The organism is Flavobacterium circumlabens (genome assembly GCF_004345565.1).
Lineage (GTDB): Bacteria > Bacteroidota > Bacteroidia > Flavobacteriales > Flavobacteriaceae > Flavobacterium > Flavobacterium circumlabens.
On sequence record NZ_SLWA01000009.1, the window covers coordinates 57,672 to 252,230 of the forward strand.

138 protein-coding genes are annotated in these 194,559 nt (G+C 35.8%); 89 read left to right on the forward strand and 49 right to left on the reverse strand.

Translation table 11 applies throughout. The annotated features are described in order from the left end of the window. Positions 1–130 precede the first annotated feature (130 nt). Entirely contained in the window at positions 131–664 is a 534-nt protein-coding gene (locus EV142_RS19285; protein ID WP_134092228.1) for a hypothetical protein, read from the forward strand. A 224-nt stretch (positions 665–888) separates the two neighbouring features. Here the strand turns inward: EV142_RS19285 and EV142_RS19290 are convergent, their stop codons facing one another. From EV142_RS19290 to EV142_RS19300, 3 genes are read right to left on the reverse strand one after another with little or no spacing between them, the layout of a single operon-like run. Then, the gene (locus tag EV142_RS19290) at positions 889–1,530 is read right to left on the reverse strand and encodes a hypothetical protein (protein ID WP_132037483.1); all 642 of its coding nucleotides are present in this window, start codon (positions 1,528–1,530) and stop codon (positions 889–891) included. A 38-nt stretch (positions 1,531–1,568) separates the two neighbouring features. After that, entirely contained in the window at positions 1,569–8,222 is a 6,654-nt protein-coding gene (locus EV142_RS19295) for an RHS repeat-associated core domain-containing protein (RefSeq protein WP_132037484.1), read from the reverse strand. A gap of 4 nt (positions 8,223–8,226) precedes the next feature. Beyond that, a complete protein-coding gene (locus EV142_RS19300; protein WP_132037485.1) occupies positions 8,227–8,682 on the reverse strand; it encodes a T9SS type A sorting domain-containing protein in 456 nt (151 codons plus the stop codon). Positions 8,683–8,964: 282 nt separating this feature from the next. Here EV142_RS19300 and EV142_RS19305 point away from each other — a divergent pair, with 282 nt between their 5' ends. The 5 genes from EV142_RS19305 (at position 8,965) to EV142_RS19325 (ending at position 15,198) form a co-directional block, all read left to right on the forward strand. After that, the gene (locus EV142_RS19305; RefSeq protein WP_132037486.1) at positions 8,965–9,375 is read left to right on the forward strand and encodes a hypothetical protein; all 411 of its coding nucleotides are present in this window, start codon (positions 8,965–8,967) and stop codon (positions 9,373–9,375) included. A 417-nt stretch (positions 9,376–9,792) separates the two neighbouring features. Beyond that, positions 9,793–11,013, forward strand: a complete 1,221-nt coding sequence (locus EV142_RS19310) for a hypothetical protein (protein WP_132037487.1) — start codon at positions 9,793–9,795, stop codon at positions 11,011–11,013. Further along, positions 11,013–12,125 carry a trypsin-like serine protease gene (locus EV142_RS19315; RefSeq protein ID WP_132037488.1) on the forward strand — a complete coding sequence of 371 codons (1,113 nt, stop codon included), beginning with the start codon at positions 11,013–11,015 and terminating at the stop codon, positions 12,123–12,125. Before EV142_RS19310 ends, EV142_RS19315 begins: the two co-directional genes overlap by 1 nt. An 88-nt stretch (positions 12,126–12,213) precedes the next feature. Next, entirely contained in the window at positions 12,214–14,361 is a 2,148-nt protein-coding gene (locus EV142_RS19320; protein ID WP_132037489.1) for a hypothetical protein, read from the forward strand. A 6-nt stretch (positions 14,362–14,367) separates the two neighbouring features. Next, entirely contained in the window at positions 14,368–15,198 is an 831-nt protein-coding gene (locus EV142_RS19325; protein ID WP_132037490.1) for a C1 family peptidase, read from the forward strand. Positions 15,199–15,488: 290 nt separating this feature from the next. Here EV142_RS19325 and EV142_RS24730 read toward each other — a convergent pair whose 3' ends face one another. After that, positions 15,489–15,671, reverse strand: coding sequence for an AraC family transcriptional regulator (locus EV142_RS24730; RefSeq protein ID WP_132037608.1), 183 nt, complete (start codon positions 15,669–15,671; stop codon positions 15,489–15,491). A gap of 3 nt (positions 15,672–15,674) precedes the next feature. On the opposite strand from EV142_RS24730, the gene EV142_RS19335 reads away from it, so the two are divergent. The 6 genes from EV142_RS19335 to EV142_RS19360 all read left to right on the forward strand — a co-directional run bounded on the left by EV142_RS19335 (position 15,675) and on the right by EV142_RS19360 (position 19,646). Next, a complete protein-coding gene (locus tag EV142_RS19335) occupies positions 15,675–15,884 on the forward strand; it encodes a hypothetical protein (RefSeq protein WP_132037491.1) in 210 nt (69 codons plus the stop codon). Positions 15,885–16,144: 260 nt separating this feature from the next. After that, the gene (locus EV142_RS19340; protein ID WP_132037492.1) at positions 16,145–16,549 is read left to right on the forward strand and encodes a response regulator; all 405 of its coding nucleotides are present in this window, start codon (positions 16,145–16,147) and stop codon (positions 16,547–16,549) included. A 242-nt stretch (positions 16,550–16,791) separates the two neighbouring features. After that, the gene (locus tag EV142_RS19345; RefSeq protein ID WP_202978515.1) at positions 16,792–17,271 is read left to right on the forward strand and encodes a Crp/Fnr family transcriptional regulator; all 480 of its coding nucleotides are present in this window, start codon (positions 16,792–16,794) and stop codon (positions 17,269–17,271) included. A 72-nt stretch (positions 17,272–17,343) separates the two neighbouring features. Then, the gene (locus tag EV142_RS19350; RefSeq protein WP_132037494.1) at positions 17,344–18,225 is read left to right on the forward strand and encodes an NmrA family NAD(P)-binding protein; all 882 of its coding nucleotides are present in this window, start codon (positions 17,344–17,346) and stop codon (positions 18,223–18,225) included. An 11-nt stretch (positions 18,226–18,236) separates the two neighbouring features. Then, complete coding sequence (locus tag EV142_RS19355) at positions 18,237–19,166, forward strand: alpha/beta hydrolase (RefSeq protein WP_132037495.1); 930 nt, start codon at positions 18,237–18,239, stop codon at positions 19,164–19,166. 78 nt (positions 19,167–19,244) lie between these two features. Beyond that, positions 19,245–19,646: a hypothetical protein gene (locus EV142_RS19360; protein WP_132037496.1), complete on the forward strand. Its 402-nt coding sequence runs from the start codon at positions 19,245–19,247 to the stop codon at positions 19,644–19,646. On the opposite strand, the gene EV142_RS24735 is transcribed toward EV142_RS19360, so the two are convergent. The 5 genes from EV142_RS24735 to EV142_RS19385 all read right to left on the reverse strand — a co-directional run bounded on the left by EV142_RS24735 (position 19,601) and on the right by EV142_RS19385 (position 25,045). Continuing rightward, the gene (locus tag EV142_RS24735) at positions 19,601–19,936 is read right to left on the reverse strand and encodes an SdpI family protein (protein WP_132037497.1); all 336 of its coding nucleotides are present in this window, start codon (positions 19,934–19,936) and stop codon (positions 19,601–19,603) included. The genes EV142_RS19360 and EV142_RS24735 overlap by 46 nt on opposite strands. Then, a complete protein-coding gene (locus EV142_RS19370) occupies positions 19,845–20,780 on the reverse strand; it encodes a sporulation-delaying protein SdpB family protein (protein ID WP_132037498.1) in 936 nt (311 codons plus the stop codon). The genes EV142_RS24735 and EV142_RS19370 overlap by 92 nt, the downstream gene beginning before the upstream one ends. A 356-nt stretch (positions 20,781–21,136) precedes the next feature. Next, a complete protein-coding gene (locus EV142_RS19375; RefSeq protein WP_132037499.1) occupies positions 21,137–22,558 on the reverse strand; it encodes a hypothetical protein in 1,422 nt (473 codons plus the stop codon). Next, positions 22,545–23,594 carry a caspase family protein gene (locus EV142_RS19380; RefSeq protein ID WP_132037500.1) on the reverse strand — a complete coding sequence of 350 codons (1,050 nt, stop codon included), beginning with the start codon at positions 23,592–23,594 and terminating at the stop codon, positions 22,545–22,547. Before EV142_RS19380 ends, EV142_RS19375 begins: the two co-directional genes overlap by 14 nt. 2 nt (positions 23,595–23,596) lie before the next feature. After that, positions 23,597–25,045: a hypothetical protein gene (locus EV142_RS19385; RefSeq protein WP_132037501.1), complete on the reverse strand. Its 1,449-nt coding sequence runs from the start codon at positions 25,043–25,045 to the stop codon at positions 23,597–23,599. A 940-nt stretch (positions 25,046–25,985) separates the two neighbouring features. On the opposite strand from EV142_RS19385, the gene EV142_RS19390 reads away from it, so the two are divergent. Next, positions 25,986–26,495, forward strand: a complete 510-nt coding sequence (locus tag EV142_RS19390) for a response regulator (RefSeq protein ID WP_132037502.1) — start codon at positions 25,986–25,988, stop codon at positions 26,493–26,495. 101 nt (positions 26,496–26,596) lie between these two features. On the opposite strand, the gene EV142_RS19395 is transcribed toward EV142_RS19390, so the two are convergent. Then, positions 26,597–27,673 carry a M23 family metallopeptidase gene (locus EV142_RS19395; protein ID WP_132037503.1) on the reverse strand — a complete coding sequence of 359 codons (1,077 nt, stop codon included), beginning with the start codon at positions 27,671–27,673 and terminating at the stop codon, positions 26,597–26,599. Between the two features lie 426 nt (positions 27,674–28,099). Between EV142_RS19395 and EV142_RS19400 the strand changes: the two genes are divergently transcribed. Then, positions 28,100–28,666, forward strand: coding sequence for a Crp/Fnr family transcriptional regulator (locus EV142_RS19400; protein WP_132037504.1), 567 nt, complete (start codon positions 28,100–28,102; stop codon positions 28,664–28,666). A gap of 170 nt (positions 28,667–28,836) precedes the next feature. After that, positions 28,837–29,229: a RidA family protein gene (locus EV142_RS19405; RefSeq protein WP_132037609.1), complete on the forward strand. Its 393-nt coding sequence runs from the start codon at positions 28,837–28,839 to the stop codon at positions 29,227–29,229. Positions 29,230–29,421: 192 nt separating this feature from the next. Here EV142_RS19405 and EV142_RS19410 read toward each other — a convergent pair whose 3' ends face one another. Both EV142_RS19410 and EV142_RS19415 read right to left on the reverse strand, forming a co-directional pair. Beyond that, on the reverse strand, positions 29,422–30,390 hold the full coding sequence (locus EV142_RS19410; protein WP_132037505.1) for a zinc-dependent alcohol dehydrogenase family protein: 969 nt from the start codon (positions 30,388–30,390) through the stop codon (positions 29,422–29,424). Positions 30,391–30,484: 94 nt separating this feature from the next. Then, positions 30,485–31,462 carry an alpha/beta fold hydrolase gene (locus tag EV142_RS19415; protein ID WP_132037506.1) on the reverse strand — a complete coding sequence of 326 codons (978 nt, stop codon included), beginning with the start codon at positions 31,460–31,462 and terminating at the stop codon, positions 30,485–30,487. Positions 31,463–31,554: 92 nt separating this feature from the next. On the opposite strand from EV142_RS19415, the gene EV142_RS19420 reads away from it, so the two are divergent. Beyond that, positions 31,555–32,424, forward strand: a complete 870-nt coding sequence (locus EV142_RS19420; protein WP_132037507.1) for a LysR family transcriptional regulator — start codon at positions 31,555–31,557, stop codon at positions 32,422–32,424. Between the two features lie 155 nt (positions 32,425–32,579). Here the strand turns inward: EV142_RS19420 and EV142_RS19425 are convergent, their stop codons facing one another. The 7 genes from EV142_RS19425 to EV142_RS19455 form a co-directional block, all read right to left on the reverse strand. Continuing rightward, a complete protein-coding gene (locus EV142_RS19425) occupies positions 32,580–34,076 on the reverse strand; it encodes a hypothetical protein (protein WP_132037508.1) in 1,497 nt (498 codons plus the stop codon). A gap of 65 nt (positions 34,077–34,141) precedes the next feature. Further along, entirely contained in the window at positions 34,142–35,941 is a 1,800-nt protein-coding gene (locus tag EV142_RS19430; RefSeq protein ID WP_132037509.1) for a T9SS type A sorting domain-containing protein, read from the reverse strand. 721 nt (positions 35,942–36,662) lie between these two features. After that, complete coding sequence (locus EV142_RS19435) at positions 36,663–37,067, reverse strand: response regulator (RefSeq protein ID WP_132037510.1); 405 nt, start codon at positions 37,065–37,067, stop codon at positions 36,663–36,665. Beyond that, positions 37,064–39,772 (reverse strand): PAS domain S-box protein, encoded by a 2,709-nt coding sequence (locus EV142_RS19440; RefSeq protein ID WP_158286349.1) that lies wholly within the window; start codon positions 39,770–39,772, stop codon positions 37,064–37,066. Before EV142_RS19440 ends, EV142_RS19435 begins: the two co-directional genes overlap by 4 nt. Before the next feature lie 54 nt (positions 39,773–39,826). Next, on the reverse strand, positions 39,827–40,588 hold the full coding sequence (locus tag EV142_RS19445; RefSeq protein WP_132037512.1) for a LytR/AlgR family response regulator transcription factor: 762 nt from the start codon (positions 40,586–40,588) through the stop codon (positions 39,827–39,829). A 778-nt stretch (positions 40,589–41,366) separates the two neighbouring features. Further along, positions 41,367–42,941: a Na+/H+ antiporter gene (locus EV142_RS19450; protein WP_132037513.1), complete on the reverse strand. Its 1,575-nt coding sequence runs from the start codon at positions 42,939–42,941 to the stop codon at positions 41,367–41,369. Positions 42,942–43,548: 607 nt separating this feature from the next. Beyond that, complete coding sequence (locus EV142_RS19455) at positions 43,549–43,887, reverse strand: hypothetical protein (RefSeq protein WP_132037514.1); 339 nt, start codon at positions 43,885–43,887, stop codon at positions 43,549–43,551. A gap of 341 nt (positions 43,888–44,228) precedes the next feature. Between EV142_RS19455 and EV142_RS19460 the strand changes: the two genes are divergently transcribed. The 5 genes from EV142_RS19460 to EV142_RS19480 all read left to right on the forward strand — a co-directional run bounded on the left by EV142_RS19460 (position 44,229) and on the right by EV142_RS19480 (position 50,854). Beyond that, positions 44,229–44,633, forward strand: coding sequence for a hypothetical protein (locus EV142_RS19460; RefSeq protein WP_132037515.1), 405 nt, complete (start codon positions 44,229–44,231; stop codon positions 44,631–44,633). A gap of 143 nt (positions 44,634–44,776) precedes the next feature. After that, the gene (locus EV142_RS19465) at positions 44,777–45,733 is read left to right on the forward strand and encodes a GlxA family transcriptional regulator (RefSeq protein ID WP_132037516.1); all 957 of its coding nucleotides are present in this window, start codon (positions 44,777–44,779) and stop codon (positions 45,731–45,733) included. Positions 45,734–45,808: 75 nt separating this feature from the next. Continuing rightward, a complete protein-coding gene (locus tag EV142_RS19470) occupies positions 45,809–46,375 on the forward strand; it encodes a cysteine hydrolase family protein (protein ID WP_132037517.1) in 567 nt (188 codons plus the stop codon). A gap of 22 nt (positions 46,376–46,397) precedes the next feature. Next, positions 46,398–47,300: a cyclase family protein gene (locus tag EV142_RS19475; protein ID WP_132037518.1), complete on the forward strand. Its 903-nt coding sequence runs from the start codon at positions 46,398–46,400 to the stop codon at positions 47,298–47,300. A gap of 380 nt (positions 47,301–47,680) precedes the next feature. Then, positions 47,681–50,854: a PAS domain-containing sensor histidine kinase gene (locus EV142_RS19480; RefSeq protein ID WP_132037519.1), complete on the forward strand. Its 3,174-nt coding sequence runs from the start codon at positions 47,681–47,683 to the stop codon at positions 50,852–50,854. A 33-nt stretch (positions 50,855–50,887) separates the two neighbouring features. Here EV142_RS19480 and EV142_RS19485 read toward each other — a convergent pair whose 3' ends face one another. Further along, positions 50,888–51,379: a DUF6790 family protein gene (locus EV142_RS19485; protein WP_132037520.1), complete on the reverse strand. Its 492-nt coding sequence runs from the start codon at positions 51,377–51,379 to the stop codon at positions 50,888–50,890. A 154-nt stretch (positions 51,380–51,533) separates the two neighbouring features. Continuing rightward, a complete protein-coding gene (msrA, locus tag EV142_RS19490) occupies positions 51,534–52,025 on the reverse strand; it encodes a peptide-methionine (S)-S-oxide reductase MsrA (protein ID WP_132037521.1) in 492 nt (163 codons plus the stop codon). A 511-nt stretch (positions 52,026–52,536) separates the two neighbouring features. Here msrA and EV142_RS19495 point away from each other — a divergent pair. From EV142_RS19495 to EV142_RS24545, 4 genes are all read left to right on the forward strand, one after another. Continuing rightward, positions 52,537–53,307, forward strand: coding sequence for an alpha/beta hydrolase (locus EV142_RS19495; protein ID WP_132037522.1), 771 nt, complete (start codon positions 52,537–52,539; stop codon positions 53,305–53,307). Between the two features lie 122 nt (positions 53,308–53,429). Beyond that, positions 53,430–54,251, forward strand: a complete 822-nt coding sequence (locus EV142_RS19500; RefSeq protein ID WP_132037523.1) for an alpha/beta fold hydrolase — start codon at positions 53,430–53,432, stop codon at positions 54,249–54,251. 68 nt (positions 54,252–54,319) lie between these two features. Continuing rightward, on the forward strand, positions 54,320–54,610 hold the full coding sequence (locus EV142_RS24540; protein WP_202978514.1) for an isochorismatase family protein: 291 nt from the start codon (positions 54,320–54,322) through the stop codon (positions 54,608–54,610). Beyond that, positions 54,588–54,935 carry a cysteine hydrolase family protein gene (locus EV142_RS24545; RefSeq protein ID WP_202978513.1) on the forward strand — a complete coding sequence of 116 codons (348 nt, stop codon included), beginning with the start codon at positions 54,588–54,590 and terminating at the stop codon, positions 54,933–54,935. Before EV142_RS24540 ends, EV142_RS24545 begins: the two co-directional genes overlap by 23 nt. Before the next feature lie 161 nt (positions 54,936–55,096). Here EV142_RS24545 and EV142_RS19510 read toward each other — a convergent pair whose 3' ends face one another. Then, positions 55,097–55,330, reverse strand: a complete 234-nt coding sequence (locus tag EV142_RS19510; protein WP_132037524.1) for a hypothetical protein — start codon at positions 55,328–55,330, stop codon at positions 55,097–55,099. Between the two features lie 21 nt (positions 55,331–55,351). On the opposite strand from EV142_RS19510, the gene EV142_RS19515 reads away from it, so the two are divergent. Next, a complete protein-coding gene (locus tag EV142_RS19515; RefSeq protein ID WP_132037525.1) occupies positions 55,352–56,140 on the forward strand; it encodes an alpha/beta fold hydrolase in 789 nt (262 codons plus the stop codon). Here EV142_RS19515 and EV142_RS19520 read toward each other — a convergent pair. Then, the gene (locus tag EV142_RS19520) at positions 56,133–58,109 is read right to left on the reverse strand and encodes a sigma 54-interacting response regulator (RefSeq protein ID WP_158286350.1); all 1,977 of its coding nucleotides are present in this window, start codon (positions 58,107–58,109) and stop codon (positions 56,133–56,135) included. The two genes, EV142_RS19515 and EV142_RS19520, sit on opposite strands and share 8 nt — an antisense overlap. 209 nt (positions 58,110–58,318) lie before the next feature. On the opposite strand from EV142_RS19520, the gene EV142_RS19525 reads away from it, so the two are divergent. The 4 genes from EV142_RS19525 to EV142_RS19540 all read left to right on the forward strand — a co-directional run bounded on the left by EV142_RS19525 (position 58,319) and on the right by EV142_RS19540 (position 63,780). Next, positions 58,319–60,778 carry a sensor histidine kinase gene (locus EV142_RS19525; protein ID WP_132037527.1) on the forward strand — a complete coding sequence of 820 codons (2,460 nt, stop codon included), beginning with the start codon at positions 58,319–58,321 and terminating at the stop codon, positions 60,776–60,778. 111 nt (positions 60,779–60,889) lie between these two features. Then, on the forward strand, positions 60,890–61,090 hold the full coding sequence (locus EV142_RS19530) for a hypothetical protein (protein WP_132037528.1): 201 nt from the start codon (positions 60,890–60,892) through the stop codon (positions 61,088–61,090). Positions 61,091–61,324: 234 nt separating this feature from the next. Then, a complete protein-coding gene (locus EV142_RS19535) occupies positions 61,325–62,791 on the forward strand; it encodes a catalase (protein WP_132037529.1) in 1,467 nt (488 codons plus the stop codon). Between the two features lie 98 nt (positions 62,792–62,889). Then, entirely contained in the window at positions 62,890–63,780 is an 891-nt protein-coding gene (locus EV142_RS19540) for an alpha/beta fold hydrolase (protein ID WP_132037530.1), read from the forward strand. Positions 63,781–64,315: 535 nt separating this feature from the next. Here EV142_RS19540 and EV142_RS19545 read toward each other — a convergent pair. From EV142_RS19545 to EV142_RS19560, 4 genes are all read right to left on the reverse strand, one after another. Next, entirely contained in the window at positions 64,316–64,996 is a 681-nt protein-coding gene (locus EV142_RS19545; protein ID WP_132037531.1) for a metal-dependent hydrolase, read from the reverse strand. Between the two features lie 218 nt (positions 64,997–65,214). Next, entirely contained in the window at positions 65,215–68,430 is a 3,216-nt protein-coding gene (locus EV142_RS19550) for a TonB-dependent receptor (RefSeq protein WP_132037532.1), read from the reverse strand. A gap of 546 nt (positions 68,431–68,976) precedes the next feature. Next, positions 68,977–70,344: a HAMP domain-containing sensor histidine kinase gene (locus EV142_RS19555; RefSeq protein WP_132037533.1), complete on the reverse strand. Its 1,368-nt coding sequence runs from the start codon at positions 70,342–70,344 to the stop codon at positions 68,977–68,979. Continuing rightward, positions 70,334–71,026 carry a response regulator transcription factor gene (locus tag EV142_RS19560; RefSeq protein WP_132037534.1) on the reverse strand — a complete coding sequence of 231 codons (693 nt, stop codon included), beginning with the start codon at positions 71,024–71,026 and terminating at the stop codon, positions 70,334–70,336. Before EV142_RS19560 ends, EV142_RS19555 begins: the two co-directional genes overlap by 11 nt. Before the next feature lie 218 nt (positions 71,027–71,244). On the opposite strand from EV142_RS19560, the gene EV142_RS19565 reads away from it, so the two are divergent. Together EV142_RS19565 and EV142_RS19570 are read left to right on the forward strand one after the other, a co-directional pair. After that, positions 71,245–72,162: a chromate resistance protein ChrB domain-containing protein gene (locus tag EV142_RS19565; RefSeq protein ID WP_238698771.1), complete on the forward strand. Its 918-nt coding sequence runs from the start codon at positions 71,245–71,247 to the stop codon at positions 72,160–72,162. A 59-nt stretch (positions 72,163–72,221) separates the two neighbouring features. Beyond that, the gene (locus EV142_RS19570) at positions 72,222–72,719 is read left to right on the forward strand and encodes a hypothetical protein (RefSeq protein WP_132037535.1); all 498 of its coding nucleotides are present in this window, start codon (positions 72,222–72,224) and stop codon (positions 72,717–72,719) included. Between the two features lie 151 nt (positions 72,720–72,870). Here the strand turns inward: EV142_RS19570 and EV142_RS19575 are convergent, their stop codons facing one another. Continuing rightward, complete coding sequence (locus tag EV142_RS19575; protein ID WP_132037536.1) at positions 72,871–73,341, reverse strand: hypothetical protein; 471 nt, start codon at positions 73,339–73,341, stop codon at positions 72,871–72,873. A gap of 2 nt (positions 73,342–73,343) precedes the next feature. Then, a complete protein-coding gene (locus EV142_RS19580; protein WP_132037537.1) occupies positions 73,344–74,324 on the reverse strand; it encodes a heme-binding domain-containing protein in 981 nt (326 codons plus the stop codon). Between the two features lie 215 nt (positions 74,325–74,539). On the opposite strand from EV142_RS19580, the gene EV142_RS19585 reads away from it, so the two are divergent. Both EV142_RS19585 and EV142_RS19590 read left to right on the forward strand, forming a co-directional pair. Then, positions 74,540–75,640, forward strand: a complete 1,101-nt coding sequence (locus EV142_RS19585) for a LytR/AlgR family response regulator transcription factor (RefSeq protein ID WP_238698770.1) — start codon at positions 74,540–74,542, stop codon at positions 75,638–75,640. Positions 75,641–75,783: 143 nt separating this feature from the next. Continuing rightward, the gene (locus EV142_RS19590) at positions 75,784–76,263 is read left to right on the forward strand and encodes a hypothetical protein (RefSeq protein ID WP_132037539.1); all 480 of its coding nucleotides are present in this window, start codon (positions 75,784–75,786) and stop codon (positions 76,261–76,263) included. Positions 76,264–76,629: 366 nt separating this feature from the next. On the opposite strand, the gene EV142_RS19595 is transcribed toward EV142_RS19590, so the two are convergent. The 3 genes from EV142_RS19595 to EV142_RS19605 form a co-directional block, all read right to left on the reverse strand. Next, a complete protein-coding gene (locus tag EV142_RS19595) occupies positions 76,630–78,243 on the reverse strand; it encodes a class I SAM-dependent methyltransferase (protein ID WP_132037540.1) in 1,614 nt (537 codons plus the stop codon). 148 nt (positions 78,244–78,391) lie between these two features. Beyond that, complete coding sequence (locus EV142_RS19600) at positions 78,392–79,237, reverse strand: alpha/beta fold hydrolase (RefSeq protein ID WP_158286351.1); 846 nt, start codon at positions 79,235–79,237, stop codon at positions 78,392–78,394. 200 nt (positions 79,238–79,437) lie between these two features. Then, complete coding sequence (locus EV142_RS19605; protein ID WP_132037542.1) at positions 79,438–80,580, reverse strand: helix-turn-helix domain-containing protein; 1,143 nt, start codon at positions 80,578–80,580, stop codon at positions 79,438–79,440. A 195-nt stretch (positions 80,581–80,775) separates the two neighbouring features. On the opposite strand from EV142_RS19605, the gene EV142_RS19610 reads away from it, so the two are divergent. Both EV142_RS19610 and EV142_RS19615 read left to right on the forward strand, forming a co-directional pair. Then, a complete protein-coding gene (locus EV142_RS19610; RefSeq protein WP_132037543.1) occupies positions 80,776–81,738 on the forward strand; it encodes a CorA family divalent cation transporter in 963 nt (320 codons plus the stop codon). 135 nt (positions 81,739–81,873) lie between these two features. Continuing rightward, a complete protein-coding gene (locus tag EV142_RS19615; protein ID WP_132037544.1) occupies positions 81,874–82,122 on the forward strand; it encodes a hypothetical protein in 249 nt (82 codons plus the stop codon). Positions 82,123–82,223: 101 nt separating this feature from the next. Here EV142_RS19615 and EV142_RS19620 read toward each other — a convergent pair whose 3' ends face one another. Then, positions 82,224–82,817 (reverse strand): hypothetical protein, encoded by a 594-nt coding sequence (locus EV142_RS19620; protein ID WP_132037545.1) that lies wholly within the window; start codon positions 82,815–82,817, stop codon positions 82,224–82,226. 26 nt (positions 82,818–82,843) lie between these two features. Beyond that, the gene (locus tag EV142_RS19625) at positions 82,844–83,377 is read right to left on the reverse strand and encodes a hypothetical protein (protein WP_132037546.1); all 534 of its coding nucleotides are present in this window, start codon (positions 83,375–83,377) and stop codon (positions 82,844–82,846) included. Between the two features lie 358 nt (positions 83,378–83,735). On the opposite strand from EV142_RS19625, the gene EV142_RS19630 reads away from it, so the two are divergent. Beyond that, entirely contained in the window at positions 83,736–84,746 is a 1,011-nt protein-coding gene (locus EV142_RS19630) for a hypothetical protein (RefSeq protein ID WP_132037547.1), read from the forward strand. 69 nt (positions 84,747–84,815) lie between these two features. Here the strand turns inward: EV142_RS19630 and EV142_RS19635 are convergent, their stop codons facing one another. After that, entirely contained in the window at positions 84,816–86,027 is a 1,212-nt protein-coding gene (locus tag EV142_RS19635) for a DUF6625 family protein (protein WP_132037548.1), read from the reverse strand. A gap of 476 nt (positions 86,028–86,503) precedes the next feature. On the opposite strand from EV142_RS19635, the gene EV142_RS24110 reads away from it, so the two are divergent. The 41 genes from EV142_RS24110 (at position 86,504) to EV142_RS24115 (ending at position 164,265) form a co-directional block, all read left to right on the forward strand. Then, positions 86,504–86,665 (forward strand): hypothetical protein, encoded by a 162-nt coding sequence (locus EV142_RS24110; protein WP_158286352.1) that lies wholly within the window; start codon positions 86,504–86,506, stop codon positions 86,663–86,665. A 60-nt stretch (positions 86,666–86,725) separates the two neighbouring features. Continuing rightward, on the forward strand, positions 86,726–88,198 hold the full coding sequence (locus tag EV142_RS19640) for a TlpA family protein disulfide reductase (RefSeq protein WP_132037549.1): 1,473 nt from the start codon (positions 86,726–86,728) through the stop codon (positions 88,196–88,198). 115 nt (positions 88,199–88,313) lie between these two features. Next, a complete protein-coding gene (locus EV142_RS19645) occupies positions 88,314–89,930 on the forward strand; it encodes a thioredoxin domain-containing protein (RefSeq protein ID WP_132037550.1) in 1,617 nt (538 codons plus the stop codon). Positions 89,931–90,265: 335 nt separating this feature from the next. Then, positions 90,266–90,724: an RNA methyltransferase gene (locus EV142_RS19650; protein WP_132037611.1), complete on the forward strand. Its 459-nt coding sequence runs from the start codon at positions 90,266–90,268 to the stop codon at positions 90,722–90,724. A gap of 623 nt (positions 90,725–91,347) precedes the next feature. After that, positions 91,348–93,522 carry an alpha-N-acetylglucosaminidase gene (locus tag EV142_RS19655; RefSeq protein ID WP_132037551.1) on the forward strand — a complete coding sequence of 725 codons (2,175 nt, stop codon included), beginning with the start codon at positions 91,348–91,350 and terminating at the stop codon, positions 93,520–93,522. A 280-nt stretch (positions 93,523–93,802) separates the two neighbouring features. Next, positions 93,803–96,814 carry a SusC/RagA family TonB-linked outer membrane protein gene (locus EV142_RS19660; RefSeq protein WP_132037552.1) on the forward strand — a complete coding sequence of 1,004 codons (3,012 nt, stop codon included), beginning with the start codon at positions 93,803–93,805 and terminating at the stop codon, positions 96,812–96,814. 19 nt (positions 96,815–96,833) lie between these two features. Beyond that, the gene (locus tag EV142_RS19665; RefSeq protein ID WP_132037553.1) at positions 96,834–98,447 is read left to right on the forward strand and encodes a RagB/SusD family nutrient uptake outer membrane protein; all 1,614 of its coding nucleotides are present in this window, start codon (positions 96,834–96,836) and stop codon (positions 98,445–98,447) included. A 313-nt stretch (positions 98,448–98,760) separates the two neighbouring features. Beyond that, positions 98,761–101,073, forward strand: coding sequence for a GH92 family glycosyl hydrolase (locus tag EV142_RS19670; RefSeq protein ID WP_132037554.1), 2,313 nt, complete (start codon positions 98,761–98,763; stop codon positions 101,071–101,073). 57 nt (positions 101,074–101,130) lie between these two features. After that, positions 101,131–103,407 carry a GH92 family glycosyl hydrolase gene (locus tag EV142_RS19675; protein WP_132037555.1) on the forward strand — a complete coding sequence of 759 codons (2,277 nt, stop codon included), beginning with the start codon at positions 101,131–101,133 and terminating at the stop codon, positions 103,405–103,407. Between the two features lie 13 nt (positions 103,408–103,420). After that, entirely contained in the window at positions 103,421–103,993 is a 573-nt protein-coding gene (locus EV142_RS19680) for a hypothetical protein (RefSeq protein WP_132037556.1), read from the forward strand. 79 nt (positions 103,994–104,072) lie between these two features. Continuing rightward, complete coding sequence (locus tag EV142_RS19685; RefSeq protein WP_132037557.1) at positions 104,073–105,908, forward strand: metallophosphoesterase family protein; 1,836 nt, start codon at positions 104,073–104,075, stop codon at positions 105,906–105,908. Between the two features lie 52 nt (positions 105,909–105,960). After that, on the forward strand, positions 105,961–107,340 hold the full coding sequence (locus EV142_RS24465) for a ligand-binding sensor domain-containing protein (protein ID WP_238698769.1): 1,380 nt from the start codon (positions 105,961–105,963) through the stop codon (positions 107,338–107,340). Further along, complete coding sequence (locus EV142_RS19690; RefSeq protein WP_238698768.1) at positions 107,337–109,994, forward strand: ATP-binding protein; 2,658 nt, start codon at positions 107,337–107,339, stop codon at positions 109,992–109,994. The genes EV142_RS24465 and EV142_RS19690 overlap by 4 nt, the downstream gene beginning before the upstream one ends. A gap of 565 nt (positions 109,995–110,559) precedes the next feature. Next, positions 110,560–111,438, forward strand: a complete 879-nt coding sequence (locus EV142_RS19695) for an inositol oxygenase family protein (RefSeq protein WP_132037558.1) — start codon at positions 110,560–110,562, stop codon at positions 111,436–111,438. Positions 111,439–111,480: 42 nt separating this feature from the next. Continuing rightward, on the forward strand, positions 111,481–114,621 hold the full coding sequence (locus EV142_RS19700) for a glycoside hydrolase family 2 TIM barrel-domain containing protein (protein WP_132037559.1): 3,141 nt from the start codon (positions 111,481–111,483) through the stop codon (positions 114,619–114,621). Positions 114,622–114,748: 127 nt separating this feature from the next. Then, on the forward strand, positions 114,749–115,891 hold the full coding sequence (locus EV142_RS19705; protein ID WP_132037560.1) for an acyltransferase family protein: 1,143 nt from the start codon (positions 114,749–114,751) through the stop codon (positions 115,889–115,891). A gap of 55 nt (positions 115,892–115,946) precedes the next feature. Beyond that, positions 115,947–117,584: a sodium:solute symporter family transporter gene (locus EV142_RS19710; protein WP_132037561.1), complete on the forward strand. Its 1,638-nt coding sequence runs from the start codon at positions 115,947–115,949 to the stop codon at positions 117,582–117,584. A gap of 18 nt (positions 117,585–117,602) precedes the next feature. Further along, positions 117,603–119,165, forward strand: a complete 1,563-nt coding sequence (locus EV142_RS19715; RefSeq protein WP_132037562.1) for a glycoside hydrolase family 28 protein — start codon at positions 117,603–117,605, stop codon at positions 119,163–119,165. 100 nt (positions 119,166–119,265) lie between these two features. Next, a complete protein-coding gene (locus tag EV142_RS19720; RefSeq protein WP_132037563.1) occupies positions 119,266–120,705 on the forward strand; it encodes a glycoside hydrolase family 28 protein in 1,440 nt (479 codons plus the stop codon). Between the two features lie 20 nt (positions 120,706–120,725). Further along, the gene (locus EV142_RS19725) at positions 120,726–122,705 is read left to right on the forward strand and encodes an alpha-L-arabinofuranosidase C-terminal domain-containing protein (RefSeq protein WP_132037564.1); all 1,980 of its coding nucleotides are present in this window, start codon (positions 120,726–120,728) and stop codon (positions 122,703–122,705) included. 47 nt (positions 122,706–122,752) lie between these two features. Continuing rightward, positions 122,753–125,224: a glycoside hydrolase family 95 protein gene (locus EV142_RS19730; protein WP_132037565.1), complete on the forward strand. Its 2,472-nt coding sequence runs from the start codon at positions 122,753–122,755 to the stop codon at positions 125,222–125,224. A 163-nt stretch (positions 125,225–125,387) separates the two neighbouring features. Beyond that, entirely contained in the window at positions 125,388–125,591 is a 204-nt protein-coding gene (locus EV142_RS24470) for a hypothetical protein (RefSeq protein ID WP_238698767.1), read from the forward strand. A gap of 251 nt (positions 125,592–125,842) precedes the next feature. After that, on the forward strand, positions 125,843–128,581 hold the full coding sequence (locus EV142_RS19740) for a substrate-binding domain-containing protein (RefSeq protein WP_132037566.1): 2,739 nt from the start codon (positions 125,843–125,845) through the stop codon (positions 128,579–128,581). Between the two features lie 230 nt (positions 128,582–128,811). Continuing rightward, positions 128,812–130,170: a sugar porter family MFS transporter gene (locus EV142_RS19745; RefSeq protein ID WP_132037567.1), complete on the forward strand. Its 1,359-nt coding sequence runs from the start codon at positions 128,812–128,814 to the stop codon at positions 130,168–130,170. After that, positions 130,133–131,740 (forward strand): glycoside hydrolase family 32 protein, encoded by a 1,608-nt coding sequence (locus EV142_RS19750; protein ID WP_238698766.1) that lies wholly within the window; start codon positions 130,133–130,135, stop codon positions 131,738–131,740. The genes EV142_RS19745 and EV142_RS19750 overlap by 38 nt, the downstream gene beginning before the upstream one ends. Before the next feature lie 17 nt (positions 131,741–131,757). Then, positions 131,758–134,868: a SusC/RagA family TonB-linked outer membrane protein gene (locus EV142_RS19755; protein ID WP_132037568.1), complete on the forward strand. Its 3,111-nt coding sequence runs from the start codon at positions 131,758–131,760 to the stop codon at positions 134,866–134,868. 21 nt (positions 134,869–134,889) lie between these two features. Continuing rightward, positions 134,890–136,581, forward strand: coding sequence for a RagB/SusD family nutrient uptake outer membrane protein (locus EV142_RS19760; protein ID WP_132037569.1), 1,692 nt, complete (start codon positions 134,890–134,892; stop codon positions 136,579–136,581). 19 nt (positions 136,582–136,600) lie between these two features. After that, on the forward strand, positions 136,601–137,998 hold the full coding sequence (locus EV142_RS19765) for a DUF4960 domain-containing protein (RefSeq protein WP_132037570.1): 1,398 nt from the start codon (positions 136,601–136,603) through the stop codon (positions 137,996–137,998). Between the two features lie 19 nt (positions 137,999–138,017). Further along, a complete protein-coding gene (locus EV142_RS19770; protein WP_132037571.1) occupies positions 138,018–139,574 on the forward strand; it encodes a glycoside hydrolase family 32 protein in 1,557 nt (518 codons plus the stop codon). Positions 139,575–139,597: 23 nt separating this feature from the next. Next, complete coding sequence (locus EV142_RS19775; RefSeq protein WP_132037572.1) at positions 139,598–140,503, forward strand: carbohydrate kinase family protein; 906 nt, start codon at positions 139,598–139,600, stop codon at positions 140,501–140,503. 296 nt (positions 140,504–140,799) lie between these two features. Next, the gene (gene bglX / locus EV142_RS19780; protein WP_132037573.1) at positions 140,800–143,103 is read left to right on the forward strand and encodes a beta-glucosidase BglX; all 2,304 of its coding nucleotides are present in this window, start codon (positions 140,800–140,802) and stop codon (positions 143,101–143,103) included. A 245-nt stretch (positions 143,104–143,348) separates the two neighbouring features. Next, positions 143,349–147,509, forward strand: coding sequence for a hybrid sensor histidine kinase/response regulator transcription factor (locus tag EV142_RS19785; RefSeq protein ID WP_132037574.1), 4,161 nt, complete (start codon positions 143,349–143,351; stop codon positions 147,507–147,509). Positions 147,510–147,995: 486 nt separating this feature from the next. Then, complete coding sequence (locus EV142_RS19790) at positions 147,996–151,094, forward strand: SusC/RagA family TonB-linked outer membrane protein (RefSeq protein WP_132037575.1); 3,099 nt, start codon at positions 147,996–147,998, stop codon at positions 151,092–151,094. A gap of 61 nt (positions 151,095–151,155) precedes the next feature. After that, the gene (locus tag EV142_RS19795; RefSeq protein ID WP_132037576.1) at positions 151,156–152,679 is read left to right on the forward strand and encodes a RagB/SusD family nutrient uptake outer membrane protein; all 1,524 of its coding nucleotides are present in this window, start codon (positions 151,156–151,158) and stop codon (positions 152,677–152,679) included. A gap of 10 nt (positions 152,680–152,689) precedes the next feature. Then, a complete protein-coding gene (locus EV142_RS19800) occupies positions 152,690–153,799 on the forward strand; it encodes a hypothetical protein (RefSeq protein WP_132037577.1) in 1,110 nt (369 codons plus the stop codon). A 135-nt stretch (positions 153,800–153,934) separates the two neighbouring features. Next, on the forward strand, positions 153,935–155,326 hold the full coding sequence (locus tag EV142_RS19805; RefSeq protein WP_132037578.1) for an endo-1,4-beta-xylanase: 1,392 nt from the start codon (positions 153,935–153,937) through the stop codon (positions 155,324–155,326). Between the two features lie 49 nt (positions 155,327–155,375). After that, entirely contained in the window at positions 155,376–156,299 is a 924-nt protein-coding gene (locus tag EV142_RS19810; RefSeq protein ID WP_132037579.1) for a glycoside hydrolase family 16 protein, read from the forward strand. Between the two features lie 360 nt (positions 156,300–156,659). Beyond that, positions 156,660–160,658: a hybrid sensor histidine kinase/response regulator transcription factor gene (locus EV142_RS19815; protein ID WP_132037580.1), complete on the forward strand. Its 3,999-nt coding sequence runs from the start codon at positions 156,660–156,662 to the stop codon at positions 160,656–160,658. A 172-nt stretch (positions 160,659–160,830) separates the two neighbouring features. Next, positions 160,831–163,269: a glycoside hydrolase family 31 protein gene (locus EV142_RS19820; protein WP_132037581.1), complete on the forward strand. Its 2,439-nt coding sequence runs from the start codon at positions 160,831–160,833 to the stop codon at positions 163,267–163,269. 256 nt (positions 163,270–163,525) lie between these two features. Next, the gene (locus EV142_RS19825; protein WP_132037582.1) at positions 163,526–163,900 is read left to right on the forward strand and encodes a helix-turn-helix transcriptional regulator; all 375 of its coding nucleotides are present in this window, start codon (positions 163,526–163,528) and stop codon (positions 163,898–163,900) included. Between the two features lie 203 nt (positions 163,901–164,103). Then, positions 164,104–164,265, forward strand: coding sequence for a hypothetical protein (locus tag EV142_RS24115; RefSeq protein ID WP_158286353.1), 162 nt, complete (start codon positions 164,104–164,106; stop codon positions 164,263–164,265). A gap of 192 nt (positions 164,266–164,457) precedes the next feature. Here EV142_RS24115 and mnmE read toward each other — a convergent pair whose 3' ends face one another. After that, complete coding sequence (mnmE, locus tag EV142_RS19830; protein ID WP_132037583.1) at positions 164,458–165,858, reverse strand: tRNA uridine-5-carboxymethylaminomethyl(34) synthesis GTPase MnmE; 1,401 nt, start codon at positions 165,856–165,858, stop codon at positions 164,458–164,460. A 195-nt stretch (positions 165,859–166,053) separates the two neighbouring features. Here mnmE and EV142_RS19835 point away from each other — a divergent pair, with 195 nt between their 5' ends. Both EV142_RS19835 and EV142_RS19840 read left to right on the forward strand, forming a co-directional pair. Continuing rightward, on the forward strand, positions 166,054–166,887 hold the full coding sequence (locus EV142_RS19835; RefSeq protein WP_132037584.1) for a universal stress protein: 834 nt from the start codon (positions 166,054–166,056) through the stop codon (positions 166,885–166,887). 68 nt (positions 166,888–166,955) lie between these two features. Continuing rightward, entirely contained in the window at positions 166,956–168,728 is a 1,773-nt protein-coding gene (locus tag EV142_RS19840) for a MutS-related protein (protein ID WP_132037585.1), read from the forward strand. 214 nt (positions 168,729–168,942) lie between these two features. Here the strand turns inward: EV142_RS19840 and EV142_RS19845 are convergent, their stop codons facing one another. The 6 genes from EV142_RS19845 to EV142_RS19870 form a co-directional block, all read right to left on the reverse strand. Further along, positions 168,943–169,572: a DsbA family oxidoreductase gene (locus EV142_RS19845; protein ID WP_132037586.1), complete on the reverse strand. Its 630-nt coding sequence runs from the start codon at positions 169,570–169,572 to the stop codon at positions 168,943–168,945. A gap of 449 nt (positions 169,573–170,021) precedes the next feature. Beyond that, a complete protein-coding gene (gene dnaN, locus EV142_RS19850) occupies positions 170,022–171,140 on the reverse strand; it encodes a DNA polymerase III subunit beta (protein ID WP_132037587.1) in 1,119 nt (372 codons plus the stop codon). Positions 171,141–171,247: 107 nt separating this feature from the next. Then, entirely contained in the window at positions 171,248–172,933 is a 1,686-nt protein-coding gene (gene gldG, locus EV142_RS19855; RefSeq protein WP_132037588.1) for a gliding motility-associated ABC transporter substrate-binding protein GldG, read from the reverse strand. Continuing rightward, the gene (gene gldF, locus EV142_RS19860; RefSeq protein WP_132037589.1) at positions 172,933–173,658 is read right to left on the reverse strand and encodes a gliding motility-associated ABC transporter permease subunit GldF; all 726 of its coding nucleotides are present in this window, start codon (positions 173,656–173,658) and stop codon (positions 172,933–172,935) included. The genes gldG and gldF overlap by 1 nt, the downstream gene beginning before the upstream one ends. Before the next feature lie 105 nt (positions 173,659–173,763). Beyond that, positions 173,764–174,060, reverse strand: coding sequence for a putative quinol monooxygenase (locus EV142_RS19865; RefSeq protein ID WP_132037590.1), 297 nt, complete (start codon positions 174,058–174,060; stop codon positions 173,764–173,766). A 165-nt stretch (positions 174,061–174,225) separates the two neighbouring features. Continuing rightward, the gene (locus EV142_RS19870) at positions 174,226–175,053 is read right to left on the reverse strand and encodes an SAM hydrolase/SAM-dependent halogenase family protein (protein WP_132037613.1); all 828 of its coding nucleotides are present in this window, start codon (positions 175,051–175,053) and stop codon (positions 174,226–174,228) included. Positions 175,054–175,236: 183 nt separating this feature from the next. Between EV142_RS19870 and EV142_RS19875 the strand changes: the two genes are divergently transcribed. The 7 genes from EV142_RS19875 to EV142_RS19905 all read left to right on the forward strand — a co-directional run bounded on the left by EV142_RS19875 (position 175,237) and on the right by EV142_RS19905 (position 183,112). Continuing rightward, positions 175,237–176,187 carry a PhoH family protein gene (locus EV142_RS19875; protein ID WP_132037591.1) on the forward strand — a complete coding sequence of 317 codons (951 nt, stop codon included), beginning with the start codon at positions 175,237–175,239 and terminating at the stop codon, positions 176,185–176,187. Positions 176,188–176,379: 192 nt separating this feature from the next. Beyond that, positions 176,380–176,751: a DUF1801 domain-containing protein gene (locus tag EV142_RS19880; protein ID WP_132037592.1), complete on the forward strand. Its 372-nt coding sequence runs from the start codon at positions 176,380–176,382 to the stop codon at positions 176,749–176,751. Positions 176,752–176,881: 130 nt separating this feature from the next. After that, positions 176,882–177,712, forward strand: a complete 831-nt coding sequence (locus EV142_RS19885; RefSeq protein WP_132037593.1) for a Cof-type HAD-IIB family hydrolase — start codon at positions 176,882–176,884, stop codon at positions 177,710–177,712. A gap of 189 nt (positions 177,713–177,901) precedes the next feature. Continuing rightward, on the forward strand, positions 177,902–180,247 hold the full coding sequence (locus EV142_RS19890) for a S9 family peptidase (RefSeq protein ID WP_132037594.1): 2,346 nt from the start codon (positions 177,902–177,904) through the stop codon (positions 180,245–180,247). A 169-nt stretch (positions 180,248–180,416) separates the two neighbouring features. After that, entirely contained in the window at positions 180,417–181,373 is a 957-nt protein-coding gene (locus tag EV142_RS19895) for a phosphoribosylaminoimidazolesuccinocarboxamide synthase (protein ID WP_132037595.1), read from the forward strand. 29 nt (positions 181,374–181,402) lie between these two features. Continuing rightward, positions 181,403–182,542 (forward strand): glycoside hydrolase family 26 protein, encoded by a 1,140-nt coding sequence (locus tag EV142_RS19900; protein ID WP_132037596.1) that lies wholly within the window; start codon positions 181,403–181,405, stop codon positions 182,540–182,542. Between the two features lie 189 nt (positions 182,543–182,731). Next, the gene (locus EV142_RS19905; RefSeq protein ID WP_132037597.1) at positions 182,732–183,112 is read left to right on the forward strand and encodes an ankyrin repeat domain-containing protein; all 381 of its coding nucleotides are present in this window, start codon (positions 182,732–182,734) and stop codon (positions 183,110–183,112) included. 73 nt (positions 183,113–183,185) lie between these two features. Here the strand turns inward: EV142_RS19905 and EV142_RS19910 are convergent, their stop codons facing one another. Beyond that, entirely contained in the window at positions 183,186–183,725 is a 540-nt protein-coding gene (locus EV142_RS19910; RefSeq protein ID WP_132037598.1) for an SRPBCC family protein, read from the reverse strand. Positions 183,726–184,236: 511 nt separating this feature from the next. Between EV142_RS19910 and EV142_RS19915 the strand changes: the two genes are divergently transcribed. Next, positions 184,237–184,617 (forward strand): ankyrin repeat domain-containing protein, encoded by a 381-nt coding sequence (locus EV142_RS19915; RefSeq protein ID WP_132037599.1) that lies wholly within the window; start codon positions 184,237–184,239, stop codon positions 184,615–184,617. Positions 184,618–184,824: 207 nt separating this feature from the next. Here EV142_RS19915 and EV142_RS19920 read toward each other — a convergent pair whose 3' ends face one another. The 6 genes from EV142_RS19920 to EV142_RS19945 form a co-directional block, all read right to left on the reverse strand. After that, the gene (locus EV142_RS19920; protein WP_132037600.1) at positions 184,825–187,923 is read right to left on the reverse strand and encodes an efflux RND transporter permease subunit; all 3,099 of its coding nucleotides are present in this window, start codon (positions 187,921–187,923) and stop codon (positions 184,825–184,827) included. A 3-nt stretch (positions 187,924–187,926) separates the two neighbouring features. After that, positions 187,927–189,012, reverse strand: coding sequence for an efflux RND transporter periplasmic adaptor subunit (locus tag EV142_RS19925; RefSeq protein WP_132037601.1), 1,086 nt, complete (start codon positions 189,010–189,012; stop codon positions 187,927–187,929). A 12-nt stretch (positions 189,013–189,024) separates the two neighbouring features. Further along, positions 189,025–190,272, reverse strand: coding sequence for a TolC family protein (locus tag EV142_RS19930; protein WP_132037602.1), 1,248 nt, complete (start codon positions 190,270–190,272; stop codon positions 189,025–189,027). A gap of 84 nt (positions 190,273–190,356) precedes the next feature. Then, a complete protein-coding gene (locus EV142_RS19935; RefSeq protein WP_132037603.1) occupies positions 190,357–191,718 on the reverse strand; it encodes a sensor histidine kinase in 1,362 nt (453 codons plus the stop codon). Further along, complete coding sequence (locus EV142_RS19940) at positions 191,715–192,395, reverse strand: response regulator transcription factor (RefSeq protein WP_132037604.1); 681 nt, start codon at positions 192,393–192,395, stop codon at positions 191,715–191,717. Before EV142_RS19940 ends, EV142_RS19935 begins: the two co-directional genes overlap by 4 nt. Before the next feature lie 69 nt (positions 192,396–192,464). Next, positions 192,465–193,553 (reverse strand): M42 family metallopeptidase, encoded by a 1,089-nt coding sequence (locus EV142_RS19945; protein ID WP_132037605.1) that lies wholly within the window; start codon positions 193,551–193,553, stop codon positions 192,465–192,467. Positions 193,554–193,634: 81 nt separating this feature from the next. Here EV142_RS19945 and EV142_RS19950 point away from each other — a divergent pair, with 81 nt between their 5' ends. After that, on the forward strand, positions 193,635–194,315 hold the full coding sequence (locus tag EV142_RS19950; RefSeq protein ID WP_132037606.1) for a DUF4294 domain-containing protein: 681 nt from the start codon (positions 193,635–193,637) through the stop codon (positions 194,313–194,315). Positions 194,316–194,559: the final 244 nt, after the last annotated feature.

A 194,559-nucleotide genomic window follows, 5' to 3' on the forward strand; every position in this document is an offset into this window, starting at 1 on the left:
AATCAAGTTTCACACACTTTTTGTGTGAAAGTGAAAATAAAAATTAAGTTTCACACACTTTCTGTGTGAAAATGAAAATAAAAATCAAGTTTCACACAACATTAAAAGCGAAGTAATCTATAAAACGAGTATGATGAAAAAAGGTAATACTATTGGGGATTTATTAGGAATACAGCAGGAAGAGATGGCGATGCTATTGGTCATAACGGCCAGTCAATGGTCAATGTATGCATCAGGAAAACGCAATTTGCCGGAAGCAGCGCAACTAAAGCTGGCTAAAATGCTGGCCTTTGTTGATAAATTAGATAAAGAAGAGCTCTTTCGTATGCCCCCTGTCCGGCAGACGGAATCAGAAATAAATAATTTTTGGGAAGAGCGGAGCATTACTAATCAACGTAAATTAAAACTTGCAATAGCCAGACTCGAAACGTGCAGGGCAAAATATAAAAAAGGTTTTATCGCCTGGCACCTTATTGACTTTCTGGAAACCCAGGAGGAGGAGGAAAGACCAAAATGGCAGGAGAAACATTTGCAAAATATCAGGGACAGGGCAGAAGCTGCAATGCAGAAAAATAACCCGGAGCTACAGGAACAGTATGAATTTAAAATCCGGTTATTACAATACGAGGAACAGTTGCTGAAAGACAAAATAAGCACTAATTAAAAAACATAAAATACCAAAATCGATGCAGTATTCCGGATAATTTGGTGTAGTAGCGGATATATTAATTATGATACTAATGACAGCATAAAACTTAATCTAAAAGGAATGAGCCCGATAAAATATCGGGCTCATTATTATCAAACTTAATTATACATTTGTCTCAACTTTTGGGTGCAGTCTAAAATGCTGTCTTTTTATTTCTTATATCCAATTGTATAATTATCTTAATTAAAAAGATAGTTATGTAAAAAGTCTTTTTCTAAAATTATATTTTCTTTTACAGGAGTCAAAATAAAGAGATAAATCTGATTTTCAGACTTGTATGAAACAATTTCAGCGTCTAAATTTTTTAATCCGTAATATTCAATAGTGCTATATAGTATTTTATTGTCGTCATTGTTAATCTTAAGTACGAATTTTTTAAAGTTGACAGTAAAGTTTTTTATGCTGTCATTATTTATCTGATAGTTTATTTTTGTATCGGAGAAAAAATCAATTGAATTTATTTTTTCTTTTACATCAAAAATTTTCGGACGCATCTTAACCTCAAACAGCCCTTCATCTACTATTGAAAAATAACCGGGGGTAGGGCAGTCAGCTTTTTCATGATTTTTAAAAGTAAAGGCAGATGATACATTCCCCAGCTTAATAGTAATTAAAGAGTATTTTGACTGAATCTTAAATTGTGAGACAACAGTGTCGCTCCCTAGTGTATAGCTTCCGATACAAACAGCATCTTTTTTTAATAAAGTAATGTTTTTTATACTCATGCTTTTTTCCGGTACAAAAGTAAGATCATCATTGATGACATATTTTTTACAGCTTATAGCCAAAACTATTAGCAATATCACACAGATTATTTTCATAATAGAATTTATTAGTAATGGGTGTATCATTTCGTCAATTAATAGGCAAGTTGATAGGAGTGCGCTATTATTTCTTCCGTAGCTCTTGTAACGGCGGGAGCTGCTTCGGGCTGCAATATAGATAAAATAATTCCGCCTACAAGCATCATTGTGTATCCTCCCGGTTTAAAAGCAACATCATAACCACCGTTTCGGCCATTACCGTTTCGTACATTATAGTGCCATCCTACACCATCATTTCCAAGGCTAAAGCCTTGTGAAACATTCTTGCTATCCGGATACATGTACCTCACACGATAATCTTTTGGTCTGAAATTCAAACTGTATCGTCCGAGATTAAATTGGTAATTTCTTCCTTCATCAATGCGGTTAAAGAAAGTATCATTTACTTCAAACATGCTCTGCTGTCCAATCCTAAGCCCGATGTAGGTTTTAATTTTAAGCTGATCTCCGACACCTGAATTAAATTGACCCTTTTGCCCGGTTTGATGAGTAGAAGTATATGAAAAGTCTTCTTTTCTTATATTGATGCCTTTTGTGAGCTCCACCATTTTGCTCATATTTGGTGGCGGTCCCGTACTTTTACTTTTATGACCGAATACAGATTTAAATGCATTACTTATAGAATTTCCTACCGATTTAAAATTATTGCTTAAAAAATTGCCGGCGTCTTTAAAAGCATCACTCCATTGATCTCCATTAATATTTTTTTTGAACCATTCGCTTATTCTGTAATCTTTATCAAATTGCTTCCAATCAAAACTAGAACCTGTCTCTGTTCCGGGACCAACACCGATGCTGCCCCCGCCCCCGCCGCCACCTGGACAATCGCAGGTATCTCCGCTTAAATCGGTATTTGTTAGGGGATTATTATATACATAACCATATTGATTGTAATTTTGCGAATTAGTAACATCTTGTATATAGTTGTCGGCCTGAAGGAATCTGTGAAGTTTAGGATCATACAATCTTGCATTCATATTTATAAGTCCTACACTCTGCAAATGTTCATGTCCGGTATAGCCTCTGTCTAAAACCGTTAATCCATATAACGCATTTCCAGCTCCGTCAGTTACTTTTAATATACTTCCCCAGGCATCAAATAAACGTTTTTCTACTACTGAACCTGTGTCATCACTGATAGCAACTATGCTTCCCTGATAATCTCTGTGAAGATATAAAAATTGGTTGGCGCTGGTACCATTGCTTTTAACAGCGATAGGAGCATCATAACCATCACCCCCAACATAAGTTACAAATTCTACTGAACCTGTAGCAATGTTTTCTTTGATTTCCATTGTGCCATCTGCCGAATAGTGTTTTCGTAGTGGTCTTAGTATTTTATTTTGCTGAAAGCCCCCATAGTACATGGTGCTTCTTTGATTATCATTATTATAAGTAAAGCTGATTTTATCAAGACCAATTTCTTCAATTTGGTTTGGTGTCTTAAGACCATTATAGGTAACGGTGAGTTTTTTAACACTCACTTCTGAAGGCTCGCCCGTTTTCTTTATTTTGACATTTGAAAACCGCAGTGTTCCTGAGCCTATTCCATCTAATCGCAGTCTCAGAGATTTAACGCTGGCAGGAACTAAAACAGTCATTTGAATTTTACTCGAACCGTTTTGGACTGCAGAACTTGCGCTGCTGACGTATGAATAATATCCGGTTTCATTTGCATTGTATTGAAAAAGTGTCAGCTGCCCGGTAGTATTCTCTGCCGTAACATAGCCTTCAAAGGTATATTCTGTATCAACGGCATTGTCTATTTGTACTGCTGCGTCAGATTGTACATAGCAAACACCATCACCTGCGAGATTCATGCTAAATTTAACACCGATTCCATCAGTTGAAATACACTGAGGATTATGCGGGTTTAAGTTCCAGCCCGTTGTAAATCTCAGATCATCATAAAATATACCATCTCTGCTGATAAAATAAGCTCGTGTTTCTGAACTAGGATCAATACTGGTATTCTGGTATTTTAAGACAGGATCATATTTGAAACTTCCCAGATTATTTTGTAAAATATTTCCTGACGCCGCGTATGTTTGTACCTGCTGCAGACCTTGTTTATTTGTATATTCTGTAAGTCTTTTTATCTCATCGTATTTAAAAGATTCTATAAAATTATTAAAACCGCTGTTAGTCCTGCTGTCTAAATTATCAGTATTCTTGTCAAAAGCAGTAGTTAAGGTCAATAAATTTGCTAATGAGCCAGTTGTTTTATCAAACTGTTTACTAGTTAAGTATCCATCTGTATTGTAAGCATTGGTTGTTTTTACTCCGTTGCCGGTAATACTTTCCAGGAGCTGTCCTTTAGCATTAACTGTATTAGCCTGCCATATCACTCTGTTATTTGAATCTAAAATTTGGTATAAACTACCAAATTTATATGCATTTTTTGTTGTTACAGAGCTACTTTTACCTGCTATTTCCGCGAGTTTTGTTTCTGTTGCAACTCGGCCTATAGCATCATAAGTAAATGATTTAGTAAATTTCGAAACCCCAATTTTATTTTCTTCAACACTCATGACTCTTTTAGTATTGTCATAGGCAATTGTAGTTATGATTTTATTGGTTCCGACAGGTTCATTTTTATCTTCAAAGGAAATAGTAGAGGGCAGTTTGTCACTATTGTAGGTATAGAAAGTCTCGTTATTCGTTCCGCCGCCTACTACAGTTTTTTGAATGGGTCTGCCGCTGTTGTCACGCACAATAGTTGTTTTTACATTGCCATTTTGAGAAGTATCTTCAATTAGCTCACCAAAGTCATTGTATTTATAAGTAAATGTGCCTGCTGAAGGATCTATTTGTTTTGTTTTTTTCCCCCAACCGTTCTGCTCTACATTAATACTGATACCATTATAAGATGTTTTTTTTAAGTTTCCTCCTGGGAAATATTCCATATTTATAGTTCCTCCAGTTGTTTCATTAGTTGAAACAACGTCTCCGACAGCATTTTTGGTTATGCTTTTAACTATTTGACCATCTGTAATAGTACTTGTCAGTCCATTGTAGGATGCCAAAACAGATCTGTTGTTAAATAATATATTTTGTGTAGGTCTGCTGTAAATATCAAATTTAGTTTCATTCCATTTTGATGGTGAAGAACCGAAGTAAGGTTCGCTGGTTTTGTAAATTCGATCATATATGTCATACAAATAAGAGACATAAGAGTATGTACCATTAACATCTTTTACCCCGAATTTTGTTCTTCTGCCTAAATCGTCAAATTTTTCCTCCGTAGCACTACCATCAACAGCATCAGTGGTAGCTGTAACGGTGGTTTCTGAACCTGCAGCTCCTGAATATGTATTGGTGTAGGCGTAGGATATAGTTTTATTTAACTGATCATCTTTTACTGTAAGGGGTTTAAACCAAACGTCATAAGTATAAGATTTAGATAAGCCGTACTTATTTGTTTCTTTTTTTAACATTCCGTTATTTATGTCATATTCATATGTCGCGGATAGATTATCATTATCTGTCACTTTTGTCATGAAGCGACCTGATAGATCATATTCATAACTCGTTTCTCTGGGGCTGCTGTAAGGCCCGGTAATTGTTTTTTTTGTTAGATTTCCAAAAGAATCATAATTAAAAATTTCTGAAAATGTGTCATTATCAGATGCCTGAGTTCCATAAGCATAATTTTCGCTAAACTCAAGGAGATTGGAAGCGTTATATTGATACATCTCAGCATAGCCGGATATAGTACTGCCTCTTTGTTTTGATACACCTTTGGAGTATGGCCTGTCAATTATATATGGAGTTGTCGGATTCGGATTTTCATACTCAATACCTTCCATTTCGGTCTCGATTACAGTAGAACCTTCCTTAGTGATTTTTTGAGTAAGCAGTGGGTTATTATTTTCATTATATGAAGTTGTTGTCTCAGTACTAGTATTTTCTAAATCATTATACTGAACAATACCTGTATTCTGCAGTTTAAATACCTTATTGGACTGTAAGGCATCCTGCTCGTTAACAGGAGTATAAGAAAAAACAGATTTTGTAGTGTAACTGGACGGACTAACACTATAGGGATAAGTTAAATAGGGCAGAAAATAGCTTTCGGTTACAGCGCCTCTTTTCTTAAAGTCCCGATTGGTTACCGTACATAAAGCCGGATTGTTACTGTCATGCCAGTTTGATTCCATTATGGATCTGAAGCCCATAAATCCTAAACCTTCATAATTGGTCACAGCACCATAGTAGCCATACAGTTTCATTTTAGAAACAGTAGCACTCTTTTTCTCGAGTTTAGTTACAATTTGAAAATCAGGAAATGCTACTATGTCAAAATAAGGATAGAGTTCTGTACCCTGACTTGGTGTGTAAATAGAATTATTATACATCTCATAAATTTGATCCAGAGGCTGATAGGATATAAATTGCTGGACACCGTTACCTGTTGTAATAGAGGTAAGTAAACGGTCTTTGTTTGCATCTTTTTTCGAATTAAAAAAATGTAATTTATTATTATTTATAAATGCTATCTCAAAGCGGGGACGCTGTTTGTCGCCAGTAGGCAATGCAATTGGCAGTGCATATATATTGATGTCAGCTCTTGCAGCTGTAGTAGCTGTGGGTACATTAAAAGAAGTTGGACCCATTTCTGTGATTGCCGTAACCTGAATAGTTCCTAAGCCGGTAGAGCTGTTTACACTGTTTTTTATAATTGTTAAATCATTCTTACCGTCATTATCGTAGTCAGTAGCAATATAATTATAGCTATTGTTGGAATCGTTACCCATTACGGAAGTTATATTTCGCGCTTCCTTAACGAAAGAAACGCCTGTTGACATATAACGGTACCAGCCAACATTGGAATCCTGCGGTATCATAAAATCATATTTTCCGTCACCATTGTAATCTCCCATAACAATGGGTTTATTTACTACAATGGTCGAATCTGAAGCCGGGGACTGATACAACAGCACAAACAACTTATTGTCATTAACAGAATAAACCCTTACTTTTCCGGCATCAAAAATGTAGATGTCGGATTTTCCGTCTCCGTTAAAATCTGCGACATATACTTTGCTGGTAGGAAAAACATTTAAATTTCCGGCAATGTTTGCAAAGTTTGAAGTTATTCTTCTGTCTAAATTAATAAAATAAGAATTTCCAAAGTAAGTATCAGTGACACTAAGGGGCTGATTGTTGGCGTCACAGGGAGCTAAATACGAATAGGTGAAATTGACTTCTATAGCGATAACGTCACTTAAACCATCACCATTAAAATCACCGGTGATATAGCGTTTTGGAACGGACACCGTATGCACAGTAGGAGGCCTGTTTTGCGTGCAGCTAAGCGGATGCTCAGAATAATACGTAAATTTAGGAAAAGTGTATAATTTTTCGTCTTGCGGATATATAAAAGTGGAGGGGTCCGTAGAGTATGTTTTCAAGGATGTAACATTGGTTGTGGTATTAGTTTTTACAACGGTCCATCCTTGATTATACATTAATTTGTTATTCCAGCTTAACCACGTAACAGGCAATATTTCTTCGAAAAGTCCCTCCTGAATAGCAAGACCCATATTTGGAATGGTCTGAGCTCCGGTATTGGCACTAATACCTGAAAAGAGCCAGTATTTCGCTTTTGCACTTGATCCTGTAGTAGGATAAAGAATAAAATCCATATTTCCATCGCCATCAAAATCTCCGGATACAGCGGAAGCATTTGTTGAAGATGCATTTTCAACATTTAACACATTTGGATTAGTGACATAAGAAATGGCCGTATCTGTATTGTTATATGAAAACACCGTAGGATTATAACTTTTGGTGTTGTCACCGCTTTTTTCTGTAATTGAAAATACTCGGTCGTATTTCTCTGAAGTTTGTGCCATTGCATATTCGAGCACATAACTTCTGAAACCTACACTATTACTTTTTGATTTGATTTCTTTTAGCCGATTTACCCTTTTAACAAGCAGACCTCCTACATAGTAGTCTTCAAATCTGTTTTTTGCTTCATAGGTAAATTGAATTTCATTAATGGGAGTAGTAGTTGTTTTGGTTCCATATTTTATGGAAGCAATTTCTAAAAGATTATTTGACAGGCTATAATTGTAGCTGATGCGGATACCCTGGGCATTTTCCCAATAGGTAACGGACCATTCCGTAATAGATCGGGAATCTGTTGAATTGCCATAATACGCCTTAGAACCATCAGGGTATTCTACAAGAAAATAGGCAGGTCCAAAATTAGCTCCATTGGGATGAACACCGTATGATGTCACTTTTAAATTCGAAAAGTTCTCCGTTTCATATACAGTTCCATTTAGTCCGTACGTTTCGGGAGGCCCATTTTTTATGATCAGTCGCTGACCGTCTATGGCAAAACGATCCAGTATATTAAAATCGACAGCATCGATTTTCCCGTCGTGAAATTTAGTGGCCGGAATTCTTGAGATTGTGGATATCCCGGAGATATTCCAGCCATATCCTGCAGGACCGTTTCCTCCCTGGCTATTGTAGGACAAACTGATTTCAGGCACAACTCCATTGATGCCGGGAGGTGCTGCAATAGGAATAGAGTAAGAAGCTCCTCCTGATAAACTTACAGACAAATCACCATCAGTGATGCCAGGATCACGTTGTACTCCCGTAGGATTTACTTGTGCAAAAGTAAAAAGACTTAAACTAAAAAATAAAACTGAAAAGTAGAATTGTTTCATATTATTATTGTTTAATAATTTTTATTGTTTTTTGTTGGCCATTTCTATAGGACAGCGTAACAAGATATACTCCGGTAGGAAAGGTTCTAAATGATATAGTCTGAGTGTTTATAGCATTCAGGTTCCTATAGGAAGCGACTGCTTGTCCACTCATTTCAACCACCTGTATTGAAACCACCTGATTTTCATCAATAAGTTCCCATTTAAGAAAAAGTTCCTCTTTAACAGGATTTGGATAATAGGAGATGGTATTATCTGATGAAATTTTAGTCAGATCTTCATCTGTTAAGGTCTCCGTTTCTTTGCTTTCTCTTGCCGGTTTGGCAATCCCGCAGCTTTGACAAAATTCCCTGACCGTCTGATTTCCTGTCAATGGATCGTATGTAAATGTTAGTGTTGGTTCCTGAGCCTTAGCCAGAAAGCAAGTGCAGAATAAAATAATTGATAGAAATTTTTTCATAGATTAAAATATTAAGTAAAAAAAAGACATAAAAATTTTTGTAAATATTGTATTTTTTTTAACAGGATTTTTACCAGACATGAAATTTTATTCACATTTAACAAAATGATAATGTTAGCCCTTATCTACGATATATCAATTGTATATTTATTCTTTCTAAAATTTACTATAAATATCTTTTTTCTTACAATTTGTTAAAATTATTGTAAATTATTTCTGATATTTAATAAGCAATATTAATTTTTAATAGTATTGCACCATTAATTTAAATACCGAAACATTATGAGTTATTCCATTAAGAGAATTACACAAGCAGCAGACTGTGATGTCTTATTGACATGGGCAGCAAAAGAGAAAGCAGATTTAGATTTTCAAATGCTTTCTGAAGGTCGTTTAACCAATAAGTTTGAGACTTCATCCATCGAAGTACAACCGATCTTACAGGGTGTATTAGCCGAACTATCGGCGTTGGATGTCGTATTGGGTGTACTGCCGGAAGGGCCGTCTAAAGTAGACGCGGCTAAAAAGAAAGTAAAGTTAGAATACAAAAAATTCTTACTCGAAAACCGCAAAGAGAGCTACGGTCTTGTAGCTTTACTGCAAAAAGAGCTGGACGTTCAGCGTATCGAAAACGAGATCGAAGAAGTAGACGGTTTTATAGCCGCACTAACGGCTCATAAAGCGACTTTGTAAGCTATTCGTTTGTAAAAGAAAGAGGGTTGTCCTGATTGGACAGCCCTTTTTTTTTGTGGGTGTTTTATATCGAATGTAGTTCTATGAAAATAAATAATTAGTGCTGACTTCATTTACCGTAATTAATATATCGGAGCTATTTTCTTACGTATTTAACTGGTAGACAATTATATCAAATTGATTTGTGTGCATTTAAGGTAAACTCATAATGGATCATAAAGTTAAAATCAGGTAATTCTACCTAGAATTTTGCAGGATATAATAATTAGATTTGGTAAGATTTTATTGTAATAAAATAGCCATTAAGTTCATTACAACAATTTGATAGAGGCAATTTTTTAACCCTAACAAGGTCTCTGCGTATTTATATTAGACGATTTTATTTAATTAAACAATTTCAACTTTAATACCGTTATTATGTTTGACAGCGTAGCACTTAATGTTTTTATCGGTTTGGTGTTTGTTTTCCTCCTTTATAGTTTATTAGCCACTATTATACAAGAAATAGTAGCCCGATGGTTGAACTTGCGTGCAAGAATGCTTCAGAAAGGTATAAGACGAATGCTTCAGGATGAAAATGTTACCTATAAATTGACTATCATAAAAATTCCACTGGAAATCTGGAACAACATTGTTCGTTTTTTTGTGCCCTTTTCAGGAAAAGAACACTCTTTTTTCAAAATATTTTATAACTATCCAACTATCAAATATCTTGCAGAGAGCAGTTGGAACAGCAAACCCTCTTATATTGATGCGTCCAATTTTTCCGAAACGATAGTATACCTGCTTCAGGGGAGTCAGGGAAGCGGTAATGCTAACGCTGCAGAACAAATAAAACATGTTCTTTTTACCTGTAAAAATGTTCGCGGAGTGGATGGCAAACAAGTTGATATCGATAAAGAAACCTGTGAGCATCTTGGCAGGCTCTGGAATGATGCCCAAGGAGATATTAATCAGTTCCGTGTTAATCTGGAAACCTGGTTCAACCGGACTATGGACCGCGTTTCGGGTTGGTACTTAAAACAGACCAAAATTATGCTGTTTGTTATAGGATTGATAATTGCATTTAATTGCCAAGTAGACTGTATTGCTATTTATCGTCTTTTGGCCAAAGATGATAACGCCCGAAACAACATGGTAAAGCTTGCCGTTAGTCGTGGCTCCCAACAGATCACACCAAATGCCCAGGCAGATGATAAAATGCTCAGAGAAGCCAGTAAAGCCGTTCAGGCCGATATCGATCAGGCTGGACAAATACTCTCGGTAAAAGCAGCCGATAACGACAGTTGCCAGGTTTGTCATATTTTCCAGAAACAAAGAGCACTTCTTGTTGAGACAGAAAATAAACTGATTAAAAAGAAAGATAGTACTTCATCCATTTTTAAAAAGAATAAAAACCAACAGGCCGAGCTTTCGTTACTCATTAAAAAGTATGAGCCAGCCTGTAGTAATTTGCCACAAGCCAGCCTGTTTTCCTGGGGTTACTTGCTTACAGCACTTGCTATTTCCTTTGGATCTTCATTTTGGTTTGACTTGTTAAACAAGTTGATGCAGATACGCGGAACAGGCGGTAAACCCGATGATAAAACTGCAACTGGTACAGATAAGACTTCACCACCCGTTAAACCTGTTGGCTAATGAAAACTCTTGTAAGTAAATATCTAAATGCACGAATTGGTACTGCCTCAGTAAACGCAAAAATCCGGACTTATAAAAGTCCGGGCGAACTTATTGATATTGATTCAGTAGTTATCGGAGACGACATTGAAGGTAATGCAATATGGTATCATAACAGCGAAGATCTTTGTTATTATTGGAGCGGAGGTATTGATGAAACTGAGTTTGCCATAAAAGATACCTCACTTGGTTCAGACCGTAAAAAATCGATGCTAATAATGGCTGAGGCAAAGGACTATTTTTGGAGAAAGTATAGGAATGGAATATCTGAACTTACAGGTGTAACAATAGAATATAATGATGTTTTTTCACTCGTTTTTCAATATTTGAACCTGCAAAATTTAGCTATACCCACTATACTTTATTTTAAAGGATTTGCAATCCCTACAAATATGGTGATAGCCCCGAAAAGTGAGTTTCATTTTTCACTTGGGAGCAGTATTTCGCGCGAAGGCCAACAAGAATGGGGGAGTAGCGGGATTAGGGTTCGTGGTGCTTTGGTAAACAATGCAGGTGATTATTTATTGACCAACTACCATGTTGCAGCGGCTGATTTTTTGAATGCTAATATTCTTACTTATTCTCTTAAAGATGAAAAACAAATAAGATTTTGCAGTATGCCATCATGGAACAACCAATTTGGTTCCCCAAATAGAATAGGTAGACTTCATAGTGGTATTTTTAATGAATGGCACGATGTGGCGTTAATACTTCTAAGACCTAATCTAATTTTAACCAATACTACTTTTGACGGAACAATAATTACGGGACATCTTAATGTTTTCAATGATCCGGATCATCAGGGCAAATCAGTTATACTTTTCGGTGCAACAAGTGGAAGGCAGGAAGGTAATATCCAGTCTGTAAATGCTTCACAAAGATTTCAGCTGGGTTCCATGGAATATTATAAAGAAAATCTTATACAGATTACTAATTATAGTGAACATGGCGACTCAGGCTGCCCTGTAGTATTCAATCAGCAAATTATAGGATTGCTTATTGGTTCAGATGGTCTTTTTAGCTATGTTATTCCGATACAGCGAATTTTTAATACTTTCTCACTTAAGCTATAAAATTATGAAACAATTATTTACTCTTATCTTGCTTTATTTCTCTACTGTTCTTTGTTACGGGCAATCCAAAAAGGCAGACTACAATGATGTGATATATAAAATTCTGCCTTCACTTTCTGGTGGTGACGTTCTTATAGTGGAAAAAATCCCTTCAAGCAATATTGCAGACGAACTGCAGATTAACTATAACGGTGGCAACCCAATAAATGGTACTAAGAGTCCTAATGGTGTAATAAATTTCAACAAAACTTTTATTATACCATTAGGAGCAACACAATTGACGTTCAAAATTGATAATAACTCTTCCAATGATTATGATGTTACAATATCTGGTGGTGGTGGTGGAAGTCAGATCGTGGTGCCTCCTGTGACAGATTATTCCAAAATACATGATAGTGATGATTTGAATAGGGCTTTATGGGCTGCTTTTGAAATGGATGCTTATCTTTATTATCATCATACTGCGACGGCAAACATAAAAAAGGAAGAGCTACAGAAGATTCTGTCCAGATATATTGATGCTAAACGCCTAAGCAATGTTTATGGAGGTGATTACAATAAATGGAAAAATACAAACCCTTTTGTTAAAGATATGGAGTATGCCAAGCTTTATCCTGCACCAAAAGGAGAACTTTATTCAGGTATGGGCAGTGCAATAGGCGGAATGGATGTTACTAAATACGTTCAGGCTTTTGCAGATTTTTTAAGAGACCGCATTAAACAAGAACTTACCATCGCCTATCTCGAGAAATTTAAGCAGACTCTTGAAAAAAATAAGGAAATAAGAGAGTTACTCCCTAAAACCTGGGCGACGTTTAAAGATAATGATATCTTTAATTTACCGAGTATGGGTGCTACCTATAAAGATGCTTTTGCTGCTGACTTAGCAAGCCTTCCGGATAATTTTATCATCTATGTGAAACGCCATCATTTTAACAGTATGATAAATGGAAACAAAAATGCCTTTATTGTGGGGAGCGCCATGTATTCTTTTATAAATCAAATGGCTAAAGGAGACCATCCTTCAACAGCCCTGCATACCATAGCCTTGCAAAACCCTTACGACTTAACAACACCGCTAACCAGTACTTACATTATAGCTATTACGGATATGCTTTCGCAGAACTTACTAGCCAAAACAGGTGATCACTGGATTGAACTTAAAACCGTAGAAAAACTAAATCCTGATATTATCCGTATTTTTTTCGCCTTACTCTATGATAAATACCCTGATTTGTTTGAGGCTAGTCATTTGTCTCGTAAACTGAGTGAGCTAGCTGATAATTCAGATATTAACCAACGCTTCAATGCTATTTATAATTTTGTCATATTAGCCCAAAATATCGACCAGCGTATCAATGAATTTAAGAAAATGAAAGAAACGCCGGGCAATAGCACAGCTGCTGAAAGAAAGGAAGTAGCTCTTGATTTCTTTTTAAGTAATTCGGATGCGCTGACAGACCTGGTTAAGACAACTTTTTCTGTTGTTAATCGTGACGATTTATATGATGAAAAGTATAGTATGATCATTTCAGGATTAACCGATGCCATAGATATAGCAAAAGCTGTACGATCAAATAATTTTCCACGGGCAACCAATGCAACCATTTCACTTATTACAACTGTTGTTGGTTCAGAAAAAGATAATAAATGGATTAAGCCGCTTAAAAATATACTGGCTTTTACTAATGATGTAGTTGCTGCGAAAACTTCAGATGAGATAAAAGCAGTGATTGCAAATTATGCTGAACCTGTACAATCCTATAAAGTAATACGGAAATCGTATTTCTCGGCAGCACTAAGCGCTTATCCGGGACTTTACTGTGGTACAGAGTCAAATAACCAAACGAAAACGAAATTGTTTTCAAATTTCACGTATGGGGTGACCGCCCCAATAGGTTTAGCTTTTGGATCAGGGAACAGCGATAGAGACAGTTCATCAATAACAGCCTTCCTTAGTATTTTGGATATTGGTGCTGCCTTAAGCTATCGCTCTGAAAATACTACTACCGATATACCGGATAAGATTACTTTAGCGCAAATTTTTGCTCCCGGAGTTCATTTTGTTTATGGGATAAAGAATAGTCCTCTGGCACTAAAAGTGGGTTACCAATATGCCCCTCAATTACGTGATATTAGTACAGAATCTATAACCGTTGAGGACGCAAGTGTATGGAGGTTAACTGCAGGGATCTCAGTTGATATTCCAATTTATATATTTACGAGTAAACATTAATACAAGATGAGAAACTATTTAATACTCTTGGCAATATTTATGACAGTAACAAATGTTTACTGTCAGGATAAAATAAACTTTTCGGCATTTACTCCTACCAGTTTAGACCAGAATAAAGGTACTTGTTTTGCTTATGCGGCTACCTATACGGCACTTACTATTAAATTTGCGATAAAGATGGAAATAAACTCTGCACAGGATATTAATCTTAATGCTTTTTCATCTGCATTTACGGCCTCCCGTATACAATCTGAGAAAAACTTTTTTAAACGGTTGTTTACTTCTTGCAGCATAGGAGGCAATATTGAAAAAGCAGCAGCTGTTCTTGTGAAGTACGGTGCGGTTCCGGTTAGCAATCAACTATGCTGTTATACGATTCCAAAAGCGGAACTGACCTTAGCAGCTAATTATGCAATTAAAGGTTATACAACAATAATAAAAATTGATACTTCACGAGAAGATTTCGCTAAGCTGATGGATGTGATTAAACCATATCTGCTTAAAAAAGAACCTGTAATCTGTGCCATCGCTCAAACAGAATCCCTTCGAAACAATAAAGATTTGATCTATCAGATCAAGCCGGAAATAGATGCTAAAAACGATTATAAAGAATCGAACCACGCTATTTGTGTCGTTGGATTTGATGATACCTTAAACGGCGGATCGTTACTAATTAAAAACAATTATAAATCCTTTGGAAGCAATGGTTTGTCGTGGATCACTTATAAAGATTTTAATAAATATTTGAGCTATGCCATAATTTTAGAAGATTTTGTTTCGACAATTTCTGACTTCCCCCCCATAAAAAAATACGATCCTTCTGAGATCTATAAATGAAAAGATAAATGATTTTTATTATAATTAAATGAGATTAAAAAAAATACTGGTGATAAGAAGGCGCATTATAAAATAATAGAAAAAGATAAGAGCATATTGGCTTATAAAGTTGTCTGTAGCCAATTGACAGAAGATCTTATTCCCAATAAAATTAGTATTTTTCAATACTCACAGAAATATTTCTAATAAAACCTCCGTAAAAGTCTTCTGACTCTTTGCGGATTTTTTGCCTTTTTAGAACTTATAAATTTGGCAAAAGTCTCCTCATTTTTCTTTTATAGATTACTTCTTTATTTACTATTTACTTTTAGTTCTTTAATAAAATCGGAGGGTTTCATTTTGGTATAAGCGGTAAAAGCTCTTGTAAAGGTCTGTACACTATTATAGCCACAGATTTCGGATAAAGCCTGTATGGTATAATTTAAAGTTTTTTTGTCATTATCAGAGACCGTCTCGATTATACAACACCTGATGTTGTGCTTCCGGGTAACAACGGAATAGGTTTGAGAGAAAAAGAAATTAAAGAGAAAGTGCTCCCAAGAATTCGGGAAAGCTTACCGGAACATTTAAAACCTGATGCTGAATCTGTTTTGGCCTTATATGTAGCGCAGTGTGATCAAAATCCGGATATTCACCCTGAATTGATAATGAATGATTTATTAGATAGTCAGAAAGCCACGAAGTAAAAAAAAATATAATATCTGCTGCTCCGGCTTCATTTGATTCAGGGCATTTATAGGAATATCAGGATAATCAGCATTCGCAGTATCCTGAATTATGCTGATACCTCTGCACCTCAGTAAGTTATTACAAAGTTTTTCAGAGTTATTACAAATTAGCATTATTGCTCTTTGAAATAGTTTTATTTTGTTATAAAATTGCACTGAATTTAAAGGCAATATTTGCCCTAAACAGCAACTTTTTCCGCTCAAAAATTTAGTTGGGAATGAAATACAAAAATATATTACTAGTCAACGATATAAATGATGATGCAGAGACTTTTGTATTAGTCCTGAATGCAATTAATCATAAAATTAGATCATCAGTAGAAGGTAGCGCACTTGAAGCTCTAAAAAAGCTCAAGGCTTCAAAGTTATCCCCCGACATTATTTTCCTGGATTATAATATGCTGCATCTTGACGGAGATGGATTTCTTAAATTACTTCGGGATATTAAAGGTTTAAAAAGAATTCCGGTTGTACTTTATTCCCGAAATTCCGGACGTATGCTACAGGAAGCGATGACCAAATTCAAGAGAGTGCATTTTTTAAAGAAACATACGAACTTTATAAAGGTTTTTAAGTCGCTACAAAAGATAATTATGCCTGAAATGTCTGAAAAAAAAATATAATGACTTAAAATTATTGCTTCTAACTTTCCCTGCTGCCGGGCGTTCCGCTCGTGAACGCAAATTTTTCTCTTCCAGGAACAAAAAAAAGTCACTATTTCTCAATAATTAAAAGATGTAACGGGACAATTGTATCTTAGCCTAATTTTTAATTATATCCAATGCAGCAATTAATTGATTTTATTAAGACTAAAGTAGAAATTAGAGCGGATAATTTGGAGATTATTTTGTCTAATTTTCAAGAAATGATACTTGAAAAAGGTCAATTTATTTTAAAAACTGGCCAAATTGCTAACCACTATTATTTTATCAAATCAGGGGCTTTACGTTTTTATTACGGAGACTATGAAGAGCAGTTAACAGCATGGGTAATTGTTAAAAATGAATTTTTCACCGAAATATCTAGCCTAAATCCCCAGCTCCCCACACGTTTTAATATTGAAGCTATTGAAAAAACGGAATTGTTTTGCATTAATAAAGATGCTATGGAAATGTTGTATAAGCAAATTCCGGCCTGGCAGGAATTTGGCAGGATTACCTGGGAAAACATGTCTATCAGGATGATAAACCAAATCATTAGTTTCCAAACCTTATCGGCTCAGGATCGCTATTTGGAATTTATACAGGATAAGGAACTGATGAAGAGAGTACCCGTAAAACAGATTGCCTCTTACCTTGGTATAACTCCAAATGCATTAAGCAGGATACGAAAAAACATCAAATAACAATTACCTACCAAATGGTAGCTTTTTAAAAGCCAATAGCGTTTTAACTTTGCATTATAAAAAATAATGACAATGAAAAATACTATTGTAGTAGCTGGCGCTACCGGTAATTTAGGCTATCGTATTTGCAGGGAATTAATTAAAAAGGAGGCTCACGTTAAAGCAATTGTGCGCAGGAGCAGCGACCCTGAGAAAGTCGCTTCGCTTAGAAAAATGGGGGTTGAGATTATTGAAGTTAAACTATTTAATAAGGATGAACTTACTGTTGCATGTAAAGGTGCTACAGGTGTTGTTTCTGCGGTTACAGGATTACGTGATGTAATTATAAATACCCAGTCAGAATTATTAAATGCAGCCATTGCAGCGGGTGTACCACGTTTTATGCCTTCGGATTTCTCTTCTGACTTTACAGGTATCCCTAAAGGTGAAAACAGGAATTTTGATTTAAGGAAAGAGTTCCAGGCACTCCTGGATAACAGCCCTATCCAGGCAACATCCATTTTTAATGGCTGCTTCGCTGATATTTTAAGGTATAATACCCCACTATTTGATGTAAAAACAAAAACGGTTGCCTATTATGACAATAAAACGGATTGGCAAATTGATTTTACGACGATGGACGATACAGCTGCCTTTACAGCCGAAGCTATACTTGATATTATTACACCCAGGTTTTTACGAATTGCCAGTTTCAGGGTTAGCCCTGATGATTTGGTTGCTTTAAGCGAGCAGTATAAGGACAAAAAATTTGAACTTGTGGATAGGGGTTCTATGGAAGGATTCTCGGCTTACAATAAAATACAACGCCTAAAAGATCCTGAAGGAGAAGAGCAGCTATACCCAAAATGGCAGCAGGCACAATACCTGTACAGTATGTTTTTAGTGCATCATGAAGAACTTGATAACAGCAGGTATCCCGATTTAGTATGGTCTAAAGTTGAAAATAATATTTAACAGTTATAGTTATGAATATTGAACATAAAGTAAATGGCCCAAAACAATACTCTGATGAAGAGCTTATTAAAAGCTGGCCCGGATTTGAAAATAAGTATACAGTGGTTAATGGTGTACAATTGCATTATGTAGAAGGCGGTAGCGGCATTCCACTATTGTGCCTGCCCGGATGGCCGCAAACCTGGTATTCGTTTCATAAAATCGCACCGCAGCTTGCAGAAAGCTATAGGGTTATTGTTGTTGATATTAGAGGTATGGGGACTTCCGGAAAACCGGAAGATGGTTATGACAAAAAAACAATGTCTAAAGATATTTATGATCTTGTAAAGCACCTCGGGTTTGAAAAGGTGAATCTTTTGGGGCATGATATTGGAGGTATGGTGGCAATGAGTTTTGCTTTTAATTATCCGGAAGCAGTAGATAAGTTAGTACTTATGGATGGTGCACATCCTACTGAAGGTATGCTGCAAATGCCACTGATACCGACAAAAGGATCGTTTACTGACAAAATGGATGTTAACATGCCGTATGTGTGGTGGATGGCTTTTAATCAGGTTAAGGATCTTCCTGAAAAAATATTACAAGATAGGTTCAGATACCTGCTTGATTACCTGTTTTCCTACGTCATGCTGGATGATACCAAAATGACGGATTTTGAAAGGGAAGTGTATGCATCAGTATATAACAAGCCCGAAAATATAAAGGCATCAAATGCCTGGTACCAAAGTTTTACACAGGACATAGAGGATTCAAAAAGCTATAAGCCTCTAACTATGCCCGTATTAGGTATAGGCAGTAACTCCAGTTATAACTATATAAAGATGGGGCTGCCTTATTTGGCAATTAACTGTAAAGTAGAGGGAATTATGGATAGTGGACATTATATGATTGAGGAAAAACCTCTAAAAGTACTTGAGCTTGTTATGAATTTTTTGAAATAATAAAAATTCCATTCCAAAGTATAGTATTAAATCGACCAAAGAAATAATACAGGTTGCTGTATACCGTCTTTAAAATTTTTGATATCACTTTGGATAACGCGTATCGTTAAGTTTAGTAGGCGACATTCCAAACCTTTCCTGAAGGAATGCGAAAAGTACGACAGGCTCTCAAAATTTGTAACTATTCGTTTTGTAGAAGAAAGAGGGTTGTCCTGGTGGGACAATCCTTTTTTTGTAGTGTATTTTTACAGGCTGTGTTGCCATTATTCAGCTATAAAGTTTATGCACCCGTTAGGAACGGATACCCTTGCGCTCTCTATGGGAGTTAAAGTAAAAGTTTGTACCATTATTATTCGTAAAAAAACCTCCAAATCATCTGATGTTGGAGGTTTGGGCACCGCTCTTAGCGATGATGTATTTTTTGCTGCTTTTATTTATAACTGCTTTTTTTCATTTTCAGCGGTCTTTTTCTCTACGTAAATAAACATGGCTATAAACTGGATAAATAAAAATATACCAAAAATATTTTTATTTAAATCCCCATAAACCAGAGAGATTATAAGGAAAACAACGGAATTAAATACCGAAATCCTGAACAGCATTACAGCAGCCAGTTTATTGGAATATTGCCAATTGGTAAGATTCTTCATCGATTTGCTGCTTCTGTAACCGTAAAACCTATTTATTTTTTTTGGCTGTAAGTAATAATAAACTACTGAAATTAAAAGAAGCAACAGGGAAATTAAAAATTCTGAACTCATAATTAACATTGTTAGAAATTAGGATCAATAGGGCAGAGCACATCACAAAGGAAAAACTGACAATACCCATAAACAATCCAATGAAAAAATGAAATAAAATACCAAGGGAAATTATTACTTTCTTCTTCCTGGCATCAAGGATAAAGATACTCAAAGCAATTAATAATTCAATAACCAAAACCGACCAGTTCAGCAAAGTAGCCGCAACAGGACTGCTTAACAGCAGATCAATAAAAGGCTTGAAAAAAATGGTTCCCCCGAATAGTGGCTGGGTAAACCAGTAATAAAGAGCAGTTCCGTTTTTCCATTCTTCTACTTTAAATTTGCCTACAGAGGCAAAAAAGTAAATCGTAAACACCTGCAGGGAAATCATATAAAAAGCAAAGGTAACCGTTACTTTTGAGAAATAGGAATGCGTAAAGGTATCTTCCGACCAGTGCCATCTTCTTTTATCAAAAATACAGATAGGAATTAACAGCATTGTCAGTATCGAAGCCACTTGATACCCGCCGTCCGTACAGGAGGAAGTAATGCTGAAACTATAGGAGATGAACCAGTGCAGCACACAGGTATATCTGGGAAAAATTCCACTGGCAACAAGCAGAAGTCCCGCTAGTGCAAAGTATATACCGGTTTGAAAATCATTGAAAAAAGAAAAAAAATTAAACTCATACTGTCCGAACTTATGACAATTTTCATTCTGGTAACCGGTAAAAAAAAAGGCATATTTACTGTTGCAGAGCAGCGTGAGTATCAGCGCTGATGCGATAATGGTCCGGCTTAGTCCAAGCCAGTTGAACCAGTAATTTTTATTGATTAAGGATTCAACAACGTTGAGTTGTTTAGAAATCATCTGATTTATTTTTTTATCTCCAGTAATATATAATTAATCGTCTGATGAATCTTGAGCTTTGAAATATACCATTCGTAAAGCAGAGGTTTTCACTTCTCCAGCAGATATACGCCATATATCATCGGAGGACTGAATAAAGAATATTAAAAATTCTGTTTCGGGATTGCTAGCTTTAGTGAAGTTTGAAGCTGCTGGAAAATTGTAAATAAGTTGACAGCAAATAAAAAGGCTCCTGATTTTATCCGGAGCCTTTTTTAATTATCGGTTTTAAATTGACACCTAAAAAACAAGCAGGCTTTATTCGTTTTCAAATGAAAAACGACTACCTGCTACGCTATATGATTTCTCTTTTTATATTATTTGAGATTCATTTTTTTGTACATTTCATTATACTTTTCATAGTTGCGCAGGACAGTGGTAGGCGGGAGATTAAATTTACTGGCAATTTCGGACACGTTGCCGACACTGTTTATGGCATCTGTAAATCTGGTCGTATCTTCCGGAGTGTCTGTGAGGTTATTTCCTAAAAATATATTGAGGCGTTCTTCCTTGAACGTTTCGGGTGTGGTACGGACTGAATTGACAATCAGTTTTCTAACTTTAGCGATGGCATTGTCTTTTAGGTTTGTACCATAATACTTTGATTTTTGCAACAGGTCTTTATACAAGTCTGCCATACGCGAGAGGTTTTCTACTTCAGAGAAATTGTTCCAGAAGATATCAAAACTCAGACTGTCTACGACGCGATCCATGATGGAACCGGGTTTGAACTCCATCTTTTTACCCACCGTTATCATACACTTGGCCATTATAGCCGAGACGATGGGCAGTTCTTCTGAATTGATCTGCTGCTCACTGTCTTTTAAGGCTTTGAGCATTGCAATGTCGGGCAGTTCCAGTATTGGGGTATTGCTAAATTCGACGTTATCCTGTTCATTTTCCGTAACCAAATGAAGGATGTGTACCAATGCGGCCAGATAGGGGTGCTCTTTTATGGCAGTGCGGTCTGAAGCGGTGAGCAGTTTATAGTTATTGTAATCTTTGTAAGCATATTGGATTTTGTCGAGCAGCAGGTATTGGCTGTCCTGCCTGTTAAATCCAAATTTGTTGTCATAGTAGAAAAAACTGTTATAAAAATCGGGTGCTTGCTTGTAACGCAATAAAAACTGGGTTTGATACCCGTTATAAATGTAAAAGGGAAAAATCCTGCGTTTTCCTTTTTTTCTGTACTTAAGAAAGTACAGGCCATTTCTGAGCCGGGCAGAAAAAATAACAACTGCAGCTTCAGGATCTACAAACGAATTGTCGTAGTCGAAACGGATATTTAGTTTTCCTTTTGGATCGAACAGGGAAAAATTTTCAACAAGATCGGTAATTATTTCCTCTTTATACGGGGCATCTTTGTCAAAGGCGGCTGCAAAAAAAAAGAAATTTGGAATCTTATTCTGATCGCCTGATGTACATTTTCTGCTCCCTATTTCGGCAGGAACTGAAAAATATTCGTGTGTGGTCGCAAATTCCATACTGGGTGAAGTCATCGGATAATGGTAATCCAGGATGAAAGACTCATTTTGACTGACAGTGAGGAAGTATTCTTCGAAGTAGTCTATAAAAGAAGCTTTTAGCTGGTAAATTCCTTTGGACAATGAAAGTTCAAGGCTCTGTGTTTCTTCCTCCACAATTTTGTTCAGACTGCCGTCGACGAGTACGAGCTGCAATCCCTCTAAGGACTGTCTGAAAGAAATATGAATGGTATATTTAGTATCAGAATCGTTCATAACTGATTGTTTTTGGGGAATAATTGATAAATGTTTTAGGCGGTACTGTTGTATCCAGGTTGTCCTTTAACTGATGAAAACCTTTGGCCAGTTCCGGTAGTTTCAAAATCTGTCCGGCTACCACGTCGCCTTGCCAGACACTTTCGAAATTCGGGCCGTAAAGCGTGATATTTGAATTGCGCTCAAAGGTGATTATACAATTATATTCAGGCAATATCACAGGGACGGTACAGATCAGAATCTGATCTCCGCCGTTTAGTGTATCTGCAGAAGCATCCTGTGTTTTTTTGAATTTTTCGGCATGGCTTTTAAAATTGTTACGGATATGATCTTTAAGTGCCAGTGCGGTAATTTGCCCGGTGCCGTCACTGTCTGCATCGCCATTCAGGCTGTCAATAAGAAAAGTGGTAAAGGCGCCCCTTTTTTTGTCAGACTCTGATTCTTTAGGCAGTGCATCGGTTTCTGCCCCACGATCTGGATTGCTTTCACTTACGGGATCCATTAGCACCTCATAACTCAATTTGCCATAGGCAGTAGAGTTACAAATAAGTACTCTGGGATTTCTGTTCCCAATTGGAAGGTTCCAGGAACCGGCAGGCGAATTGCCTTTAATCAGGGTATCATGTTCACGGCAGCAATCGAAGAAAATCAGTACCTCGTCAAACGCTCCTGCATTGGTAAACCAGGTGCGGTAATCCAGACCGGAAATACAATGGTTGATCAGGGCCGGCCAAAGGCGGAGGCAAAGGGCTGTATTGTCGAAAGTGACGCCTATGCCATGTCCGGAGAAATAAAAATACAGCCTGTTTGTTTCGTTGTTGTTTCTGGCAGCACGGTTGATCTTATCGATGGCTATGTCAATTTCGGGACCGCTCACGAGCATGTCTTCGCTGTTTGATACAAACAGTTTGAGGTTTTCCTTTTGTACACCGCCTTTTGTTTCCAGCCAATTGGCAAAAGCTTTGGCATCTGCTACGGCACCCGACAGCGGTTTCTTCTCGTAATGGTCGATTCCTATAACAATAGCATAATTCATAATTAAATGATATTTATAGTGGAAAGGATTGATTTTAACGTGGCACTGTTGTTGTCAAAATCGCCGTGTCGCAAAGAATCGGTCCACATGCTGTTATCTGCATTTGCAATATCCTTTGACAGTGCCAGTTTGTTGTTTGTAATAAAGCTGTTTATTACTTTCAGTTCGTCAAATTTAGCGTAACGTCCTTCAGCCTTGAACTGCTCATGAAGCCCCATTATTTTTGCATCTGTTTCGTCTTCAAACAAGCCCGATACAAGATAGAGCAGGGAGTAGGTGTAGAGGTATTTGACACAGTAATCTTTTTTCTCATACTGTTCCTCCATGGTAAACATTTTGAATTTTTTAAAGACCCCGTTTTCTTTTGCAGGGATCCCTTTTGCGATAAACAGGTCGGTTCTGCAGGCAGGTGCGAGAAAAACGACATTGTTGTATTTTAGCTGCCTGAAGTTTTCGGATGTTGCGGCCAGCATATTGCAGATCGCGATAGAGCCTGCACTATGGCCTACAAGTTCAATCGTGAATTTTTTACCGGCGGTTTGTCTTTTTTCGTAATGTCTTTCCAGAAGCTTAAGGAAATAGGTTCCGGCATGTAAATCGGCACCAGATAGTCCTTCGTTATCCGCAAACATTTGTTGGGCTTTTTCTTTCATTTCAGACCAGCCCCATTTGCCAATGCGGTCTATATATATTTTCCTGAAGGTTTCTTCTACAATAGTGGGGTAGAAATCATGATGGGTTTCTTTTGCGTAACGTTTAAGAACAGCAAACGCAATTTTGGCTACAAGCGTGCCTATTGTCAGCAATAACCCCTTTGAATCGCCCCCATCAGGATCAGCTGCTGCTACTTCAATTTCTTCTTCCTCTATTTCACTTTCTGCGCGGATCATCCTGTCGCTATCCTTTTTAAGATCGGCAAAAAAGCCTGTTTCATCTTCTTCATCAAATAGAATACTTCCGCCTCTGCTGCCCCTGTCTTCACTATTTTTGAGTTGATCGTTCAGTTCGGCAAACGGATATTCTTTTAGTTTTTCTGTTTCGATAGTAGCAGTGTCCAGCGTTTCACCACCACCCCTGGAGTCAACACCCAGCCTTTTGCCAACAAGTTTGATGACAAAATTCAGTACTTTCCGGAATTGGCTTTCTGTACTCTTTAAGCTGAGGTTTTCTACTATGGTTTCCCAGAGTCCTGTTTCCCAGACGAACGTAACAGCATGTGTTTTGGAAGGAGCATCTGCGAAGTTGGCACGCATCACTTCTGCCGATCCCATTCCGCTGGTTTCATTCACAAGTCCGCCGTGAAAGTATACGAGCAATCTTTCGATGTCGTTATCGTCCAGGTGTTTGAACAGGTTGTCGATATCGGAGGGATCACTGTCGTAGTCTCCGGATTTTTTAAATGTTCCGCCCTGTCCGACGTTGATGTAATAGATTTTTTCAGGATTTGTCATTGGATTATGGTTGTTTTTGGTTGTTAATCTAATGGAGATGTTTAGTGTATGGCGATAAAAGTATGCACTTCCAATCTGAACATCATGAAAAAAGCGGCACCTGTTTTACTGTAATTTTTACGCCTGTTTTCTTAGAGAATAAAAATTTTCCGTCTTACCCCTGTTTTGGATAGTAGTTGATCAGATTTTATTATCAGATAGCTGTCTTAAAAGTTTTTTTTGGTCAACAGTTTAATAATCAGTGCTTTATTTTGGATAATAAAATAAAAAGTAAATTTAAAAATAAAAAGGAGAGTAGTAACGGGTAAAAACACCCGATTATTTTAGGGGTTTTTACCCATTGGAAAAGTATTAATATGTGTTTGTTATACTATTTAAAATTAGATAAATGTTTTTAGAGTTGTAACATTCCTAATTTAGAGCAGATTTTATTACGGTCCCGAATCCTTTATAAGTCCTCTACTTACGGTAAATTGTAAATCGCTCAAAAAAGGGTCCTCTATAGGTTCCATCAGAAAAGTGAAAATTTTAAATAATTAAAAATATACTTCAGTCGCACTAGTAAAACAATTCTATTGTAGGAGTGAGTTATTTAATCTTATATATGTAATTAGCAATTAATATGTTATAAGAAATAAAAGTTTTTCCTGCACCTGCAGATCATGCTGTACCATTTCGATTAGTTCCTTAGCGATACTTTCATTCATGAGAATTCTTCCATATTACGGTTTAATTTACAAATGAATTTTGAAGAAAAAGGGAATAAAAGCACGCTTAATTAAAGTGTAATAGTTTTAAATAACAGCTTATAAAATTTTTACCGCTACAGGCCGGCGTGCGTTAAATGCTAAATTTTGTTATAGACTTTAATATTATTGATTTGTAAAAACCTTATTAAGTATTTATATAGTACTTTTGAAAAAAATTAAATCACTTCAACATGATAAGTTCTGAAAATTCATTCGAAACTTCTAAAGACATAAAAGAGAAAGAGCCGGTAAAAATAATTTTGGCTGAGGATGATAAAGATGATCAGGAATTATTTATGGAAGCTCTTAATGCAACAAAAGTTCCTTCTGAAGTAATTACGGTAGAAAACGGGAAGGAATTGGTTGACACCCTGAAAGGTGGGGGCGAACCGAAACCTGATATGATTTTTATCGATATTAATATGCCAATCAAAGGAGGTAAGGAGGCACTGGCAGAAATAAAAAGCGATGAAGAACTGAAAGAAATCCCTGCAGTTATGCTCTCCACTTCCAATCACCCTAAAGATATTGAAGATACTTTTAATAATGGGGCAAACCTCTTTATACAAAAACTAAATTCCTTTACGGGCTTTATTCTGATTCTTAAAAAAGTATTCATGCTCCACTGGTCGAAAGCTTTAATCAATCCTATAAAAAATATATTTTTTGTTTCTGAAAAGAATATAACTCAGGACAATTAACAATACTGAATATTGTAAAAAACCATGTGCCGCGATTTTACCCACAAAACTCAAAATTTTAATTTTTTGTCATATTTCTTTGCCTAATCTACTGTCGGATATTATTTGGTTTCAATAATATTTCCAGTTTCAGCCAAGCCGGATTTTACTTTTTGAACTGTTTTTCCAATTACCAGATTAATATTCGAAAAATAGGAGGGAAGACCTTCAGCAGCATTAGTTATATCAGTTCTAATCTCAAAATGAAGGTGTGGAAAAAAGGAGCTGCCTGAAACACCAATTTGTGCAATTTCCTGTCCGGATTTTACCCAATCTCCCTTTTTATACTTTAAACTGTTTTCTTTTAAATGGCCATAAATACTTACTGAACCATCTTTATGCTCCATTGCAATACAATTCCCATACAATTCCAAAGGGTTTTCTTTAAGCTTAGGGATGTCAAAATTTTTATCGTCTTTGTGATCGCCTGTCGCATAGAGTATTTTTCCATCAGCAGCTGCATAAACTGAATTTCCAAAACCAAAATAATCAGAATTGTTTTTTCCTTTGTTTTTAAATTGATTGTTGTTAGAATCAAGTATTACAAAATCATAGGCATAACGCATGAAATTTGATTTTAAATCCAGCAATCTGACAGGCTCGAAAGTATAGTCGAATCTTCGGTGATGCGAGTTACAATCATGCGCATCATATACAAGGACACGACCTTTTAAGGGTAATTTATACGTTATTTTTTGTTGATATTTTTTAGGTATAACACTAGTTTTTACAACGGTTTCATTCTCTTTCGGATCACTAAAAATCCATTCGAATTCTAATTTTGCCAAAGTAAATGAATTATCAAATTCGGAAAAAGGATTAAATACCAAATGACTTTCCTTCCCATTCCAGTTGCGGGTTGGTACCAATAAAATACTGGGAGCAGTACCATTATTATCAAGAAATCTTGTGTGAATCAAATGATTTTGATTGTCAAAAACCAAAACTTTAATACGTTGTAAAGTCAGTGTGTCTGTAGATTGATTTGAAATTAAAAAATCAAAATTGAGAATTTGTTTAGTGTCACTTTGCTCTATAAAAATGGAAGATGGTTTTGAATCAATCAAAATTTTATTTTGAGCGTCAGTCGGAATTCCGGAAAAAAATAATAGCAATGCGATGTAATAAACTGTTCTCATCTTTAATAGTTTTGGTGGTTATCTTATTTAAGACGATGATTTTTTTTTTAGGTTACATTAGCTCGTACATTTTACAATTAAAATAGTAGATCATTTAAAAAGAGGTAAGAAAGTTTTAAGGGCTTTGTCAAATTCAACAAAATTATTTCAAAGATGGAGAATTTAAATCAGCAGTAAATAAAATTTTTCTTTTTAAATAAAACTATTAGATTTATCTCCACCCAGCTAAGAATGTAATGACATAGATCAGTTGTACAGATTAAAATTTATTTCATCACAAACAATTAGTTCTTTTGTATTGCTTACCTAACAAGTTAACTGTGGTTTTACATGGGTAATGCGTTAAAATTCTGAAAATCAAATGTCAAAAAAATAGTTTAAAATGAGTTGTGAAAATAGCTTACACCCAAAAAAAACCTGCAAACTATGGAGAAATTATTTAGAGCTCATCTGGAAAAAATAATTACACTAACCGATGAAGAGTTTGAGTATATAAAGTCTCATTTTTCAGTAATGAATTTTAAGAGACGTGATTTTCTTGTTAGAAAAGGCGAAAAGGTTACCTATGTTTTCTGGGTAATTTCAGGGCTTTTAAAGCTGAATTATGTAGATGACGCAGATAAGAATCATGTCGTAGCTTTTGCTATGGAAGACTGGTGGGAAGGGGATTATTATGCATTCTTTAACCAAAGTTCAGCAACAATGTCCCTACAGGCACTTGAAGATACCCAGGTGCTTTGTATGACTCTTGATAGTTATAATACTTTATGCAGGGAGTTTCACAAAATGGCCTACTTCTTTCTTGAGAAAGCCAACAAGGGGCACATTAGCTCTCAGCAGCGAATACTGGAATTAATAAGCACGAATGCCAAAGAGCGCTATGATAAGCTCCTGAATCGATATCCGGTACTTTTCCAGCGCGTCTCCCATACCCTTATCGCCTCTTATCTTGGTGTAACCCGGGAGACACTCAGCAGGCTTACAGCACAATAATGTTTGTTACATGATAATTGTGAGATTTGTCACGATTAATAAATTAGGCTTTTTATGAACTTTGTCTTATTAATTTAAAACATCTGATTATGGAAAGATTTGCTAAAGTTTTAGTACTTACATTATTAACTGTTGCACCTGTTGCGGCGCAAAATAAAAAAGAAAAACAAATGGAAAAAAGAGAATTCAGTCCGTGGAAATGGCAGGACGAGCTCAGCTATGTACAGGCTGTTGAGGTAAAAAATGTACAGAGTACCTTATATGTTTCTGGTCAGGCAGCAGTGCATAGCGATGGCACCTCCAGTAATGCCGATATGCGTACCCAACTTGGACTGGCACTACAGAACCTTGAAAAAGTAATCAGCGAGGCGGGTTATGACCCTAAAAATATCGTTAGGTTAACTATTTACTCGACTTCCTCAAAAGAGTTTATTGAAAATTGCTTTGACATATTCCGGGATTTCGTAGCAAAACACGGAATGAAACAGGCACTTACTCTGCTACAGGTAGTTGCTTTGAATGAAACACTGAATGTAGAGTTGGAAGCTACTGTAGTAAAATAATAATTTTAAACGTTTTAGCTATTTAGCTCTCTGTTGAAATGCCCTCAAAAAATTAGACACTTTTTGAGGGCATTTTTTATTAGAAATGAGAAAATGATAGTAATGATTTTTTTGAGTTGATCTGTGTAAAATTACATCTGACACGAATAGGATATCGCATTGCCCTAATGACTATCATTAGAAATAAAGCATTTAATGTTCAACTTCTATTGCAATTTTACCGTAGAAATTTTCATCACCGGCTTTTGTTTCCAAAAGTTTATGAGCTTTACCAATATCTGATAAAGGAAAAATTTTGGTTAAAACAGGTTTTAGTTTTTTACTTTCTACGAGTTTAGTCAGTTCATCTAGTTTATTTCTGCTTTGCCTTGTAAAAACAAAATGATAGGTTGCATTTTTCCCCCAGGCCGCAACAAGGTTTTGTGGCTTCTCAATATCAACCAAAGTAACTACTTGTCCTAACTGACTAAGTATTTTTCCACTATCAGAAAGAGTGTTACCACCGATAGTATCAATGATTACATCTATTCCTTTATTGTTCGTTAATCGATTAATCGCCTGAAGGTAGTCTTCATTTTCGTAATCAATGACATAATCTGCCCCCAACTCAAGAAGAAACGGGTGGTGAACTTTTCTCGCTGTTGTAAATACAGTTGCTCCCATAGCTTTAGCAATTTGAATAGTGGGTATTCCCACTCCACCTGCACCTCCGTGAATCAATATCGTCTGGTTAATTTTAAGTTGTGCTCTTGTAACAAGCATTTCCCACGCAGTACCAGCAGCTAATGGAAGCGTTGCAGCTTCTAAATGACTTATGTTTTTAGGTTTTAGACCGATGATAGATTCGGGAGCACAGTGATATTGTGCATAGCTTCCTTGTCCATTAAAAATTTCGGGGGAATAATAAACTTCATCGCCTATTTTAAAATTTTCAACCCCGGGGCCAATTTCCACAATCACACCTGAGATATCGTGTCCTGTAATAACAGGCAGGGTTAATTCATTTTTATAATCTCCACGACGGACTTGAAAATCCAAAGGATTGACGGAAGAGGCCAGAACCTTTACTAAAACTTCTTTAGATGTTGGTTGGGGTGTTGGTGTTTCTGTAATTTTAAAATTTTCAAAAGACCCGAATTCATTTAATATTGCTGCTTTCATATACTATATTTAAGTTAGAGGTTTCATTAGAAGGCTGAAAAAATACTGTTTTGAGAAATTTTGATTTCTACTTAATACTGTTTCAGGCTGCTAATTATTTAGATAAGGTTGCCATAAATTCAAGAATCTCTGCTGCAATCTCTGTTACATGGGTTTCTAATGCAAAATGACCTGTATTGTAGAATATAAGTTTAGCCTTAGGTAAATCTTTTTTGTAAGCCTCTGCCCCCTGAGGTAAGAAATAAGGATCCTTATTTCCCCAGACTAATAAAGTCTTTGGCTGGTATTTTTTAAAGTATTCATGAAATTTCGGATATAATGCTACATTTGTTCTGTAGTCTTTAACCAGGTCCAATTGGACTTCAATATTTCCTTCTCTGTCTAAAAATTTCTGATCAAGTGTATAAGTCTCAGGTGCTATTAAGGATGGATCGGATACCCCATGATGGTATTGAAACCATGTTGCTTCCTTGGAAACAAAATCCTTTAAGGCTATTCTGTTTTCCGGAGTAGATTCATTCCAATATCTTTGAATAGGATCCCACTCATTACTAAGCCCTTCCTTGTAAGCATTTCCATTCTGAGAAATAATTCCTGTGATCTTTTCAGGATTGTTCATCGCTAATCTAAATCCAACAGGAGCTCCATAATCAAATACATAAATGGCAAAACGTTTCATTTTTAGCTGATCAATGAAGGCTTGCATTGTTGTAGCTAAGTTTTCAAATGTGTAATTAAACTCCTTATGATCCGGAGAATCTGAAAAGCCAAATCCCGGTAAATCAGGTGCTATGATGTGATAGTCTTTGCTTAGAATTGGAATTAAGTTTCTAAACATATGAGACGATGTTGGATATCCATGTAATAGCAGTAGGGTTGGTTTAGTTGCATCTCCTGATTCTCTATAGAATATATTTAATCCATTTACTTTAATGTTTTGATAGTGAATTGAATGATTGTCCATGTTTTGATTTTTTAAAATTAAATTTTGCTGCGATTGTGCCATTGCACTGTTACTAATAAATAGCGTTAGCGATAAGCTTGCTATGGTTTGTGTAATTGTTTTTTTCATCTTAATTATTTTGATTGTCAAAGATAAATCATACATTTGATTACTAAAAACGATTAATTGTGATTGTATAAATCATAAAAAGTGATATTAATATGAATACAAATGATTTAAAAATATTTGAAGCAGTTGCAGAGAGCGGTAGCTTTACTAAAGCTGCAGATAGAATGTTTACGGTACAATCTAATGTTACAGCAAGGATCAAGAGTCTTGAAGAAGAATTCGATACAAAACTTTTTTCCCGTACCTCCCGTAAGGTAGAGCTGACGGATGAGGGGCAATTATTGATGAAATATGCTAAACAAATTCAGTATTTAGTGGAAGAAGCTAAAAATGAAATTAAAAGTAGTGATACAGTTAACGGACATTTGGTCATAGGGTGTATGGAAACTACGATGGCATTAAAAGCGCCCGAAATTTTATTGGCTTTTGGAGAGAAATATCCTGCTGTGGAATTAGAATTTAAATCTGATGACAGGGATATGCTTATTTCAGATGTTTTAAATTATAAACTTGACGCTGCTTTTGTTTCGGCTCCTCTAAATGTAAACGGACTGGAAAAAATAAAGATAAAAGAAGAACAACTTGTAATTTTAGCCTCTTCAAAGGAATCATCTTTAAATAATTTAGTAACAAAAGAAGCATTAAAATCTATAGTATTTGATAATGGCTGTATTTTTAGAGAGCGCTTAGAATCTTGGTTTAGCCATAAAGGGATTCATAATTACAAAAGCATTGAGCTCAACTCTATTGAAGGAATTATAAACTTTGTTGAAGCAGGTTTAGGGATTAGTCTATTACCGGAAGAGGTGATATCTAAATATTATGAGGGAAGAAAAATTTGCACTTATCCTTTGAACAAACAATTAGGAACAATGACTACTTTGTTAGTATACAGAAAAGACAAAACGACATCCAGGGCTTTGCAAGGCTTTATTGATATGCATTTGCAGGATATCATTTAAGGAATTAATCTCTAATAGTTTATTTTAGTGCGTAAAGCATATTGTATTAATAAAAAGCTCCGGATTTTTCCTCCGGAGCCTTTTTTTGTAGTATCTTTTGTATTGAAGGTCTTACTGCTTAACTGCCAGTAACATTCGTTTTTTCAGTAACTGCATTATTTTATAATTATAGTCATATTCGAAACCAGAACATCGGCCCCGTCGTTGCCGCTGTAACGCTGCAGGTAAAAATCAATATAATCACTGGTATTTAATTCAATAGAGGCATTAATGGGGAGAGTTACAATATCACTGGCCGCATTTCCGCGGCCGTAAAATTTAAATTGCGGCATTGCCACGCCATTTTTGTACAGGTGTACAATATAGGTACCTGCTGACGGAACCTGAAAATTGACAGCTCCGGATACCTGAAAGATCCTTTTCTTTTTACCCACATATTTTAACCTGTTGTAAGTGGCATCTGTTGAAAATCGGAATAAATTGCCCGATACCGTAGGAATTGACGCTGAATAGATTCGTAAATTGGTGCTGGGAGTAGTGGCGCTTAAGTTAAGGGGTATAGCACCTCCGGTTTCGGCATCCATAGAAAAATCTCCGGTTGCATTGGTATCGGCTTCATTCGGAATCCCGGCAGCCCTGACGGTCCAGGCATTACTAAAATTGTAGCCGATATACGTAGCTGCAGCTGCATAAGGCTTAACATAATTAGCCGGTGTAGCGCCTGTAAAAACTACAGATTCTAAAACAGCATCACCACTAATGGCCAGACCGGCCGTAGCAACATCAAGACCATATGCTCCCGGACCCACATTAGAGAAACCTCCTTGTTTTTCGATCAGCGTAAAGTTGCCTGTAAATTTTTCGTAGGTTCCGCCATTATTAACAAACCAAGCCTGATTGCTTAATAGTAACTGACCTATATTATTGTAGGTAATGCCAGTTGTATTTCCTGAAAAATTGACAATACTCAGGAAAACCAATCCATAACCGGATACCGTTCCGATACTGGCAGCATTGGCAATTATAGTATCCCGAAGTAAAAAGGTTGCCGTTGCTAAAGCCGCATTTAAATTAAAAACAGTTGCACCCGGGGCTAAAATGCTAACGCTCCTAATGCTGCCGCCAGTGGTCCCGTCGAACAGCACTCCGGATGTTTTATACATAATATCTTCGTTGGCGTCCAGACCTTGTATATAAGCATTATTGAGGTCTATCGGAAAATTAAAAGTCACCATACCATTTATTTCATATAAGGTGTTGGAAGTCAGTACATATTTCGCACCGCCACCGGCAGCCAGTTCTGTTGCGAGTACGACGGCTAAATTATCTGTTGATTTGATACGTTTAAAATTTAATCTTGACGTTTGACTGCTATTAAGAGCGGCCCAGACGGTAGTACTGTAATAATAAAATGATTTTAAATCGGTATCGTAAACCAGTAATCCGTCAGCGGGTGCAGGGATAGCGATCCTCTGAGCGGTTGTCATACGGGGAGCAAGCATACCCTGCGTGGTAGAAGATATATCTAAAACCGAACTTGCATTGGGCGTAACAGTACCAATACCAACTTGTGCATTGCCCGAAAGGGTCAGGAAAAAGAAAAACAGTAATAGGAGAATTTTAGTATTCTGACGAGTAAAGGTTATTACCATAATTTAGTTATGAATTGAAAATGGATTAAATAAAAGGGGGCTTTTTGATCCTGATGAAATGGGTATTATCTGCCGGAATTCGAGATGATTACTTTTTGGGTAATTTTTACATTCTCCGCGGTCAGGAAGGTGGCGATATAAACACCGGAACTTATTCCCGAAGTCGAGAAACTATAGTTTGGTTCGGCTTCTAAAGGCTCTTTAGAAAGCACAGCCCTTCCAAGGATATCATAAAGCACAAATGATTTCATGATTTGATTATCGGGATTCATCGCTTTTAAAACTTTACTGGCATTGTCCTGAGTAATAAAGAAATTAGTTTTACTATCTTCCTTTTTGCCCAGTGTCTGATTGGTAAAGCTTATTTTAAAACGGTCGGTATAGGTTCCGGGAGCAACGGTAACTTCGTAGGTACTCTTTGTAATTTCATGATAAGAATTATCCAGTGAATCGTAAAGATAAACGGCCTGTGAAAAATCAAAATCTACCATTTCAGGAATATAAAACTGAAAGGTGGTACTGGTGGCGGCTTTTACCGACAGCGGAATTTTTTTAGATAAATCGAAAGCAACACCCTCAATCACATAATTTCCGTTTTCAATCCAGAAAGCTACGTCATTAGGAAGATCTTCATCCATATTTTTGGCATCAATGCCCCTGTCAACGCCGTCAGTTGCTCCGGAAACTAAGGCTAAGGCAAGCTGTCTGGTAAACTCTTTATTGATGATGGTATTCAGCTTAAAATAAGGAATGGGAGAAGGGGGAACGGGTGGACCGTTTTTAATAGCACTTGTATTTTTGGCCGGTTTTTCGAATTGTGACACGCTATTGTCTTCCTTATAAAAAATCCGGTGTGCATTTCTAAAGGTAACGGTTCCGTTTGTAATACCATTGATTAGAAATCCCTGACCGATTGGAAGGTATTTTCGGGATACAACGGGACTTGTTCCGGTTGGAGGATCATTATTTACCGTTCCGTTACTGTTGTACGATCTGAATGTTGCAGCCGTGTAGATACCGTTGGATTCTATGCTGACAGGTGAGTACGCAGCATAACCGCCTTTGTAAGCAGACAGATAATGAGAGTTTACATTTTTGTCCTGCTGCCAGAAATAGGCCACACCCGTTGCGGCAGTATTGGCGGGATCTAAAAGAAAAGCATTGAGATGTAAGGCAGACGGGTAGGGATTTCCCGTTAGTGTTGCCGCATTGTTAGCTCCTACAGCCACTATAATATCTCCGTCGTTTGGTTTTCCTCTGAAATCATATCTCTGACGGCCCGTGCCCGGGTTGTTTACGATTCCGGTTCCCTCAGGATCTGTTTGGTCAGACCCGCTCGTTCCCTTCATCGTAAAACCTTCGCCCGGTGCAAGTGCAGTGGTACTTCCCACAGGTATCCACTGCGAATAGTTATTGGCAATTGTCAGTTTGTAAATCCAATGTGTGGCTATGCTAAGGGGACTGGCCAGGCCATTGTAACTTCCAACAGGCAACAAGGCAGCACTGGATGATGCGGTTGAAGTTACAGGCTGATACAGCTGCGTAATTCCGAAATTATTATTGATGGCGGAGGCGGCCGTATTTCCTACGGGTGAACACCAATAGTTATAATCAAAATGATCAGAAGTTCCCTCCTGATAGACAGACATATTTCCTGTTCCGGTATTGGCCGAAAGGCCTGTTGTACCCTGTACCAATTGGGAATTGTTTCTTAAGTAAAGATTTGAATTGGCAGCTAAATTTATATTCTGACCCACATACAATACCTGAGCTTTTACGTACACGGGTGTATTGGCCCCTATTGCTATTTGGGAAAAGCTCTGACAAGAAATGAAAACAGTTAATAAGAGTAAAGTTTTTTTCATATTGCTTTTGGTTTAATTATTAGACAGGTGAGACCGTTTCTATTTAAAGGGTAACTCTATTTCCTTTTGATACTACTATAACCTCCCAATACAACACCTGCGGTTGCTAATAGAAAGAGCATGGAATCAATAGGCACTACTACAGGTTCATCCGGCAAACCAGGTGGAGGGGGATTTGCTGAAAAAGCCAGCAGGGGCATAAGAAAAAGGAAACAGTAGGCGAGTTTTTTCATTATTTTGGATTACAGTTACGTAAAGTGATAATAGAATTGGTAAAAATTACAGGAGGATTTCCGGTTGAATACTAAGGCAAATTAAGCGGAATGGCCTTTAAGTTAAAAGGGAGAAGTAATAACTGACTTTAATAGGGAATAACTGTTTGCCAAAAATGGACAGATTTTTAAAGAAGTGGCCCGGTATGCCTGTAACTGTATTGCAAATAGGCAAGTGGTTGATTCTGAAATGCTTTTACAGCACAGCTTTACGCCATAGTAGGGAGTCGTTTAGCATGATGTTGCCATAGGAAGGGAATGCGATAGGAATAGAGTGTCTTTTTGTGTGCTTTTTGTGCAAAAGGCAGAAAAACAAAAACAGATTTAAATAATTTTTAAAGGTCTGGTGGAAATTTCGCCTGATTTGCTGAGGTGATGGCACAAAAAATCTAAACTTTAAATTGAATTTTAAAGTGATCGGGGAGTAAATTTTAAAAGAATAAGCGTTGCTAGACAATACGGTCCAGAAATTCCTTGGTTATGGGTTTAACGTGAAAAGAAATTACATTCTTATTACTGTTAGATCGGGCTATGTCTTCATTGTCTATTGTTGATGATATAATATAGGCCTTACAATGCTTTTTTACAGCAGCGGATAGTTTCTCATACGCCTCCAGAAATTCAAATCCGGACATTAAAGGCATGTAGATATCCACAAACAGTACCTGAGGTAATTCAGAGATATTGTCCTGATTGTCCTGAAGATATTTCATGGCCTCTTCCGCTTCTGAATAAAGCAACACTTTTTTGCCAAAATTATTCTGAGTGATCATACGGGATGCGATGTAAAGATCTATGACGTTATCATCAATAATCATTACGGTATCAAATTTTGGGGTTAATGCTTCTATCATGGTTTCAAATTTTTTAGTGTGATAATAAATGTGGTTCCAATGCCTTCTTCCGATTGTATGGCTATAGAACCCTGCAATATTTCTATGGCATCCTTTACGATATACAAGCCGATACCCGAGCCCTCTTTTTTGCCTGAAAGCCGAAAAAACATGTCATATATTTTTTGATGATAGGCCGGAGCAATTCCGATCCCGTTATCGGTTATGGTTAAATGAAGGTTTTCCGGGTCTGAATGTCCGGCTATTTTTACTGATCTCCCGGATTCTTCTTTCTTCTGGTATTTGATGGCATTGGAGATAAGGTTTTCCAGGATGGTATTAAAACGCAGCCGGTCTGTATAAAACGGCTGCTGTTCCTGAACTGCAATTTCATAATGAATTCCCTTTGCATCTCTAGTACTCTGAAGCGAATTGACTACCTCAGACAAGGTCTCCTTAATCGAAATTTTTTCGACTTCAAGTCCGGTTCGCTTGTTTCGCGAGTAGCTTAAAATGTTTTTAATAAAGTCATCCAGACGATTGATGCTGGAATGTATCATTTCAGCATGCGTCACGGTATCAGGCTCCCGGCTTTCTGTTTCAATAAAAGAGAGCAGACCAAGGATAGAGGTTAGGGGAGAACGTAAATCATGGGAAACGCTGTACACAAATTTATCCAGTTCTGAATTGGTTTTGAGGAGTTCCTTATTTCTTTTTTCCAGATTTATTTCCGCTTTGGTCCGATCGGAGATATCATTCGAAAGAATTAGCCGCGCCCGGGATCCTTCATACATAATATCATGCGCTATAATCTCCACCGGAAAAACAGATCCGTCCTTTCTGAGGTGATTCCATTTTCCCCTGTTGTAATTGGATCTGTTAATTTCTGAAGGATCGCTGCATTTGATAAAATGGTTCTTATCATTACTGGGTCTTATGTCTAAAGCAGTCATGGAAAGGAATTCGTCTCGGCTGTATCCATATTGCAGGATGGCCATTTTGTTGACATCCAGAAATTTAAAAGTGACCAAATCGATCACCCACATGGGCATCGGATTGTTATCAAAGAGATACCTGTATTTTTTTTCGCTTTTCTTCAGCTCTTTTTGTGCCAGTTTCATTTCTGTGATATCAGCAAGCACAATAACCGCTCCTGTGATCTGGCCTTCAGCATCACGGAAAGGAACCGGGTAAGGCAGTACATAGCGTTTATCTCCGTTGGGACGTTCGATAATGATCTGCTTGCTGGGGTTTGAATCCTCTTCTGTCAGTGCTGTGGAAAGCGAACAGAAACTCAGCGGTTCAGGGTTATTTTTAGCAGCGTTACTCTTCCAGGAATCGTACCATAAATCTTTGCCTATTTCCGGTTTTCTTCCCCATAAAGCCACTGCAGCCTTATTATAAATTACGATTCGTCCTTTGTGATCGCAGGAATAGGTTGCAACGGGTAATTTGTAGATGAGCTCCTTATACATTTTTTCCCGTTCTTCGATTTTTTTACGGGATAGTACCTGCTCTGTTACATCATTGGCAAAGACAAGAATACCATCAATATTGTTATCGGTGTCCCTATGGGCCTGGCAAATGAAATTTAAATAGGAATCTTCCGGTTTTTCGTTACCGGACCGATTAAATTCTATGAGCATCTCATTAGCTGAAAAGGTTTCCCCTGTTTTATAGACCGTATCTAATATTTCAAAAATTCCCTGGGTTTCAAGTTCGGGCAATACTTCTTTTACGGGTTTGCCTATAATATCTTTTGTATCGATTAATTGTAAATAAAGTTCATTTGCCAATTCAAACACATGGTTGGGACCTTTTAAAATGGCCATTGAGGAAGGTGCGTGAGAAAACAGATTAGAGAACCGCCGCCTTTCGATTTCAAAAGCTTTTTCGACGTTTTTTTTCGCGGTAATATCTCTGCCTGTATAATAGCTCATTTTTTTTACATCATCCCATACTGCAGACCATTGCAAATAAACCGTACTGCCGTTGCTGTGTCTGAACCTGTTTTCAAATATAGGCAACTGGCCCCCGTTGCTGCTATCGAAATCGGTATGTACGCTAGTTTCAGCATCTTCAGGAAACAGGAGATCGATATATAGTCTGCCGATTAATTCTTCGGGCCGGTAGCCTAAAATACGCTCCGAGGCTTTATTCACCCAAATAAATTTTCCGTTTTCATCACAAGAACAGATCAGGTCCATTGAAAAATCCAGAATTTTGCCCAGATCCTGTAAGGATTCCTGCGAAGCCGTGATAGGATCAGATTTTTCTTTTGTTGTTTTGCTTTCTGTTATACTATAGCGCGGCATTATGGTTCTTTCTGCTTCCGTTTGGTAAGTTTCGCGGGTCTTCCTGCTTTTTTTTAGCGCACTGTTTACTTTTGACGTTAAACTATTCAGGTCTGTTTTGAATACGATGTCGTTTACTCCGATTTGTATAAGCGCTATGGCTTTTTCTACCGTAATGGCTGGTACCACAAAAATAAAAGGGGTTTGCGGTGTCAGTTTTTGCTTCATTCTAAAAAGTGCCATTCCGTCGAAGGACGGGAACGTATCATTCGAAAGAATAAGGTCTGGTTTGAAATGATGAAGTGCCGCTTCATACGCCTTTTTTGAGGAAACAATTTCGACGATACAATTGATAATGCCGGTCTTCAACTCGTGTTGAATCCACTCAATAGCAGCGGGGTTTTGCTCAGCAATTAATATTTTTGTTTTCATAGCTGTCATTCAGTCTGTATTAGTTCGAATTACCTTAAAACAGGAAGCCGTTTTTTATTCTTTCAGTTTTATAAATTTATTAAAATCATCTTGTCGTCTTTTCGCAACCGGTAAAATTACGCCATTCGAAAGTTCACAGAAATAGCCGTCTTTTTTTGAAATTTTAACGATATGACGAAGATTGATGATATAGGAATGATGTATTCTGAAAAAATGGCTGTTGTCCAGAATAGTGGTGTATTCTCCCAGATTTCTGCTTGACATGATATTGCTTCCGTTGGAAAGAACAAAAACAGTATATTTTCCGTCTGCTTTGCAAAAAATAATTTCGGCCATGGGTATGAGTTCTATTTTTTCTAAAAACGCGACGGCTACATAATCATTGGATTGACTGGCAGAGTTGAGGATATTAATACTATTGATTTTATGATTCTGATAGGAGCGCTCCATTTCCCTTCTTTTGATTACTTTATAAACGGCTAGAATGATGGCATTAAAATCAGTTGGTTTCAATAAAAAATCAATTGCATTGTGTTTAAATGCCTTAATTGCGTACTCTTTTTCTGCTGATATAAAGACCAGTTTTGGAATGCTAAAGTCTAATTGTTCCAGCATTTCAAAAAAAAGATCATCCTTAAATACAATATCCAGAAAAATAAGATCCGGTTTTTTTGCTTTTATAAGCGTGGTTCCGTCACTGATGCAATGGGCATCACCGATTATTTCCATAATCATGGCGTTGTCTTCTCCAAATTTTTTTAAAATCAGCAGTGTCTCTTTTTCCTGGGATATGACTATGGCATTTATAGGACTCATACGCTTTTTTGGTGTTTGTAAATTCAAACGATACATTAATAGATCAACACTATTTTTAACGTACTGATTTGTAGGTTTTTATTGTAATAATAAAACGTAAATCACAAAATAGAAATTACAGCAATACTTTGATATGGGATGCGGAAATTAATGAAAAGTAATAACTGTGCTTCAACAGGTATAAGTGGGAATAAAATGGCTCTAACTGTATATTCAAATATAGTACTTGGGGTAGGAATCCATTTACACAATTAACTTTAATTATTATACATTTAGTGGTATAAATAATTAATAATCAATTTTTTAGATGATTTGTTTTAGCACCTTACATCAGGATTTTTAAAGGCATGCTGTAGAAAAAAAAGCAAAAACAACTTTTTTTTCTGATAGATCAAGTTGTTTCTGACGCAAAATCAGGAACAATTAAAAAATTTAAATGGAAAACCCGTCTGTACTCTTAAGTACGAGACGGGCGTCCATAAACATAATCTTCCATTTTATGTTTACTCAAAAATCTTTAACAGCAGAGCCTGCCGTATGCAGTGGAATTCTATTTTAAAGCGTTCATTTTACTATACTGCAAAAAAATGCACTATTCAAAGTCAGCGATTAGATTCAATTGTACTCCGGTAAACCAGATGTAGTCAGCTTATCAAAGGTGCTCTTTAGCAATTGCCTTTTATTACAGGCTGGATGAGATTAATTGTATAATTACCATCTCGCTCTATTACCGGATTTTAAATACAGTACTGATCTCTGATTTAATTTGGGCTGTACCCTATAGAAACCGTAATTTTTCTTCTTCGATATCTAAAGAATGCATTTGCCTTCTGATAATGGACTCGTCTATATTCAGATCGCTCCTGTTTTTTTCAAGTAGCCATTGCCGTTGTTGGTTTAATAAATCGAGATAAATAACTTTTAGTTCGTTTCCTATGGATTCATCCTCTATTCCGTTACTGTATTGTTCCCATTTTAGAATGAGATGCTGTAAGGCCGCATTGTTTTCTACCTGGTCACTATAATTTATTTTTAAATAATTTACGGCATACTCCGCCAGTTCTTGTCGTATGTTTTTATAAACTTCATCCCGTGACAAAGAATCGTCAAGAGTAGTAAAATTAATTTTTCTGATAAAGTAGGGAAGTGTTAAGCCCTGAATGAGCAGGGTAAGAAGAATAACAATAAAAGTGATGAACAAAATAAGGTTCCGCTGCGGAAAGCCATTACCATTGTTCAGGTAAACCGGTATCGATAAAGCGGCGGCTAAGGAAACAACGCCTCTCATTCCGGTCCAGCCGAGTATAAAGGGTGCTTTTAAGCCCGGATTTTTGCTGTCGGCTACGGTTATGAAATTACGTGCAATCATGGTGATGACCACAGCACCGTAGGAAGATAATATTCTGCTGATGATTAAAACCAGGGTAATCATAATACCATACCCGATGGCTGATAAAAGACTGACCCCTTCGAGTCCGCGGGTAATTTGCGGAAGATCAAGTCCGATTAGCATAAAAACAAAACCGTTCAATATAAAACAAAAACTTTCCCACACATTTATGCCCTGCAAACGGGATTTGCTGGTCAGGAAACGGTGCCTGTTATTAGACAACAGCAATCCGCCGCTCACAACGGCCAATACACCCGAGCAGTGTACCTGCTCAGCAGACAGGTATATAATATAAGGGGTGAGTAGGGACAGTACGATATCTGCATTGTTATCGGTAGGAAGGTATTTATGGGCTTTCATGAAAACCCATCCAATCAATAAACCAATGGAGACACCGCCAATAATCATCCAGCCAAAACTTGTTGCCGCTTTGTAGAATAAAAATTGCTCAGTGGCAACGGCGATCATCGCAAATCTGAAAATGATCAGTGAGGAAGCATCGTTCAATAAACTTTCGCCTTCTAATATAGACGAAATCGCTTTGGGTACTTTAACAAACTTTAAAATGGCACCGGCACTAACAGCATCCGGCGGAGATACAATACCACCCAATACAAAACCTAATGCCAAGGAAAATCCCGGAATAAAATAATTGGCGACCAGCGCCACGGAAAGTGCAGAGAGAAAAACAACTACAAAGGCAAAACTGGTAATAATTCTCCGCCAGCGCCATAATTCTTTCCACGAGACTTTCCATGCGGCTTCGTAAAGCAACGGGGGCAAAAAAATAAAAAAGATAAGATCCGGTTCTATATTGATAACAGGGATTCCGGGAATAAAACTTATAATCAGTCCGGCCAGTACCAACAGTATAGGGTACGCTACTTTTATTTTATTGGCCAGCATAATCAGCAATAAAATGACAATTAATATACCGAGATAAAAAGGGAAATCTTTAAGCATTGGTTTGGTTATAAAAATGGTTTATAATGAATAGGTGCCATCAGCTAAATAATTAATCTTGCCTGCAAATATACTGTTCCCCTTATTACTATGTTAAAGTATTTGTCGCAATCCGTTAAAATTTTAGGAATAGCAGCGATATATTTAGGTTTCGGAACCGGAAAGGCAGTTGGGCTGCCGGAATCTTTTGATTTTATCCTCTTACTGTAGTCTTCTATTTCCGAATCGTTCCTATAGATCTGCTTACTGGCAGGTTTTTTTAGCACTTACTATAACGATTGAATTACTTTATTGCATTGTTCGTCTTTTTTAATCCTTGGTGTCCGGACAAAGTATTTTTTATAAGGAAGGAGTAGAAAGAGTAATGAAAAAAACAGCTCTGAATTTTTTTTTCTTCTGTTTTTTTATATTGAGAAAAGACCGCTGAAAATGAAAATAAACAGCTATAACTTTTGATTCCCGCAAGAAAAAGTATTGCAAGGGATTTATTTTCATAATTACGGATTGTGATTGTAGAGCTACCTTGTTATTCTCCAATTCTCAAAAAGTTGTATATATAAAGATGATATAAAAAAAACCGTCTGGAAACAGACGGTTTTTAAATAGTTTACAACGGACGATCCGTATTAATTTCATCATCGTCATCGATACCATCAAGGCCTTCGTTATCAAAATTTTCACCTCCCAGTTCATTACTGTCCTCTTCGTTACTGAGTTCTTCGTCCAGTTGTTCGATATCGAGTTCAGGTGTATTGAATTCGTTGTTACCGAGATTCTCATTATCAAGTTTTTCGATATTGAGATCATTTCCGTAATCCGGTTCTGCATTGCTGGTAATGGAATGATCTGCGGAAAGATTTTCTACTTCCTGACCTTCATATCTTCTTTCGTTACTTTGAAAACCCTGATCTTCCTGACCGTAATTTTCTCTTTCGTCTCTATTCATGATACTATATTTTAAAATTATTTTTAGTTGTTATTTAGTGCTTTCCATTTGATAAACTTCTCCCTTTTTAATTGTGGTACAGTTGAATCGTATTTTCCTGCAGTTCAATTCACTATCATTAAAACAAATTTCGACTATGGAATTATCTTCTGCTTACAGAATTAGAATTGCAATCTTATAACTTTTGCATTACCCGGTGAATCAACTGCTTTGATTTCAATCAGTTGTTTTGATTCCGTCTATACTATTGGAAGTAAGATTATAACATAAAAGGATAATTGTGTAAGAAAAAAAGTAGTCCCTATTTTATATTTGAATCCTACAAACTAAATTTCCATAGTATGAAAAAGTTCATTAAATCAATAATCATGTTAGGCCTTATTCTAACAGGACTTCTATTTTCCTGTAAAAAACAGGACGGATACAGCGATGAAGTTCAAACGACCCAAACTCCTGTTGATACTACAAACGGAACAGTAAGCGATAGTGCGGGTATACATAATACGGATGCGAATGCCCCAATGACAGGTGCCCAGGCGGCGGGCGCTCAATCTACAGGTTCTCAATCCGGAGTTTCCAGTTCCGGTAATACCGGATCCGGAAATAATAATACGAAAGGTACCGGAACAGGAAGTGGTCCCGGACCGAGTGCAAAAGACGGCTCTGCTTATGCCCCTTCTTCCGATCCTAAAAATAACGTAAATAGGGATACCATTAAAAAAAAGGCAAGTAAAACGCAAAACTAAATGCTGTATTTTGATGTTTTGTGTTTTAAGTGGAAAGCCTGTAATGAAATCATTACAGGCTTTTTGTTGGAAGCCGCTGCCGAATGATTATTTTTATTTTAAATTTGAAATGAATTTGAAAATTTAATAAGAGACAATCCAAAATGGCAGCAGCAACAATTTATTTTTATATTCCGAAACAAGTTACCATACTGGACTTAGCCGGCGTTTTAGAAGTTTTTCAGGAAGCTAAAAATTTAGGACTTCCCTATACGTTAAAATTTATCAGCAGTAACCCTGTAATTACTTCTTCATCCGGATTAGAACTTTCATCCTTTACACACTTTTCAAAAGCACATCCGAAAGAAAATGATATTATAGTTATCTCCGGATTCAGTTCCGGTCAAATCAATAAAATAGCAGAAGATATCTCCTTTTTCGAATGGCTTGAGAAAGCAAATTCACTTCAGACTACAATAGCAAGCATTTGTAACGGGGCATTTATTCTTGCTAAATCCGGGTTATTGGATTTTAAAGAATGTACTACGCACTGGAAATTAATCGAAAAATTTAAAAAAGATTTCCCTCTTTTAAAAGTACAAAGCAATATGCTATATACCAAAGCAGACAATTTATATACCAGTGCAGGTATCGTAACGGGGATTGATCTGGCCCTGTTTCTTATAGAAGAACGACATGGTAAAGAGGTGGCTGTAACCATTGCCAGAGAATTAGTGGTATACAAGAGAAGACAAGGCAGCGATCAGCAGGAAAGTGTCTATCTGCAAAATAGAAATCATTGCGACGAAAAAATCCACATAGTTCAGGATTGGATTATTTACAATCTGGAAAAAACGTCTACTATTGATTTTCTGGCCGATCTGGTTCATATTGGTCCCAGAAACCTGACCCGGATTTTTAAGAAAAAAACCGGAATCACGATCGCGGAGTACCGGACAAAACTGAGAATCGAAAAAGCAAAAAGCCTGTTGATCCATTCGGATTATAAAATAGAAAATATTGCCCATTTATGCGGATACAAAACCTCAAAGCAATTACGGGTTGTTCTGGAGACACACCTTCATGAATTACCTACGGAAATTAAAAACAGGCTGTCTTAAAACGACTATCTTTTGTCCTTGTTTGCATACTCAATTAGCGGATACATTTGTATAACGAATTAAATCACTAAAAACATGAAACTTAGAGAACACAATACAGCTTTGATGATCATAGATGTGCAAAAAGGTTTTAATGACGAAAATTATTGGGGCGGCAATAGAAATAACAAGGATGCGGAAGTAAAAATAGCACAGATTCTTGAAAAATGGAGGTCTCTTAAACTCCCGGTATTTCATATTGTTCACAGTTCGGTACACCCGGACTCTAAATTACACGAATCAAATCCCGGATTTGAAATTAAGGAGGAAGTAAAGCCAATTGAAGGTGAAACTATCCTTGTAAAAAATGTAAACAGTGCTTTTATAGGAACTGATTTAAAAGAGCGACTGGATCACCGGAAAATTAACAAACTGGTCCTTGTAGGATTAACAACCAACCACTGCGTTTCAACGACAGCACGAATGGCCGGCAATTTAGGATTTGACAATTGGGTAATTTCAGATGCTACGGCTACTTTTGACAGGATCGGAATAAAGGGAGAAAAGTTCGATTCGGAATTAATTCATCAGATCTCTTTAGCAAGTTTGCACAATGAATTTTCGCAGGTAATTGATACCGAAAAATTATTTGATTTAGTTTAAGCCAACATTTAAAACTGAAAATATGGATAAAAGAGTAAAATTTGACTTTGAAATATATTTCACCAATGGCGGGAGTATAAAAGGTGAGGACTTTCGTCTGGATATTGAGGGCAACACCATTTCCGATCAGGAACTTGCGGATTATATTGTAAACGATTTGCGACTGCTTATGGTAGGGGAAGTCAAAATTCTGAATAAAGAAATTTTTGATGAAACCCACAAAAGAAAACCGATTTCTACCAAAACGGAACCTGATTTATTAATCGATTTAAGCCATACGATCGAACACGGGCTTGTAACGTATAAAGGTTTGCCGGCACCCATTGTATGCGACTATTTAAGCAGGGAAGATTCTAAACAGTTTTATGAGGAAGGTACTCAGTTTCAAATAGGCAAAATTGAGATGGTCACCAATACAGGAACTTATATTGACTGCCCGTTTCATAGATTTGAAGATGGAAAAGACCTGTCGGAAATAGGTTTGGAATGTTTTACAGACCTTGATGCTGTGGTAATCCGTATTCCTTTTTCAGAAACACGGGCAATTACCGAAGCACATTTGAAAAATCGTGAAATTAGAAATAAAGCCGTTTTGATTCATACAGGATGGGATAGTTACTGGAATACGGAAAAATATTATGAGAACCATCCTTATCTCACAGAAGGAGCTGCCCTCTATTTAAGAGACTGCAATGTAAAGCTGGTTGGCATTGATTCTCATAATATCGATAATACAGCAGGCAAAAGCAGACCGGTACATACCACACTTTTGCAGGCAGAAATACTTATAGTAGAACATCTTTGTAATCTCTCTCTTTTACCTCAGGAAGATTTTACTTTTAGTGCGATTCCTCCCAAATTTAAAGGAGTCGGAACATTTCCGGTTCGGGCAATGGCTAAAATATCTAAAAGCTCATTTCGTTAGAAATGGGCTTTTTTAGCTTGAAATCGAAAATTGACAGCACTCCATTAGCTGTACACTCCATTATAATTTCAAATTTTGCAACAAGTCTTTTCTTATAGTAGTATGTAACAGTTTGCTGAATGTATTACTAAATCCCATACCGGCGACTTTTATTTTTATTTCGTTGCATATCTGCATTTATTTTATTTATTTAGATATGTATTTTGGTTCAGCAACTGCTTTAGTTTTTCTGTACCAGTCTTAACCTGGGAAGCACCGGAAGTTTGTATGTGGAATAAAAGCATCACAAACCGGTGTCAATGATGTGCAGTATTTCAATACTATTAATAATCACATAAACAGCAGAGCAGTCTGCTGTCGGATAATATTATACCCCGCCTATGGATTTAATAAATAATGATCTCTTTCAGACCGTATTTGACTCTGCCTCAAACGGTATTGCCGTTATGCAGGCTGTTTACGATGATAATAACAAGGTAAAGGATTTCTCTGTACTGCTGTTTAATGCTTATACCTTGAATTGGATCGGTGATAAACCTTATAAAGGCAGGCTGTACAGCGAGTTATTTCCAACGGTAAAACAAACGGGAATTCTGCAGAAATTTATTGAAACTGCCGAAACAGGTATTACGGCCCGTTTTGAACAGTGGTATGAGGGGGAAGGGATGAATCATTGGTTTCGGTTTACTGCAGTTAGGCAGGAAGATTTGCTGGTGGTAACTACAGATGATATTACTCAGAGCAAACAGACAGAAATTGCCCTGAACAGGGCACTCGAGGCCGCAGAGAAACAAAGACGGCTGTACGATTCCATTACAAACAACACGCCCGATCTGGTCTATGTATTTGATCTCAGTTACAATTTTATTTATGCCAATAAAGCATTATTGAATATGTGGGGCAAATCGGCGGAAGAGGCTATCGGAAGAGGCTTAAGAGAAAACGGTTATGAAGAGTGGCATGCCCAGATGCACGAAAGGGAAATTGATGAAGTGGCTGCTGTGAAAAAAACAGTCAGAGGTACCGTTTCCTTTCCTCATGCTGAGCTGGGCAGCCGTATTTACGACTATATCCTTGTCCCGGTCTTAAATGAGCGCGGAGAGGTTGAAGCTGTTGCAGGAACAACCCGTGATATTACCGATATAAAACAGGCCGAGGAAAAACTGCAACAAAGTGAAACGCGCTTTCGAAATATGATTGAGCAGGCACCTGTGGCTATATTGTTGTCCCGTGGTGAAGATGTTGTCATCGAGAGCATTAATAAGCCAATGCTCCAGTTTATGAACAAAAGTTCTGCCGATGAGGTGATTGGGAAAAAAATGATTGAGACACTGCCGGAACTTTCAGGCCAGCAGGCACTGCAAACCGTTATTGAGGTTCAAAAAACGGGAATTTCTTTTAGAGGAGATGATCAGCCCGTTGATTTAGTAATTAACGGCAGACTCGAGCGACGTTATTTTAATTTTTCTTATGACTGTATTCAGGAACCTTCAGGGAATTCTGCTGTACTTCATATGGCAGTTGATGTAACCGAAATGCTCTTATCCAGAAAGAAGATTGAAGAGAGCGAAAAACGTTTTCGTTCCTTGATTGAAGAGGCGCCTGTAGGTACCTGTTTATATGTCGGGCCGGACATGCGCATTGAAATTGCCAACAAAATTATTATGGATCAGTGGGGCAGAGGTCCTGAAGTAATTGGCAAAAACATGATAGACGTTTTTCCTGAGGTGAAAAACCAGCCTTTTCCTGAAATATTAAAAAAGGTTTACAAAACCGGAAAGCAGTACGAGCAAAAAGGAGCCAGGGCCGATATTATGATCGACGGTAAGCTCAAAACGTCGTACTTAGATTTCACCTACAAACCCTTATTTGATTCCAATGGCAGTATATATGCTATTTTAGATGTGGTTGTAGATGTAACCTCTCAGGTTAAAGCAAAACTGCTTCTGGAGGAAAATCAGGAATTTATACGTAAAATATTCTATAACTCTCCCGTAGCTAATTTGGTCTATGTTGGAAAAAATATGATATTGAGGGAAGCTAATGAAAAGATGCTCGAAATTTTCGGACGTGATGCTTCCATAATAGGAAAACCGATACTGGAAACTATTCCTGAATTGAGAAAGACTGATTTGTTTGAAAAATACAATGAGATCTTAGCCACCGGAGAAACGTACCAGGTATCTGCCCAGCGCATTGACCTTATTAAAGATGGAATTCCGCATTCGGGATATTATGATTATACCTATAAAGCGCTGATGGATGACAATGGTGCGGCCTATGGTATGATCTGCATTGCCGTGGAAGTAACAGATCAGGTATATGCCAGGCAAAAAGAGTTGGAGGCAGAAGCGCGTTTAAGAGGTGCTGTTGAATTAGCACAGCTGGGTACCTGGAGTATCGATGTAGCCACAAACGGACTTACTTACTCCGATCGTCTTATAGAATGGTTTGGATATGATCCTAAGGATCAGGATTATAATAAAGTGATCCCTATACTGGAAGACGAAGACCAGGAAAGAGTAGCAAAGGCAGTGGCCTGGGCGCTTAAACCTGAATCAGGAGGTATTTATGATGAAGTATATAAGGTAATTCATCCCATAACGGGTCATAAGAGAATCCTGCACGCTCAGGGAAAAACGGTATTTGATTTGGCAGGAAACCCAATTCGGATGCATGGTACCGCACAGGATGTGACCATACAGCATGAATTGCAAACGGCACTGGAACAGCAGGTTCTGATACGTACAGAGGAACTCGCAGCAACGGCTGATGAATTAGGAAAAACAAACGAAAATCTCGAAAAATCCAATCTGCGCCTGGTTCAGTCTAATGAAGAGCTGGCTCAGTTTGCCTATATTGCTTCACATGATCTTCAGGAACCGCTGCGAAAAATTATTACGTTTTCTAATTTGCTTGAAACAAGTCTCGGTGAGCACGCAGCTCCAAATGCAAAGAATTATATGAGCAAAATTCTGAATTCGTCTATGCGAATGCGAAGCCTGATCAGTGATGTTCTCAATTATTCACAGCTTGCCAAATCTGAAGAACAGTTCAAGGAAGTCAATCTCAACGAAATTGTTCAAAATCTTATAATGGATTATGACCTGCTGATTGAGCAGAAAAAGGCTAAAATTTATTTAGAAGACCTGCCGGTTATACAGGCAAATCCGATGCAAATGGCACAGTTGTTTAGAAATCTGATTGGCAACGCTTTAAAATTCACTAAAAAAGACAGGGATCCGATCATTTCAATAAAAGCTTTACCACTGGAGCCGCATGACATTGATAAAATCCATACTACTCATTCAAATGCTGAATTTTGCAAAATTCAGATAACGGATAATGGAATAGGTTTCGAAGCTGAATACTTTGAACGTATTTTTAATATCTTCCAGCGTCTGCACAGCAAATCCGATTATGAAGGAACCGGTATAGGACTCGCAATGTGTAAAAAGATCGTTCAAAATCACGGAGGTGATATAACTGCTGAGAGCCAATTTGGTGAAGGTGCTGTATTTACAATTATATTGCCGATAAATTCCGAAGTTTAACGTGTCAGCTGCATTTTTATTGTTCTGTCTTTATTATACGAATCTTACAAAGTAGATGAAAAGGATTACGAAGATGGTAAGATCGGTAACCAAAGCAACTTTTTCATTGGTGTTGGAAGTCTTTTTTATTGCGTGCTGAAGACCTGCAATTCCATAATAAATTCCGCTTGCAAAAGCACTTACAATTCTCCATTCAGGTTTGTACAGGGACACAATACCCACAAGACCGAAACAAATATTTGCAAAACCTAATTCCCGAAGAATCGGAAAACTTTCAGTACTCTCCAGTTCAAAAATGACTTTTGCCGTAAATTCTGGATTTTTTACTTGTTTGATTCCAGCCAAAAATAAACGAAGCCCGACTGCTGAAAAAATAAACCATTTACTAAAAAGTTCAAAAGTTAAAGCGTGGCTGTTCCAGAAATGGTCTGATAAAAAACCGACTACGGGAATAACAAAAGTTAAAACCGTTACACTACTCATGTAAAATAAATTGGGCTTGTTTTCTTCTTTATTTGTGGTCATTGTTTTTTCTCTTTAATCCAACTATAAGTTTAGGGTGCACTGGTATTTCGAATGGCAGCTTACCTGAAACCTTCTCAAAAGTGCGGTATTCATTATATTATAAAATGAGTGGCACAAATAAAAAGGCTTTTAGGGAAGCCTGAATAATTGCGCTTTACAGGAAAGTACCAAACCTTTCAAAATGGCAGGTATAACCGTTAGGATTCTTTAGAAGGTAATCCTGATGATATTCTTCCGCAGGCCAGAATTTTGTGTAAGGTTCGAGTGTGGTGACCACTTTACCCGGCCAGCGTGCAGCATCATCGACAATTTTAATGATCTCCCTGGCCGTTTCTTCCTCCTGTTCGTCCTGAATAAATAGAGCCGATCTGTAACTGGATCCCCTGTCATTACCCTGCTGATCGACAGTCGAAGGGTCATGCATCCTGAAAAAATAATCCAGAAGTTTACGATACGATGTTTCATTGGGATCGTACGTAATTTCTATTCCTTCTGCATGTCCGGGATGGTTAGGGTAAGTAGGGTTGTCGTTGCTTCCGCCAATGTAGCCTACCTGAGTGTCTTTTACTCCGGGACGTACGCGAAACAGGTCTTCCATTCCCCAGAAGCAGCCCCCTGCTATATATGCTTTTTTTAAATTTTCCATAATTGCTATTTAAATGATTGTAATTATTTTTCTTTATAAGTAAAACCAAAGATAAAGAGTATATCTAAATTAGGGTAATTAATACCGAAATTAAATTGGGAAAACAGAAAGCCAAAATGGTCGAAAGCACCTAAAGAAAAAAAGTAAGCCTGACTCATTTTTCATTCTGTTTTTAAATAGTCTGATAATCCTGCAAATTTAATACTGTTGGCCGCTTATTCATCAATATTATAATTTTTTATATTTCACGACACTGGCATTAATTTGCGAAATATAGTCAATAAGAAAATTAATATAATATCTATTTAGTTGATATTTAATAGTTTATTACTTTAGTATAGTTATTGTTTTCGGTATTGGCCTATGGGATTCAATTACAAAAACGGACATCAAGTCAGGGACTCTTTTATTTTAAAAGCCTGAAGTAAAATTGAATCCCTATCATTTAATCTGCTGAGTTTAACTGAGCTGTATCTGTAAAGCGCTATTACTAATTTAAATAATAAATCTTATGACAAAATCGAAATCCATTATTCTCATACACGGGAATTTTGTAAACGACACCACCTGGGCAAAGTGGAAAGAACGTTATGAACAAAAAGGCTATAAGGTCTATACACCGGCTAATCCGGGTCATGGAGGTAATCCCTCTGATTTGAGAAAACAGGTTCATCCCGATCTTATTAAAACAGGTTTTACAGACGTGGTGAACAACATTGTAAGGCTTGTAGACAGTCTTCCGGAAAAGCCATTAATTATCGGGCATTCAATGGCAGGAATGGCAGCAATGAAACTACTGGAACTGGGCAAAGCAGCCGCTGCAGTAAGTATTGATGGTGCTCCTCCAAAGAATGTTTTTCCTCCTTTCTCAACATTAAAGGCAGTGTTGCCTGCATTTGGTTTTTTTTCGGCTACAAAGTATTTTATGGGGAGCCGTGACTGGTATGACAAATGTTTTTTTAACACATTGCCCGAAAGTGAAAGAGCGCGTACTTTTGACAGTATTGCAGTCCCTGAAAGTTATAAGGTGAATCGTGAACTGGTACTGAACTCTTTTTCTAATATTGATTTTGGTAAAGCACACAACCCTATTTTATTTATTGGGGGAGGCAGTGATGCTATTTTTCCGGCTTCTCTTACTACAAAACTGGCAAAAAAGTATAAAGACAGCAACAGCCGTGTTGATTTGAAGATTTTTCAGGGTAAAAGTCATTTTATCTGTGGAGAGACGGGTTGGGAAATAGTAGCAGATTATATAACAGACTGGTACGAGAAATTATAAAAAGTAAAAAAGCTGTCGGTTGTAGGACACCTTTCAGATTGGTTCATGAAAATATCTGGTTTAAAATGATAAATGAACTAAAATGAATTCAAATTATTAGTAACAATTTAAAAGAAAGTAAAATGGCTAAAATTACAGTAAAAGACGGAACAGAAATTTATTATAAAGATTGGGGAACAGGAACACCTCTTTTTTTTCATCATGGCTGGCCATTGTCAGCAGATGATTGGGATGCGCAGCTGCTTTTTTTCCTGGATCAGGGCTTTAGAGTTATTGCACATGACAGGAGAGGACATGGAAGATCTACGCAAACGGATACCGGTAATGAAATGGATACTTACGCCGCTGATGTAGCGGAGCTTACCACATTTCTGGACTTAAAGGACGCGATACATATTGGGCATTCCACCGGTGGTGGTGAAGCAATTCGATATGCTGCAAAATATGGTAAAAACCGCGTTTCAAAGGTAATTCTTATAAGCGCAGTAACACCATATATGGTTCATGATGAAAACAATCCGGAAGGTGTGCCAATTGCGGTATTTGATGATATCCGTTTTAATACCGCCAATAACAGGCAACAATTTTATCAGGATATCACTTTTCCGTTTTATGGCTATAACAGGGAAGGGGCAGCTATCAAAAAAGGAATTCAGGATAATTGGTGGCGCCAGGGAATGATGGGCGGTATTAAGGCACATTATGACTGCATAAAAGCATTCTCTGAAACAGATTTTACTGAAGACCTAAAAAGTGTTGATTTCCCTGTACTTATATTACATGGCGAGGACGATCAGATAGTTCCTTATAATGTTACTGCGTTAAGAGCTATTAAACTGGTAAAAAACGGGAAATTGATCACTTATCCGGGACTTTGTCACGGAATGCCGACAACAGATGCTGAAACTGTTAATTCAGATATTTTAGCTTTTATTAAATCCTGAAATGTTTATTCCGGATTTTCTGTATTATTTTTTTAGCGGTTAAATTATATAAATAAAAAAAATACAAAATGGATGCAAGTATATATTCAAAAACAGCCCTGATCATAATTGACCCTTTCAATGACTTTCTGTCTGAAGGGGGAAAGCTATATTCCGTCACAAAAGAAACTGTGGAAGGTATTTCTCTGGTTCAAAATCTTAAAAAATTAATCGAAGGAGCGCGAGAGCGTAAAATACAGGTAATTTATGCGCCGCACCATCACACAACGAAAGAGGATTATTTAAATTGGAAATTTCTGGCACCTTCACATCAGGGCAGTAAGAATATAGTTTTATTTGAAAAAAATAGCTGTGGTTGAATTTCATCCTGAAATTCAACCACAGCCAGGTGATTTAATCGCTCAAAATCATTGGACCGGCAGTGGCTTTGCCAATACCGATTTGGATTTTTTATTAAGAGCACATAACATTGACCATATTATAATCGCAGGAATGAGAGCGAATACCTGTATTGATTCTACTGCAAGATATGGCGTCGAACTCGGTTATCATGTGACGCTGATTAAAGACGGAATAGCAGCCTTTAACTGGGAAGAAATCCGGGTTACTGTCGAAATTACTTTTCCAAACTATGGACATGCAATGTTGACCACTGAAGAATTTATAAACAGTCCTCAATCCTGAAATAATGGAAATCATCTCAGGAAGCAGCACAACAGCCCTGATTACTGTAGCAACAGAAATTATGGAGGAGACAGAGGTTATGAGTTAGAGATTGGTTTAGGGAGAGTGTTTAGCAGCTTTTTAAAAAACAGCTTTGTTTTGGGTCGAAAAAAATAAGATGTTCAGAGATTTATTTTATTTAGAAATTTCTGAATGTCTTTTTTTAAATATGCTTTTTCCGGTTTGTTAATTTCTTCCAGAACAGGAATCCAGCTCTTTTCAGGACTTACTTTTTTATAAAATAATTGCAGGGACTGCCGCAACCCTGAATATTTTTTTTTATCCTGACCACTGAGCAAAATTTCAATCACGGCAGGCCAGATTAACCAATAGTGTCCGGAGCTGAAATGTTTCATAATTAACTTAAAAAAGCTTTTATGTATCGATCCAATACTAAAACGATTGTATTTATTTCAGGAGCATTTGTGAGTCATCATTATTGGGAGCAATGGATTGTTTTTTTCGAAAGTAAAGGGTATAAAGCAGTAGCACCACCGTGGCTTCATAAAAATGATACTGCCGAAAATCTCAGAAAACAAAATTTAAACTCTAAAACAGGAGCAATCCGCTTATCTGAGCTTTTGTGTTATTACAAGGAAATAATTGAAATACTTCCTGAAAAACCAATTTTGATCGGACATTCCTACGGCGGGCTTATAGTGCAGTTATTAATTCAACAGGATTTAGCTTCGGCAGGAATCTGTATCAACTCATTTCCGCCTGCAGGTTGTACCGTTTCAAAATGTTCTTTTTATAAAAATATTTTTAGGTTTTCCTACAGTCTTTTTTCTGATAAAAAGACATTTTTTTTATCCTTTAAGAAATGGCAGCATGTTTACTTCAATACCAATTCAGCTGAAAAACAGAAAACTACTTATGAGAAATTCCTGATTCCCGAATCAAAAAGAGCCTTTAGGGATTTATTTTTAGAAAATACAACTATAAACTTTAAAAGAAAACATGTTCCTCTTTTCTTTATTTCGGCTTCAGAAGACAAAATCATTTCTTCAAAACTAGTGTACTGGAACTTCAGAAAGTACAAAAACTTCCATTCGCTAACCTGTTATAGAGAAGTCCGGAATAAAAGCCATTTTGTGATACTTGATTGCCAATGGGAAGAAACGGCTCAGCATAGTTCCCAATGGCTAAAAAAAATCTTTAGCTGACTTCTTTATTGATTTGAAGTTTTTTAATTCTTGAAGTTAAGGTTGAAGGATTAATATTTAGAATTTCTGCCGCCCCGCCAGCTCCGGAAACTTTTCCATTACATTTTTTAAGAATATAAAGAATATAATCACGTTCATTGTCTAAGATCGTTTTAATAGAGAATGATTCCGCATTCTGTTCTGGTTTAAAGGCTGATGAAGGTGAAAATTCAATTGTTTTAATGGTGCTTTCTTCATTAAGCAAAATCGTACGTTGTATAATATGTTCGAGTTCTCTAATATTGCCCGGCCAATTATAATTGATTAGCTGTTGTAAGGCTATATTAGAAAGTAATGGAGGTTTTATACTCATATTCTCACTGTACATTTTTATAAAATGATCTGCCAGTTCAGGGATATCTTCTTTTCTGGTTCTAAGGGATGGTACTAAAATTGGAAAAACATAAAGTCTGTAATACAAATCCATTCTGAAACGCCCGGCTGCAACCTCATGTTCAAGATCCTTATTGGTTGCTGCTATAATTCGGACATCAATTTTCAGCGGTACAAGTCCACCAACACGTTCTATGTCTTTTTCCTGCAAAACACGTAATAATTTAACTTGAAGTGTCATTGGCATTTCTCCAATTTCATCCAGAAACAGGGTACCGCCATCAGCTAATTCAAACTTTCCTATGCGTTTTTCCAGTGCTCCGGTAAAAGCCCCTTTTTCATGACCAAAAAGTATAGACTCAGCCAGATTTTCGGGTATTGCACCGCAGTTTACAATAATTAAAGGTTTTTCTTTTCGTGGTGATAATGCATGAATACTTTGGGCAATTTTTTCTTTTCCGGTGCCACTTTCACCCAGTATCAAAACAGAAGTCTGCGACGGTGCCACTTTTTTGATATAGTTAAAAACCGTTGCCATCTGGGAACTATTTCCAATTATTCCTTCAAAACCTGATTTTGTACTTTCTGCTTGTTCTTTTTTTGGAGGAGCAGTTTTTATTGTTGTTGGCTCGATTGCTTTTTTATCTAAAAAAAGATGAGTTATCAGCCCGGAAAGTGTGCTTTGTAATTGCTTTAAAAGAAGCAAATTTTCATCAGAATAAGTATTAAAGTTTCTGCTGTAGAAAGTGAAGCAAAACTGCTGGGAATCTCCTGCGCTAAAAGGGAAAACCAGGTACGATCTGATACCGAAATTATGGGCTATTATTCCTTTTATAGGGGATGTCTGAAAATTATTGATTAATGATTCCTGGCTGTAAATAGCAGGAAGTATGTCGATCTGGGATTTTTTATAAGTTTCATCTAATTCCTTAATTGAAATTTCAGCTATTTTAGAAAGTTTTGATACTGTAATAGTTTGATATTCCTCTATGTTTTTGCGCACAATACCAATATTAGAATACTGGTCTGCAGCATTAAATCCGGCTTCCAGATAATCGAAAGAGATAAAAGTCTGAATTATTTGTGCAAAGGAGATCAAACCGTCTTCGGGATTCAGATTTGAATTTAGTAATTCACTTATATTATTTTTAAGTTGAAACTGATGCATCAGTTGAGATTCCAGACTATAGGTTTGCCTGTAAAAAGCAATTTCAAGAGTAGTCAGAATATCCTGTTCTCTAAAGGGTTTAATGATAAACCCGTAGGGACATGTTATTTTGGCTTCATTTAAAATTAATTTACTTGAATTCGCTGAAATAAATATAAACGCAATATTTCTATTCTTTAATATATGAGCCAGATCTATTCCGTTTTTGTCCCCTTTAAGCATAATATCAAGAAATACCAGATCAGGTGTCTGAGTCCGGAGTTTTTCCAGAGCCTGATCTACAGAACGCGCAATGCCGAGCACTTCATAATTTGCTTTTTCTACAATTAGCTGCAGATCATGTGCTTCAACAAATTGGTCTTCAACAATAAGGATGCTTTTTTTTACCAGGTTTTCAGATTGTGGGTTTTCATCAGACAACGTTCCCATATATAATATTATTGAGTTTATAAACTTATGATTTATTACCATAAAAATAGTTAATTATCCCCATTAATATTATTGTTTTCTCTGAATTTTAATAAAAAAAAATCATATTTAATGTGAATTTTCCTGATATTTTTCAAACATGCTTCTGGTTTATTTTTATATTTGTTTTTAACTAAAACCAATTTCAAAAACCTGATTTGTAGTTAATTATGAAAAAAAATCTGTATTTCTATTGCATCTTATTAATAACTTGCTCAGCATTAGCTCAGGTATCGCCTGCAATTGCCAGATATGATCTCCCTAAAAAAAGATTACTACTTCAGTTTTGTTCAACTTATTTGTATAATTCTAATCAGGGTGCCATAGATGTAGACAGTTCAGTTGTTTTAGCCGCTACAGCTTATAAATTGCCTTTAAGGCTGGCGTATGATGAAGGTTTTAATGAGGAATCATTAATTGGAAGTGATTTAATGGAGAAAGGAAATAGTAAAGGGATACAAAAGCTGATTGCTAAATCAACAGGTCTGGAAAAAATTAAAATATTACTTCAACTAGGGAGCTTTTACCTTTTTAAACCGGGTGTAAAACCAGACGATCTTCAAAAGGCAAAGCTTTATATGGATCAGGCATTTGCAGAGAGTAATAAATTAAAAGTTGTAAAATGGCAGCATCAAAGTCTGTTGCTGCTTGGTAAATATTATTATCAGGCAAATAATCAGTCTGAAAGTAAAAAATGTTTTTTACAGGTTATAAACGAATGTCGCAAAAGTAATGATAAACTAGGTTTAGCTCAGGGTTTAGAAGCGCAGGGAGATGCATTATCTAATTTAGACCCTGAAAAAGAAAAAATCCTGCTGGAAGTAATTTCACTTTATGCATCTTTAGGATTAGAAGAAAAAAGAATTGAGAATTACAGCAAGATTACGACCATTTATTTTTGGTCAGGAAGAATGCAGGAAGCAAAAAAGAGACTGTATCAAAGTTTAATTGATTTGCGTAAAATTGGTTTCAGACACCAGCAATTTACAGAAACAACAATCGTCTATGTCGAATTGCACCAGCACAACATAAAAGACGCTTTGTACTATGCGCTAAAAAGCGTGAAAAGAATGGAAACGGAGAAGGATTATACTTTTGCAGATATTTTTTACATGCGCCTCGGCGACGTTTATAATATATACGGCCATAATGAGGAAGCATTGGAATTATACAAAAAAAGTATTGAAATCGGACGTAACGATCTGGATACCGGCACCTGGTATAAAAGTTTTTTTAGTGCTGTTGCCGCTTTATCGCTAAAAGGAAAGAATAAAGAAGCCATTGCTTATATTAATTCCATGACAGCAAAATACCCTCCGAAAAGTACTTTCGATAAAATGTCGGTTGCCTTTATCAGGGCAAATTGTTACGAGGCATTAAAGAATAATGTTCAGGCTGAAAAATATTTTAAGGAAATGGACTATTATGCCCAGCAGCTCCACGGGCCGGAAACATCCAGAGAAATCGCCCATCAATATACTATGATGGCCTTATTTTACATTAACACAAACAGACCGCAAAAAGCGCAGCCTTACACAGATAAAGTTTTGGCACTTGGTAATGTCAGCAGTAAAACTTCCAATTCAGATGTTTTTCAAATGTTACTGTATAAAACAGATTCCATCAACGGAAATTTCAAAGGAGCTTTAGCTCATTTTCAGGATTATAAAAGAATAAACGATTCCATTCATGGAGTTTCCAGAAACAAGCAGATTGATGAACTGAAAATTGCCTATGAAACTAAAAATAAAGAACAGGAAATTAAATTTTTAAATAATCAATCAAAATTACGGGAAAGCGAATTGCAAAAATCTAAACTTTTAAATAATGTTTCCATTGGAAGTTTAATTCTTTTGCTGATCATAATTGGATTGTTGTATAACCGTTATCGCTTAAAACAACGAAATCACAGCAAACTGGAGATCAAGGAAAGAGAAATTAACCAAAAGAACATTAATTTGAGACATTTACTGGATGAAAAAGAATGGCTGTTGAAGGAAGTTCATCATCGGGTAAAAAATAATTTGCAAACCGTAATAAGCCTTTTAAGTTCACAAGCGGCTTATTTAAATAATGATATGGCTTTGTCTGCAATCAAAAACAGCCAGCACAGAATACATTCGATGTCATTAATTCATCAAAAACTATATAAGTCAGACAATATTGCAACCATTCATATGTCTAACTATATCAAAGATTTGGTTGAATATTTAAAAGATTCTTTTTCTACCGGACAGCGAATCCGCTTTGAAATTACAGTTGAACCACTGGAGTTAGATGTCGCACAGGCAATTCCGATTGGTCTTATCCTGAATGAAGCCATTACCAATTCAATTAAATATGCTTTTCCGGATAACAGCATCGGATTAGTTCGTGTACTACTGGAAAAAACAGAAGCAGATTACTATCTGCTGACTATTTCAGATAACGGAATCGGAATTGATACTACTTTAAGCAATAGTAAAACAGACTCTTTTGGTATGAGTTTAATAAAAGGTCTGAGTGAGGATTTAGAGGGGAAATTTATCATGGAAAACAACAATGGGACTATCTTAAAACTTGAGTTTAAACCGGAGCACCCTCTCGATAAAAAGTACCTGAAGAAACCAGATCATAATTTTGACATTTAATAGACTTTAAAAAAAACAGATAGTTCAGGAGTTTCGCTGAAGTATAATCAATTTATGAATATCTCATTTACACTTTCAATGATGTTCCTAAACATCATATAAATCAAATCCATGAATAAGAAGCCGGTTCCGGACCAGATTTATTCATGGATTTGTGTTTTTAATAATACGACTTCCTCGTTTATCTTTTTGTTTAAAGCTCCGGAATTCCCTTTGCTGGCGATCGTATTGCTGAAGAATCTGAATTTACAATGTACAGCCAATGTTTTCATCATATTTCGCAAATCTACCTGCGAGGCTCGCGAAATATAAAACAAAAAAGCAGTATGAAAAAACAGAAAACCACTGTTAATCAGTTGTTTGGTTTTTGGTATTTGAATTGTTTGATAAGAAGCAACGGATTAAAATATCTTCTTAACCGGATAGATTTTATGTACAGTGGATCGATCCGATCTAAATGTAATTAATATGCTGCCCTGGTATAACGTTATTTCAAAGCTTTATTAAAGATCAGAATTCTAATACTAAACCAAAATAAATACAATTATGGAAAATAACAAATTGACTACTTCTACGGGAACGCCGGTTGCGGATAATCAAAACATTCAGACAGCAGGCAAAAGGGGACCGGCACTGCTTCAGGACGTCTGGTTTTTGGAAAAAATGGCTCACTTTGACAGAGAAGTAATACCGGAGAGGCGCATGCATGCAAAGGGATCAGGCGCATATGGGGAATTTATTGTTACACAGGATATAACACGTTTTACTAAAGCCGATCTATTTTCAGAAATTGGAAAAACTACTCCGATGTTTGTAAGATTTTCGACTGTTGCCGGAGAACGCGGTGCGGCCGATGCGGAGCGTGACATTCGCGGTTTTGCACTTAAGTTTTATACGCAGCAGGGGAACTGGGATCTTGTAGGCAATAATACTCCCGTATTTTTCCTCAGGGATCCCTTAAAATTCCCGGATCTGAATCATGCGGTGAAACGCGACCCCAAAACTAACCTGCGAAGCGCAGATAATAACTGGGATTACTGGACGCTGCTTCCCGAAGCACTGCATCAGATTACAATTAACATGACCGACAGGGGCATTCCTAAATCCTATAGAAATATGCATGGATTCGGTAGTCATACCTATAGTTTTATAAATGCACAGAAGGAAAGATTCTGGGTTAAATTTCATTTCAGAACACAGCAGGGTATAGAAAATATTTCCGATGCTGAGGCAGCAGCGATTATAGGCGATGACAGGGAAAGTCATCAGAGGGATCTGTTTGAAAATATTGAAAAAGGAAATCTGCCGGAGTGGAAGTTCTATATTCAGATTATGAGTGAAGAGCAGGCTTACAATTATTCCCAAAATCCTTTTGATCTGACAAAAGTATGGCCACATGGGGAGTTCCCTCTTATCGAGACCGGAAAATTTGTACTGAACAGAAATCCGGAAAATTACTTTGCAGAAGTAGAGCAGGCTGCTTTTAACCCCGCCAATATTGTTCCCGGCATCGGATTTTCTCCCGACAAAATGCTTCAGGGCCGCCTTTTTTCTTATGGAGATGCCCAGCGTTACCGTTTAGGTGTCAACAATTCACAGATTCCCGTCAATGCTGCAAAATGTCCTTATCACGCCTTTCACAGGGATGGAGCCATGCGTGTGGACGGGAATTATGGAGCTGCCAAAGGTTATGAGCCAAACAGTTTTGGAGAATGGCAGCAGCAGCCCGAGTACAAGGAACCACCTCAGGCTTTATTTGATGATGCATGGCAGTGGGACCATCGGGAAGACAATGATTATTTTTCTCAGCCGGGTAATCTTTTCAGGCTACTGACACCTGATAAGAAAGAACTGCTTTTTTCAAATACAGCCAGAGCAGTTGGCAGCGCAGAGGAATTTATTCAGGTACGGCACATTCAAAATTGTTATAAAGCCGATCCGGATTATGGGCGAGGTGTTGCAAAAGCTTTAGGTATTGACATAGGTAATCTAACCTGGTCTGAAGAGAAGTGATCTTTATCAGTCACATTTGTAGCGAAAGTAATTATCGAAAAGGCTGATTTAAATTAATAAGAAAATGAATTTATAATCCAAAAATTAAAATTTATAGTATGAAAACAAAGACTTCAAATGTAGTAATCCTGACCACAATAACAGGTAAAAACGCACAGGATACGGCGCATGGCAGTGAAACTCAATATGCAGAATTGGCCGGAAGAAAACTGGCATACCGTTCCATTGGAAACGGAGCACCCCTAATTTTAAGCAATCGTTTCAGAGGTACTCTTGATACCTGGGATCCATTATTTTTAGATACACTTTCCGAGAATTTTCGGGTTATCACCTTCGATTATTCGGGAATCGGCTACTCGACGGGAACTCTGCCGACTGATGCGGTCTCTGTAGCAAAAGACATAAAGGATTTGGCTGCTTATTTAAAACTGGAGAAAACAGCTGTACTTGGATGGTCCTGGGGAGGACTGATTGCTCAGGCGGCAACACTTGAATATCCGGAACTTATCACACACGCTGTAATTATCGGATCAGTGCCGGTGGGGGAAAGAACAGTAGATATAGAACCCGCTTTCCTTCAGGCTGCGGTAAAGCCATTGAATGATTTTGAGGATGAAATTATTCTTTTTTATGAACCAAAGTCCCGGAAATCAATAGCGGCTGCTGAAATTTCTTATGAAAGAATCCGCAAAAGGCTTGACGTATCTAAAATTCCTTCTACTATGGATGTTTTTCAGCTTTATTTTCAGGCAGGTGGAGCAGCTGCGGAAGACAAGGAAGGACTCAGAGACAAACTTAAAGAAACGGCTGTTCCAATTTTGGTAATATCAGGAGACAACGATATTAGCGCCGCCGTAGAAAACTGGTTTCCGCTGCTTCGGGAGCTTCCTACCGTACATATTATTATACTTCCTCACGCTGGCCACGCCCCGCAGCATCAGGAACCCATATTGACTGCCGGATATATAAAAACTTTTCTGGCGCAATAAAGAAGCAACAGAAGAAGGTTTGTTTGAAATTACCGATTCATTTGAAACAAGATAGTACTGCATGAAATTAAATTTACTGAATATGCTGCGATGTTTTTTGACGGCAGCACTATTGTATAGATATGGATGTAAACTCTCAGAGCATAGAGGCTTGTAATTTTTATTTCACAATTGCAGCGATACTTGCTGTGCTGATACTGATTGTTTTGATTTTAACAATTATAGTTTCTTTTTCCCTGAAGCAGAATGTTTCTGAACGTTATAAGCTCAGCTGTGAAAATAAAATAAGATTGGAAGAGGAAAAAAAGAAATAGTCTAAAAAGGAAAACCTCTCCGTTTCGTTTATTACGAATTTGGAGAGGTATTTCATGTTAACCTGATTCTGATCTTTCCAACTGGTTCAGGTATCGATTTTTTTAATATTTATTCCCGAATCGCCTAAGGATTCATAGTGCCTTGATATTTTTTCTTAAATGTCGCTAAAAAAATATGTTTTTACGAAATATAGAAAGCAGACCCGGTTAAAATACGCTGATTAAAGCAGTATTGTACTGTCAATTTCCGGGAGATAAAGTTCCAGTCCGGCATTTTTAAATCCGTCATATGCTTTCTGATGATCCATTACGATAAAGCCAAACGTATCATAGTGAACGCCTAATATTTTAGTGACCCCCACCAGTTTTGATGCTTCAACCGCCTCTTCTATACCCATTGTAAGTCCGTCTCCGATTGGGAAAACAGCAAAATCAAGGGAAGTAAATTTTGGTATCAGCTGCATGTCGAGAGTCAGGGCAGTATCTCCGCTGTAGTAAAAATTACCGTCAATAGTGGTCAGAACAAAACCGCTGGCGATACCACCGTAAGAGCCATCCATGAAGCTGCTTGAATGCTGTGCTGTAACACATTTTACAGTTCCAAAATCAAAATCATATTTACCGCCGGGATTGATGGGATGTGCATTTTCGATCCCATTTTTTAAAAGCCAGTTGTAGATTTCAAAATTCCCAAGCACTTTCGCTCCGGTATTTTTGGCAATACGCTCCACATCCAGAATATGATCATAATGCGCATGGGAAATAAAAATGTAATCTGCTTTTATGGCATCTACATCCACATCTCTGGCAAGTTCATTGGGGGTTATAAAAGGATCAAAAAGAATATGTTTTCCATTGGCATATACAGAAAAACAAGAATGACCGTAGTACGTTACTTTCATAATAAATAAGATTAGTAAATTTATAATTAGAAATAATTGACAAAAAATAGTATTCAAGTAATGTGCCGCTACATTGACTTGCAGATAGCTCAATGGAAAAAAAACATTTAATAGGTGGATTTTTTATTTCAATCGTGGAATTAGCTATAAAAAAGTCACCCAGTTTCATAAGGTTTGAAACCGGGTGACAATTAAAAAATAAAATAAAAACACAATCTCTAGAACGAATACCTAACTCCAAATTGTCCTTGGAATCTTGAGGCTAATTGATCTACAGTGTAAGGTGATGAACTCGGTTTCTGGAAAGTATAAGTTGGGTCGCCGGTAGCAACTCCGCCTAAGTTTCCTGATTTTGTTAAACCTAAGTTGGCTGTTGAATTATAAGTGTTTGGAACGAAATAACTTCTTCCCCAATCTTTATTGATAAGGTTTCCAATATTGGCCATACTAAATGAAATCTGGAAAGTACCTACTTTAGCAACTTTGATTTCATCCATTAATTTCAAATCAGCCTGGATGTTCCATGGAGTAGTATCGCCATTTCTTTCTGTGAAATTTCCTCTTCTGTTTTTCAAATAATCATTTCCATTAACGAAAGCTTCGTAATCTGCTACTTGTTGTGCTGCTGTAGCTGATGGAACTCCGGTTGGACTTACTCCGATATATTTAGCGGCTTCTGTTGCATCTTTAAAGATATAAGCCAATCCTGCTGCTTGTCCTGTTCCGGCAATGGTTGAGTTTACAAATCCCCATGAAAACGGATTTCCGGATTGTGCATTAAAATATACATTGGCAGACAAAGTATTGTTATCAGCCACTTTTACCGCATATCCAACATTAGAAACGATTCTGTGTTTGATGTTAAAGTTAGAAGTTGCCAGTTGCGGATCATTAGGGGTTAAGGATTGGTTCATCTGGAAGTTACTTTCCATAGAGTTACGAATTCCGTTGGTAACATCACGCGAATTTCCGTACGTATAAGCGACCATGAAATTTAAACCAAAATCATATGTTTTAGAAACCATTTCCGTAATGCTGTATCTGTATCCTTTATTCGTATTGGAAAGAAGGTAAGCATTTGAAAAAGCAGGATTGATGTTAGCCGCATAAATTGGCATCTGATGATTCGTGTCATAAGAGAAATAAGTAGGGTTATCTGTCTTATTTACCTGTTGAAATTCAAGATCACGAATTACTTTGGTGTAAATACCTTCAGTTGTAAATTTATATCCGTCGATGATTTTATCGATAGCCAGGGAGTTTCTTAAAACGGCTGGCATTTTAAATTTATTGTCTACCAAATCCGCCTGTACTTTTGGAGTTGCATCGTGATATCCGTTTAATCCATTGTTTGCCAAAGGATCTCCCGCTGCTGAAACCTGTGCTGCAGTAAGGTTGTTTTTGTCGTAACTTCCGTAACCTACGCCATCATTGTAATAGGCATATCCTAACCAGGCAAATGGAATTCTCCCTGTAAATACGCCTGATCCGCCTCTTACAACAAGTGTTTTGTCTTCGTCTACATTATACGTAAATCCTATTCTTGGAGAAACTAAAGCAGTACTGAAAAAGTTGTTTTTAATCTGGTTCAATGGCGTATAACTGTACGTTGTACCATAATTAGGATCGGCAGGAGAGTTTTGCACTTGTGCACTCAGATTTGGTTTTGTAGGCAAATCGGTGTAATCTACTCTCACACCCGGAGTAACTTTTAATTTGTTACCAATTCTGATTTCATCCTGTACATAAAAACTATAAAGGTTTACTTTGAATTTAGCATACGGGTCATTAAAAATTTCATCTCTGGTAGAACCGTCAAACGGATACGTTCCACGGACACGAGAAGGTAATTTATTGTAGAAATCTGCCAGGGATTTATATGAAACTCTTCCGTTTAGGGCATTTACGAATCCGTAATTGATGTCGTAGAACTCATTGTGCGTACCAAACAACAAAGTATGGTTTCCGGTTTTGTAAGTTAGGTTGTCTGTGATTTCAGCCGTATTTTGTTTCATATTAAAAACAGTGGCTTCACGGTCGTTTCCTAAGAAAATAGTACCTCCGTTATATCCAATTTCTGTCTGGGGAAACATAATATTGCCTGATTTTGGATCACGATAATCTTTAATGGCTGAATAACTGGCAATAAAGGAGTTCGACCATTGGCTGTTGAAATGGCTTTTTAATTCTAAAACGGTACTGATGGATTGGTTTTTCTGCGTAAAATCCATACTTGAAAACCTGAAATTTGCTGCATCACGCTCTAAGTTTGACGTTTCAGAGATAACAGTATTGTTTCTTAACGATAGGGAATGTTTGTCATTAATTTTCCAGTCTAATTTATTGAAGAATTTCTGGCTTTTTGCAAAGTTGTTGTAGGCACCATAACTTCCCGGGTCAAATCCGTAATTTGTTTTAACGAAATTCGAAATTTGTTCTGCTGTAGCGTTATCTACCAATGAAGTAAGTTTTCCGGCAGAATTGGTCTGTCCTGCATTGTAAAATAACGGATCAGTTCGCTCTGCATATTCCATATTGGTAAAGAAGAATAATTTGTCTTTTATAATTGGCAAACCCAATCGGAAACCCACTTGGTAATCACCAAAAGAATTGGGCATCTTAGAACCGTCACCAGCGTTATTCGGGCCTGTAATGGCTGCACTTCGGCCATAACTGTAAATAGAGCCGCTCACTGTATTGGTACCGCTGCGGGTTACGGCATTGACGCTTCCTCCTAAAAAGTTTCCTAATTTAATATCGTAAGGAGCAATATAAACCTGAATATCCTGTATCGCATCCAAACTTATCGAATTGGAACGTGTGCTGCTTCCCGGCATACCTGAAGTTCCGGATTGCCCACCTAAAGACGGACTAAATCCAATAGCATCATTGTTTATTGAACCGTCAATGGTTACGTTATTGTATCTGAAATTGGTTCCTGCGAAAGAGTTGTTGGAACTTTGCGGAACCAGTTTGGTAACATCCTGAATCCCTCTGTTGATTAACGGAAGACCATTTACCTGCTTTTCGTTAATATTGGTTCCGTTATTTTTAGAAGAAGGTTTAGAACTGGTAATCACAACTTCTTCCAATACATTATTGTCTGCTTTCGCAACTACGATTGTTGGTAAATCATTATCACCAAGGGCTAAAAATATTTGTGCGTTGGAGTAATCTTTGGTATCCTTACTTTTAATTTCCAGTTCGTAAGGTCCGCCGGCATTTAAATTTTCGAAACTAAACCTACCTTGTTTATCTGTTACAGCTCTGTAAACGGAGTTGGTAGGTAAATGTGTTAATGTAACCTCGGCATCAGTAAGAACGCTTGTACCATCATTAACTTTTGCAGATAAGGACGAGGTTGTAATTTGAGCAAAAATGTTCCCCATAACAAGAAGCATTAAAGCCGAAAAAAAGAGTTTTAGTTTTGTCATGTTATTTTAGTTTTTATTTGACAAAGAAACTGCCTTTGTTTCGATCCCATTTAACGCTTTTGTTAACTTAAAATCATAAAACAATTTAGTGTTATCTTAAAATTAGGAACGTGTTATTTATATGCAATTTATTTAACTCTTTAAAACCAATCACTTGTGTAAAATTCTAAAAATAAGTAGATTAGAGTTGTATTTAAAGTAGATTAAAAAAAGATTAGAATGTTAAGCCATTGTTACCGATTGCAAAAACAGATAACCTTAATATTCACGTTACAATTCAGAAAATGGAATTCTTTGCTGTATGATGAATAGTCTCCAACTTTAGTTGGATGGAAAATAAAGTAGGATAGAAAGGCTTTAGCCTAATGATCAGTTTGGCTAAAGCCTCTTTCTTTTCCGTTTTTAACCTCCAGCTAAAGCCGGAGACTACTTAAATATTTTTTCCACAGATTCTGAAAGCTTTATTTTTTAATCTGTTTAATCCTTTTGATCTGTGGCTATTATTTAAAAACATAGCTTTTAGTAAATATTCAATACGTTTATTCTCTAAGGAAATATTAGAGAGAAGGAAGTTCCTTTTCCGAGTTCAGAATCTACGATTAACTGAATATCGTGAAGTTTGAGAATTTGCGTGGTGATAAAGAGACCCAATCCCTGTCCCTGAATATGACGTGTATGATCGCTTCTGAAAAAGAGGTTGAAAATAGATTGCTGATCATTTTCTGAGATTCCGGGTCCCTGATCTGTAATTTTGATGACCAGTTTACCTTCTTTCGAAAGAGCAGCAACGGCCACTTGTTCCGGAAATGAAAATTTTATGGCATTGTCTAAAATATTATACAACGCAATAAAAAGCATGTGTTTATTGGCGTAAACAGAAAGTAAATCTTCATGCTCTGCAATCGCGTTCAGGTCTACCGAAACTTTAGCTTCCGGATATTCAATCGCTTTCTTTTCGAGAACATTCCATAATATTTCGTCTATTCTGACCGTTTCCATTTGTTGCGGTTCTGAAAGCTCCAGTCCGGATAAAACCAAAAGTCCTTCGAGAGTTGCTTTGAGATGTAAAGTATCTTTTCGAAGTGATTTTAATATTTCTTCGTATTGTTCGTTTGTTCTGGGTTGCTGCAACGAGACATCAAGGTCTCCAATAATAATAGTGAGCGGCGTTTTTAATTCGTGAGACGCATTTTTCAAAAAGTTATTCTGAATCATGATTCCGCTTTCTAATCTTTCTAACAGATAATTAAAAGTAGTAACTAATTCCTTGATTTCGTCTTTGTCGCTGGTTTGCGGTACTTCTAATCTCGAATGCAGGTTTTCGGTTGTTATCGTATTTACTTTCGCAATAACGTCTGTAAAAGGACGGAAAGTCTGTCTGGCTAAAAACGTTCCTAAAAGATAATTTAAAGGAATTCCCGCCAGGTAAAACAAAATAAACATAAGACCAAGCATCTCCAGTTGTCGGTTACCGGTGCGATCGATTCCTGAAACCACAATGATAAAGTCGCCCTGATTGTCCTTATAAAATAGTCCAACAAATTGTCTGTGGTTAATTGTAAAGGTTAGGATTTTGTTTTTTGTGATCGCATTTAAATAGTGGTCACTTAAAGGGATGTCAATATTATCCTGTACAAAAAGGTTTTTGGTTTTGGCGTCATAAACCCGTATCGATTCGTTATTGATTCTGTTGTACTGAAGTTCAATCTGACGGTAACGTTCACTGCTAATTTCTTTGATCTCATCTTTTTCAAAATAAAAAAGTGCGGTTGTCATGGCATGATCTTCCAGATTATCAAAGTACAGATCTTTCATATGACTTCTGAACAGCAGAAAAGACCCAGCCATAAGAAGCCCGGCTATAAAAGCAAACAGCAAAGTAGAATTAACCGCTAACTTATTCTTAAGATTCATAACTCTTTTGTTTGAGCATATATCCTGTTCCTTTAATGGTATGAATGAGCGGAGTGGGGAAGTTCTTGTCTATTTTGTTTCGCAAATAGTTAATGTAAACATCTACGGTGTTTGATGTAGTGTCAAAATCAATATTCCAAACTGCTTGTGCAATCTCAATTGGGGATAAGGCTTTCTCGCGGTTTTTCATAAAAAAGATCAGAAGCTTGAGTTCTCTTGACGAAAGATTTAATTCTTTTCCGTCTCTGGAAGCACTTTGTTCTTTCATGTTAATTTCGACTCCGGCATATGACTGAAAATCCAGAATTCCGCTGCTAAATTCCGCACGCTGAAGCTGCGCATTTATCCGTGCCAGCAATTCCTCAAACAAAAAAGGCTTGGCCAGATAATCATCGGCTCCCGCCTGTAAACCTTTTACTTTTTCCTGCGGCGTATCGAGTGCGCTTAGAATAAGTATCGGAACAATTATTTTTCTGCTTCTTAAAACTTCACAAACCTCAAATCCTGTAATGTCCGGAAGCATGATGTCGAGAATAATAAGATTGTACTCGTTCTCCATAACCTCTTTTATGGCTTCAAAACCTTTTGTGATCGTCTTGACTTCATAAAGATGTTCTTCAAGTCCTCTTGTAATAAAAGATGCGACTCTCGGATCGTCTTCCACTAATAATACTTTATTCATAAGTGAATAGAATTGGAGTGTTTACTACTATAAAATTTATCCTTAATCATCTTCTATCAGAAAGGTTATAAAAACAGACGGTCAAATTTGAAAACAAAAGTAATAAGAAAAGTCCTGACAGTGCTGTAAAAAAAGTTTTTCATTTAAAAGAATGGCTTTTATAGCAGTGCGATTAAAGTTTACAGGAATACGGAAATTATAGTTTGAAACCTAAATAAATGGAGATTAGCGCTATATTTGAAAAGCAAAATTCCAATATATTATTTCCAATGAAATGGATTACAAGAGAAAGGCCAAAAATAGATCGAATTGCATGTCCATGGCTTATTAGCAAATTTGTCGACAGCGAGGCCGAATTTATTTATGTTCCCTATGCTGCTGTGGGAGATAAAGCTGCCGAATTAAATGCAATACCTTTTGATATTCCAAATGTGGAATATACGCATTACGATGGCGAAACTACCTTTGACTATATTGTAAAAAAACATCAGATCGATGATCCTGCTATTGCAATAATAGCCGGAATTGTTCGCGGAGCAGACACAGACAGACATGATATTTCCCGGGAATCGGCAGGACTTTGGGCTATTTCGGCGGGACTTTCCTATAATATTACTGATGATTCTAAATTATTGGAAACGGGCATGATTCTCTATGACGCGTTGTACAGCTGGGCTACCCATTTATACCAGCAGAATCATTTACAAAACAGCCCTTTTGAAAATTTGCTGCATGAGGTCTATAATAAATTCTTAAAAGATAAAAAACCTGCAAACAAAACCCCTTCGTGGGTTAAAGACTTAAAAGAAATTATTCAGGATCAGATTGACACTCAGTTTTCTTTTGATCTGAAGAAAATTTCAAATGAACTGGATTTAAATCCATCATATCTGTCAAGGGAATTTTCCAAGTACTTTGAAGATTTAAATTTTGGCGATTATGTTCGAAAACTTCGCATAGAAAAAGCCATTAGCCTGATTGAAAATTCGACTTATACATTAACCGAAATAGCCTATATGACAGGCTTTTCAGATCAAAGTCATTTTACGAGAATTTTTAAACTGCACACCGGAAAAAACCCGTCTTCCTACAGAAGAAAAATTCAAAAAAGTAATCCAGATACAAAAGGTAAATAGGATTCTATTTTTAGTAATCTTAGGCTTCTACTTTTGTTTTTATTCTAAAAATAAAAACAATGTCCTTAAAATATACTTTTCTTTTTACGATACTGGTATCAGCCTTTACGGCCTTTTCGCAGACAACCTATCCAAAAATTACCGGATACTTCGGTATCATGCATCCGATAGTCTCTTTTAATCGAGAGGAGACGACCGTAAATTTCAGGGATTATTATGCAGTTGGTTTTCCAACGGGAATTAACATCTGGAAAAGTGAAAAGATCGGTTTTTCTTTTGAAATAGTACCTAACATCAAGGATGATCAGGGTACTAGTAAAGTGACCAATTTATTATTTCATCCCGGAGTTCTTATTGCTTTGGGCAACGGATATACCTTTGCCGGAAGACTGGCTTTTGAAACAAGTGGCAGATATGGTGTTACGCCTGTGTTTAACAAAACAATAAAGAAAAATGCCAGCAGCAGTTATTATATAGCTGTACCGCTTCCGGTTCGTTTTGGGAATGATCATCCGGGTACTTTTACAGTAGGTTTTCAATTTGGAATTGCTTTTTAAAAGACTGAAAATTAGTACCATGTTTTATTAGTATACCAAATCCAAAACAAAATTAAGCCTGACACTATTTCTGCGATAGGGCGGAAAACAAAACAACTTTATCACTACAATAATAATCATTATACTTATTCTGGTAAATTCCCGCAATTTATCAGGGATTATTAGCCATACGTTGAGCAATAACAAAAGCAATTCTTTTATTTTCAGCTTTAAAAGGTACTTTCTTTAGAGGATGTCCGGCATACAATTCGTATTTTGGAAGTGAGTCTCCTGAGAATGTTAAACGTTCCACCTGAATAATTTGATTGGGAATATTAGCACCGTACCATAGCGAATCTGCTTTCTGGCTCCAGGTCACTTCATACAATACAGCTCCCTCTGGGTAAGAACTATTTGCTTTGGTTGCGGCATGCTGAAAAGCAATTGAATTACCATATAAAGTTGCCATGGCAGCCTCACGTGGATTAATAGAAAATGTGATAGGCGACAGTAACAGAGGATTTTCCGGCAGCTCATCTACTGCTGATACAGAAGCTTTTTCATTAAGGTTGTGTTTGTTATTTCGGTTACAGCCTGACAGTATAACGACAGAGACGATGAAAATATAGTGAAGTGGTTTCATATTTATTTACTTTTAGTGTAGATATTAAATGTATTGGAATCAAGATGCAAAGGAGTAGTAAAAACATAATCATTATTTTTAACGGGATTATGACAGGCGATGCACTCCTGATCAAAGTTGGCGTTATCTCCATACGGCTTTAGATTATTCCCTTTCCATCTTGCCCATCCCCATCCTTTTGTTGATTTATATTTTTTGGCATCTTTGATCATGAATTCGACCTGAATGAATTCTCCGGCAGATACAGTTCCGTCGGTTTCTGTTTTTTGTTTCCAGGCAGTTTTTGCAAAAATAGCACCATCGGGCCAGGGATTGGTCTGATGTTCTTCAATAGCTTTTACCGCAATGCTGTTTCCGAAAATAATACGCATGCTGACATTGTCAAAACGGTCAGAAGTACTAACAGCTTTCCAATTTCTAAAATTAGGGATGTATGAAATTTTATTGGGCGAAGGCTTAACTTTAGAATAATCTGATATGGTATTATTCAATACTATATTGTCATTGTCCTTTGCATTAGAAGGAAGCGGTTTTTGAGGATTTGTTTTTCGGGCTGCTATTGATGTTACATAATTTTTTAGTACAGCTACAGACCGATCGTCTAATTTTGCAGATGGATGAAGAGCTGTGTAACTTTTAAGCGGCATTTCACCCGACAGTATTTTGTTGAAAGCGTAAAAAAGTATCGAATTTTGCTTTTGCTTGTCTAAATCGTCCCAATTAGAAAAATTCAGTGCTTTTCGGCCATCCGTGATATGAGAACTAACTATAAAATTGGCAGGAGTTATTTTGTCAAACCAGCTTAAATTTGTGGTATTGGAATGACAATCAAAACACGAGTTCCTTAAAATAGTATTCACTTCATCAGGAACATTTGTTAAGTTTTTTGTTGGGGTGCTATACTCAATTTCGGCAGGTTTCCAGAATTGTAAAGCAATAAATGCCAACAACATAATTACGATTATTTTAATTCCCTTTTTCATTCGTTTTATTTTTAGAGATAATAGATTATGAAATCAAAATTAGAGATAATTCAAGTGTCGTAAATCCATTAACTCGTTCAAAGGGCATTTTTAGAGCTTAAAGCCGAATATTAAAAGCTAAATAAATTGTTTACTTTAGCCTTAAATGATAGATTTTCTACATTAGCTCCATTTTAAGAATTATAAAAACACATGAAAAAGCCCGGCTTTATATTTTGACACTTGCAGGCATTAGTATCGTTGTTCTGATTGTTAGTTTGATATCTTCTGCTTATCTCTATTCTTCCGCCAAAGAAAAATTATGGAATAGTAAATTAGAATCCGGTGAGCGCGAAGCCAGGGAAATTTCCCGTCTTTTAGAACAGCAGCTTCATAGCGGATTGTCTAAAGATCAGGTCATACATAATTTACAGCTAAGCATCGAGAACACCGATATAAAGAGTGATTTTATCTGTATGTACAATCAGGAAGGAATTGAACTCTGCCATCCTAACCCGGCATTTATCGGGCAAAAAATTCAGGAAGGTAATTCTCAGGTAAGAGGAATAGCAGATAAAAAAATAAAAACGTTAAGTTCCGTTTTAGAGCAAGGAGAAAAAACGGCGGGTATGCGTACATTTCCTAATAATCCAAAAAGAAATTCGGAAATCGTAAATATAAATCCCGTTGCAGGAACAAACTGGATCGTAGCTTCACACGCCAATTTAGCTGTTTTAGAAGAGCAATTATCTGATTTGTATCTTCAATTTGTTCTGAGTATGCTTTTAAGTATACTATTCATCAGTGGCTGCTGCTATATAATCATACGACTTATCTACAGGAAGTACGAAACCGCTTCAGACCTGGAAAAGAAGGACCTGAATGACAAAGTCAATGAGCTGCAGGTCTTGAATTTACAATTAAATTCAAATCAGCAGAAATTACAAAACCTGCCGGACAGTGCTTTACTTAACGATGCATCAAAAGAGTCCGAAATCGCAAAAAAGAGAATACTTACCTATCATAAAGACGAACTGATAAAACTGGATACAAATGATATTGCGTACATCTTGCTGGATACCGGAATTACCTGTATTTATACTTTCGACAATCGCCAATTCAACAGCAATAACAGTCTGGATGAGATCATGAAAGGACTCGATTCGACTACTTTTTACAGAGCCAACAGGCAGTTCATCGTTAATATCAGGGCTATTAACAGTATATTGCTTTACGGAAAAAATCAGCTGAAACTAATTATAAAACCTGAACTGAAAATGGATGTTATTATCAGTAAGAATAAAGTTTCTGAATTTAAGAACTGGCTGGACCAGTAATCGTCTGCTTTTATTGTAATCGGACTAAAATTGGCATTAGTCGATACTATTTATCATTCGGTATAAAAAATGATTACAGCTCAAATAATGTCTCTAAATTGTGGTATATATTGATCAAATTCAATTAATTAACACAAAAAAAGATGAAAAAAATAATCCTTGCCTGTCTGTTTTTAACGAATGTTTTTTCTAATGCTCAAGTTGCAACCCATAAAAAAGCAGTCTCCAAACCCAGTTGGGGACCTATAAGCAGTACCGATTTCAGATACTACTATTTACCTGATATCGATATTTATTATGATACTGTCACGAGTGAGTTTATCTATGATAAAAAAGGGAAATGGATTCGTGAGAAGTCACTCCCTTCGCGATGCAGAGAATATAATCTTTATGAAGGTTATAAAGTTATTATAAACGATTATAATGGTAATAGTCCCTATAAGTATCACCAAAAGCACCTTGCCAGGTACCCGAAGGAAAACAGGGGCAAAGGAAAAAAAGTAATAAAGACGCAGTCGATTCCAAGTAGTAAAATTCCAACCGGGCCAAATGGTAAACACGAGAAGGGATCAGTTAAGTCAATTCCGGCTACAAAAGGCACGTCTAAAGAAAATGGTTTTTAAAAACTAAATTTCATTCTGTATCTTTATAATCTGGGTGATTCTAATCCCAAAGATTATTATCCTTGGGATTAGCGATAAAAATAATGCTTTGAAAAATTAACAATACTTTCAATCACTGGTATTTACAAGATACATTTTATTGTTGTGATAAAATTATAATGGAAAATAAATTATCACGCTTTCTGTGATAAAGTAAAAACATAAATAAAACTTATCACATTTTCTGTGATAAGTCTAAAATTGAAATTAAATTTATCACAACAATAAAAAGTATTTTCAGGTAAGACACTTGTACTATCCAGGCTTTTTTGGTTTGTAATTTTATTATAATCCGATATTGCGGATAAATAGTCTTATCACTAAGGATTATGCTCCGTTTCCTTTCAATAGATTGATACTTACCGTAGCAATATCAGCTTCCGGAAATCGTTTGAAAATGAATTGATCCGGAAACAATCCTGCTTCTGCCGCTACAGTATTGAAAACCTCTACCTCCACAATATACTGGTCGGAAAAACCGTGAGTGGCATCATAAGCCGTTGCAGGCGTTTTCCCTAAATTGCCTGCGGCAAGTTTTGGATTTATGGTATGCAATTCAATCAGAAGCAAACCAAACTTACGGACATACGGCGACCATTTTTGTAAATGTTCCAGCAGGTTATCTTCTACGAGATTGTTACTGATTCTTTTTCCCCTATAGGCAAATGCACCGGTAGACTTGCTGATCCTGTTTGTGTTGATGTGTTTCGGATCTGTCCAAATTCGATTGTGATCCAAAAAAGTCCTTACGTTAAGTAAATCTTTCAGGTCAATATTATAGTTTTCTTTCAGGTCTTCCGAAAGTATATCCGGGCGTCCGATATCGCCCCAAATAACTTTTGCCCAAATATCGGCCTTTATAAGATTGGCTCTGGTTACTTTCAGGGCTGCCTGGTTATAATCTGCCCCAACCAGAAACAACGGATACTCATCGAGCATTTTTCCTCTTAAGGTTTGTCTGTCGATTACTTCAAAAATGTGTTGCAGGAATGCGCCATTACCACAGCCCATATCCAGAATTCCTTTAGGCTGTTCTTCAATAGGGAGGTTAAAAAGTTTGACGATAATTTCATCGATAACTTTAAAATAAGTATCGTGAGCACCGCCGCTTCCCCATACATTCATTTCACGATCAACATGAATTTCGTTTTCGCCATCGGCTACCATTCGTAACACGGCCGGATCGCCAAAAATTAATTCTTCAATTCGGGCAAATGTGGGTAAATAGGAAACGGTAACGCCATAGGCACTCGCTCTTTTTGCAAAAAACAAACCTGTTTCTGTAAATTGGTAATTACCTTTTTTTTCCGTGAACCATCCAAGATGTACAAAAAAGTCTAATATTTTTTTGAAATTCTCAGGAGATTTATGAAACTCTTCCGGTTTAAAAGAGGTCTCCATAAAATACTTGTGAAACATGCCGTTCATGGCCAGACGCACTATCGTTGGGCCAATCAGATAACCTTCTATATGTTTTAAAATCTGCTCCTGAATCGTGTTGGTCAGCGGATCGACGGAGGGTGCAATTCCGTATTTCTTTTTATATTTTTCAAAAATAGTATTGAGTTTTTCAAATGGTTGCTCCTCAAAGAGACGCGGGTGAAACCGGACAGAGAACTGAAGCAAATCAACTACGTCTTCATAGAGATGAAACATCGAAAAGGCTATTGCTGTCTTTTTATTGACTAAAATCGTAATTTCCTGTGTATGGTTATCGACTTCGTAATCTAAAAAGCCCTGGGAAGCCAAAATTCTCAAACCAACATTCAGATAGCCTTCGTTTGCTTTAAAAACAGTTGCAAGCTCGGTTAATTGTATTTGTTTTTTGTCCAGTATAAACTCCAAAACGGCTTTGTTCCTCAGTGCTATTGCTACCGGAGCAACAGCTAAGCCGTCAAGATGTCTGAAAATAGAACTTCGTAGTTTTGATTTATCGGTCATAGTAAAAGAATGAATGTTTGTTAAAAATAGTGATTTTTTTTAACTGAGGACGTATCGTTTTATTTCTTCTGACGACTATGATTTATTATTGGGGATAGTCTTGAAAAATAATAATTTCAACAATTCACAAAATACTGTTCTTACGGAGCTACATAGCGAGTTTGGACAATAATAACCTGATATTCTTTAAAACAAGTTCAGGCTCTTCCAGTTGAATAAAATGTCCGGACTTTACTGTCGTAATATGTGTAAAATCAGTAACCCCGACTTTAAGGAATTCCTTAGAATCGAACCAAAGCTTTCTATCCGTCGCATTATGCTCAGAATCAATTTTCATACTTGTTATTGCGATTACCGGAACGTCAGGTAAATTTGGCAATCCTGCGGCATATTTAAAATCATCGATTAGTTGCAGGGTTTCTAGTGCTATGCCTGAATTTGCACCATAAGTAGTTTTATAGGTAGTATAAAAGGAGTCTATCTGATTTTGCGTAAAATAGTTGTACTTTTCGTGAGAAGCATCAACAAACAGTAAGGCACCGATTTTTTCAGGATTTTTTATAGCATAATCCCTAATAATCAAGCCTCCTAAAGAATGCCCAACAAGTACTACTTTCCTGCCGTCTGCAAATTTATCCACGACTTTTCCCAGCTCGCTCGTTAATTTATTGATATTTCTGGGTTCAGTGTTAACTCCTGATTGGCCATAACCGGCTCTGTCATATAGTAAAACATCCGAATCTAAAAAATCAGAGATTGATAAAATCTCTGAGGATTTTCCGGTACTGTACCAGGACGTGTGATCATTCCCATGACCGGATTCAAAAACAACCAGATACTTTGATTTTTTTGATACCGTGTATGCCATCAGTTTATGAGTGCCTAAATCTACTGTAGAACCCGGATATTCGGGAGTATGTTTTTTATCATCGTCTGAGCACGAGACTAAAGAGACAGCAGCAATAGTAATTGTGAAAAGACATAATAGTCTCATTATGCCCGACATGTTTAGATTTGGTTTTCTTGTTGTTTTTTTTAAGATCATCAGTACTGCTTTAGTTTTTTAGAGTAAATTCGATACAAATATTAGTATTATTTACCCTCCCAAAGTTCTGATTTATGAATCCGAACCTATTTTAAAACAGCTGCAAACCGTAAATTCACTATTTGCAGGCAAAAAACGGCATACATGAACTATACTGAAGCTGTAGTAGCTTTTTTAAATTCAGAAGGAGTTTGACTGGTACTTTTCTTAAAGGTGGTATTAAAGACTGTTTTAGAATTAAAGCCAACTTCAAAAGCAATTCCAATTAAACTCAAGTGCTGCATTTTGGGATCCAGAATTTTCTTTTTTGCTTCTTCGATTCGATACCTGTTGATGAATTGATAAAAATTTTCATCAAAGCCTTTATTTATAATATACGAAAGCTGATGCGATGAAACATCCAATTGCGAACTCAATTTAAACAAGCTCAATTCAGGATCTAAGAAAGGTTTTTTATCGTCCATGATTTGAATTAAAATGGATTTCATTTCTTGTAAAGCAATATCAGAAATGACTTTTTTCTGGTTGTTTTCCAAACTGGAAGTCTGAGTTATGATGCTGTCAATTTCTATTTTTTCCTGTTGATCAGGCTGTAAAATTTCTTTTTGTTTTAAAGAAGAATAAGCAATAAAAAAAATTCCGACAAGATAAATCAGACTGGCAAAATGGTCAAATAAGATATTGGTTTTTGCTAATGTAAAGACAATGTCAATTAACCAGAGTCCTGTGATTAATAACACACAAATTACCACTTTCTGTAACCATTTTAAATTGATTGCATCAATGTTAGAAGCATATAAAAACAAGTTTTTTTGATAGATAGTGATTGCTCTGTAAGACATAATGCAATAGGAAATAACCTGAAAACAAAAAATGAAATTAAAAACAGTAATAACGATAGATTCATTTTCTTTGTCGGCAGCTGTAGGATGGTGATTTACGTTGATGAGTAGTGAAAGTAAAAGTAAAAGCAGCATCAAAAAAGCAAATGCAAAATGAAAATTATCTTTTACCCGCCATTTTCTATTGGGTCGAACAAAATAAATCACACTAAAATAAAAAACAGGAGCTACTATAAAATCTACTAAACCCAGCACATCGTTTATGAACATTCTTGTTTTCAGGAATCCCGTTTTTTCCAGGAGATCATTAAACTGAATAAGAAAAATACACAAAATAAAAGAACCAAACCATAGATGAACCCTGCCGCTTAATTGGTTATTGTTTGCAAAGATTAAAAATGCCAGCAATAAGGTTGTTCCCGCAACAAAGAAGCTGATTAGTTGATCCATATGAAAGCAATTTTTTAGGCTTGTAAAATGAGTTTATAGATTTTCTAAAAATACCTAAAACTCGTTAAATATGAAGAAAAAGATCTAAAAAAATGCATCTCACAATTTAAATCGACAACAGAGTAAACAGGCTGTTTTTTTATTTGAATAAATTTACTTAAGTTCCGTACTACTATTTATTAAAAAAGACCATCCATGATAATTGAATTGTTAGATAAAGATAAAAACATTATACAGTTAAAAAGTATTGATGAAATACCTGAAGACCTGAGTAATATAAACAGTCTGCAAATTATTAATTATAAAAAGTCGGATATTGCCACTTTTGAAAAACTTTTTACTATTGACACAACGATATTGAGCAATAGTGATGATATCGAAATAAGTTCGCATTATTTAGAAAAAGAAAGCCAGTTGGCTTTCAATTTTTCATTTCCCTATTTTACAGCTCATAATAAAATTGAAGAAGTAATTGTGTCTTTTATTCTGAAGGAGGAAATTATGTTTTCGTTTATGGATATTAATTTTGAGCAATTTATACCGGAAAATAAGAGACAGGAACATTTTGATAAAATAAAAAACCTGCCGTTTACGATCAATACTTTTCTCTTAATGATGATTGGAATCGTTCCCGATTATTTTGCAGATTTAACTGAAATCATCTCAAAAAATATTAAAACAATGTATTCCAGTCTGCAGAAAGAAAATGATTTTTCGGAGTATGGTTTAAATGAAATAACGGCGCTGAAATTTAACAACCTGCTGGTTAAGGAATCACTGAATGAATTTAGAAGAATTTTGCATCTGCTTAGAAAAAGCACGAAGCTTAGCCCTGAAATCAAAGAAACAATTTTACTGGAATTAAGCGATTTAACCGTAATTAATGAATATGTACAAAATAATTTTGAGCGTTTAGATGATCTGAAAGATTATATCGCTACCAAAATTGATCTGGAGCAAAATCGAATCTTTAAAACATTAACGATTATAACCATGTGTATTTCATTACCAATGCTTGTAGCTGGAATTTATGGCATGAATTTTAAAAATATGCCTGAACTGGAGTGGGAGTACGGCTATTTTTATGCCATAGCATTGATCCTTATTTGTTTTATTGTACCATTGATTTGGTTTAAACGAAAAAAATGGCTCCAGTGAAATAATTTATAATTAGTCTGCTGTTATAAATTGATGAAATAATATTTTTTTTTAACTATTTATATCTAGTGTTATACCTTATTTAATATTTATATTTGATATTGTTTACATATTATTAATTTAAAGATATTTATCATGGATAAAGCTATAAAACTAAAGGTCCGCAAGGAATTAGATAGTCAGCAGCAGTTGAATATTATTAAATTAAAAGGGACATTAATTTCGAGAGGCTACACAGAGATCATCCATATTTTGGATCAGGATGAAGAATTTCACATCAATTCTTTTGAAACGTCGGTTGAAAGCAGTACTGAGGTACGTGAATTTATCACAGAATTCATAAATAAAGAGAATCTTGCCGAAACGATTACTTTGTTTAGATAAATTACAGAAGGTGATGATCGACTAATCTATAGGACTGTACACGAGAACTTAAAGTATCACAGGCAATATTTGTTCGGTGATGCAGAAATTGTGAGCATTATTTAATTGTGAAATTCGGGATCGTCTGAAAGTTCTTCTATAAAATTAATTAGTTTTTTATAGTCGTATTGTTTAGGATAAAGGTATTGGTTAATACTAAATATCGGCGCGAAAAATAAATGGTTTTCTATATTGCAAGTGAACTGTTTACTCAGAATTTCTTTTATCACAATTTCATTTTCCCTTGTTATCGGGGTTGTAGGTAGTTTTCTTTCATCAGTATAGGTAAACCAATTGTATAGTCCCGTTATGAAAGCTTGCGGGCCTTCACTCAGATAAAGATACACGAGTTGCTCATGAACTGTTTTTGATTTTTTATATCCATAGTCTGCATGATTAAAATGGAAACGAACTTCTACACAAACCAAATCATGATAATTTTCCAAAATCTGCTCCATAATGAAATGGGCATTCCTGCTTTTAGCACTAAAGGGATTGACAATGAGTGTGATTTTTAATTTTGCGTTCCTGTTTCCAAGCGCTAGGACAGATGAAGAAGGCAAGTTTTGTTTTACTTTTTCCGACAAAAGCAAAACACTTTTAAAAGTCTCATAATGGTCAATAAACTGATTGCTTTTCAATAATGAGTCCTGCATTACCTGATATTTTATAAAAAAACTTTTCATACTGACCCATGACTACCTGTAAGGAGTATAAGAACCAAGAAAAAAAGGGATTGAAAAGAATATAGGGTTGAAGTGCTGCCATACAACAGCGCATAACAAATTTCAATTAAAAATAACAGGGAAACAAAAAGGCACGGTTTACAGAGATTTTCCTTGTTTGTCGATTCTGGTTTTTCGATAAGAAATACGGTATTGCACCACAACGACTTTAATTGTTTTTCAGAGACTTCAACGGTTGTATTGTCCCTATAGTAAGTGTAATTTCTTTTATTTTTTTTAATGAAATAAAATTGTGATTCCTTGCCTTCCTCTTTTAGTAGTACAGCAAAATTGTGAGGCAAAAGTTCGATTTCTGAAAATTCTGCCCGGATAACACCATTTTGGATATTAAAAAAACTTAAAGTATCGGTAATAGCTAACAGATAAGGATATTGCGGATGGGATTGAATTTGAATTTCGAATTCGTTTTTATCAATACAAATTCCTTCTTTTTCTAAATATTGATAAACGTAATTATATTCTTTGGTCATAGTTAACAGGTGCTTAAATCTCGTCAAAAAGTATCCGAATAGCGGCAATTCCGGTTTTGAAAATAATAATCAGGAGGGATACCCGAATACGTAAATGTATCAAAATTCTTTCAGAATATTCGCATGAAATATATACTTTTATACTGTATTTGAAATAAAACTATAGTTAGGGACGGGAAAATTCCACGGTATCATAATTAAACAATCACAACTCCGGCATTATCCGTTCCTAAAGCAATAAAAAAGAATAACAGTAGAAAAAAAAGGATAACTGAATCAGAAATATAAGGTTAAAATAAATGATTTATTTGTATGTTTATAGGAAAATGAAGCTGCAAATTCTAATAGTAAATAAGAAATGTTTAATCTGATAAAAAGGAATTCTGAAACTAAAAACGCCTACAGGCCGCACCCTGAGGCAATGATTATAACGTGTTTTTTTAACCCTCAGAACTCTCCCTACCGCATTAAGGCTTTCCAACTGTTTTATGAAAGTATCAAACAAGTCAACCATTCTGTCATCGAATGCGTCATTGGCAATACGTTACCACAGCTGGAAGAGAGCGAACATATTACAAGAGTATATACTGAGAATTTGCTTTGGCATAAAGAGTCTTTATTAAATAAGATTATAAGTGAATTATCGGTACAATACCAATACATTTTCTGGGTAGATGCCGACGTCCTGTTTACCAACCCAAACTGGATAGTGGAAGGGGTAGAAGCACTGCAGGATAATACTATAATTCAGCCTTTTGAATATGGTGTGTTTCTTGAAAAAGACCAACTAAAGCCGTCTTTTAATATGGATGATATAAAGGAAACCTATTTGCCAAATGCAGTCCACAATAAAGTGTGGCGCAGTTTTGCAGCTAACTACACCGATACGGAACTTTGGAAACATAAAATGTATAATAAGCACGGGCATGTGGGACTTGCCTGGGGTGCAAAAAGAGCGATATTGGAAGCCGTGCCATTGTTTGATAAGGCTTTAATCGGCGGAGCAGATCATGTTATAGCCCATGCAGCAGCCGGACAAATTCCACATCCTTGCATTACGGAAGATTTCAAAGGCAACATTGAACAGGTCAATTTATGGAGCCTTGATTTCTATAAGGTTACAGAAGGGAAAATTGGTTTTGTCCGGGGTGAGTTGTATCATTTATGGCACGGCGACATGGATAAAAGGCAGTATAGGGAAAGAAATGAATATAATGCTAACATAAAGGAAATCGTAAAGCGTGACGATAACGGATTATATGTAACCAATCAGGCTGATGACAGTTATATAAAAAATTATTTCAAGCAGAAAGAAGCTCCTGAAGAGAAAAAGCCCCATTTTTTTAAACGCTTGTTTACAAACAAATAACAGTTTATTAAACAGATTCTTCTAATGTAGGTGACCAGTATAAAAACGCTATAATTAATAAATACTATCTCACTTTACTTTGTTGTAAACGTTACCATAACCCACCTCTGATAATAAGTTAAAGCGGGAGCGCTTCTGATTGTCAGTGTCTTCTAATCTGAAAATCAGTGGCAGGCTTTTGACGTAAAAGTAATTTTTGTAAAAAGCAGACTGATAGATGGGCAGGAAATCGGAGCTCCAGATTTTCAATAAATTAGCTCCCGAATCCTTTGTTTCGGATATTTCAATTTTCATTTTGCTCAGGTAATACAAATACTCGCCTTCGGCAATACAGTCGACGGGTTTTCTTAAAATAGCAGTAGAAACAAATGCATCCAGTTTTTTTGACAGATTCCATAGTAAAGGCTGCAGGATGTCTTGATTGTACACCCTAAGGCGCGTTAACCAGGAGTTGTCTTCACGAAAATCATATTTATCAATGTAAAAGACGTCGGGAACCTGGTCCCAGTTTATCGTATTATTGGCGAAAATATTCCCCTTGTAATTGAGCAGATGGTAGAGCATAATTTCCAGTTTGCCTTTATAGCCAAACAATCCATTGTCCCATTTTAGCTCTCCGGCTGTACCTTCACAGAGTAAAAAATCAAAATGTGATTTTAAGTTTCCTTCCCGCTCTTCGTTAAGAATGATATGCTGCATGCTTTCAATTTCGCAGTGCAGTTTAAAAATATCTTCTTTTTCGAAAATAGAGGCCTGCTCAAAATTAGACTCATCAAATGCATAGTTCTTCTGCGAGGTAAAAATCAAATGATAATCCTTACTTTTTTTAAACAAATTATTGACGTAATCGTTATTTTTAAAGAGCATACAACATGCCGTTATAAAGTCGTGCCTGACACAAATAACGTCAAATTCATCCAGTAGGTCATCAGTCATGAACTCCCTGATCCTGCCGTATATGACATCCAGATCAGTTATGCCCCAAAAATCATAATCTTTCAGATAGGATGAAAATAGTATTCCAAATGCCGGTTTATAATCACACAATTTATAGGGCTTTTCTACGGCAATGTTAAAACCTAATTTTTCTGAAGCCAGACGGTTAAAATCGATGAGATTTAACGGTATAATTTTAACATTATCAGGAACGCTGTAAGTGAGTACATTATCTGTGAAAATAAAAAAATCAACTGTTGGATTGGATTCGCATGATTTTAGGAAAAATTTAAAAAACCAGGGAAAAGGTCCCATATAACAATTGATTAAAGCTATTTTTTTCATACTTCTGATTTAAAAAAACGATTGGAATAAGGACTAATAAATTTTCACGAGACTGTGCGAATATCATTACTAATAAGAATGCAACCTAAAAAATTAACGTTTCGTTAACTACTCCGGATTCCTACATTCCGACTCTGAGACACTACTATTTAAATGGATAGGCGAAACAGGTCATTAAAAAATACAAAGCAAAAAGTACTAAAAAACGTACAAAAACAAGCAATTGTTAAATTGATATTTTGTAAGTGTTTTTTTTGCGACTTGAATATAAAATTTGCACTATTTTTTTTGATATGTCAGATAATTAATATATTTAACAAAAGATTAACGATGCTGTTTTAACAACAACACGTTTTTTTAATTTTATTTACAAAATATTCTTACTTATTTACTTTTATAAACTTAAGTGCACATAAGTGGTAAAATTCATTATTGTAAGAATTGAAAAAAAATTATAACTATAAAAACAAAAAACTATGAAAAAGTTAAGTTTAAAAAATGCGGACATGCTTTCCAGAAAAGAGTTGAAAACAATCATGGGAGGATATGGCGGTTGTCCTGATGGAACTGCACCTTGTACTTGTAACGGTACTTCTTATGGATGTCAGACAGTAAGCAGCTGCTGGAATAAATGTTAAAAAATATTTAGAATTTACAACAGGCCATTTCGATGGCCTGTTGTTTCAAATAAAATTTATATGAAAATTTATTATGCTTTCCTTTTTATTTCTTTTTGTACTGTTGTAAATGCCCAAATTGTAAAAGTGGAAGGGGAGTTTGTAGAAGCAAAAGATTCAGTCGAAATTACATTTAATAAATCAGTTGATCTGGATAATAAAAATTACTGGATGAATGCTGATAAAACCCTTATAAAGAATAACAAATTCAGCAGGGAATTTAACTTTAGTACATCAGGCACAATAACAATAAATAATTCTGCCTATACCCCAAAAACAGAACTTATAGTTGATAAAGATTCAAAAATCAAAATACTGTTCAAAAAAGACAGTGGCGTTTTTAAAGTTGGTTTTGAAGGTACCAACGCACTGGGTCTGCAAGAACTAAATTCTTCTGCGATGTTCCGGTATAAAACATTAATGCCGATAATAACCGAATTTTTCAATGAATCTGCTTCTGTAAGCCAATTTTTTGAAAAAATAAGTACATTCCAATTACAGACCATAAAGAAATTTGATTTGCTTTATCAGGAGCATAAGATATCGGAGTCTTTTTACAGTATCGTCAGGAAAGAAACAGAGTTAGCTTTATTATTTGTTATTAATGATAAAGTCAGAGCCTTGAAAGAAGATACTGATCTCATAAACCAATCAAAATGGCCGGATAAAGATTTAAATGAAATAATTGTTCAGGCTGATAAAATGTACAATGCATTCGATAAAAAATACAATGAATGCAACGGGGCCCATAGGGTAGTGGTTATAGAACAGAAGTGTTATAATATATCCAAAGGAATTTTAGAGCAGAAGTTTAAGAATGAACTCGGACTTTGGAAAAAAGAACTGGATTATTACAGTTACGCTCCTTCTGACAGTCAGGAATTGATGATCACCAACAATATCAATTTTCTCGGATTTGAAAAGAGCAACTGCTCGTTCGAAAAATTTAAAAAAATATTCCCGAAAAGTCCCTATCTGAGTGTTCTCAAAAAACTCGATGATGAATTTAACCGTTCGCAACTGGCACCTTACACCTTAATGCATTATTCTTCTGCATCGGATGATGTAGCTGTAATAAGTACCACTAAATATGAGGGAATAAAAGATTTAATTGCTAAAAATTTCCCTAATAAAGCCGTTTTTGTTGATTTGTGGGCAACTTATTGTGCGCCTTGCAAGGCAGAATTCTCGTATTCAGAAGAGTTACGCGATTTTTTGGAAACAAAAAACATAGTAATGCTCTATGTCTCGGTAGATTCCAGGGAATTTAACCAAAAATGGCAACATGATATTTCTCAGTTCAAGCTGAGTGGGAATCATTATTTTGCTACTTACGAAGAACTGGATTCGCTTAAAAAATTACTGGACGAAAAAGTGGTGGCTATTCCGCGATATCTTTTGTTTAATCAAAAAGGGGAATTAGTCTTAAAAAATACTGAAAAACCATCAACCGGAAAAAAGCTCTACAGTCAGATTACCAGAGAGCTGCAATAAGAATAGTACACTGATTCATCTCTTCCAATTCTCCATGTGATATTTGAGAATTAAAGAGCGATCTGCAATTTTATAATGGCTGAAGAAAATAATCATGTCCAAATAAATTTAACAAATGACCAACGATTTCAATTATATTTTTCAATATTTAGACAAGGAAGGGGTTTATATCAATAAAGTCGAATTTGAGTATCAAATTCAATCGCATCCGGACTATCCTTCATTTTTAGCCGTTTCAGACACACTCACATTCTTTAATATTGCTAACGGTGTTCTTTCGGTCGGAATAGCTGAAATTGAATTATTGCCCGATCGTTTTGTGGCATTTCTGGAAATTGAGAAGGGACAGCCGCAGTTCTTTTTTATTGAAAAAAAGGACAGCACTTATTTTTACAGCCATAATAAAACCGCAACGGCATTATCCTTGCAGGAATTGCAACGCTTCTGGAAAAACAGGGTATTGCTGATCGAAAAATCCGGCGCAGATGCTGATCCACCAGCTACTACCGCCAAAAATTACTGGGTTTTGCCTGGTTTGTCGGTACTTTTATTGTTCGTTCTTCTTTTTCAATCGAAAGCCGGGCTGAATGCTAAGCTGTTCCTGGCTTTGCCTGCATTGGGCCTTTTTTTTTCATTTGCGGCGCTAAGAGATTTGTTCAGCCACAAGAGTGTGCTACTGGACAGTTTCTGCAATATGACTTCTACTGAAAGTTGTGAAAAGGTAACGCAATCTGCCAAATGGAAAATTTTTGAAACGGTTAGTTTTAGTGATTTAAGCCTGGTATTTTTCTCTTACCAGTTTATTTGCTTGTTGTTGTTCTTATTTATTGAAAATACCGAAGCTTATTTTGAAACACAAATACTTTTATTAACAATTGCCCTTCCGGTACTTTTTATCTCGCTGTATTATCAGAAATTTGTCGAAAAAATGTGGTGCCCGGTTTGTCTGGCTATTATTTCAGTCATTCTTTTGGAATTGGGTTATGTGTGGTTTTACTATAATTTTGATTTTAATGTTACAGCTCAGGCGATACTGATTTCTGCTTTTGTTTTTGTAACGGTTGCGCTGATTTGGTTTTCGCTAAAAAAACTATTACGACAACAAAAAGAACTGAAAGAATTTCATATTGCCGGCAATCGCTTTAAACGTAATTATGAAATTTTTAAAAATAACCTGCTGGCTTCCGAAATTTCAGCTAATAGCGAAATTGAGTCAGGCAGTATTATTTTAGGAAATAAAGATGCATCGTTAAAAATTATAGTGGTCACGAGCCCTTTTTGCAGTTTTTGCGCCGAAGTCCACACGGTTATCGAAGAAATCTTGTCAAAATATTCCGATTTAGTATCTTTTGACCTGCGTTTCAATTTTAATGAAGTAAATAATGATGCCAGATCCCAAAGAGTGCATCAGAAATTACTGTCTGTTTATTACAATTACGGTCAGGAAGCTTTCAGGGATGTTCTGCATCAATGGTTTACCGATTTTGCTACAAAAGATGAAAAAATAATGGACCGGCCGGGAATAATGCCGCATGATGATATAAGCATACAGGAAATTCTAAAGGAACAGTTCCTGTGGAATCAGGCTAATGATGTGGCTTACACGCCGTCAATGTTCATTAATGGATATGTTTTTCCAAAACATTACGAAAGGAAAGATTTACTTCACTTTATAATAGACCTATCGGAAGATGAGTGTTTTATTACTGAACGAATTAAAATTCAGGTATAGTTGTATGGGCTTAACGGATAAAATTACGGTCTTAAAATCTGCTTTACCTCCAAAAAAGTTTTAAGCCGCAATGCCATGGTAGGAGACAGCCCTGCGTTACCGTTTATAATATTAGAAATATCTAAATTTGACTATCTGACAATTGCGCAATTTGCGCACCAAAAGTTTTCTTCCTTAACACCTTCCGTTTTTAAAATTTCTTCAGGATATACGTTTTCCATTTTTCTTTCTCTATCTCAAATGTTTTAAAATTAAGTACTATAACCACTACTTGATCTTCATTTAAACGCAATAAAAAATTGATTCATGTTCTTATAGTTTATATTTTTGCCGTTATGAATGATAATTTTATAAATGAATATTTTGGGATAGGAATACAAAATGGTAAAACGCCTGAAAATTTAGGTGTTTTGTGGCGATCGGCTCAAAACTTAGGCGCTACTTTTATATTTACCATAGGTAATCGATATGCCAAACAAGCCTGTGATACTCATGATGCTGTAAAAGCAATTCCTTATTTTCATTATGATACTTTTGAAGCTTTTTTTGAAAACTTACCTAAAGGAGCGAGATTGGTAGGTGTTGAATTAGATAAAAAAGCCTCCGATTTAGAGACCTTTGAACATCCAAGACGCTGTGTTTATTTATTAGGAGCAGAAGATCATGGGCTATCCAAAAAAGTAATGGATAAATGCCATCATCTGGTGAAGTTTAAGTCAGAAAAAAGCTTAAATGTGGCTGTGGCCGGAACTATTATTATGTACGACAGAAACTTACCTAAACCACGTTCGTAAATAACAGTTGATCTTTTATAGTGCTAATGTTGCGTAAAAACAGGTAATGTCTTTTAGGCTCAATACTGAGGCTTAAAAGTTATAGGACAAATTGTTTTGCAGCCTTAAAGCAAATCTCTCATGCCACCTGAAGCGACCGGCAGTTGTGCAAAGACTTTTTCTACTTTGTACAATTCTTCTAATTTGGCATATCATGTTTACAAATGTCAATTTCTTATGAATCTAAAAGCAAATTTCCTTATCTGATCTGATAGCATAAATTTTTAATTTTAGGGGTTATTTTTAAACTCTTCCCAATCTGTTTTTTTCGTTCAAAGACGGGCAGATTTGATGTTTTTAGGATAAAAAGAGAGTAACTCAAAAGGATACATTTTATTTTTTTGTAAAATATGTCTATGAATTTGATTAATAAGTCCATCTTAAAATGATGCATTAGGTATAATTTTATTTTCAATTCAATAGTCCTTTTAAAGCAGTTTGAACTTCAATGAATAAAATAGTTGGTTATAAGTAACAGATTTCTTGTTTGTTTTTTGTTTGTAGGGAGATTAATAAAAAAATTAATCTCCCTTGTTTTTTGTGTAGACTAAAAAAGGATGATAATTTAATAAATGTACAACTATATGGAAAGAGAGAATTTGAAAATTAAAAGTGGTAACCCCTCAAAAACGGTAGTCCTTTTTTTTGTGCTGTTATTTTTATTAGTAGCCAAAGGGTATTGTCAAAATGGAGAAAACACAAAAAGTTCCATAGCCGTGTTAGAAAGACTGATTGGTGATCGTGCGAAAGATTTCGATTTATATATTATTGAAAGTAACGATCAAATTGGTTCTGATTCGTTTGAGGTGGAAACAACTGGAAACAGAATAAAAATCAGAGGGACATCTAATGCCTCAATCTGTTATGGGGCCTATACCTTTCTTAGAGATATTGGGTCTGTTTTAGTAAGTTGGGAAGGAAACAGAATTAATCTTCCTAAAGTCTGGCCTAAGTATTCGAAAAAAGTAAGCACGCCATTTCAATACAGGGAGTATTTAAATGCCTGTACATTTGGTTATACCACACCATGGTGGGATTGGAAATCTTGGGAAAAAGAAATAGACTGGATGGCTCTTCACGGTATTAACCTGCCTACAGCAATGGAAGGTCAGGAAACCGTTTGGAAGTTGTTATGGAAAGAATACGGATTGACCGAAACTCAATTAGAAGCCCATTTTGCAGGACCTGCCTTTTTACCATGGCAGCGTATGGGAAATATTAACAGTCTTGAAGGGCCACTGCCGCAGGAATGGTTCAGTAAAAAGGAAGAGCTTCAAAAGAAAATCTTAGATAGAATGAGAGCATTAGACATGCATCCTGTCGTACCTGCTTTTAGTGGTTATGTACCCAAAGCTTTTGCTGAAAAATACCCGGAAGCCAAAATAAGCGAATTAAAATCATGGTCCGGAGGTGGTTTCGAAAGTACTTTTCTTCTGGATTCCAAAGATCCTTTATTTAAAAAAATAGGAAAACGCTTTATTGAAATTTATACCAAAATTTACGGGAAGTCTAATTTTTATTTAGCAGATTCTTTTAACGAGATTACACCACCGGTTTCTGAGAATAATAAATATGAAGAACTTTCAAATTACGGAAGCGAAATTTATGAAACTATTAATGAAGCAGCACCGGGTGCAGTCTGGGTGATGCAGGGATGGCTCTTTGGAGATAACAAAGAATTCTGGACAAAAGAAGCTACCAGCGCATTTCTGAGTAAAGTGCCAAATGACAGATTGATGATACAGGATTACGCAAATGACAGATATAAAGTATGGGAAAATCAGGAAGCCTTTTATGGAAAACAATGGACGTACGGTTATGTGCATAATTATGGCGGATCGAATCCTGTCTATGGAGATTTAAATTTTTACAAAAATGAATTAACGAGTTTATTGAAAAATCCAAATAAGGGGAATGTTGTTGGTTATGGAGTAATGCCGGAAGGTTTAAATACGAATTCAATTGTTTATGAATATATTTATGATCTTCCGTGGAACCAGGGAAATGAACCTGTAAAGGAATGGCTAACTAAATATTTAAATGCCAGATACGAACAAAAAACTTCTGCAACTGTTTTTAAGGCTTGGGAATTGTTGCTGGAATCAGTTTACAGTACTAAATACTGGGAACCCCGTTGGTGGAATGATAGGGCTGGAGCGTATTTGTTGTTTAAACGTCCGACGGTGATGGTTACAGAATTTAAAGGACACCCTGGAGATAAGAAAAAACTGAAAGAGGCTTTAGATATTCTAGTCAAAGAAGCGAAAAAATACAATAAAAAGAATTTTATTCATTACGATTTAATAGATGCTTCAAGACATTACCATTCACTTTGTATTGATGAAGATTTAATTGAATGTGTAAAAGCATATCAGCAAAAAGATATAGCAAAAGGAGATCAACTATTAAAAAAAATAGAGAAACAAGCTCTGGATGTAGATCATATGATTTCTAAGCAACCTTTAAACAGTCTGGATTATTGGATAAAATCTGCTTCTGACTACGGAAGTTCACCCGAAGTATCTAATTTGTACGTAAAAAACGCAAAAACACTGATTACGCTTTGGGGAGGAGAAGGCCATTTGAATGATTATGCTTCCAGATCCTGGCACGGAATGTATAAGGGATTTTACTGGCCAAGATGGAAAATGTTTTTAGAGGCATTAAAAAAGTCAGCAGTTAATACTACTCCATTTGATGAGATCAAAGAAAGAGAATCAATTAAAGATTGGGAAACTAACTGGTCAAAAAGCAAATAAAAAAAAGTACTGAGACTTTGATTAATAGGTATTTAAACAAAACTTTACCGAATCTTTATACTATCATCTTAAGTATACGAAATATATGAGATGAAATTTTTACGAAATCGATTAATTAATAAGTTTTTAACTATAGATTTTTTAAAAAACAACCTTGTCAAACCTTGCTATTATTGACTTTAAAGGAATTATCCATGTTTATGAATAACCTGTCCATTTCTTAACATTTCTTTACCAGTAATTTCGTCAATACTAATTAACCAATTAACCAATATTTACAATGGAAAAACTTAAACTTTTATTATTAGCCTTCTTGTTTGGCTTCTCAATTAATACTTGGGCACAAAAAACAGAAGTGTCTGGTGTAATTTTAGATGACAAAGGCATTCCACTGCCTGCCGTAAATGTACTCGAGAAAGGTACAACTAATACAGTAACAACAGATTTTGATGGGAAATTTAAAATTTCGGCATCAAACAAAAATGCCACGCTAATACTATCTTATATTGGATTTGATGATCAGACTTTAAAATTAGACGGAACAAAAACTAACTATTCGATCAAATTACAGCCTAACACTACCAATTTAGAACAAGTTGTCGTAGTGGGTTACGGAAAAGGGTCTCGAAAAAACCTTACTACCTCTGTAACTTCTATTAAAGGCGAGGAACTAAATCGAGGAGCAATCAGCGATGTTGGACAGCTTTTACAGGGTAAAGTTTCCGGTTTGAATATTTCATCAAGCGGTGACCCTACAAAAACGGCTTCTGTAGTTTTGCGTGGAGCTTCTACATTAAACAGCTCCCAAGGACCATTTTATGTAATTGATGGTATTCCGGGAGTTGATATCTCTGTAATCTCACCAGATGATATTGCCTCTATCGACGTGCTTAAAGATGCAGCGGCAACGGCAATTTATGGTAACCGTGGTGCAAATGGAGTTATCATGGTAACCACAAAAAAAGGAAGTAAGGGTAAAACGCAGATTGCATACAATGGTTATGTTGGTTGGGAAGAAGTTTCAAATAATCTTGACATGATGAATGCAGATCAGCTGAGAGCTTTTACAACTAAAAACAATTTGAATTTTACTCCGGAAAATGATAAAGGTGCTAAAACAAACTGGCAAAAAGAAATTTTAAGATCAGGACGTGCAGCATCAAGCAGCCATAACTTATCGATGAGCGGTGGCGGAGATCATGGAAACTATACAGCAAGTATTACTTCTCTTAATAAAGAAGGAGTAATGTTAAAAAGTGACTTTTCTCGTATTATTGCCCGTTTATCTGTTGAACAATTTGCTTTTGATGATAAGGTTAAATTTGGTTTAAACGTTACTAATTCCAGCACAAAATATCAAAATGTACCACAGAGAAATACTGTTCTTTTGCAGGCAGCAAGTTATCTCCCTGTTTCTCCGGTAAGAAATGCTGATGGAAGTTTTTTTGAAAATTTTACCAGTCCGGGATATTTTAACCCGGTAGCTTTAATTGAACATGGTACTGATGAAACTAAAACGGATAACCTTGTAGGTAACCTTACTGCAGAAGTAAAACTTCCGTTTGGATTTACGTATAATTTAAATGTTGCACACCAAAGATTAACTGCGTCTCATGGAGAATTTTATGACAGTTATTATTCACAATACAACAGTGCCAACTTTTACAATAACCCAGATCCACCTTTGACAAAAACACTGGTTAATTTTGGTATAAATGGTTCTGCATTGAGAAATTCTTACGAAACCAGAAACAATATCATTGAAAGGTTCCTTACCTGGGATAAAACATTAGGAGAGCATAAAATAAAAGCTGTGGCTGGTTACTCCTGGCAGGAAAATACATTAGGGGACGGATTTCAGGCTACAACAACTAATTTTCCCGTAAACAATGTGGGCTATAACAACCTTGCATTAAGTAATTATACTTCAGTAAATGGTTATGTAGTAAATTTTGGAGACAGTAAAGCATATCAAAAAACGCGTCTGATAGGTGAATTTTTGCGTGTAAACTACAATTACAAAGACAAATACCTTTTGCAGGGAACCATCAGAAGAGATGGAGGTTCTATGTTTGGCGTAAACAACCGCTGGGGATACTTTCCTTCTGTAGGCGGGGCATGGAGAGTAGACAAAGAGAGCTTTATGCAGAATCAAAAGATTTTCAGTGATTTAAAATTCCGTGGTAGTTATGGAATAACAGGAAATTCATCAGGATTTAATGCTTACACGGCTCAGTTTATTTCAGGAAGTTTAGGTACTCTTTATTATAACGGACAGCAAATTGGTGCATATGGCCCTAATCAGGCAGCTAATCCTGATTTGAAATGGGAAAAGACAGCTACAGCAAATATTGGCGTTGATTTCTCAATCTTAAACGGTAAAATAACAGGTTCTGTAGATGTGTACGACAAGAAAACAACAGATATGATTTTTAACTACTCTGTTAATCCGGTACTTGTGCCTGTAGGTACAATTGTAGCCAACGGGGGAGCAATGTCGAATAAAGGTATCGAACTTAGCTTAGGCGCAGCTATTATTAAATCAGCAGATTTTAGCTGGTCAACAAATCTGAATCTGGCGAGCAATAAAAATAAGATTGTTAAATTAACCAATCCTTTTTTTATAGGAGGCGATTCAATTCGACGTGTACAGCCTGACGGAGGCGGACAAACAGGAAGTACTTTACAGATTTTTAAAGAAGGAAGACCTCTTGGGCAATTTTTTACCCTTAAATATGCAGGGAAAAATGAAAATGGAGTTTCACAGTATTACGACAAAAACGGAAATCTAACGACTACACCATTAAATGGAGTAGATTATCATTATGTAGGAAGCGCGCAGCCAAAACTATTGTTAGGCTGGGGAAATAACTTTCAATACAAAAAATTTGATTTAAGCATTTTCTTCAGAGGAGTGTTTGGTAATAAAATTTTTAATGCTACACGTGCCGATTTGTTTAGACCGAGTACCGCAATGACTACGAATATTTTAGTTGATGCAGGAAACGAATCGCCAAACGACCTTAACTCTTACAAGTATTCTTCTCGTTTTATAGAAGACGGAAGTTACCTAAGATTAGACAATATTACTTTGGGGTATAATTTTGGAAAAGTAGGCAGATACATAAGCAGTGTACGCATTTATCAAACGATAAATAATCTGTTTGTAATTACTAAATATTCGGGAATTGATCCGGAAGTTGAACAGGGAGGAACTGCTCCTGGTGTAGATTCAAATAACTTCTATCCAAAAACCAGAACGTATATGTTTGGTTTAAACGTGATATTCTAAAAATTAAACTCTAAAAATCATGAAAAAGATATTAAAATATATAGCACTTCCAATGCTTATGGCCGGTATAATATGGTCTTGTGAAGATCTTGATGTGCCAATTACAACACAGCTTACACCTGAAGTGTTTCCTCAAAACAATACACAATACATTCAGGTAACAGGACCTGTCTATGCAGCTTTTCGCGGCGAGTATTCATTTGCCTGGTGGTGGTCGCAGTCTTTATCTACAGATGAGGCGATTTTACCTTCAAGAGGAGGAAACTGGTTCGACAACAGAAATTACATTGCAATGCATTATCATGACTGGAATGCAGATAATGGCATCATAGGAAGTCTTTGGGACTGGTCTTCTAAAGTAATAGGATCCAGTAACCAGGCCATTTCAATTTTGAATCAGACTATGCCGGAAGGTTCCAATAAATCAACTTTGATTTCCGAATTAAAAACCATGCGTGCTATTTCCTATTTTATGTTAATGGATAGTTACGGAGATGTGCCGCTCGATACAGTTTACGGAGATTTTGGTTCTCATGCCAAGACTCCAAGAAAAGATGTTTTTGTTTTTATTGAAAAAGAATTAAAGAAAGCACTTCCTAATTTAAATCCTGCATCAGGAATTACAACTTATGGCAGACCAAACAAACAGACTGCTAATGCTTTGCTGGCAAAATTATATTTGAATGCTGAGGTATATGCGGGAGCACAGCGTTATAATGAATGTATTGCAGCTTGTGATGAGGTAATTAATTCTAACTTATATGCTGTTGAACCAAGAGCAACTTATCTTCAAATGTTTTATCCTGCTAACGGACCACAAATGAAGGAATTCATTTTTGCAGTTCCTTATGATCCGGCTGCAGTTACAGTTGGCTACAACGGACAAATGTATCACGCACGTTATGATGTACCTCGTTCTGAAAGAACTAAGTTTGGTCTTCCTTATACGCCAAGTGCACCAAGAAGTACTCTTCCGGAGTTCTATGCTAATTTCAATGATGTAAATGATATTCGCAACAAACAATGGCTTACAGGCCTGCAGTACATGAATGATGGCGTTACCCCGGTGATGGTTACGACAACTAAAAAAGGATATGATCAATTTTATACAGGATCTGACGGAGGTGCGGCCTATACTTATCAGGTAAATTTAACGCCGGATATTATCCTTCGTCAAAGTGTAACCTTATTCGATCTTGGAAATGATGAAATTGCCTGGAACATTGGATATAGAAATATTAAATTCTACCCGGATGCGACTTCAACAAATCGTAACCAGAATAACGACGTTCCTTTCCTGCGTTATTCAGATATTCTTTTAATGAAAGCAGAATCAATTCTTCGGGGAGGAACAGTAACCTTAGGGCAAAGTGCAGATGCATTAGTAAATATGGTTCGTTCTAACCGAACAACATCCTCAGCTTTGAGCGGTGTAACTTTAGAAGAACTTTACAAAGAAAGATCCCGCGAGTTTACCTGGGAAGCCTGGCATAGAAATGATATGATACGTTTTGGGAAATATGAAGGGCAATGGGGATACAAAACCAATACAGATGTTTATCGCCGTGTTTTCCCAATTCCAACCAATGCTATGATTTTAAATCCGGCCCTGACTCAGAACGAGGGATATTAAAAATAATTTTAATTAGGAAAAGGAGAGAAAAGTCAAAAAAATCACCCTTTTTAACAAAGAACAGCTGATTTGTTCAGTTGTTGACGAGAATGTTTAGTTTGATTTTTTGAATGAAGACAAAGCTTAATTGAATGCCGTTCCAAAAATCAATGAAAGATTAAGCTTTGTAACATTCTTTTCAATTTCTGTTTTCAGAATACATTATAATCCAATAATTCTCAGGTAAATCTTTTGCCTTATATTTTCGTTTCAGTAATAAATCAGTATAAAATATCCTGTACAAACCAATATTGCCCCCACAATCAGCAGAATAATGGAATTAAATAAAATCTATAAAACAGGACGCATTGGAATAGGTTTAACTCTTATCTTTTTAGTGTCGTGCAATGCTCAGAAAACTATTTCTTTAAAAAAGAAACAGTTTTCTGATATGGTTTATCCGTTGTTGGACACCGAAAATTCAAGATGGTTTTACTTTTCATCAGCAAGCCGTCCGTTTGGGATGGTAAACTTAAATCCCGATACAGAAATCAACAGCGATTGGGGAGGCGGCTATAAATATACGACAGATACCGTTAAAGGTTTTAGCCATGTTCATGAATGGCAGATGTCTGGTGTATCGATAATGCCCGTAACACTAGCAGCTAAGGACAAGCAAACTATTTTTAAAGATTTTTATTCCGGATTCAGTCATAAAAACGAAACAATTACACCGGGCTACCATTCCGTAAAATTGGATAGATATCAGATAACGGCAGAATTAACCAGCACGCTGAGAGTTGGTTTTCACAAATATACTTTTCCTGTAAAGGCACAAAAAGCAATTCTTTTTAATCTGAATACTATTTTGGGACCTTGTGAAAATACTAATGGGAAATTAGAAAAAAATAATGATTATGAACTTTCAGGATCATTAGTTTTGGGGACCAATTTTAGACGTCCAAAACCACTAACCGTATTTTTTAAAATTAAAACAAATAAGCCGGTTACTTTTATCGAAAGGGATAATGTAACCGGTAATTATTTGGTTAATCTAAATAAAACAACCGAACAGCTACTGATGAAAGTCGGCATTTCTTATACTTCAATTGAAAGTGCCAATAACAATATTGAAACCGAATTAGCCCATTGGGATTTTAATAAAACAGTTGCGGATTCCAGAAAAGAATGGAGCAGTTTATTAGGAAGAATAAAAATAGAAGGCGGAACAGAAACCGATCAAAGAAGATTTTATACCGATCTCTGGCATGCGCTGCAAGGGAGAAAAATGATCAGTGATGCAAATGGAACTTATCCTGATAATACAGGAGACAAATTCAGGGTCGGACATTTACCTTTAGATGCTGACGGAAAACCCAAATTCAATCATTATAATTCAGATGCTTTTTGGGGAGCACAATGGACGATAAATAATCTTTGGGGACTGGTGTATCCTGAAATTATGGAAGAATTTGTATATTCCCTAATGCAATATTATAAAGATGGCGGTATAATTCCGCGAGGGCCTGCAGGAGGAAATGATACCTATGTAATGACAGGAGCTTCGGCAACGCCTTTTATCGTAAGCGCCATTCAAAAAGGAATTGTAAAAAAAGATTTAGAAGAGATTTATATTGCACTCAAAAAAAATCATATGCCTGGCGGTATTATGGAAAAGGCAGGATACGAACACAACACCAATATCGGCGGCGGATTAAAATACTATTTAGAAAAAGGATATGTCCCTTATCCGCTTCCGGAAGGTCACTTCGGAAGCCATGAAGACGGTGCAAGCCAGACTTTAGAATATGCCTATCAGGACTGGACTTTGGCGCAACTGGCTAAAAAACTAGATCATGAAGAAGATTACAATTATTTCATGAAAAGATCAAAAAATTACCAAAATGTATTTGACAGCAGCACAGGATGGATGCGCCCCAAAAACGTGGAAGGGAAATGGCGCGAAAATTACGATCCCTATCAATATGAAAATGGATTTATAGAATCGAATGGAGCACAATCAACCTGGTTTGTGCCGCATGATATTGAGGGTTTGGCAGTTTTAATAGGCGGAAAAGAAAAGGCTGTCGCAAAATTAAATGCACAATTTGAAACAGCTAAAAACCAAAATTACATTTCTGGTACTTCACACGATGCAGAATTACATCCGGAATTTAGCAGAATCCCCGTCAATTTCGGGAATCAGCCTTCTATGCAGACATCCAATATTTTTACCCTGTTAGGAAGACCAGATTTAACACAATACTGGACAAGAAACGTAGTAAAAGAAACTTTCAGCGGATTATCTCCGGCAACGGGTTATAACGGTGACGAAGATCAGGGATTAATGGGGAGTCTCAATGTATTGCTTAAAGTCGGATTATTTCAAATGAATGGCGGCACAGACAAAGATGCCGTGTATCAGATAGGAAGTCCTTTATTCAATAAAATTTCGATTGACCTAAATCCGAAATATTATTCAGGCAAAACATTTGTAATTAAGGCCGCCGGTAACAGCACCGAAAATGTTTACATAAAAGACCTGAAATTCAACCATAAAAAAGTACAAAATTTTAGTCTTTCACATCAGGATATTACTAACGGAGGTGAACTAATCTTAGAAATGTCGAATAAACCAAACCCTTAAGGTTGTAGGTGACAACATTTAAAAAGAAAAAAATAAAGACTATAGAAATAATACACAATGAAAATATCGACCAGGCTTATCTTTTTTTTAGAAATATCATTTCTTATTGCAAGTACAATCAGTGCCCAGCAGCCCGTACATCAATATGTAGACCCGATGATTGGATCAGAAGGAGTAGGCAGGGTTTTTATTGGTCCGTCCTGCCCGTACGGAATGGTAAAACCAAGTCCGGACTGTACCCCGAGCCCGAACAGCGGCTGGCTGCCCATGCCAAAAGAAGTAACAGGCTTAAGTCAGGTGCATGTAAGCGGAACAGGCGGAGGTCCTAAATACGGAAATATTCAGATTATGCCATTTTCCGGTGCTTTAGATAAAATGGATCAAACCGCATTTAGAACTGAAGAAAATGTAAAACTGGGGTATTATGAAACTATTTTCAAGGAGAATACGATTAAAACCGAAATAACTACGGGCGAAAAAGTATCTTTTTACCGTATAACTTATCCACAAAACAAATCCAAAGAATTAAAAATTGATCCGGGATTTTTTCTTGGGGAAGAAAAGATTCCAGACGCCAGAGAAGCACAGCAGTTTGTAGGTTCGCAGATCGAAATTGTTTCAGATACCGAAGTTCGGGGGTACAGCCGAATTCGGGGCGGGTGGAATAACGGACGTGCTTACACCGTTTATTTCTGGGCCGTTTTTGATCAGCCGATCGCAAAATATGTAACCTTTAAAGACGGTAGATTTTATAATAATCAAAAAGCACAGTTTGATTCCGGAAAGAAAACTGCAGCTTTACTTTCTTTCGGAAATACAGGAAAAGAAGAGCTGAATGTCAAAATCGGAGTTTCTTTTTTAAGCGAGTTAAAAGCGAAAAATAATATTGAAGTTGAAATTCCGCATTGGGATTTTAATGAAGTTTTGTCCAATTTAGAAAATAAATGGGAAGCTTTATTAGGCCGAATCCAGGTTTCTTCAGATACATCCGAAGACTATAAAAAAATGTTCTACACCGGTTTGTACCATACCATGATTATGCCTGTTGACCGCACAGGAGAAAATCCGTTATGGACAAATGACGAACCGTATTATGATGATTTTTATACCATTTGGGATACATTTAGAACGTCAAGTCCTTTAATTACGCTCATTGACAGTAAACGTAAAGTCGAAATTATCAATGCGATGCTCAACATTTATAAACGTGAAGGTTTTTTACCTGAAGGAAGAAGCGGCAACGACAACGGAAGAACTCAGGGCGGTTCTAACGCTGAGGTTGTTTTGGCCGATGCTTTTGTAAAAGGTTTAAAAGGAATAGATTATGAGTTGGCTTTGCAGGCAATGCTGAAAGATGCGACCGTTCCACCAGGAGGAAATGAAGAAAAAGAAGGAAGAGGCGGACTACTGGATTATTTAAAATTAGGATACGTTCCGTACGGCACCGACCGCGCAGGAAACCGAACAATTGATTATTCGTACAACGATTATAATATAGCCATAGTAGCTAAAGGATTAGGTAAAACGGATTTGTATAATCAGTACATAAAACAGGCAGACAGCTGGCAGAATTTATGGCGTTCAGATTACGAAAATAATGGCGCAAGAGGATTCATTATGCCGAAAGATAAAGACGGAAAATGGCTGGATGATGTTGTTTTTGGAGAATCAAAAATCCAGAAACCTACTTTTAAGTATACTCCTGTAATTACAGAGTCGCCCTGGTATGTCTGCCATTGGTGCGTATTTTTTTACGAAGGAAATTCTTGGAAATATTCCTTTAGCATTCCACACGACGTTCCGGAACTGATTGTTAAATCGGGAGGAGAAAAAGCTTTTGAGCAAAGACTCGATACCTTCTTTACTGCAGATTTGTATAATGTTGCCAACGAGCCTTCGTTTTTAACGCCTTGTCTGTATCACTGGATTGGAAAACCCTATCTGAGCAGCAACAGAATCAGAACAATTATCAAAAACAATTTTAATATATCAAGAGAAGGACTTCCCGGTAATGACGATTCGGGTGCAATGTCTTCGTGGCTGGCTTTTCATATGATGGGACTGTATCCAAATGCCGGACAGCCCTACTATCTGATTAATACACCTTTGCTAAAGGAAACAACAATACAATTGGAAAACGGTAAAAAGTTTACCATTTCCGCTAAAAAATGGAGCGATAAAAATACATACATAAAAACAGCTTTTTTAAACGGAAAATCGTATAATAAAGCATGGATTTTACATGAGGATATTACTAATGGAGGAGAATTGATTTTAGAAATGGGTTCGAAACCTTCTGCATGGGGAACCCTAATTTTACCACCCACAAAATAAAAGGATGAACAAGATGAAAAATATAATTTTAGTATTCCTGTTTTTATCATTTTATGAAACAGGAACAGCGCAAACTTACATTCCAACACTAAAAAACAGTACAGAACTGCAGTATATCTGCAAGCTTCACGGACAGACCAGAACCTTGCAGCTTACCGCTGAAATTGCAGACCATAAGCTGACTTTCAAACTGGAAACAAGGGGGGTAAAAAGCAGCATAGTGATGCTTTCCGAAGCAGTGAAAAACGGTAATGCCTTAAGTTTTAATCAGGGAGAATATGCACCTATTTTAAACTTAAAACCAACAGAAACTTTTTTTATGATTTCGCAGTCGGCTTATGAGGATTTAGTCAAAAACAATTCTTTTGTATATAATAATACAACTTATGTGCTGGATAAAAACCAAAATAAAGACAGCGTTTCAATTGACGGAAAATTTGTAGATGCTTTACACGTAATTGCACAAATCGATGAAACTGAAATGTGGATCGTAAAAAATCCTGAGTTTCCATTAATCTGTAAAATAATTAAGAATCCGTTAGGGATAAATTTTACTTTAGTGAAAGTAATGGATACCATAAATTAAAAAAATAGTTAAGAGATATCAGGCCTGACAGGTTTTTAAAACCTGTCAGGCCTATAGTATACTATCAAAATAATAAACAATGTCATTCAAAAATATCTTTGGTTCATTGCTTCTTTTAATTCTGATTTCGTGTAAAACAGAACAACATTTCAAGGAGAAAAATGTACAGATCGCTTTTATAGCCGATGTTCATTTACAGGATATTTTTGCCAAATTTGAAGGCAACAATTATCGGGGAATCAAAAATCCGGTTACGGGCGAATATGCAAATATCAGAACAATGAATTCCCAGCTGCATTCTACCAGAATTTTCAATGAAAATTATTTTGCCTTTTTAGAAGCCCTAAATGACATTGTAAAAAGAGGTATCAGACAAGTTGTACTTCCGGGTGATTTCAGTGACGACGGACAGCCCGTTCACGTACGGGGCTTGAGAAAAATACTCAACGAATATTCCCAAAAACAGGGTCTTTCTTTTTTTGTGACTACGGGTAATCATGATGTTGTAAGACCATTTTCTCAGGATGCCGTTAAAACTGATTTTTTAGGTAAAGACGGAAAAGAGCAGATTATCAGCAGTTCTGAATACAATTTTAATACAAGTACAAGTGAACTGGAACCCATTATCACTGCTGATATAAAAAACTGGGGTTATAAGGAAACCATTCACGAAATGAGAGATTTTGGTTTTTTTCCAAAAAAGACTGATTTGTATTGGGAAACGCCTTTTTCAAACTACACTTACGGGCACTATAATTTTGAAGAAGCACAAAAAGAATCTGTTTTAGAACAAAGAACGTATGCCATTAAAAATACGAATCTGTTTCTTCCGGATGCGAGTTATCTGGTTGAACCAATAAAAGGAATCTGGCTTTTGGCAATTGATGCGAATGCTTATGTTCCGAACGACAAATTATCCGGAGAATCAGATAATCCGCATGATTTTTCGGGGGCGAATACGGGTTATAATAATGTTCTTATTTACAAGAGCCATTTATTAAAATGGGTTAAAAAGGTGTCCGCAGAAGCAAGGAAAAACGGAAAAATCCTGATTGCCTTTAGTCATTATCCTATGGTTGAATTTAATGATAATGCATCGCCGGAATTAAAACAGCTTTTTGGTGCCGATAAAATGCAATTGCAAAGAGTTCCTGATGAAGCAGTAGCGCAGCAATTTGCGGATGCCGGAATTCAGGTTCATTTTGGCGGACATATGCATATCAACGATACAGGAGTAAGAACTTCCGCAAAAGGGAACACTTTGTTTAATATCCAGACACCTTCGCTGGCCGCTTATCTGCCGGCTTATAAAATATTGACCATTCATTCTGATTCTGAACTTGAAGTGGAAACGGTTGTAGTTGGCAATGTGGTTGATTTTAATAGTTTGTTTCCTTTTTATGAAGAAGAATATACGCATCTTCAAAAGAGTAAAAATGATGGTATTTGGAATAAGGAAATATTAAAGGCAAAAGAGTATAAAGAATTTACAAACTGGCATTTAAAAGAACTGGTTCGTTTACGGTTTTTGCCGGAAGATTTTCCTGTAGAATTTTTAAAATCAATTGTAAATCTTACAGGTAAGGATTTATTGGAAATAAATAAAAACGCTTCAGAAACTGATAAAGATTTGAAATCAAATGCTCTGGCTCTTTCGGATTTTGAATCATGGACTGGTTTTGATATGATTTTCGATTTTTACCGCTTAAAAAATGCAGATGAACTGGCAATTTCAGAAATTGGAAATCAGCTATTAAAGGAATATGAGTTGGTTTGCAGGCAGTTAAAAAAATCAAATGATCCACAACTGATTTTATGGGCTGTAATATTTTTGAAAACCAGAAATGGAGAGCCTTCTGATCATTTTAAGATTGATTTGAAAAACAACAAAATTGATAATTTATCTGTTAAATAATTTTGATATTTATTAAATCAAAAAGATTAAATTGCATTTATAATTTATTTCCATGAGACAAAGATTCTTTATCCTATTCTTGTTTTTTGTCCTTTTTTATCATTCTTATTCACAGAATATAAAATTCACACATTATAATGACAATAACGGATTGTCTCATAATTCTGTGCGCCATATTGTGCAGGATAAAAAAGGGTTCATGTGGTTTGGAACATTTTCAGGATTAAATCGTTTTGACGGTTATCAATTCAAAAACTACATGGGTGCCACTCCCGGAAAGAATAAATTGTACAATGATGACATAACAGCTTTGGAACTGGATGAAGAATCAGATCATTTATGGATTGGCACCCGAAAAGGACTGACTCTTTTCAAAATGGATACCCATGTTTTTACCACTTTTTTTCATAAAAATAATGATCCGAATAGTCTGCCTGACGATGAGGTGAGATCCGTTTATGTAGATAAATTTAAAAGAGTCTGGGTTGGTACCAAAACCAAAGGAGTGTATTTGTTCTTTTTGAAAGAAAACCGATTCGAAAAAATTAAGCTTAAAGGTTTCGATTACGTAAAAGAAATCTTTGAAGATAAAAAAGGGAATATCTGGATTGGAAGTTATGAAAAAGCAGCCGTAGCAAAAATTACTATGGATGCAAAAGGAGCAATCGTGCGCATTAATAATTATACGCTTTCTGTTCCGTATTCAAATATAAAAAATCCATATCTTAATTTCATTTACGAAGACGCCAAATCGGATATTTTTGTCGGCACCCGGGAAGGTTTATATAAATTGGACAAAGCCAGCGATCAGTTTGTTAATTTATATATAGAAAACAAACAGGTTAGGGGTGCTTTAGGTCCTTATTTTTTATCCGTTGCCCGCGCTTCAGATGGAAAATACTGGGTGGGAACTTTAGGCGGATTACTCGTTTGCAATCAATTGGAAGACATTCAAAAAGGAAATTACAAATGGTATTATTCCATTTTATCAGATGACACCTCGCTGGTAGATAATTTAATTTCAGCCCTTTATTTTGATGCTTCCGGAGTCTTATGGATTGGAACAGAAGACGGATTGGATAAGTACGATCCTTATGAAAATCAGTTTACTTTAAACAAAGATATTTCTCGTTCCATAGGGAATCAGGCCCCACGTATAAGAGGTTTTGCCAAAACGTATGACGAAAAAGTGATTGTAGCAACCTATCACAACGGGCTTTTTATTTCTAATACAAAAGGCTCAACACCATTACACAATACAGGAAAAGATATCGCCAGTATTTATTCTAATGATGGAAAGATTTTTTACTGCGGTCTTTGGGATGGTACTATTTTAGTGTACAATTACAGCACAAATTCTTCCAGAGAGATAAAGACAGGATTTGAAAAATCGCCCGTTTTGCCTTTAGAAAGATTGGAGACGATTCGATGATAGTGGGTTCTTTTGGAGAAGGCGCAGTAATTTTGAACACCAAAACGCTGCAGGTACAAACTTCGGGTAAACTTTTGCCGGACTTTCAGATTAATGCGATTGAAAAAGACGCCAAAAAAAATGTTTGGTTTGCTACAGAAACCGGCGTTGTAAAATACAATATCGATTCAGGAAAAATAGAAACCTATTCTTCCCTTTTTATCAAAGAAAAAGGAGTGCCTCATGATGAAAATGTAAGTGATGTTTTGGTGGATACAAAAGGCAAAGTCTGGGCGTCAACGCGTTTTGGGCTGTGTTTATACAATCCGGAAAAGAACGAATTTGAACCCGTAAAGTATCTTAAAGAACTATCGGGTAAATGGATTACCGATCTCTTATCAGATGCAAACGGAAATTTATGGCTGAATATCAATAACAATAATATTGCTTTCGTTAAATCTAATTTAAAAGATATTAGTATTTATCACGTAAACAGTGGTAACAGACTGGACGTTTTCAGTTCAAGCGGTTTTTTTTACTTTAATAATTCTAATATCTTTCTGGGAGGAAAAAATGGTATTATTTCTTTTTCACCGCCCGCAATGAAAAGAAATAAGTGGTCGCCGTTGCCTGTTATTTCCGAATTTAAAATCCAGAACGAAGAAGTATTTCCGGAAATGGAAATCAATGGGGAAATTCCGCTCTCCAAAGATCTGAATTATGGAAAAGAGATAGAACTTACTCATAAAAACCGCAATTTTTCGATTCAGTTTTCGGCTCCTTCATTTGCAAATGAAAAGCTGAATAAGTTTCAATATATGCTGGAAGGTTTTGATAAATATTGGATTACCGCTAACAGTACTTCCAGAATAGTACAATATACCAATCTTTATCCCGGAAATTATGTATTTAAAATAAAATCCAGCAACAGTGACGGATACTGGAGTAAAACGGTTTCTTATAAAATAAAAATTCTGCCGCCCTTTTGGCTGACGCCGACCTCTTTTTTACTGTTTTTTGCACTTTTATTGGGTGTTTTTTATTTCATTAGAAAAGAAATCAAAAACAGAATTCGTTTAAAACAGGAACTGCTGACAGAGAAAGTAAACAGAGAGCATGATGTTAAGCTAAACAATGAAAAATTACGTTTCTTCACCAATATTTCGCATGAATTAAGAACGCCGTTAACGCTTATTTTAGGTCCGGCCAAACAGCTGCTGGATGAAAGCAATAACGCAACCGATTATGAAAAAAGCAGATACAATCTGATTTATCAAAATGCCAGCAGGCTACTGAATCTGGTAAATCAGGTTTTGGATTTTAGAAAAGCACAATCAGGGGAATTAAAACTTAAAGTGACTAAAACCGATATTCTGGCTTATTCGAAAAATATTTTTGACTCCTTTAAAGAAATGGCTTATGATAAAAAGATTAAGCTTAATTTTATTTCTGAAGATGATGAAATAAACGGCTGGCTGGATAATGACAAATATGATAAAATTCTATACAATCTATTATCAAATGCCTTAAAGTTTACGAATAAAAATGGAAATGTCGATTTGTACATCAGGCTGAAAGCTACGGTTGAAGACATTTTAGTGATCGAAGTAACCGACGATGGAATCGGAATTCCGTTAAAAAGTCAGGATAAAATTTTTAAGCGCTTCTATCAGGCCACAAACAGTAAAGCCAATAATACCGGATCGGGTATTGGTTTGTCTTTGGTAAAATCTTTAGTGGCAATTCATAAAGGAATAATTTCTGTAGAAAGCACACCGGGAAAGGGAAGTACATTTAGGGTAGAAATTCCTGTTGACCGTGATTCTTACGAGCATAAAGAAGTGTTTGAATACGCGCTTAAAAATGACAATCTAAGTATGCTTATTCCGGAAAAAGCAGCTAAGAAAATCATTCAGAATACAGATCTTAAAGAGAAAATACTGGTTATTGAAGACAACAGTGAGCTTAGAAAATATCTGGTCGACTATTTGTCCGATTATTATAAAGTTTACGATGCAGAAAATGGTGAAGAAGGTTTGAAAATCTGCCGGCAAATTAAACCCGTCTTATGCGTTGCAGATGTCATGATGCCCGTTATGGACGGACTGGAATTTTGCAGGGAACTTAAGAATGATGAATTCATCAGTCATATTCCGGTTGTAATGCTCACTGCACTTGCTGAAAATTTGGATAAAGTAAAAGGGTATGATATGGGAGCTGATAGCTACTTGGTAAAACCTTTTGAACCGTTATTGCTTAAAACGGTCATTGAAAATATGATCAGGTCAAGATTAGAACTCAAACAAAAATTCTCCGGAGAAGTAGAAGGTAAGATTAGCATGCTTACACATTCTCCAATTGATGAAGAATTTATGGAAAAAGTGACTACTTTAATCAATAATAATTTAAGTGAAGTAGATCTTTCCACAGAATTTTTATGCGATAAACTGGGCGTGAGCTCTTCAAAATTATATCGAAAAATTAAGGAACTGACCGATTTGGCTCCAAACGAATTTATTAGAACCATTCGTTTAAAAAAGTCAGCAGAATTACTCAAAAGTAAAAAGTATAATGTTTCTGAAGTAACCAATTTAGTTGGCTTTAATGATCCTTTATATTTCAGTCGATGTTTTAAAAAACAGTTTGGTTTCCCGCCAAGTAAGCTGATCAATTAATTTTCCTTTTCTATTATCTGAACCATTCTTTGTCAAAGTTTTAAACCTTGACAAAGATATCCTGAACATAAACATAGCCCGCGGTTTCAGCCGTGGGAACGTAATATATAACCATAATCTAATTTTCTCCTGCTATGTCCCCGTGGTTGAAACCACGGGCTATATTTGAACTTGGATTCCCCAATCTTTCATTTCAATATTCAAAACATTGCCCGCGGTTTCAACCGTGGGAACGTAATGTATATCTGTAATCTAATTTCTCCTGTTATGTCTCCCGTGGTTGAAACCACGGGCTATATTTGAACTTGGATTCCCAATCTTTCATTTTAATATTCAAAACACAGCCCGTGGTTTCAACCGTGGGAACGTAATATATAACCATAATCTAATTTTCTTCTGTTATGTCTCCCGTGGTTGAAACCTCGGGAACACATCAAAATAATCATCTAAACAATTGCAAAAATCCTACAATAATAAAAATCATCCATGTTTTTGATGTATTAATCCATTTTGAACGGTACAGGTAATTCTATTTTTGTCTTATAACTTTAAACTTTTCAGCATTATGAAAAAGCATATAGACACAGACAATCCATTGAATAATTTAGATGAATGGGAAGATGATTTGTTATTACGATATCCTGATCCTTCAGAAAGTATACCGGAGAAGCAAAAGGAAGAATTCAGAAATTATGTTGATTCGGAAAGACTGGAAACGGTTAAGGAGTTTTACAGAATAAACCATACCTATCAGACTTATGATTTTGTATGCAGCAAAGAGCAGGAGTTTTTACAATTCAATAAAAAAGAAATGTCAATCTGGGAAGCGGTTGATTTTTTAAACACACTCGTAGACGACAGTGACCCGGATATAGATTTAGATCAGACACAGCACCTCTTACAGACTTCAGAAGCAATTCGGGCAGATGGTCATCCGGATTGGTTTGTACTTACGGGTTTCATTCATGACCTGGGTAAAATTTTATGTTTGTTTGGAGAGCCTCAGTGGGCAGTTGTCGGCGATACATTTCCGGTGGGCTGTGCATATTCAGATAAAATTGTTTATTCGGAGTTTTTTAAAGAAAACCCCGATTATACAGATAAAAGATTCAATACCAAATTCGGTATTTACACCCAAAACTGCGGACTGGATAATGTGAAAATGAGCTGGGGACATGACGAATATTTATATCAGATCATGAAAGATTATCTGCCGGATCCGGCTTTATACATGATTCGCTATCATTCCTTTTATTCACAGCATAAAGAAAATGCCTATTCCCATTTAATGAATGAAAAAGACATAGAAATGTTTGATTGGGTTAAAAAGTTCAATCCGTACGATTTGTATACTAAAGCTCCCGTTAAGCAAGATGTAAAAGAATTGCTTCCTTATTATAAAGAATTGGTGACTAAATATTTACCTGAGAAATTGAAGTTCTAGAATATTAAAAATTTCATTTGAAAGCTATCTAAAACCAAAATAATGCATAAAATCAAAATCAATATATTTTTATTACCCCTGCTGCTGCTTTGCGGAACTTTTGCTTTTGCTCAGGAGAAGGATCGTAATGATTGGGAAAATCCTCAGGTGTTTCAAATTAACAGAGAGCCGGCGCGCGCTGCTTTTCTTCCTTATGCAGATGAAATTTCGGCTATAAGCGATAAATATGAAAACTCGCCCTGGTATTTTTCTTTAAATGGTAAATGGAAATTTTCCTGGTCACCAACACCAGATCAGCGACCAAAGGATTTTTACAAAACAGATTTCAGTACGTTGCATTGGAAAGAACTTCAGGTGCCATCCAATTGGGAACTGAATGGTTACGGTGTACCAATTTATACCAATATTACGTATCCTTTCGAAAGAAATCCACCGTTTATAAATCATTGGGATAATCCTGTCGGGTCTTATAAAAAAGATTTTGTACTGCCTGAAAATTGGAAAAACCGACATGTTTTTCTTCATTTTGAAGCAGGAACATCAGCCATGTATATTTGGGTGAATGGTCAAAAAGCAGGGTATGCCGAAAACACCAAAAGCCCGGCAGAATTTGATATTTCAAGGTATTTAAAACCCGGGAAAAATGATTTAGCAATAGAAGTGTACAGATGGAGTGATGGCTCTTATCTGGAAGATCAGGATTTCTGGAGACTTTCCGGAATCGACAGAAATGTTTATTTGTATAGCACAGATAATATTCGCATTTCAGATTTTTTTGCCAGACCAGACTTAGATGCGAAGTACAAAAACGGAAGTTTGAATGTAGAAGTAAGTTTAAAAAATCTAACATCAATAGCGGTTAACAATCAAAAATTGACTGCAAAACTGGTAGATGCTTCAGGAAAAAATGTGTTTACAAAAGAACTTTATGTCAATTTTGAAGCGTCAAAAATTCAGACTATTAATTTTTCTCAGAATGTATCCAATCCAAAATTATGGAGCAGTGAAACGCCAAATTTATACACTTTGGTTTTGACTTTAAAAAATGCAAAAGGAGATATTGTAGAAAGTGTTTCCTCTCAAATCGGATTCAGAAAAGTAGAATTAAAAGGCGGGCAATTATTAGTAAACGGAGTTCGATTGATGGTTCATGGTGTTAATATCCATGAACATAATCCGGTAACAGGACATTATCAGGACGAAGCTACGATGATGAAAGATATCAGGATGATGAAGCAGCTAAACATTAATTCAGTGCGCTGCAGTCACTATCCGAACAATATTACATGGGTAAAATTATGTAACAAATACGGTTTGTTTTTGGTGGATGAAGCCAATATCGAAAGCCATGGAATGGGAGTGGAGGGACAGCCTCTAATTTGGATGAATCCAAAAACTAATCCGGGTTATCTTCCGGAATGGAGAGAAGCACATTTAGACCGAATTTACAGCCTGGTAGAAAGAGATAAAAATATGCCATCGGTAATTATTTGGTCATTAGGCAATGAAAGTGCCAATGGACCAGTTTTTCATGAGGCTTATAAATGGATCAAAAAAAGAGATACTACAAGACTGGTTCAGTTTGAACAGGCAAAAGAAAACGAAAACACAGATATTGTATGTCCGATGTATCCAACCATTGCTTACATGAAAGAATATGCGGCGCGTAAAGAAGTAAGTCGTCCGTATATCATGTGTGAGTATTCACACGCCATGGGAAACAGCAGCGGTAATTTTCAGGAATACTGGGATATTATTCGCGCAAGCAAAAATATGCAGGGTGGGTTTATCTGGGACTGGGTAGATCAGGGATTTGAAACGACTGATGAGGCAGGCAGAAAATACTGGGCTTATGGCGGTGATATGGGAAGCCAGAATTATCTCAATGACGAAAATTTTTGTCACAACGGATTGGTTTATCCAGATCGTACACCACATCCCGGGGCATTTGAAGTAAAAAAAGTATATCAGGATATTTTATTTAATGCCGTGGATATCAAAAACGGAGTAATTGAAATTGTAAACGATTTCGGATTTACCAACCTGAGCAAATACAACTTTAACTATGAGATTTTAGAAAACGGAAAAGTAATCAAAGAAGGTACCATCAATGTGGTTTTAGAGCCGAAAACAAAAAAGAAGTTTAAGCTTGATTTACCAAAATTAGAGTCAAAAGAAGGAACAGAATATGTATTGAATGTTTTTGCTTACACCAAAACAGGTTCTGAATTACTGCCTCAGCATTTTGAAATTGCCAAAGAACAGTTTGTTATCGAAGACTCCAACTATTTTGCAAAACAAGAAAAGGTAAATGCATCTAAAATTCAGGAGGAAAAAGAGCAGTTTGTACTGACTTCAGACAATGTCGTTATAAAAATCAGCAAATCAACCGGATTAATTTCTTTCTATAGTTTAAAAGGCGAAGAGTACTTTAAACAATATCCGGAACCCAATTTCTGGAGAGCACCAACCGATAATGATATTGGAAATAAAATGCAGATTAGAACAAACGTATGGAGAACGGCGGGTAAGAATACTACTTTAGAAAATATTCAGCTGACGGAGGAAAACGGAAAAAAATATGTGATTGCCAAATTAAAACTGAACGATGTTGCTTCTGATTATGCAATCAGATATTCTTTAGGAAACGATGGTGCTTTAGAAATACAGGCGTCTTATAAAAAAGGCAGCAATCCGTTACCGGAATTACCACGTTTCGGAATGATTTTCACTTTAAAAAACACGTTAGAAAACCTGGATTATTATGGAAGAGGACCTTTAGAAAATTATCCGGATAGAAAAACAGCTGCATTCAAAGGAATTTATAACAGTAAAGTTGCAGACCAGTATGTGCCTTATACACGCCCACAGGAAAATGGATACAAAACAGATATACGCTGGTTTAAATTGTCAAGCAATACAGGAAACGGCCTGGAAATAAAAGGTCTGCAGCCTTTAGGCATGAGTACTCTGAATAATTATCCGGCTGATTTTGACGGGGGAATTTCTAAAAAGAATATTCATTCCAGCGATATTACACCTCGAAATGAAGTTGTCGTTTGTGTCGATTTAACACAGCGCGGATTGGGAGGAGACAACAGTTGGGGATTGCCACCACACGAACAATATGTATTGACGCAAAGCGAATACAGCTACGGATTTGTTATAAAACCAATTTTTTAAAGTTTACAGTCTCATGTTGACAGTTTACAGTCTCAGTCTCAATTTGCACTGACGACTGACAACTGCGACTGAAAACCGCGACCGAATACTAAAAAAAACTATCAACTGACCACTGAATACTAAAAAAATGAGTAACACTACAAATGGAAGATTAGTTTCTTTAGATGCGCTTCGCGGATTTGTTATGTTTTGGATTATGAGCGGTGAACATATCATTCATGCTCTGGCAAAAACGGCTCCAATTCCTGTTTTTATATGGATGTCATCGCAACTGCATCACGCGGAATGGAATGGGATTACATTTTACGATATGATTTTTCCCGTCTTTCTGTTTGTTGCAGGAGTATCGATGCCCTATTCTTTTGAAAAGAAAATGCAGCTGGCTGGTGTAAAAACACCACAAGAATTACCGGGTAACGAAAAGCGAAAAATTTACTTATCAATGCTCAAAAGAACCTGTATTTTATTGGTTCTGGGATTTGTAGTAAATGGATTGCTGCGATTTGACGGTTTCGATCAAACGCGTTTTGCAAGTGTTTTAGGAAGAATTGGTCTGGCCTGGTTTTTAGCCGGAATCCTCTATTTAAATTTTGATTTTAAAAAACAGCTAATCTGGTTCTTCGGTATTTTGATTGGTTACTATGTCGCGATGAAATGGATTCCCGTACCCGATTTTGGTGCTGGAATTCTGACCAAAGAAGGATCACTGGAAGGATATATTGACCGTCTGTTTTTACCGGGCAGACTGCACAGTACTGTTTATGATCCGGAAGGAATACTCTCTACCATACCTGCAGTTGCTACAGCTTTATTGGGCGTCTTTACAGGAACATTTTTAAAAGCAAAAGTTGCTTTTTCGGTAGAATTTAAATTGTTTTTAATGACTCTTACGGCGGTGCTTCTCATTATTGCAGGCTTGATTTGGGATATTAATTTCCCAATCAATAAACATTTATGGACAAGTTCATTTGTGTGTTTTGTCGGCGGATTCAGCATTTTGTTTTTTGTCTTTTTTTATTTGATAATTGACCTTTTTGGTTTTCGTAAATGGGCATTTCCTTTAATCTTAATCGGTTCAAATTCTATTTTAATTTACATCGCTGCTGAGGGCTTAGTAGATTTTAAACATACAGCAGATTACGTCTTTGGCGGACTTATACATTTTCTGCCGCTCATTTGGCAGCCTGTATTTGCCGCTTTATCGGTAACAGTTGTACAGCTTATTTTACTGTACTTTTTATATAAAAGGAAATGGTTTCTAAAAATTTAAGAGACATTAAATTTTAAATACATTTTACTAACTAACCACACAATAACCACGCATCATGAATGTATTACAAACCGCAGATTACATTGTTTTCTTTATTTACTTTGTCATAGTCACCGCTTATGGAATGTATATATACAAAAGCAAGAAAACCGCAGCGACAAGCTCCAACGAATATTTTTTAGCCGAAGGATCACTTACCTGGTGGGCCATTGGAGCCTCATTGATCGCTTCCAATATTTCAGCAGAACATTTTATTGGCATGAGCGGTTCAGGTTTCGCCATCGGACTTGCAATTGCTTCTTACGAATGGATGTCTGCCGCCACATTAATTATCGTGGCGATGTTTATTTTACCGATTTATCTTAAAAATAAAATATTTACCATGCCGCAGTTTCTGGCCAAAAGATACAGCGGAACAGTAAGTACTATTATGGCCATTATCTGGCTGTTAATTTATGTATTTGTAAATCTTACTTCTATAATTTACTTAGGCGCTTTAGCTATTTCATCTATTGCGCCGGTCAGCTTTCAGTTTTGTGTTATTGCGCTGAGTTTATTCTCTGTGATTGTAACTTTGGGCGGTATGAAAGTAATTGGATACACCGATATGTTCCAGGTTATCGTATTAATTTTAGGCGGATTAGTAACAACTTATTTGGCACTGACTTTACTATCAGATCAGTTTGGTTTTGGAAAAGACATTCTAAAAGGACTGGCTATTATTGCCGAGGAAGCGCCTGGACATTTGCACATGATTTTAGACAAATCAAATCAGCATTATAATGAACTGCCGGGAATGTCTGTTTTGATAGGAGGCATGTTAATCAATAATCTGGCGTATTGGGGGTGCAATCAATATATTGTTCAGAGAGCTTTGGGAGCCGATTTAAAAACGGCCCGTAAAGGAATTTTATTTGCCGCTTTCCTAAAATTATTAGTTCCAATTATTGCTGTTTTACCGGGTATTGCGATGTTCGTGATGCATTCCAACGGAATGTTTCAACAGGAAATGGCAGATGCTGCCGGAGTTTTAAAACCGGATCATGCGTATCCTACTTTAATGAATTTACTCCCTGCAGGATTAAAAGGTGTAGCTTTAGCAGCTCTTACAGCAGCGATTGTAGCTTCTCTGGCTGGAAAAGCAAATAGTATTTCGACTATTTTTTCTTTAGATATTTATAAAAAATATTTTAATTCCCAGGCAACAGAAAAAAAGCTGGTACGTACCGGAAGATGGTGTGTGGTGGTCTGTATGATCATTGCCGCTATCGTAGCGCCGGCATTAAAATCATTAGATCAGGCGTATCAATTTATACAGGAATATGTCGGGTTCTTTTCACCCGGAGTTTTAGCGGTTTTTTTATTGGGAATGTTCTGGAAAAAAACAACGCCATCGGCTGGACTTGCCGGAGCATTGTTAACAGTACCGCTCGCTGCTATATTGAAATTCCTGCCTATGTGGACAGATGGAGCCTTTCCTGATTACCCTTTCTTAGACAGAATGACAATGGTTTTCTTTTTAATTGTATTCATCATGGTCGGTATTAGTCTGGCAAAACCAGTGTCTGAAGAAGAGGCTCAAATCCATGAAATAGAAGTCGATAACTCGATGTTTAAAGTCTCCTCAGAGTTTATTGTCGGCTCTTTTATTATTAGTGGAGTATTAGTCGCTTTATATACCGTTTTTTGGTAATCTTAAAAAGAAATAATTATGGATATTTATAACAAACAAATTTTCAGGAGTTTCATCATTTTGTTTTTTCTTTTACAGTTAAGTTTCAATTCAGAAATGTATGCTTTTAAAAGAAAAGATTATTTGGTGACTGCCTATGGCGCTGTAGGAGACGGTAAAACTTTAAATACAAAAGCCATTCAGAAAGCCATTGATGCCGCTAACAAAAATAAAGGCGGAAAAGTTGTGTTTTCTAAAGGTGAATTTTTATCAGGAAGTATAGTCTTAAAAAGCGGAGTGGAATTGTTTTTTGAAGAAGGAGCCATTTTGTTAGGAAGTACCAACCCGGAAGATTATCCGAAGTATGAAGGAATTAGAGCTTTGATTATAGCCAATGAAGCAAAAAATATTGCAGTAAACGGAAAAGGAAGCATAGATGGACAAGGAAGAGAACTGGCATTGGCAATTGACAGTCTGCATCATACGGGAGTTCGAATTGATCCCAAATACAATTACAGGAGAATGCGCCCCGAAGACGGAAGAGGAAAATTGATTTCGTTTGTAAAATGCGATTCGATCACCATGATCAATATCACCTTAAAAGACAGTCCGGGCTGGGTACAGTGTTTTACAAATTGTAAAAACATTGTAATTGATTCAATGAAAGTCAATAGCACTGCCTATTGGAATAATGACGGAATTGACATTGACGGCTGCGAAAATGTCCGAATAACCAATTGCAATGTAAACGCGGCAGATGACGGTATTTGTCTGAAATCGGAGTCACCCGGATTACAGAATAATAACATTTACATCGCTAACTGCAGGATCAGATCGAGTGCCAATGCGGTTAAATTTGGTACAGGTTCTTATGGCAGTTTCAAAAACGTCACTATTGAAAATATTAAAGTTTTTGATACTTTCCGATCGGCTATTGCAATTGAATCTGTAGATGGTGCCGAAATTGAGAATATTAAAGTTTCTAACATTACGGCTGTAAATACAGGAAATGCAATATTGATTCGTTTAGGTCACAGAAATGGGGATCAGCCGGGTTATATCAAAAACGTATCCATTAAAAACGTAAAAGCACAGATTCCTTTTGGCCGTCCAGATATGGATTATGATTTGCGCGGACCGGAAGTGGACTATTTCCATAATCCGTTTCCGGCTTCTATTGCCGGAATTCCGGGGCATCTTATTGAAAATGTGACTTTAGAAAATATTGAAATTACCTATCCGGGAAGAGCCTCAAAAGGAATGGCGTATCACCCTTTAAGCCGATTGAAAGATGTAAAAGAAAACATAAACGGTTATCCTGAATTTACCATGTTTGGAGAATTACCTTCCTGGGGATTTTATGTGCGTCACGTAAACGGAATCGAAATGAAGAATATAAAACTCATTTTGGAGAAAGAAGATTTTCGCCCGGCCTTTGTTTTTGATGATGTAAAAAATCTTACAATGAAAGCTATTGAAGTTCCTTCGGATAAAACCAATCAAATTGTTTTTAAAGATGTTTCATCTACCAATCTGGACAGTGAATCTTTAAAAAGAAAAACAGAACCAGAACAGAATAAATTTGAATTGCCTATAAAATAAATTTTCCTAATATTAAGATAGCCCGCGGTTTCAAACGTAGGAAACATAGAGATTCATCTTAATCAACCTTTTGGCGGGATTAAAAAATAAATTAAAAGTAATGAAAAAGAAATCTATAATCGCAATCCTGATTTTTTGTATTTCCCTGACCTTTTCGGCACAGAATGTTTACGACGTTAAAAAATACGGAGCCAAAGGTGATGGCAAAACCAATGATGCGGCGGCCATTCAAAAAGCAATTGATGCCTGTAGTAAAACCGGCGGAAGAGTTTTAATTCCGGCGCCGTTTACCTTTTTGGCCGGACCAATTGAAGTAAAATCAAGAGTGGATCTGCATATTCAAGCCGGTGCTAAATTATTAGCAAGTCCGGATGAAAAGTTATATACAAAAAGCGCTTTCAGAACGAATCCGGGTGAAGGGACAATTTGGATTGGAGGAGAAAATGTAGTGGATTTTACCATTAGCGGAAGCGGAAAAATAGATGGAAATGGAATTTCATTTATGGGGGAAGAACTGGAAGATTCCTATGTTTTAAAACCTTTTAACGTGCTCGATCCACGACCTCACGTATTGACAATTACAGGAGGAAAAAATATAAGAATCAAAGATGTTCATATCGGAAATTCGGCCTATTGGACCATTCATTTGGTTGGCTGTAACGATGTCGTAATCAGCGGAATTACTTTATTGAATAGTTTAAAAGTCCGTAACAGTGACGGTATCGATTTGGATCATTCCAAAAATGTGAGAATCAGCGATTGTTATATCGAAAGTGGTGATGATTGTATCTGTTTAAAAAACAGAAGAGAGTTTGAAGAATTTGGTGCCTGCGAAAATATTACAGTTACCAATTGTACGATGACCAGCAGCAGCTGTGCGATTAAAATTGGTTCAGAAAATATGGACGCAATCAGACAAGTGGTTTTCAATAATTGTATCATTAAAAACAGCAATCGCGCTTTGGGAATTCAAAATAGAGATGAAGGAACCGTAAGTGATGTTATTTTTTCTAATATCATTATTGAAAGTAAATTGACGACAGATACCTGGTGGGGAAAGGCAGAACCAATTTATGTAACGGCTTTCAGCAGAGCGAAAGGGAATCATAAAGATGCCAACTGGCGTTTTCCAAAAGGAGCAACAGAAGGAAAAGTAGGCGAAATAAAAAACATCTATTTTTCTAATATTCAGTGTACAGGAGAAAATGGCGTATTTGTAAGCGGAGAATCAAAAGATAAAATCAAGAATATTGTTTTTGATAATGTGAGTGTTTTTATTGATAAAATCACGTCTTTTCCGGGTGGAGTATATGACAGACGACCTTCTAATGTCGAAGGTTTTGTAAAAGGAAGTACTTCGGGATTTTATTTTGATTCGGCAGAAAGTATTAAAGTGCAGAATTGTACGGTACAATGGGGGAAAAATAAACCGGAATATTTTAAATACGCAGTCGAAAGTAAGAATATAGATGAATTAATCATAACAAATTTAGACGGACAATCAGCTTTTCCCGCTAAATTAGAGGCAGTAAAAAAATAATCAGTTCCATTTCAAAAACTATGAAAAATAATATTCGTACAAAATTTACTATTTGCAGTTTACTATTAAGCAGTTTTTGTGTAAATGCTCAAACAACGATCTTAGAAGTTGATGCCACAAAGACTATTGCCAAAATCCAGCCTACTATGTTCGGGTTGTTTTTTGAAGATATCAATTTTGCGGCAGATGGCGGATTATATGCTGAAATGATTAAAAACAGATCTTTTGAATTTGACAAACCTTTCATGGGATGGGATCAGCCCAATACAAAAAGATCTTCTTTGAATAAGGAATCGGGTAGTGCTACGCCAATCAGCTTATCGGCAAATAATACTAATTTTTGCAGGGTAGAAATTAATAATGATCAAGGTTTTGCTTTGCTAAATGAAGGTTTCAGGGGAATGGGCGTTAAAAGGGAGGCAAAATACAATTTTTCTTTAAAAGCGGCCAATCACAATTCAGCCATTAAAAAGATTATAATTCAGCTTATTGATAAAGATCATAAAGTGATTGGAGAAACGGGCATTGTTCCAAAATCAGATCAATGGAGTAATTATTCGGCACAAATGACAGCGACTCAAACCGAAGCAAAAGCAAAGCTTAAAATAACTTTTGAAGGAACAGGAACTATAGATTTAGATATGATTTCACTTTTTCCTGAAGATACCTGGAAGAACAGAAAAAACGGACTTCGTAAAGATTTGGTGCAGCTTTTATATGATATGAAACCCGGTTTTTTACGTTTTCCGGGAGGCTGTATTGTGGAAGGAAGAACATTATCAGACCGTTATCAATGGAAAAAATCAGTTGGAAATGTAGAGGAAAGAAAAACCATGATGAACCGTTGGAATGTAGAATTCAATCACAAACAAACTCCCGATTATTTTCAAAGTTTTGGATTAGGCTTTTTTGAATATTTCCAGCTTTCAGAAGATATTGGGGCAGAACCGCTTCCGATTCTGAGCTGCGGAATGGCTTGTCAGTACAATACAGGAGAATTGGCTCCATTAAATGAACTTGATCCGTATGTGCAGGACGCTTTAGATCTGATTGAATTTGCCAATGGTGCTGTTACTACAAGCTGGGGGAAAATCCGATCAGATATGGGACATCCAAAATCATTTAATCTAAAATATATTGGAGTTGGAAACGAGCAATGGGGACCGGATTACATTGACAGGTATAAAGTTTTTGAGAAAGCAATAAAAGCAAAATATCCGGATATCATTATTGTTTCAGGAAGCGGACCTTCTCCGGATGGTGAACATTTTGATTTTGCGATGCAGGAACTTAAAAAACTGAATGCGGAACTTGTCGATGAACATTATTATCAAAGCCCGAAATGGTTTAGAGAAAACGCCGGACGTTATGATAATTATGACAGAAAAGGCCCTAAAATATTTGCAGGAGAATATGCGGCACAAAGTGTGTCAGGAGCCAATCCGAATAACAGAAATAATTGGGAATGCGCATTCTCTGAAGCTGCTTTTATGACCGGACTGGAACGAAATGCAGAAGTAGTTCATTTAACTTCTTACGCACCTTTAATGGCTCATGAAGATGCCTGGCAGTGGACTCCCGACATGATTTGGTTCAACAATTTAGAATCCTATGGTTCCGCCAATTATTATGTGCAGCAATTATTTTCAACCAATAAAGGAACAGATTTGTTAAGCATTACAAAAGATGGAAAACCTTTAAAGGGACAAAACGATTTATATGCATCGGCAGTAAAAGATGCAGACAGCAAAGAAATAATTGTGAAATTGGTAAATACAGCCGAATCAGCACAAGATGTTAGTCTTGATTTAAAAGGAGCAAAATTAGGATCAAAAGAAACAATTATTAGACTTGTAAGTCCAAATACGCAAGATGAAAATACATTTGCAGATCCGAAAAAGATAACTCCAAAACAAAGTGAGTACAAAATTACAAAAGGAAATCAGCAATTAAATCTTCCGGCTTATTCGGTAACCGTCTTAAAAATGAAAATGATTTAAGGATTCAATAGGTTTAAAGGTTTATTTTCAAATTAAATTAAAAATGTATGGGGTACAATTCTCTAAAAAAAAGTCTTTTTTTGCTGCTGATGACAGCAGGATTTTCTTGCTATTCACAACAGGATTTAAAATTGCAATACAACCAGCCAGCTGTTGAATGGACGGAAGCTTTACCTATAGGAAACGGTACACTTGGCGCAATGGTTTTTGGAAGAACAGATACTGAATTAATTCAATTGAATGAAGCTACTTTGTGGAGCGGCGGACCGGTGCAGAAAAATGTAAATCCGGATGCTTTTAAAAATCTTGCTCTGATCAGGGAAGCACTAACGGATGAAAATTTTGAAAAAGCGTATGGTTTGACCAAGAATATGCAGGGTGCTTACAGCGAAAGTTTTATGCCGTTGGGAGACCTTATCCTGACACAGGATTTTGATGGAAAGAAGCCAGATTTATACAAAAGAAGCCTGGATATACAAACCGGATTGGCGGTGACCACTTTTAATATTGGCGGCGTGAACTACCAAAGAGAAATATTTGCTTCGGCACCTGCACAGTGTATTGTTATTAAACTTTCGGCAGATCAGATACAAAAACTCTCTGTGGTAATTGATGCCGCAAGTCTTTTAAGAAATGAAAAATCAATACAAAATCAATCACTGGTTTTAAAAGGAAAAGCACCTTCACATGCCGACCCTAGTTATATAGATTACAATAAAGAACCCATTGTTTATGATGACGTAACAGGCTGTAGAGGAATGCGTTTTGAATTAATTATTAAACCAGTTATCAAAGACGGTGAGATAAGTTATGATGGAAATAAATTAATTATTAAAAAAGCATCTGAAATTGTACTTTTCGTTTCAGCAGCAACCAGTTTCAATGGATTTGATAAATGTCCGGACAGTCAGGGAAAAGACGAACATCAATTGGCTGAAAGTCCTCTTAAAAAAGCTGTTGCCAAAAAGTACGATCGTTTATTAAAAGAGCATATTGCAGATTTTCAGAAGTTCTTTAACAGAGTTTCATTAAAACTCAATGAAAAAGAAACCAATAAATCTAATCTGCCCACAGATACAAGATTAGAACAATATGAAAAAGGAGAAAAAGATGCCGGACTAGAGGCTTTGTTTTTTCAGTATGGACGCTATTTATTAATTTCGTCTTCGCGTACACATCATACGCCCGCCAACTTGCAGGGAATATGGAACAATAAACTTCGCGCACCCTGGAGCAGCAACTACACGACAAATATTAATTTACAGATGAATTACTGGCCTGTTGAATCAGGAAGTTTGTCTGAATTGTTTTTTCCGCTTGACGAATTCATTAAAAATGTTTCCGTAACAGGAGCCGAAACTGCCAAAAGTTTTTACCATGCTAATGGCTGGGTATTGCATCATAATTCAGATATATGGGCAACAACAAATCCAGTAGGCGATTTTGGAAAAGGAGATCCTATGTGGGCAAATTGGTATATGGGTGCCAATTGGTTAAGCAGACATTTATGGGAACATTATGAATATACCGGCGATAAGAACTATCTAAAAAAAGTGTATCCAATTATAAAAGGTGCTGCAGAATTTAGTTTAGACTGGTTGCAAAAAGACAAGAAAGGTTATTTGGTAACCATGCCTTCAACTTCTCCTGAAAATAAATATTATTATAATGGAAAAAAAGAAGGTGTTGTAACAACAGCTTCAACGATGGATATTGGAATTATAAAAGATTTATTTAAAAATACCATCGAAGCCTCTAAAGTACTCAATACCGATTTAGAATTCAGGCAAAATGTAAGTCAGGCTGCAGATCAATTACTTCCTTTTAAAATAGGAAGCAAAGGACAACTTCAGGAATGGTATAAAGATTTTGAAGATGTAGATCCGCATCACAGGCATACTTCCCATTTATATGCTTTACATCCGGCTAATTTAATTTCGCCTTTAAAAACCCCGGAATTGGCTATGGCCGCAAAGAAAACATTAGAATTGCGCGGCGATGACGGTACAGGGTGGAGTCTTGCGTGGAAAGTCAATATGTGGGCAAGACTTTTAGACGGGAATCATGCTTATACATTGTTTAAAAATCAGTTAAGACTCACTAAAGAGAATGACACACAATATAATAGACATGGAGGATGTTATCCTAATCTTTTTGATGCACATCCGCCTTTTCAGATAGACGGAAATTTTGCCGGAACCGCTGGCGTTATTGAGATGTTAATGCAAAGTCAGAATAAAGAAATTCATCTTCTGCCCGCTCTGCCAGATGCCTGGACAGACGGCGAAATAAAAGGTATTACGGCAAAAGGCAGTTTTATTTTAGATATAAAATGGAATAACGGTAAAATGAGCAATACCAGAATCTTATCTAATAATGGAGGTACTTGCAGTGTAAGGTCGCAAGAGCCATTTATAATTGAAAAACTTAATATTAAAAGTGAGAAATCATCTATTGGTTATACTGCTGTATTTGAAACTCAAAAAGGAATGACTTATACAATAACGCCATTTCAATAGCTTGCAAATTTAAGGCAGGGGGGAGAATAGTTGAATTTGGTATATGACATAAAAATTCGTTGTTTTTTTAATTGTTTTTATCTCACCAATTAGACAGAACCATTTCTCTTCCGGATTGTTTTTAGAAGGACATTTTCTTAAAGATAGATAAGTACGGATATTTTTGACGAACAATAAAAATGGATTTTTTGACCTTACTTTTCTGAAATATTATGCTTACACCAATAAAGATTTCACCGCTTTAGAAAGTACTCTAAAATTGTTATTTGTTCCAAAATCTGAAAGAGCTTGTATTGATGGAGATAGTATTGAGAAGTATGGTGTATTTATATACCTTCAACATCAATTGCGAATTCATTACTATTAGGTATCAGACCATAAGTTTAGATAAATAGGCTATGCCACAATTTTACATACAATAAAAATGACCAGTTTCATTTTTTATTATAGATATTTCACTTCTTATTTGTGTACATGAAATAAAAGTTTAATTTTACTTTTAAACTTTACATACTTTCTTCTTGTCAGTACAAAATAATCCTTCCTAATTATTTAGACAAGTTTAATTAAAGAATGCATTTTAAGTGCTTATTTTTTATTTACAAAACTCAAAATTTCATGTATCAATTTGTAAAATATATTTTGATGCTTTTTTTGGCATCCTTAAGTTTAATATCCTGTAAACAAAAACAGGGGGACAAGATAAAAGTCGGGTTTTCTCAGGCCATGACTACTGACGATTGGCGCAAGCAAATGAACAGCTCTATAAAAATTGAAGCTTCATTGCGACCTGAGGTCGATTTAAAAATTAGTGATGCCAATAACAACATCAATAAACAGATTGAAGATATAGAGCGATTTATTTCTAATAAGGTGGATGTTATTGTTGTATCTCCAATTCAATCTAAACCTTTAACAGCTGTTGTAGAAAAATCAATAAAAGCCGGAATTCCGGTCCTTGTTGTAGACAGAAAAATTGAGGGTGAAAACTACACCGCCTATCTTGGAGCCGACAATATTGAAATTGGCAGAATTGCTGCCCGATATATCATTTCGCATAGTAAAGGTTCAGGTAAAATCATTGAAATTACCGGAGCAAATGGTTCATCACCTGCCTATGAGCGCAGTCTGGGATTTAGTCAGATAATTAATGAAAGTAAGCTTTTCAAAATAGAAAACACTATTCAGGGTGACTGGGAAGGAGAATCGGTTAAGGAACCGCTAAAGGCTCTTCTTTTACGAAATCCAAATGTAGAATATATTTTTGCCCATAATGACCGTATGGCTTTAAGTGCTTGGGAAACTGCTAAAACTGTAGGTTTGGAAAACAAAATTAAATTTATAGGAGTTGATGGACTGAACACTGTTAATGGCGGGATAGAATTAGTAAAAAGCGGTGTTTTAGACGGGACCATTTTATATCCGACGGGAGGAAACGAAGCATTGAAATTGGCTCTGAAAATGTATAATAAAGAGCCAATTTCTAAGAATAATATTCTGAATACAATTGTTATCGATCAGAATAATGCTGAAATTATAGAAAACCAAATGGATAAAGTTGATCAGCAACAATTGGTTATTGAGACACAACAAGGTGCGATAAAAGTACAGGAAAAAGAATATGCTTCGCAGAACAACCTGGTTCGCTTACTTAGTTTTTTTTTAGTGATCATTTTAAGTTTGACGATTTACAGTATTTATTCTACTATTTCTATTTCAAGAAAGAAAAAACAACTTGAAAAAATTAATCAAACGGTAATTGATCAGAATAATGAAATTCAGGAAATGGCCAAAATTGCCCAAAAAAGTAATGAGGCAAAGTTGAATTTCTTTACCGGACTTTCGCATGAATTTAAAACTCCCATAACTTTGATTATGAGTTATGTAGAGTCGTTAATTGAAAATGAAAAAATTAAGGGTACAACGCTCGTTGATGAGGTAAAGCTGATCCATAAAAACTCGAACAGATTGTTGCGATTAATAAATCAGTTATTGGATTTTAGAAAAATTGAAGAACAAAAATTTACGTTAAGAGCTTCAAATACTAAAATCTATGATTTTACAAACGAAGTAATGACCAACTTTAAAGGCGAAGCAGCCCGCAGAAATATTGATTTTCAGCTTACTTGCAAAAACAAAAATCTGGAGTTGTTTATTGATAGAGGATTAATGGATAAAGTGTATTTCAATTTGCTTTCTAACGCTTTCAAGTTTACGCCTGACAACGGAAAAATCAGTATTTCGATTGTCGAAAATCAAGACAACACAGTTAGAATTAGTTTTAAAGATTCCGGAATCGGGATCCCTGAAAATGAATTGTCAAATGTTTTTAATCCTTTTTTCAGAGCTTCAAACAATAATAAAAACAGTTCAGGAATTGGACTTCACCTCTCAAAAGAATTTGTGCTTTTGCATTACGGAACAATCGAATTAAAATCAAAACAAGGAATCGAATTTGTAATTATTCTATTAAAAGGAGTGAGTCATTTAAAGCCTTCTGAAATGATTAATAAGGCTGAAAATCTTGATATTATGCCAAATTTAATATCAGATAATTTAGCTATCGAAACGGAATTAAACGTAGTAAATGTGGTTTCTGAATCAGAAAAACATACGCTTTTAGTTATAGAAGACAATGTAGATTTGGTCGCATTTTTAAAAGCTAAATTATCGAATGAATATGTAGTTTATACCTCTGACGGAAGCGACGCTATTGAAAAAGCAATGGAAATTGTTCCGGACATTATCATTTGTGATATTAATTTGGTAGACAAGGACGGTTATGAAATTAGCAAAGAATTGAAAAAGGATTTACGTTCCTCCCATATTCCAATTGTTATTTTAACGGCACAGGGCGATAAAGAATCTACTTTGAAAGGGCTGCAAAGTGGCGTTGATCAATATCTTACAAAACCGTTTAGTCTTTCTATTCTAAAACAATCCATTTCGGGTTTGCTTTTCAACAGGGAGAAACTTCGATACTATTACACCAATAATATATACCGCATTGAGCCCGAGTCTAAATTTGGCAATCAGGAACAGTCCTTTATTACTAAAATGAATGATATCATAAAGAAGAATGTTGAAAACCCTAAATTCTCCGTAGAAGATTTAGCCGATAAATTAGGAGTTTCGAGAGTACAATTGTATCGAAAAGTAAAGGCTATTATCGGAATCAATATTAGCGACCATATTAATAATGTTAAATTAGAGAAAGCAGCAGAACTTTTGAAGTCAAATGAAATGAATATTTCAGAGATTGCATACTCTCTTGGATTCTCTTCTCCAAACTATTTTTCTACAGCTTTTAAGAATAAATTTGGAATTTCACCAAAGGAATACAAATCTTCCAATTAATATAAGTTCAAAGTGGATACAAATTAAGTATCAATTTTGAACCTAATGTAACAAAATCGAAACTACATGGTTTTCGTAAATAAATTTTAAATTGTATAAAGGCTTGTAAACAAAGGCTTTGCGGTTAAACTGCCAATACTTCAATTATTATAGAATTAAATTGTAACATCATTAAAAATAAGTTGTTTTTTTTGCGGATATCTTAGCGATAAGTTTTTAATACATCTACAATGAACAAGATATTGATTTGGTCTGTTACTGCTGCACTGGCAGGTTTTCTATTCGGTTTTGATACCGTAGTTATTTCTGGAGCTGATAAACAATTACAGCTTTTATGGCATTCATCTGATGCTTTTCATGGATCTGTTGTTATGGCAATGGCACTTTGGGGAACTGTTGTGGGGGCCATTTTTGGAGGAATTCCAACCAATAAAATTGGTCGTAAAAAAACACTGTTCTGGATTGGGATTTTATATCTTATTTCTGCGATAGGTGCAGCTTTTGCAAATGATCCATTTGTTTTTGCCGCTTTCAGATTTATTGGTGGTTTAGGAGTTGGTGCTTCAACCATTGCTGCTCCGGCTTATGTTTCTGAAATTGCTCCGGCAGATAAACGCGGACGATTAGTAGCTTTGTATCAGTTTAATATTGTACTGGGAATTTTAATAGCTTTTATATCCAATTACTTTTTAAAAGATATCGGAGTAAATGCCTGGCGTTGGATGGTAGGAGTTCAGGCAATCCCCTCTTTTATATATATTCTTTTTATACTTACTATTCCCGAAAGCCCAAGATGGTTATTGTCTAAAAACAGAGATGAAGAAGCACGTAAAGTGTTATTCAAAATTGATCCATCTGCAGACCTTAAAGACATCATGGATGATTCCAGAGAAAATGGCGTTACCAAACATGAAAACATCTTCATGAAAAAATACCGTTTTCCGTTAATGTTGGCTTTTTTAATTGCATTTTTCAATCAGTTTTCCGGGATCAATGCCTTTTTGTATTATGCACCCAGAATTTTTGAAGAAGCAGGTTTAGGGCAAAACACCGCTTTATTAAGCAGCATCGGCATCGGGATTACGAATCTTATCTTTACTTTAATCGGAGTCGCATTAATTGACAAATTAGGAAGAAAGTTGTTAATGTACATTGGTTCTGTTGGATATATTATTTCTTTAGGATTGGTCTCGGCTTCGTTTTATTTTAATTGGGGAGGATTATCAGTACCAATTTTCCTTTTTTTATTTATTGCTTCACATGCTATTGGCCAGGGAGCCGTTATCTGGGTTTTCATCTCAGAAATTTTCCCAAATCATATTCGTGCTTCGGGACAAGCTTTTGGAAGTTCAGTACATTGGGTTTTGGCAGCGATTATTCCATCCTTAATTCCGATGTTATTCTCAGAAATTGGACCAGAAGTAGTCTTCTTAATTTTTACTTTGATGATGGTGCTGCAATTGCTGTTTGTCATTTTTATGATGCCGGAAACTAAAGGGATTTCTTTAGAAGTATTAAGCGAAAATCTAACCAAAAAAAATATCAAAAAAAATGAAATCAAAGAAACATCTACCGCTGGCATTTTATAGTGCTATACTACTATCGATAGCAGGTTGTAAACCATATTCAGCTGTTGCACAAAATACTTCTGTTTCAGTTTCAGCTTCTTCAGAGGAGCAAATGTACCGTCCTAACTTTCATTTTACACCAAAAAAAGGCTGGATGAATGATCCTAACGGAATGTTCTACGCTGACGGATATTACCATTTATTTTACCAGTACTATCCTGAAAAAAGTGTTTGGGGACCAATGCATTGGGGACATGCCATTAGTAAAGATTTAATTAAATGGGAGGAGCAGCCAATTGCGCTATATCCTGACAAAGACAAATATATTTTTTCAGGAAGTGCTGTTGTAGACAGATATAATACTTCAGGTTTAGCAACCGGAAAAAAGGCTCCCATTGTAGCAATTTATACGCTGCATGATATGACAAAAGAAAAAGAAGGTAAAATTGATGTGGAGCAGCAGGATATTGCCTATTCGAATAACAACGGTTTTACATGGCAGAAATTTGAGGAAGGAAATCCTGTCGTGAAAAACCCCGGAATTCGTGATTTTCGTGATCCAAAAGTGACTTGGGATGAAACCCATAAACAATGGATAATGGTTTTAGCGGCACAAGATCGTGCTCAGTTTTATACCTCTGAAAATCTTAAAAAATGGGAATACTTATCTGAGTTTGGAAAAAATATTGGCGCCCATGGAGGGGTTTGGGAGTGCCCGTATTTCTTTCAGATAAAAGTTGAAGGAACCAACGAAACCAAATGGGTTTTAATTCAGAATTTAAATCCCGGCGGAGCTAATGGAGGTTCAGGAACGCAATATTTTATAGGAGATTTTGATGGAAAGACTTTTACACTCGATATAAATTTTGCAAAAAGGGTAGAAGCAGAAAAAGCAGTTTGGCTGGATTACGGAAAAGATAATTATGCCGGCGTAACCTGGAATAATATTCCGAGTGCTGACGGGCGACGATTATTTATTGGATGGATGTCCAACTGGGATTACGCGCAACAGGTACCGACGAATGCCTGGAGAAGCAGCACTACCATTGCCCGAGAAATTCAGTTAATCAAAAAAGGAGAGAACTATAGTTTGGTTAGTAATCCGGTAAAAGAAATTAATAAATATGTTTCTAAAACCATCAAAGGAAAAAGTGTAAAAGGAAAAGGAAAAATTTCAATTCCGGAAGCAGGAAAAATTGATTTAACTCAGGCAATTGTCAGCTTTAATTTAAAAAACTTAAAACAGGACACGTACAATTTTACACTTGCAAACGCAGTCGGTGAATCTTTGACTTTTGGCATCAATAATTCAGATCATTATTTATTTGTGGATCGTTCGAAATCAGGAAAAAATGATTTCTCAGAAAAGTTCGCTTCCACAATTACCAAAGCAGCTTTAGAAGGAAATCAAAAAGAAGGTGTTTTTAAAATCATTTTAGACAAAACATCTATTGAAATATTTTACAACAATGGCGAAAAAGTAATCACGGAAATCTTTTTCTCAAACCAGCCATTTACCTCTCTGTCCGTTTCTTCAAACGAGGGAATTGAATTGAGTAACCTCGTAATTAACCAATTAAATATAAACTAACTAAAACCACTAACCTCATGAAAAGTAAAATTATTTATTTTCTATTTTTCTTCTTTCCAGTGCTGATGATGACAGCGCAGGAAAGTGGAATTAAAGGAACCGTAATTTCGTCAGATGACGGAATGCCGCTTCCGGGAGCAACCGTACTGATTTCGGGTACAAATACCAATACCGTAACAGATTTTGACGGGAATTTTTCTTTCGGGACTATAAATTCAGATGCTGTAATTGTTGTTTCTTTTATCGGATATGCACCACAATCCATTTCCGTAAAAGGGCAAAAAACAGTAAGTGTAACTTTAAAAGTAGACAACAATCAACTAAATGAAGTTGTCGTAACAGGATATTCCAAACAAAAGAAAACAGATATTACCGGAGCGGTTGCTGTTGTAAACATGAAGGAAGTCATGAAACAGACCGAACCAAACCCAATTAAAGCGTTGCAGGGAAGGGTAGCAGGGGTGAAAGTTTCGTCTGACGGATCTCCGAGCGGGGCAAATACAAAAGTGATAATTCGTGGTGTAGGAACTTTAAACAACACAGATCCTTTGTATGTAATTGACGGAATGCCGACTAAATCAGGAATGCATGAACTAAACCCGAATGATATTGAAACCATTCAGGTTTTAAAAGATGCTTCTTCGGCGAGTATTTATGGTTCCCGAGCTTCAAACGGAGTAATTATCATTACGACCAAAAAAGGAAAAGAAGGTAAAATGAGAATCAATTTTAGCACTTATACGTCTTTTTCTGATTATTCGAGAAAGCTTGAGGTGTTAAATGCCAATCAGTTTGGGCAGGCTTTATGGCAGGCCAATATCAACGACGGAATAAATCCGAATAACAATAATTTGCGTTACCAGTTTGACTGGTCTGTGAATAATAACAAACCACAATTAAACAAAGTTTTGGTTCCTGAATATCTAGATGCGAATCAAACGCTGAAAGCATCGAATACCGACTGGTACGATGCAATTTCGCAAACCGGAATCGCAAAGTCGTATGATTTATCCGTTTCTAATGCATCAGACAAAGGAAGCTACGTTTTTTCTCTGGGATATTATCGAAATGAGGGAGTTGTAAAAACAACCGATTTTGAAAGAATTTCTGCCCGTATGAATAGTTCTTATAAGTATTTTGGCGGTAAATTGGTTATTGGGGAAAACTTTAGTTTCAATCGTACCAACGAAGTTACAGACCCCGGAGTTTTAGATCCGGCACTCCGTGCTTTGCCAATTATTCCGGTACATACGGTTGACGGAAAAGGATGGGGAGGACCAGTTGGCGGAATGAATGACAGACAAAATCCGGTACGACTTTTAGAATATAACAAAGACAATAAATATGATTATTTACGTCTTTTCGGAAATATGTCTGCAGATTTAGAGCTTATCAAAAACCTTCATATCAAAAGCAGTTTTGGTATCGATTACGGGTTTTATAAAAAGCGTACGCTGCAAAGAAGTTACCAGTCCGGTTATTTGCAAAACGATCAGACATCAATTACAATGGATCAGTCCGTAAGTGATAAATGGACCTGGACCAATACGGCTATTTATAGTTTGAATTTCGGAAAAAGCAATTTGAATTTAATGGCCGGAACCGAGATGTATAAAGATACTTTTGAGAATACAACTTTACGCAAAAATGACTTTTTGATCGAAACGCCTGACTATATGTATCCTGATGCGGGAACAGGAGAATCGTTTACAAGCGGAACTTCAACAGTATATTCACTGCTGTCCTATTTTGGAAAAGCAGATTATGAGTTCGATAATCGTTACTTGCTTTCCGCTACAATCCGTCGTGATGGTTCGTCTCGTTTTGGAAAAAACAATCAATTTGGAACCTTCCCTGCAGTTTCGGCGGGATGGAGAATTTCTAATGAAAATTTCATTAAAAATAGTGCACCCGTTTTTTCTGATCTAAAATTAAGAGCAGGATGGGGACAGACCGGAAATCAGGAAATCAGCAATAAAGCTGTTTACAGTTTGTACCTGGCCAGTTATGCAGGAGGAAGCCCGACCTGGGCAACATCTTACGGAACTGCTTATGATATTGCAGGAAACGGAAACGGTTTGCTTCCTTCTGGTTTCATCGCGACCCAATCCGGAAATGATGATTTGAAATGGGAAACCACGACTCAAACCAACATTGGACTGGATTTCGGATTATTCAAGCAAAAATTAAGCGGTTCTGTTGATTATTATATCAAGAATACAGAAGATATTCTGGTTTTACCGCCTTATTTAGCAGTAATTGGAGAGGGTGGAGATCGCTGGGTAAACGGAGCATCGATGGAAAATAAAGGATGGGAAGTAACTCTGGGATATCACGATGAAACATCATTTGGATTGAAATATGATATCTCCGGAAATATTTCCGCAAACAAAAATAAGATTACAAAATTACCGGATGAAGTAATAAATAATTATGGAGGAGACGGACTAAACGATAATATTCTGGGACGTCCAATTAACTCTATGTACGGTTACGTTGCTGATGGTTTATTTAAAACTCAGGAAGAAGTAGATAATTCGCCTATTCAGGAAGGAAAAGGCCTTGGGCGTATTCGTTACAAAGATTTAAACGGAGACGGAGTGATTACTCCGGATCTTAAAGATCGTACCTGGATAGGAAATCCAAATCCGGGATTGACTTACGGATTTAATTTAGGCTTGGGATATAAAAATTGGGATTTCACTACTTTCTGGGAAGGAGTAAGCGATGTTGACGTGATTAACAATACCAAATATCAAACCGATTTCTGGAGTGTTGATGACATAGGGTCAAACAAAGGAACACGATTATTAAATGCCTGGTCTGTAGATAATCCAAATTCGACTATTCCGGCTTTAACAACAGTTGATAGCAATGGAGAGTCAAGATTCTCCACTTATTATGTAGAAAATGGTAATTATCTTAAGCTGCGTGTTTTGCAATTTGGATACAGTTTGCCAAAAGATTTATTGAAAAAAATCAATCTTGAAAGCTTTAGATTATACATCAGCGGACAAAATTTATTGATTATTGATGCTAAGAGTTTCACAGGCGTTGATCCTGAGAATGCAGGTTTTGGATATCCGCAGCCAACCACTTTCACGGCTGGTCTTAATTTTACTTTATAATAAAAGCTTAAATCAAAAAACATGAAAAAAATACTATATATAACAGCATTTTTAGTGATGGGAATATTGGGTTCCTGTTCTGATTTTCTGGAAAATGATCCGCGTGGTGTGTTGTCTGAAGAAGATATTGTAACACCACAATCGGTAGAAGGATTTATGAACGCAGCTTATGCTCAGTTGGGCAATGATCATTATGATTCACCTTATAGTTTGTGGCCATTTGGAAATGTTCGTTCTGATGATGCTTACAAAGGAGGCAGCGGAACAAATGATATTCAGGATTTTCACTTTTTTGAAGTTTCTAATAATATCAGACCGGATTTCGGAGAATTAGATTCTTTTTGGTACATCAGTTATGTGGGGGTTTCAAGGGCGAATAAAGCTTTGAAAGCATTAGAACAAATTTCGGAAGCCGATTATCCGCTAAAGAAAACACGTATGGCCGAGATGCGTTTTTTAAGAGGACATTTTTACTTTATGCTGAAAATTATGTTCAGGAACGTTCCTTACATCACAGAAGACATTCCGGTAGAAGCGTATAAGACGATCTCAAATAAAGCACTTTCAAACGAAGAACTTTGGAATAAAATTGCTGGAGATTTTCAGGCTGCCGCCGATGCTTTACCGGAAACTCAGCCACAGATTGGGCGTGCTACTCAAAAAGCAGCTTATGCTTATCTGGCTAAAACCCGTTTGTATCAGGCCTATACACAAGATGATACTTATAAAGTAACAGGAATCAACCAGCAGCATTTACAGGAAGTAATTGCCGCGACAGACAAAGTAATCGGAAAAGCAAGCCTGGAACCTGATTTTGCGAATAACTTTTTGCCGGGAACTTTTGAAAACGGAGCTGAATCGATTTTCTCCATTCAATTTTCAGATAATGATGGAACTTTATACGGAAGATTAAATTTTTCGGATGTCCTGTCAACTCCTCAGGGTTTGGGATGCTGCGATTTTCATAAACCAAGCCAAAATTTAGTAAATGCTTTTAAAACGGGTGCAAATGGTCTTCCGGAATTTGACACCTATAACAATCAGGATTTTGACTATAAAAATATTGATGCCAATACCGTTGATCCAAGATTGTATCACACGGTTGCCATGCCGGGTTTGCCTTATAAATATGATCCCGAATTTTTATATGTTGAAGCCTGGGTAAGATCTCCGGGAACATACGGCTATTTTGCTTCATTAAAAGAAAACGTGGCGCCAAACTGTAGCTGTGTGGTAAATATTGATCCGTTTTACGGGAATTCAAAAAATAGAATCCAGATTCGTTATGCTAATGTGATTTTAATGCGTGCCGAAGCCCTGATTGAACTAGGAAGACAATCAGAAGCTTTACCATTAATCAATCAGATTAGAGAACGTGCGGCTCAGAGTACAGGACGACTTCCGTATGTAAATAATTTTAAAATTAATACTTATGTTGACGGCGTTAATTGCAACTGGACACAGGATTTTGCCCGTAAAGCGATGCGTTTTGAGCGCCGTTTAGAATTGGCTATGGAAGGAAATCGTTTCTTTGATTTAGTTCGTTGGGGGGTTACAGATGAGGTAATGAATGATTTTTATGCGGGAGAAAAAACAAAACGCACCTATTATCAGGATGCCTTTTTCGATGCGCATAAGGAAGAATATTGCCCGATTCCTTTGAAACAAATTAATTTCAGTCAGGGATTATACAAACAAAACCCGGGTTATTAATCTATTTAAGAACAGCAACATGAGAAAATTTATATATAAAAATTGGACCGGAGTGTCTTTGATACTGGCAATGTTTTTTATGGTTACCGCCTGTGAAAACAGTTTTGAGAGTGGTGGTTTTGATGTCAATTCACCGTCTAATGTAACTTCATTTAAAATAAATGGAGTTGCAGGCGAAATTGACCAGAAAACCGGAAAAATAAATGTCACGATGCCTTATGGATCAGACATCACAGCTGTAAAACCCGAAATGGTACTAGAAGAAGGCGCAACATCAAATTTAGATCTAACGGTAACGGCTAATTATTCAAATCCGGTAAAGTTTAGAGTAATTAATGGCAATTTGTACAAAGATTATACAGTAACCACTATGGTTTTAAGTCCTATTAAGAGTTTTACCATTAACGGAGTTGCAGCAACGGTAAACGATGTAAACAGGACCATTACCCTGACATTGCCTGAGGGTACAAATTTAACAGCTTTAAAACCAATTATTCAAGTGACAGAAGGAGTTTCCATTTCACCTGCATCTGGCATGGCAATTGATTTTTCAAACCCAGTGACTTTTGTAGTAACGTCTAAAGGCAAAAGTGTGAATTATACGGCAAATGTTGGTGTTCCGGTAACTGGTTTGGTTGTTGCTTTTTTAGGAACAGCCGCAACGAGAGCTGAAATTACAAATATGGATGAAATTGCCGCTGCTGATTGGTTCTTTTCCACTTTTAGCGGAGCGAAATACATTTCATTTAACAGCATTGAAAACGGTACAGATTTAAGCGATATTGATGTCATCTGGTGGCATTTTGATTCAGCTGCTAATTTGCCGGCAATTGCTTATAAACCTGCCGTAACAGCAGCTTTAAAGGATTTTAGATCTAATGGTGGGAATTTACTTTTAACCTCTTTTGCCTCTCAGTATGTAGATGCTTTAGGAATTGTTCCTTCCGGAAAAGGACCGAATAATGTTTTTGGAGATTTTCCTCCCAACGGATTTGTAGATGGAAACTCATGGGGAATGTCTTTTGTAGGTCACGAAAGTCATCCGGTTTTCGAAGGATTGATAACTTATGAAAGCGGGAAAGCGAATCTGTTGCAAGCCGGAACTTTCAGGCTAAATCATACTGCATGGTGGTTTTTGCCGGAATGGGGAGGTTATGGTAATGGAGAAGGCTGGAGAAACCAAACCGGCGGAACCAACCTGGCTAGTGAAGCATGGGATAATAATCTCGACGGAAGAGTTACCATTGCAGAGTTTCCAAATACATCAGCTAATAAAAATGTGATCGTGATTTCGATGGGAGCTTACGATTGGTATAACGAAACCAATAGTAGCGGAGTACCTAGTCAGGCCAATGAATTTATTACCAATATTAGGCTTTTGACACAAAATAGTATCAATTATTTAGCTAAAGATTAATCACTCTGAAACCAGCAAAATGAAATATAAAAATATAATAACGATAACGCTCCTGTTTTTTTCGCTTCTTTCCTGTAGTCAGGATGAAAATTATATCGGAGGTTCAATTTCGGGTGGGGAGTCTGAAATAACAAGTGTTTTTCCGGCGCCGCCGGCACAATGGATGGGAGCAAACGATCCGTATTACAGTGCAGGATTTACAGGTGATATAATGCCATTCTTTGAAAATGGAAAATTTCACATTTACTTTCTTCACGATGCACAGAATAAACCAGCCGGAAAAGGCTTTCATGATATTCATGAATTTTTAAGTACAGATTTAGCTCATTTTACCTACGAAGGGCAAACTATTCCATACGGCGAAAATACTGATCCTGATTTTGCCGTTGGCACGGGATCAGTTGTAAAAGTCGGTAATCTTTATTATTTTTATTACACCGGGCATAATGATTTACCTGCCTTTTTGCAAGCTAATGCCAGAGAGAGCGTATTGTGCGCAACAAGCCCGGATTTAAAAAACTGGACAAAAATCCCTTCGTTTAAAATTACAGCACCGGCAGGATACTATAATTATGATTTCAGAGATCCTCATGTGTTTTATAATGAAGAATTGAAAAAATATTCCATGATTGTCAGTACACAGACCGAACCGGGAAGAAAAGCCGTTTTATTGCATTTTACAAGTGCTGATCCGGCTTTAGGAATATGGGAGGTTCAAAACCCGATATATACGACAACACCTCAGGAAAATTATTTGATGATGGAATGTGCCGACATATTTAAAATGGGTAATTATTGGTATCTGATTTTTTCTGAAAACTGGAGTGCTAATAAAGGAACACATTACAAAATGGCATCATCAATTAATGGCCCGTGGACAACACCACAAAATGACAGGATTGACGGGGAATATTTTTATGCCGGAAAAACAGCTTCTGATGGAAATAAAAGGTATGTTTTTGGATGGAATGCCAGAAAAACTCCCGAGAACGATCTTGGAAATAAAGATTGGGCAGGAAATATGGTCATTCATGAATTGATACAAAATACGGATGGTACTTTAGGAATGCAATCGCCAAAAGCCGTTGTGGATTTATTTTCTAAGAAAAGCAGCAGTGCAGAAGTTGATGCGACTTTAGGAAGTGTGACAACAAATAATGGAAATTATACTTTGTCAGGTACTGCAGAAAAAGCAATGGTAACTTTTAAAGCGATCGGTAAAAAAGCCAAAATAAAAGCAGAAATTACCTTAGCAAATAATTCGGGTACTGCAGGAATTGTTTTTCATACCAATGATTCGGGCAGTTACTATAAAATAGCTTTTGATATCGCTAAAGGCAAAGTAATAGGGTACAATTCGGCTTCACAGGAAACTACCGGAATACCCTTTCAATTTCAGGCCAATGTTAAATATAATATTGAAATAATTGCAGAAGGAAGTGTTGTAGTGATTTACATTAACGGCAAAACAGCACTTACAAACCGTATTTACGGAAGAGACAAGAATAAATGGGGATTAATTGCAGAAGGACAGAATACTGTGATTTCAAATCTTCAGCTTACGCAACCAGAATAACATTAATAATAAATAATTTCAGAATGAATAACGGAAAAAACCTTAAGGCAGTGGCCTACGGAGAGGTGCTTTGGGATGTTTTTGCCAATGAAAAAAAGATTGGAGGGGCACCATTAAATGTGGCTTTGCGAATGAAAACAATAGGCTGCGAGGTGGCCATGATTAGTTGCGTGGGAAATGATGAAAATGGAAAAGCAATAATTGATCAGGTAAAAAGTTTAGGACTTGAGACAAATACAATTGTCACCTCAGACGATTTTCCAACTGGTTTGGTCAATGTTACTTTAAATGATCGTGGATCAGCAACTTATGAAATTGCATATCCTGCGGCCTGGGATAAAATTGTTTCAAATGATCAGGCTAAAAAAAAGGTTGTGGAAGCTGATGTTTTAATTTATGGCAGTTTAGTCTGCAGGGATGAGGTGTCAAGGCTGGCTTTAGAAGAGTTATTGAATGTCAATGTATATAAGGTTTTTGATGTTAATTTAAGAAAACCACATTATTCTTATGAAATGCTGGAGCAATTAATGAATGCTGCCAATTTCATTAAATTCAATGATGAGGAGTTGTTAGAAATCACTGCAGCTATGAAGTCTCCCTTTAAAAGTTTGGAAGATAATATGAACTTAATTGCGGAGAGAACCGGAGTCACTGCTATGTGCGTCACAAGAGGCAAGCATGGAGCTTTGTTAATGTGGGAAGGTCAACTCTATGAAAACGGCGGCTATCCTATTCAGGTTGCTGATACAGTAGGAGCAGGAGATTCGTTTGTGGCAGCTTTGATTACATCACTACTTACCGGAAAAGAACCTCAATACGCTATCGATTTTGCCTGTGCAATGGGGGCATTAGTAGCTGAAGCGCCTGGAGCCAATCCAGAGATTTCGTATTCTCAAATTGAAAAATTAATGTCTGGAATTAAAAATTAATTTTTGTTCTAAAAAGGGAACAATAGTATTCAATTGAATGAGTCGTTATGTTTTTAAAAGTTAAGCCTGATATTTTTTGATATCGGGCTTTTTTATGTAAATACACCATTTGTCGTACATAATGCTTCAAATGTTCTACCCTAATGAATTCAGGAAAATTACATTTACAACCTCGGAATTTAATGATTTCATGTAAATAAGCTTGTAAAATTATATTATACAAAATAAATTATAATAAAAAGTTACAATCTACTCTCTATTATATGTTTTCAATAACGCTACAAAAAACTAAAAAAATGATAAAAAGAAAAATTAAGAATTATGCATTTCTAATGCTAATTGTGTTTGGAAACGGATACGCTCAATCAAAAAAACACCTGGATAGTAATAAACCAATTGAAGACCGGATTTCACTCTTGATGAAAGAAATGACATTAGAAGAAAAAGTAGGGCAAATGAATCAATACAATGGTTCATGGGATGTTACAGGTCCAAAACCCGAATCAGGTTCTAATGAAGAAAAATACAATAATATAAAGAAAGGATTGGTAGGTTCTATGCTAAGTGTACGAGGCGTTAAAGAAGTAAGAGCCGTACAAAAAATAACAGTTGAAGAAACCCGTCTTGGCATTCCGTTACTTTTTGGTTTTGATGTGATACACGGATATAAAACTCTTAGCCCTATTCCGCTCGCAGAAGCCGCAAGCTGGGATTTGGAAGCCATTAAAAATTCGGCACATATTGCTGCTGTTGAAGCCTCTGCTTCCGGATTAAACTGGACTTTTGCGCCTAATGTAGATATCTCTAATGATGCAAGATGGGGACGAGTAATGGAAGGTGCCGGAGAAGATCCTTATCTGGGCAGCAAAATTGCTACTGCCCGTGTTAAAGGATTTCAGGGAGAGAATTTAAGTACTAATACCTCTATTATTGCTTGTGCCAAACATTTTGCAGCCTACGGTTTTGTAGAAGCAGGCAGAGAATACAATAGTGTCGATATGAGTAATTCTAAGCTGTACAATACTGTATTACCGCCTTTTAAAGCAGCAGTCGATGCCGGAATTCGTACTTTCATGAATTCATTTAATACATTAAACGGAGTTCCGGCAACCGGAAATAGCTTTTTGCAAAGAGATATTTTAAAAGGAGCATGGAAATTTAATGGTTTTGTCGTTTCTGACTGGGCTTCTATAGCCGAAATGATCACGCACGGTTACGCAGCAGATGCAGCCGATGCAGCTCAAAAAGCCGCTATTGCCGGTTCTGACATGGATATGGAATCAAATGTTTATGTAACAGAATTAGCTCAGTTGGTAAAAAAAGGATTGGTAAAAGAAAGTGTGATCGACGATGCTGTTCGCAGAATTCTTAGAGTAAAATTTGAATTAGGTTTGTTTGATAATCCATACAAATATTGTGATGAAGCCCGTGAAAAATCAAGTATTGGAAATAAGGCCAATAATGACGCTGTTCTGGATATGGCCAAAAAATCAATTGTGCTATTGAAGAATACTCTTCCGAAGGGGAGGAATGAAAAACTGTTGCCATTAAAAAAAGAAGGATTAAAAATCGCTTTAATTGGTGCTTTGGCAAATGATAAAACCAGTCCGCTCGGAAGTTGGAGAATTGCCGCTGATGATAATACAGCAGTGTCGGTTCTTGAAGGAATGCAGCACTATAAAAACAATACGTTAGTTTATGAAAAAGGAACTGATGTGGCTTTAAATAAACAAGTATTTGTTGATGAAGTAAAAATTAATACAACCGATTTTTCCGGATTTGAAGCTGCTAAAAATGCAGCCAAACAAGCAGAAGTTGTCGTAATAGTTTTAGGAGAAATTGGTTTTCAAAGTGGTGAGGGACGCAGTAGAACAGAATTAGGCCTGCCTGGGAATCAGCAGCAATTATTAGAGGAAGTTTACAAAGTAAATCCTAATATTATTTTGGTTTTAAATAACGGGCGTCCGCTGGCATTGCCGTGGGCAGCGGAAAATATTCCTGCTATTGTTGAAGCATGGCAGTTAGGAACCCAATCCGGCAATGCAATTGCCCAGGTTTTGTACGGAGATTATAACCCAAGTGGTAAGCTGACAATGTCATTCCCCAGAAATGTTGGGCAATGTCCAATCTATTACAATTTGTATAATACCGGACGACCAGCCAATAAAGACCAAAACGCTTTTTGGTCTCATTATATTGATGTCGAAAAAACACCATTATATCCGTTTGGTTACGGATTAAGCTATACTTCTTTCGAATATAAAAACCTGAAATTAGCAAAAACCTCCTTCCGGAAAGGAGAAAAAATTGAACTAAGTGTTGATGTTACCAATACCGGAAATGTTGATGGAAAAGAAGTTGTTCAATTGTATGTAAATGATGCTGTTGCCAGTGTGGTTAGACCTGTTAAGGAATTAAAAGGTTTTGAACTTATTACATTAAAAAAAGGAGAAACTAAAACTGTTCAGTTTACCTTAACGGATAAGGAACTTGGATTTTATAACAACAATGGGCATTTTTTGACAGAGACCGGTCTGTTTAATGTTATGGTTGGCTGGAATTCTAATGAAGGTCTTACCAGTAAATTTGAGATAGAATAAATAATAATGAACTTAAAAACAAAAAGATAATCTTCGGGATTTCATTTATTTTTAAGCAATTTACAGCCTGAGTACGATTAATCCTTATGAGGTTATTAATCTACTCAGGTTTTTAGCAATATCGTAAATCTGGATAAAAAAGATAAGTGTTCTGTTTAGTTTTATTAATATTGTTTTAGATATGATTAAATAAAAATCAATTATAAATTTTATTTCAAATAGAATTGATAAATATTAAAATGTAAATGAAAAATATCAAATATATTCTTCTATGCTGCTTTGGGCTTATAAATGGTCTGTTTTCTCAGGATAAATTTGAAAACTACCAATTTAGAAGCATACAGGAAACTACTTCAAAAAGGGCTATTTCTTCTATAATTCAGGATCAAAATGGTTTTATTTGGATAGGTACAAACGGCGCAGGATTATATCGATATGACGGGGTAAATTATTTTGGATATAAACATGATAAAAAAGCAGGTTCAGTAAACAGTAACTTTATCTATGCAACCTTTATTGATTCTAAAAATAACTTATGGATTGGGACAGATGAAGGTTTATGTTTATACAATCGGGATCTGGATAATTTTACTAAAATCAATATTCAGGATGCAATTGTAAAAGGTTATGAACAGCCAATTACTATAAAAACAATTATTGAGGATAACAACGGCGACATACTTTTAGGAGCTTATGGTTTTGGATTATTTAAAGTAAATGTAAAAACTTTAAAAGCATCCCTGGTACACTCCAATTTTTTGGAAAAACCAAATTTTTTAATCAAATGTTCCGTAAAAAATAAGCAGGGAATTATTTATTTAGGAACCAGTTATGGACTTTTAGAGATCGATGCAAACGGAAAGGTAAAGCAGGTTTATAAGGATAAGTTTAAAAGAGAACCTTTATTAGATGATATAGAGAGTCTTGTTATAGACAAATTTGGATATTTATGGCTGGGAACGACTGAAAATGGCCTGATAAAAATTAAACCTGAAACGGATAACTATCAATTTGAGAATTTTTTTATTACCAAAAATAAAATCTTATCTATTATAAAAAGCAGTCAGGATTATATACTTTGCGGTACCGAAAATGATGGATTATTAGTAGTAAATTATAAAGGAGAAGTACTTCAAAAATATCTGCACAGCAAATACAATAATTTTAGTTTAAAGTCGAATTCCGTCTGGTCCTTATACGAAGACAAGGAAAAAAGACTTTGGCTAGGTTATTTCAATAAAGGGCTTGGCGTATTTGATAAGCCTAATAATAAATTTAATTCACTTGAGTCGCTTGTTAATAATGATAATTCCCTGCAAACAAGCTATGTAACATCAGTTATAAAAGATAAAAAGGGCAATTTGTTAATAAGCAATGAAGGCGGCGGACTTGATATCTATAATCTTTCGGCTAAAACCTATATCCATGTTAACAAAAACAATCAAAGTTACTATTCCGGTCTTGATGCTGTTGATATTCAGACTATATTCATAGACAGTAAACAAAATATCTGGGTAGGCAGCTGGGACCGTGGAATCTATTTTTTGAAAAATGGAACTACCAGATTCAAAAACTACAATACGACAAATACAGCCGGCTTGAAATCGAATAGGATTTTTAGTTTTTCTGAAGATTCCGGAGGTCGAATCTGGATTGGAACTTTCATAAAAGGACTTCATTATTTTGACAATAAGAACAATACATTTGTTCATTGTGATGCTAAACCATTTGCAGATAACGCTTTAGACAAAGCATTTATTCGTAAAGTTTTTGTTGATTCGGATAATATTTTATGGGTGGGAACAATTTTAGGGCTGTATCAGGTACACTTAAATGCCGATTCCGGTTTTAGTGTGATAAACATGCGGGATGAAATGTTCAGGGATAAAACGAAATATAAAGGTATTCAGACCATTTTATCAATTTATGAGTCAAACGATAAAAAAATATGGATAGGTACAGATGGTGAAGGACTTTTTAGTTATAATAAAAAAAATAAGATCTTTTCTGATTATGATGATTTTCCAGGATTTGAAGAAAAATCAGTCCGCGCGATAATTTCTGATAATAATGGATCTTTATGGATAAGCGGTGGATCCGGGCTAACAAAACTCGATTTTAAAAACAAACAAAGCACAAATTTCAATAAAGATGATGGTCTTGTTGATAACGATTTTAATAATAATGCGGTCTTTAAAGATGGAAATGGAGAACTGTATTTTGGTGGTTATGAAGGAGTAAACTATTTTAATCCGAACGAGATTAAAAAAACAGAAAAAGCGCCAAGGTTGTATTTTAGTGATTTCAAATTATTTAATAGATCTGTAAAACCAAATAAAGAGGGTTCGCCGTTAACCAAGGTAATTTCACAGACTAAAGAAATTATTCTCAATCATGCACAATCCGTTTTTACGATCGAATATGTTGGGATAAGCTATAATTATTCTAAAAAAAACCAATATGCCTATTATCTTGAAGGTTTTGAGAAAGACTGGAATTATGTAGGCAATAACAGAACAGCTACCTACACCAATCTGGAGCCCGGTAATTATGTTTTTAAAGTAAAATCGGCCAATGCAGATGGTTCCTGGAGTAATGTTCCGTTAGAACTAATAATAAAAATCCTTCCTCCCTGGTGGAAAACCATTTGGGCTTATTTAATATACGCCTCAATTTTAGTTTTCCTGATAATATATTTCAACAAAATTTATCAAAATCGTTTTAAAGCCAGACAGTCCATAATTTTAGAACGGGAAAAAACAATTCAGTTAGAGAAGTTAAACAATAAAAAATTACAGTTTTTCACTAATATTTCACATGAATTCAGAACACCACTAACTTTAATTATTAACCCTCTCGAAGATATTTTAAGAAGTAAGAATGTATCGCGTGAAATACATAATAAATTAAAAACTGTACATAAGAGCTCAGACAGGCTTTCAAGGCTTATCAATGAGCTTATGGACTTTAATAAATTAGAGTTCAACAAAATTTTCCTTCAGGTTAAAAAAATTGAAGTGATCGCATTTGTAAAAGAAATTATAGGTTATTTTGATGAGGAAGCAGCCGCGAGAAACATAACTATTGATTTCGAATCAGAACTTGAAGAGCTTGAAGATTGGCTAGATCCTAAAATGCTGGAAAAAATAATATTCAATATTATCTCAAACGCTTTTAAATTCACTCCCGATGATGGTTTTATTGCTATTTCTATAGATAAATTAGATGAGAATAGTTCCTTAATAATTAATGGAGGTAAGGTTCCTTCTTTTTCAATAACAATTACAGATACAGGTTCAGGAATCTACAAAGAGGATTTGAAAAGAATTTTTGATAGATTTTATCAGGTTAATAACCTAAACAAAGATTACTACGGCAGCACCGGAATTGGCTTAGAGGTTGTTAAAGAATTTGTTGAGCTTCATAAAGGAAAAATTGATGTTGAAAGTACACCTGGAGAAGGAACAAAATTCATGGTAACATTTCCTCTGGGCAACTCTTTTTATAAGGAAAATGAAGTAGTGAATGAGGTTTTTGAAATAGAAAAAAATAAAAATAAGTTTTTGTTTGAATCGAATAAATATCAGGCAGATGATGAAGAGCTTACAAGCGATCCAACGAAAGAAATTACAGCAGATACAGCAAAAGCATATACTGTTTTGATTGTCGAGGATAATCTTGAATTACGAAATTATCTGAAAGCGGAATTGAGCAGATCATATAAAGTTATTACCGCCGAAAACGGTAAAAAAGGTTACGAACTGGCCGTTCAGAAATTGCCCGATATCATAATTACAGATGTTATTATGCCGGTAATGGATGGATTGCAGTTGTGTAAAAATATAAAAGGAGATTTAAAAACAAGTCATATTCCGTTGTTAATGCTCTCTGCAAAGGCAATGGTACAGGACAGGATTGAAGGAATAGACTCTGGTGCGGATATGTATTTGAGCAAACCATTTGAATTGGATATTTTAAAATCCAGTCTGGCACAGCTTATTACAAGCAGACAAATAATGTTTAAGAAGTTTTATACCGGTATCACAAAAGACGGGAAAGAAAAAACCACTTCATTAGACAATGATTTCATTCAGAAAATCCTTCATTTTATTAATGAAAACCTGAGCGAATCTGACTTAAGTGTGGAGTTGCTTTCTTCTAAAGTTTTCCTGAGCAGGAGTCAATTGTATCGAAAAATAAAAACGCTAACGGGTGTTTCAGTAAATGAGTTTATTAGAAATGTACGATTAGAAAAAGCAAAACAATTGCTTGAGCAAGGTAATAATACGGTTAATATCAATGAAATTAGTTATAAAGTAGGATTTACTTCCCCTTCTTATTTTGCCAAATGTTATAAAATTAAATACGGTCATCTGCCTACACAGGAAACTGGAGCTAAAGAATAAAGAGTATAGAATGTGGAATATGGAATAAAGAGTATAGAATAGAGAATAAAGATAAGAGAGTCCATTGGCTCGTATAATTTTAGAAAGCCCGATTTTAAATCAGGGCTTTTTTTGTTTGGCGTCTTTCTGAAAAGCTTTTTTTGAATTTGCTCAAACTTATTATTTTAATAAAAATACTACAATATAATTTCGCAAAATATATTTTAAAGTATAATTTTTTGCCAATACTTCATTGGTTGTTTAAGAGTTTTTATGTCTTATTAATTAAATCCAAGGGGTTGAAATGCTGTTTTGCATCAAATGATGCATGATTTGCTTCATCTGTTCTACACTTGGACTGCTCTAGATTTTACTTTCGTTAAGAAATATTTAAGAAATAGTTTTTTTATCAAAACTTAGACAATGAGCTAGACAAAAAACAACCTGTTCAATATTTTTTACAAACTAAAACAACTAATTATTTAACTCAACTCTAAACCAAATTTTATGCAGAAAAGAACATTAAAAAAACTATTGTGTTTAATAGTGTGTATGTGGGGAAATTTTTTCTTTGCTCAAACTGTTAAAGGTAAAGTAACATCTGGCGGAATCAGTCTGCCGGGTGTTAGTGTAGCAGTACAAGGAACAAAAAACGCAACAGTTACCGATTTCGACGGCAGTTTTGTCTTAAACAATGTCGAACCAACAGCTTCATTGCTTTTTAGTTATGTAGGATATAAAAATTTAATACTGCCCGCAAAAGCAGTCATGCAGGTGGTCATGGTCAATGACCTTGAAAAATTAAATGAGGTTGTTGTGATAGGATACGGAACTTCAAAAAGAAAAGATATAAACGGTGCTGTTTCTTCTATTAAAGCTTCTGAAATTCAGGACAAACCGTTTACTTCTATCGATCAGGCCCTTGTTGGTAAGGCCGCAGGTGTAAACGTTACTCAAAACTCAGGTACTCCCGGAGGTGGAATCTCTGTTCAAATTAGAGGAATAACTTCCATTAACGGTAATGAGCCCTTATATGTTATTGACGGAACACCCGTTTTTGCTGATAAAAACAACGACTCTTTTTCATTCAGCGCATTAGGCGGAGGAAGCGGACAAACTAAAAATTCAGCTTTGTCCGGTCTGAATATTTCGGATATCGAAACGATAGATATTTTAAAAGATGCCTCAGCAACGGCTATATATGGAGCCAATGGAGCCAATGGTGTTGTTTTGATTACAACCAAAAAAGGAAAAAAAGGAAAATCAAAGTTTACCTATGAAACCTATTTAGGAACTCAGCAGGTAACAAATACCGTTGATGTTTTAAACTTACCACAATATGCTGCTTATCAGGCAAAAATTTTCAAATTAAACGGTGAGCCTGTTCCGTATCAATATCAAAAGCCTAATTTATTAGGTAATGGAACAAACTGGCAGGATGAACTTTTTAGAACCGCTACAATGTACAACCATCAGCTGTCATTCTCCGGTGAAAAAGAAGGAACACGGTTTTATACCTCTTTAAATTATTTTGATCAGGAAGGAATTGTTCTAAACTCAGATTTCAACAGATTATCGATGCGATTAAATGTAGATTCTAATGTTAAATCCTGGCTTAAGATTGGTAATAATTTATCTGTAAGTAAGTCGTCTCAACAAGTAGTAAGAAACGATGACAGAGGTGGTTTAGTGATGAACACCTTAAGACAATCACCGGAATTACCGGTTAGATACGCCGATGGTTCTTTTGCAGGACCAACAAGTGGCTTAGGATCTTCGGCAAATGAAGCAACGAACCCAATAGCTTTGTCGGAATACAATAATTCAACTACGGAAAGATTTAAAATTAATGGTAATTTATTTGCTGATTTTACGATTATCAAAGGATTGGTTTTTAGATCTGAATTAGGCTATGACCTGAATTTTTCAAAAAGCAGCACCTTCGTACCAAAATATACTTTAGGAAATGTGTCTGAACTTTTAAACAAATCTTTCAAACAGCAGGATCAAAGTTATTATTGGAATATTAAAAACTATCTGACTTATAATAAAACGCTGAATGAAAAACACACTTTTACTTTCTTATTAGGACAGGAAGCTCAGGAAAGTCGTTATGAATATTTAAGCGGTTACAGAACGGGTGAGTTTTTCAATAAGGATTTTACGAACTTAAACATAGGTGATATTGATACTGCACTTAACGGTAATGGTTCTGGCAGATGGTCGATGGCATCTTATATTTCGAGATTGAACTATAGCTTTTCTGATCGATATTCTTTTTCAGCTTCTTTAAGAGCTGATGCTTCGTCAAATTTTGGACCTAATAACAAATGGGGATATTTCCCGTCATTCTCAGGAGGATGGACAGTAAGTAACGAAAAGTTCTTTGAGCCTTTATCCAATACTGTAAATTATTTAAAGTTTAGAGCCGGTTACGGTCTTGTTGGAAATCAAAATATTCCGGCAAACAGATATCAAACCATTCTGTCGTTACTTTCATCGCCCTTTGGAGGTGTATCGCCAACAATTGATAATTTAGGTAATCCGGATATTAAATGGGAATCCCTTAAATCTTTCAATGCTGGTTTTGAATTAGGATTATTTAATAACAGAGTAAAAATAGATTTTGATTATTATGTTAAAAATTCTTCCGATTTCCTGACCAAACAAATCAACGATGAATCCAATCAAAGTGCACTTAATTACTACCTGAACACAGGCGAGATTGTCACTAAAGGAGTCGAATTTACATTGAATACAAGAAATATTGTGACCGAAAATTTTACATGGGACAGTACAATTATTTTATCTAAATACAATAATGAACTGACAAGTTTTCAGGGTCAGGGCAAATCTTTGTTAGGAAAAGTACAATTCGATTTATATAACGTTACCAGAACTACAGAAGGACAGCCGGTAGGACAATTTTATGGATATGTTACTGATGGATTATTTAAAAATGCTGCCGAATTAGCTGCAGGGCCAACTCAGGAAACAGGAACAGGAATTGGAGATATTCGTTTTAAAGATCTTAACAGTGATGGTAAAATCGATAGTAAAGATCAAACAGCCATAGGAGATGCAATTCCTGATTTTACTTATGCATTTACCAATAATTTTAAATACAAAAATATCAGTTTATCTGTTGTTTTAACAGGAAGTCAGGGCAACCAGATCTACAACTTTACGCGTCATTATACGGATGGCATTTATCCGGGATTTGGAGATCGTTTTGGAAATGTTAGTACTGAGGCATTAAGTGCTTTTGAACCTGGAGTAAACGAAAATACAGACGTACCCCGAATTACACTTAATGATCCAAACGGTAATGGCAGAATTTCAAATCGATTTGTAGAAGATGGCTCTTATTTAAGAATTCAGAATGTTTCATTGAGCTATGATTTACCAGAAAAGATATTCGAAAAATCTATTTTCTCTAAAGTAAGAATATATGCCAATGTTCAAAATTTATACACGTTTACTAAATACTCCGGTTTTGATCCTGCCCTTGGAAATTTAGATCAAAATATAACCCTGAGCGGTATTGATTTAGGGCGCTATCCAGTACCAAGAACAATTTCTATGGGAGTGAATTTAGAATTCTAAAATTGATAAAAAAATACATTTAACTTAATGATGCATAATCGTTAACATAAAAAAAATAGTTATGAAAAAACTTTTTAAACTTTTTATGATGGGAATGCTAATACCATTACTGTCTTTATTTTCCTGTTCAGATGATTTTTTGGATGCACCATCTGAAAACCAATTAACTCCGGCAGACTTACCCGAAGGCGTTACCGCTTTTGACGGAATCGCAGAGAGTTTATACTTTAAGCCGTGGTTTACTTTTAATGATAAATTCCTGATTGCTGTAGGAGATATGTATGCGGGAAATGCTTTTTCATTTGATGGTGCCTATGCACAATTTAAAGACGCCCAGGTAACCTCGCAAAACCCAATTCTGACAGAAGGATACGTTTCGTTATTTTCGGTTGTCGATCAATCCAATAATTTAATGAGTTTGGTTGAAGAGAGAAAAAGCGAATTGCCTGAAGCCTCTTATAAAAATGCTATAGCAATATCCAGATTTATGAGAGCCAATGCCTATTTCTATCTCGTGAGAACGTTTGGTGCTGTACCTATTATTAGCAAAGCTGGTTCTGCTGCACAGCCAAAAAGGAATCTCGTTTCGGATATTTATAAATTCATAAAACAGGATTTGGAATATGCCGTTCAAAATCTACCTGAAAAATCAGTAAAAAAAGGGTATGTTACTAAATTTGTCGCTATGGGTATTCTTGCAAAAGTGCATTTAACCTTAAATGAATACGGAGAAAGTGCTGCTTTAACCCAGCAAATTATTGGAAATCAATATAATTTAATACAAGAATACGGGAACTTATTTAGCAGCCCTGAAAATAATAATAGTGCAGAGAGTATGTTTGCCCTACAATGGAAAGCGATTGCTACCGAATGGGGAACACAAAATACAAACCAGGCCTATATAGTTCCGGGAGGTACAGGAATAACCGGTGGCGGCGACGGCTGGGGAGTTTATCTGCCTTCTATCTCGCTACAAGCTGGATTTGACCCCAAGGATACCAGAAAAAAGAACACGATTATGACAGATGGTGACTTTTATCCTGAATTATTAAAGAATCAGGGTGGTTTCACGTACAAAAAAATTCTCTCTTCTACCGGAGCTAATTTCAGAAAATACATTGTAGGTTCTGCAGCCGAAAGAAACGATGTGTTTTTTATGAGAACATCACAAAACACGATTATATTACGATATTCTGATGTTTTATTAATGCATGCCGAAGCGATTTTGGCCGGAGCAGGTTCTACTACATCGGCAGCTGCTTTAAGCGCTTTTAATGAAGTGAGATCAAGAGCCGGATTACCCGCTAAAACGATACTTACCAGAGAGGATTTGTTTAACGAAAGAAGAGTTGAATTTGCACTTGAAGGACAGTATTTTTTTGATTTAAAACGCCGAGGTCTCGCTGAAGCGACAGCAATTATTTCACAGCAGGAAGTTGGTTTTTATTCTGATGATGCCAGAACTGAATTGGTTTCCAGAAAGATAACCCCTGGCAATAATTATTTTGAATTGCCATTACCTCAATCTGCTATTGATACTAATCCATCATTATTAGAAGCGCCGGTTCCTTTTAACTTCAATTAATTTTTATACTATGATCAATAAAATAAAATATAGGATTTTAATTCTTTTGGCATTTGTTTCTTTTACAGCTTGCCAAAATGACGATAATAATAGTGCTGCTGCAACTATAGATGCAATGGTTGCTGAACCCGGAGATTTACTTAATCAGGCTTTTCCGTTAAATAAAGTCAGAGTCGAAGGTGAAGGTTTAGCGGGATTAAAAAAGATTACGCTGGATAACAAAATTAATATCAGTTTTAATCCTAATCATAATTCAGATAAAGCGTTTATTTTTACGATTCCTTTCGACGAAAAACTAGGAAGCAGATTTGGTGTACAACCTATTACATTTGAAACTGCTGCCGGTTCGTTCACAAAAGAAATTGAGATTTTACAACCTACTCCTACTATTGTAAAAACAATTCCGGCGGTAGCAACTCCGGGATTTCCGCTGGAAATTGAAGGCACCTGGTTTTATAATATTTCTTCGGTAACTTTAGGAGGAAAAGCACTAAATTATACGCTAAAATCATCTTCTTCAATTATTATCGGTTTACCTGCAGATGCAGTTTCAGGATCAGAATTAACAATCACTACACCGGGAGGTATGGCAAAAAGAACAATAAATTTTGCCACACTAGTTCTTGTATCTGATTTTGACGGAAACGGTGTCAGAACAAGCTGGAACGCTTATGGCGATATCGATAGTTTTAACGCAAATACTACAGGTGGTCCAACAGGTAATTATGCAGCACTTACCTGGTCTGGTTCAACTGCCAACGGTTATAACGGAAGCAGCGCCGGTACAGGTGCTGGTTTTCTAAATGCATCGAGTAAAGATGCAACTAGAACTTTTATAGATATGGATGTAAGTGCCAACGTAATAGGCGCTCAATTCGCCATACAATTGAACACTATTGATGGTAAAGACTATGGTTATAATTTTAAAGTAACCGATGTAAATTGGAAAACAAAAACCATATCCTTAGCTGATTTTAAAGATAATTACGGGTTCGGAGCAAATACTGCCAGTACAATAGATGCGTCTAAAGTTACCGAAATTAAGGTAGGAATTGTACAGAGTGATACGCCAAATCCCAGCGTAATAAAATTTGACAATATTAAAATTCGTTACCAATAATTGAGGATTGTATGCACTTTAACTAAAAAAGAGGTTGCCATCAAAGCAGCCTCTTTTATCAAAGTAAATTACATCATAAATAATAAATAAAGTATAATAAGAGTATTTCCAGGATATTCTATAATAAAAAACAGTATGAAAATTAAATTTTTACTAGTGCTCAGCAGTCTCTTCTTTTTTTTAAATGCCTGTTCTAAAGATGACAATGAAACTGTTGAAACTTTAGAAACACCTATTGCAAATGCACCAAAAGATGTCAATGACAATGGTTTTAAAGCTAAATGGAATTATGTTTCCAATTCTAAAAGCTATCTTTTGGATGTTTCTACAACCGAAAATTTTACAGCATTTGTGCCCAATTACAATTCAAAAGAAGTAACTGATTTAAATGAAATTGTAGTGGGTTTAACAGGAGGTACGCAGTATTATTACAGAATTAGAGCCAAATCAGAGACGCAAACTTCGGGTTATTCAAATGTGATTAGTGCTGTAACTACTGGTTCCAGTGGTATTCCTGAAGATCCTGCTTTTTTAAAAGTAAAAGTCAATAAGACAGCAAATCCATTTTTTGTTGGTATGGCAATAAAGGCCTCACAATTAACCAGCGGAAGCCCCTATGATATCATTTTGAAAAATGAATTTAGCAGTATTTCTGCCGAATATGAAATGAAAATGGATCAGATTTCTACTGCAAGCGGTGTTTATAACTGGACAGTGGCAGATAAAATTGTTGCTTACGGAAATTCAAATGGTATCAATGTTCACGGTCACGCTTTAGTATGGCATAACTCAGTACCAAAATGGTTAACAGATTTTTCAGGTACTGATACTGAATTTGCCGCAGAAGTAAAAAAATACATTACGGATGTTGTAACGCATTATGCAGGAAAAGTAAAATCATGGGATGTGGTTAATGAAGCTGTAGATGATAATGGCGGGAACATGAGAAATACTATTTTTCTTAGACGAATGGGACCTAATTATGTAAAAGATTGTTTTCAATGGGCGAGAAATGCAGCAAATGCAGCAGGTGATACAAATTTATTACTGTTTTATAATGATTATGCAACGTCTACCAATATCCCAAAACAAGACAAGGTTTTTAGCATTATAGATGATTTAAAAGTAAGTAAACTTATTGATGGTGTTGGTTTCCAAATGCATAATACTTATTTAAGCCCGACAAAAACTCAAATTGAAACAGATATTAACAGAGCGGTCTCAAAGGGGCTGAAAATCCATGTTTCAGAATTAGACATTCAAGTCAATCAATTTAATGACATCTCTACATTTACAAATGAAAGAAGGTTAGCTCAAAAAGAAAAATACAAGGAAATCGTAAAAATCTATAATGCACTTCCCGCAGCAAATAAATACGCTTTAACGATTTGGGGAATGAAGGATAATGAATCCTGGATTCCATATAGTACAGATCTGAACCATGTTGGAAATGACTGGCCTTTATTGTATGACTCCAATTTTGCTGTCAAAAGTTCGCATACCGGATTTCTCGAAGGTTTAGATTAAATTTTAAAGCATATTACTTTACTATACTATTAATTAACCACAAAAAATTATGAAAAAATTAAATTTATTATCATTAGCATTATCATGTGTTTTGGGATTTGCATCCTGCTCAGATAATACAAGTCCTGTATTGGCAGAAGACCAATTGGCAAGTGTAAACAACTCTAAAAGTACAGGTAAAATAGCCGGTGCACCCTGGGTGAAACAATTTGAAGATACATTCAATGTAGGTTCTAATCTGTCACAATGGACAAAAGAACAACGAGCAGATTATAATTCGTGGTATTGCGACTATGCCAGTTCAGTGCCAACTACACAATGGAGAGATGGAAAACAATGTTTGGAAATCAAGACAACAAAATTGAGCACGTACAAATATCAATCCGGATTCATTTCTTCTAATTATCAATATAAGCCTGAAAATAATACAGAGTATATGCTTTCCGCCAATATTAAACTAGTAGCGATGGATGGCGGAACTTACAAATCTTTCACACAAACTTACGGCGCCTGGCCTGCCTTCTGGTCTGTGCAGCAAAATGCCTGGCCAACCAAAGGAGAAATTGACATCATGGAAGGGTACTCTTTTGCGCCTAATGCCAGTCGTTTTACTTCAAATCTTTTCTATGGAACTTCCAGCGGAACAAACCTTATAGGGAATTCTGCCGAGAGAAACTATCCGGGTAATTTTGATATAAACGGAAATGGTGGATGGCATTTATATGAATCCTTTTGGAAAATGAAAGACAATGTCGTAACCGTAACTATAAAGGTAGATAATGTAACGGTTTCAACGTATACCAATAGTAGTGCAGCAAATCTTAATTTAAATAATTTCGGACCACACTCGATTATATTTAATCTAAATGTTGGATCAAAAGATTCCAATTTTATAGACCCTAATAAGATTAACTTATTTTCATCTGTAATGATGTGGGTAGATGATGTTACCGTTTACAAAAGACCAATCTAATTGATAAACGGAGGAAGCAGATTTCGAAAAAATTATAAATATTTGTGTTGTTGCCAGCACTGATGGTTCGAATTCAATTCTTCAAAATACAACTTTAAAAAAGAGGCTTTCCGTAAAGGAACAGCCTCTTTTATATATTAATGTTTAATCTCCATTTTATCTCTTGTTATGGTCATATTCTGGAATATAATTCTTTTTTTTAGATGCTACAGAACCCCTACCTGATTATTATAATTTATTTTTAATTATTCATCTATAAAGAATTGCTGTTCATCTGATCTATAATAGCATTATTAAATTAGAGAGTATATTTACAACTTCATATTTCTATTTTTTTTAATAGATACGAACTTCGAATAAATGACTAAATTATTATTTAAATTTTTGCGGCAGGGTCTGAAAAAGGAAAACGGCATTTTGAAACTCTCTGTGCATGGGTGTTTTTTTCTCTGCACCATTTTTTTTTCTTTTAGCAGTAACGTTTTTTCACAAGACCTTCTATTCTCTCCAATTGAAAACAGGCACCAGCTCAATGAAGAGAAAATCAGGAATTTTATTGAACTCCCGGATGGCAGAATAGGTGTTTTTACCGAGGGAATGCTGAACTTATACGATGGAGCAGATTTTAAGACAATACAAATTGACGATGATAATTCTGCCCCTCTTATATCATACAAGGGATTTCATCACAGTTACGTAGAAAACAATCGCATTTGGTTTAAGTATAAAGGGAAAATCAGCCTGATTAATGTCTCTAAGGAAAAGAGTGAAGCCGATCCGATTAAAATCCTGCATTTTTTAGGATTTAAAGGCACTCCGGTTGATTTATTTGTTGATGAAAAAAAAGATATATGGGTAGTAAATGATTTAGGTGCACTGCTTTGTTACCAGCAGGATTCAAAAAAGGTAGCCTGCTTTTTAAAAAGAATTTTTATAAAGGGAAGCCCGGAGGAACTACTTTACGATCTTGTTACGGATCAGCAGAAAGTATATTTAATTTACAAATCAGGATTAATCCGTTGCTTTGACCGCTTGACCTCAAAAGAAATTTATAAACTATTTATTGTCAGGGATGATTTGGGTGATTTTAATGATTGGAATCACACCACGGTAGTAGGTAAATATCTGTATGTCGTAAGGTCCGGAATGAGAAAAGGACAATTGATTCGGTATGATACTCAGACCAGGCAGTCAATAGTCTTATTACAAACCCACACCTATTGGCTTAACACCTTTGCAGCAAATAAGAATGGGGATTTTTTCATTAGCTGCAGCAAAGGGCTTTGGTACTTTAGATGTGGCAGTACCTTTGGAAGTTTTTATCCGGAGTTAAATTTAACAGAAAAAAACAAAATAAAAACCGAAGTAAGTACTGTTTTATTTGATTATCAGGGAGGGCTTTGGATAGGGACATTAAATAAGGGGATTTATTATCATCATCAGGATCGTTCTCGTTTTAAATATTATCAAAAAAGCAATTTCAACTTAAAAGACAATGACGAATTTCAGATAAATTGTTTTGAAGAAACTGGTGATGGGAAATTACTGATCGGTACCAATCAAGGGCTCTATATAGCCGAACTTCCTCTCAATCACACAAAGTCATTCAAGGTTTTACTCTCTGATTTGCATTGCCATTCTCTGTTAAAAGATTCTACAGGTCAAATATGGATTTCGACCAATAAAGGACTGTATGTATGTGGTTCAAATGGCTTTATAAAACAATATACAAAACAATCCACCAGTTGTGTATACCAAACCAGTCCAGGCGAAATATTGGTCTGTACTGACACTGGAATTTTCAAGTGGAATAAGTCTTTGGAGTCTTTTGGTATGTCCTTTTTGATTAATTCTCCTGCTGATGTATTTCAAATCACTCAGTGGAATCACCAATTGATTGGCATTTCTGATAATGGTCCTTTTATGATGAATATCGCGGGTGATAAAATTATCATGCCTTTAGCAAAAGGGCATAAAAGAATGGCGATGTTCAGTCAAAAGAACCATAAATACAGTTGTCTTTTATCTGACTCTAACCAAGATTTATGGTTAGGGACTTATAATGGCCTGACCATTTGGGATCACAAAAATCAAAAGTTATATGAATTAAATACCGATAAAGGTTTAGTAAACAATAGTATTAAGGCGATAGTGGAAGATATAGATCGTTCGTTTTGGGTTACCACCTCACGTGGTGTAAGTCATATTATTACAAAAAGAGCAGCAAGCGGACTTACTTTTAGAATCATAAATTATGATAAATTTACCGGAGTGCTGGAATATCCATTTACTGATCGCGCTGCGCTTATTTCTTCAAAAAACGGATTGTTTATCGGGGGAATAGACGGTATGAATAATCTAAAAAGAAATGATGCCAGAGAAAATCAATATGCTCTTAATCCAATTTTATTTAGCTTCAAATTGTTTGGCAAAAACGTGACAAGTGGTCAGGAAATAAACAAAGAGATTGTTTTAAAAAATGCTATAACATCAACCGATACCTTAAGGCTGAAACATGATCAAAACTTTTTCAGCATTGGTTTTTCCGGACTCAATTATATCAATGAGTCACACACTTATTTCAGATATAAACTCGAGCATATTGATAGGAATTGGCGCAGGGAGAATTCTGCCCCCGGAGTAGGTGAAGCCAGTTATACCAATATAGCTCCCGGCCAGTATATTTTTATGGTGCAGGCCAGTTCCGACGGTCTGCACTGGCCCGGCAGAGTCAAAAATCTTTTAATTATCATCGAGCCCCCTATATGGAATACGATTCTTGCCAAAGTACTTTATTTGGTATTATTGTGTGTGGGGATTGCTTTAATTTCTAAGGCTATTATAAAGCATAATACGTCAATTCGCAAAAAGCAACAAGATTATGCTATAGAGAGAGCAAAGTCGGATTTTATAACCAATATGAGTCATGAGTTGCGTACGCCTCTCACACTTATTATAACACCTTTAAAATCGCTGCTTGCAAGAGTGGAAGATCAGAAAATAAAAAAAGAACTCCTGCAAATCAGCTCCAGCAGCGACCTTTTATTAGATACTGTCAATCAGTTGCTTGATTTTAAAAAGATTGATACAGGAGAAGAAATATTACATCGCAATTTTTATGATAATCTTTCCTTTATCAGTGAATTGTGTAAAGCCTATGAGCCAATAGCAGAAGAAAAAGAAATTGACTTTAACTGGGATATCGACCCGCAAAACGATGATTTGTATCTGGACAGGCAAAAAATTACCAGAATAGTAATTAACCTGCTCTCTAACGCCTTTAAATTTACCGGTTCAGGGGGTACAGTTAAATGCTCAGCCGTAATTGATAGTAAGGATAAAGTTCTGATAATTTTGGTTGAAGATTCAGGAATCGGAATTTCTACAATAGAAATAGATACTATTTTTAATCGTTTTTATCAGGCAGACAATCAAAATGGGGGATCCTCCGGCAGCGGTATAGGCCTGTACATGGTAAAATATTACGCAACAATGCATGGCGGGTGGGTCAGGGTAACCAGTTATCCGGGGCAGGGAACTTGTTTTAAGGTACTCTTATCCGTTGGTAAAGAAACCGATGTGTCCTCTTTTAAAGAAGGGGAAGAATCAACAAAAAAAAATATACTTATTGTTGAGGATCACATTATTTTTAGAGGTTATCTACTGGCTGAATTGAAAAAGTATTATAATGTGATCACAGCCAATAATGGAGAAGAAGGTTTAAAGAAAGCAATAATGCATGTTCCGGATCTTATAGTAACAGATATGATCATGCCCCAAATGGATGGCCCGCAATTAAGTCAATCGGTTCGAAATACCATTGCCGTGAGTCACATTCCTATTATTATGCTAACGGGAAGAACCTCTGATGAGGCCCGATTTGAAGGTTATAAGGCCGGAGTCGATGCTTATATGGTAAAGCCCTTTGATATTAATTTGCTGGTGCTTCGAATTGATAAACTATTGGAGATAAACGAGGCCAGACGAAAAACGTTCATTAATAAAAAGGAAGTGCAAATTGATGCCTTAACAGATAATCCGGTTGATCAGGAGTTTTTAAAACGCACTTTTAAGTGTGTCTTAGATAATTTGTCGAATTCTGATTATACAGTAGAAAAGTTCAGTGAGGATATGAATATGGACCGTACTGGTTTATATCGAAAACTTATGGCCCTTACAGATCATTCTCCCACAAATTTTATTCGTACTATCCGGCTTAAAAAAGCAGCCGAATTATTATTGGATAAAAAACTGACAATTGCAGATGTATCTGATCAGGTAGGTTTTAATAGTATTTCTTATTTTACCAAATGCTTTCATGACACTTTTGGTAAAACACCCAGCCAGAGCAGGGAGTAAAATGTTTCAATATAATAAATTAATTATTTTTTTAACACGTTGATTATGTGTGTTTTGTAATTGATTACTATCTGGTTTCAACATGAGTTATAATTATTTCAACATAGTTTAAAGGCTTTAAAAACGACAAAAGTTATTTTTATTACTCTATAAACTATCTAACTCAATTGAAATGAAAATTATATATTCCCTATGTACTGTGCTGCTTTTTTGCCTTCATAGTAATGCGCAGAAATTCCAGAAAACCACTCAGGGAATCAAGACTATTGCAAATGGCAATAACATAGAAATACAGTTTTACAGTCCTGCAATTGTCAGGGTTATTAAATTTCCGGAGATAAAAAATTTTTCAAAAGAAAGTCTCTCGGTAGTTTTAAAGCCTGCCAAAACTGATTTTAGTATCAAAACCATTGGCAATATTATCTTTTTAAAGTCGAATCAATTAATTGTTAGTGTAAATACTGCTTCAGGAAATATAGCATTTTCAGCCTCTGAAAATGAATTATTAAAAGAAAAACCTCAAGGAACGAAATTCGAACCTTTTGATGATGCAGGAGTAAAGACCTTTACAGTCACACAATCTTTTATCTTAGATAAAGAGGAACCAATTTATGGTTTGGGACAACATCAAAGAGGAGATTTAAACCAGCGAAATCAAAAATATCATCTCGAGCAGGGCAATGTGGATGATGCCGTGACTTTTTTTCAATCCATAAAAGGCTATGGGCTTTATTGGGATAACTATTCTCCAACAGAATTTACAGATGATGCCACCGAAACTTCTTTTAAATCGATTGTGGGAGATGCTGTTGATTATTATTTCATGTACGGAGGTAATGCAGATGGGGTAATTGGAAAAATGCGGGAATTAACTGGAGAAGTACCAATGTTTCCTTTGTGGACCTACGGTTTTTGGCAGAGTAAGGAGCGATACAAAAGTCAGAATGAATTGGTAGAGGTAGTGAAAAAGTACCGTGAACTAGCAGTGCCACTTGACGGAATAATACAAGACTGGCAATATTGGGGCAACAATTATTTATGGAATGCAATGGAGTTTTTGAATCCTGAATTTTCAGATCCGAAAAAAATGGTCGACGAGGTTCATAATCTTAACGCCCATATGATTATTTCGATTTGGTCTTCCTTTGGTCCGCAGACAAAACCTTATAAGGAAATGGATCAAAAGGGAATGTTATTTAATATTAAAACCTGGCCGCAATCCGGTTCAGAAATATGGCCTCCAAATGCAGATTATCCTTCGGGAGTTAGAGTATATGACCCTTATAATCCTCAGGCAAGAGATATTTACTGGAAATATGCCGATAAGGGACTGTTTTCTCAAGGAATTGACGGCTGGTGGATGGATTCTACAGAGCCAGATCACTTCGAGGAAAAACCGGCAGATTATGACACAAAAACATATCTGGGATCTTTTAGAAAAGTGCGAAATGCATATCCTTTAATGACTGTGGGTGGAGTTTATGACCATCAGCGCAAAACCAAGTCAGAGAAGCGTGTATTTATTTTAACCCGATCTGCTTTTGCAGGCCAACAGCGTTACGGGGCCAATACATGGTCTGGTGATACAGGTTCTAGCTGGGAAACCCTCCGGAATCAGATTCCGGCCGGTCTGAATTTTACCCTTACCGGCATACCGCATTGGAATTCAGATATAGGAGGTTTTTTTGCTGGAGCCTACAGGCAAGCATGGAATGACAGGTCAGGAGCCAAAAATCCTCTTTATCAGGAACTGTATGTACGCTGGATCCAATTTGGCACTTTTAATTCAATGATGCGTTCTCATGGCACCGATGTTCCAAGGGAGATTTATAATTTTGGCACAAAAGGCGAGCCTGTCTATGATGCAATAGAGAAATTTATTACGCTTCGTTATGCACTTCTTCCTTATATTTATTCTACATCATGGGAAGTTACCAGTAAGCAGTCCAGTTTTATGCGGGCATTATTTATGGATTTTCCAGCTGATAAAAAAGGATGGGAAATTAAAGATCAGTTTATGTTTGGCAGGTCAATTTTGGTAGCTCCCGTCGTTCATGCACAATATACTCCCGAGAAAATAGTAAAAGTTAACGAATCAACGGGCTGGGATCAGCAAGGTGATAAAAAAAATACAGAAAAAATAACTGTAGACTTTACAGCAAAAAAGTCAAGAAATGTGTATCTGCCCGCTGGTACAGATTGGTACGACTTCTGGACCAATGAGAAAATTAACGGAGGTCAGGAAATTATTGTGAAAACATCCATCGACATGCTGCCTCTTTATGTAAGGGAAGGAGCAATTATTCCCTTTGGCCCAAAAGTACAATTTGCAACCCAGAAAAAGTGGGATAGCCTGGAGATAAAAGTATATCCGGGTAAAGATTGTTCTTTTGTGCTTTATGAGGATGAGTTTGATAATTACAATTATGAGAAAGGATTTTATTCTGAAATTGAATTTTCGTGGAATGAGGCATCAAAAAAAATAACCATTTCAAATAGGAAAGGACAATATACCGGAATGCTAACCAGCAGAAAATTTACTATTGTAATGCCAAATGGAATCTCGAGGATTATTAACTACAATGGTAAAAAAGTAGAAGAGAGATTTTAATGATAATTCATTACAGTTTTCCCAATGCTTTCTCGCCCCTATCCTTTAAAGTTTGCATTGAAGAAAAAACAACCACAGGGCTAAGATTTGGGTTGAAAGGAATATTTAAAGGGGCTTTTTTACAGTGTTGCCTGATTTAAAGCAAAGGCAGCAATCTTCGGGCCATTAAGCGGTCCTGCCGCTGCTGTGCAGGGTTATTTGATGAATTTGCGCTAGATGATGTAGTTTAAAATGTAAACTTATAAATCCAATTCAAATGCCGGGAAAAATAAACGAAAATATAAAAAGCATCAGGGAACTTAAAGATTACACCCAGGAATATATGGCCTTCAGGCTTAACATGACCCAGGCGGGCTACAGTAAGATTGAAACAGGCACCATTCCGCTCAGTTGTGACAAATTGGAAGAGATCGTCTCTATTTTTGAAATGGATCTTATTAGCATTATACAATTTGAAAGCAGTCTGTACCTTAAGAGCGATTTTATGAAGTTAAAGGCGTCGTCTGTGGAGCAGGATGATCTTTTTCATATAGAGATGCTCTACAGGGATAAAATTGCCCTGCTCGAGAAACTGCTGGATAAAACAGATAAGGAACTTAAAAATTATAAGGATAAATATGACTGTCTTTAAATATTGGCTCTTGGAGAGTTTTTTGAGTAATTTAGATGATGGTAAAAATACCGCAGAACCGCAATGCTGCAATTCTTTGAAATATTCATAAACAACTCCCGGCTTTGAAACGAAATGGTTTTGCGCTAATAGCCACTACCCTTAAAATTAATCAAGATTTTGTTTTTACCTTTTTATTTATTCTGCCTGTAAATTGCTTATCAATGAACTTTTCAAACGAACTTAACCACATCACAGAATTATACAATACCCTTGATTTTTCAAATGAAGGTGATTTGTTGTTATCTATTGAAAACAAAAACACCTGCGAAAATATTTTGACAACAGTTCAATTTATACTAAATAAAGATCCAACTATGATATAGTTGTCTCCTTAAATGACCGTATGATATACGAAGTTTATTTGCATTAATTCGATTCAAATTCTTTGGTTACAAAAAGGAATAAACTATCTGTAAATAAAGCTATACAAACAGAAAGAAGAATCCCAGTTAAAATACAGTTTTATGACATTTTAACTGGGATTCTTTGTTTTATTTTGTGATGTTTTGTGAAATCTATTTTCCGATACAGAAATTAGCAAAAATGTTCCCCAGTAACTCATCATTAGAAACCTGACCGGTAATAAGCCCGAATTGATATAAGGCTTCGCGAATATCAAGAGCCATTAAGTCGCTTGAAAGATTAGTTTCAAGCCCAAATTTTACTTTTTGTATTTCATCCAAAGCTTTCAATAAAGAATCGTAATGTCTTGTATTGGTAATAATTGTTTCGTTATTACGAAGTGCCCCAGTGTTTACAAAAGAAAGTAATTGGTTTTTTAAATCTTCAACGCCGATTTTCGCTTTGGCACTAAGAAAAATCTGTTTTAGGTTTAAAGTTTCAAGTTCCTGACGTGTGGACTGAAGTTGATCCTCTGTAAGCTGGTCTATTTTATTGCAGACAATCAGAATTTCTTTTAAAGGATATTTATTTTTTATTTTTTCAATTTCAACTATAAAAGAAGTACTTGAGACCTGAAACTTCAAACTATCCATCAAGTAGATTACGAGTTGGGCCTGTTCTATTTTTTCGAAGGTTTTTTTAATTCCGATACTTTCTACAACATCTTTCGTTTCACGAATTCCTGCCGTATCTATAAATCTGAAACCGATTCCGCCAATGACCAATTCATCTTCTATCGTATCACGGGTAGTTCCCGCAATATCAGAAACAATAGCACGCTCTTCGTTAAGTAAAGCATTAAGTAAAGTCGATTTACCGACATTGGGTTCTCCGACAATGGCGACCGGAATTCCGTTCTTAATAACGTTACCAACCGCAAACGAATCAATTAAACGTTTTAAGACAAACTCAATTCGGTTCAGTAATTCATGAAACTGACTTCTGTCTGCAAATTCTACATCTTCTTCTGCAAAATCAAGTTCCAGCTCGATTAAGGAAGCAAAATTCAAAAGCTCTTCGCGCAATTTGGCAATTTCATTACTAAAACCACCACGCATTTGCTGCATGGCAATTTGGTGCGAAGCCTCATTGTCTGATGAAATTAAATCGGCCACGGCTTCTGCCTGTGATAAATCAAGTTTACCATTTAGAAAAGCCCTGAGAGTGAATTCTCCGGCATCAGCCATTCGACAGCCCTTTCTCAATAAAAGCTGAATGATTTGCTGTTGAATATAAGTTGATCCGTGGCAGGAGATTTCTATTGTATTTTCGCCTGTATAGGAATTTGGCCCTTTGAAAACAGAAACCAAAACTTCGTCAAGGGTTTTATTATCATCTACAATATGACCTAAATGTAAGGTGTGCGTTTTTTGCTTCGTTAAATCTTTGCCTTTGATTGATTTAAAAACAGAGTTTCCGATAGTAATGGCTTCGGAACCTGAAATTCGAATGATGGCAATTGCACCGGCTCCCGAAGGTGTCGCCAGGGCAACTATAGAATCTTGATTTATCATAATGCAAAGGTATAAAAAAAGGCTCGAAATTACGAACTCAGAGTTATTGTACTTTGTCGCATTTGCAGCTCGTTTTTTTATAGCAGAAACACTTTTGAAAGAAAATTATTAAATGTTAAATTACTGATAATTGTCAGTTTAGTTTGATTTTAGAATGATTAAATTTGAGAGAACAACTTATAAATCTGAAACAAAATGAAAAAGATATTATTCCCAACCGATTTTTCCGAAGCTGCAACAAACGCTTTTGTACATGCTCTGGAATTTGCTAAAATTGTCAATGCCGAACTTGTTTTGTTGCACACCTTTGAAATTCCGGTTTATGACAGTCAGTTTTTTCCGGAAAATTATGCTTCAATTTACAGTTCAATTGAATTAGCGAAGTTTGAGATGTTCAAGGATGAAATTCCAAAGCTGAGAACCATCGCCATGGAACGAAAATTAGATGATATTGTTATAAAGCATCGTTTGATCGATGGTGATTTATTGTATAATCTGAAAAATGCTATCGAAGAAGATAAAATCGATTTTGTGATTATGGGAACAACAGGGGTTTCTGACTGGACAAAGTTTTTCCTCGGATCAAATACCAGCTCCGTAATTTCGGGAGTAGAAGTTCCGGTTTTATGTGTTCCTCTTGATGCTAAATTCAAAAAAATAAAAATGATAGGGTTTACCACCCGTTATCGTGAAAAAGATAAAAAAGAATTGAGAAAAGTATTGAATATCGCCAGAAAAACCAACGCGAAAGTAAAAAGTCTTTACGTTAAAACCTCTGATTCTGATGTTTCTGAAACCACAGTTAAGGAATGGGAAAGAGAATTTGCAGGTGAAAATATTGAGTTTCTGGTCTTGCCAAGTGATGAAGTAAAAGAAACAATTCTTGATTTTGTGCTCTACAAAGAAATTGATGTTTTGGCAATGATTACGCATAAACGTTCTTTCTTTGAAAGTATATTTGATTCCAGCTTCACCAAAAAGATTTCCAAACAAGTATCTGTCCCGGTTTTGATTATGCATGAAGATTAATTTTCCTAAATTTCGGAAGCTGATTTTGCTGTCTAAAACCTATATTTGTATTTCATCAAATCATAAAAATGGATTTCTATCAAAATAAGCTTGCACAATATTCAGAACTTTTAAAAAAAATCAATAAAAGATACAACAGCATTAGTATTTTACGTCTTTTAAGCGTTTTCCTTTGTTTGCTATTACTGTTTTATTATATCAAAACAAATGAAATTCTCTGCGTTGCTTTTGCATTTCTGTCTTTTATTGGTTTTATTTTTTTAATGAAAATTCATTCCCGTTTATCTTTTCGAAAACAGCTTACAACTGCCATTTTAAAGATTAATGAAAATGAAATTGGTTTCTTAAATAATAAAAAATTTCCTTTTGAGAATGGTATTGAGTTTAATGATTTTCATCACCCTTATGCCTATGATCTGGATATTTTCGGAGAGCATTCCTTATTTCAGAATTTAAACAGAACAGCTACTTTTATCGGAAAAAAAACGCTGGCGAATCAATTACTACATACGCTTCCAAATGAAACTATTCTGGCGAATCAGGAAGCTGTAAACGAATTAAAAACTAAAATCGACTGGAGACAGGAGTTTCTGGCTCTTGCTGCTATAAGTAATGATTCTAAAAGTTCATATGATTCCATAATGCATTGGAATTCATTTAAAAATAATTCTTTATCTAAAGTTTTAGTTGTATTATCAATTGTACTGCCTATATTGTTTTTTGGAATACTAACAGCTTATTTTTTTACTTCAAAAACGATTTTGCTATCGTATCTTACTTATGCTTTTATTGTTAATATGATCGTTTTAGGACAGTCGTTTAAAAGAATTCAATCAGAGATCGCAAAAGCGGATAACGTTGATAAAATCATTAAACAATACAGTTTATTGGTAGAGAAAATTGAAAAAGAAACGTTTCAGTCCAAAAAGCTAATTGACCTGCAGCAACAGTTGATTTTCAGGAATGCAACCGCGAGTGCCCATTTGAAACAGTTGTCTGAATTGTTTTCCCGAATGGATACTATCAATAATTTTGTAACGGCAATTGTTTTCAACGGGACTTTCTTGTTCAATCTTCATGTCCTGAAAGCGCTTTTAAAGTGGAAAGACAATTATACTGCAGAATTGGAAAAATGGATTTCAATTATTGGGGAATTGGAAGCATTAAACAGTTTGGCCAATTTAGCTTATAACAATGCTGATTTCGTTTTCCCGGAAATAAATTCTGAATATAAAATCAGTTTTAAAAAATTAGCACATCCCTTATTGAATCCCGCGGGCAGGGTAGGGAATGATACCGATTTTTATCCCCAGTCCTTTATGATTTTAACAGGTTCTAATATGTCAGGTAAGAGTACTTTTTTGAGAAGTCTGGGTGTCAATATGGTTTTAGGCGGAATCGGTTCTGTAGTGTGTGCTTCAGAGGCTAATATCCATCCATTGCCAGTATTGGTTTCAATGCGGCTGTCCGATTCACTAGCCGATAGTGAATCGTATTTTTTTGCTGAAATCAAGCGTTTAAAACAAATTATGGACGCCCTGGAAGATCAGCCTGCATTTGTTTTACTGGATGAAATTTTAAGAGGAACCAATTCCGATGATAAAAGAAACGGGACTATTGAAGTAGTAAAAAAGATAATTGCCAGAAAAGCGATCGGAGCAATTGCAACGCATGATATTGAAGTTTGCCTGACTACTAACGAGTATCCGGAAACCTTAACCAACCAATGTTTTGAAGTCGAAATTCAGAATAACGATTTACATTTCGATTACAAACTCCGTAGCGGCATTTGTAAAAATAAAAGTGCCACTTTCTTAATGCAGAAAATGGGAGTTATTTGATTTTAGATAATTCGATTGTTGGATTTTTAGATTTTTAGAAACAAGATGCAAGATTTTAGAATTAATAGGTGCGTAGAGGGAAGAATCAAAGAATATAATACTCTAACTCTAATCAATTGATCAGCCTAAATTACAAATGGTACATAAAACACCAATCTTACATCTTACATCTTACATCTTACATCTTGTTTCTAAAAATCTAAAAATCAAATAATCACTTCAGCAACTCCTTAATCGTCTGTACGAAAGTCTCAACAGGTTGTGCTCCTGAAACGGCATATTTTCGATCAAAAACGAAGAAAGGAACGCCCTGTACGCCAATTTGCTGTCCTTCTATAATATCAGTATGAACTTCGCTTAAAAACAATTTTTCATTTTCGATGACTTTTAACGTTTCATTTTTGTCCAGACCGGCTTTTTCAGCCAGTTCCAGTAAAGTTGGACCGTCATTTAAATCCTTTCCTTCCGTGAAATAAGCTTTAAAGAAAACCTCTTCCATTTCGTCGCCCAAATTTTTAGTTTTGGCCAACTGAATAATTCGATGGGCTGTAAATGAATTTGCGATAATAGCTTTGTCAAAATGGTAATCCAAACCAACACTTTTTGCGCGTTCTGCGACACCTTTGTGCATTTCTACAGATTGTTCAACAGACATACCTTTTCGTTCCGCTAAGTACGTATAAACATCCTTATCCGGTTGTGGTGAAATGGTGGGGTCAAGCTGGAAACTTCTCCATTCAATTTCAAATTCATCATTTGGAAATTCAGCTAAAGCTGTTTCCAGTTGTCTTTTTCCGATATAACAAAACGGACACATGATGTCCGACCAAATTTCTATTTTCATATAGCGAAGTTAAAAAAAAATGTTTCAGGTTTAAAGTTTCAGGTTTGAAGTTTTTTTATAACCAAACGTGTCGGGTTTAATTGTTTCAGGTTTCAAGTTTCAGGTTGCTACTGATGATATTATTAACCGCAAAGTTCGCAAAGTTTTTTCAAGTTGTGTTTGCGGTTAAGAACGCAAAGCTTTGCGTTCTTAACCTTGTAGTCCTACACAAAAAAACTTTGCGAACTTTGCGTAAAAACCCGCATAATCCTAATCGCATTTCAACCTGAAACTTTGAAACCTGAAACCTGAAACAAAAAACACCTCCAAATAAAAAACCGCAACTCTTTAAAGGAATTGCGGTTTCTAGGTATAAAAAATGGTTGGTTAATAGCGATATTTTTTTTTACAATGATATATCTTTAATTTGAAATTAAAAAACATCCCTGTAACAAAAAGAAGTTTTGATGTTAACTATTTAACATAACAGGCATTACCAGCATGGTAACCGTTTCGCCTTCTTCTAAACCATCCACCGGAGTTAAAATCCCGGCTCTGTTTGGTAATGACATTTCCAGCATAATCATATCTGATTGTAAGTTGGTCAGCATCTCAGTTAAGAAACGAGAGTTAAAGCCAATCTGTAAGTCATCTCCCTGATAATCACAAGTAAGTCTTTCTTCTGCTTTGTTGGAGTAATCAATATCTTCAGCAGAAACATTCAATTCAGCTCCTGCGATTTTTAAACGAATCTGGTGTGTTGTTTTGTTAGAGAAAATCGCCACACGACGAACAGAACTTAAAAATAAAGAACGATCAATCATTAATTTGTTTGGATTTTCTTTTGGAATTACCGCTTCATAATTTGGGTATTTTCCATCAATAAGACGACACATCAGGATATAATTGTCAAATGAGAAAGTCGCATTTGAGTCGTTGTATTCAATTTTCACTTCAGCATCTGAACTTCCTAAAATACTTTTTAAGATATTCAAAGGTTTCTTTGGCATGATAAAATCAGCCACCTGAGAGGCTTTTACATCTGTACGGGCATATTTTACCAATTTGTGAGCATCGGTAGCTACAAAGATCAATCCCTCCGGAGAGAACTGAAAGAAAACGCCTGACATTACAGGACGTAAATCATCATTTCCGGCAGCAAAAATAGTTTTGCTTACTGCAGTTGCTAAAACTTCAGCAGGAACCAAGGTTACAGATGGGTCTTCCAGGTTTACGGCTTTAGGGAATTCTTCTCCGGCAGCATAGGCCAGAGCATATTTTCCTGAGTTGGAACTAATCTCAACTGTATTGTTATCTTCAACCGTAAAAGTCAAAGGCTGTTCCGGGAATGTTTTTAAAATTTCAAGCAAAAGTTTTGCAGGCACAGCTACACTACCTTTACTTGTAGAATCGATAGATAAGGTAGCCGACATTGTAGTTTCAAGGTCTGAAGAAGAAACTGTTAACTCATTATTGTCCAGTTCAAATAAGAAGTTGTCCAGGATAGGCAACGTATTATTACTGTTGATTACACTACCTAAAACTTGTAATTGTTTTAATAAGTACGAACTCGATACTATAAATTTCATCTGTTTTGTTTTATTTTTTTGAAAATACTTTAGTTCTTTTAAAAACTAAGATAGATTTTACAAATATATCGTAAACAATCTTAGTTTCGTAATTTTTTTATTAACATCTATTTACTGTATTTCCTTTTACGGAAGTAAGTAAAGGCAAGCCCGAAAACCAATAAAGTAAGAATTGGAAGCCCGATAGTTATGAATTGTGTTAAACTGTAATTTTCATAAACTTTTTCCTTATCCAATAATGGCAAATCAAGATCTTTGCTTCTAATGTTAATAAGTCCGGTATCATCCAGTAAATAATTGATACAATTCATCATAAAATCTTTGTTGTCATAAAGATTTCCGGTACGCTGATCATAACCCAATTCTACCGGCATCCTGTTTTTATCCAATTGATTCCTTGCCAGATCGCCATCAGAAATCACAATCATTTTAGTTGGTTTTCCTTTTGCGATAAAGGAGTTTTCTTTGAAAGGTAAAATACGATTTTCAAAAGCGGAATGGAACGAGCCTTCCAGTAAAACCGAAAGCGGTAAATTTCCTTTGCCAGCATAATCCTGAGGCGAAGTTTTTTCGGATACACTGCTTAAACTGATTTCTGCCGGTGTTCCGATTATTTTTGAATATTGCGATGATTTTAATAAAACCGTTTTCTTAATTCCGTTTTTCAAAGTATCAATCGGACTGGCAAAATCGAATTTAATTCCGCCTAAATTTTTAACAATAGGATGCTGGCTGTCAGGATAAACCAGTGGCGCAAATTTCCAGAGAAAATCCTGATATTGTGTAGCGCTTCCCTGTTCTCCGGTGGCCAGTTTTATCGGACTTCCGTTTTCATCTTTTACCAAATCAGGATTGATTCTGAATCCGTATTTGAAGAACATATCGTTCAGGTTTAAATCTCTCGGATAGGCAAGAGTTGCACCTGATTGATTGTATAAACTGTCCATATCGGCAGCCACCTGATCAATTAGCCAGAGTGTTTTTCCGCCATTCATGATAAACTGATCCAAAACCTGCTTTTCTTCATCAGAAAAAGTTTGGGTTGGTTTTGAAATAATAGCTAAATCGTATTTTTCTAAAGCTTCCAGACTTCCTGTTGGATTTTTAGCAACAGAGTCCAGTGTAAAAGGCCCGATGTAATAGCTTTCTCGAATCTGCATCAGCATTTTGGCGATATGAATTTCATTTATTTCACCGTTTCCTTTTATAATCGCAACCTTTTTCTGTTTGTCTTTGGTGATCTTATTGATGGCATCGGCAATCGAATATTCTAAGTGCTGAATAGACCCAATCACTTTTTGTGTAGTGGAAGCACCCATTCTGTTTTTCAACAAGGGAATATTAACTTCTTTATTGTTGTAAACCGCAATTGCCCACGGAAAAACCATGGCCTGCGACTGTTTCCCTTTATCGTCAACCGTTATATTTATTGGTGTAAGGCCTTTTTGGTACAAGGATTTTACAACGCTCATGCTTTCTTCTTCGTTTTCCATTGGATTTACGAATTCAAAAACGATGTTGTTGTTATACGCCTGGAATTCTTCCAGTAATTGTCTGGTTTCCTGTTGTAATCTTCTGAAATCAGCAGGAAGATCTCCCTGCATGTAAATCTTGATGGATAACGGGTTTTTGACTTGTTTTACTATATTTAAGGAGGTTTCGGATAAAGTATATCGTTTGTCTTTTGTTAAATCAAATCTTTGGAAATACAAACTTCCCAGTACATTTAAAACAATTAAAACGAAAACCGTAATACCTAATGTTTTGATATTTTGTTGAGTTGATGCTTTCATTAGGCTTTAAAAGATTTTAATTTATAAACGGTAAAAGACAAAAACAAAATGGTGATGGTTAAGAAATAAATAACATCCCGTGTGTCGATTACACCTCTGCTCATACTTTTAAAATGATCCTGCATTCCAAATGCCGAAATAATCCCTGCAAAGCCCGGTAGTAAGGAGGCTAAACCTTCAAATCCGAAATAAAAGATAAAACACAGAAAAACCGCAATAATAAAAGCCACAATCTGATTTTCTGAAAGGGTAGAAGTGAAGATTCCGATTGCTGAATAAGAAGCGATTAAAAACAACAAGCCAAAATAGGAACCAATTGTGCTTCCCATATCTATATTGCCTTCCGGTAAGCCTAAATTAGAAATCACTTTTACATAAATAAAAGTTGGAACAATTGCCAGTACGATTAAAAATAAAGATCCTAAAAACTTTCCGTTTACAATTTCCCAGATCGATAAAGGCTTGGTTAAAAGTAATTCTAAAGTTCCTTGTTTTTTTTCATCAGAAAAACTTCTCATCGTTACGGCCGGAATCAGGAAAATTAAAATCCAGGGCGCTAAGGTGAAAAACGGTGTTAAATCCGCATAACCGGTATTCAGAATATTATAATCTCCTTCAAAAACCCATAAAAATAGTCCGTTGCTGATTAAGAATACAGCAATGACCAAATAGCCAATAGGAGAGCCAAAAAAGGATTTTATTTCCCGTAAGATGATTGATTTCATGTATGACGTTTATTCGTTTAATCGATTTTATTTGTTTAATCGTTGATTTGTTTAATTGTTTCAGGTTTCATGTTCAAAACTGAGACTGAAAACCGCGACTGCCAACTACTCCAGGCTCACCAGCTTATCCACACTCCAGGCTTCCGGTTTTGCATTGAATAATGTCTTGGTAAAATTCCAAACCGAATTAAAAAGTTCCGATTGTCTGTAATTTTCTAAATCAGCTTCTGTTTCCCAATAACTATAGGTAAAAAACAGGCATTTATCATTTTTGTCCTGATACAATTCTAAAAAACGATTTCCGTTTGCATTTCGTATTTTGTCTTTGACGGCTTCGAAATTTTCCAGAAAGTCAGGAATCCGGTCTTCGTGAAAACTCATTTTTACAATTCGAACAAACATCTTTATAATTTTAGATTTTAGATTGCTGATTTTAGATTTTTAGTCTCTACGATTTTACAGGTGCGCAAAAATACCAAAATTGATTGTTCTTTTTATCAAAAAAATGAAATTCCAATAATGAAATTCCAAATTCCAAATTTCCGGCATCTCTAAAACTAAATTTCTCTACGAAAACGTAACCGTAATCACATCTCTGTAATTTAATCCTAACAAACTATTGGCAGAACCTACTTTTAAAGGATTACTTCTGAAAATAGCAATTTCCAGAAAACCAGCTTCGTTAAAGATGGCCAGTTTTTCCCCTTCATACGTTTTGATCGGATATTTTTCAGAGGTTGCGATAGCCGAATAACCGGGCAGAATTGTTTTGATACTTTTCGGTTTCATTACGATCTCATATTTACGGCCTTTTGCTACTTCGATAAATTGCTGTTTAGAGATATTGGTTACCACATTTCCAAAATGGTCGATATAAATAACGTATCCTTTCAGGGAATTTCCATCATTGGCCAGAACAGCCTGCAATTCGGTAACTTCTTTAACAGACGGAATTTTTTTTCCAATAACATTGAGTAATCCGCCCTTTGCAATGTGGCAGGCAACCTGTATGAAAATATCTAAATCACTGGATTCTGGCGGAAAGCGATCGTGAATATTGATGGCGACAATTTTCTGTGGTACAATTTTCTGTGTCAGCATACTTAAGATACCGTTATCGGCACAAATAAAGTAGTGATCGTTCCATTCCATGGCAATATGCTGGTTCTCTTTATTGCGCTCAATATCGACTCCGATTAAGTGTACCGTTCCTTTTGGGAAACTCAGGTAAGAGGCTCCAATAAGGTAACTTGCTTCTGCAGTGTTAAATGGGTCAACGTCGTGTGAAATGTCAATAATTACAGCTTCAGCAAACTCTGATAATATTTTACCCTTTAGCGAACCAACAAAGTGGTCTTTTAAGCCGTAATCCGTAGTAAGGGTAATTATTGACATCATTTTGTTTATAACTATTGGTAGTTTTTAAATCTAATTTTCATTAAATTTGAGAAATGCAAAGCTAAGAATAGTAAAGTCATAAATGCAAGAAAGAAAAAACAAATTGCATTTTACGATATAAATTACCCGACAGCCAATTGATTTAAAAAAAGATTTAATTTTAATTTAAAACTATCTCATTTGAACGAAAGAATAATCGAGCTAATAGACATTGCGCCAAAAGAATTTTGGGGTGCTCAGGACAGCCATCTGGAAATCATTAAAAAGTACTATCCAAAGCTTAAAATAGTAGCGAGAGGAACGACTTTGAAAGCATTTGGCGAAAAAGAAGTTTTAGATGAATTCGAAAAAAGATTCCAAAGATTAATGTTGCATTTTACCCGATACAACAACATTGACGACAATGTAATTGAACGCGTAATCATGAGTGATGGTCAGGATGAAAAAAGATCATATGATCATGACAAAATACTAGTTCATGGCGTTGGGGGTAAAATTATAAAAGCCATGACGCCCAATCAGCAGCTTCTGGTAGATACCATCAAAAAAAATGATATGGTATTTGCAGTAGGTCCGGCCGGAACGGGAAAAACCTACACAGGTGTTGCAATGGCTGTTAAAGCACTTAAAGACAAAGAAGTAAAAAGGATCATATTAACCAGACCGGCAGTAGAAGCAGGAGAAAATCTTGGTTTTTTACCCGGTGACATGAAAGAAAAACTGGATCCTTACATGCAACCGCTTTATGATGCGTTACGTGATATGCTTCCCAACGAAAAACTGGAAGATTACATTTTAAAAGGAATTATTCAGATTGCACCATTGGCATTTATGCGTGGACGTACACTTGATAATGCCTTTGTAATTCTCGATGAAGCACAAAACACCACCCATTCGCAAATGAAAATGTTTTTAACCCGTATGGGGAAAAACGCCAAATTTATGATTACGGGTGATCCGGGACAGGTCGATTTACCACGAAGAACTATTTCCGGTCTTAAAGAAGCAATTCTGGTTCTGAAAGACGTTGACGGAATCGGAATTATTTATCTGGATGATAAAGATATCGTACGTCACAGATTAGTGAAAAAGGTAATTGATGCTTATAAACAAATAGAAAATCACGATTAAGTTTGTGAAATGATTTTAGTGAAATAATTTTCGCCACAGATTAGAATGATTCACACAGATTATAAAATCATTTTAATCTTTTAATCTGTGGCAAAAAAAAATGAAATATTCGTTTTATTCATTCTTTAGAAATGCGTAAAACGAATATTTTTTTTGATTCAAATTTTAATCGATTAGATTTAATTTTGTCAAATGAAAGAAATAGAGATTTTTTACGAAAAGCAGGAACAAACTTTTAAAGAGGTGCTGCTTGCTTTGAAAGAAATTATTCTGCGTCAGGACCAAGACATTACAAATGTGCTCAAATACGGAATGCCCTTTTTTTGTTACAAAGGAAAAATGTTCTGCTATTTATGGATTCATAAAAAACTCCAACAGCCTTATATCGGAATTGTAGAAGGAAAATACTTTGATGAACCTTTTCTGATTCAGGAAAAGCGTTCGAGAATGAAAATTATGATGCTTGATTCTTCAAAAGATTTGCCTCTGAATGAGATTGAAATTATTCTGCAGAAAGCTTTGAATTTGTATAAATCGGGAATTATTAAAGTATTAATTATTTAAAATGCAGTATTTGATCAAATAGTTAAATAAATAATAAACTTCCTTTATTTGGGGCTTTAAAACCTCTTTATCTTTGTTCTTTTGAGGCTAAATCCTTAAATTTGCACATCATAAATACTTGATCTTTAATATGACAAAATTAAAAAATATAAAAGTTGTAATAAGTGACTTAGACGGAACTTTACTCAACCCACAACACAAAATATCAGATTACACCAAATCCATTTTTCAGGAACTTCACAATCAAAATTACCTTATAGTTGTTGCTACAGGCCGCCATCATCTCGATGCTATGGCGATTATAGAAACGCTTGATGTTCCGGTTTATCTGGTAAGTTCAAACGGAGCAAGAATCCATTCACCCGAAAAAGAACCGCTTTTCTCTTTCAATTTAAGCAGTGATGTTGTAAAAGCAGCTTTGAATGTAGATATTGACCCTGAAATTACAGTAGTTTTATTCAAGGAAAATGTTTGGCAGACAAATAAATTAAGTGAGAAACTAAATAGTTTTCAGGCAGATTTGAAATATCTTCCGGAATTGGTGGATTATAAAACGCTGGAAGATTTCGGAGCTATAAAAATATTCTTTTCTCATGATGACCATGAAAAATTAGTAGCGCTTAAAGATGCTATTTTAGAAAAATCTTCAAGTGAATTGCATCATGCTTTCAGTTTACCAACCTGTCTGGAATTTATGGACAAATCGATCGATAAAGCGGTTGCGATTGCGACAGTTTTAGAAAAAGAAGGTTTTACAATGGATCAGGCAGTTTCTTTTGGAGATGGTTTTAATGATGTTCAGATGTTGTCTGCAACCGGTAAAGGCCTGATCATGGGAAATGCACCTGCTTTGTTAAAAGAAACCTTACCCAACTTAGAAGTAATTAAAACCAATGCAGAAGATGGTGTAGCCAAATATATTGCCTCAAGAATTCTGGATAAAGAATTTGCGACAAGCTAATTTTGACACAATAGAAATCAAACTCTTGTAAATACAGGAAATGTTTTTATTTTATAAACTGCTAATAAATTGTATATCAATTATTAGCAGTTTTTTTATTTATAATTTACTGATTTGGGAAGCAAAGAATAAAAACTTTTTTTTAATTCTTTTCAAAGTGTATTTTTGCTTTACTAAAAAACCATAATTATGATTAAAAATACCTTTATCCTTGCTTTTCTAATTCTTTCCATAAACGGTACCAGTCAAACTTTAAAATTGGAAGAAATCATGAAAGGAGAATCTTTTATTGGGAATCAGCCAACAAATGGAAGATGGTCTCTTGATGGAAAAAAAGTTTATTTCGAATGGAATCCAAAAGATGAACTGGGAGCGAGTACTTATTCCTGGCAAAAAGGTTTTTCAAATCCGGTACTTGTTGAACCGAAAGAAGCTGTTTTTTCTAAATTTGATTTTAAAAGAAAACCAGGATCAGATATTGTCTATTATATCGATAAAGGAGCATTGTACGCTTATACCATTAGTTCGAAATCAGTAAAAAAAATATACCAGCAAAACAACCCGATTTCTAATCTTGAATTAGGAAATGAACCGGGAGTTGTATTTTTTGAACAAAAAGAAAATATCTTTAAATACAATAGTAAAGAAGGCACAGTGCTCCAGATTACTAATTTTAGCAAAGGAGTTAAAAAAGAAAAAACTCCGGAAAAAGATACTTTCCTGAAAAATCAACAGAACGAATTATTCCAGTTTATAAAAGATAAAGAAGCCAAAAAACAATGGAATTTGGCTAAAAGTAAAGCAGTTAAATCCGATTTCGCCAAAGAATACTTTTATGGGAAAGATAATTTAGCAGGCCTTAAAGCGAGCCCAAAAGGAAATTATGCAACCTTCAGTTTAATTCAGAATATTGAAGTAAAACAGGAAAAAATGGAGGTTTTTATAACGGATGACGGTTATAATCAAACTCCCGATACAAAAGAAAAAGTATCGACCGATAATTTGGTAAAAACGCAATTTGGAATTTATTCTGTAGCCAAAGATTCTGTTTATTTTGTCAATTTTTCAAAATTGAGCCATATTCAGGATGTTCCTAAATATTATGAATCGTATGATAATTTAAAAAACAAAGAGAAAGAAGATAAGCTCATTGTTGCTTTGGCTCCTGTTTATAACGAAGACGGATCTTTTGCTATTACAGAAATCAGAAGTCAGGACAATAAAGACAGATGGATTGTAAGTCTGAATCTCGAGAACGGCTCATTTACAGAAATAGAACACCAGCACGACGAAGCCTGGATTGGCGGGCCCGGAATCCCGGCTTATTCTTTTGAATCTGGCATTCTTGGTTTTTTAGCAGATAATGAAACTGTTTATTTTCAATCGGAAGCAACAGGATACTCGCATTTGTATACCTACAATCTAAAGTCGAAAGTAAAAAATCAACTTACAAAAGGGAATTGGGAAGTTCGTGATCTGATGCTATCGAAAGATAAAAAAACATTCTATTTAACGACAAATACCACACATCCCGGAAACAGAAATTTTTATAAATTAAACCTTGCAGACGGTATTTTACAGCCCATTTTGACGAAAGACGGGGCTCACGAAGTAGTAATATCTCCGGACGAAAAAACACTTCTGGTACATTATTCTTATAAAAATAAACCCTGGGATTTTTATATAGCAGAGAATAAGAAGAATACCGTATTACAGCAAATTTCATCATCTGCTTCAGAGAATTTTAAAAAATACCAATGGAGAGAGCCTCAGGTTATTACCTTCAAAGCAGAAGACGGAACTCCCGTAAATGCAAGATTGTACACGCCAAAAACGGAAAATGCCAATAAAGCGGCAATCATTTTTGTGCACGGAGCCGGATATCTGCAAAATGCTCATAATTATTGGAGTAATTATTACAGAGAATATATGTTTCATAATTTGTTAACCGATTTGGGTTATACCGTTTTGGATATTGATTACAGAGGAAGTGATGGTTACGGACGTGATTTCAGAACCGGAATTTATCGTTTTATGGGCGGAAAAGACCTTTCTGATCATCTGGATGGTAAAAAATATTTAGTTAACAATTTAGGTATCGATCCTAACAGGGTAGGAATTTATGGAGGTTCATATGGCGGATTTATTACTTTAATGGGTATGCTTACTACTCCGGGAGAATTTGCTTCGGGTGCAGCTTTACGTTCCGTAACGGATTGGGCGCATTACAATCATGGCTACACAGGTAATATTTTGAATTTTCCTGAAACGGATCCGGAAGCCTACAAAAAAAGTTCTCCTATTTATTATGCAGATAACCTGAAAGGTAACTTAGTAATGCTGCACGGAATGGTTGACGATAATGTGGAATACAAAGACATCGTACGTCTATCACAGCGTTTTATAGAATTGGAAAAGAAAAACTGGACACTTGCTTCATTCCCTGTGGAATCACATGGTTTTAAGGAAACATATTCGTGGATTGACGAATACAGCAGAATCCTGAATTTATTTAATTCGACACTTTTGAAATAAGTTTTCATTCTCAGTATTCAGTCGCAGTCGTAGTGTGCAAACTGAGACTGAATACTGAGAATGACCACTGCGACTGAACACTGAAAACTGAAAACTGCATACTTTTTTTGCTTCCTCTTTTAATTAGTTTTAAATTTGCATTCATAAAACAAAACACAGCTAAAGCATAATGAGCAATACAATCACAACAACAGATTTTAATTTCCCGAATCAGAAATCAGTTTACCGCGGAAAAGTTAGAGAAGTTTATAATATTAACGACGAACTTTTGGTAATGGTGGCAACCGACAGATTGTCGGCTTTTGATGTAGTTCTACCAAAGGGAATTCCGTACAAAGGCCAGATTCTGAATCAGATTGCTACAAGATTTATGGAATTGACAGAAGATATTGTACCAAATTGGTTGATTGCTACGCCGGATCCAAACGTGGCCGTGGGACATTTATGTGAGCCTTTTAAAGTTGAAATGGTCATTCGTGGTTATCTTTCAGGGCATGCTGCGCGTGAGTACGCTGCGGGAAGAAGACAAATCTGCGGTGTAACAATGGCAGAAGGTTTAAAAGAAAACGATAAATTTCCGGAACCCATTATTACGCCAACTACAAAAGCGGATAACGGTTCTCATGACGAAGACATTTCCCGTGAGGCTATTTTAGCGAAAGGAATTGTTTCTGAAGATGATTATATTGTTTTAGAAAAATTTACAAGAGATTTATTTCAAAGAGGAACCGAAATCGCTGCTGATCGCGGTTTGATTTTGGTAGATACCAAATACGAATTCGGAAAAACAAAAGAAGGTGTTATTGTTTTGATTGATGAAATCCATACACCGGATTCTTCCCGTTATTTTTATGCTGATGGATATCAGGAAAGACAGCACAAAGGGGAGGAGCAAAAACAATTATCAAAAGAATTTGTTCGCCGCTGGTTAATCGAAAATGGTTTTCAGGGTCAGGACGGACAGCAAATTCCTGAAATGACAGATGCTTACATCGAATCTGTTTCAGAAAGATATATTGAGTTATACGAGAATATCCTAGGAGAAAAATTTGTAAAAGCCGATATTGATAATATTGATCAACGTATTGATAAAAACGTATTAGATTACCTTTCTGCTAAAGCGTAATTTTCGGGTTTAAACTAACTATTTAAACCATGAAATTTATACCCAATAAAAAAGAAGCCCTGCTATTTATATGTATGATAGCAGGGCATTTTCTTTTTTCACAGATTGATAAAGAAGCCACAAAAGAAACAAAGGCTTTGTACAGGAATCTTAAAATAATTTCAAAAAAAAATATTCTTTTTGGACATCAGCATGCACTGGAATACGGACATGGATGGTCAAATGAAGTGGACAGGTCGGATGTAAAATCCGTTACCGGCTCCCATCCGGCTGTTGTTGGAATTGATTTTAGCGGATTTTCAGGTCATTCGAAAGAGGAAATTGCAAAGACTGCTGCCATTTTAAAAGAGAATGTGATTGCGACTTATGAGCGTGGCGGAATTACCACGGTTTCCTGGCATTTTAGGAATCCCGTTTCGAATGAAGGTTTTTACTGGAAAGATTCTTCTTCGGTTGCTGCCATGGCATTCATTAAACCCGGTGGTTCTCATCACGAAGAATACAAAACGATTTTAAAGACTATTGCTGATTTTGCGCATTCCGTTAAAGGAAAAGACGGAACGTTGGCACCAATGATTTTCAGGCCTTTCCATGAGTTTGACGGCGACTGGTTTTGGTGGGGAAAGAAATATACTTCGCGGGAAGATTTTATCGCCGTTTGGCAATTTACAGTTGCTTATTTAAGAGACACTTTGCAGGTGCACAATTTTATTTATGCATTTTCACCGGACACCAGATTCAATTCTGAAGCAGAATATATAGAACGTTATCCCGGCGATAATTTTGTAGATATGTTTGGTCTTGATGATTACGGTGATTTTGGCAGGGACGGAAAATATGATCTAGAAGCGGGACTTAACAGGCTCAGCATAATCTCAGCTTTAGCAATTAAAAAGAAGAAACTGGCTGCTTTTACTGAAACTGGATTAGAATCAATACCGGATGCGAATTGGTGGACACAAACCTTATTAAAAACTTTAAAGTCCAAGAACCTGCAATTGGCTTATGTTTTGGTTTGGAGAAATGATACAACCAGTCCAACTCATTTTTACGCTCCCTTTCCGGGGCAGGTTAGTGTTCCTGATTTTATTAATTTCTACAATGATCCTTTTACTTTATTTGAAAAAGATGTGGTTCATATTTATGGTAATAGTTTTAAAATCAGATGATTAATGATGCAAATAAAGAAAATGTAGTTCAGATTGAAATGAGTTACATTTTTTTTTATTTGTATTTTTTTTGCATTTAACTGTAACACTTTGGCCTTTTAGTAGTCTATAGTATTATAACCGTTATTTAATTAAACAGGTTTATATTTAAATCATCATAATCATCAATCATTTTAACAAACAATTATCATGAAAAAATCAGTAATTATTTTAGGAGTAGCTTTACTGGCATTTGCAAATGTAGCAATGGCTTCAAGTCAAAAATCTTCAGTAGAAGGTCAAATCGAATTCACAATTTCCAACGGATCACCATTGCATTTTGCTATCAGCAAAGGCGATATTGAAGGTGTTAAAAAATGCATTGAGTACGGTGCAGATGTAAATAAAATTGTAAGAGACATGTCGCCTCTGATGCTTGCAGCTCGTTACAATAATCCGGAAATTGTTAAAATTTTGCTGGAAAGCGGCGCTAAACCTTCGGTAGAGAATGACAAAGGACTTACTGCTTTAAAGTTTGCAGAATATTCAAAATCTACAGAATGTATCGCTATTTTGAAAGGGCTGAAATAAAAGTATAACTTTCAGTACTATTTGGTAACAAAAAAAGCGCAATTTAAATTGCGCTTTTTTTAATAAGCTTAAATTAGTGTTCCATTTTTGCTTTGAGATTTTCGAGTCCTTTTTGTAAATCGTTTCCAATCATTTTGTCCATGTTCATTATGGGCATCATTATGTTCATAGGATAAGGCATTACGCCCTCGATTCCCCATTTTACTTTAGTCTGGTTATTTGCTATAGCTTCGGTTGACATAAAACCAACGGCGGTATCATTCATTGGTTCTTTAAAACGAAGATCGAACTCCAGGCGTTTTCCTTCTGTAATTTCTGTAATTTCCTGTTCGCCCACACCAACTTCTTTTACTTTGCTCTCCCAGGCCGATACAGCTCCGACCTTTCCATCGGTTCCTTTATAAGTCGATTTCATTTTCGGGTCTATATTTGCCCAGACGCTAAATTCGTTTTGATTTCTTAAATACCGGACATAATTAAAAATAGTGTCGGCAGGTTTATTTATGATAATTTCTCTTGCTACAGCATAATTTTTTGGCATAAAGTAAGCCGCAATTAATACAATTGATACAATTAAGATTAATGCTGTCAGAATTTTTTTTAGAACTTCCATATTTTTGATTTTAAAAGTTACTTAAAATGTTTTATTGTATGTTTAGAATGACTTTTATTTGTTTTTTTAGCCGTTTTCTTTATAAAAACGGATCATGATATTTTAAGTATTTTCTTATTTTTTATTCTTTTTTAAAAATAAATAATTTAGATGATTTTAGTATGAATTATTGGCCAAAAATTTGGTTTTAATTAAAAAAAGAACTCTTTTTTGAACATAACTTTAAAGTAAAGTTAAAAAAGTAATGTTTTAGTTTTGCAATTTTCAAAATATTTGATGATTATTTTTAAAAAATATTCGAATATGTGTAACATTTCTACCTTTGCATCGTCTATTATACAGAATTAGTCAAAATTACATAGTGTTATTTAGGAATCATTAACAAAACGTTAAGAATTGGTTAAAACATAGTACCTTGTAATACAATATACTGATTTTTAATTTACATTTGCATAGTATTTAAGATCATCAATCATATTTTATCAATCAATTTTAACAAAACAAAACCATTATGAAAAATTCAGTTATTTATTTAGGATTAGCTTTAGTAACATTTGCAAATGTTTCAATGGCTTCAAATCAAAAAGCAGTTGTTAACGAACAAGTTGTACTATCTCTATACGATTCAACTCCATTGAATGTTGCTGTTAGCAAAGGAGATGTTGAAGTAGTGAAAAAATTTATTGAATACGGAGCTAATGTAAACGAAAAATCAGGCGATATGTCTCCTTTAATGACTGCATCTCGTTATAACAGAGTTGAAATTATTAAACTTTTATTAGCTAGTGGCGCTCGTCCTTCTGATAAAAACGAACAAGGATATACAGCTTTGAAATATGCACAATTATCAAACGCTACTGATGCTATTGCTATTTTAAAAGATTTAAAATAAGAATTAGTTTAAAAGAGTTTGAGTTAGTATAATCAAACGGCCTTCTTTGAGCAGAAGGCCGTTTTTTTGTTTAAAAATGTTTATGAACTGCAAATAGGTAGCTATTGAAAGTTCGTAAAATCAAAAAAGCACCATTATAAACTAATGATGCTTTTTCTTTTTAAACCAAACCAAATTAATTTAACCAATTAATTTCTTTTAAAATTCTTATTCAATAGGAACATCTTTTTTACGGTTGAATACCCAGAAAATAATCGGGAAAACCAGTAAAGTTAAAATCGTTGCCGTAATTAGTCCTCCAATAATTACAATTGCCAGTGGTTTTTGTGATTCAGAACCAATTCCTGTTGAAATGGCGGCCGGCATTAAACCTATTGAAGCCATAAGGGCTGTCATCACTACTGCTCTCGTTCTGGCTTTAACCCCCAGAAATATAGATTCCTCCAGTGTTAATTTGGACTTCATATTGTGATGAAATTCAGATATCAGAATCACACCGTTCTGGATACATATTCCAAGTAAGGCGATAAAACCAACTCCTGCCGAGATTCCGAAATTCATACGTGTAAGGTGTAAAGCAATAATTCCACCGATTATGGCAAACGGTACATTGGCTAAAACGAGTAAGGAATCTTTAATATTTCCAAAAAGGATAAACAATAAGACAAAAATCCCGATTAAACTAATTGGAACGACTTGCGCCAGACGTGCACTGGCACGAACCTGATTTTCGAATTCTCCTGTCCAGCCTACGGTGTATCCTGACGGAAGTTTCATTTTGGCCACTTTTGCCTGTGCTTCTGCAATCGTGCTTCCTAAATCCCTGTCGCGAACTGAAAATTTAACCCCGATAAAACGTTTGGTGTTATCTCTGTAAATAAAAGCAGGACCGGTAATCGTCTTGATATCACATATTTCTTTCAAAGGGATTTTTATACCACTGATCGTAGGGACTTTAAGTTCACTGATGTCATTTTCATCTTTACGATACTCTTTAGAAAAACGGACCCTGACATCAAATTTTTTCTCATCTTCATACTTTTGAGTAGCCGTTTTTCCACCGAAAGCAAGTTCCAGAACCGCCTGGGCATCACTGAGAGTCACTCCGTAAGCCGCCATTTTATCCCGGTCCAGAATTACACTTATTTCCGGCTGACCGACATTCCTAAGAATACCGACATCTTTAATACCCGGAATATCTTTTATTTGTTTTAAAACTTCATTTGATAATTCGTCAAGTTTATCCAGATCATCCCCGTAAATTTTTACTGCATTGGAGGCCTTGAAACCGGCGACAGATTCTGCTACGTTATCAATTACAGGCTGTGAATAATTATAGGTAATTCCCTGATGGACTTTTAATTTTTTATCTATTTCGTTAATTAAATCATCCATGGAAATTTTTCTTTTCCATTCTGATTTGGGCTTTAAATCGACCTGAAGCTGTATAAAACCAAAGCCATTCGGATCCGTTCCGTCGTTACTTCTTCCTGTTTGCGATAAGACATTTTTGACTTCCGGAAATGTTTCCAGGTCTTTTCGGATCATGGCGGCAGTTTCTACACTTTCGGGCAGGGAAGTACTCATAGGAAGCTCTGCAGTAACCCATAATGCACCTTCATTTAACTGAGGCAAAAATTCTGTCCCTAAAAAGGAAGCTGAAAAAAAGACCGTTACTAAAATTGCGATTGAAGCAATAAGCGTTTTTGTTTTATGTCTGAATGTCCACGCAAATCCTTTACCGACAATTCTATTCCAGAAATTAACAAAGGGATTGTTTTTTTCCTTTACATTTTTATTTAATAAAATGTGCGATAAAACCGGAACCAGTGTCAGGGTGAAAAGTAAAGCACCCATTAAAGCAAATCCTAAGGTGTAGGCGAGGGGTGAGAACATTTTTCCTTCTACTTTCTGAAACGAGAAGATAGGCAGCAAAGCAGTTATAATAATTAGTTTTGAAAAGAAGATGGCTTTACCCATTTCGGCTCCCGTTTTTTTAATCAGGCTGCCTTTGGCAATTTTATTATAAGCCGTCATACCCAATTGATGCGCCCGATGGTCTAAAACCACAAACAATCCTTCCACCATCACTACAGCACCATCGATGATAATTCCGAAATCGACGGCGCCTAAACTCAGTAAGTTGGCACTCATTCCCATCATTTTCAGGCACAAAAAGGCAAATAACAAGGACAACGGAATAACAATTGAAACGGTTAAAGTGGTTCTCCAGTCGGCCATAAAAAGAAATACTACGCAGGTAACCAGAATAATACCTTCAAATAAATTATGCATGACCGTTTCTGTCGTGAAATTCATCAGATTGTCACGATCATAGAAAGTTTCTATTTTAATGTCCTTTGGAAGAATATTTTCATTCAGGTCTTTTATTTTATCTTTAATCAGTGCCAGGGTTTCCTGCGGATTTTCTCCTTTACGCATTACGACTATACCTTCAACGGCATCATCATTTTTTCCTATTCCTGTTTGTCCCACCCTTGGCATGGCGCTTTCGTAAACGTTGGCTAAATTTTTAACCAGAATTGGATTTCCGTGAGCGTCATCCACAATAATATTTTCAATATCAGAAATGGATTTTAATAAACCAACACCTCTCACTACAAAAGCCTGACCGTTCTTTTCGATAACATCACCACCAACATTTAGATTTCCCGAATTGACGGCATTGTAAACCTGTAGCGGTGTAATATTATATTTAGCCAGTTTTATAGGGTCAACACCAACTTCATAGGTTTTGGTCTGACCGCCAAATACATTCAAATCGGCAACACCGGGAAGTGCACGAAGTTGTTTATCGATGACCCAGTTTTGATACGTCAGTAATTCTCTGCTGTCCCTGCTGTCACTTTTTACAATATATCGGAATATTTCACCCGTCGGACCATAAGGAGGCTGAACATCCGGTTCAACATCATCGGGAAGTGATACATTTTTAAGCAGGTTGTTTACCTGAAAACGGGCAAAAGTATCGTCTACACCATCATCAAAAATGATTTTAATTACAGATAAACCAAACATCGTAATACTGCGGACACTGGTCTTTTTTTGCACCGAGTTCATGGAGATTTCAATAGGAGAAGTAACAAAACGTTCTACTTCTTCAGCACTCTTTCCGTTCCATTGGGTAATAATTATAATCTGAGTATTCGTAACATCCGGAAAAGCATCAATTGGCATGGTCTTAAAAGAAATAAATCCTGCAACGGCCAGTAATCCAACCCAAAAAAAGGTAAACGCTTTATTCTTTAGCGAAAAAGCAATAATATTTCGTATGAATTTGTTCATGTCTTATTCGTTTAAAGCGCGATAAATAAATAACTGATTGTTGGTGATGACTTTTTCATTCTCTTTTAAGCCACTTGAAATATAAGTAGTGTCACCAACCTGTCTGTAAACTTCAACCTGTCTCGTTTCGATATTGTTTCGGTCTTTAAAAATCATGACGAAGTTTTTACTTTTATCGAAAACAATCGCTTTACTTGGAATTGCAATCATGTTTTTTCCTTCACTAAAAGATAATTTTATATTTGCATTCATATCCGGTTTCAGTAAATAATCGGTGTTTTTTAGTTTTATCCGGGCCTGCATGGCTTTCGTTTCCGGATCGATTACATTGAAAATCTTATCTACTTTTCCCTTAAAGATTTTATCCGGGTAACTTAATGTAGTTACATCGGCATCGATGCCTAATTTTACTTTATTGATGTCAATTTCATTAATATTGGCTAATGCCCAGACTTCACTGATTTCAGCAATGTCAAAAATGTTTTCAGAGCGGTCATTTCGTAAAAGCATATCCTGATTGATACTTTTTTGAATAATAAAACCACTAATCGGAGCGGTTACTTCATAAATAGAACCCGCTCTGATGTTATAGATTTTATAGGTTTCCTGAATTTTATTCAACTGGGACTGCGCCTTATTTACTTCCGATTTGGCCTGAAGGACATCACTTTCAGAGTTTAGTTTTCCGTCAAATAATTCCTGGGCTACTTTCAAACCATTTTTGGCTACCAGTAAATCACTTTTTGCATCTATAGATTGTTTTTCAAAATCGGCGATATCAGTACTTTTTATGGTGGCCAGAACTTGTCCCTTACGCACGTAATCCCCAAGTTCTACATTTACTTTTACCACATTACCTCCCACAAGCGGATAAACATCAATCATTTTATTGTTGTCAGCTGTGATTTTTCCGTAAAAATTCAGTTCATTTTTTACCGGTTGTGTCTGAGCTTCGGCAGTTGTAGTCGTTTTTAGCATTGCATCACTTAATGCAAAAGAGGTACTGGTTTCAGGATTTTCGACTTCCTTTTTACAGCTTGCAATTGATAAACTCACAAGAACGATTCCTATAATTAGTTTATATTTCATCTTGATATAATTTTAAAATAAGTCTTTGTTGATTGTACTATTTAACTCTTCCCCGGAAAGCACCACTTTTTTCTTGAGTTCATTTACCTGAATGGCCGCCTGATTGTAGCTTTCCATAAAATCAGTAAATTCTAGGAGGCTAATATTTCTTTTCTGGAAATTGGTTAGGATACCATTGTAAACAGCTTCAAAATCTGAGTTCACCGTTGGTTTTATAACAATGTAGTTTTTTCGTGATTCATCCCATTTATTCCATGCCGAAGTTATTTCAGTCTGCAATTGCAGGTCAAAATTTTGTTTTTCTATTTTTGACTGTTCTAAAATCGTTTGTGCATATTTAATATTCCCTTTGTTTTTGTTCCATAACGGCAGCGGAATTCCAATAGTAAGATTCGCTTCTTTATTGAAAGCACCGCTTCTCTGATCATAGTTTGCACCCAGAGTAATATCCGGAATCGATAGCGATTTTTGCCATTTCACATTCAGTTCGTTTGCTTCGATATCTTTTTGTTTGGCTAAGTAATCAGGACGATTGGCAATAGCGTCAGTTTCAAAGCTTTTAAGATCAAAGGGAATTGTTTTTGTGTACTTATTAAAATCATCACCGGAAACATCCGGAACTACATTTTCTGTTGTATTCAATAATAATTTCAAGTTAGCCTGTTCCTCTATATTGCTGTTTACTACTTCCATACGTTCGTTTTTGAAGTTTAGAAACAACGATTGTAAACGAACAACATCCCGCAAAGGAACATTTCCTTTTTGCGCCTGAATCGAATAAGAATTCACCAAATCCTCAATATGAACGAGCTGCCTGTCAGTAGTTTCAAGACTTTTGGTGTTGTAATAAACCGTAAAAAAGCTTTTTCGCAATTGCAATTTTAAGTTCCTTAGCAAATCATTAAATTGTAATTCTGCCAGTTTTTCATTGGTTTGCGCTAATTTTATTTCATTGCGTTTTTTTCCGCCTAAATAAATCAATTGCTCGATGCCAAATGCTTTCTGGCCTTCTTTACCAATATCAAAATATTGATTTCTCTCCGGATTATAGGCATTTAATTCAGCTGTAATAGTGGGATTGTCCCAAATACGCGCCTGAATGGTTAGTGCTTTCGAGGCATCAATATTGTATTGAGAGGCCAATAAAAAGAGATTGTTTTTTAGAAATCGGCTTTCACAGTCCTGAAGTTTAACTGCATTTTGAGCCAAAACTACCTGATTGAACAGTACAAGTAGTAATAATGAACATAGTTTTCTCATTGTATCATTTTTATTTTGTACAAATATGCTATCGGCAGACTTTAAGAGTGCTTAAAATCTACCTTAAAATTAGCTTAAAAATGCTTACAAATTAAAAATTAACTGAAATAAATTCGTGTTAATGTCTGATGCATAGTACCTTATGGTTGCTTTGTGCAGGGTCAATATACGCTGAACTATTCTTAGTCCAAGGCCAAATCCGGTTGTTCCTTTTGAATTTTGCCCACGCATAAAAGGCTGAAAAAGATTTTTTTGCTCTTCCTCATTTAACGTAGTACCTGTATTTGAAATGGAAAGAATAAGCTTTTCATCATCGGAGCTTATTTTCACTTTTGCCTGTTTGTTATCCGAGTAGACACAGGCATTTTTTAAGACATTGCTCAAAGCAATCTCCAGCAGGTTTTTATTCCCTTTTATTTCTAATGCAGTATCCAGATTTTCATTTTCTTCTATTTCAAATAAAATAACAAAGTCCGGAAAGCTTTTATTCAGATTTTCGATGGCAGAAAACAGAATTTCATCCATGCGGTGCACTTCATTGTTTTCGTGATTTTTAGTATCGATCTTAGATAAAATCAACAAAGAGTTGATTAGTTCCGTTAATTGATTGACATCAGATAAAATCGTTTTTAAAAACGATTTACTATCAGGAGTCGTTTTACGGTCTGCGGCTACATTCTCTATTTGAGAAGTAATTCGGGACAGTGGTGTTCTGAGTTCGTGCGAGGCATGTGCTGTAAATTCTTTTTGTTTCTGATACGAAACCTCAATACGGTCCATCATGAAATTAAATTCATTGGCGATCAGATCAATTTCATTTTTACTGCTTTTGGTCTCAACACGCGTGTCAAGATTGTTTTCGTTTATGTTTTTTATCTTTTGATGAAAAGCATTCAGGGGATTCATTATCTTTCTGACGGCAAAAGAAGTTGCCACCCAGCATACACAGGTGAAAAATATGTAAGATAAAATTAATGTATAACGCAGAAAAAGTAATTTCTTTTTTCCATAATCATCTGTTGCGGAGATCAGCGCATAAAAATCTTTATCATTTGTATCATAAAAAACACCATATACTTCATAATCTCCCTGTTGTTTAAAGAAAGTTTTGTTTTTTTTTAAATACTTCAGGTCATCAACAGACCAGTTGATTTTAGCATCATCTATACTGCTGTAAATAAGTTTGTAATTCGAATCAAAAACTAAGGTCTTTTCATCATACAATTTATTGATCGAGTTTTGATCAATGATTTTTAAAAGCTGATTGTCTATCTGCTTGACATTTACTAAAAGCTTAATGTTCGAAAGGGCTTTAATTTCTAAGCGGTCGCGGAATTCTTCTTTTCTGTAATTGGAATATAAAATGAATATCACAGTAGAAGCCAATCCAAAGAGGATTGTAAATAATAAACTGACTAAAAGTGATATCCTGTTTTTTAATGTCATTCCTGATCGCTTAAATAATAGCCGTAACCAATTTTGGTTCGGATCAATTTTGTTTCATGGTCTTTATCAATTTTCTTTCGTAAAAAATTGATATAAACTTCAATCGTATTCTGATTGGTTTCTATGTGGTAATCCCAGAGCTTTTCGGCAATAAATTGTTTCGATAAAACCTTGCCTCTGGCATGCGCCAGAATTAGAATAAGCTTAAACTCTTTCGGTGTTAGTTTGATTTCTTCTCCCGAACGAAATACTTTCATTTCTTCTTCCTGAATTTCCAGATCCTGAATCATGATTTTCTTTTCAACTTGTTGCGGAATTTCCTTTCTCCTTAATAAAGAGGAAATACGGGCATATAATTCTTCAAAGTGAAAAGGCTTAACCAGATAATCATCTGCACCATTGTCAAAAGAAGCTAATTTATCTTCAATTTCGCTAAAAGCGGTCAGCATAATGATCGGTGTTTTTTTATCTGTTTCCCGAATACCTTTGCAGACTTCGATTCCGTTTATTCCCGGAACATTAATATCGAGGATTATTAAATCGTAATCATAGGCAGCATATTTTTTCAATAATAAAGAACCATCGTAATAAGGGAAACACTCGAATTCCTTTGAGGTAAAGAACGCTGAGATTTCTTTCGATAAAGTAAAATCGTCTTCGAGTAGTAAAATCTTCATGCTGTTTTGTATTGGTCAGTCCGGTTATTTAATCGTGTCAAATAACCGAACCAACGTTTTTATTTTCTCTTAGTTGAAATAAGAAAAAGTTTCATTATTTTCAATTTTTAACAGTGATTCATAAATCAACTGAATCACATTTTCTACATCTTCTCTGTGTACCATTTCAACAGTGGTATGCATATAACGCAGCGGAAGAGAAATCAATGCCGAAGCTACACCGCCGTTACTGTAGGCAAAAGCATCTGTATCAGTTCCTGTCGCACGCGAAGTTGCATGGCGCTGAAACGGTATTTTATTTTCCTCAGCAGTAGCAACAATTAAATCACGCAATTTGTTTTGTACTGCCGGAGCGTAAGCAATAACAGGGCCTTTCCCCATTTTAAGATCACCTTCTACTTTTTTATCAATCATCGGTGTTGTAGTGTCGTGGCAGACATCAGTTACAATGGCGACGTTTGGTTTGATAGTATGTGCAATCATTTCGGCACCGCGTAAACCAATTTCTTCCTGAACCGAATTTACAATATATAAACCAAAAGGTAATTTTTGCTTATTTTCGTGAAGTAAACGAGCCACTTCAGCAATCATAAAACCACCCATTCTGTTATCTATGGCACGACAAACAAATTTGTTTTCGTTCAGAATCATAAATTCATCAGGATAGGTTATCACACAACCAACATGAACCCCCATTGCTTCAACCTGCTCTTTGGTTTCACAGCCTAAATCAATAAAAATATTGCTGATTTTCGGAGACTCTTCCTTATCACGTAAGCGGGTATGAATTGCCGGCCAGCCAAAAACACCTTTTACAATTCCTTTTCTGGTATGAATATGAACTCTTTTCGATGGTGCAATCTGATGATCAGAACCACCATTTCGGATTACATATAATAAACCATCATCAGTAATGTAGTTCACGTACCATGAAATTTCATCGGCATGACCTTCAATAACCACTTTAAAAGGTGCATCAGGATTAATAACTCCTACAGCCGTTCCGTAAGTGTCCGTAATAAAAGTATCTACATAAGGTTTCAAATAATTCATCCAAAGTTTTTGGCCTTCGCTTTCGTAGCCGGTAGGAGAGGCGTTATTTAGGTAGCTTTCCAGGAAAGCAATTGAGGTATCTTTTAAGATAGATGCTGTGCTCATAAAAATATTTTTTTGCTAATTTATAAATTTGGTATTAGAGTTGTGTATAAATATATAATTTTACACTTAAATTATGATTCAATGAGATTTACCTACTGCATTTTATTCTTTATTATGATTTCGTTTACAAGTCAGGCACAGGTGACGCCTAAACAAAATCAGGAAATGGGTTATATACTGACCGAACAGGATTCAATTTTAAACGATACAATTGAATTACCCGAGATTATCATTTCCAAAGAAAAATTAGATCCCGAAGCACAAAAGCAGTTTTTGATTCTTCAAAACCGGGTTTATAAAGTGTATCCGTATGCAAAATTAGCTGCCGATAGACTAACAGCTTTAAATCAGGGAATGGCGCGATTAAAAACCAATCGTGAAAAAAAGAAGTATTTTAAGATTGTAGAAGACTACCTTAATAATGAGTTCGAAGCAAGGCTAAAGAAACTTTCCCGTAAACAAGGGCAGATTCTCGTAAAGCTCGTGCACCGACAAACCGGTATCACCACCTATGAACTCATTCGTACATTAAAGAGCGGTTTTAAGGCCTTTGTATCCAATACCACCGCCAATTTATTTGACATCAGTTTAAAAACGGAATATAAACCCTATGAATCCAACGAAGACTATCTGATAGAAACCATTCTTGTAAGAGCATTTGAGTCCGGTCGATTAATGAATCAGAAATCTGCAAATCCCGTAAACTATGACGATCTTATGAATCATTGGGAATCAAAAGCAAAAACACTCAACAAAAAATAGACTCCTATATATAATGTAGTATTTCACTCCCACAGCCCGACAGGTTTTGAAAACCTGTCGGGTTTGTTTTTATACGTATTACAACAAGAGTATTGGAATTTGGAATTTAGGTTTAAGAAACATCGGGGCTATGGCAGTAGTTTTCAAAGGAGGTATGCTATATATAAGTATTAAAGAATAAACTTTGCGCCTTTGCGTGAGCTAAGACTTTAAAGTTGGTTGTTTGGGAGGTCCTGTAACAATA

Excerpts from the sequence above, each read along its gene's own strand:
- EV142_RS19285 (WP_134092228.1), top strand. The coding sequence starts at position 131 with ATGATGAAAAAAGGTAATACTATTGGGGATTTATTAGGAATACAGCAG.
- EV142_RS19290 (WP_132037483.1), bottom strand. The coding sequence starts at position 1,530 with ATGAAAATAATCTGTGTGATATTGCTAATAGTTTTGGCTATAAGCTGT.
- EV142_RS19295 (WP_132037484.1), bottom strand. The coding sequence starts at position 8,222 with ATGAAACAATTCTACTTTTCAGTTTTATTTTTTAGTTTAAGTCTTTTT.
- EV142_RS19300 (WP_132037485.1), bottom strand. The coding sequence starts at position 8,682 with ATGAAAAAATTTCTATCAATTATTTTATTCTGCACTTGCTTTCTGGCT.
- EV142_RS19305 (WP_132037486.1), top strand. The coding sequence starts at position 8,965 with ATGAGTTATTCCATTAAGAGAATTACACAAGCAGCAGACTGTGATGTC.
- EV142_RS19310 (WP_132037487.1), top strand. The coding sequence starts at position 9,793 with ATGTTTGACAGCGTAGCACTTAATGTTTTTATCGGTTTGGTGTTTGTT.
- EV142_RS19315 (WP_132037488.1), top strand. The coding sequence starts at position 11,013 with ATGAAAACTCTTGTAAGTAAATATCTAAATGCACGAATTGGTACTGCC.
- EV142_RS19325 (WP_132037490.1), top strand. The coding sequence starts at position 14,368 with ATGAGAAACTATTTAATACTCTTGGCAATATTTATGACAGTAACAAAT.
- EV142_RS19340 (WP_132037492.1), top strand. The coding sequence starts at position 16,145 with ATGAAATACAAAAATATATTACTAGTCAACGATATAAATGATGATGCA.
- EV142_RS19345 (WP_202978515.1), top strand. The coding sequence starts at position 16,792 with ATGATACTTGAAAAAGGTCAATTTATTTTAAAAACTGGCCAAATTGCT.
- EV142_RS19350 (WP_132037494.1), top strand. The coding sequence starts at position 17,344 with ATGAAAAATACTATTGTAGTAGCTGGCGCTACCGGTAATTTAGGCTAT.
- EV142_RS19355 (WP_132037495.1), top strand. The coding sequence starts at position 18,237 with ATGAATATTGAACATAAAGTAAATGGCCCAAAACAATACTCTGATGAA.
- EV142_RS24735 (WP_132037497.1), bottom strand. The coding sequence starts at position 19,936 with ATGTTAATTATGAGTTCAGAATTTTTAATTTCCCTGTTGCTTCTTTTA.
- EV142_RS19370 (WP_132037498.1), bottom strand. The coding sequence starts at position 20,780 with ATGATTTCTAAACAACTCAACGTTGTTGAATCCTTAATCAATAAAAAT.
- EV142_RS19375 (WP_132037499.1), bottom strand. The coding sequence starts at position 22,558 with ATGAACGATTCTGATACTAAATATACCATTCATATTTCTTTCAGACAG.
- EV142_RS19380 (WP_132037500.1), bottom strand. The coding sequence starts at position 23,594 with ATGAATTATGCTATTGTTATAGGAATCGACCATTACGAGAAGAAACCG.
- EV142_RS19385 (WP_132037501.1), bottom strand. The coding sequence starts at position 25,045 with ATGACAAATCCTGAAAAAATCTATTACATCAACGTCGGACAGGGCGGA.
- EV142_RS19390 (WP_132037502.1), top strand. The coding sequence starts at position 25,986 with ATGATAAGTTCTGAAAATTCATTCGAAACTTCTAAAGACATAAAAGAG.
- EV142_RS19395 (WP_132037503.1), bottom strand. The coding sequence starts at position 27,673 with ATGAGAACAGTTTATTACATCGCATTGCTATTATTTTTTTCCGGAATT.
- EV142_RS19400 (WP_132037504.1), top strand. The coding sequence starts at position 28,100 with ATGGAGAAATTATTTAGAGCTCATCTGGAAAAAATAATTACACTAACC.
- EV142_RS19405 (WP_132037609.1), top strand. The coding sequence starts at position 28,837 with ATGGAAAAAAGAGAATTCAGTCCGTGGAAATGGCAGGACGAGCTCAGC.
- EV142_RS19410 (WP_132037505.1), bottom strand. The coding sequence starts at position 30,390 with ATGAAAGCAGCAATATTAAATGAATTCGGGTCTTTTGAAAATTTTAAA.
- EV142_RS19415 (WP_132037506.1), bottom strand. The coding sequence starts at position 31,462 with ATGAAAAAAACAATTACACAAACCATAGCAAGCTTATCGCTAACGCTA.
- EV142_RS19420 (WP_132037507.1), top strand. The coding sequence starts at position 31,555 with ATGAATACAAATGATTTAAAAATATTTGAAGCAGTTGCAGAGAGCGGT.
- EV142_RS19425 (WP_132037508.1), bottom strand. The coding sequence starts at position 34,076 with ATGGTAATAACCTTTACTCGTCAGAATACTAAAATTCTCCTATTACTG.
- EV142_RS19430 (WP_132037509.1), bottom strand. The coding sequence starts at position 35,941 with ATGAAAAAAACTTTACTCTTATTAACTGTTTTCATTTCTTGTCAGAGC.
- EV142_RS19435 (WP_132037510.1), bottom strand. The coding sequence starts at position 37,067 with ATGATAGAAGCATTAACCCCAAAATTTGATACCGTAATGATTATTGAT.
- EV142_RS19440 (WP_158286349.1), bottom strand. The coding sequence starts at position 39,772 with ATGAAAACAAAAATATTAATTGCTGAGCAAAACCCCGCTGCTATTGAG.
- EV142_RS19445 (WP_132037512.1), bottom strand. The coding sequence starts at position 40,588 with ATGAGTCCTATAAATGCCATAGTCATATCCCAGGAAAAAGAGACACTG.
- EV142_RS19450 (WP_132037513.1), bottom strand. The coding sequence starts at position 42,941 with ATGCTTAAAGATTTCCCTTTTTATCTCGGTATATTAATTGTCATTTTA.
- EV142_RS19455 (WP_132037514.1), bottom strand. The coding sequence starts at position 43,887 with ATGAATAGAGACGAAAGAGAAAATTACGGTCAGGAAGATCAGGGTTTT.
- EV142_RS19460 (WP_132037515.1), top strand. The coding sequence starts at position 44,229 with ATGAAAAAGTTCATTAAATCAATAATCATGTTAGGCCTTATTCTAACA.
- EV142_RS19465 (WP_132037516.1), top strand. The coding sequence starts at position 44,777 with ATGGCAGCAGCAACAATTTATTTTTATATTCCGAAACAAGTTACCATA.
- EV142_RS19470 (WP_132037517.1), top strand. The coding sequence starts at position 45,809 with ATGAAACTTAGAGAACACAATACAGCTTTGATGATCATAGATGTGCAA.
- EV142_RS19475 (WP_132037518.1), top strand. The coding sequence starts at position 46,398 with ATGGATAAAAGAGTAAAATTTGACTTTGAAATATATTTCACCAATGGC.
- EV142_RS19480 (WP_132037519.1), top strand. The coding sequence starts at position 47,681 with ATGGATTTAATAAATAATGATCTCTTTCAGACCGTATTTGACTCTGCC.
- EV142_RS19485 (WP_132037520.1), bottom strand. The coding sequence starts at position 51,379 with ATGACCACAAATAAAGAAGAAAACAAGCCCAATTTATTTTACATGAGT.
- msrA (WP_132037521.1), bottom strand. The coding sequence starts at position 52,025 with ATGGAAAATTTAAAAAAAGCATATATAGCAGGGGGCTGCTTCTGGGGA.
- EV142_RS19495 (WP_132037522.1), top strand. The coding sequence starts at position 52,537 with ATGACAAAATCGAAATCCATTATTCTCATACACGGGAATTTTGTAAAC.
- EV142_RS19500 (WP_132037523.1), top strand. The coding sequence starts at position 53,430 with ATGGCTAAAATTACAGTAAAAGACGGAACAGAAATTTATTATAAAGAT.
- EV142_RS24540 (WP_202978514.1), top strand. The coding sequence starts at position 54,320 with ATGGATGCAAGTATATATTCAAAAACAGCCCTGATCATAATTGACCCT.
- EV142_RS19510 (WP_132037524.1), bottom strand. The coding sequence starts at position 55,330 with ATGAAACATTTCAGCTCCGGACACTATTGGTTAATCTGGCCTGCCGTG.
- EV142_RS19515 (WP_132037525.1), top strand. The coding sequence starts at position 55,352 with ATGTATCGATCCAATACTAAAACGATTGTATTTATTTCAGGAGCATTT.
- EV142_RS19520 (WP_158286350.1), bottom strand. The coding sequence starts at position 58,109 with ATGGGAACGTTGTCTGATGAAAACCCACAATCTGAAAACCTGGTAAAA.
- EV142_RS19525 (WP_132037527.1), top strand. The coding sequence starts at position 58,319 with ATGAAAAAAAATCTGTATTTCTATTGCATCTTATTAATAACTTGCTCA.
- EV142_RS19530 (WP_132037528.1), top strand. The coding sequence starts at position 60,890 with ATGAATAAGAAGCCGGTTCCGGACCAGATTTATTCATGGATTTGTGTT.
- EV142_RS19535 (WP_132037529.1), top strand. The coding sequence starts at position 61,325 with ATGGAAAATAACAAATTGACTACTTCTACGGGAACGCCGGTTGCGGAT.
- EV142_RS19540 (WP_132037530.1), top strand. The coding sequence starts at position 62,890 with ATGAAAACAAAGACTTCAAATGTAGTAATCCTGACCACAATAACAGGT.
- EV142_RS19545 (WP_132037531.1), bottom strand. The coding sequence starts at position 64,996 with ATGAAAGTAACGTACTACGGTCATTCTTGTTTTTCTGTATATGCCAAT.
- EV142_RS19550 (WP_132037532.1), bottom strand. The coding sequence starts at position 68,430 with ATGACAAAACTAAAACTCTTTTTTTCGGCTTTAATGCTTCTTGTTATG.
- EV142_RS19555 (WP_132037533.1), bottom strand. The coding sequence starts at position 70,344 with ATGAATCTTAAGAATAAGTTAGCGGTTAATTCTACTTTGCTGTTTGCT.
- EV142_RS19560 (WP_132037534.1), bottom strand. The coding sequence starts at position 71,026 with ATGAATAAAGTATTATTAGTGGAAGACGATCCGAGAGTCGCATCTTTT.
- EV142_RS19565 (WP_238698771.1), top strand. The coding sequence starts at position 71,245 with ATGGAGATTAGCGCTATATTTGAAAAGCAAAATTCCAATATATTATTT.
- EV142_RS19570 (WP_132037535.1), top strand. The coding sequence starts at position 72,222 with ATGTCCTTAAAATATACTTTTCTTTTTACGATACTGGTATCAGCCTTT.
- EV142_RS19575 (WP_132037536.1), bottom strand. The coding sequence starts at position 73,341 with ATGAAACCACTTCACTATATTTTCATCGTCTCTGTCGTTATACTGTCA.
- EV142_RS19580 (WP_132037537.1), bottom strand. The coding sequence starts at position 74,324 with ATGAAAAAGGGAATTAAAATAATCGTAATTATGTTGTTGGCATTTATT.
- EV142_RS19590 (WP_132037539.1), top strand. The coding sequence starts at position 75,784 with ATGAAAAAAATAATCCTTGCCTGTCTGTTTTTAACGAATGTTTTTTCT.
- EV142_RS19595 (WP_132037540.1), bottom strand. The coding sequence starts at position 78,243 with ATGACCGATAAATCAAAACTACGAAGTTCTATTTTCAGACATCTTGAC.
- EV142_RS19600 (WP_158286351.1), bottom strand. The coding sequence starts at position 79,237 with ATGAGACTATTATGTCTTTTCACAATTACTATTGCTGCTGTCTCTTTA.
- EV142_RS19605 (WP_132037542.1), bottom strand. The coding sequence starts at position 80,580 with ATGGATCAACTAATCAGCTTCTTTGTTGCGGGAACAACCTTATTGCTG.
- EV142_RS19610 (WP_132037543.1), top strand. The coding sequence starts at position 80,776 with ATGATAATTGAATTGTTAGATAAAGATAAAAACATTATACAGTTAAAA.
- EV142_RS19615 (WP_132037544.1), top strand. The coding sequence starts at position 81,874 with ATGGATAAAGCTATAAAACTAAAGGTCCGCAAGGAATTAGATAGTCAG.
- EV142_RS19620 (WP_132037545.1), bottom strand. The coding sequence starts at position 82,817 with ATGCAGGACTCATTATTGAAAAGCAATCAGTTTATTGACCATTATGAG.
- EV142_RS19625 (WP_132037546.1), bottom strand. The coding sequence starts at position 83,377 with ATGACCAAAGAATATAATTACGTTTATCAATATTTAGAAAAAGAAGGA.
- EV142_RS19630 (WP_132037547.1), top strand. The coding sequence starts at position 83,736 with ATGTTTAATCTGATAAAAAGGAATTCTGAAACTAAAAACGCCTACAGG.
- EV142_RS19635 (WP_132037548.1), bottom strand. The coding sequence starts at position 86,027 with ATGAAAAAAATAGCTTTAATCAATTGTTATATGGGACCTTTTCCCTGG.
- EV142_RS24110 (WP_158286352.1), top strand. The coding sequence starts at position 86,504 with ATGAAAAAGTTAAGTTTAAAAAATGCGGACATGCTTTCCAGAAAAGAG.
- EV142_RS19640 (WP_132037549.1), top strand. The coding sequence starts at position 86,726 with ATGAAAATTTATTATGCTTTCCTTTTTATTTCTTTTTGTACTGTTGTA.
- EV142_RS19645 (WP_132037550.1), top strand. The coding sequence starts at position 88,314 with ATGACCAACGATTTCAATTATATTTTTCAATATTTAGACAAGGAAGGG.
- EV142_RS19650 (WP_132037611.1), top strand. The coding sequence starts at position 90,266 with ATGAATGATAATTTTATAAATGAATATTTTGGGATAGGAATACAAAAT.
- EV142_RS19655 (WP_132037551.1), top strand. The coding sequence starts at position 91,348 with ATGGAAAGAGAGAATTTGAAAATTAAAAGTGGTAACCCCTCAAAAACG.
- EV142_RS19660 (WP_132037552.1), top strand. The coding sequence starts at position 93,803 with ATGGAAAAACTTAAACTTTTATTATTAGCCTTCTTGTTTGGCTTCTCA.
- EV142_RS19665 (WP_132037553.1), top strand. The coding sequence starts at position 96,834 with ATGAAAAAGATATTAAAATATATAGCACTTCCAATGCTTATGGCCGGT.
- EV142_RS19670 (WP_132037554.1), top strand. The coding sequence starts at position 98,761 with ATGGAATTAAATAAAATCTATAAAACAGGACGCATTGGAATAGGTTTA.
- EV142_RS19675 (WP_132037555.1), top strand. The coding sequence starts at position 101,131 with ATGAAAATATCGACCAGGCTTATCTTTTTTTTAGAAATATCATTTCTT.
- EV142_RS19680 (WP_132037556.1), top strand. The coding sequence starts at position 103,421 with ATGAAAAATATAATTTTAGTATTCCTGTTTTTATCATTTTATGAAACA.
- EV142_RS19685 (WP_132037557.1), top strand. The coding sequence starts at position 104,073 with ATGTCATTCAAAAATATCTTTGGTTCATTGCTTCTTTTAATTCTGATT.
- EV142_RS24465 (WP_238698769.1), top strand. The coding sequence starts at position 105,961 with ATGAGACAAAGATTCTTTATCCTATTCTTGTTTTTTGTCCTTTTTTAT.
- EV142_RS19690 (WP_238698768.1), top strand. The coding sequence starts at position 107,337 with ATGATAGTGGGTTCTTTTGGAGAAGGCGCAGTAATTTTGAACACCAAA.
- EV142_RS19695 (WP_132037558.1), top strand. The coding sequence starts at position 110,560 with ATGAAAAAGCATATAGACACAGACAATCCATTGAATAATTTAGATGAA.
- EV142_RS19700 (WP_132037559.1), top strand. The coding sequence starts at position 111,481 with ATGCATAAAATCAAAATCAATATATTTTTATTACCCCTGCTGCTGCTT.
- EV142_RS19705 (WP_132037560.1), top strand. The coding sequence starts at position 114,749 with ATGAGTAACACTACAAATGGAAGATTAGTTTCTTTAGATGCGCTTCGC.
- EV142_RS19710 (WP_132037561.1), top strand. The coding sequence starts at position 115,947 with ATGAATGTATTACAAACCGCAGATTACATTGTTTTCTTTATTTACTTT.
- EV142_RS19715 (WP_132037562.1), top strand. The coding sequence starts at position 117,603 with ATGGATATTTATAACAAACAAATTTTCAGGAGTTTCATCATTTTGTTT.
- EV142_RS19720 (WP_132037563.1), top strand. The coding sequence starts at position 119,266 with ATGAAAAAGAAATCTATAATCGCAATCCTGATTTTTTGTATTTCCCTG.
- EV142_RS19725 (WP_132037564.1), top strand. The coding sequence starts at position 120,726 with ATGAAAAATAATATTCGTACAAAATTTACTATTTGCAGTTTACTATTA.
- EV142_RS19730 (WP_132037565.1), top strand. The coding sequence starts at position 122,753 with ATGGGGTACAATTCTCTAAAAAAAAGTCTTTTTTTGCTGCTGATGACA.
- EV142_RS19740 (WP_132037566.1), top strand. The coding sequence starts at position 125,843 with ATGTATCAATTTGTAAAATATATTTTGATGCTTTTTTTGGCATCCTTA.
- EV142_RS19745 (WP_132037567.1), top strand. The coding sequence starts at position 128,812 with ATGAACAAGATATTGATTTGGTCTGTTACTGCTGCACTGGCAGGTTTT.
- EV142_RS19750 (WP_238698766.1), top strand. The coding sequence starts at position 130,133 with ATGAAATCAAAGAAACATCTACCGCTGGCATTTTATAGTGCTATACTA.
- EV142_RS19755 (WP_132037568.1), top strand. The coding sequence starts at position 131,758 with ATGAAAAGTAAAATTATTTATTTTCTATTTTTCTTCTTTCCAGTGCTG.
- EV142_RS19760 (WP_132037569.1), top strand. The coding sequence starts at position 134,890 with ATGAAAAAAATACTATATATAACAGCATTTTTAGTGATGGGAATATTG.
- EV142_RS19765 (WP_132037570.1), top strand. The coding sequence starts at position 136,601 with ATGAGAAAATTTATATATAAAAATTGGACCGGAGTGTCTTTGATACTG.
- EV142_RS19770 (WP_132037571.1), top strand. The coding sequence starts at position 138,018 with ATGAAATATAAAAATATAATAACGATAACGCTCCTGTTTTTTTCGCTT.
- EV142_RS19775 (WP_132037572.1), top strand. The coding sequence starts at position 139,598 with ATGAATAACGGAAAAAACCTTAAGGCAGTGGCCTACGGAGAGGTGCTT.
- bglX (WP_132037573.1), top strand. The coding sequence starts at position 140,800 with ATGATAAAAAGAAAAATTAAGAATTATGCATTTCTAATGCTAATTGTG.
- EV142_RS19785 (WP_132037574.1), top strand. The coding sequence starts at position 143,349 with ATGAAAAATATCAAATATATTCTTCTATGCTGCTTTGGGCTTATAAAT.
- EV142_RS19790 (WP_132037575.1), top strand. The coding sequence starts at position 147,996 with ATGCAGAAAAGAACATTAAAAAAACTATTGTGTTTAATAGTGTGTATG.
- EV142_RS19795 (WP_132037576.1), top strand. The coding sequence starts at position 151,156 with ATGAAAAAACTTTTTAAACTTTTTATGATGGGAATGCTAATACCATTA.
- EV142_RS19800 (WP_132037577.1), top strand. The coding sequence starts at position 152,690 with ATGATCAATAAAATAAAATATAGGATTTTAATTCTTTTGGCATTTGTT.
- EV142_RS19805 (WP_132037578.1), top strand. The coding sequence starts at position 153,935 with ATGAAAATTAAATTTTTACTAGTGCTCAGCAGTCTCTTCTTTTTTTTA.
- EV142_RS19810 (WP_132037579.1), top strand. The coding sequence starts at position 155,376 with ATGAAAAAATTAAATTTATTATCATTAGCATTATCATGTGTTTTGGGA.
- EV142_RS19815 (WP_132037580.1), top strand. The coding sequence starts at position 156,660 with ATGACTAAATTATTATTTAAATTTTTGCGGCAGGGTCTGAAAAAGGAA.
- EV142_RS19820 (WP_132037581.1), top strand. The coding sequence starts at position 160,831 with ATGAAAATTATATATTCCCTATGTACTGTGCTGCTTTTTTGCCTTCAT.
- EV142_RS19825 (WP_132037582.1), top strand. The coding sequence starts at position 163,526 with ATGCCGGGAAAAATAAACGAAAATATAAAAAGCATCAGGGAACTTAAA.
- EV142_RS24115 (WP_158286353.1), top strand. The coding sequence starts at position 164,104 with ATGAACTTTTCAAACGAACTTAACCACATCACAGAATTATACAATACC.
- mnmE (WP_132037583.1), bottom strand. The coding sequence starts at position 165,858 with ATGATAAATCAAGATTCTATAGTTGCCCTGGCGACACCTTCGGGAGCC.
- EV142_RS19835 (WP_132037584.1), top strand. The coding sequence starts at position 166,054 with ATGAAAAAGATATTATTCCCAACCGATTTTTCCGAAGCTGCAACAAAC.
- EV142_RS19840 (WP_132037585.1), top strand. The coding sequence starts at position 166,956 with ATGGATTTCTATCAAAATAAGCTTGCACAATATTCAGAACTTTTAAAA.
- EV142_RS19845 (WP_132037586.1), bottom strand. The coding sequence starts at position 169,572 with ATGAAAATAGAAATTTGGTCGGACATCATGTGTCCGTTTTGTTATATC.
- dnaN (WP_132037587.1), bottom strand. The coding sequence starts at position 171,140 with ATGAAATTTATAGTATCGAGTTCGTACTTATTAAAACAATTACAAGTT.
- gldG (WP_132037588.1), bottom strand. The coding sequence starts at position 172,933 with ATGAAAGCATCAACTCAACAAAATATCAAAACATTAGGTATTACGGTT.
- gldF (WP_132037589.1), bottom strand. The coding sequence starts at position 173,658 with ATGAAATCAATCATCTTACGGGAAATAAAATCCTTTTTTGGCTCTCCT.
- EV142_RS19865 (WP_132037590.1), bottom strand. The coding sequence starts at position 174,060 with ATGTTTGTTCGAATTGTAAAAATGAGTTTTCACGAAGACCGGATTCCT.
- EV142_RS19870 (WP_132037613.1), bottom strand. The coding sequence starts at position 175,053 with ATGTCAATAATTACCCTTACTACGGATTACGGCTTAAAAGACCACTTT.
- EV142_RS19880 (WP_132037592.1), top strand. The coding sequence starts at position 176,380 with ATGAAAGAAATAGAGATTTTTTACGAAAAGCAGGAACAAACTTTTAAA.
- EV142_RS19885 (WP_132037593.1), top strand. The coding sequence starts at position 176,882 with ATGACAAAATTAAAAAATATAAAAGTTGTAATAAGTGACTTAGACGGA.
- EV142_RS19890 (WP_132037594.1), top strand. The coding sequence starts at position 177,902 with ATGATTAAAAATACCTTTATCCTTGCTTTTCTAATTCTTTCCATAAAC.
- EV142_RS19895 (WP_132037595.1), top strand. The coding sequence starts at position 180,417 with ATGAGCAATACAATCACAACAACAGATTTTAATTTCCCGAATCAGAAA.
- EV142_RS19900 (WP_132037596.1), top strand. The coding sequence starts at position 181,403 with ATGAAATTTATACCCAATAAAAAAGAAGCCCTGCTATTTATATGTATG.
- EV142_RS19905 (WP_132037597.1), top strand. The coding sequence starts at position 182,732 with ATGAAAAAATCAGTAATTATTTTAGGAGTAGCTTTACTGGCATTTGCA.
- EV142_RS19910 (WP_132037598.1), bottom strand. The coding sequence starts at position 183,725 with ATGGAAGTTCTAAAAAAAATTCTGACAGCATTAATCTTAATTGTATCA.
- EV142_RS19915 (WP_132037599.1), top strand. The coding sequence starts at position 184,237 with ATGAAAAATTCAGTTATTTATTTAGGATTAGCTTTAGTAACATTTGCA.
- EV142_RS19920 (WP_132037600.1), bottom strand. The coding sequence starts at position 187,923 with ATGAACAAATTCATACGAAATATTATTGCTTTTTCGCTAAAGAATAAA.
- EV142_RS19925 (WP_132037601.1), bottom strand. The coding sequence starts at position 189,012 with ATGAAATATAAACTAATTATAGGAATCGTTCTTGTGAGTTTATCAATT.
- EV142_RS19930 (WP_132037602.1), bottom strand. The coding sequence starts at position 190,272 with ATGAGAAAACTATGTTCATTATTACTACTTGTACTGTTCAATCAGGTA.
- EV142_RS19935 (WP_132037603.1), bottom strand. The coding sequence starts at position 191,718 with ATGACATTAAAAAACAGGATATCACTTTTAGTCAGTTTATTATTTACA.
- EV142_RS19940 (WP_132037604.1), bottom strand. The coding sequence starts at position 192,395 with ATGAAGATTTTACTACTCGAAGACGATTTTACTTTATCGAAAGAAATC.
- EV142_RS19945 (WP_132037605.1), bottom strand. The coding sequence starts at position 193,553 with ATGAGCACAGCATCTATCTTAAAAGATACCTCAATTGCTTTCCTGGAA.
- EV142_RS19950 (WP_132037606.1), top strand. The coding sequence starts at position 193,635 with ATGAGATTTACCTACTGCATTTTATTCTTTATTATGATTTCGTTTACA.